The 226,805-nt window shown below is 63.8% G+C and carries 210 protein-coding genes, 6 tRNA genes and 5 pseudogenes (2 of these 221 running past the window's edge); 83 read left to right on the forward strand and 138 right to left on the reverse strand.

Annotated elements, in window-relative coordinates; all coding sequences use genetic code 11:
* From CLU85_RS21160 to CLU85_RS21210, 11 genes are all read right to left on the reverse strand, one after another.
* Positions 1-482 carry the 5' portion of a peptidylprolyl isomerase gene (locus tag CLU85_RS21160; protein ID WP_100412007.1) on the reverse strand. 457 nt of this gene lie to the left of the window's left edge, so 482 of the gene's 939 nt are visible here — the first part of the coding sequence; its start codon is at positions 480-482; its stop codon lies beyond the left edge, outside the window.
* A gap of 25 nt (positions 483-507) precedes the next feature.
* Positions 508-1,239 carry a respiratory nitrate reductase subunit gamma gene (gene narI, locus CLU85_RS21165; protein WP_100412008.1) on the reverse strand — a complete coding sequence of 244 codons (732 nt, stop codon included), beginning with the start codon at positions 1,237-1,239 and terminating at the stop codon, positions 508-510.
* Complete coding sequence (narJ, locus tag CLU85_RS21170) at positions 1,236-1,937, reverse strand: nitrate reductase molybdenum cofactor assembly chaperone (protein ID WP_100412009.1); 702 nt, start codon at positions 1,935-1,937, stop codon at positions 1,236-1,238. Before narJ ends, narI begins: the two co-directional genes overlap by 4 nt.
* A 20-nt stretch (positions 1,938-1,957) precedes the next feature.
* A complete protein-coding gene (gene narH, locus CLU85_RS21175) occupies positions 1,958-3,481 on the reverse strand; it encodes a nitrate reductase subunit beta (RefSeq protein ID WP_100412010.1) in 1,524 nt (507 codons plus the stop codon).
* Positions 3,482-3,504: 23 nt separating this feature from the next.
* The gene (locus tag CLU85_RS21180; RefSeq protein WP_100412011.1) at positions 3,505-7,308 is read right to left on the reverse strand and encodes a nitrate reductase subunit alpha; all 3,804 of its coding nucleotides are present in this window, start codon (positions 7,306-7,308) and stop codon (positions 3,505-3,507) included.
* Positions 7,309-7,337: 29 nt separating this feature from the next.
* Positions 7,338-8,747, reverse strand: coding sequence for a NarK family nitrate/nitrite MFS transporter (locus tag CLU85_RS21185; RefSeq protein ID WP_100412012.1), 1,410 nt, complete (start codon positions 8,745-8,747; stop codon positions 7,338-7,340).
* Between the two features lie 21 nt (positions 8,748-8,768).
* Positions 8,769-10,061, reverse strand: coding sequence for a nitrate/nitrite transporter (locus CLU85_RS21190; RefSeq protein WP_100412013.1), 1,293 nt, complete (start codon positions 10,059-10,061; stop codon positions 8,769-8,771).
* A gap of 300 nt (positions 10,062-10,361) precedes the next feature.
* A complete protein-coding gene (locus CLU85_RS23070) occupies positions 10,362-11,030 on the reverse strand; it encodes a hypothetical protein (RefSeq protein ID WP_157803994.1) in 669 nt (222 codons plus the stop codon).
* 177 nt (positions 11,031-11,207) lie between these two features.
* A complete protein-coding gene (locus tag CLU85_RS21200) occupies positions 11,208-11,513 on the reverse strand; it encodes a hypothetical protein (RefSeq protein WP_100412015.1) in 306 nt (101 codons plus the stop codon).
* 22 nt (positions 11,514-11,535) lie between these two features.
* The gene (locus CLU85_RS21205; protein WP_100412016.1) at positions 11,536-12,270 is read right to left on the reverse strand and encodes a hypothetical protein; all 735 of its coding nucleotides are present in this window, start codon (positions 12,268-12,270) and stop codon (positions 11,536-11,538) included.
* A 120-nt stretch (positions 12,271-12,390) separates the two neighbouring features.
* Complete coding sequence (locus CLU85_RS21210) at positions 12,391-12,822, reverse strand: globin family protein (protein ID WP_100412017.1); 432 nt, start codon at positions 12,820-12,822, stop codon at positions 12,391-12,393.
* A 149-nt stretch (positions 12,823-12,971) separates the two neighbouring features.
* Here CLU85_RS21210 and CLU85_RS21215 point away from each other — a divergent pair, with 149 nt between their 5' ends.
* On the forward strand, positions 12,972-14,084 hold the full coding sequence (locus CLU85_RS21215) for a helix-turn-helix transcriptional regulator (protein ID WP_232727892.1): 1,113 nt from the start codon (positions 12,972-12,974) through the stop codon (positions 14,082-14,084).
* A 96-nt stretch (positions 14,085-14,180) separates the two neighbouring features.
* Here the strand turns inward: CLU85_RS21215 and CLU85_RS21220 are convergent, their stop codons facing one another.
* A complete protein-coding gene (locus tag CLU85_RS21220) occupies positions 14,181-14,930 on the reverse strand; it encodes a response regulator (protein WP_100412018.1) in 750 nt (249 codons plus the stop codon).
* Positions 14,927-16,909: a type IV pili methyl-accepting chemotaxis transducer N-terminal domain-containing protein gene (locus CLU85_RS21225; RefSeq protein WP_232727893.1), complete on the reverse strand. Its 1,983-nt coding sequence runs from the start codon at positions 16,907-16,909 to the stop codon at positions 14,927-14,929. Before CLU85_RS21225 ends, CLU85_RS21220 begins: the two co-directional genes overlap by 4 nt.
* A 72-nt stretch (positions 16,910-16,981) precedes the next feature.
* Here CLU85_RS21225 and CLU85_RS21230 point away from each other — a divergent pair, with 72 nt between their 5' ends.
* Positions 16,982-17,851, forward strand: a complete 870-nt coding sequence (locus CLU85_RS21230) for a ChaN family lipoprotein (protein ID WP_100412019.1) — start codon at positions 16,982-16,984, stop codon at positions 17,849-17,851.
* 42 nt (positions 17,852-17,893) lie between these two features.
* On the opposite strand, the gene CLU85_RS21235 is transcribed toward CLU85_RS21230, so the two are convergent.
* The gene (locus CLU85_RS21235; RefSeq protein WP_198509227.1) at positions 17,894-20,209 is read right to left on the reverse strand and encodes a bifunctional diguanylate cyclase/phosphodiesterase; all 2,316 of its coding nucleotides are present in this window, start codon (positions 20,207-20,209) and stop codon (positions 17,894-17,896) included.
* 59 nt (positions 20,210-20,268) lie between these two features.
* Here CLU85_RS21235 and purU point away from each other — a divergent pair, with 59 nt between their 5' ends.
* From purU to CLU85_RS21260, 5 genes are all read left to right on the forward strand, one after another.
* Entirely contained in the window at positions 20,269-21,117 is an 849-nt protein-coding gene (gene purU / locus CLU85_RS21240; protein WP_100412020.1) for a formyltetrahydrofolate deformylase, read from the forward strand.
* Positions 21,118-21,129: 12 nt separating this feature from the next.
* On the forward strand, positions 21,130-22,035 hold the full coding sequence (locus tag CLU85_RS21245; RefSeq protein WP_100412021.1) for a LysR substrate-binding domain-containing protein: 906 nt from the start codon (positions 21,130-21,132) through the stop codon (positions 22,033-22,035).
* A 293-nt stretch (positions 22,036-22,328) separates the two neighbouring features.
* Positions 22,329-23,834, forward strand: coding sequence for an FAD-linked oxidase C-terminal domain-containing protein (locus CLU85_RS21250; RefSeq protein ID WP_100412022.1), 1,506 nt, complete (start codon positions 22,329-22,331; stop codon positions 23,832-23,834).
* A 150-nt stretch (positions 23,835-23,984) separates the two neighbouring features.
* The gene (locus tag CLU85_RS21255; RefSeq protein WP_100412023.1) at positions 23,985-24,404 is read left to right on the forward strand and encodes a hypothetical protein; all 420 of its coding nucleotides are present in this window, start codon (positions 23,985-23,987) and stop codon (positions 24,402-24,404) included.
* A gap of 154 nt (positions 24,405-24,558) precedes the next feature.
* Positions 24,559-24,990 (forward strand): hypothetical protein, encoded by a 432-nt coding sequence (locus tag CLU85_RS21260; RefSeq protein WP_100412024.1) that lies wholly within the window; start codon positions 24,559-24,561, stop codon positions 24,988-24,990.
* 477 nt (positions 24,991-25,467) lie between these two features.
* Here the strand turns inward: CLU85_RS21260 and CLU85_RS21265 are convergent, their stop codons facing one another.
* The 4 genes from CLU85_RS21265 to CLU85_RS21280 all read right to left on the reverse strand — a co-directional run bounded on the left by CLU85_RS21265 (position 25,468) and on the right by CLU85_RS21280 (position 33,176).
* A complete protein-coding gene (locus CLU85_RS21265; RefSeq protein WP_100412025.1) occupies positions 25,468-26,763 on the reverse strand; it encodes a DUF445 domain-containing protein in 1,296 nt (431 codons plus the stop codon).
* Between the two features lie 33 nt (positions 26,764-26,796).
* On the reverse strand, positions 26,797-27,936 hold the full coding sequence (locus CLU85_RS21270; RefSeq protein WP_100412026.1) for an aminotransferase class V-fold PLP-dependent enzyme: 1,140 nt from the start codon (positions 27,934-27,936) through the stop codon (positions 26,797-26,799).
* Between the two features lie 93 nt (positions 27,937-28,029).
* Positions 28,030-31,314 (reverse strand): carboxyl transferase domain-containing protein, encoded by a 3,285-nt coding sequence (locus CLU85_RS21275; protein WP_100412027.1) that lies wholly within the window; start codon positions 31,312-31,314, stop codon positions 28,030-28,032.
* A gap of 236 nt (positions 31,315-31,550) precedes the next feature.
* Positions 31,551-33,176, reverse strand: coding sequence for an AMP-binding protein (locus CLU85_RS21280; protein ID WP_100412028.1), 1,626 nt, complete (start codon positions 33,174-33,176; stop codon positions 31,551-31,553).
* Positions 33,177-33,284: 108 nt separating this feature from the next.
* On the opposite strand from CLU85_RS21280, the gene CLU85_RS21285 reads away from it, so the two are divergent.
* The 3 genes from CLU85_RS21285 (at position 33,285) to ltaE (ending at position 36,516) form a co-directional block, all read left to right on the forward strand.
* Positions 33,285-33,986, forward strand: a complete 702-nt coding sequence (locus CLU85_RS21285) for a TetR/AcrR family transcriptional regulator (protein ID WP_100412029.1) — start codon at positions 33,285-33,287, stop codon at positions 33,984-33,986.
* Positions 33,987-34,070: 84 nt separating this feature from the next.
* A complete protein-coding gene (locus CLU85_RS21290; protein WP_369858289.1) occupies positions 34,071-35,327 on the forward strand; it encodes a branched-chain amino acid ABC transporter substrate-binding protein in 1,257 nt (418 codons plus the stop codon).
* 118 nt (positions 35,328-35,445) lie between these two features.
* Complete coding sequence (gene ltaE / locus CLU85_RS21295) at positions 35,446-36,516, forward strand: low-specificity L-threonine aldolase (RefSeq protein ID WP_100412030.1); 1,071 nt, start codon at positions 35,446-35,448, stop codon at positions 36,514-36,516.
* A 27-nt stretch (positions 36,517-36,543) separates the two neighbouring features.
* Here the strand turns inward: ltaE and CLU85_RS21300 are convergent, their stop codons facing one another.
* Positions 36,544-37,266: a YggS family pyridoxal phosphate-dependent enzyme gene (locus CLU85_RS21300; protein ID WP_100412031.1), complete on the reverse strand. Its 723-nt coding sequence runs from the start codon at positions 37,264-37,266 to the stop codon at positions 36,544-36,546.
* Positions 37,267-37,302: 36 nt separating this feature from the next.
* On the opposite strand from CLU85_RS21300, the gene CLU85_RS21305 reads away from it, so the two are divergent.
* From CLU85_RS21305 to CLU85_RS21320, 4 genes are all read left to right on the forward strand, one after another.
* Positions 37,303-38,346, forward strand: coding sequence for a type IV pilus twitching motility protein PilT (locus CLU85_RS21305; protein ID WP_100412032.1), 1,044 nt, complete (start codon positions 37,303-37,305; stop codon positions 38,344-38,346).
* A gap of 55 nt (positions 38,347-38,401) precedes the next feature.
* Complete coding sequence (locus CLU85_RS21310; RefSeq protein ID WP_100412033.1) at positions 38,402-39,037, forward strand: cyclic nucleotide-binding domain-containing protein; 636 nt, start codon at positions 38,402-38,404, stop codon at positions 39,035-39,037.
* A gap of 58 nt (positions 39,038-39,095) precedes the next feature.
* Complete coding sequence (locus tag CLU85_RS21315; RefSeq protein ID WP_100412034.1) at positions 39,096-40,232, forward strand: PilT/PilU family type 4a pilus ATPase; 1,137 nt, start codon at positions 39,096-39,098, stop codon at positions 40,230-40,232.
* A gap of 110 nt (positions 40,233-40,342) precedes the next feature.
* The gene (locus CLU85_RS21320; RefSeq protein WP_100412035.1) at positions 40,343-41,257 is read left to right on the forward strand and encodes an NAD(P)-dependent oxidoreductase; all 915 of its coding nucleotides are present in this window, start codon (positions 40,343-40,345) and stop codon (positions 41,255-41,257) included.
* A gap of 135 nt (positions 41,258-41,392) precedes the next feature.
* Here the strand turns inward: CLU85_RS21320 and CLU85_RS21325 are convergent, their stop codons facing one another.
* The 3 genes from CLU85_RS21325 to CLU85_RS21335 form a co-directional block, all read right to left on the reverse strand.
* Positions 41,393-42,061 (reverse strand): BON domain-containing protein, encoded by a 669-nt coding sequence (locus CLU85_RS21325; RefSeq protein WP_100412036.1) that lies wholly within the window; start codon positions 42,059-42,061, stop codon positions 41,393-41,395.
* Entirely contained in the window at positions 42,061-42,657 is a 597-nt protein-coding gene (locus tag CLU85_RS21330) for an SIS domain-containing protein (protein WP_100412037.1), read from the reverse strand. The genes CLU85_RS21325 and CLU85_RS21330 overlap by 1 nt, the downstream gene beginning before the upstream one ends.
* Positions 42,658-42,785: 128 nt before the next feature.
* Positions 42,786-43,217, reverse strand: coding sequence for a YraN family protein (locus tag CLU85_RS21335; RefSeq protein ID WP_100412038.1), 432 nt, complete (start codon positions 43,215-43,217; stop codon positions 42,786-42,788).
* On the opposite strand from CLU85_RS21335, the gene rsmI reads away from it, so the two are divergent.
* Positions 43,217-44,173 carry a 16S rRNA (cytidine(1402)-2'-O)-methyltransferase gene (gene rsmI, locus CLU85_RS21340; protein ID WP_100412039.1) on the forward strand — a complete coding sequence of 319 codons (957 nt, stop codon included), beginning with the start codon at positions 43,217-43,219 and terminating at the stop codon, positions 44,171-44,173. The two genes, CLU85_RS21335 and rsmI, sit on opposite strands and share 1 nt — an antisense overlap.
* A 139-nt stretch (positions 44,174-44,312) precedes the next feature.
* On the opposite strand, the gene CLU85_RS21345 is transcribed toward rsmI, so the two are convergent.
* From CLU85_RS21345 to CLU85_RS21450, 22 genes are all read right to left on the reverse strand, one after another.
* Entirely contained in the window at positions 44,313-45,566 is a 1,254-nt protein-coding gene (locus CLU85_RS21345; protein WP_100412040.1) for an Hsp70 family protein, read from the reverse strand.
* Between the two features lie 204 nt (positions 45,567-45,770).
* A tRNA-Phe gene (locus CLU85_RS21350) sits at positions 45,771-45,846 on the reverse strand.
* A 53-nt stretch (positions 45,847-45,899) separates the two neighbouring features.
* Positions 45,900-46,583: a response regulator gene (locus CLU85_RS21355; protein WP_100412041.1), complete on the reverse strand. Its 684-nt coding sequence runs from the start codon at positions 46,581-46,583 to the stop codon at positions 45,900-45,902.
* 39 nt (positions 46,584-46,622) lie between these two features.
* Positions 46,623-48,815 (reverse strand): ATP-binding protein, encoded by a 2,193-nt coding sequence (locus CLU85_RS21360; RefSeq protein ID WP_232727894.1) that lies wholly within the window; start codon positions 48,813-48,815, stop codon positions 46,623-46,625.
* A 98-nt stretch (positions 48,816-48,913) separates the two neighbouring features.
* Complete coding sequence (locus CLU85_RS21365) at positions 48,914-49,480, reverse strand: DUF4390 domain-containing protein (protein WP_232727965.1); 567 nt, start codon at positions 49,478-49,480, stop codon at positions 48,914-48,916.
* 55 nt (positions 49,481-49,535) lie between these two features.
* Positions 49,536-50,864 (reverse strand): 16S rRNA (cytosine(967)-C(5))-methyltransferase RsmB, encoded by a 1,329-nt coding sequence (gene rsmB, locus CLU85_RS21370; RefSeq protein ID WP_369858325.1) that lies wholly within the window; start codon positions 50,862-50,864, stop codon positions 49,536-49,538.
* A 144-nt stretch (positions 50,865-51,008) separates the two neighbouring features.
* A complete protein-coding gene (locus CLU85_RS21375; RefSeq protein ID WP_100412045.1) occupies positions 51,009-51,599 on the reverse strand; it encodes a LemA family protein in 591 nt (196 codons plus the stop codon).
* A gap of 137 nt (positions 51,600-51,736) precedes the next feature.
* Entirely contained in the window at positions 51,737-55,972 is a 4,236-nt protein-coding gene (rpoC, locus tag CLU85_RS21380) for a DNA-directed RNA polymerase subunit beta' (RefSeq protein ID WP_100412046.1), read from the reverse strand.
* 21 nt (positions 55,973-55,993) lie between these two features.
* Complete coding sequence (gene rpoB, locus CLU85_RS21385) at positions 55,994-60,106, reverse strand: DNA-directed RNA polymerase subunit beta (RefSeq protein WP_100412047.1); 4,113 nt, start codon at positions 60,104-60,106, stop codon at positions 55,994-55,996.
* A gap of 265 nt (positions 60,107-60,371) precedes the next feature.
* Positions 60,372-60,749, reverse strand: coding sequence for a 50S ribosomal protein L7/L12 (rplL, locus tag CLU85_RS21390; RefSeq protein ID WP_100412048.1), 378 nt, complete (start codon positions 60,747-60,749; stop codon positions 60,372-60,374).
* A gap of 40 nt (positions 60,750-60,789) precedes the next feature.
* The gene (gene rplJ, locus CLU85_RS21395; protein ID WP_100412049.1) at positions 60,790-61,314 is read right to left on the reverse strand and encodes a 50S ribosomal protein L10; all 525 of its coding nucleotides are present in this window, start codon (positions 61,312-61,314) and stop codon (positions 60,790-60,792) included.
* Positions 61,315-61,550: 236 nt separating this feature from the next.
* On the reverse strand, positions 61,551-62,249 hold the full coding sequence (gene rplA, locus CLU85_RS21400; protein ID WP_100412050.1) for a 50S ribosomal protein L1: 699 nt from the start codon (positions 62,247-62,249) through the stop codon (positions 61,551-61,553).
* Position 62,250: 1 nt separating this feature from the next.
* Positions 62,251-62,682 (reverse strand): 50S ribosomal protein L11, encoded by a 432-nt coding sequence (gene rplK, locus CLU85_RS21405; protein WP_057199791.1) that lies wholly within the window; start codon positions 62,680-62,682, stop codon positions 62,251-62,253.
* 147 nt (positions 62,683-62,829) lie between these two features.
* Positions 62,830-63,426, reverse strand: a complete 597-nt coding sequence (gene nusG / locus CLU85_RS21410) for a transcription termination/antitermination protein NusG (protein ID WP_100412051.1) — start codon at positions 63,424-63,426, stop codon at positions 62,830-62,832.
* Positions 63,423-63,809 (reverse strand): preprotein translocase subunit SecE, encoded by a 387-nt coding sequence (gene secE, locus CLU85_RS21415; protein ID WP_100412052.1) that lies wholly within the window; start codon positions 63,807-63,809, stop codon positions 63,423-63,425. The genes nusG and secE overlap by 4 nt, the downstream gene beginning before the upstream one ends.
* Positions 63,810-63,900: 91 nt before the next feature.
* Positions 63,901-63,976, reverse strand: a tRNA-Trp gene (locus CLU85_RS21420).
* A gap of 14 nt (positions 63,977-63,990) precedes the next feature.
* The gene (gene tuf / locus CLU85_RS21425) at positions 63,991-65,181 is read right to left on the reverse strand and encodes an elongation factor Tu (RefSeq protein ID WP_100412053.1); all 1,191 of its coding nucleotides are present in this window, start codon (positions 65,179-65,181) and stop codon (positions 63,991-63,993) included.
* Between the two features lie 74 nt (positions 65,182-65,255).
* Positions 65,256-65,330, reverse strand: a tRNA-Thr gene (locus CLU85_RS21430).
* Between the two features lie 59 nt (positions 65,331-65,389).
* Positions 65,390-65,463: transfer RNA gene (locus CLU85_RS21435), tRNA-Gly, on the reverse strand.
* Positions 65,464-65,538: 75 nt separating this feature from the next.
* A tRNA-Tyr gene (locus tag CLU85_RS21440) sits at positions 65,539-65,624 on the reverse strand.
* 110 nt (positions 65,625-65,734) lie between these two features.
* A tRNA-Arg gene (locus CLU85_RS21445) sits at positions 65,735-65,810 on the reverse strand.
* 78 nt (positions 65,811-65,888) lie between these two features.
* Positions 65,889-66,560: a TetR family transcriptional regulator gene (locus CLU85_RS21450; RefSeq protein WP_100412054.1), complete on the reverse strand. Its 672-nt coding sequence runs from the start codon at positions 66,558-66,560 to the stop codon at positions 65,889-65,891.
* 196 nt (positions 66,561-66,756) lie between these two features.
* On the opposite strand from CLU85_RS21450, the gene CLU85_RS21455 reads away from it, so the two are divergent.
* The 4 genes from CLU85_RS21455 to CLU85_RS21470 all read left to right on the forward strand — a co-directional run bounded on the left by CLU85_RS21455 (position 66,757) and on the right by CLU85_RS21470 (position 73,616).
* Positions 66,757-68,031 carry an efflux RND transporter periplasmic adaptor subunit gene (locus CLU85_RS21455; protein WP_100412055.1) on the forward strand — a complete coding sequence of 425 codons (1,275 nt, stop codon included), beginning with the start codon at positions 66,757-66,759 and terminating at the stop codon, positions 68,029-68,031.
* A gap of 13 nt (positions 68,032-68,044) precedes the next feature.
* Positions 68,045-71,200, forward strand: coding sequence for an efflux RND transporter permease subunit (locus tag CLU85_RS21460; protein WP_100412056.1), 3,156 nt, complete (start codon positions 68,045-68,047; stop codon positions 71,198-71,200).
* Positions 71,193-72,614 carry an efflux transporter outer membrane subunit gene (locus CLU85_RS21465; RefSeq protein WP_100412057.1) on the forward strand — a complete coding sequence of 474 codons (1,422 nt, stop codon included), beginning with the start codon at positions 71,193-71,195 and terminating at the stop codon, positions 72,612-72,614. Before CLU85_RS21460 ends, CLU85_RS21465 begins: the two co-directional genes overlap by 8 nt.
* 162 nt (positions 72,615-72,776) lie before the next feature.
* On the forward strand, positions 72,777-73,616 hold the full coding sequence (locus CLU85_RS21470; RefSeq protein ID WP_100412058.1) for a cytochrome c5 family protein: 840 nt from the start codon (positions 72,777-72,779) through the stop codon (positions 73,614-73,616).
* 87 nt (positions 73,617-73,703) lie between these two features.
* On the opposite strand, the gene CLU85_RS21475 is transcribed toward CLU85_RS21470, so the two are convergent.
* The 3 genes from CLU85_RS21475 to CLU85_RS21485 form a co-directional block, all read right to left on the reverse strand.
* Positions 73,704-74,255, reverse strand: coding sequence for a DUF2946 family protein (locus tag CLU85_RS21475; protein WP_100412059.1), 552 nt, complete (start codon positions 74,253-74,255; stop codon positions 73,704-73,706).
* Positions 74,248-75,270 (reverse strand): YheT family hydrolase, encoded by a 1,023-nt coding sequence (locus tag CLU85_RS21480; RefSeq protein WP_100412060.1) that lies wholly within the window; start codon positions 75,268-75,270, stop codon positions 74,248-74,250. Before CLU85_RS21480 ends, CLU85_RS21475 begins: the two co-directional genes overlap by 8 nt.
* 64 nt (positions 75,271-75,334) lie before the next feature.
* Entirely contained in the window at positions 75,335-75,784 is a 450-nt protein-coding gene (locus CLU85_RS21485) for a nuclear transport factor 2 family protein (protein WP_100412061.1), read from the reverse strand.
* Between the two features lie 196 nt (positions 75,785-75,980).
* On the opposite strand from CLU85_RS21485, the gene CLU85_RS21490 reads away from it, so the two are divergent.
* From CLU85_RS21490 to CLU85_RS21510, 5 genes are all read left to right on the forward strand, one after another.
* On the forward strand, positions 75,981-76,592 hold the full coding sequence (locus CLU85_RS21490) for a LemA family protein (protein WP_369858326.1): 612 nt from the start codon (positions 75,981-75,983) through the stop codon (positions 76,590-76,592).
* A 36-nt stretch (positions 76,593-76,628) separates the two neighbouring features.
* Positions 76,629-77,540, forward strand: coding sequence for a YgcG family protein (locus CLU85_RS21495; RefSeq protein ID WP_100412062.1), 912 nt, complete (start codon positions 76,629-76,631; stop codon positions 77,538-77,540).
* Positions 77,540-78,073, forward strand: a complete 534-nt coding sequence (locus CLU85_RS21500; RefSeq protein WP_100412063.1) for a TPM domain-containing protein — start codon at positions 77,540-77,542, stop codon at positions 78,071-78,073. Before CLU85_RS21495 ends, CLU85_RS21500 begins: the two co-directional genes overlap by 1 nt.
* A gap of 442 nt (positions 78,074-78,515) precedes the next feature.
* Complete coding sequence (locus CLU85_RS21505; RefSeq protein ID WP_100410583.1) at positions 78,516-78,803, forward strand: DUF4148 domain-containing protein; 288 nt, start codon at positions 78,516-78,518, stop codon at positions 78,801-78,803.
* 82 nt (positions 78,804-78,885) lie between these two features.
* A complete protein-coding gene (locus CLU85_RS21510; protein ID WP_100412064.1) occupies positions 78,886-79,179 on the forward strand; it encodes a DUF4148 domain-containing protein in 294 nt (97 codons plus the stop codon).
* Positions 79,180-79,486: 307 nt separating this feature from the next.
* Here the strand turns inward: CLU85_RS21510 and CLU85_RS21515 are convergent, their stop codons facing one another.
* The 9 genes from CLU85_RS21515 to CLU85_RS21555 all read right to left on the reverse strand — a co-directional run bounded on the left by CLU85_RS21515 (position 79,487) and on the right by CLU85_RS21555 (position 86,668).
* Positions 79,487-79,903 (reverse strand): F0F1 ATP synthase subunit epsilon, encoded by a 417-nt coding sequence (locus CLU85_RS21515; protein ID WP_100412065.1) that lies wholly within the window; start codon positions 79,901-79,903, stop codon positions 79,487-79,489.
* An 85-nt stretch (positions 79,904-79,988) separates the two neighbouring features.
* Entirely contained in the window at positions 79,989-81,395 is a 1,407-nt protein-coding gene (atpD, locus tag CLU85_RS21520; protein ID WP_100412066.1) for a F0F1 ATP synthase subunit beta, read from the reverse strand.
* A 33-nt stretch (positions 81,396-81,428) separates the two neighbouring features.
* Complete coding sequence (atpG, locus tag CLU85_RS21525; protein WP_100412067.1) at positions 81,429-82,295, reverse strand: F0F1 ATP synthase subunit gamma; 867 nt, start codon at positions 82,293-82,295, stop codon at positions 81,429-81,431.
* Between the two features lie 18 nt (positions 82,296-82,313).
* Positions 82,314-83,867, reverse strand: a complete 1,554-nt coding sequence (atpA, locus tag CLU85_RS21530; protein ID WP_100412068.1) for a F0F1 ATP synthase subunit alpha — start codon at positions 83,865-83,867, stop codon at positions 82,314-82,316.
* A 42-nt stretch (positions 83,868-83,909) separates the two neighbouring features.
* Positions 83,910-84,452 carry a F0F1 ATP synthase subunit delta gene (locus tag CLU85_RS21535; protein WP_100412069.1) on the reverse strand — a complete coding sequence of 181 codons (543 nt, stop codon included), beginning with the start codon at positions 84,450-84,452 and terminating at the stop codon, positions 83,910-83,912.
* A gap of 10 nt (positions 84,453-84,462) precedes the next feature.
* Complete coding sequence (locus CLU85_RS21540) at positions 84,463-84,933, reverse strand: F0F1 ATP synthase subunit B (RefSeq protein ID WP_100412070.1); 471 nt, start codon at positions 84,931-84,933, stop codon at positions 84,463-84,465.
* A 34-nt stretch (positions 84,934-84,967) separates the two neighbouring features.
* Positions 84,968-85,237, reverse strand: a complete 270-nt coding sequence (atpE, locus tag CLU85_RS21545; RefSeq protein WP_099657604.1) for a F0F1 ATP synthase subunit C — start codon at positions 85,235-85,237, stop codon at positions 84,968-84,970.
* 59 nt (positions 85,238-85,296) lie between these two features.
* Positions 85,297-86,175, reverse strand: a complete 879-nt coding sequence (atpB, locus tag CLU85_RS21550) for a F0F1 ATP synthase subunit A (RefSeq protein ID WP_100412071.1) — start codon at positions 86,173-86,175, stop codon at positions 85,297-85,299.
* Positions 86,176-86,194: 19 nt separating this feature from the next.
* Positions 86,195-86,668, reverse strand: coding sequence for an ATP synthase subunit I (locus CLU85_RS21555; RefSeq protein ID WP_100412072.1), 474 nt, complete (start codon positions 86,666-86,668; stop codon positions 86,195-86,197).
* A 287-nt stretch (positions 86,669-86,955) separates the two neighbouring features.
* Between CLU85_RS21555 and CLU85_RS21560 the strand changes: the two genes are divergently transcribed.
* From CLU85_RS21560 to CLU85_RS21580, 5 genes and pseudogenes are all read left to right on the forward strand, one after another.
* Positions 86,956-87,261: a YbeD family protein gene (locus CLU85_RS21560; RefSeq protein WP_100412073.1), complete on the forward strand. Its 306-nt coding sequence runs from the start codon at positions 86,956-86,958 to the stop codon at positions 87,259-87,261.
* A 26-nt stretch (positions 87,262-87,287) separates the two neighbouring features.
* The gene (lipB, locus tag CLU85_RS21565; RefSeq protein WP_100412074.1) at positions 87,288-87,986 is read left to right on the forward strand and encodes a lipoyl(octanoyl) transferase LipB; all 699 of its coding nucleotides are present in this window, start codon (positions 87,288-87,290) and stop codon (positions 87,984-87,986) included.
* A gap of 15 nt (positions 87,987-88,001) precedes the next feature.
* Positions 88,002-88,982 carry a lipoyl synthase gene (gene lipA, locus CLU85_RS21570; RefSeq protein WP_100412075.1) on the forward strand — a complete coding sequence of 327 codons (981 nt, stop codon included), beginning with the start codon at positions 88,002-88,004 and terminating at the stop codon, positions 88,980-88,982.
* A gap of 37 nt (positions 88,983-89,019) precedes the next feature.
* The gene (locus CLU85_RS21575; RefSeq protein WP_100412076.1) at positions 89,020-89,730 is read left to right on the forward strand and encodes an AraC family transcriptional regulator; all 711 of its coding nucleotides are present in this window, start codon (positions 89,020-89,022) and stop codon (positions 89,728-89,730) included.
* Between the two features lie 84 nt (positions 89,731-89,814).
* Positions 89,815-90,647: pseudogene (locus CLU85_RS21580) on the forward strand (DMT family transporter).
* Positions 90,648-90,728: 81 nt separating this feature from the next.
* Here CLU85_RS21580 and ptsP read toward each other — a convergent pair.
* The 5 genes from ptsP to CLU85_RS21605 are packed head-to-tail and all read right to left on the reverse strand — an operon-like array spanning position 90,729 to position 95,017.
* Positions 90,729-92,486, reverse strand: coding sequence for a phosphoenolpyruvate--protein phosphotransferase (gene ptsP, locus CLU85_RS21585; RefSeq protein ID WP_100412077.1), 1,758 nt, complete (start codon positions 92,484-92,486; stop codon positions 90,729-90,731).
* Positions 92,487-92,537: 51 nt separating this feature from the next.
* Positions 92,538-92,807, reverse strand: coding sequence for an HPr family phosphocarrier protein (locus CLU85_RS21590; protein ID WP_100412078.1), 270 nt, complete (start codon positions 92,805-92,807; stop codon positions 92,538-92,540).
* Entirely contained in the window at positions 92,776-93,228 is a 453-nt protein-coding gene (locus tag CLU85_RS21595) for a PTS sugar transporter subunit IIA (protein ID WP_100412079.1), read from the reverse strand. Before CLU85_RS21595 ends, CLU85_RS21590 begins: the two co-directional genes overlap by 32 nt.
* A complete protein-coding gene (locus tag CLU85_RS21600; protein ID WP_100412080.1) occupies positions 93,225-94,487 on the reverse strand; it encodes an MFS transporter in 1,263 nt (420 codons plus the stop codon). The genes CLU85_RS21595 and CLU85_RS21600 overlap by 4 nt, the downstream gene beginning before the upstream one ends.
* Complete coding sequence (locus CLU85_RS21605; RefSeq protein WP_100412081.1) at positions 94,484-95,017, reverse strand: hypothetical protein; 534 nt, start codon at positions 95,015-95,017, stop codon at positions 94,484-94,486. The genes CLU85_RS21600 and CLU85_RS21605 overlap by 4 nt, the downstream gene beginning before the upstream one ends.
* A gap of 181 nt (positions 95,018-95,198) precedes the next feature.
* On the opposite strand from CLU85_RS21605, the gene CLU85_RS21610 reads away from it, so the two are divergent.
* Complete coding sequence (locus CLU85_RS21610; RefSeq protein ID WP_100412691.1) at positions 95,199-95,702, forward strand: TlpA disulfide reductase family protein; 504 nt, start codon at positions 95,199-95,201, stop codon at positions 95,700-95,702.
* A 321-nt stretch (positions 95,703-96,023) separates the two neighbouring features.
* Here CLU85_RS21610 and CLU85_RS21615 read toward each other — a convergent pair whose 3' ends face one another.
* A complete protein-coding gene (locus CLU85_RS21615) occupies positions 96,024-96,479 on the reverse strand; it encodes a cytochrome c (protein ID WP_100412082.1) in 456 nt (151 codons plus the stop codon).
* 205 nt (positions 96,480-96,684) lie between these two features.
* On the opposite strand from CLU85_RS21615, the gene CLU85_RS21620 reads away from it, so the two are divergent.
* Together CLU85_RS21620 and CLU85_RS21625 are read left to right on the forward strand one after the other, a co-directional pair.
* Complete coding sequence (locus tag CLU85_RS21620; RefSeq protein WP_100412083.1) at positions 96,685-97,362, forward strand: cytochrome b/b6 domain-containing protein; 678 nt, start codon at positions 96,685-96,687, stop codon at positions 97,360-97,362.
* A gap of 46 nt (positions 97,363-97,408) precedes the next feature.
* Entirely contained in the window at positions 97,409-97,900 is a 492-nt protein-coding gene (locus tag CLU85_RS21625; RefSeq protein ID WP_100412084.1) for a GNAT family N-acetyltransferase, read from the forward strand.
* Between the two features lie 70 nt (positions 97,901-97,970).
* Here the strand turns inward: CLU85_RS21625 and CLU85_RS21630 are convergent, their stop codons facing one another.
* The 21 genes from CLU85_RS21630 to CLU85_RS21730 form a co-directional block, all read right to left on the reverse strand.
* Positions 97,971-98,477 (reverse strand): peroxiredoxin, encoded by a 507-nt coding sequence (locus tag CLU85_RS21630; protein WP_100412085.1) that lies wholly within the window; start codon positions 98,475-98,477, stop codon positions 97,971-97,973.
* A gap of 170 nt (positions 98,478-98,647) precedes the next feature.
* Entirely contained in the window at positions 98,648-98,917 is a 270-nt protein-coding gene (gene rpsQ, locus CLU85_RS21635; RefSeq protein WP_010467186.1) for a 30S ribosomal protein S17, read from the reverse strand.
* Between the two features lie 9 nt (positions 98,918-98,926).
* Positions 98,927-99,121, reverse strand: coding sequence for a 50S ribosomal protein L29 (rpmC, locus tag CLU85_RS21640; protein WP_010467182.1), 195 nt, complete (start codon positions 99,119-99,121; stop codon positions 98,927-98,929).
* A 16-nt stretch (positions 99,122-99,137) separates the two neighbouring features.
* The gene (gene rplP / locus CLU85_RS21645; RefSeq protein ID WP_010467180.1) at positions 99,138-99,554 is read right to left on the reverse strand and encodes a 50S ribosomal protein L16; all 417 of its coding nucleotides are present in this window, start codon (positions 99,552-99,554) and stop codon (positions 99,138-99,140) included.
* 2 nt (positions 99,555-99,556) lie between these two features.
* A complete protein-coding gene (gene rpsC, locus CLU85_RS21650) occupies positions 99,557-100,438 on the reverse strand; it encodes a 30S ribosomal protein S3 (RefSeq protein WP_010467178.1) in 882 nt (293 codons plus the stop codon).
* Between the two features lie 15 nt (positions 100,439-100,453).
* Positions 100,454-100,786, reverse strand: a complete 333-nt coding sequence (gene rplV / locus CLU85_RS21655; RefSeq protein WP_100412086.1) for a 50S ribosomal protein L22 — start codon at positions 100,784-100,786, stop codon at positions 100,454-100,456.
* Between the two features lie 9 nt (positions 100,787-100,795).
* Positions 100,796-101,071 (reverse strand): 30S ribosomal protein S19, encoded by a 276-nt coding sequence (gene rpsS / locus CLU85_RS21660; protein ID WP_099739882.1) that lies wholly within the window; start codon positions 101,069-101,071, stop codon positions 100,796-100,798.
* Positions 101,072-101,080: 9 nt separating this feature from the next.
* Positions 101,081-101,905: a 50S ribosomal protein L2 gene (gene rplB / locus CLU85_RS21665; protein WP_100412087.1), complete on the reverse strand. Its 825-nt coding sequence runs from the start codon at positions 101,903-101,905 to the stop codon at positions 101,081-101,083.
* 2 nt (positions 101,906-101,907) lie between these two features.
* Positions 101,908-102,222, reverse strand: coding sequence for a 50S ribosomal protein L23 (rplW, locus tag CLU85_RS21670; protein ID WP_010467173.1), 315 nt, complete (start codon positions 102,220-102,222; stop codon positions 101,908-101,910).
* Positions 102,219-102,839, reverse strand: a complete 621-nt coding sequence (gene rplD / locus CLU85_RS21675; RefSeq protein ID WP_008906425.1) for a 50S ribosomal protein L4 — start codon at positions 102,837-102,839, stop codon at positions 102,219-102,221. The genes rplW and rplD overlap by 4 nt, the downstream gene beginning before the upstream one ends.
* Positions 102,839-103,513, reverse strand: coding sequence for a 50S ribosomal protein L3 (gene rplC, locus CLU85_RS21680; protein WP_100412088.1), 675 nt, complete (start codon positions 103,511-103,513; stop codon positions 102,839-102,841). The genes rplD and rplC overlap by 1 nt, the downstream gene beginning before the upstream one ends.
* 224 nt (positions 103,514-103,737) lie before the next feature.
* Positions 103,738-104,049, reverse strand: coding sequence for a 30S ribosomal protein S10 (rpsJ, locus tag CLU85_RS21685; RefSeq protein ID WP_005796953.1), 312 nt, complete (start codon positions 104,047-104,049; stop codon positions 103,738-103,740).
* 28 nt (positions 104,050-104,077) lie between these two features.
* Positions 104,078-105,268, reverse strand: coding sequence for an elongation factor Tu (tuf, locus tag CLU85_RS21690; RefSeq protein ID WP_100412053.1), 1,191 nt, complete (start codon positions 105,266-105,268; stop codon positions 104,078-104,080).
* Positions 105,269-105,410: 142 nt separating this feature from the next.
* On the reverse strand, positions 105,411-107,513 hold the full coding sequence (gene fusA, locus CLU85_RS21695) for an elongation factor G (RefSeq protein WP_100412089.1): 2,103 nt from the start codon (positions 107,511-107,513) through the stop codon (positions 105,411-105,413).
* Between the two features lie 151 nt (positions 107,514-107,664).
* Entirely contained in the window at positions 107,665-108,138 is a 474-nt protein-coding gene (gene rpsG, locus CLU85_RS21700; protein WP_005798541.1) for a 30S ribosomal protein S7, read from the reverse strand.
* 167 nt (positions 108,139-108,305) lie between these two features.
* Positions 108,306-108,683, reverse strand: a complete 378-nt coding sequence (rpsL, locus tag CLU85_RS21705; RefSeq protein ID WP_008905797.1) for a 30S ribosomal protein S12 — start codon at positions 108,681-108,683, stop codon at positions 108,306-108,308.
* A 285-nt stretch (positions 108,684-108,968) separates the two neighbouring features.
* A complete protein-coding gene (locus CLU85_RS21710) occupies positions 108,969-110,138 on the reverse strand; it encodes a D-alanyl-D-alanine carboxypeptidase family protein (protein WP_100412090.1) in 1,170 nt (389 codons plus the stop codon).
* A gap of 104 nt (positions 110,139-110,242) precedes the next feature.
* The gene (locus tag CLU85_RS21715; RefSeq protein ID WP_100412091.1) at positions 110,243-110,893 is read right to left on the reverse strand and encodes an alpha/beta hydrolase; all 651 of its coding nucleotides are present in this window, start codon (positions 110,891-110,893) and stop codon (positions 110,243-110,245) included.
* Between the two features lie 86 nt (positions 110,894-110,979).
* The gene (locus CLU85_RS21720) at positions 110,980-111,339 is read right to left on the reverse strand and encodes a ferredoxin (RefSeq protein WP_100412092.1); all 360 of its coding nucleotides are present in this window, start codon (positions 111,337-111,339) and stop codon (positions 110,980-110,982) included.
* A gap of 9 nt (positions 111,340-111,348) precedes the next feature.
* A complete protein-coding gene (locus tag CLU85_RS21725) occupies positions 111,349-112,446 on the reverse strand; it encodes a VanZ family protein (protein ID WP_100412093.1) in 1,098 nt (365 codons plus the stop codon).
* Between the two features lie 17 nt (positions 112,447-112,463).
* A complete protein-coding gene (locus tag CLU85_RS21730) occupies positions 112,464-112,892 on the reverse strand; it encodes a CopD family protein (protein ID WP_100412094.1) in 429 nt (142 codons plus the stop codon).
* 294 nt (positions 112,893-113,186) lie between these two features.
* On the opposite strand from CLU85_RS21730, the gene hemB reads away from it, so the two are divergent.
* From hemB to CLU85_RS21745, 3 genes are all read left to right on the forward strand, one after another.
* Positions 113,187-114,194, forward strand: a complete 1,008-nt coding sequence (gene hemB, locus CLU85_RS21735; protein WP_100412095.1) for a porphobilinogen synthase — start codon at positions 113,187-113,189, stop codon at positions 114,192-114,194.
* 61 nt (positions 114,195-114,255) lie between these two features.
* Positions 114,256-115,383 carry a magnesium transporter CorA family protein gene (locus tag CLU85_RS21740; RefSeq protein ID WP_100412096.1) on the forward strand — a complete coding sequence of 376 codons (1,128 nt, stop codon included), beginning with the start codon at positions 114,256-114,258 and terminating at the stop codon, positions 115,381-115,383.
* 321 nt (positions 115,384-115,704) lie between these two features.
* A complete protein-coding gene (locus CLU85_RS21745; protein WP_198509228.1) occupies positions 115,705-117,210 on the forward strand; it encodes a methyl-accepting chemotaxis protein in 1,506 nt (501 codons plus the stop codon).
* Positions 117,211-117,288: 78 nt separating this feature from the next.
* On the opposite strand, the pseudogene CLU85_RS23480 reads toward CLU85_RS21745, so the two are convergent.
* Together CLU85_RS23480 and CLU85_RS21755 are read right to left on the reverse strand one after the other, a co-directional pair.
* Positions 117,289-118,164: pseudogene (locus tag CLU85_RS23480) on the reverse strand (amidohydrolase family protein); the annotation flags it as partial.
* A 50-nt stretch (positions 118,165-118,214) separates the two neighbouring features.
* A pseudogene (locus CLU85_RS21755) lies at positions 118,215-118,903 on the reverse strand (dienelactone hydrolase family protein).
* A gap of 116 nt (positions 118,904-119,019) precedes the next feature.
* On the opposite strand from CLU85_RS21755, the gene CLU85_RS21760 reads away from it, so the two are divergent.
* From CLU85_RS21760 to CLU85_RS21785, 6 genes are all read left to right on the forward strand, one after another.
* A complete protein-coding gene (locus CLU85_RS21760; RefSeq protein ID WP_100412098.1) occupies positions 119,020-119,766 on the forward strand; it encodes an SDR family oxidoreductase in 747 nt (248 codons plus the stop codon).
* Positions 119,767-119,932: 166 nt separating this feature from the next.
* Positions 119,933-120,568 (forward strand): MarC family protein, encoded by a 636-nt coding sequence (locus CLU85_RS21765; RefSeq protein WP_008905809.1) that lies wholly within the window; start codon positions 119,933-119,935, stop codon positions 120,566-120,568.
* Between the two features lie 152 nt (positions 120,569-120,720).
* On the forward strand, positions 120,721-121,425 hold the full coding sequence (locus CLU85_RS21770; protein WP_100412099.1) for a winged helix-turn-helix domain-containing protein: 705 nt from the start codon (positions 120,721-120,723) through the stop codon (positions 121,423-121,425).
* 133 nt (positions 121,426-121,558) lie between these two features.
* Positions 121,559-123,025 carry a two-component system sensor histidine kinase CreC gene (creC, locus tag CLU85_RS21775; protein ID WP_100412100.1) on the forward strand — a complete coding sequence of 489 codons (1,467 nt, stop codon included), beginning with the start codon at positions 121,559-121,561 and terminating at the stop codon, positions 123,023-123,025.
* Positions 123,026-123,135: 110 nt separating this feature from the next.
* On the forward strand, positions 123,136-124,569 hold the full coding sequence (gene creD / locus CLU85_RS21780; RefSeq protein ID WP_100412101.1) for a cell envelope integrity protein CreD: 1,434 nt from the start codon (positions 123,136-123,138) through the stop codon (positions 124,567-124,569).
* The gene (locus CLU85_RS21785; RefSeq protein ID WP_232727896.1) at positions 124,566-124,937 is read left to right on the forward strand and encodes a hypothetical protein; all 372 of its coding nucleotides are present in this window, start codon (positions 124,566-124,568) and stop codon (positions 124,935-124,937) included. The genes creD and CLU85_RS21785 overlap by 4 nt, the downstream gene beginning before the upstream one ends.
* Before the next feature lie 67 nt (positions 124,938-125,004).
* Here CLU85_RS21785 and CLU85_RS21790 read toward each other — a convergent pair whose 3' ends face one another.
* The 4 genes from CLU85_RS21790 to CLU85_RS21805 form a co-directional block, all read right to left on the reverse strand.
* A complete protein-coding gene (locus CLU85_RS21790; RefSeq protein ID WP_100412102.1) occupies positions 125,005-126,051 on the reverse strand; it encodes a sensor domain-containing diguanylate cyclase in 1,047 nt (348 codons plus the stop codon).
* 151 nt (positions 126,052-126,202) lie between these two features.
* Positions 126,203-126,730 (reverse strand): hemerythrin domain-containing protein, encoded by a 528-nt coding sequence (locus CLU85_RS21795; RefSeq protein WP_100412103.1) that lies wholly within the window; start codon positions 126,728-126,730, stop codon positions 126,203-126,205.
* A 160-nt stretch (positions 126,731-126,890) separates the two neighbouring features.
* Complete coding sequence (locus CLU85_RS21800) at positions 126,891-127,472, reverse strand: hypothetical protein (RefSeq protein ID WP_100412104.1); 582 nt, start codon at positions 127,470-127,472, stop codon at positions 126,891-126,893.
* A 111-nt stretch (positions 127,473-127,583) separates the two neighbouring features.
* Entirely contained in the window at positions 127,584-127,802 is a 219-nt protein-coding gene (locus CLU85_RS21805) for a CsbD family protein (RefSeq protein ID WP_100412693.1), read from the reverse strand.
* 428 nt (positions 127,803-128,230) lie between these two features.
* Here CLU85_RS21805 and CLU85_RS21810 point away from each other — a divergent pair, with 428 nt between their 5' ends.
* Both CLU85_RS21810 and CLU85_RS21815 read left to right on the forward strand, forming a co-directional pair.
* Positions 128,231-130,048: a DUF1800 family protein gene (locus tag CLU85_RS21810; RefSeq protein ID WP_232727897.1), complete on the forward strand. Its 1,818-nt coding sequence runs from the start codon at positions 128,231-128,233 to the stop codon at positions 130,046-130,048.
* Between the two features lie 41 nt (positions 130,049-130,089).
* Entirely contained in the window at positions 130,090-131,544 is a 1,455-nt protein-coding gene (locus CLU85_RS21815; protein ID WP_100412105.1) for a DUF1501 domain-containing protein, read from the forward strand.
* Between the two features lie 88 nt (positions 131,545-131,632).
* Here the strand turns inward: CLU85_RS21815 and CLU85_RS21820 are convergent, their stop codons facing one another.
* The 4 genes from CLU85_RS21820 to CLU85_RS21835 all read right to left on the reverse strand — a co-directional run bounded on the left by CLU85_RS21820 (position 131,633) and on the right by CLU85_RS21835 (position 135,454).
* Positions 131,633-132,331 carry an ABC-type transport auxiliary lipoprotein family protein gene (locus CLU85_RS21820; RefSeq protein ID WP_232727898.1) on the reverse strand — a complete coding sequence of 233 codons (699 nt, stop codon included), beginning with the start codon at positions 132,329-132,331 and terminating at the stop codon, positions 131,633-131,635.
* A 9-nt stretch (positions 132,332-132,340) separates the two neighbouring features.
* Entirely contained in the window at positions 132,341-133,306 is a 966-nt protein-coding gene (locus CLU85_RS21825; protein WP_100412107.1) for an MlaD family protein, read from the reverse strand.
* A complete protein-coding gene (locus tag CLU85_RS21830; protein ID WP_100412108.1) occupies positions 133,306-134,178 on the reverse strand; it encodes an ABC transporter ATP-binding protein in 873 nt (290 codons plus the stop codon). The genes CLU85_RS21825 and CLU85_RS21830 overlap by 1 nt, the downstream gene beginning before the upstream one ends.
* Positions 134,179-134,329: 151 nt before the next feature.
* Positions 134,330-135,454 carry an ABC transporter permease gene (locus CLU85_RS21835; protein ID WP_100412695.1) on the reverse strand — a complete coding sequence of 375 codons (1,125 nt, stop codon included), beginning with the start codon at positions 135,452-135,454 and terminating at the stop codon, positions 134,330-134,332.
* A gap of 297 nt (positions 135,455-135,751) precedes the next feature.
* Between CLU85_RS21835 and CLU85_RS21840 the strand changes: the two genes are divergently transcribed.
* On the forward strand, positions 135,752-137,422 hold the full coding sequence (locus CLU85_RS21840) for a GMC family oxidoreductase (RefSeq protein ID WP_100412109.1): 1,671 nt from the start codon (positions 135,752-135,754) through the stop codon (positions 137,420-137,422).
* A gap of 348 nt (positions 137,423-137,770) precedes the next feature.
* The gene (locus tag CLU85_RS21845) at positions 137,771-138,121 is read left to right on the forward strand and encodes an antibiotic biosynthesis monooxygenase (RefSeq protein WP_100412110.1); all 351 of its coding nucleotides are present in this window, start codon (positions 137,771-137,773) and stop codon (positions 138,119-138,121) included.
* A 34-nt stretch (positions 138,122-138,155) separates the two neighbouring features.
* Here the strand turns inward: CLU85_RS21845 and CLU85_RS21850 are convergent, their stop codons facing one another.
* The gene (locus CLU85_RS21850; protein WP_100412111.1) at positions 138,156-138,476 is read right to left on the reverse strand and encodes a hypothetical protein; all 321 of its coding nucleotides are present in this window, start codon (positions 138,474-138,476) and stop codon (positions 138,156-138,158) included.
* Between the two features lie 20 nt (positions 138,477-138,496).
* Positions 138,497-139,861, reverse strand: a complete 1,365-nt coding sequence (locus tag CLU85_RS21855) for an ammonium transporter (protein ID WP_100412112.1) — start codon at positions 139,859-139,861, stop codon at positions 138,497-138,499.
* Positions 139,862-140,224: 363 nt separating this feature from the next.
* On the opposite strand from CLU85_RS21855, the gene CLU85_RS21860 reads away from it, so the two are divergent.
* The 6 genes from CLU85_RS21860 to CLU85_RS21885 all read left to right on the forward strand — a co-directional run bounded on the left by CLU85_RS21860 (position 140,225) and on the right by CLU85_RS21885 (position 145,969).
* Positions 140,225-140,983 (forward strand): TSUP family transporter, encoded by a 759-nt coding sequence (locus tag CLU85_RS21860; protein WP_100412113.1) that lies wholly within the window; start codon positions 140,225-140,227, stop codon positions 140,981-140,983.
* A 357-nt stretch (positions 140,984-141,340) separates the two neighbouring features.
* The gene (locus tag CLU85_RS21865) at positions 141,341-142,102 is read left to right on the forward strand and encodes an ABC transporter substrate-binding protein (RefSeq protein ID WP_100412114.1); all 762 of its coding nucleotides are present in this window, start codon (positions 141,341-141,343) and stop codon (positions 142,100-142,102) included.
* 38 nt (positions 142,103-142,140) lie between these two features.
* Positions 142,141-142,923, forward strand: a complete 783-nt coding sequence (locus tag CLU85_RS21870) for an amino acid ABC transporter permease (protein WP_100412115.1) — start codon at positions 142,141-142,143, stop codon at positions 142,921-142,923.
* Positions 142,920-143,666, forward strand: a complete 747-nt coding sequence (locus CLU85_RS21875; RefSeq protein ID WP_100412116.1) for an amino acid ABC transporter ATP-binding protein — start codon at positions 142,920-142,922, stop codon at positions 143,664-143,666. Before CLU85_RS21870 ends, CLU85_RS21875 begins: the two co-directional genes overlap by 4 nt.
* A 48-nt stretch (positions 143,667-143,714) precedes the next feature.
* Positions 143,715-145,007, forward strand: coding sequence for a DcaP family trimeric outer membrane transporter (locus tag CLU85_RS21880; RefSeq protein ID WP_100412117.1), 1,293 nt, complete (start codon positions 143,715-143,717; stop codon positions 145,005-145,007).
* Positions 145,008-145,081: 74 nt separating this feature from the next.
* Positions 145,082-145,969 carry a DMT family transporter gene (locus tag CLU85_RS21885; RefSeq protein WP_100412696.1) on the forward strand — a complete coding sequence of 296 codons (888 nt, stop codon included), beginning with the start codon at positions 145,082-145,084 and terminating at the stop codon, positions 145,967-145,969.
* A gap of 130 nt (positions 145,970-146,099) precedes the next feature.
* Here CLU85_RS21885 and CLU85_RS23485 read toward each other — a convergent pair whose 3' ends face one another.
* From CLU85_RS23485 to CLU85_RS21910, 5 genes are all read right to left on the reverse strand, one after another.
* The gene (locus CLU85_RS23485) at positions 146,100-147,179 is read right to left on the reverse strand and encodes a hypothetical protein (RefSeq protein WP_232727899.1); all 1,080 of its coding nucleotides are present in this window, start codon (positions 147,177-147,179) and stop codon (positions 146,100-146,102) included.
* A gap of 145 nt (positions 147,180-147,324) precedes the next feature.
* Positions 147,325-149,265 (reverse strand): penicillin-binding protein 2, encoded by a 1,941-nt coding sequence (gene mrdA, locus CLU85_RS21895; RefSeq protein ID WP_100412698.1) that lies wholly within the window; start codon positions 149,263-149,265, stop codon positions 147,325-147,327.
* Positions 149,266-149,350: 85 nt separating this feature from the next.
* Complete coding sequence (gene mreD, locus CLU85_RS21900; protein WP_100412118.1) at positions 149,351-149,869, reverse strand: rod shape-determining protein MreD; 519 nt, start codon at positions 149,867-149,869, stop codon at positions 149,351-149,353.
* 31 nt (positions 149,870-149,900) lie between these two features.
* On the reverse strand, positions 149,901-150,824 hold the full coding sequence (gene mreC, locus CLU85_RS21905) for a rod shape-determining protein MreC (protein WP_100412119.1): 924 nt from the start codon (positions 150,822-150,824) through the stop codon (positions 149,901-149,903).
* 130 nt (positions 150,825-150,954) lie between these two features.
* Positions 150,955-151,998 (reverse strand): rod shape-determining protein, encoded by a 1,044-nt coding sequence (locus CLU85_RS21910; protein WP_005798130.1) that lies wholly within the window; start codon positions 151,996-151,998, stop codon positions 150,955-150,957.
* Between the two features lie 217 nt (positions 151,999-152,215).
* On the opposite strand from CLU85_RS21910, the gene gatC reads away from it, so the two are divergent.
* From gatC to gatB, 3 genes are read left to right on the forward strand one after another with little or no spacing between them, the layout of a single operon-like run.
* Positions 152,216-152,515: an Asp-tRNA(Asn)/Glu-tRNA(Gln) amidotransferase subunit GatC gene (gatC, locus tag CLU85_RS21915; protein WP_100412120.1), complete on the forward strand. Its 300-nt coding sequence runs from the start codon at positions 152,216-152,218 to the stop codon at positions 152,513-152,515.
* A 7-nt stretch (positions 152,516-152,522) separates the two neighbouring features.
* Positions 152,523-154,028 carry an Asp-tRNA(Asn)/Glu-tRNA(Gln) amidotransferase subunit GatA gene (gene gatA / locus CLU85_RS21920; RefSeq protein WP_100412121.1) on the forward strand — a complete coding sequence of 502 codons (1,506 nt, stop codon included), beginning with the start codon at positions 152,523-152,525 and terminating at the stop codon, positions 154,026-154,028.
* 1 nt (position 154,029) lies between these two features.
* Positions 154,030-155,508, forward strand: a complete 1,479-nt coding sequence (gene gatB / locus CLU85_RS21925) for an Asp-tRNA(Asn)/Glu-tRNA(Gln) amidotransferase subunit GatB (protein WP_100412122.1) — start codon at positions 154,030-154,032, stop codon at positions 155,506-155,508.
* Positions 155,509-155,599: 91 nt separating this feature from the next.
* Here gatB and CLU85_RS21930 read toward each other — a convergent pair whose 3' ends face one another.
* Positions 155,600-156,295 (reverse strand): DUF4124 domain-containing protein, encoded by a 696-nt coding sequence (locus CLU85_RS21930; RefSeq protein ID WP_100412123.1) that lies wholly within the window; start codon positions 156,293-156,295, stop codon positions 155,600-155,602.
* Between the two features lie 5 nt (positions 156,296-156,300).
* Positions 156,301-156,999 carry an orotate phosphoribosyltransferase gene (pyrE, locus tag CLU85_RS21935; protein WP_100412124.1) on the reverse strand — a complete coding sequence of 233 codons (699 nt, stop codon included), beginning with the start codon at positions 156,997-156,999 and terminating at the stop codon, positions 156,301-156,303.
* A 10-nt stretch (positions 157,000-157,009) separates the two neighbouring features.
* On the opposite strand from pyrE, the gene CLU85_RS21940 reads away from it, so the two are divergent.
* Together CLU85_RS21940 and CLU85_RS21945 are read left to right on the forward strand one after the other, a co-directional pair.
* Entirely contained in the window at positions 157,010-157,813 is an 804-nt protein-coding gene (locus CLU85_RS21940) for an exodeoxyribonuclease III (protein ID WP_100412699.1), read from the forward strand.
* A gap of 88 nt (positions 157,814-157,901) precedes the next feature.
* Positions 157,902-159,743 (forward strand): GspE/PulE family protein, encoded by a 1,842-nt coding sequence (locus CLU85_RS21945; RefSeq protein ID WP_100412125.1) that lies wholly within the window; start codon positions 157,902-157,904, stop codon positions 159,741-159,743.
* A 143-nt stretch (positions 159,744-159,886) separates the two neighbouring features.
* On the opposite strand, the gene CLU85_RS21950 is transcribed toward CLU85_RS21945, so the two are convergent.
* Genes CLU85_RS21950 through gstA form a run of 3 tightly spaced genes read right to left on the reverse strand, consistent with a single transcriptional unit; the run spans position 159,887 to position 161,133 of the window.
* The gene (locus tag CLU85_RS21950) at positions 159,887-160,264 is read right to left on the reverse strand and encodes a nuclear transport factor 2 family protein (protein ID WP_100412126.1); all 378 of its coding nucleotides are present in this window, start codon (positions 160,262-160,264) and stop codon (positions 159,887-159,889) included.
* Positions 160,261-160,488, reverse strand: a complete 228-nt coding sequence (locus tag CLU85_RS21955) for a 4-oxalocrotonate tautomerase family protein (protein WP_100412127.1) — start codon at positions 160,486-160,488, stop codon at positions 160,261-160,263. Before CLU85_RS21955 ends, CLU85_RS21950 begins: the two co-directional genes overlap by 4 nt.
* 36 nt (positions 160,489-160,524) lie before the next feature.
* On the reverse strand, positions 160,525-161,133 hold the full coding sequence (gstA, locus tag CLU85_RS21960) for a glutathione transferase GstA (protein ID WP_100412128.1): 609 nt from the start codon (positions 161,131-161,133) through the stop codon (positions 160,525-160,527).
* 106 nt (positions 161,134-161,239) lie between these two features.
* On the opposite strand from gstA, the gene CLU85_RS21965 reads away from it, so the two are divergent.
* Complete coding sequence (locus CLU85_RS21965; RefSeq protein WP_100412129.1) at positions 161,240-162,157, forward strand: LysR family transcriptional regulator; 918 nt, start codon at positions 161,240-161,242, stop codon at positions 162,155-162,157.
* A gap of 31 nt (positions 162,158-162,188) precedes the next feature.
* Here CLU85_RS21965 and CLU85_RS21970 read toward each other — a convergent pair whose 3' ends face one another.
* The 4 genes from CLU85_RS21970 to CLU85_RS21985 are packed head-to-tail and all read right to left on the reverse strand — an operon-like array spanning position 162,189 to position 166,311.
* Positions 162,189-162,590, reverse strand: a complete 402-nt coding sequence (locus CLU85_RS21970; RefSeq protein WP_100412130.1) for a response regulator — start codon at positions 162,588-162,590, stop codon at positions 162,189-162,191.
* Positions 162,587-163,084, reverse strand: a complete 498-nt coding sequence (locus CLU85_RS21975) for a GAF domain-containing protein (protein WP_100412131.1) — start codon at positions 163,082-163,084, stop codon at positions 162,587-162,589. The genes CLU85_RS21970 and CLU85_RS21975 overlap by 4 nt, the downstream gene beginning before the upstream one ends.
* 39 nt (positions 163,085-163,123) lie before the next feature.
* Positions 163,124-164,572: a chemotaxis protein CheW gene (locus CLU85_RS21980; RefSeq protein ID WP_100412132.1), complete on the reverse strand. Its 1,449-nt coding sequence runs from the start codon at positions 164,570-164,572 to the stop codon at positions 163,124-163,126.
* 8 nt (positions 164,573-164,580) lie between these two features.
* On the reverse strand, positions 164,581-166,311 hold the full coding sequence (locus CLU85_RS21985; protein WP_100412133.1) for a PAS domain S-box protein: 1,731 nt from the start codon (positions 166,309-166,311) through the stop codon (positions 164,581-164,583).
* A 171-nt stretch (positions 166,312-166,482) separates the two neighbouring features.
* Here CLU85_RS21985 and CLU85_RS21990 point away from each other — a divergent pair, with 171 nt between their 5' ends.
* Entirely contained in the window at positions 166,483-167,121 is a 639-nt protein-coding gene (locus CLU85_RS21990) for an MBL fold metallo-hydrolase (RefSeq protein ID WP_100412134.1), read from the forward strand.
* Between the two features lie 295 nt (positions 167,122-167,416).
* Positions 167,417-168,481, forward strand: a complete 1,065-nt coding sequence (locus CLU85_RS21995; protein ID WP_100412135.1) for a GGDEF domain-containing protein — start codon at positions 167,417-167,419, stop codon at positions 168,479-168,481.
* A 136-nt stretch (positions 168,482-168,617) separates the two neighbouring features.
* On the opposite strand, the gene CLU85_RS22000 is transcribed toward CLU85_RS21995, so the two are convergent.
* Positions 168,618-169,469: a M48 family metallopeptidase gene (locus CLU85_RS22000; protein WP_100412136.1), complete on the reverse strand. Its 852-nt coding sequence runs from the start codon at positions 169,467-169,469 to the stop codon at positions 168,618-168,620.
* 128 nt (positions 169,470-169,597) lie between these two features.
* Here CLU85_RS22000 and CLU85_RS22005 point away from each other — a divergent pair, with 128 nt between their 5' ends.
* From CLU85_RS22005 to CLU85_RS22015, 3 genes are all read left to right on the forward strand, one after another.
* On the forward strand, positions 169,598-170,980 hold the full coding sequence (locus CLU85_RS22005; RefSeq protein WP_198509229.1) for an MFS transporter: 1,383 nt from the start codon (positions 169,598-169,600) through the stop codon (positions 170,978-170,980).
* 147 nt (positions 170,981-171,127) lie between these two features.
* Positions 171,128-171,850, forward strand: a complete 723-nt coding sequence (locus CLU85_RS22010) for a response regulator (RefSeq protein WP_100412138.1) — start codon at positions 171,128-171,130, stop codon at positions 171,848-171,850.
* Positions 171,851-171,877: 27 nt separating this feature from the next.
* A complete protein-coding gene (locus tag CLU85_RS22015; protein ID WP_100412139.1) occupies positions 171,878-173,152 on the forward strand; it encodes a HAMP domain-containing sensor histidine kinase in 1,275 nt (424 codons plus the stop codon).
* 141 nt (positions 173,153-173,293) lie between these two features.
* On the opposite strand, the gene CLU85_RS22020 is transcribed toward CLU85_RS22015, so the two are convergent.
* Positions 173,294-174,550 carry a YbfB/YjiJ family MFS transporter gene (locus tag CLU85_RS22020; RefSeq protein ID WP_100412140.1) on the reverse strand — a complete coding sequence of 419 codons (1,257 nt, stop codon included), beginning with the start codon at positions 174,548-174,550 and terminating at the stop codon, positions 173,294-173,296.
* A 71-nt stretch (positions 174,551-174,621) separates the two neighbouring features.
* On the opposite strand from CLU85_RS22020, the gene CLU85_RS22025 reads away from it, so the two are divergent.
* Positions 174,622-175,506: a LysR family transcriptional regulator gene (locus tag CLU85_RS22025; protein ID WP_100412700.1), complete on the forward strand. Its 885-nt coding sequence runs from the start codon at positions 174,622-174,624 to the stop codon at positions 175,504-175,506.
* A gap of 37 nt (positions 175,507-175,543) precedes the next feature.
* Positions 175,544-176,653 (forward strand): nitronate monooxygenase family protein, encoded by a 1,110-nt coding sequence (locus CLU85_RS22030; protein ID WP_100412141.1) that lies wholly within the window; start codon positions 175,544-175,546, stop codon positions 176,651-176,653.
* An 89-nt stretch (positions 176,654-176,742) separates the two neighbouring features.
* Here the strand turns inward: CLU85_RS22030 and CLU85_RS22035 are convergent, their stop codons facing one another.
* The 7 genes from CLU85_RS22035 to radA form a co-directional block, all read right to left on the reverse strand.
* A complete protein-coding gene (locus CLU85_RS22035; RefSeq protein WP_100412142.1) occupies positions 176,743-177,717 on the reverse strand; it encodes a glycosyltransferase in 975 nt (324 codons plus the stop codon).
* 12 nt (positions 177,718-177,729) lie between these two features.
* Positions 177,730-179,013, reverse strand: coding sequence for an O-antigen ligase (locus CLU85_RS22040; RefSeq protein ID WP_100412143.1), 1,284 nt, complete (start codon positions 179,011-179,013; stop codon positions 177,730-177,732).
* A complete protein-coding gene (locus CLU85_RS22045) occupies positions 179,010-179,825 on the reverse strand; it encodes a glycosyltransferase family 2 protein (protein ID WP_100412144.1) in 816 nt (271 codons plus the stop codon). The genes CLU85_RS22040 and CLU85_RS22045 overlap by 4 nt, the downstream gene beginning before the upstream one ends.
* A gap of 153 nt (positions 179,826-179,978) precedes the next feature.
* Positions 179,979-180,185, reverse strand: coding sequence for a zinc-finger domain-containing protein (locus CLU85_RS22050; protein WP_100412145.1), 207 nt, complete (start codon positions 180,183-180,185; stop codon positions 179,979-179,981).
* A gap of 5 nt (positions 180,186-180,190) precedes the next feature.
* The gene (locus tag CLU85_RS22055) at positions 180,191-181,129 is read right to left on the reverse strand and encodes a branched-chain amino acid transaminase (protein ID WP_100412146.1); all 939 of its coding nucleotides are present in this window, start codon (positions 181,127-181,129) and stop codon (positions 180,191-180,193) included.
* Between the two features lie 117 nt (positions 181,130-181,246).
* Positions 181,247-181,663, reverse strand: a complete 417-nt coding sequence (locus CLU85_RS22060; RefSeq protein WP_100412147.1) for a glycerate kinase — start codon at positions 181,661-181,663, stop codon at positions 181,247-181,249.
* Positions 181,664-181,710: 47 nt separating this feature from the next.
* Complete coding sequence (radA, locus tag CLU85_RS22065) at positions 181,711-183,087, reverse strand: DNA repair protein RadA (RefSeq protein ID WP_100412148.1); 1,377 nt, start codon at positions 183,085-183,087, stop codon at positions 181,711-181,713.
* 116 nt (positions 183,088-183,203) lie between these two features.
* Between radA and hpaI the strand changes: the two genes are divergently transcribed.
* The 3 genes from hpaI (at position 183,204) to CLU85_RS22080 (ending at position 185,769) form a co-directional block, all read left to right on the forward strand.
* A complete protein-coding gene (gene hpaI / locus CLU85_RS22070; protein ID WP_100412701.1) occupies positions 183,204-184,034 on the forward strand; it encodes a 4-hydroxy-2-oxoheptanedioate aldolase in 831 nt (276 codons plus the stop codon).
* 66 nt (positions 184,035-184,100) lie between these two features.
* The gene (locus CLU85_RS22075) at positions 184,101-185,078 is read left to right on the forward strand and encodes a 2-dehydropantoate 2-reductase (protein WP_100412149.1); all 978 of its coding nucleotides are present in this window, start codon (positions 184,101-184,103) and stop codon (positions 185,076-185,078) included.
* 76 nt (positions 185,079-185,154) lie between these two features.
* Positions 185,155-185,769, forward strand: coding sequence for a glutathione S-transferase family protein (locus CLU85_RS22080; RefSeq protein ID WP_100412150.1), 615 nt, complete (start codon positions 185,155-185,157; stop codon positions 185,767-185,769).
* Between the two features lie 179 nt (positions 185,770-185,948).
* On the opposite strand, the gene CLU85_RS22085 is transcribed toward CLU85_RS22080, so the two are convergent.
* Both CLU85_RS22085 and CLU85_RS22090 read right to left on the reverse strand, forming a co-directional pair.
* Entirely contained in the window at positions 185,949-187,529 is a 1,581-nt protein-coding gene (locus CLU85_RS22085) for an ABC transporter substrate-binding protein (RefSeq protein ID WP_100412151.1), read from the reverse strand.
* Positions 187,530-187,603: 74 nt separating this feature from the next.
* On the reverse strand, positions 187,604-188,212 hold the full coding sequence (locus CLU85_RS22090; RefSeq protein ID WP_100412152.1) for a LysE/ArgO family amino acid transporter: 609 nt from the start codon (positions 188,210-188,212) through the stop codon (positions 187,604-187,606).
* 77 nt (positions 188,213-188,289) lie between these two features.
* Between CLU85_RS22090 and CLU85_RS22095 the strand changes: the two genes are divergently transcribed.
* A complete protein-coding gene (locus CLU85_RS22095; protein ID WP_100412153.1) occupies positions 188,290-189,177 on the forward strand; it encodes a LysR family transcriptional regulator ArgP in 888 nt (295 codons plus the stop codon).
* A 21-nt stretch (positions 189,178-189,198) separates the two neighbouring features.
* Here the strand turns inward: CLU85_RS22095 and CLU85_RS22100 are convergent, their stop codons facing one another.
* Positions 189,199-190,008: a siderophore-interacting protein gene (locus tag CLU85_RS22100; RefSeq protein WP_100412154.1), complete on the reverse strand. Its 810-nt coding sequence runs from the start codon at positions 190,006-190,008 to the stop codon at positions 189,199-189,201.
* Positions 190,009-190,082: 74 nt separating this feature from the next.
* Here CLU85_RS22100 and CLU85_RS22105 point away from each other — a divergent pair, with 74 nt between their 5' ends.
* Positions 190,083-190,562 (forward strand): MarR family winged helix-turn-helix transcriptional regulator, encoded by a 480-nt coding sequence (locus CLU85_RS22105; RefSeq protein WP_100412155.1) that lies wholly within the window; start codon positions 190,083-190,085, stop codon positions 190,560-190,562.
* Positions 190,563-190,648: 86 nt separating this feature from the next.
* Here the strand turns inward: CLU85_RS22105 and CLU85_RS22110 are convergent, their stop codons facing one another.
* Positions 190,649-191,533 carry a hypothetical protein gene (locus CLU85_RS22110; protein WP_100412156.1) on the reverse strand — a complete coding sequence of 295 codons (885 nt, stop codon included), beginning with the start codon at positions 191,531-191,533 and terminating at the stop codon, positions 190,649-190,651.
* A gap of 153 nt (positions 191,534-191,686) precedes the next feature.
* Entirely contained in the window at positions 191,687-192,802 is a 1,116-nt protein-coding gene (gene alr / locus CLU85_RS22115) for an alanine racemase (RefSeq protein WP_100412157.1), read from the reverse strand.
* A 136-nt stretch (positions 192,803-192,938) separates the two neighbouring features.
* Between alr and lplT the strand changes: the two genes are divergently transcribed.
* The 3 genes from lplT to CLU85_RS22130 all read left to right on the forward strand — a co-directional run bounded on the left by lplT (position 192,939) and on the right by CLU85_RS22130 (position 195,921).
* Positions 192,939-194,243, forward strand: a complete 1,305-nt coding sequence (gene lplT / locus CLU85_RS22120) for a lysophospholipid transporter LplT (RefSeq protein WP_100412158.1) — start codon at positions 192,939-192,941, stop codon at positions 194,241-194,243.
* A gap of 202 nt (positions 194,244-194,445) precedes the next feature.
* The gene (locus CLU85_RS22125; RefSeq protein WP_100412159.1) at positions 194,446-195,342 is read left to right on the forward strand and encodes a DMT family transporter; all 897 of its coding nucleotides are present in this window, start codon (positions 194,446-194,448) and stop codon (positions 195,340-195,342) included.
* Positions 195,343-195,435: 93 nt separating this feature from the next.
* Positions 195,436-195,921: a glutathione peroxidase gene (locus CLU85_RS22130; protein WP_100412702.1), complete on the forward strand. Its 486-nt coding sequence runs from the start codon at positions 195,436-195,438 to the stop codon at positions 195,919-195,921.
* Between the two features lie 27 nt (positions 195,922-195,948).
* Here the strand turns inward: CLU85_RS22130 and CLU85_RS22135 are convergent, their stop codons facing one another.
* From CLU85_RS22135 to CLU85_RS22175, 9 genes and pseudogenes are all read right to left on the reverse strand, one after another.
* Complete coding sequence (locus tag CLU85_RS22135) at positions 195,949-196,653, reverse strand: YafY family protein (protein WP_100412160.1); 705 nt, start codon at positions 196,651-196,653, stop codon at positions 195,949-195,951.
* A gap of 247 nt (positions 196,654-196,900) precedes the next feature.
* Positions 196,901-197,383, reverse strand: a complete 483-nt coding sequence (locus tag CLU85_RS22140) for a GyrI-like domain-containing protein (RefSeq protein ID WP_100412161.1) — start codon at positions 197,381-197,383, stop codon at positions 196,901-196,903.
* Positions 197,384-197,789: 406 nt separating this feature from the next.
* On the reverse strand, positions 197,790-198,710 hold the full coding sequence (locus tag CLU85_RS22145) for a ProQ/FINO family protein (RefSeq protein ID WP_232727900.1): 921 nt from the start codon (positions 198,708-198,710) through the stop codon (positions 197,790-197,792).
* A gap of 129 nt (positions 198,711-198,839) precedes the next feature.
* Positions 198,840-200,092 (reverse strand): annotated as a pseudogene (glcF, locus tag CLU85_RS22150) (glycolate oxidase subunit GlcF).
* Positions 200,093-200,134: 42 nt separating this feature from the next.
* A pseudogene (locus CLU85_RS22155) lies at positions 200,135-200,931 on the reverse strand (YoaK family protein).
* Between the two features lie 25 nt (positions 200,932-200,956).
* Positions 200,957-202,084, reverse strand: a complete 1,128-nt coding sequence (gene glcE, locus CLU85_RS22160; protein WP_100412162.1) for a glycolate oxidase subunit GlcE — start codon at positions 202,082-202,084, stop codon at positions 200,957-200,959.
* Positions 202,085-202,391: 307 nt separating this feature from the next.
* Entirely contained in the window at positions 202,392-203,819 is a 1,428-nt protein-coding gene (amt, locus tag CLU85_RS22165; protein ID WP_100412163.1) for an ammonium transporter, read from the reverse strand.
* 33 nt (positions 203,820-203,852) lie between these two features.
* A complete protein-coding gene (gene glnK, locus CLU85_RS22170; RefSeq protein WP_063461033.1) occupies positions 203,853-204,191 on the reverse strand; it encodes a P-II family nitrogen regulator in 339 nt (112 codons plus the stop codon).
* 43 nt (positions 204,192-204,234) lie between these two features.
* Positions 204,235-204,945, reverse strand: coding sequence for a TorF family putative porin (locus tag CLU85_RS22175; protein WP_100412164.1), 711 nt, complete (start codon positions 204,943-204,945; stop codon positions 204,235-204,237).
* Between the two features lie 214 nt (positions 204,946-205,159).
* On the opposite strand from CLU85_RS22175, the gene CLU85_RS22180 reads away from it, so the two are divergent.
* Both CLU85_RS22180 and CLU85_RS22185 read left to right on the forward strand, forming a co-directional pair.
* Entirely contained in the window at positions 205,160-206,704 is a 1,545-nt protein-coding gene (locus tag CLU85_RS22180) for a YifB family Mg chelatase-like AAA ATPase (protein WP_100412165.1), read from the forward strand.
* 157 nt (positions 206,705-206,861) lie between these two features.
* Positions 206,862-207,362: a MarR family winged helix-turn-helix transcriptional regulator gene (locus tag CLU85_RS22185; protein WP_100412166.1), complete on the forward strand. Its 501-nt coding sequence runs from the start codon at positions 206,862-206,864 to the stop codon at positions 207,360-207,362.
* Positions 207,363-207,392: 30 nt separating this feature from the next.
* Here the strand turns inward: CLU85_RS22185 and CLU85_RS22190 are convergent, their stop codons facing one another.
* The gene (locus tag CLU85_RS22190) at positions 207,393-208,280 is read right to left on the reverse strand and encodes an amidohydrolase family protein (protein WP_100412167.1); all 888 of its coding nucleotides are present in this window, start codon (positions 208,278-208,280) and stop codon (positions 207,393-207,395) included.
* A gap of 159 nt (positions 208,281-208,439) precedes the next feature.
* On the opposite strand from CLU85_RS22190, the gene CLU85_RS22195 reads away from it, so the two are divergent.
* From CLU85_RS22195 to CLU85_RS22220, 6 genes are all read left to right on the forward strand, one after another.
* Positions 208,440-209,222: a crotonase/enoyl-CoA hydratase family protein gene (locus tag CLU85_RS22195; RefSeq protein WP_100412704.1), complete on the forward strand. Its 783-nt coding sequence runs from the start codon at positions 208,440-208,442 to the stop codon at positions 209,220-209,222.
* 63 nt (positions 209,223-209,285) lie between these two features.
* Positions 209,286-211,172: a feruloyl-CoA synthase gene (locus CLU85_RS22200; RefSeq protein WP_100412168.1), complete on the forward strand. Its 1,887-nt coding sequence runs from the start codon at positions 209,286-209,288 to the stop codon at positions 211,170-211,172.
* Between the two features lie 26 nt (positions 211,173-211,198).
* Positions 211,199-211,984, forward strand: coding sequence for an SDR family NAD(P)-dependent oxidoreductase (locus tag CLU85_RS22205; RefSeq protein WP_100412169.1), 786 nt, complete (start codon positions 211,199-211,201; stop codon positions 211,982-211,984).
* A gap of 204 nt (positions 211,985-212,188) precedes the next feature.
* Positions 212,189-213,178 carry a Bug family tripartite tricarboxylate transporter substrate binding protein gene (locus CLU85_RS22210; RefSeq protein ID WP_100412170.1) on the forward strand — a complete coding sequence of 330 codons (990 nt, stop codon included), beginning with the start codon at positions 212,189-212,191 and terminating at the stop codon, positions 213,176-213,178.
* A 262-nt stretch (positions 213,179-213,440) separates the two neighbouring features.
* Positions 213,441-215,144: an acyl-CoA dehydrogenase family protein gene (locus CLU85_RS22215; protein WP_100412171.1), complete on the forward strand. Its 1,704-nt coding sequence runs from the start codon at positions 213,441-213,443 to the stop codon at positions 215,142-215,144.
* A gap of 123 nt (positions 215,145-215,267) precedes the next feature.
* The gene (locus CLU85_RS22220; protein ID WP_198509230.1) at positions 215,268-217,004 is read left to right on the forward strand and encodes a tannase/feruloyl esterase family alpha/beta hydrolase; all 1,737 of its coding nucleotides are present in this window, start codon (positions 215,268-215,270) and stop codon (positions 217,002-217,004) included.
* 349 nt (positions 217,005-217,353) lie between these two features.
* Here CLU85_RS22220 and CLU85_RS22225 read toward each other — a convergent pair whose 3' ends face one another.
* The 3 genes from CLU85_RS22225 to pobA form a co-directional block, all read right to left on the reverse strand.
* On the reverse strand, positions 217,354-220,329 hold the full coding sequence (locus tag CLU85_RS22225) for a KAP family NTPase (protein ID WP_100412172.1): 2,976 nt from the start codon (positions 220,327-220,329) through the stop codon (positions 217,354-217,356).
* 526 nt (positions 220,330-220,855) lie between these two features.
* A complete protein-coding gene (locus tag CLU85_RS23185; RefSeq protein ID WP_198509231.1) occupies positions 220,856-221,017 on the reverse strand; it encodes a hypothetical protein in 162 nt (53 codons plus the stop codon).
* A 409-nt stretch (positions 221,018-221,426) separates the two neighbouring features.
* Complete coding sequence (gene pobA, locus CLU85_RS22230; RefSeq protein WP_100412706.1) at positions 221,427-222,599, reverse strand: 4-hydroxybenzoate 3-monooxygenase; 1,173 nt, start codon at positions 222,597-222,599, stop codon at positions 221,427-221,429.
* 100 nt (positions 222,600-222,699) lie between these two features.
* Here pobA and CLU85_RS22235 point away from each other — a divergent pair, with 100 nt between their 5' ends.
* The 3 genes from CLU85_RS22235 (at position 222,700) to CLU85_RS22245 (ending at position 224,636) form a co-directional block, all read left to right on the forward strand.
* Complete coding sequence (locus CLU85_RS22235) at positions 222,700-223,581, forward strand: helix-turn-helix domain-containing protein (RefSeq protein WP_100412173.1); 882 nt, start codon at positions 222,700-222,702, stop codon at positions 223,579-223,581.
* Positions 223,582-223,667: 86 nt separating this feature from the next.
* A complete protein-coding gene (locus tag CLU85_RS22240) occupies positions 223,668-224,051 on the forward strand; it encodes a VOC family protein (RefSeq protein ID WP_100412174.1) in 384 nt (127 codons plus the stop codon).
* A gap of 135 nt (positions 224,052-224,186) precedes the next feature.
* Positions 224,187-224,636, forward strand: a complete 450-nt coding sequence (locus CLU85_RS22245) for an EVE domain-containing protein (protein ID WP_100412707.1) — start codon at positions 224,187-224,189, stop codon at positions 224,634-224,636.
* Positions 224,637-225,084: 448 nt separating this feature from the next.
* Here the strand turns inward: CLU85_RS22245 and CLU85_RS22255 are convergent, their stop codons facing one another.
* Together CLU85_RS22255 and CLU85_RS22260 are read right to left on the reverse strand one after the other, a co-directional pair.
* The gene (locus CLU85_RS22255) at positions 225,085-225,795 is read right to left on the reverse strand and encodes a hypothetical protein (protein WP_232727901.1); all 711 of its coding nucleotides are present in this window, start codon (positions 225,793-225,795) and stop codon (positions 225,085-225,087) included.
* A gap of 162 nt (positions 225,796-225,957) precedes the next feature.
* Positions 225,958-226,805 carry the end of a molybdopterin cofactor-binding domain-containing protein gene (locus CLU85_RS22260; RefSeq protein WP_100412177.1) on the reverse strand. The gene runs 2,884 nt beyond the window's last position, so the window shows 848 of its 3,732 coding nt (coding positions 2,885-3,732); its start codon lies beyond the right edge, outside the window; its stop codon occupies positions 225,958-225,960.

A 226,805-nucleotide genomic window follows, 5' to 3' on the forward strand; every position in this document is an offset into this window, starting at 1 on the left:
ACATGGCGCAGTTGCGCCCGCTCGCCCTGCGCGTGTGCCGCAGGGTGAGCGTCGTGGTAGCGGCGGCAGGCCTCTTCCGACGGATCGGGGATGGGCAACTCACGCTCCAGAAGCTGCTCGATGGCGTTCGAGGCGGCGGCACTGATCGCGCCCTCGACCCCCGGCACATCGTCCTGAGACAACAGGCCACCCTGCTGGGCCGCCTGGCGCAGCAGCTCAGTGCAGGCGCGCTGACGCAGGGCTTCGTCGTCCAGCCGCTCATGGGATCCGTTCAGGGCCACGCCGTTGATACAGGCCAGCACGGCCTGCGCGCTGTCCGTTTCAGTCGGCAACGCCACCACCAGCGCCGGAGCCTCGGTCATCGTTGCTGACAGGGCTTCGTAGGCTGCTGTCTGCGCTGGAGTCAGCGTGCTGGCAGGTGCGCTCGCAGCGCTTTTTTCTGTGGAGCTGCAACCGCAACTCCCGGTTCCACATCCGCTCATGGTGTGCTCCTTGGGTCTGGTGATTTCAGGCGCGGCGGTCTTGCGACTGCATGTGGCCGGGTGGCAGGTTCAAGCGGCGCGCACGCACCACCTGGTAAGGGCGCAGCACATAAGCCAGCGTGCCAAAGCCGCTCCACACATGCACCAGGCGGGTGAACGGGAAGATCAGGAAGATGCTCATGCCCAAAAACATATGGGCCTTGAAGATCCAGCCCGCTTCGGCCAGCAGCTCCACCCCCCCGCTGCGGAAGGTCACCACGCGTTGGCCCCACTCGGCCAGCTTCATCATCATGGAGCCGTCCAGATGCTGTGCCGACAGCGGAATGGTGGCCAGGCCCAGTGCCAGTTGCAGCCACAGCAGCACCAGGATCAGGATGTCGCTGGTCTTGGAGGTGGCGCGGATGCGCTCATCCGACAGGCGGCGGTGCAGCAGGATGGACAGGCCGATGAAGCCCAGCGTACCCGCTATGCCACCCGACACCATGGCCATGAGCTGCTTCGCACCTGCACTCATGAAATGCTCATACAGAAAGTGCGGTGTGAGCATGCCCACGGTGTGGCCAAAGAACAGGAACAGCACGCCGATGTGGAACAGGTTGCTGCCCCAGCGCAGGCTGCCGGTGCGCAGCAGTTGGGATGAGTCGCTCTTCCAGGTGTACTGGTCGCGGTCAAACCGCACCCAGCTGCCAACGAAGAAAACGGTCAGGCAAATATAGGGATAGATGCCAAACAACAGGGTGTCAAGCCAGGTGGTCATACTGAGACTCCTTCTGGTGCCCGCTCGGCGCGGGGGGTACGAACAAAATGCAGAGGCTGCGGCTGGTCAGGCTTGGACTGACCCTGGGTACTGCAGCCACCAAACGCTTCGGGCTCAGCCCAGACCTCGTCCATGGGCGGCTCGGGCGTCAGCGCCACCGACTGCACGCGCTGGCCCGACACTTCAAGCACCGCAGCGATCACGCTGGCGTAAGGGCTGCTTCGCGCCACCAGTGCGCTGAACAGCGCGTTCAGGATGTGGGCCATCTCGCCCAGGAACTCCTTGGCCACTTCGGGGGGCTGGGTGGAGGCAAACTCCAGCACCACCGGCAGGTGGTCGGGCAGCTCGTCGGCCTGGAACTGCAGGCCGGCCTTTTCGTAGGTCTGCAGCAGGTCGATGAGCGCCGGCCCCCGGTCGCGCGAGTCGCCGTGCACATGCTCGAACAGGTGCAGCGAGGTCTGGCGGCCCCGGTCAAAGTTGTCCACGTAGCGGGCTTCGGCTTCCAGCGGGTCGAGTGCAGCCAGGTGCTCGCACACAGCCTTCAGCTCATCCATGCGATCGGCCGTCAGGGCCTGCTCGGCCTGCAGCGCATCGATGAGCTGTGGCATCACGCTGCGCAGCTGCGCATCGGGGTAGCTCAGCAGGTAGCCCAGGGCGCGCAGGGTCAGGCGCACGGAGGTCGGGTTCTTCTTGAACATGGTGATTCCTTCCGTTGCACTCAGACAGTGGCTTTGATGGGAATGGTGCGGGGCTTTTTGCCACCGAACATGCTGGTCTCGGTGGCGCCGTCGGAGCACCCGTTGCCAAACGAGAAGCCACAGCCGCCCCGGATGTCAAACGCGTTCTCGGCATACTCGCGATGGGCCGACGGAATCACGAAGCGGTCCTCGTAGTTGGCAATGGCCATCACGTGGTACATCTCCTCGACCTCGGCCATCGACAGGCCGGCCTGCTTGAGCACAGCCAGGTTCTGGCGCTGCTCCACATGCTTGTCGCGCTGGTAGGTGCGCATGGCGAGCATGCGCTCCAGCGCCCGCACCACGGGGCCGGTGTCGCCAGCGGTGAGCAGGTTCGCCAAATACTGCACGGGGATGCGCAGCTGCGACACGTCGGGGATGTCACCATTCACACCCACATGGCCTGCGTTGGCGGCGGCGGTGATGGGCGAGAGCGGCGGCACATACCAGACCATGGGCAGCGTGCGGTACTCGGGGTGCAGCGGCAAGGCCACCTTCCATTGCACAGCCATCTTGTAGACCGGGCTATTGCGGGCAGCCTCCATCCAGCTGTCTGAAATACCGTCGATGCGCGCCTGCTTGATGACATCAGGGTCGTTCGGGTCCAGGAAAATGTCGAGCTGCGCCTGGTACAGGTCGCGGTCGCGCTCCACGCTGGCGGCTTCCTGGATGCGGTCCGCGTCATACAGCAGCACACCGAGATAGCGGATGCGGCCCACGCAGGTTTCAGAGCACACCGTGGGCTGGCCCGCCTCAATGCGCGGATAGCAGAAGATGCACTTTTCAGCCTTGCCCGACTGCCAGTTGTAGTAAATCTTCTTGTAGGGGCAGCCCGAGACGCACATGCGCCAGCCACGGCACTTGTCCTGGTCGATCAGCACGATGCCGTCTTCCTCGCGCTTGTAGATCGAGCCACTGGGGCACGATGCCACGCACGCCGGGTTCAGGCAGTGCTCACACAGGCGCGGCAGGTACATCATGAAGGTGTTCTCGAACTGGCCGTAGATGTCTTTTTGCACCTCGTCGAAGTTCTTGTCCTTGCTGCGCTTGCTGAACTCGCCGCCCAGGATTTCTTCCCAGTTCGGGCCCCACTCGATTTTTTCCATGCGCTTGCCGGTGATCAGACTGCGCGGGCGCGCCGTGGGCGCGGCCTTGCTTTCAGGTGCCGACTGCAGGTGGTCGTAGTCGAAGGTGAAGGGCTCGTAGTAATCGTCGATTTGCGGCAGGTTGGGGTTGGCGAAGATGCGCATGAGCAGCTTCCATTTGCCGCCCTGGCGCGGGGCAATCGAGCCGTCCGGGTTGCGTACCCAGCCGCCGTTCCATTTGTCCTGGTTTTCCCATTCCTTGGGGTAGCCAATGCCGGGCTTGGTTTCGACGTTGTTGAACCAGGCGTATTCCACCCCGGGGCGGCTGGTCCAGACGTTCTTGCAGGTGACGGAACAGGTATGGCAACCAATGCACTTGTCCAGGTTCAGCACCATGCCGATTTGTGCGCGAATTTTCATCGTGTTTCTCCTTGTCTTCGGCTTCAGGCGTGGGCTGCCGTGCTGGACACGGGCTCATCGTCGAGCCAGTCCACGCGGTCCATCTTGCGCACCAGCACAAACTCGTCGCGGTTGGTGCCAATCGTTCCGTAGTAGTTGAAGCCGTAGCTCAGCTGCGCGTAGCCGCCGATCATGTGCGTGGGCTTGAGCACGATGCGGGTGACCGAGTTGTGGATGCCGCCGCGCGTTCCGGTGATCTCGGAGCCGGGCGTGTTGATGATCTTCTCTTGCGAGTGGTACATCATCACCATGCCGGGGTTCACACGCTGGCTCACCACCGCGCGGGCCGCAATGGCGCCATTGGCGTTGAACAGCTCGACCCAATCGTTGTCCACAATGCCGGCGACCTTGGCGTCGTCTTCGCTCAGCCACACCACCGAGCCACCCCGGTTCAGCGTCAGCATCATCAGGTTGTCGCTGTACGTACTGTGGATGCCCCACTTCTGGTGCGGCGTGATGAAGTTCAGCTGGATCTCCTTGTTGCCGTTGGGCTTCTTGCCCTCGACTTCATGCAGCGTCTTCAGGTGCACGGGTGGGCGGTAGCTCACAAAGCCTTCGCCAAAGTCACGCATCCACGGATGGTCCTGGTAGAACTGCTGGCGACCGGTGAGGGTGCGCCATGGGATGTACTCGTGCACGTTGGTGTAGCCGGCGTTGTAGCTGACCTTTTCGCTTTCCAGACCCGACCAGGTGGGCGAGCTGATGATCTTGCGCGGCTGCGCCTGGATGTCGCGGAAACGGATTTTTTCGTCTTCGCGGTGCAGTGCCAGATGCACGTGATCGCGCCCAGTCTGCTTGCCCAGGGCCTCCCAGGCCTTGCAGGCCACATGGCCGTTGGTCTCAGGCGCCAGCATCATCACCACTTCAGTGGCGTCGATGTCGGTCACGATGCGGGGCATGCCCTGCGTCACGCCCTCTTCTTTGACGCGGCCGTTCAGGTCGCCCAGCTGGCCCACTTCGGTCTGCGTGTTCCAGCCGATGCCCTTGCCGCCGTTGCCGGCCTTGTCCATCAGCGGGCCCAGGGCGGTGAAGCGCTTGTACAGGTTGGGGTAGTCGCGCTCGACCACCGTGACCTGCGGCGCAGTCTTGCCGGGGATGAGTTCGCACTCGCCCTTCTTCCAGTCGCGCACGCCATAGGGCTGGGCCATTTCACCGGGGGTGTCGTGCATGATGGGCGTGAGCACCACGTCTTTTTCGACGCCCAGGTGGCCCACGCTGACCTCGCTCACGGCCTTGGCAAAGCCCTTGTAGATCTCCCAGTCGCTCTTGGCCTGCCAGGCAGGGTCCACCGCAGTGGACAGCGGGTGGATGAAGGGGTGCATGTCGCTGGTGTTGAGGTCGTTCTTCTCATACCAGGTGGCCGTGGGCAGCACGATGTCGGAGTACAGGCAGGTGGTGCTCATGCGGAAGTCGAGCGTGACCAGCAGGTCGAGCTTGCCTTCGGGCGCATTGGTGTGCCACTGCACTTCCTCGGGCTTGGCTTCGTCCTTGCCCAAATCTTTGCCCTGCACGCCGTGGGTGGTGCCCAGCAGGTGCTTGAGGAAGTACTCATGCCCCTTGCCCGACGAGCCCAGGATGTTGGAGCGCCACACGAACATGTTGCGCGGCCAGTTGGCGGGATGGTCCGGGTCCTCGCAACTCATCTCCAGCTCGCCATTCTTGAGCGACTGCACCACGTAGTCCTTGGCGTCCATGCCCTTGGCGGCGGCGTCCTTGGCCACCTGCATCGGGTTGGTCTTGAGCTGGGGCGCCGATGGCAGCCAGCCCATGCGCTCGGCGCGCACGTTGTAGTCGATCTGCGCGCCGTGGTAGGCCTTCTTGTCGGCCAGCGGCGAGAGGACCTCTTCCATGCCCAGCTTCTCGTAGCGCCACTGGTCGGTGTGGGCGTAGAAGAAGCTCGTGCTGTTCATCTGGCGCGGTGGGCGGATCCAGTCGAGTGCAAAGGCCAGCGCCGTCCAGCCGGTCTGGGGCCGCAGTTTTTCCTGGCCCACGTAATGCGCCCAGCCGCCGCCGCTCTGGCCGATGCAGCCGCACAGCATCAGCATGTTGATGATGCCGCGGTAGTTCATATCGCAGTGGTACCAGTGGTTCATCGCCGCGCCGATGATGACCATGGATTTGCCATGCGTCTTGTCGGCGTTGTCGGCAAACTGGCGGGCCACCGCAATGATCTGCTCGCGGGGTACGCCCGTGATGGCTTCTTGCCATGCAGGGGTGTAGGGGCGGTCAGCGTCGTAGCTGCCACCGGGCTCTTCACCGGGCAGACCCCGGTCAATGCCGTAGTTGCCGGCCAGCAGGTCGAACACCGTGGCCACCATCACGCGGCCCTGGGCTTCGTGCCCGGCCAGCTCCAGGTGGCTCACCGGCACGCGGCGCACCATCACGTCGCTGCCCTGTTCGTTGGCGGTGAAGTTGGGCGTTGCCACGCCGCCAAAATACGGGAAGGCCACGTCGGCCACATCATGGGTCTGCGCGCCGTCTTCAATCACCGACAGCTTGAGGCGGACGGTATTGGCCGTGCGGGCGTCTTTGTTCTCCAAGTTCCACAGGCCCTGGTCAGGGCGGCCATCGGTACCCCAGCGGAAGCCGATGGAACCATTGGGCAGCGTGACCTGGCCGAGTTCGTCGTAGCCCACCGTCTTCCAGTCGGGATTGTTCGACTGGTCGAGCTGGCCGGGGAAATCGCTGGCGCGCACATAGCGGTCGGGCACCATCACCGTGCGGCCATCGGGAAGGGCTTTTTCCTTCAACACCACCAAGAGCGGCAGGTCGGTGTAGCGGCGCGCGTAGTCGTCAAAGTACGCGCTACGGCCTTTGCCACCGTCCTTGAAGTAGAACTCCTTCAAGATGACGTGACCCATGGCCATGGCCACGGCAGCGTCGGTGCCCTGCTTGGGGTGCATCCACAAATCGCCCAGCTTGGCCACTTCGGAATAGTCGGGCGTGATGGACACGACCTTCGTGCCCTTGTAGCGGACCTCAGTCAAGAAGTGCGCATCGGGCGTGCGTGTCTGGGGCACGTTGGAGCCCCAGGCGATGATGAAGCTGCTGTTGTACCAGTCGGCCGATTCAGGCACGTCGGTTTGCTCGCCCCACACCTGCGGACTGGAGGGAGGTAGGTCGCAGTACCAGTCGTAGAAGCTCATGCACACGCCGCCGATGAGGCTGAGGTAGCGCGAGCCAGCGGCGTACGAAATCATCGACATCGCCGGGATGGGCGAGAAGCCGATGATGCGGTCAGGGCCGTGCTTCTTGATGGTGTACACGTTGGCCGCAGCGATCATCTGGTTCACTTCGTCCCAGGTGCTGCGCACAAAGCCGCCCAGCCCGCGCTGCTTTTGCCATTCGCTCTTGGCAGCGTTGTTTTCGACAATGCTGGCCCAGGCGTCCACCGGGCTCTTGGCCAAGGCGATGGCGGCGCGCCAGTGCTTGAGCAGGCGGCCGCGCACCATGGGGTACTTCACGCGGTTGGCGCTGTACAGGTACCAGCTGTAGCTGGCGCCGCGTGCGCAGCCACGGGGCTCGTGGTTGGGCAGATCGGGGCGGGTGCGGGGGTAGTCAGTCTGCTGGGTTTCCCAGGTGACGATGCCGCCCTTGACATAGATCTTCCACGAGCAGGAGCCCGTGCAGTTCACGCCGTGCGTGCTGCGCACGATCTTGTCGTGTGCCCAGCGGTCACGGTAGGCGTCTTCCCAGGTGCGGTCTTCACCATTGGTTTCGCCATGGCCCTGGGCAAAGGTCTCGCGGGGCTGCGAGAAGTACGAAAGGCGGTCAAGGAAATGGCTCATCGGGGGCTCCTTTTTCTATTCAGGGGTGATCAGCAAGGCATCTCTGCGTGCTTGCGTGCGTAGTACCACCAGGTGATCACGATGCATACGAGGTAGAAGGCAAAGAACGTCCACAGCGCAGCGTGGGGGCTGCCGGTGAGGGCGATGGAGCTGCCATAGCTCTTGGGGATGAAGAACCCGCCGTAGGCAGCCATGGCGGCGGTGAAGCCCAAGGTGGCGGCGCCCAGCGTATTGCCTTCCTTGTTGGCCAGGGCCACGGCAGCAGTGTTGCGAGGGTCCACACCGCGCATGGCTTCGGTCAGGAAAATCACGGGGATCATGCGGAAGGTGGAGCCGTTACCGATGCCGGTGGTGAGGAACAGCACGAGGAAACACACGAAGAAACCTGCAAACTGCCCTTTGTCCCCGCCCGAAGGCAGGAACACCGTGACACCCACCACAGCGATGGCCATGACGATGAAGTTCCACAGCGTGACACGCGCACCGCCGAGCTTGTCAGCCAGCCAGCCGCCAAAGGGGCGGATCACAGCCCCCACCAGTGGGCCGAGCCAGGCGTAAGCCAATGGGTTGATGTCGGGGAACTGGCTCTTGATGAGCAACGGGAAACCTGCGGCATAGCCAATGAACGAGCCGAAGGTGCCGAGGTACAGCACGCACATCAGCCAGTTGTGCTTGCGCTTGAAGATGGCGGCTTGCGCAGCGAACGAGGCGCGGGCGTCGGCGATGTCATTCATGCCGAACCAGGCCGCCAGCGCCGTCAGGGCGATCCATGGCACCCAGATGAAGGCAGCGTTCTGTGTCCACACCTGCAGGGTCTGGCCGTTCTTCACGATGGTCTGGCCTTCGCCGCCAAAGATGCCGAAGATGCCGGCCGTGACAACCAACGGACTGAGGAACTGAACCACCGACACACCCAGGTTGCCCAGGCCCGCATTCACGCCCAGCGCCGAGCCCTTGCGCTCCTTCGGAAAGAAGAAGCTGATGTTGGACATGCTGGAGCTGAAGTTGCCGCCGCCCAGACCACACAACAGCGCCAGGATGAGCATCGTGGGGTAAGCGGTGGTGTTGTCCTGCACCGCAAAGCCGATGCCAATCGCTGGGATCAGCAACGATGCGGTGGAGATCGCTGTCCAGCGGCGTCCACCGACCAGCGGCACCATGAACGAGTAGAAGATGCGCAGCGTGGCACCCGACAGCGCGGGCGCTGCGGCCAGCCAGAACAGCTGGTTGGTCGAATACTTGAAGCCCAGGCCCGGCAGGCTCACGGCGACCACACTCCAGACCTGCCAGATGGCAAAGGCCAGGAACAGTGCAGGCACCGAGATCCACAAGTTGAGCTTGGCAACGGCTTCGCCCTCGCGCTCCCAAAAGGACTTGTCCTCGGGCGCCCAGAGGGTTAGCAGGCGCCCCTGGCGCCCGCTGGTTTTGGTGGCAGACATGGTGAGGTTTCCTTGAAAAAATCAGCGGGCGTCGGGCTGCGCAGCAGCGTCCGGCGAGCCCATGAGACGGGTGCGGCGCACTTCGGTGAAGTACATCCAGATGAGCGAGACCCAGACCACGCCGTACATCAGCATGAAAGCGCTGGAGCGAACACCGGTGAGGTCCATCAGCGCACCGAACAGGATGGGCAGGATGAAGCCGCCCATGCCACCGGCCAAGCCCACGATGCCGCTGATGGCGCCAATGTTCTGTGGGTAGTCGTCACTGATGTACTTGAAGACACTGGCTTTGCCAAAGGCCCACGAAATGCCCAGCAGGAACATCAGGCCAGTGAACGCATAGACATTGAGACCCAGGTGAAAGGTCTTGGGGCCGTTGACGGTAAGGACGGTGAAATCGGTCTGTGGGTAGGAGAGCAGGAACAGGCAGATCCAGCTCACCCACATCACCCACCAGGTCACGCTGTGGGCACCATATTTGTCGCTCAACATACCGCCAATGGCGCGCAGCACACCGCCGGGCAGCGAGAAGCAGGCCGCCAGCAACGCTGCTACGCGGATATCGAGGCCAAACTCGCCCACGTAGTACTGCACCATCCACAGCGACAGCGCCACATAGCCGCCAAACACGATGCTGTAGTACTGGCAATACTTGAGCACCTTGGGGTCCTTCAGCGCCTTGAGCTGGTCGGTGAACTTGACGTTGCTAGACACCAGGTGGGCAGGGTCGCTGTAGCTGAACAACCAGAACAGCACCACGGTGCCCAGCATGATGGCCGCATACACCTGCGGCACCATGGTCCAGCCAAAGGCCACCAGCAGCACCGGCGCCACAAACTTGTTCACGGCTGCACCCGAATTGCCGGCGCCATAGACCCCCATGGCCGTGCCCTGGCGGTGCTTGGGGAACCAGCGGGCGACGTAGGGCGTGCCCACCGAGAACGAGCCCCCCGCCAGGCCCACAAACAGGCCGATTGTGAGGAAATGCCAGTATTCCGTGGCGTAGCCCATGAGCCAGATCGCGGGCACGGTGGAGGCCATCACGGCGGTCATCACGATGCGGCCGCCAAAGCGGTCGGTCCAGATACCGAGCGGCACCCGCACCAGCGAGCCCGTGAGCACGGGCATGGACATGAGCAACCCGAACTGCGTGGAGTTCAGGTTGAGCATTTTCTTGATGGGAATGCCGATGACGCCGAACATCATCCAGACCATGAAGCAGACCGTGAAGGCGAAGGTGCTGACGATCAGCACCGACCAGGCATGACGCGTGCGCTGTGGGCTGTCGCCCGGGGGCAAGGTGGTGTGAGCCATTGCGCTAGTCCTCTCTTTTTGCATGAGGGGAATGGTCGCGCGGATGGCTCAGTCTGCACATCCTTCGCTAGACCAGCCAGGGCACGTCGGAAGAACTAGTACCCGCGACAATAGTCGTCCGAAAGAACTATGCGCGACCGCACGTCAACTGCTCAGTGCCTGGCTTGCAACATGGCACGTGTGCAACACGTTCGAAAAAATGGCGCCCCTATCTGCAACCATCTACCGAGTCTGCGTGGATGCCGCTGCAATGCCGTCGGCGCGAGCATTTGCTGCGCGGCTCCTCAACCACCCCGGTACTCAGCCGCGGCGACGGCCAGCCATGCCCCAGCCCGCAGTCACCATCAACAGCGACAGGATCAGCGAGCCCCATTCGCCGAAGGTCGGCACCGACGTAACGGCACCGCCGAGAATGACAGGCGCAAGGTTGGTGGTCCATGCGTTGTTGCTGTGCGCAAAGGCAAAACTGGATGACGCGTCGTTGTTGGCAAGCACGCAATTATCTGGTGCACCGATGTTTTGACAATACATATTGTGAAAACTGCCCAGATTTATCGATAGCGTATCCAATCGATCGTTAACGCTGTGGTTAGCAGTTTGCCACCGCTGGATATCGATATTCTCACTAATGATATTTCCTGCCGCATCGGTGCTAACTTGAGCAAACAGTACTTTACTCTGTGCATCTGCACTACTATATTGGATTATTCCATCGTTGAATGAATATGTCTGAATCAAACCCTCAATAAACGCCAGATTCAAGTTTGGCGGCAGAGGCAGGGCGGTGGTGAAGCTTCCCGTTTGCTGCATTGCCATGGTGAAATTCGCGCAGCCAGGAATGGCACAGGGGGCCGTATAGGGCATGGGGTTCGGATAGGTGGGTCCCACAAAAGTGTAGGTGGCTGCCACAGCGTTTGTTTGAAGCAGGACGGCAAGTAAGCACGCCATAAGCAAATGGATGATTTTCATTTCGGGTTCATATCTCAAATGGGTTTTGCGTGAGGTACCAAGGTACCGCGCCAAAGAACTATTCAAAGGCGGCCGAAATGAGTCTAGAAAATTGAAGTCGTCAATACCCCACCCCAAGGGGTAGGGTTTGATGCCGGAACAACGGATGAAAAATCAACATTGATGTCCGCCATGAGTTCACCAAAATTTCCACCACGGGAGCATTGGCGCGCCTGGGGGATTACCGACATCAATCGTGTGCTCCAGGTCCTGCGCAGGATGCCAGCCGCTGTCCAGCAGCGTCGACAGGTATTGCAACGTTGCATTCGCTTGGTAACTCTCATCGCGACGGGTGGCGCGGCTTGCGTCATTCGCCATCAGCGCCTTCACCCGTGCGTGGTATGTGTGCCCACCATGCTCGATGCGAACAAGCCACGAGACACCGGGCCGGCTGCAGCCGTCAGGCGTCTTGAAATGAGCGGCAAGCCCGCTCTCAATCGACATACGGGTTTTCACTTCAGGCGCCTCAAGGCGCCGCGATGGCGTCGATCCGATCCAGGCGCACGATGATCTTGCCGACGGCCTGGTTCTTGAGCTCAACCCATTGGTCGGGCTCGATCCGGATCACCGCGCCAGCAATAGACTGGCCGACGACATACAGCGTGATGCCACGTTTGTCCTGTAGCGCTGTGGCTAGCGCCTGTTCGATGCCTCTGGTGGCATCTGCCGCGCTCGAGGCCCCAATACTGGCAAGCATCAGCGCGACAGCGGCGGCTAAGCGGCCTGCGGCGCGCTTGCGGGGAGATGTGATTTGCATGAAGATCGTCTTGAGTGGAGTGGGAATATCGACGGCGTCGCAGCGAGCGCGGAAGTCTTCGGCCGAGCCACGCAAAGCGATGCGCGGTTCAGTCTTTGTTGAGTGGCTCCGCGGAAACAATCGGTGCGCCGAGAACGGGGTGGGTAGCATCGCCTTGGCCTGCGGCGCGACGGTCGACAAGCCATCCATCAGCGCCTGCGCTAACCAGACGGCAGGCGCGATGAGCGCTGCAACGAGCCGGTGAGGCCGCGACGCAGTGAAATGAAACAGCAGCATTGCGCCTCCAAGCAGCAAAGCTGGCGCAAGGACAAAGAAGAGCAGACCAATCTCCCGCCCGCCGTCGCGCAGGCCGCTTTGATCTTGTAGAGCCACCACAAGTACGCTCAGAAACACCACCATATCGATCACGCAGACGGACCAGAAAACGTAGCTCGCGAGTCTCATGCTGCTACCACCTCACCGTCGAAAAGCGAGCAGACATGGGCCGTTTAGGTAGCCTCCGCAGCCAACTGACACCGGCTCGGCGCATATTCAAGCGCGAACAAATTTCATGGTGTCGCACGTTCAATCGCTCAGCGTTGGGTCTTCAGCGACGTTGCCAGCCGCCGACTTCATAGCGTCCGCCACTATCCTGTAGACCTCGGTCCACGCAGCTTTCACCTCCGGTGTAAACGCGTCGCCGAGGCCGCGCTGCAAGGTGTCAAGCAACGCACTTGCGACGGTGTCGTAGTGCCGGTCCTTGACGCCATAGCCGCCATGGCGCGCACCCAGCCCGCGCAGGGCAGGCATCAGGATCTCCGGACGATCCAGATTGACCACGGCAACTCCGATCATGGTCATCAGCCTGTTTCCTTGCTCCTTCATATCGCCCTTGAACAGCGATTTGAGCGAAGGATCGAGTTCAAACAATTTGGCATAGAAGAGCTCTGCCGCGAGGGCTCGTATGGGCAACACCTGTTGCCATGAGCTTTGTACAAGTGCAGTAGACGAGAGCATGGGGCCTGACTTTCAGATTTCGTTGAAACAGTCTAGGAAACGCGGCGCGTCGGCGCCCCACCCCTGCGGGGGGGGTGTTCAGATACGGTGTGATACGTTGTGCTAGGCGCATTGCGTTGATGTGCCAAAGCAAAAAGACGCACCTCGCCATGACCCTCTCTCGCGTTCAGCAGCAAGCCATCGCACGACTACAGCAGATGGCTTGTCTGGATTTCAATGGTCCGCAGCTCATTGAGCCGGTTCTGTATGAGCTACACCAGCTGATAGGTTTTGACACTGGCGGATACTTCCATCCGGGCAGCGAGAACGGGCTGGACGCATTCGTGGAGCCGTCGCTGGCACGCGACCTTATGCACACCTATTTCGACAGTACGATGCAGCAAAACGAGCGCAAGGTAGTGCTCCGCAGCACCCTCAATTTCAGTGAGGCCGTGCGTTGCGAACACGGTCCGAAGGTTCTTGAGCAGCTGCTTTCGGTATCCGTGAGCGAGCTGCTGCGCAGTGATTTTTACAACCTGGCGCTCCGTCCTGCCGAACTTTTCGACTGTCTGAGTCTGGTGCTGCGCACGCCGCAGGGCACGGGTGTGGGGACGCTCAAACTGTACCGGAGCGCGTCATCGCCACGTTTCGGAAAAGAAGACTCGGCCATGCTAAGCCGACTGGAACCCTGGATGGCGCGAGTTCTTCAACCGGTGGAGTCGGACGCCAGGGACAGTGACGTACAGGGCAGTGCTATGCTGGTAACCACCCCCCAAGGGCGACTTTTGTGGACATCTCCCCAGACCGATCAGCTGATGGCACTTGCCTTCGGGCCCCGCTGGCAACGGCGCTGCGAGCTACCCGAAGCGCTGCTGCTTCTGCTCCAGCGTATTCGCTTCGCAAGCAGCACAAATATCAATGGACCTGCGTCGGTGCTGCCACAGCTCGACTTGCACAACGCCAGCGGCACCTTCTCTTTGCGCGCAACACAGATGGCCGCCGCAGGGGGAGAAGGGCAGGCGGTGGGCATTCAGATCACCCACAGGGTTCCGCGCGTGGCAAGGCTGCTGCCAGCGTTGCGCGCGCTGGGCTTGCCGCAACGGCAGCACGAGCTGGCTTACTGGCTGGCCCGGGGCCTGCCCGAAGGCAAAATCGCCGAGCGCATGGGCATCAGCGTCCATACCGCAACCTACCACCGTCGCCAGATCTACACACGGTTGAGTGTGCAAAACCGGCTTGAGCTACAGAACTACTTGGTGGGAAGCGGTACTGCGCTGACCTGATGCATACAGGTAGGGGGACCTACAAGAAGTATCAGCGCTTCCCGCGCTGGCATCCAATCCGTCGCAGCCTTGGCAAAACGCTCTTTGGCTGCGCAGCTACTCGGAGCGTTGCCGGTCTGCCGCGTAGACCGCCGCCTGCACGCGCGAGCTGAGGCCGAGCTTGCGCAGGATGTGCTGCACATGGATCTTCACCGTGGTCTCAGCGATGTCCAGCGTGCGCGCGATTTCCTTGTTGCTGGCTCCGCGGGCAATCTCACGCAGCACATCCTCCTCACGCGGGGACAGCGGCGTCAAGCCGTTGGCGGCAGCTATGGCGCCTGCAGCCGCAGGGTCGGCCAGCAGGGGCGCCTGTGGTGTCTCGGGCGCTCCTTGCGACTGAAAGGCCGCCACCAGCTTGACCATCAGCTCAGGGCTGACCACGGGTTCGCCTCGGGCCGCACGGCGAATGGCCTGCGCAAGCAGGTCACCGTCGATGGTCTTGAGCAGGTAGCCCTGCGCACCATTGCGCAGCGCGGTGGCCAGGTCCTGCGCGTCTTCGCTCACGGTGAGCATCAGCACACGCGATGCCGGCGCCACCTCGCGCAGGCCCCGGATGGCATCCACCCCCATCACGCCCGGCAGGTGGTTGTCGAGCAAGATCACCTGGGGTTGCAACCGGGGTGCAAGCCGCAAGGCCTCGGCCGCATCGCCCGCCTCGCCCACCACCTGCAGTCCATCGTCCTGGCCCAACAACGCAATGAGCCCACGCCGGAACAGCGTGTGATCGTCTACCACCAGCAGCGTGACCGGCAGTGCTGCAGACTCGGGCACAGAGGGCTGCGCCAAGGGGGACAACGTTATCGTCATGAACTGCTTTCTGGCTGCAATGCAGGGGCACTCGGCAAAGGGGCGGCGGTGTGGGCAGCGACGTCGACGGTGGGTCGGCTTGGAGGAGACGCCGAGGAGGACGATGCAGCAGGAACCGGCGCTACCGTGGGCAGCTCAATGCACACGCAGGTGCCTTGCCCCCGCGCAGACTGAACCTGCACCACCGCACCGATGCGCTGGGCCCGCTCGCGCATGATGCCCAGGCCCACATGCAGCGAGTCGGGCGGCACGCTGGCCACATCAAACCCTGAACCGTTGTCCTGCACTTCAAAACGCCAGCGCGGGTGACGGTGCACGAGCAGGTCCACCCGCGTGGCGCCAGAATGCTTGCGCACGTTCGACAGCGCTTCCTGCACCATGTGCAGCACCTGGATCTGCAGATCGGGCGCCAGCGGCAGGCCGTGGCCCACCATACCCAGGGTGGTGGCCATGCCGGTCTGATGTTCGAACTTGGACAACGTGGCGCGCAGCGCGGACTCGATGTCCTCCTCGCTGGTGCGCGTGCGAAAGTGCACCAGCAGCTCGCGCACGTCGGAATAACACTCGCGCACCCCCACATCCAGCTCGCCCATGCTGCGGTCGCGCTTGGCCTCGTCGCCGCGCGCCACCGCGTCGCGCAGCAGCTGGGTCTGAATCTTGAGGAAAGCCAGCGACTGGGCGATGGAGTCGTGCAGCTCGCGCGCCAGCAGGCTGCGCTCTTCGGCCACGGCGGCTTCGCGCTCCAGTGCGGTGGCGCGCAAGCCCTCCATGGCACTGGCCAGGTGGCGCGTCATGGCTTCGAGCAAATCACGCAGTTCGTCGTTCAGCTCGACCGGTGAGCGGAAAAACAGGTCCACCTCACCCAGCAGGCGCTGCTGCATCAGCACAGGGATGGTCACCATGGTTTCAAAACCCGCCTCGCGGCAGTGCGGCAGGGCCACGGTGGTCGATGGTGTGATGGGAATCACACGCGTGCGCGCCTGGGCCTGGGGCTGGCCGCACAGGCAAGCGCCGGTGTGCAGGCAATGTTCGCCCTCTGCCATGGTGCGGGGCAGGCCATCACCGGCCAGCAACACGTAGCGCTCATTGGCCTCATTGGACCAGCGCACGGCGGCCGCATCAGCCCCAGCCACGCGGCGAATCTGCTGCACAAAGCCCTGGGCCAGCAGCTCCAGGCTGCCCGCCGTGCTGGCCAGCGCGCTCACCTCGTACAACGCGGCCAGACGCTGGTTCTGCACAGCGATGCTGGCGGTCTTTTCGCGCACCTTGTGCTCCAGCTCGTCGTGCGAGGCCTGCAGTGCATGCGCCATGAGGTTGAAGCCAGCAGACAGCTGGCCGAACTCATCATCGGTATCGACCGGCAAGCGTGTACTCAACTCGCCCTGGCGCAGCCGGGCCTGGGCCTGCTGCAGTCGCGCCACGGGGTTGATGACCAGCAGGTAGCTCACGGCCATGAAGGTCACGGCGGCCACGATGGCCAGCGCCATCATGAACAACTGGAACAGGTGCAGCGCGGCCGTCCAGCCCGCAATCTGGACCTCGATCGCATCCACAAAACCATCGACCTGCTGCACGAAGGCATCGGCCTCCTCCAGAAGCTGTGCGCGGCCGGGGGGCAAAGTGCTGACCCAACCAGTGCGCGCCACCGCCCACTGGGTGCGAATGCCCTCGAAACGGGTGCGTGTCTCGTCGCTCCACGGCACAAACAGGGGCCGCGACGGATCGCCCGTGCGCAACAAGTCCAGGCTGGCATCGAACTGGCGCGCGCGTTCTTGCACTGCCTGCGGGGGATCGGTCTGCAGCACCAGCACCATGCGCAGCATGTTCATGCGCAAGCGGCCAGCCTCATTGACAGCGGCAGCGCCGCCTTCGAGCTTCCAGGTCACCCACAACGTGAGGCCAATCGACGCCAGGGCCACCAACAGGAAACCCGCGCCCATGGCGAGGAGTTTGGTGGTCAGCGTGGGCTTGGTTCGCATGGCGGCAGTGTAGGCACCGAGCCTGCGCCGACTCTTGACCTGAGTCAAGGCCGACGCGCGTAGCATGGAGCCATGCAACGATCACCCCACACCCGCCTCTGCGCAAGCCTGTTGCTGGCGGGCGCCCTGACAGCACTGGGGGGCTGCGCCAGCACGGACACCCAGCCCTCCGGCGCCCCGCCCGCAGCCTGGCCTGACCGCCTGCAGACCCTGCTGCCCACCGATGTACTGCTGCTGGGCGAACAACACGATGCCGCCGACCACCAGCGCCTGCAGCGCGAAGCCGTGTTGTGGCTCGCGGCACGGGGGCAGTTGGCGGCCGTGGTGATAGAAATGGCCGAGAGCGGGCACAGCACCCGGGCGCTGCCACGCAACGCCACCGACGGCCAGGCCCAAGCCGCCCTGGGCTGGAACGACGCCGCCTGGCCCTGGAAGTCCTATGGCCCGGTGGTCATGGCAGCTGTCTCGGCGGGCATTCCCGTATTGGGCGGCAACCTGCCGCGCAGCCGCATGCGCGCCACCATGGCCGAGACCGCCTGGGACCAGCACCTGCCCGCGCCCGCGCTGGCGCAGCAATACCAGGCGCTGCGCGACGGCCACTGCGGGCTGCTGCCCGAATCCCAGATCGCGCCCATGGCCCGCATCCAGCTGGCCCGCGATGCCAGCATGGCCCAGGCTGCGCAAGAAGCCCTGCGCCCTGGCCAGGCTGTGTTGCTGGTGGCGGGCAGTGGCCATGTGCTGCGCAATGTGGGCATCCCCACACATTGGCCGACCGGTTTGATGTCAAAAGTGGTTGTAGCGCAGGCAATGCAAGCGACCACAGCTATTAAAAACAGAGCAAATACAGCCGCCGACATGCTCATCGAAACACCCCATCTGCCACCCCACGACGCCTGCGCAGGGCTGCGCGATCAACAACGCCCAGTGCGCGCGCAGCCCTGACTTGGCGAAGGCGGGCCCAGCCGGAGCGCCTGGGCGCTGCTCTCAGGGGGGCGACTGCTGCTGTTGCTGCGCCCGCAGCAATGCCGCAAAACCATCGGCTGGCACAGGGCGGCTGCACAGATAGCCCTGGTACGAGTCACAACCACGCTCGCGCAAGAACGCCAGCTGGCCCTCGGTCTCCACCCCTTCGGCCAGCACCGACAGCCCCATGCTGTGCCCCATGGCAATGATGGCGGCACTGATGGCCATGTCGTCCTCGCTCTGGGGAATGTCGCGGATGAAGCCCTGGTCGATCTTGAGCACGTCGATGGGAAACCGCTTGAGCTGCGCCAGCGATGAATAGCCCGTGCCAAAGTCATCCACCGCAATGCGCAACCCCAGTTCGCGCAGACGCACCAGCACCAAACGGGCCTCTTCGGTGCGCTCGGCCAGCGCGCTTTCGGTGATCTCCAGTTCCAGCAGCCGGGCCGGAAACCCCGACTCGGCCAGCGCGGCCGAGGCGCAGCCTGCCAGGTCTGTCAGGTGGAACTGGCGGGGCGACACATTCACCGCCAGCATCACCTCGGGCAGACCCGCCTCGCGCCACTGCTGGCCCTGGCGGCACACCTCGCGCACCACCCATTCCCCGAGCGGGCCGATGACCCCCGAGGTTTCGGCCACCGGGATGAACCGCGCAGGCGAGATCAGCCCTTCATGGGGATCGTTCCAACGCACCAGCGCCTCGGCGCCGAGGATACGGCCCGTGGCGATATCGATCTGGGGCTGGTAATACATCTGCATGTGGCCATGCGCCAACGCCAGGCGCAGGCGCGACTCCAGCTCCAGCCGCTCGCGCGCGGCCAGCGTCATGGCCTCATGGAAGAAACACCAGGCCCCCCGGCCGCGCGCCTTGGCGCCGTACACCGCCGCATGCGCCCCCTGCAACAGCAGCTCGGTGGTGTTGGCGTGCTCGGGGAACATGCAGATGCCCACACTCACGCCGGCCACCACCTCCAACCCATCGGGTGAGCGCCAGGGCTCGGCCACGGCACTGATCAGGTGGCGTGCCATGGCCGCCGCACCGTCCGCATGGCGCAGGTTGCGCGCCACCACGGCCAGCTCATCGCCCGCCATGCGCCCCAGCACATCCCCCGGACGCAGGGCCGACTGCACCTGGCGAGCAATGTGCTTGAGCACCTCATCGCCCGTGGCATGGCCATAGCTGTCGTTCACGTCCTTGAAGCGGTCCAGGTTCAGCAGCAGCACGGCGATGTACTCGCCGCTGACACGCGCCTCCTGCACGGCCAGCTCCAGCTGGTGCCCGAACCAGGTGCGATTGGACAGGCCAGTGAGCGCATCGTTGTGGGCCAGAAACTCCAGGCGACGCTGCTGCGCCTTCTCTTCAGAGATGTCGGTGAACATGCACACGTAGTGCGTGATCTCGCCCCCTGGGTCGCGCACGGCCGACAGCGACATGTGCTCCGGGAAAATCTCGCCGTTCTTGCGGCGGTTCCATATCTCGCCTTGCCAGTGGCCGGTGTCGGTCAGCGCCGACCACATGGCCTCGTAAAACGCCTTGTCGTGGCGGCCCGACTTGAAGACGCGCGGCGTCTTGCCCAGCAGTTCGTCCTCGGTGTAGCCCAGCAGCCGTGTGAACGCCGCATTGACCGAGAGGATGCGGCTGTGGGCATCGGTCACCACCACGCCCTCCATGGTGTTGTCCACCACCGTCGCGGCCAGCCGCTGGCGGGTTTCGCTGCGTTGCAGCGCAGCGCGCGCAGCCTTGATTTCGTCCAGGTCCTGAACCACACACACCAGGTGCGCGGGCTCATCGCCCACCTCGGGAGCCAGGGTCACGGTACACAGCACCGACACATGGCGGCCGTCGTCCAGGCGCTGGCAATAACGCTCGCCCACATAGTGGTCGATCTCACCCGCCATCAGGCGCTCCAGCTGGCGCGCCGCCCAATCGCGGTCCTGGGCAATCATCACATCACGAAAATTGAGGGTGAGCACCTGCGCCAGCGTGCCGCCCAGCATGTCGCTCAGACGGTGGTTGGCCCAGAGAAAGCGGCCATCGGGCGCCACGCGTGCAATGCCTGCGGGAGCATGGCGCACGATCTGCGTCAGCTCATGCGCCATCGCCATGCGCACCTTCTCGGCACGGCGCATGCGCCGCAGCAGCCACCAGGCGAGGCCGCTGGTCAAGATCACATAACCCCAGCCCTTCCAGGTCTGGAACTGGGTCAGCAGCGCAGGATCACTCACCCAATGGGCCAGCAGCGCGTCGCCCGCAAACACCCAAGCCACACCCAGCACAAGGTACAGCAGCATTCCCCGCCAGGGGACCAGTGATGGGGCATGGCCCTCGTCGCCCATTGAACTCCTTGAGTGACCGTTCTACGGCGCATGGCCCTTGCTGCGACAATGTTGCAGCTATGACCAACGCCTACATCCTTACCCTGTCCTGCCCCGACCGCCTGGGGCTGGTGCACGCTGTCTCGGGCTTTTTGCTGGAGCACGGCGGCAACATCGAAGAAGCCGCACAGTACAACGACCACGCCACCGGCCTGTTCTTCATGCGTGTGCAGTTTGCCTGCGACCAGCACGACCACGCCACCCTCAAAGCCAGCCTGACCAGCTTTGCAGAGCCCCACCAGATGCGCTGGACCCTGCACGCGACAGCCACGCCCATGAAAACCGTGCTCTTGGTCAGCAAGGAAGGCCACTGCCTCAATGACCTGCTGTTCCGCTGGAAGAGTGGCCTGCTGCCCATCGACATCCGCGCCATCATCAGCAACCACCGCGATTTTTACCAGCTCGCGGCCAGTTACAACGTGCCGTTCCACCACATCCCGCTCACCGGCGCCACCAAAGCCCAGGCCGAAGCCAAGCAGTTCGAGATTATCGAGGCCGAAGGGGCCGAACTGGTGATTCTTGCACGTTACATGCAGATACTTTCTCTTGACTTATGTCAAAAGCTGGCCGGACGGGCCATCAACATCCACCACAGCTTCCTGCCCAGCTTCAAGGGCGCCAAGCCTTATTACCAGGCCCATGACCGGGGCGTGAAGCTCATTGGTGCCACAGCCCACTACGTCACAGCCGACCTGGACGAAGGCCCCATCATCGAGCAGGACGTGGCCCGCGCTGACCACACCGACACGGTGGAAGACCTGACCGCCCGTGGCCGCGACACCGAAAGCCAGGTGCTGGCCCGCGCCGTGAAGTGGCACAGCGAGCACCGCGTGATCCTGAACGGCCACAAAACGGTCATCTTCCGCTAGCCCAGCCTTCCCATGGCCACGGCAGCCCCGTCCTCCTTCCTCAGCAGCGCCGCCCGGCGCATCCCGCCCATCCAGTGCCTGCTGACGTTCGAGGCCCTGGCGCGCCTGCGCAGCGTGACCCAGACAGCCGAAGAGCTGTGCGTGACGCCCAGCGCCGTGAGCCACCGGGTCAAGCAGCTCGAACAAATCCTGGGCGTGCGGCTGTTTGGACGGGCCGATTTTTCGCTGACTACCGAGGGCAGCGCCTACCTGGCCCATGTGCGCGAGGGACTGGGCGCTCTGCAGCGGTTTCCAGGGCAGACGGCCTCGACCGGGCGGCGGCGGCTCAAACTGGCGGTCACGCCCACGTTTGCACGCACCATCCTCATCCCGCGCCTGCGCCAGTTCACCGAGGCGTACCCCGAGATTGACCTGGCGCTGCAGGTGTCCATCCCCCTGCTGGACGTGGTGGCCGAAGATGCCGACCTGATCGTGCGCTTTGGCGCGGGCCACTATGCCGACGTCGAGCATGTGGAACTGGCCCGCGACGTGGTCACCCCCCTGGCCACACCCGCCTTCGTGCGCGAGCACGGCCCGTTTGACCGGCCCGACGACCTGGAGGGCGTGCCCCTGCTGCGCAGCCCGCTGGAACCCTGGCGCACCTGGTTTGCCGCCACCGGCCTGGACTGGGCCGAACCCAGCGAAGGCTCGCAATTCAACGACATCGGCCTGATGTGCGACGCCGCCGCCGCCGGCATGGGCGTGGCCTTGGTGCGCCTCAAACTCGGCGCGCCCTGGCTGGAAAACGGCACGCTGGTGCGCCTGTTTGCCACCGACACCGCCAGCCCCCACGCGCACTACCTGTGCTGGCGCACCGGCACCATGGACCGGTGGGAATGCGCGGCGTTTGCCGAGTGGCTGCGCAAGACGATGGCCTAGGTACAGGTACGTCGCCCTGGGCGGCTCGACCACATTCCCCAGAGCCACCCACGCGCCATGTGTACGGCCTGGCGCCCCTGGCGCAGCATCCCTGGCGAGGGCCGCGCCAGTTCTACGAGGCGCAGCCCATCGCCAGACGCATCCTTGCAAGCATTCATACAAGCCAGAATAGCCTGTAGCGCCCTATCCATAAGCGCCAGCAGCTATTGATATATGAGCAAACCAGCGTTTTTCACAAAACCCTGCAGAAAAACTCAAGCCCCGGCACCCGACCATCCCCTACAGTGGCTGCCATGAACACCGCCTCCTCCTCCCCAGCGGGCGCCACCCCGGCCGAACGCGCTGCACGCCAGGCCGAAGTCGTCCAGGCCCTCGGCCGCGTGGTGCCCGCCCACGCACTGCTGTGGCACACCGAAGACACCACGCCGTATGAATGCGACGGCCTCACCGCCTACCGCCAGCGCCCGCTGGTGGTGTGCCTGCCCGAGACCTATGGCGAAGTGCAGGCCGTGCTCCGGGTTTGCCACCAGTTGCAAGTGCCCGTGGTGGCTCGCGGTGCGGGCACGGGCCTGTCGGGCGGGGCCATGCCCCACGCGATGGGCGTGACCATGTCGCTGGCCAAGTTCAACCGCATCCTCGACATCAACCCCGAAAGCCGCACGGCCGTGGTGCAGTGTGGCGTGCGCAACCTGGCCATCAGCGAAGCCGCCGCGCCCTACGGCCTGTACTACGCGCCCGATCCCAGCAGCCAGATCGCCTGCACCATCGGCGGCAACGTGGCCGAGAACTCGGGCGGCGTGCACTGCCTCAAATACGGCCTCACCGTGCACAACGTGCTCAAGGTGAAAGGCTTCACGGTAGAAGGCGAACCCGTGGAGTTCGGCAGCGAGGCGCTGGACGCCCCCGGCTACGACCTGCTGGCCGCCGTGATCGGCAGCGAGGGCATGCTGGCCGTGACCACCGAAGTCACCGTCAAGCTCATCCCCAAGCCGATGCTCGCGCGCTGCATCATGGCCAGCTTTGACGACGTGCGCAAAGCGGGCGACGCCGTGGCCGCTGTGATCGCCGCCGGCATCATCCCCGCCGGCCTGGAGATGATGGACAAACCCATGACCGCCGCCGTCGAGGACTTCGTGAAAGCCGGCTACGACCTGACCGCCGAAGCCATCCTGCTGTGCGAAAGCGACGGCACGCCTGAAGAGGTGGAAGAAGAAATCGGCCGCATGAGCGACGTGCTGCGCGCCGCCGGTGCTACCGCCATTTCGGTCAGCCAGGACGAGGCCGAGCGCCTGCGCTTTTGGAGCGGCCGCAAGAACGCCTTCCCCGCAAGCGGCCGCATCAGCCCCGACTACATGTGCATGGACTCCACCATCCCGCGCAAGCGCCTGGCCGACATCCTGCTGGCCATCCAGGAAATGGAAAAGAAGTACCAGCTGCGCTGCGCCAACGTGTTCCACGCGGGCGACGGCAATCTGCACCCTCTCATCCTGTTCGACGCGAACGACGCGGACCAGCTGCGCCGCTGCGAACTGTTTGGCGCGGAGATTCTGGAGACCAGCGTGGCGATGGGCGGCACGGTGACGGGCGAACATGGCGTGGGCGTGGAAAAACTCAACAGCATGTGTGTGCAGTTTTCTGCGGAGGAGAACGCGCAGATGTTTGGGCTCAAGCATGCATTTGACCCGGCCGGGTTGTTGAACCCGGGGAAGGTGATTCCTACGCTGAATCGGTGTGCGGAGTACGGGAAGATGCTGGTGCGCGCGGGGCAGATCAAGCATCCGGATTTGCCGCGGTTTTGAATGAGGTTCAGTCCTCGAAAACTGACACCTACTACTCATTGACACACAGTTCGATTTCATTGAACCAAAAAATCAAGCGTGGAGCAATTTACTAAACTCGCGACCCGCGGCGTCAATCGCCGCTTTCTGCCGCGTCAATACTGAGAACAAATGCAGGCCTCCAACTTTCTCCTGCAATCGGGCATCTACCTTGTAGCAGGTAACGCTCAACTTGATCTGCACAATGACTACGACTTCGTTTCTGTCGAGTTCAACGTAGCTGTGCAAGCTGTCGACCTGCGTTGGCAACGTTCAAGCAGCACGCGGGTTTCGAAAGATCTGCCACTCTGCGTAAGCTTAAAGTTCGAGGATGTCACTCACTTCGAGGCAATTCCTGGCGATCCGTCATTCCCTAAAAGCGAGAGTCTGTGTTTGAGTAGCTTTGGCTATTGCACAAACGACGAGTGGGGTAAAAGCCAGTTCTGGGTTGAAAAAGAGCCGGAGCAAGACTGGGGGTGGTCATTCCAGTTTCAATCCAAGCAAGAGTTCCGTATTCGTGGAGCAAAGGCTAAAGTCGAATTTAAGCACTGAGGATCCAGTCCGATTCATACGCCAAGCAAACCGATAGTGATTTAGTCCAGCCGGCGAAGGTCCGTTCCGATGTTTTGAAAATGGAGCTGGCGGCTGAAGGCCACCAAAAAACCCCGGCAACCCGCAGCCACCTCTCCTCCATCTTGTCACCCACATGCCCATTGACAACACCTCCCTCCTCGAATCCGGTAACGCCCTGGTCGCCCAAGCGCAGGCCGTCGCCACGCAAGACTTCGCAGCAGCACGCGCGCTGTGGCGGCAGGCGGGGGTGTTGTTTCAACGCGCGCATGACGCAGACCCCGGGCAGCACGCGGCGGCGTTCCGACTGGGTCAGGCGTGGATAGCAGAAGCCCATGCGCTGCAGAAAGAAGGATCTGAAGATGCGACCGCCATGTGGCGGCAGGCGGCGCTGCAGTGTGAGGTGGCGTTTGCGCTCGACCCGCACCATGCGGTGACGGCCATGCACATCGCCAGTTGCTACGCCTGGGCGCAAGACGCCGAAGCCAAGCAGGCCTGGGCGCAAATTGCGCAGCATTTGCAGGAAGAACACGCGGCCAACATGGCGGCGGATGAGGCGGCACGCTAGACCCAGCTCCACGCGGTCGGAGCGCGGCCGAGCAACGCGATGGCCCGCGTGGCTGTTCGGATGTTTGGCTGTTCGGCTCCCCACCCCTGCTGGCTGCGCCTGCGGCGGGGCGGTTGCGGGGTGAGCCTGCGCGCCAGTGCGCGCAGGCCTCGTTGTCTAGCTTGCCGTGGCTGTCTGAACGTAGCGCCAACGGCGCGCAGTGAGTTCCACGGCGCACCCCGCAACCGCGCCGACGCAGGTTGCCCCTTCGCACCGCGAAGGGGTCGCAGACTGGGGGTCGCCCTTTCTTTGGTGACTTTCTTTCGGCGACGCGAAAGAAAGTTACTCGCAAGCCGGGCGACTCCCGGCCTCCGACCCTTGCACAGGCATGCGGCCCATACCGTGAGCATGCGAGCGCGCCCAGGTTTCGACAAGCTCAACCCGAACGGTTGGGGAATGGTGCGCCCCGGCTTCGACGGGCTCAGCCCGAACGGGTGGTCAGGTGCCCACCACCGTACGCCAAATTTCCCCCGCGCGCGACACCCCAAACAGCACCAGCCCGATCAACCCACCCACCACCGTCCCATTGATCCGGATGTACTGCAGATCCTTGCCAATGTTCAACTCAATCAGCTGCGTCATCTCTTCCGTATCCCACCGCCGCACCGTGTCCTCGATATGCTGCGCCACAAACTGCGACACGTCGGGCGCCAGGCCCTGCACCCAGTGCTCCAGCCGATCGTTCAGCGACTGCCGCAGCGCGGCATCCCCGGCCAGCGACTGACCCAGCCACAACCCCAGGCTACGCACCTGCCGCGCCACCACCGAATCGGCATCGGCCAGGTCGCGTTTCAATGCACCGCGCAAGTCCTGCCAAAGGGTCTGCACATAACCCGCCACCGTCGCATCGGTCTGCAAGTAAGTGCGGATCTCCTCGCCTTTGCGCAGCCAGTCGGGGTCGCTGCGCAAGCGCTCGATAAAACGCTGCACGGCCGTATCAAACTGCGCACGCAAGGCGTGCTGCGGGTTGGCAGCCACGTCGGCCATCACGCTCTCCAGCGCGCGGGCCAACAGGGCAGAGCCCTTGTCGCCAAGCCAGTCGCTGGGCAATAACTTTTCGGTGCGTGGGTGGTCCTTCTTGAGCCAGGCCACGATGGTCTGCGCCACCCAGGCGCGGGTCTGCTCGTTCTGCAGCAGCTCGATGAGCTTGCCCAGCACATCGTCCAGCAGCGCCTGGTGGCGGCCGTTGTGCGTGAGGGTGTCGAGCACGGCGGCCAGCGCGCGCGACATGTCCACCTGCCCGATCAGCGTGCGCGCCGCTTTTTGAATGAAGCGTTCCACCTGCGCGTCCTGCACGGTCTCCAGCGCGGCCGACGCCAAGCGCGTAGCCTGGTGCCCCAACAGCGCGGCGTTACCGGGCGCCACCAGCCACTGCGCCAGCCGCTCGGCGGGGTCGTGCCGGCGGATCAGCGCGACCAGCGAGGGCACGTCCAGAAACTTGTCGCGCACAAACGTGGCCAGGTTGCGGCCGATGCGCGCCTGGTTGCGCGCGATGACGGCGGTGTGCGGGATGGGCAGGCCCAGCGGGCGGCGGAACAGCGCCACCACCGCGAACCAATCCGCCAGCGCGCCCACCATGGCGGCCTCGGCCATGGCCTTGATGCAGTTCAGCAGCAAGCCGCGCTCGACCACGCTGGTGGCAATGAACACGGCGGTCACCAGCAGCAGCAGGCCCAACGCCTGTCGCTTGGCCCGGCGCAGGGCGAGGGTTGCGCCATCCGTCTCGGGCTTCATCCGGGCAAGCCCACCGACCTCGACCGCAACCGGTCAGGCAGCCGCTGCAATCTGGTCCAGCGCCTTCGACAAATGGCCCACGGTGCGGTCCACGTTGTGCCATTTTTCCAGGCCAAACAGGCCGACACGGAAGGTCTTGAACTCAGGGCCTTCATCGCACTGCAGTGGCACGCCAGCGGCGGTCTGCAGGCCCACTTCCATGAACTTCTTGCCGTTCTGGATGCCGGGGTCGGTGGTGTAGCTCACCACCACGCCGGGCGCCTTGAAGCCCTCGGCGGCCACGCTGGGGAAGCCGCGCGCTTCGAGCAGCGCACGCACCTTGGCGCCCAGTTCGATCTGCTCGTCGCGCACCTTGGCAAAGCCGTATTCACGCGTTTCCTGCATCACTTCGGACAGGCGCACCAGCGCATCGGTGGGCATGGTGGTGTGGTACGCGTGCTGGCCCTTTTCGTAGCCTTCGGCGATCTGCATCCACTTCTTGAGGTCGCACGAAAAGCTACTGCTGGTGGTGCCGTCAATCGCCACCCGCGCGCGTTCGCTCAGCATCACCATGGCGCAGCAGGGCGAGCCGCTCCAGCCCTTTTGCGGCGCGGAAATCAGCACATCCACACCCGTGGCCTGCATGTCCACCCACATGGCGCCCGACGCCACGCAATCGAGCACAAACAGCGCGCCCACCTCATGGGCCGCAGCCGTCACGGTGCGGAGGTAGTCGTCGGAGAGGATGATGCCGCTGGCGGTTTCAACGTGCGGCGCAAACACCACCTTGGGCTTTTCGGCACGGATGGTGGCTGCGACTTCTTCAGCGGGGCATGGCGCCCACGGCGCCTGCGGGCCGCTGCCCTGCTGGCGCGCCTTGCACACCACCGAGCCGCCGCCCAGGCCCTTGTCGGCGTCAAAAATCTGCGTCCAGCGGTAGCTGAACCAGCCGTTGCGCACGATGAGCACTTTTTCCTTGTTGGCAAACTGGCGCGCCACGGCTTCCATGCCGAAGGTGCCGCTGCCGGGCACCAGCACCGCGGTGTGGGCGTGATAGACCTCTTTCAGCGTGCCCAGAATGTCCTGCACCACGCCGGTGAAGCGCTTGGACATGTGGTTGAGCGCGCGGTCGGTGTAGACCACCGAGAATTCAAGCAAACCATCGGGATCGATATCGGGCAGCAGTCCGGGCATGGTGAAAAATCTCCGTCAAACAGGGGCGCCACCCCGGCGCGGGGTGGGCTAGGCGGGCCAGCTTAGCACGCAGTGCACGGCACAAGCAGGCACTTACCAGGTGTCGATGAACCGGTGCCCCAGCGGCGCCACCTGCGCCGACGCCAGCCCGCGTGCCAGCCACGCCCGCGTGTCGGCCGGGTCGATCACGGCATCGATCTCCAGCGTAGCCGCCATGTGCATCGCCTCACCATTGGCGTACGACTTGGCCAGCAGCTTGGCGAACAGCGCGTCGCGCTCGGGCCCTTCCGCCAACGCCTCCAGCTCTTTGCGAAAGCCCAGGCGCACGGCGCCTTCAAGCCCCATGGCACCAAACTCGCCCGTGGGCCACGCCACGGTGAACACGGGCGCATGAAAGCCCCCGGCCGTCATGCCCATGGCGCCCAAACCGTAGCCTTTGCGCAGCACCACGCTGAAGGTGGGCACGCGCAGGTGGGCGGCGGTGACGAACAGGCGGCTGACGTGGCGCACCTGGGCCGTGGCTTCGACCTCGGGGCCGACCATGAAGCCGGGCGTGTCCACCAGGCTCACGATGGGCAGGCCGTGCGCGTTGCACAGCTGCATAAAGCGCGCGCCCTTGTCGGCTGCATCGGCGTCGATGGCGCCGCCCAGGTGTTGCGGGTTGTTGGCCAGCAGGCCCACGGGGCGGCCTTCAATGCGCGCCAGCGCTGTGTGGATGCCCGCGCCGAAGCCGGTGCGCAACAGCAGCAGGCTGCCCTCATCGACCAGCCCCGCCATCGCCGTGCGGGTGTCGTACACGCGCAGGCGGTTCTCGGGCACCACGGATCGCAAGGCGCGTTGGTCGGGTGCGGACCATTGCGATGTGCGCCCCTGGAAGAACGACAGGTAGTGCCGCGCGGCAGCCACGGCCTCGGCTTCGTTCTCCACCAGCACGTCGATCACACCGTTGGCATGCTGCACGCGGCTGGGGCCGATCTGCTCGGGCTTGAAGATGCCCAGGCCGCCGCCTTCCACCATGGCAGGCCCGCCCATGCCGATGTTGCTGCCGCGTGTGGCGATGATCACGTCGCTGCAGCCCAGCAGCGCGGCATTGCCCGCAAAGCAGCGCCCGGCCGCGATGCCGATCACCGGCACCTGACCCGACAGCGCAGCATAGCTGGCGAAGGTGTGCACATGCAGCCCCGCCACGATGGGCATGTCGGTATCGCCCGGGCGGCCGCCGCCACCTTCGGCAAACAGCACCACGGGCAGCTTCTGCGCTAGGGCAATGCCGAGCATGCGGTCGGTCTTGGCGTGGTTGCGCGCGCCCTGGGTGCCCGCGAGCACGGTGGCGTCGTACGACATGACCACGGCGCGCGATTGCTCTGGCCCGAACAGCGCGCCGTTGATGCCACCGATGCCCGTGACCATGCCGTCGGCGGGCGTATTGGCGATGAGGTCATCCAGGCTGCGGCGGCGCGTTTGTGCAGCAATCGCCAGCGCGCCGTATTCGATGAAGCTGCCGTCGTCGCACAGGTCGGCAATGTTCTCGCGCGCCGTGCGGCTGCCTTGCGCGTGGCGCTTGGCAATCGCTTCGGGCCTTGCCGCATCGAGTGTGAACGCGTGGCGGTCCCGCACGCGCTGCAGGTCGGGGCGGATGTGATTGGGGTCGTGCGCAGCGCTGCCCTGCACTTGCACATCGGCCGCGTCGTCCACCGGGGCCAGCACCAGCAGCGGCTGCCTCGGCGCCACATAGCCACCGGCCACAGCCAGCAGCGCGCCCACGCGGCCCGCGTGCGGGGCCAGCAGCACATGCTCCATCTTCATGGCTTCGAGCACAGCCAGCTCGGCACCTGCGGTGACCACATCGCCCTCGGCCACGCTGAGTTGCACCAGGCGGGCGGGCATGGGGGCCCGCACGGCGTTCTCAGGGGCGGTCGGGATATTTTTCAGGTCTTTTTGGCCGATGGCGCCCGATTCATATGCACCGACAGCTATATTTTTTGCAGCAATCAATAGCTCTGGCAACACCGACTCCAGCCAGCGCGTGTGCACCTGCTGGCTCTCCATTTCAGGCCGTGAGGCCAAGGCCTGCAGCAGCGCCAGGTTGGTGGCCACGCCCTCGATGCGACATTCGGCCAGCGCGCGCTGCGAGCGGCGCAGTGCGTCCGCAAAACGCGGGCTGCGCGTGTGCACGATGAGCTTGGCCAGCAGCGTGTCGTAGTGCGGCGACGGCGCGGCGCCGGCCACGCCGTGGGTGTCCACGCGGATACCGGGCCCGGCGGGCAGGTCAAAGCGGGTCAGCGTACCGCTGCCGGGCATGGCACCGCCCTGCGCATCCAGCGTCTCGGCGTTGATGCGCCACTGCACGGCAAAGCCCAACACGGCGGGCGGTGCCGCAGGGTCGAGGCCAATGTCCTGCAACGTGCGACCCGCGGCCAGCGCGATCTGCGCCTGCACCAGGTCCACGCCCGTGACCTCTTCGGTGATGGTGTGCTCCACCTGCAGGCGTGGGTTGCATTCGATGAACACGAAGGGCAGGTCGGTGGAAGCCAGGTCCACCAGAAACTCGAACGTGCCCAAGCCCTCGTAGGCCACCGCGCGCGCCATGGCCAGGGCGGCGGCGGTGAGCGACAAGCGCAGCGGCGCGGGCAGCGAGGGGCTGGGCGCGATCTCGACCACCTTCTGAAATCGCCGCTGCAGCGTGCACTCGCGCTCGCCCAGGGCCATCACCTGGCGACCATCGCCCAGCACCTGCACTTCAATATGGCGCGCGTTGCCCATCAGGCGCTCCACGTACACGCCGTCCACACCAAAGGCCGCCTGTGCCTCGCTGCGGCAGCGCGCGTAGGCCGCGGGCAAGTCATCAGCCGACGCCACCGCGCGCATACCCCGCCCACCGCCGCCGCCGATGGCCTTGATCACGATGCCTGCCTGGGCGTGCTGCGCAAAGAAGGCCTGCGCCTCCTGCAGCGTCACCGCCGCCTGCGTTCCGGGCATCAGGGGCACGCCGCGCTGCTGCGCCAGCGCGCGGGCCTGCGCCTTGTCGCCGAACAGCGCGAGCTGCGCAGGCGTGGGGCCGATGAAGCGCAGCCCCGCCTCGGCACAGGCTCGGGCAAAGTCGGCGCGCTCGCTCAAGAAGCCGTAGCCTGGGTGCACGGCATCGCAGCCCTGCGCCTTGGCAACGGCGATGAGGCGCGCACCGTCCAGGTACGCCGCAGGGCCGGTAGCGCCCAGCGCCACGGCGGCACTGGCTGCGTGCACATGGGGGCTGGCGGCGTCGTCGTCGGCATACACGGCCACGCTGGCAATGCCCAGGTCATGCAGGGCGCGCACGGTGCGCAGCGCGATCTCTCCCCGGTTGGCGACGAGGACATTGGCAAAGAGGGGCAAGGTCATGGTTTTGCTTCTGTTTTTATAGCTTTTAGCGCTTTACTGATAAGCGCTGGCGGCCATCTTTTCTTGTATTTCAGGGACTCACAGGACTGCGCATATCTCGCAGCGCTTGCAACTGACGGGGCCCACACCAGGGCTCCCGCGCAAGGGCCGCCCCGCTGCGCTGGGAGCGTCCCCCTCCCTAGCGCGAAGCGCGCAGAGAGAGGGGGAAGGCGCCGCAGGCGACTCAGGGGGGTGTTTCATGCATCCCGCAACATGCGGCGCAGCACCTTGCCTGCGCCAGTAGCGGGCAATGCGTCGATGAATCGCACCTCGCGCGGGGCCTTGTAAGGCGCCATGTTCTCGCGGCACCAGGCCACCAGCGCAGCGGCGTCCAGCGCCTGGCCGGGTTTCTTCACGATGAAGGCACGCACCACCTCGCCCTTTTCCGCATCGGGCACACCAATCACGGCGGCCTGCGCCACAGCGGGGTGTTTGATGAGCAGGGTCTCGACCTCTTCGGGGAACACGCTGTAGCCCGAGACCTTGATCATTTCCTTGAAGCGGCCGATGAAGGTGAGGTAGCCGTCCGCATCGATCTTGCCCATGTCGCCGGTATAGACCCAGCCATCCCGCAGCGTTTGGGCCGTGGCCTCGGGCTTTTTCCAGTAGCCCTTGAAGTTGCCGGGGCCGTGGATGATGATCTCGCCCACTTCGCCGGTGGGCAGCGGCGCGCCGGTGTCGGGGTCGACGATGCGGATGGTGTTGCCCGGCACCGGCTTGCCCTGGGTGCCCCACCGGATCGCCGCATAGGGCATGCAGGTGTCCATGGTGTGCGTTTCAGACAATCCGTAGGCAGCCTCGAACGCTATGCAATGGGGCGCAAAGGTTTGCCACTGCTGCGCCAGCGGCTCGGTGAAGGTGATGCCAAAGCTGGTGACCGGGTTCATGCGCAACGCGCTCCAGTCCATGTCCCTGGCGCCTGGCACCTGCATGAGCGCTCCGTTCATGGGTGCGATGCTGTACCACCACGTCACGCGGTGGCGCTCCAGGGCCTGCGCCACGCCCATCGCGTCGAAGCGGTACATGAGCACCGTCGTCGCACCCGTCAGGACAGGGATGTTGACGCCCATCAGCATGCCGGCGATGTGATACAGCGGTGCGACGGCCAGCAGCACATCGCCCTCGGTCGCGTCGTTGCTGGCCACGGCTGCCGCTGTTTTGAAGCGCGCGTTTTCGTAGGTGAGCATGGCCCCTTTGGGCAAGCCCGTGGTGCCCGAGGTGTAGGTCATGAGCGCCACGTCATCCATGCCGACGATGACGGGAGTGGGTGTGCCACCGGCACTGGCCACGGCCAAGAAATCCTCACAGCCTGCGGGCACGGGGGCTGCGGCCGCCTGCAGGGCCAGCAGCTCGGCGGGCACGTCGATGCGCGGCGCGGCAGGCAGCAGATCGCCGTAGCGCACCACAAACACATGTTGCAGCGTGGATTGGGCGCGTACCTTGTCGACGATGGGCAGCAACATATCGGCCGCTACGATCACGCGTGCCTGCAGGTCGGTGATCTGGTACTGCAGCTCATGCTCTTTGTTGAGCGGCCCACACGGGCAGACGATGGCGCCGATCTTCTGGATGCCGTAATGCGCCATCACGTACTGCGGGCAATTGTTCATGAACAAAGCCACGGGCTCGCCCTTTCGCACACCCAACGCCTGCAGGCGTGCCGCGAACGCATCACTGGCCGCATCGAGCTGCGCCCAGGTGATGGGCTGCCCATACCAAAGGTAGGCGATGCGGTCGGGGGTTTCGCGCGCATGGCGGCGCAGGTGTTCGTGCAGGGGCAACGGTGCGACTGCAGTGGCGGGCACAGGGCGTGGTTCGGCCATGGGTTTTGTCTCCTTTTTTTTATGCCACCGGTTCTGAGGGTTTGCGATAGGTGCTCTGCCTCGCCAGCGTATTGCCAATATATACCGATCAGTAGAACAATGCTACCCATGGGTATAACCAAAGCGACAAACGCACCGCAAACAGCCAAGACGGCTGCCATTGCGCGCTCAGCAACGGCACGGGGCCGGCAAAAAACCGCCAACGCCAGCACTGATGAGAAACGCGAGCGCATTCTGAAAGCGGCTGAAAGTCTGTTTGACCAGCTGGGCTACGCCAACACCACCATGGAGCACATCGTGCGGCAACTGGGGGTGAGCAAGCCTTTCGTCTATTACTACTTTCGCAACAAGCAAGAGATCTTCGAGACCTTGTCGTGGCGGCCCGCCGTGGCCTGCTTCACTGCGATGGACTTCGCAGCAGACGACACCCGCCCGGCCCACGAGAAGGTGTGTATCGGCATTGAGCGTCTGGTACGCGCCACCTTGGAGCACCACCCTGCCGCCTTCTTCTATTACCGCGAACCCCAGGTCTACCGGCCGGAGTACGTCACCGCACAGAAAAAGATGGCCAACCATTTCTACGCGCAACTGTGCACCCAGCTCGAAGCAGGGCGACAAGCGGGCATGTTCGACTTTCGCGAGACACGCATCACTGCGCAGGCGGCGTGCAGCCTGCCGGGCTTTCTGTACAACTGGTACCGACCCGATGGGCGCCTGAGCCTTGACGAAGTGGTTCATGAGCTGTCGCTGCTGGCCTACCGGGTGCTGGGGTTGCAGAGTGCGCCCCTCCAGCGCAGCGCCAGCGTCTGACACAGGCCACAAATCAGGCTTGCCCCCGCGCCCCGACATCCTTCATTTTTCTTGCCCACCAAAAAGCCACAACGGAGACATCTCTTGAAAAATGCCTTTCACCGCCTCGCCATCTTGCCCGTCGTGTTGGCTGCCGCACTCAGTGCGGGTGCCACCTATGCACAGGCCACTTACAAAATGGCTTACATCGACCCGCTGTCAGGACCGTTCGCCGCCGTGGGCGAGCTGATGCTGTTGCACACGCAATATGCGGTAGACGACATCAATGCCAAAGGTGGTTTGCCAGGTGGCGTGAAGATGCAGCTGCTGCAATTCGACAGCAAACTGTCGGCGCAGGAGAGTCAAAGCGCATTGCAGGCCGCTATCGATCAGGGTGCGCGCGTCGTCATCACGGGAGGCTCTGGTTCGTCCGTGGTGTCTGCGCTCATCCAGTCCGTGAACCGCTGGAACCAGCGCAACCCCGGCAAGGAGCTGCTGGTGCTTAACCACTCCTCCATCGACCCCGAAATGACGGGCAAGGCCTGCAGCTTCTGGCACTTCCAGACCGAGGCCAACACCGCGATGAAGATGAAGGCCATTGCCAACACCATCAAGCGATTGCTCGACGTCAAGCAGGTCTACCTTCTGAACCAGGATTACGCACACGGCAAACAATGGGCCTTGTATGGACGCCAGTTGGTAGGCTTGGCGCGCCCGGATGTTCAGTTCGTCGGAGAAGCCCTGCACCCGATCGGCCGCGTCAAGGACTTCGCCCCCTACTTGGCCAACATCAAACAGAGTGGCGCGGACACGGTGATCACCGGCAACTGGGGGCCGGACATGAACCTGCTGCTCAAATCTGCGGGCGACGCGGGGTACAACCTGCGCTACTTCAATCACAGCGCAGGCTCGTTCCCCGGCACCGTGACAGCTGTTTCACAGGCCAAGCTGGGGCAACTCACATGGGTGGCTGAGTGGCACCCCGGCCAAGCTGACGCACCCAAAGTGGACGCTCTGGCCAAGGCCTACAAAGCCAGGACGGGCAAGGACTTCCTCGCACCACGCATTGAGTTCACGCCGCGCATGTTGGCGCTGGCCATCACCAAGGCGGGCAGCACCGACACCGTCAAAGTGGCACGCGCACTCGAAGACCTGAGCTTCGATACGGTGGTGGGCCCCGTGCGCATGCGCGCAGAAGACCATCAACTGCTGCTGCCCCAGGTGGTCAACACCATCGCGCCGGTGGACGGAAAGGCCGTCAAGGTGGGCTGGGAGGGTACGAACTACGGATTCCGCACCGATGCGGCATACACCGGCAACGAACTGGCACAGGGCACGGATTGCAAGATGACGAGGCCCTGACGACCGACGAGGCGGGCTGGGCGCCTATCGCCTATCCCCTACAGCGGCAGCCGCCACAGGCCGCCGCTACCATGGCCGGTCATTGCATTCATTGACCCGACCCACAAGGACCGCGCCCATGCCCGACTTTCGCAGCGACACCGTCACCCAGCCCACGCCCGCCATGCGCGAGGCCATGTTCAAGGCCCCGCTGGGCGACGATGTGTTTGCCGATGACCCGTCGGTGAACGCGCTGCAGGAGCATGCGGCCGAACTGCTGGGTTTTGAGGCGGCGCTGTTTGCGCCCTCGGGCACGCAGACCAACCTGATCGCGCTGTGGGGCCACTGCCAGCGCGGCGACGAAGCCATCGTGGGCCAGAGCTGGCACACCTACCGGTGGGAAGCGGGTGGCATGGCGGTGCTGGGTTCCATTCAGCCCCAGCCCGTAGAGACCCAACCTGATGGAACTCTGCGCGTGGCCGACATCGCGGCCGCCATCAAGCCCGACGACCCGCACTTTGCGCGCACGCGACTCATCGTGCTGGAGAACACCACGGGTGGCCAGGTGTTGCCCCCCGCCTACGTCACGGAGGTGGCGCTGTTGGCCAACCAACGCGGCCTGGCGCTGCACCTGGACGGCGCACGCCTGTTCAACGCCGCCACGGCCAATGCCGCGCGCCATGGCACGGATGTGTATGAAGAAGCGCGCAGCCTGTGCAGCCATTTCGATTCCGTGTCGCTGTGCCTGAGCAAAGGCCTGGGCGCGCCCGTGGGCTCGCTGGTGCTGGGCTCGCGCGACTTCATCCGGCAAGCCCGCCGCACCCGAAAGATCCTGGGGGGCGGCATGCGCCAAGCTGGCGTGCTGGCTGCTGCGGGCCACTACGCGCTGCAACACCATGTGCGGCGTTTGGCCGATGACCATGCCAATCTGGACCGCCTGGCGCAGGGCCTGAGCGAAGCCCACCGCAGCCACCCGGTGCTGCAGGGCAAGGTCACCGTCTACCCCTGGCAGACCAACATCCTTTTCACCGACCTGCACGCCGATGTGGCCCCGGCCTTCACCGCCTGGCTGGCCCAGCACGGCGTGCGCGTGACCAGCAGCCTTTATGGCGGCAACACCCGGCTGCGCTGGGTGACACACCTGGATGTGAGCGCTGCGGATATTCAGGCGGCGCTGGACTGCATTGCCCGCTTTCAGCGGCCGGGCTGATGGACCGGTGAGGGAGCGATCCCGAGGTCAGGCGGCGGCAGGGTAGCTTCGGCCACCAAAAACACCGGTGCCGACGCGCACTAGGGTGCTGCCAGCCTGGATCGCGGCCTCCAGGTCGGCCGTCATGCCCAGCGACAGGGTGTCAAACTGCTCCAGCCCGGGTTCTCCCAGCACAGATATTTGGTCAAAAATCCTTCTAGCGCTTGTGTGGATTGCCAGTTGCGCTTCAAGTTCAGGAGCATGATCAGGGATGCTCATCAGCCCACGCACGCGCAGGCGTGGCAGTTTTGCGACAGCCCGCACCAACTCCAGCGCCTCGGCAGGGGCCACGCCGGACTTGGTGGGCCCGCCATCGATGTTGATCTGGATACAGACCTGCAGCGGCGGCAAATGCTCCGGACGCTGCGTCGACAGGCGCTCAGCGATCTTCAGGCGGTCCACCGTATGCACCCAGTCGAAGTGCTCTGCCACCAGGCGGGTCTTGTTGCTCTGGATGGGGCCAATACAGTGCCATTGCAGTGCAGCACCAGGCAAGGCACCCCGGACGGCGGCAATCTTGTCCACACCTTCCTGAATGTAGTTTTCGCCAAAGGCGCGCTGCCCCGCAGCCACCGCTTCCAGCACGGCGTCGGCGCCAAAGGTCTTTGAGACGGCCAGCAGTCCGACGCTGCCAGCGCCGCGCCCAGCGGCTGTGCACGCATGCGCCATCCTGTCCAGAACCTGTTGGAGGTTGTTAGCAATCGTGGTCATAATGTTTGACAGCGTATCAAACGATAGAGGGATTCCGTGGACATTACCCAACTGCTCGCGTTCAGCGTCAAGAACAAGGCCTCCGACTTGCACCTTTCGGCCGGCCTGCCGCCCATGATCCGGGTCCACGGGGATGTACGGCGCATCAACGTCGATGCGCTGGACCACAAGACCGTCCACTCCATGGTGTACGACATCATGAGCGACGCGCAACGCAAAACGTATGAAGAGTTTCTGGAGGTCGATTTCTCCTTTGAAATCGAAGGCCTGGCGCGGTTCCGTGTCAATGCCTTCAACCAGAATCGCGGCTCCGCCGCCGTGTTCCGGACCATTCCGAGCAAGATCCTCACCCTGGAACAGCTCAACGCCCCCAAAATTTTCGGCGACCTGTCCTTGAAGCCACGCGGCCTGGTGCTGGTGACCGGGCCCACGGGCTCAGGCAAGTCCACCACGCTGGCGGCCATGGTGAATTTCCTCAATGAATCCGAATACGGCCACATCCTGACGGTGGAAGACCCGATCGAATTCGTGCACGAGTCCAAGAAGTGCCTGATCAACCAGCGTGAAGTGGGCCCGATGACGCTGTCGTTCGCGGCCGCGCTGAAATCCGCGCTGCGCGAAGATCCGGACGCCATTCTGGTCGGCGAAATGCGCGACCTCGAAACCATTCGACTGGCCATGACAGCGGCTGAAACAGGTCACCTGGTGTTTGGCACTCTGCACACGTCGAGCGCCGCCAAGACCATCGACCGGATCATTGACGTGTTCCCCGCCGAAGAAAAGGAAATGGTCCGGGCGATGTTGTCCGAATCGCTGCAGGCCGTGATTTCACAGACGCTGTGCAAGACCAAAGACGGCTCGGGCCGCGTGGCCGCCCACGAGATCATGCTGGGCACCAGCGCCATCCGCAATCTGATCCGCGAGGCCAAGGTGGCACAGATGTACTCCACCATCCAGACCAGCAACAGCGTGGGCATGCAGACACTGGATCAGAACCTGACCGATCTGGTGCGACGCAACATCATCAGCCCGGCCGAGGCCCGCAGCAAGGCCAAGATTCCCGAAAATTTCCCAGGATGATGCGACACCCCCATGACTTTGCGGCCCCACAAGGCGCCGCATACCGGAGCGAGATATGAAAGGCATTCTGAGCCTTCTGAAAATCAAGGCCCGCAGCGGCAAGCCGTCGGAAGACAACACGGATTCCGTGCTGTTTTCTACCGCCTTTGCGGGCCAGGGCGTGGACGACTCGATGCTGGTGCCATGGGAGGCCCGTGCCGTCGAGGTGGGTGCCAAGCGCCTGCCCACCAGCCGTGGCGGCAAACTGCTGCAAGGGCTGTGGGCCAAAGACAAATACATGGTCCATCTGGACAAGGACGCGGTGGAGCGCATGGAGCGCTTCTTTGAGTTTGCGGCCATCCCCTCCAACCGCGATGTGATCCGGCAGGACGAGTACGGCAATTTCATGGTGGTGCTGCTCACGGGCACCATTGCCGTGGACCGCGTACAGCCCTGGGGCGAGCAACTGAGGCTGGCCGAAACACGCCCTGGCGACATCCTGGGCGAGATGTCGCTGCTCGACAGTGGCATCCGCTTTTCGGCCTGCACCACACTCACCGATTGCGAGATCGCTGTACTGAGTGCCGAGGCCATGGATGACATGATGACCAAGGACCCTCAACTGGCAGCCAGTCTGATTGCGCTGCTGGCACGCAAGCTGTCGCTGCGCTTGCGCGTAGTGAGCGCGCGCCTGAGCGACAACCAGAAGTGATGTGCAAACACAAAACCAATGATCGTCCGACAGGCGACTACCCCAGGGAGAAATTCTGATGGAACGCGATCAGGCCAGTAAATTCATCAATGACCTGCTCAAGCTGATGGTGAGTCGCAACGGTAGCGACTTGTTCATCACGGCAGAGTTTCCGCCCGCCATGAAAGTCGATGGCAAGGTGACCAAGGTGTCGCCCCAGCCACTCACGCCCAACCACACGCTGACCCTGGCGCGCGCCGTGATGAGCGACAAACAGGTGGCCGATTTCGAACGCACCAAGGAGTGCAATTTCGCCATCTCGCCCGCCGGTATTGGTCGTTTCCGCGTGAATGCGTTCATCCAGCAGGGCAAGGTGGGCATGGTCATGCGGACGATTCCGCTGACCCTGCCCACCATCGATGGCTTGGGCGTGCCGCAGGTGCTGAAAGAGGTGACGATGACCAAGCGCGGTCTGTGCATCCTGGTGGGTGCCACTGGCTCGGGCAAATCGACCACGCTCGCAGCCATGGTGGACTGGCGCAACGAGAACTCGTTCGGCCACATCATCACGGTGGAGGATCCCGTCGAATTCGTGCACCCGCACAAGAACTGCGTGGTCACGCAGCGCGAAGTGGGCCTGGATACCGACAGCTGGGAAGCTGCCCTCAAAAACACGCTGCGCCAGGCGCCCGACGTGATTTTGATGGGCGAAATCCGCGACCGCGAAACCATGGAACACGCGGTGGCCTTTGCCGAAACCGGGCACTTGTGCCTGGCCACACTGCACGCCAACAGCGCCAACCAGGCGCTCGACCGGATCATCAACTTCTTCCCCGAAGAGCGCCGCGCACAACTGCTGATGGACCTCTCGCTCAACCTGCGCGCCATGGTGTCGCAGCGGCTGATTCCCAAGCAAGACGGCAAGGGCCGCGCGGCGGCGGTGGAAATCATGCTGAACACGCCGCTGATCTCCGATCTGATCTTCAAGGGTGATGTTTCCGAGATCAAGGAGATCATGAAAAAGAGCCGTAACCTGGGCATGCAGACCTTTGACCAGGCACTGTTCGATGCGTATGAGGCCAATGTCATCAGCTATGAAGACGCGCTGCGCAATGCGGACTCGCTCAACGACCTGCGCCTGCAGATCAAGCTCAACAGCCAGCGCGCCAAGTCACCCGACCTGGCACAGGGCACCGAGCACTTCGCCATCGTCTGACGGCGCCCCGGCAACAAGCACCACGACCCTGTGGTGCGACCCTATTCCTCCGTGTAGCCCCGCCCTAATGGGCGGGTTTTCACTTCCCAGAACCCACTGACCCCACACACATGCCAAGCACCAACTCCCGCAACTACGACGCCACCCCATCGCGCAAGGTCGCATTTCTGGGGCTGGGTGTGATGGGCTATCCCATGGCCGGCCACCTGGCGCTGGCGGGGCACGAGGTCACTGTTTACAACCGAACCTCTGCCAAATCAGCAGCATGGTGCGAAGAGTATTCGGGCACCCGGGGCCCCAAACATGCAGCAACACCGCGCGAGGCAGCAGCCGGTGCAGAAATCGTGTTCTGCTGTGTGGGCAATGACGACGACCTGCGCTCCGTCACACTGGGGGCCGATGGCGCCTTTGCAGGCATGAAGCCGGGCGCAGTCTTTGTGGACCACACCACCGCATCTGCCGAAGTCGCGCGCGCTCTCTACGCGGCCGCCCAGGCTCTGGGCTTGCAGTTTGTGGATGCCCCCGTATCGGGCGGCCAGGCGGGGGCGCAAAACGGCCTGCTGACGGTCATGTGCGGTGGCGATGCTGCGGCTTTCGAGGCCGCACAACCAGTAGCCATGGCATTCTCGCGTGCCTTCACGCTGCTGGGCGCCAGCGGCTCGGGCCAACTGGCCAAGATGGTCAATCAGATCTGTATTGCCGGGTTGGTGCAGGCCTTGTCCGAGGCCGTGGCTTTTGGCCAGAACGCCGGACTCGACATGAAGCAGGTGCTGGACGTGATTGGCAAAGGGGCCGCCCAGAGCTGGCAGATGGACAACCGTGGCAAGACGATGGTGGACGGGAAATTCGACTTTGGCTTTGCGGTGGACTGGATGCGCAAAGACCTGGGCCTGGTGCTTGACGAAGCCAAGCGCAATGGCTCAAGGGTACCGGTGACTGCGCTGGTGGACCAGTTTTATGCCGACGTACAGAAACTGGGCGGCAACCGCTGGGATACTTCGAGCCTCATCAAGCGCCTGACCTGACCGCCGCGCGCACGCACCGGGGACACCAGGCGGCATTGCGTATCCACCCACCCGAGAGGCCCCGCAGGGCCTCTTGTTCATTCAACGGCGCCGCAGCGCCCCTCAAACCGGATGCTCCCTCCGCGTGTGCCCGCTTCAGCCGCCCGGCGACGCGCTGTTGTCCGTGGTCACCGGTGCGGGCTGGGGGGCGCTGCGGCGCAGCTCTTCATCCGAGAGAATTTCAAACACGCGCACCACCTTGCTCACGTCGCTCACGCCACGGGCGATATCCGTCGCCCGCTTGGCCTCTCGCTGCGACACACGCCCCATGAGATAAACGGTGTTGCGCTCGGTCACGACCTTGAAAGAGTTCGCCGAAATGTCCTGGGCATCCACCAGGCTGGCGCGCACCTTGCCGGTAATGAAGGTGTCGGTAGAGCGCTGGCTCAAGCTAGAGCTGGGCATCACGGCAAGATCGTTCACGACCGAACGCGCGTTCTCCACTTTCGACACTATCTGCTCGACGGTCTGGCGATCCTGCGCCGTGGGTACCTCGCCCGTCAGCAAGGCCTGGCGGTTGTAGCTGGTCACGTTAACGTGGGCGCGATCACCCAGGGCTTCGCGGATGCGGTTGGATGCACGCAGCTCAATGCCCTCGTCTTCGATCTGCGTGCCAGTGGTGCGGCGATCAACGGCCATCACACCACCGACAACAGCTCCGCCGACGATCAGTGGTGCGCAAGCCGACAGGCCTGCAACCAGCGCTGCCGCGGCCAGCGCAGTGCACATGGCGCGGTGGGCACGGTTCATGGTTGGGTTGTTCATCAAGGAATCTCCTGTTCACCAAGTAACTGGGCATCCACACCGTCGCTCAGGCAATGCAGCACGAGGGCATGGACCTCACGCACACGCGCTGCGCGGTCGTGGGGCACGCTGATCAACACATCGGTTTCTCGCAACAGGGCGGCCAACTTGCCACCCGTGCGGCCCGTCAGGACCACCACCGTCATATCGCGCTCATGGGCCGCCTCGGTGGCCGCCAGCAGGTTGGCGTCGTTGCCACTGACCGACAAAACCAACAGCACATCCCCGGCCTGCCCCAGCGCCCGTACTTGCCTGGCAAATTGCTGGGCCATATCGTTGCTGCCTGTGGCGGCGGTCAGCAAGGTGCTGTCGGAGGTCAATGCCAGCGCGGCCAGTTCAGGCCGCTCTCGCTCGAACCCTGCCACACAGAAGGCGGCGAATTGCTGGGCTTCGGCGGCTGATGGGCCGTTGCCGCACGCTAGCACCTTGCCCCCGCTGGTGACGCAGGCGAGCACCGCTTGCACTGCGGCGGCAATGGGGTGGCTCAAGGCTTGCGCGGCCTGGTACTTCAGGTCGGCGCTGTCGATGAAATGCTGTTGGATGCGTTGCTCAAGCATGGAGGCCCGATGATACCCGCCGCGTGTTACAGCTTTTGTAGCAAACCGTAGCCATCTGCATTGCCCCGGCGGTGCCAATGGCCCAAAAAGGGATGCCGGGGATTAGCGCTTGGAGGCCGCTGACACGGCTACTGCGCATCGAACGCCGCCTTGAGCCACTGCACAGAATCCTCCACCAGCACCACATCAAAACGGCAGGGCGGCGGCGACGGCAGACGTATCAGGTACTGCTGCGCCGCGAAGATGATGTGGCGCTGCTTGGTGGCGCCGATGCTTGCCCCGGCTCCGCCAAAGGCGGTGCTGCTGCGGCTGCGCACCTCCACGAACACCAGGGTGCCATCGCGATCGCGCATGACCAGATCAATCTCGCCCCCACCACGCCCAGGCGTCCGATAATTGCGCACCAGCAAGTGCAACCCGGCCGCCTGCAAATAGGCCAGGGCCCTGTCTTCTGCGGCGTTGCCCTGCTGTCGGGTGGTGACCGCACGGGCAACCGCAGGGCGGGACGCATCGGCCAGCCCGGAGGCCACTTCCGGTCTTCTTTTTCCAAGGAATTTCATTGAGCGCCTCTTTCGCATCAGCCCAGAGCGCCGCGCACGAAGCAGCGGCAGCCCAGCATTATCCGCAGGGCGCGCTGTACGTGGTGGCCACGCCCATCGGCAATCTGGCCGATATCACCTTGCGCGCGCTGCACGTGCTGACGCTGGCCGACACCGTGGCCTGCGAAGACACGCGCCACACGCAATCGCTGCTGCGTGCTTATGGCATCGACAAAGGTGCACACCAATTGCTGGCCGTGCACCAGCACAACGAGTCGGAAGCCGCGCAGAACGTGGTGCAACGGCTGCAGCAAGGCCAGCGCGTGGTGTACGTGAGTGATGCAGGAACGCCAGGGGTGAGCGACCCCGGCGCCCGCCTGGTGGCCGCAGTGCAGGCGGCGGGCTTGCGGGCAGTGCCTCTGCCTGGCGCCAGCAGCATCATCACGGCGCTGAGTGTGGCCGGTGCCGTCGCACACAACACGGAGCATGGCGGTTTTGTATTTGTGGGTTTTTTGCCCGTCAAGAATGCCGAGCGCGCCACCGTGATTGAGCAGCAACTGGCCCATGAGCCCCGCTGCGTAGTGCTCCTCGAAGCCCCCCATCGCATCGGCGAATTGGCCCAAGCGCTGACGGTGCTGGGCACACGCCCCGTCACGCTCGCGCGCGAACTGACCAAGCAGTTTGAAGAAGTCACCACGCTGCCCGCCCAGGCCCTGACCGCATGGCTCGAGGGTTCGCCACAGCGTTCACGCGGCGAATTTGTGGTGCTGCTTCACCCCGTGCCCGTGGCCAGCGACGATGGCGACAGCCTGCGGGTGCTGCGCCTGCTGCTGGCCGAGCTGCCCCTGAAGACCGCCGTCCGCCTGGCCGCCGATATCACAGGGGCATCGCGCAACGTGCTGTACAACACGGCCCTGGCCTGGAAACGCGATGAGGCCCCGCTGAAGGATGCCGCAGACGGCAATGAGGCGGGCTGATTCCTCACCTTGGGTGGATTGATGAAAATGGTCGGTGGCGCATACAAAATAATCGCCAATAGCTATATTTTTTATAGCAAATTATTCTATCGATGATGGATCAGTGGCTGGTCGGTGGCAGGTCGGCCAGCCATGGCCATCAACCCGACACCGCCAGGCCCGCAGCCACCCCGCCGAACAAGTCCCCCTCCACCTGGGGCGTGTCCGGGAACGCCGTCTTCAGCACTTGCCGCAGAGGCCGCAGCGCAGACGAGCCCCCCGTCAGGTAGATCGCATCCAGGCCATCCGCTGACAACCCTGCGCTCTGGACACACTCGCGCGCGCAAGCGACCACCTGCTCCAGAGGTTGCTCCAAAAAGCGGACCAGGCCCTGCGATGTCACTGCGGCGCCAAGACCCTGTTCGATCCAGTCCAGCGGCATGGGCGCATCGGCATCGGCCAGAGACGCCGCGATCTTGGCCTGCTCCACCGTATTCGCCATGCGGTGTCCCAGGCGCTCGCTCAGCACCCGCATGAGCCGCCCGTGCAGCCGCGCGTCTGCGTAGTCCGTGCGCAAGTTCTGTGCATCACGCAAGGCACGCGGCGCATACAGCCACTGGATCAAGTGCCAGGTCGACAGGTCAAAGAAGACGCGGCTGGGCACTTCACGCCCCGCAGGCCCCTTGTGCCGAAAACCCAGCAAAGGCATGAGCAGGTCCAGGCTGAGACGACGGTCAAAGTCGGTGCCGCCAATGTGTACGCCGGTGGTGGCCAGCACATCTGCGCTGCGATCGGCGCGGGCCATACGCTCGGGGCCCAGACGCACCACCGTGAAGTCCGACGTGCCCCCGCCAATGTCCACCACCAAAACCAGCGACTCGCGCTCAATGCGCTGCTCATGGTCCAGCGCCGCCGCGATGGGCTCCAGCTGAAACGCTACGTTTTCGAAACCGGCCGCCAACGCCGCCTGGCGCAGTGCGTCTTCGGCCTGCTGGTCGCGGCCCGCATCGCCATCAACAAAATGCACAGGGCGCCCCATCACCACGCGCCCGGGCAGGCCACCCAGCTCGTCGCGGGCCTTCTGAGCCAGCATGCGCAAAAAGAGGCTGATGATGTCCTGATAGCTCACCAGCGTGTTGTGCACTGAGGTCTTATCCTGCAGCAACGCACTGCCCAGCAGACTCTTGAGCGAGCGCATCAGACGCCCTTCCGTGCCCGCCAGATACTGCCCCACCGCATCGCGCCCGAAGTGGGTGCGGTGATCTTCGGCATTGAAGAACACCGCGGTGGGCAGCGTGTGCGCCGCCCCCTCCAGCGCAATCATCCGTGCACGCCCAGCGCCTTGACGCACGGCCATTGCAGAGTTGGAAGTACCAAAGTCGATACCAAGGGTGGTGTCCTTCAGAAGGGGCATGGAAAGCGTAGGGATGAGGCGGAGAAAACGAAATGCGGAGCTATCCACCCGCAGGCCTGCTCGGTGCCGACCTGCAGCACACGCCCCTCGAAGGGAACGTGAACTCCCGCGACGGTGGCACAAGAGCGCCACGAAGAGCCAGCGCATATGGATGCTGCGAAACTGAAAAAGCCCTTGATTTTTTCAAATCAAGGGCTTTTTGTTTGGTGGCCTGGGGCGGAATCGAACCACCGACACAAGGATTTTCAATCCTCTGCTCTACCGACTGAGCTACCGGGCCTGAGCCTCAAATTATAGTCAGAAAAATCCGAATTTTTGAAAATCTCGCAGAAATTAATTGCGCTTACCCCGACCGAGGTCCACGCCCAGCTGTCGCAGCTTGCGATACAGGTGCGTCCGCTCCAGACCGGTTTTTTCTGCCACTCGGGTCATAGACCCCCCCTCACGAGCCAAGTGAAATTCAAAGTAAGCCTTTTCGAAACCATCGCGCGCTTCGCGCAGGGGACGATCCAGATCGAACCCCTGGTGCGCGTGCGGCCCGACATCCACCCCCGCCATCACCACCGAAACCGTCGGCAGTTGCGAGAACGTGGCGTCTGCGGCCATGGCTGCAGGTGGCTGGACTGTCGCTACCGGTGCTGCTTGATGTGCTGCATTGCGGGCCAAGCCCTGCTCTACGGCCTTGAGGAGCTTCTGGAGGGTGATAGGCTTTTCGAGGAAGGAGAAGGCTCCGATGCGCGTTGCCTCCACGGCGGTATCAATGGTGGCATGACCACTCATCATGATCACAGGCATGGTGAGGACGCCGGCTGTAGCCCATTCCTTGAGCAGAGACACCCCGTCCGTGTCGGGCATCCAGATGTCCAACAGCACCAGGTCATAGCTATTGCCTGCCCGAGCGGATCGAGCCTGGGTCGCATTTTCTGCGAGGTCTACGCTGTGACCTTCGTCGTTCAGAATTTCCGACAGCAGATCACGAATGCCGAGCTCATCGTCGACCACCAGAATATTTGCCATGTGTGTTGAAGCGCCTTGGGGTACTGCGGGGCGGTGTTGTTATGACGCCACCGCTGGTTCAGGGGCGAATGATAACGACACTTGGGCCCCGCGCACCACGCCATCTTCCGTGCGGTTCGACAGATCGATGCGGGCGCCATGTTCATCTGCGATCTTTTTGACCACAGCCAAACCCAGACCCGTGCCTCTCGGTTTGGTGGTCACATAGGGCTCGAAGGCACGCTGCAGGATGTGCGAAGGAAAGCCGCCACCGCTGTCTGCCACCGTGAGTCGCACGCGCCGTGAAGACTCACTCCAGCGGGTCAAGATACGTACCGGCGGCATCGGCTCAGAGACATTTGTACGCGCCTGCTCGGTCGAGTCTTGCGCGTTTTGCAGCAGGTTGTGCACCACCTGTCGCAACTGCTGCGCGTCGCCTGCAATCATGGGGCAGCGCGCGTCCAGCTCGGCTTCTACAGGCACGGTGGCGTTCTCCTCCCCATACAGATGGAGCACATCCGCGACCAGCGCATTCAGATCCAGGGCATGCAGTTCAGCGGCCGGCAGGCGGGCGTAGTCCCTGAACTCATTGACCAGACGCTTCATGGCGTCCACCTGGTCAACGATGGTCTTGACGGACTTGGCGAGGACGGCTTGTTCAGGGTCGGCCAGCTTGCCGGAGAGCTTCATTTCCAGCCGCTCGGCAGACAGCTGAATGGGGGTCAGCGGGTTCTTGATTTCATGCGCCAACCGCCGCGCAACCTCACCCCATGCCTGCGCCCGCTGCGCAGAAACGATTTCAGAAATGTCGTCAAAAACCAACAGCCGCGTGGAATCGGGGAGCTCAGCGCCCCGCGCCACCAGGCTGGTGGCGTGTTGCCCAGCCCCAATCGACGACGCGTGCAGCTCAAAAGGTTGTTGCCAATGGTCCAGGCCATGGCGCTCGTGGTCGCCCAGAAAGGCGTCGAAATGCCGTTGAACCGAGGCGGCGAACTCGGCGAGACCCGGCACCTCCGACAGATGCCGCCCCTCATACGCTGCCATCGGCGCGCGCAAGATGCGGGTGGCGCCAGGATTGGAGGAGTAGATCACCCCCTGTGCATCCAGCACGATGACCCCGGCAGTCAGGTTGTCCAGAATGGTTTGCAGGTTTGCGCGCGATGCATCCACCTCGCCCATGCTCAGTTCCACCGCTTGGCGCGCGTCCGCCAGTTGCTGGGTCATGAGAGCAAACGAGCGCGTGAGCCCCCCCAGCTCGTCCTTGCTCTGCAGTGCCGCCTTGGGGCTGAGGTTGCCTGCAGCCACCTCACGCACCCCTTCGGCCAGTACCAACAGGGGCCGCACCAGCTGATTGCCCAGCAACACGGCGAGGAGTACGGCGCCAAAAACTGCGAGAAACAGGCTCAGCGTGAGCGTGCCTACATACATGCGCCGCAAGCCCCCACGGGCCAGCGCACGCTCCTGGTATTCGCGGTTGGCCTCTTGGACGGCGATGGCATTGGCCACCAGCGCGGGCGGCAGGGGGAGCGTGGCTTGCAGGTAGCGCGGCTCCACCAACAGACCAACACTGGGGCTGCTCACCAGCGCCAGCACCTTGACGCGAGCGTTCTGCGCTGCCGCCGGGTCGGAAATGTCATCAAGTCCTTCGATCTGCGCCGAAGCCCGCTGCTGACGCACGGTGCGCAGCAACGGTACGCCCGGACGTTCGGGGTTCAGGCTGAAACGTGACTGGCCAGCGCTGGCCACAGCCTGCCCGGCCGCATTCCAGAGCACTACATCCGTAGCGCCCAGTTGGTCACGAATGCGCTCCAACACCAACCCGGCAGCCGCGTCGGGCACCTGGGCTACCTGTGTGCTGGCGTTGCGGGTTTTGGCAGCCATGTCCGCCGCCAGCGAATCCAGCGACACGCGGGCCAGATTCACGCCAGCCGACAGGGCTCCTTCCACCTTGACATCAAACCAACTCTCGATGGACCGGGTTACAAACTGGTAGGACACCACATAGATCAGCAGGCCCGGCATCAAACCCACCAACGCAAAGATGGCCGCCAGCTTGACCAGGAGGCGACTTCCAAAGCGGCCCTTGCGCAAACGCATGCCCAGCCGCACCGCCACCCATGCCAGTACAGCCAAAAGTAGCAAAGCCACAAATACATTGATGCCAAAAAGCCAGGCGTAATTGCGCTCGTACAAAACGCGGTTGTTGGTGGCCAGCGTGAGCAAGAACAGCAACACCATCCCAATGGCGGACATGATGGCCGCGCCGACCCCCACCGCCCAGCGCACCGCGCGTGACTGGCGCGCCGTCGCCTGAGTGGATGCGGAAACGCCAGAACCCCGAGCGTCTGCCTTCACTTGGCAGGCCCCGTAGCCAGCCGCTGGCTGCGGGAAACCAGCAGGTTCCAGCCGGAACGCCCCACGGCACCAATCTGAAAGGGACGGGGAAGCTGAGACATATCCAGTCTGAACTTGAAAGTAACCGTGTGGACGGCATCTGCCTCAATCACACTGTCTTCAGCAATCTTCCAGCGTGAAAAACGCTGAATTGATGACAAAGCATCCGCATAGTTGTCGAAGTTCTGGCCCAACATCACCCCCAGACCACTGTTTGTAAACGGCACTGGAGAGATGTTGAGGCGCCAGCGGCGGGTCAGAGGCTGGTAACTCAGCCTAAAGTAACGCGAGGTTTCGGCGATTTGCCGGTCAGACCAGTACCAACGATCACGCAGCACTTGGGCATCGGCCACGAAGAACATCGGAATGCCTTTGAACAAAGCGTCCTCAGCCAATTCAGGCAGATCAAACTGCAAACTGGTGCTCAGATAGAGGCCATCGTCAGTGCGCTCCAAGCGCAACTCACTCACCTCTGCGGTGGGTGACGAGGCTGCAGCCGCATACGGGAGCAGACAGCAGCCCATCAGCAACAGCAGTAAAAATCTGGCGCAAACCAGCATCCAATGGCCCTTGGCGGGCTCATTGCAGAGATTTTTGCAACAGTGCGTAAAAGAAACCGTCGTGCTCACCTGTCTGATTGTCCGGGACAGCCCCGGCCTTGTCCGCTTTGCCGGGAATTAAATGGCCGGGTGAAGGCAGCAATTGGGCATCGGTGTTGTGCGCAAGAAACGTTTGCACCTGGGCATCGCCTTCGGCCCGGAACACCGAACAGGTGCAATACAGCAGCCGACCGCCAGGACGCAGCAACGGCCACAACGTCGTCAGCAACCTCGCCTGCAAACTGGCCAATTGGGTGATGTCCGTTTCACGGCGCAGCCAACGCACATCCGGATGGCGGCGCACGATGCCAGACGCTGTGCAGGGCGCATCGAGCAAGATGGCATCAAAAAGCACGCCACCGCAATCGGTGTGCCACCAATCCTGTGGACGTGCAGCATCAGCGACCACCACCTTGGCGCTCAGCCCCAAGCGCTGCAGAGTGTCGCCGATGCGTGCGCTGCGAGCGGCATCGATCTCCAGTGCAGTGACTTGCAGGGGTGCCCCGATGCCGGCCATTTCCAACAAGTGTGCGGTCTTGCCCCCAGGCGCGGCGCAAGCATCTAGCACGCGCAGCGGTTGCGCAAGGTCCAGGCCCTGAAGCAGCAGAGGGGCCGCCATCTGCGCTGCTGCGTCCTGCACCGAAACCCAGCCGTCAGCAAAACCCGGCAATATTTGCACGGGTACGGGTTGCTGCAAGACAAGGCCGACATCGCCCACGGGATTTGCTTCCAATCCAATAGCACGCAGTGCAGATTGGTATTGCGCCACGGTGCCTTTTTGCTGGTTAACACGCAGTGTCATGGGAGCATGCGTATTGTTGGCGCGCAATATCTGCTCCCAGTGCAAAGGGTGGTCCTTGCGCAGCCGTTGAATCCACCATGTGGGATGATTCCAACGCGCTACAGGGTCATTGTCGGTCGCAGCCACCAAAGCATCACGCTCACGCAAGAAGCGGCGCAAACAGCCATTGATAAAAGAGGCTTGGGCACGGGTCTCGGCGTTGTGTTTGGCCGCCTCTACCGCTTGATTGACCAAGGTAAAGGGCTCGTAAGGAGAGTCTTCGGGACTCCAACACAGCGCCAGAGCCACGCACAACAAGGCATCTGCGGCAGGCGGCGGCGTGCGAGCCGCCAGCTGCCGGCGCAGCGCCTCGGCGCGGCCTGACTGTCGAAGCACCTGGAACAGCAGGGACTGAACTCCCGGGCGCAGCCCGGCCTCAATGTCCGCCAAGGCGGTCGTCCCCGACTGCCCACCCCGTATAGCCAGCAGTGCGCCAGCAACTCCGGCCAGTTGTTGCCACAGCGCGATCGGCTGCGTGCGGTAGGAATCTGGTGCCACCGTCAGGTCACCTTCACCGCGGGAGGAAGGACGCGAAGAGTGCGGCAGATTGTCGCCAGCGCGGACTGGGCGATTGCCGGGATTTTGTTGACGCATCGTGATCCTGAAAACCGGCTACAGCACTCGTGCAGCCTTGAAGCCAAAAACCCAAGCCAGCAAGCTGGCAGGGAACTGTGCGATGGCCGCGTTGTACTGCAGAACCGCGTCATTGAACACACGGACGGCCTGTTCGGTCTGAACGGAATGCTCCGCCCAACGCGCTTGCCATATCGACAGCGCGGTCAAAGCAGGCTCCTGCGCCGCTGCCGACACCGGCTCTGATGCGGCTGAAGCCTCCTCCAACTTGCCCACTGCGCCCTTCCAGGTGGCTTGCAGCATCTCACGCGCGGCAGTCAACGCAGCCACAGCATCCGCCCGCAGCGGGCGGGCACGGGCTACCGCCAAGGATGCGCTCAATTGCGTGACAGCCCCCTGCAGTGCAGCCACTTCGGCCTCGCCAGAGTCACTCAAAAGACGCCCTCGCTGCACCAAATGCGCCGCACCAAACTCCCCCAACAAGGCCACAAGACGCACCATATGTGCATCGAAGCTGCCAAACGATTGCACTACGGACGAGCGCAGTCGCATCAATCGGTTATAGGCCCCGAGCGCCCAGAACAGGGAGACGGCAAAAACAATCCAGAAGAGGGGCGATGACCACAACATGCACAGTCGCCGATTCAGCGCGCTCCACGCGCTCCGGCCCGAGAAAAGAAAAAAAGGGAAAAAGCGGCGTCCATATGAAAAACGCCCTCAGCCTGCCAGGGGACAGGGCGAGAGCGTTTCAGAGAAGGCCGCAGGGCTTAGTCAGCCGCTGCGTCGGTGGCGGTGACGCTGCTGCTGTCCACCTCAGAGGCGTCAGCTTGCGCTTCCATTTCAGCCGCTTCGGCTTCGGCGATGGCGCGGCGCTCGGCGTCGTCCATGGCGTCCTTGGCCTTGCGGGCCTGGTGGTAGGCCATCCCGGTACCGGCAGGGATCAGGCGACCCACGATCACGTTTTCCTTCAGGCCACGCAGCTCGTCGCGCTTGCCCATGATGGCAGCCTCGGTGAGCACGCGGGTCGTTTCCTGGAAGGATGCGGCCGAGATGAATGAGTCGGTCGACAGCGACGCCTTCGTGATACCCAGCAACAGGTTGCTGTAGGTCGCGGGGATCTTGCCTTCGGACTGCAATGCATCGTTGGTGTTGAGGATCTCGGAGCGCTCGACCTGCTCACCAGCGATGTAGTTGGACTCGCCAGTGTTCTCGACCACCACGCGGCGCAGCATCTGGCGAACGATCACTTCAATGTGCTTGTCGTTGATCTTCACACCCTGCAAGCGGTACACGTCCTGCACTTCATCAACGATGTAGCGCGAGAGTTCCTCGATGCCCAGCAAGCGCAGAATGTCCTGCGGGTCGGCAGGGCCGTCCACAATCGATTCGCCCTTGTTGACCACCTGGCCTTCGTGCACCAGGATGTTCTTTTCCTTGGGCACGAGCTCTTCGAACACACGGCCTTCAGGGTCGGTGATCTGCAAGCGGACCTTGCCCTTGGTTTCCTTGCCGAACGACACGGTACCGGTCATTTCGGCCAGCGTGCCCTTGTCCTTGGGTGTACGGGCTTCGAACAGCTCGGCCACACGCGGCAGACCGCCGGTAATGTCTCGGGTCTTCTGACCTTCGACCGGGATACGGGCCAGCACTTCGCCAGGGCCCACATCCATGCCGTCGCGCACCTGGATCAGAGCGCCGATCTGGAAGCCGATGGTCACGGAGTGATCAGTGCCAGGGATCTTCACTTCGTTGCCTTGGGCATCGATCAGCTTCACTTGTGGGCGCACCACCTTGGCGGCGCCACGGCGCTTCGGATCGATCACCACCAGCGTGGACAGACCAGTCACTTCGTCAACCTGCTTGGCTACCGTCAAGCCTTCTTCGACGTTTTCGAACTTGGTCTGACCGGCGAACTCAGTGATGATGGGTCGCGTCAGTGGATCCCAGTTGGCCAGAATCGTGCCTGCCTTGACGGTCTGATCGGCCTTGACCGTCAGCGTAGCGCCATAAGGCACCTTGTGGCGCTCGCGCTCACGGCCATGTTCGTCCTGGATGACGATTTCACCCGAACGGGCAATCACCACCAGCTCGCCCTTGGTGTTGCTCACATAGCGCATCGTGGCATTGAAGCCGATCACGCCGTTGGACTTGGCTTCCACGCTCGACGCGATAGCGGCACGCGATGCTGCACCACCGATGTGGAACGTACGCATGGTCAGCTGCGTGCCAGGCTCGCCGATCGACTGGGCAGCGATCACACCCACGGCTTCGCCGAGGTTGATCAGGCCGCCACGGCCCAAGTCACGTCCGTAGCACTTGGCGCACAGGCCGTAGCGGGTTTCGCAGGTCAGTGCAGTGCGCACCTTCACCTCGTCCACCCCTGCAGTTTCGAGTCCTTCGATGATGTCTTCATCGAGCATCACACCTGCCTGGACCAGCACCGAGCGATTCTCGGGATGCAAGACATCTTCAGCAGCAGTGCGGCCCAGGATACGGTCGCGCAGCGATTCGATCACTTCGCCGCCTTCGACGATAGCGCGCATCAGCGAGCCATTGGCGGTACCGCAGTCCTCTTCGGTCACGACCAGATCCTGCGTCACGTCCACCAGGCGGCGGGTCAGGTATCCGGAGTTGGCCGTCTTCAAAGCCGTGTCGGCCAGACCCTTACGGGCACCGTGGGTGGAGATGAAGTACTCCAGCACGTTCAGACCTTCACGGAAGTTCGCGGTGATAGGCGTTTCGATGATCGATCCGTCTGGCTTGGCCATCAGACCCCGCATGCCGGCCACCTGGCGGATCTGGGCTGCAGAACCCCGGGCGCCCGAGTCGGCCATCATGTAGATGGAGTTGAAGGACTCCTGGTCTACTTCCTTGCCGTGGCGATCAATGACCTTCTGCTTGGACAGCTGGGCCATCATCACCTTGGACACTTCGTCACCGGCCTTGCCCCAGATGTCCACCACCTTGTTGTAGCGCTCGCCAGAGGTGACCAGACCGGACACGTACTGCTGTTCGATCTCTTTCACTTCCTTCTCGGAGCGCTCGATGATGCCGGCCTTCTGAGGCGGCACCAGCATGTCATCAATGGCGATCGAGATACCAGCGCGCGTTGCCAGACGGAATCCGTTTTGCAGCAGCTTGTCGGCAAACACCACCGTCTCCTTCAGACCGCACTTGCGGAAGGACACGTTGATCAGGCGCGAGATTTCCTTCTTCTTGAGCGCCTTGTTCATGTTGGAGAACGGCAGGCCCTTGGGCAGAATTTCGGACAGCAGCGCACGGCCGGCCGTGGTTTCCACGAGCGAGGTAGACGGAACGAATTCGCCCGTTTCCTTGTTCTTGGTCCACTCGGTCATGCGGACCGTGATCTTGGCTGCCAGCTCCACTTCGCCAGCATCCAGAGCACGTTGCACTTCACCGGTATCGGCAAACACCAGGCCTTCGCCCTTGCCGTTGATACGGTCACGGGTGGCGTAGTAGAGGCCCAGCACCACGTCCTGCGAAGGAACGATGGAGGGTTCGCCCGAGGCGGGGAACAGCACGTTGTTGGAGGCCAGCATCAGCGTGCGGGCTTCCATCTGCGCTTCCACCGACAGCGGGACGTGGACAGCCATCTGGTCACCGTCAAAGTCGGCGTTGAAGGCCGCGCAGACGAGTGGGTGCAGTTGGATGGCCTTACCTTCAATCAGGATGGGCTCGAAGGCCTGGATCCCCAAACGGTGCAGCGTAGGCGCACGGTTGAGCATCACGGGGTGTTCCTTGATGACCTCTTCCAGAATGTCCCAAACCACCGGTGTGCCGGATTCGACTTCCTTCTTGGCGGCCTTGATCGTCGTCGCAATGCCCATGGCTTCGAGGCGCGAGAAGATGAAGGGCTTGAACAGTTCCAGAGCCATCAGCTTGGGCAAACCGCACTGGTGCAGCTTGAGCGTTGGGCCCACGGTAATCACGGAACGACCGGAGTAGTCCACGCGCTTGCCCAGCAAGTTCTGGCGGAAACGGCCGGACTTGCCCTTGATCATGTCGGCCAGCGACTTGAGGGCACGCTTGTTGGCGCCCGTCATGGCCTTGCCACGGCGGCCGTTGTCCAGCAGCGAGTCGACGGCTTCCTGCAGCATCCGCTTTTCGTTGCGGGCGATGATTTCAGGGGCCTTCAGCTCCAGCAGACGGCGCAGGCGGCTGTTGCGGTTGATGACGCGGCGGTACAGGTCGTTCAGGTCGGAGGTGGCGAAACGGCCACCATCCAGCGGCACCAGCGGACGCAGGTCCGGTGGCAGCACGGGCAGCACTTCCAGCACCATCCACTCGGGCTTGATGCCCGACTTCTTGAAGGCTTCGAGCACCTTCAGGCGCTTGGCGTTCTTCTTGACCTTGACTTCGGAGCCGGTCAGATCACCGCGCAGGCGTTCGATCGACAGGTCGATATCGATGGATTCCAGCAGGTCCTTGATGCCTTCAGCGCCCATCTTGGCGATGAACTCGTCACCGTATTCCTTGCGCTTGGCGTCGTAGTCGTCTTCGGACATGATGCTGAACTTCTTCAGCGGCGTCATGCCGGGGTCGGTCACCACGTACGCTTCAAAGTACAGCACGCGTTCGATGTCGCGCAGCGTCATGTCGAGCACCAAGCCCAGACGCGACGGCAGCGACTTCAGGAACCAGATGTGGGCGCAAGGCGCGGCCAGATCGATGTGACCCATGCGCTCGCGGCGCACCTTGGTCTGCGTGACTTCAACGCCGCACTTCTCGCAGATCACACCGCGGTGCTTGAGGCGCTTGTACTTGCCGCACAGGCATTCGTAGTCCTTGATAGGACCAAAAATCTTGGCGCAGAACAGGCCATCACGCTCGGGCTTGAACGTACGGTAGTTGATGGTCTCGGGCTTCTTCACTTCACCGAAAGACCACGAACGGATCTTTTCGGGCGAAGCCATGCCGATGCGGATGGCATCGAAATGCTCATCCGGCGTGAATTGCTTGAACAGGTCGAGTAGCGATTTCATAGTGACTCTTTCCTTTTCTGCTTAGGAGCGTTCCAGCTCGATGTCCAGGCCCAGCGAACGGATTTCCTTGACCAGCACGTTGAACGATTCCGGCATACCGGCTTCGATGGCGTGCTCGCCCTTGACGATGGACTCGTACACCTTGGTACGGCCCACCACGTCATCGGACTTCACCGTCAGCATTTCCTGCAGCACGTAGGCGGCGCCGTAAGCTTCCAGCGCCCACACTTCCATTTCCCCGAAACGCTGACCACCGAACTGAGCCTTACCACCCAGCGGCTGCTGCGTGACGAGCGAGTAAGGGCCGGTCGAGCGGGCATGCATCTTGTCATCCACCAAGTGGTGCAGCTTCAGGTAGTGCATGTAGCCGATGGTCGTGGGACGCTCGAAGCGCTCGCCCGTGCGACCGTCGAACAAGTACGCCTGGGTGCGGGTCGATGTCAAACCTTTGCGCTCAGCAATATCGTCAGGGTAGGCGATCTTGAGCATGTCCTTGATTTCTTCTTCCGAAGCACCGTCGAACACTGGCGTGGCGTAAGGCACACCGTTGGTCAAGTTGGCCGCCATGGCCATGACTTCTTCGTCGCTGAGCTGTGCCAGGTCTTCTGTGCGGCCACGCGAGTTGTAGACCTCTTCGAGGAACGTGCGCATTTCGGACGCCTTGGCCTGCTCTTGCAGCATGTTGCCAATGCGCTGACCAATCCCCTTGCCAGCCCAACCGAGGTGGACTTCCAGCACCTGACCGATGTTCATCCGCGAGGGCACGCCCAGCGGGTTCAGAACGATGTCGGCCGGAGTGCCGTCTGCCATGTAGGGCATGTCTTCGACGGGAACGATCTTGGAGACCACACCCTTGTTACCGTGGCGGCCAGCCATCTTGTCACCCGGCTGCAGGCGGCGCTTGACGGCGAGGTACACCTTGACCATCTTGAGTACGCCAGCAGGCAGCTCATCGCCTTGCGTGAGCTTCTTGCGCTTTTCTTCGAACGCCAGGTCGAAACTGTGGCGCGTTTGCTCCAGAGCGTTCTTGATGGATTCGAGCTGGGTCGCAACTTCGTCTTCCGCAGGGCGGATGTCGAACCAGTGAAACTTCTCGACCGACGCCAAGTAGGCCTTGTCGATTTTTGTGCCCTTGGCCAGCTTCTGAGGGCCGCCATTGGCCACACGGCCGTTGAGCAGCTTCTCGATGCGGTCGAAGGCATCGGCCTCCACGATACGCAGCTGGTCGTTCAGATCCAGACGGAAGCGCTTGAGTTCATCGTCGATGATCTGCTGGGCGCGCTTGTCGCGCTGGATGCCTTCACGGGTGAACACCTGTACATCGATCACAGTGCCTTGCGAGCCCTGGTCCACACGCAGCGAGGTGTCCTTCACGTCGGAAGCCTTCTCGCCGAAGATGGCGCGCAGCAGCTTCTCTTCAGGCGTGAGGGTGGTCTCGCCCTTGGGAGTGACCTTGCCGACCAGCGTATCGCCGGGCTGCACTTCGGCACCCACGTAGATAATGCCGGACTCGTCCAGGCGGTTCAGTTGCTGTTCCGACAGGTTCGGAATGTCGCGCGTGATTTCTTCCGCACCCAGCTTTGTATCACGGGCCATGACCACCAGTTCCTCGATGTGAATCGAGGTATAGCGGTCTTCGGACACCACGCGTTCGGAGATCAGGATCGAATCTTCGAAGTTGTAGCCGTTCCACGGCATGAACGCGATCAGCATGTTCTGGCCAATGGCGATTTCGCCGAAGTCCGTCGATGCGCCGTCAGCCACCACGTCACCCTTGACCAGCTTGTCGCCCTTCTTCACGATGGGGCGTTGGTGGATGTTGGTGTTCTGGTTGGAGCGCTGGTATTTGATGAGGTTGTAGATGTCCACACCCACTTCACCAGCGACGGCCTCAGCGTCATTCACGCGGACCACGATACGCGTCGCATCCACGTAATCGACGATGCCACCGCGAGTAGCGGTAACAACCGTACCCGAGTCCACCGCAGCCACGCGCTCGATGCCCGTGCCCACCAAGGGTTTTTCAGGGCGCAACACAGGCACAGCCTGACGCGACATGTTGGCACCCATCAATGCGCGGTTCGCATCATCGTGTTCCAGGAACGGAACCAGCGATGCCGCCACCGACACGATCTGCGCAGGTGACACATCCATGTACTGAACGCGGTCTGCACCACACAGAATAGACTCACCCTTTTCACGGGCCGACACCAGGTCACCCGTCAGGCGGCCGTCCTTGTCGAGCACGGCATTGGCCTGCGCGATCACGTACTTGCCTTCTTCAATGGCCGACAGGTAGTCGATTTCCATCGTGACCTTGCTGTCGATCACACGGCGGTAAGGCGTTTCAATGAAACCGTACTCATTCAAGCGGGCATACAAGGCCAGCGAGTTGATCAGGCCAATGTTGGGGCCTTCCGGTGTTTCGATAGGGCACACACGACCGTAGTGGGTCACGTGCACGTCGCGCACTTCGAAACCTGCACGTTCGCGGGTCAGACCGCCCGGGCCCAGTGCGGAAACACGGCGCTTGTGCGTGATTTCGGCGAGCGGGTTGGTTTGGTCCATGAACTGCGACAGCTGCGACGCACCGAAGAATTCCTTCAGAGCGGCCGAGATCGGCTTGCTGTTGATCAGGTCGTGGGGCATCAGCGGCTCTTGCTCGGCCTGACCCAGACGTTCCTTCACAGCCTTTTCGATACGTGCCAAGCCGGTGCGGTACTGGTTTTCGGCCAGTTCGCCCACGCAACGCACGCGGCGATTTCCCAAGTGATCGATGTCATCGACTTCGCCGTTGCCGTTGCGCAGGTCCACCAGAATCTTGACCACTGCCAGGATGTCCTCGTTGGACAACACCATGGGGCCCGTGGATTCGTCGCGGCCGATCTTGGCGTTGAACTTCATGCGGCCCACGCGCGACAGGTCGTACGTGTCGGGGTTGTAGAACAGGCGCTGGAACAGGGCCTGTACGGCGTCTTCCGTTGGCGGCTCGCCGGGGCGCATCATGCGGTAGATGGCCACGCGGGCAGCGAACTCGTCCACAGTTTCGTCGATGCGCAGGGTCTGCGACATGTACGCGCCCTGGTCGAGTTCGTTGGTGTAGATGCACTGGACATCCTGCACACCGGAGCTGCGCAATTTCTTGAGCAGCGCTTCGGTCAGCTCGTCATTGGCCTTGGCAATGATTTCACCGGTGTCCGCGTCCACAATGTTGCGGGCCACAACGCGGCCAATCAGGAAATCCTCAGGCACACTGATGTGTGTGGTGCCGGACTGTTCCAATTCGCGGGTGTGGCGCGCTGTCACGCGCTTATCCTTGGCCACAACAACCTTGCCCGACTTGTCGGTAATGTCGAAACGCGCCACTTCGCCGCGCAGACGTTCGGAGACAAACTCCATCTGTGCGCCGCTGTCCATCAAGCGGAAGTTGTCATTGACGAAGAAGTTCGCCAAGATCGACTCTGGATTCAGGCCGATGGCCTTGAGCAAAATCGTGACAGGCATCTTGCGCCGACGGTCGACGCGAAAGTACAGAATGTCCTTGGGGTCGAATTCGAAGTCCAGCCAAGAGCCACGGTAGGGAATGATGCGCGCCGAGAACAGCAGCTTGCCCGAACTGTGGGTCTTGCCCTTGTCGTGTTCGAAGAACACGCCTGGCGAACGGTGCAGCTGAGACACGATCACGCGCTCAGTACCATTGATGATGAACGAGCCCTTGTCGGTCATCAAAGGCACTTCGCCCATGTAGACCTCTTGCTCCTTCACTTCCTTGACCACCTTGGACTGCGACGTCGAGGACTCGCGGTCATAGATGATCAGCTGCACCTTGGCACGCACGGCCGAGGCGAAAGTCAGACCACGGGTCTGGCACTCGCGCACGTCAAAAGCAGGCTTGGCCAGGTTGTACTCAATGAACTTCATCTCCACAAAACCGTTGTGAGAGACGATAGGAAAGGCAGCGTCGAATGCAGCCTGAAGGCCTTCGATGGTTCTTTTCTGGGGTGCTTTATCAGCCTGCAGGAAAGCGGTGTATGCGTCCTTCTGCATTTGCAGCAGATAAGGAACTTCGAGCACGCTATCGCGGGTGCCGAAACTTTTGCGAATTCGCTTGCGTTCGGTGTAGGAATAGGCCATGAGATCTCCGGGCAAAGACATGAGTCCTGGGTCTTCGACGACTGACTCGCAAGAAGCGTTGTTCTTACGGGCTTGGCGGTTGGCCACTACCAACCATGGCGGACGGTGATGCATTGCACATCACCCGAACCAAGGCGTCTTCTGCTGTCGGGATTGACAGAAGACACTCGAAAGCCTCGCTGCGCGCGGGACTTTCGGGTGCGCTCTGAAAGCACCAAAGGCTGGAGGCCCGCGAGGAGCACTCCAGCCCTTGAAGGGGACTGAATTACTTCAGTTCAGCCTTGGCGCCAGCTTCCACCAGCTTCTTGACTGCTGCTTCGGCGTCAGCCTTGGCAATAGCTTCCTTGACGTTCTTTGGAGCGCCGTCCACCAGGTCCTTGGCTTCCTTGAGGCCCAGGCCAGTGATTTCGCGCACTGCCTTGATGACGGAAACCTTGTTGGCGCCAGCTTCGAGCAGGACCACGTTGAATTCCGTCTTTTCTTCCGCAGCAGCGGCGCCAGCGCCACCACCAGCGGCAGCAGGAGCAGCCATGGCTGCAGCGCTCACGCCAAACTTCTCTTCAATGGCCTTCACCAGGTCATTGAGTTCCAGAACCGTCATGCTGTCCAGAGCGGTCAAAAATGCGTCTTTATCGAATGCCATTTTTATTTCCTAACAATTTTGTTGGTTATCTATCGGGCAATCAAGCCGCGACAGGTTCGGCGGCCGTTTCGGCAGCGCCTTCGCCTTTTTTGGCCGCCAGTGCGCCCAGCACAATGGCCGTACGCGACATGGGGGACATAAGCAAGCCACAAATCTGAGCCAACAGAACTTCCTTGGAAGGGATGTTAGCCAGTTGCTTAACGCCGTTGACATCCAGGGCTTTGCCACCGAAAGCGCCACCGCGAATCACCAACTTGTCGTTGGTCTTCGCGAAATCGGCCACCACCTTGGCGGCGGCCACAGCGTCTTCGGAGAAGCCGTAGATCAGCGGACCAGTCATCTGGTCAGCCACCACGTCAAATGCGCTGCCTGCTACAGCACGGCGAGCCAGGGTGTTCTTCAGAACACTCAAGGTCACGCCCTTGCTGCGAGCATCAACACGCAGTTTGGTCATGTCGGCGACCGTGATGCCACGGTATTCCGCGATCACAAGCGTTTGAGCTTTAGCGGCGAGGCTGGTCACTTCACTGATGACCGCTTCTTTCTCACTGCGATTAAGACTCAAGGTCTACTCCTTAAAATGCGCACTTGGCGGTTGCCTCGTGCACGCTCTTGTTGCAGCGACCAACTGTTCAGGAAAATTTTCCATCTGCAGCGGGATCGCCATCTGCGTTGGCGTCTCTGTGTCTTTAAGCGCGACGGAATCGCGCACCAACGGTCTTGGATGGCCTGTGGCTACCGAAGCAGCCCCAGCCCACCACATCGGACCAGCCCGAAGGCCGACCCGAAGATTTCTTGCAATTACGCTGCAGCGATGGTCTGCGTGTCCACGCGGACGCCCAGGCCCATCGTGGAAGACACTGCCACCTTGCGCAGGTAAACACCCTTGCTGGTTGCAGGCTTGGCCTTCGTCAGGGCTTCGATCAGTGCAGCCAGGTTGCCTTGCAGCTTGTCGTTGTCGAACGAGCGGCGACCGATCGTGCTGTGCACGATACCGGCCTTGTCGACGCGGAACTGCACTTGACCAGCCTTGGCGTTCTTCACAGCCGTAGCGACGTCAGGCGTTACAGTGCCCACCTTGGGGTTGGGCATCAGGCCACGTGGGCCCAGGATCTGGCCCAGCGTACCGACGACGCGCATGGCATCAGGGGCAGCAATCACGATGTCGAAAGGCATATCACCAGCCTTGACCATGGCGGCCAGGTCGTCCATACCAACGATGTCGGCACCAGCGGCCTTGGCTTCTTCAGCCTTGGCGCCTTGGGCGAACACAGCCACGCGGGTCGTCTTGCCGGTACCGTTGGGCAGCACCACGGCGCCACGAACCACTTGGTCAGACTTCTTGGCATCAATGCCGAGTTGAACAGCCACGTCGATGGATTCGTCGAACTTGGCCGTAGCGGCTTCCTTGACGATCACAACTGCGTCAGCGAATGCATACAGCTTGTTGCTGTCTACTTTGCCTTGCAGGGCTTTTTGCTTCTTGGTCAGCTTGGCCATATTACAAACCCTCCACCGTCACGCCCATCGAGCGTGCAGAGCCAGCCAGCGTGCGCACAGCGGCGGCAACGTTAGCGGCGTTCATGTCCTTCATCTTGGTCTTGGCGATCTCTTCGAGCTGTTCGCGCGTGATCTTGCCGACCTTGGTCTTCAACGGGTTCGCAGAACCCTTGTCGAGCTTGATAGCTTTCTTGATCAAGGTGGTCGCTGGAGGCGTCTTGATAATGAAGGTGAAGCTCTTGTCTGCGAAAGCCGTGATAACCACGGGCAATGGCAGGCCTGGCTCAACGCCCTGGGTCTGCGCATTGAATGCCTTGCAGAACTCCATGATGTTGAGACCACGCTGACCCAGTGCTGGGCCGATGGGTGGGGATGGGTTGGCCTTACCAGCTGGAACTTGCAGCTTGATAAAACCGACGATTTTCTTCGCCATGTTTTACTCCTTGCGGGTGATAACGCCTGCGCTGCTCCATGCAGCAACTGGCTCCCCGGGGTTAACGACTCGCTATCACGATGCACGCACCGAGTCGAAAAGTGCGACATCTCATCTTGAACCTTGGCCTGCCAAGGCTAAGGGTAGTCAGGTTTTTTCAACCTGGCCGAACTCCAACTCGACCGGCGTAGAACGTCCAAAGATCATCACGGAGACGCGCACGCGGCTCTTCTCGTAATTGACTTCTTCGACCGATCCATTGAAGTCCGTAAAAGGACCTTCTTTGACACGAACCAGCTCGCCGACCGTGAATTCGATCTTGTGGCGAGGCTTGTCCGTACCTTCCTGCATCTGGCTGACGATTTTCTGGACTTCTTCCTCAGAAATAGGTGCAGGGCGATTTTTCGCGCCACCCACGAAGCCGGTCACTTTGTTGGTGTGTTTCACCAAGTGCCAGGTGTCATCGTCCATGACCATCTCAACAAACACATAACCAGGAAACAAGCGACGCTCGGTCGTCTTGCGCTGGCCGTTCTTCATTTCAACAACTTCTTCAGTCGGCACGAGAATGCGACCAAACTTATCCTGCATCCCCGAACGGCCGATGCGCTCCTGAATATTGCGCTCTACAGCCTTCTCCATGCCCGAATAGGCGTGAACGATGTACCAACGCAGATCTGGATTTGCCGGAGCAGAAGCGCCTGCAGGAGCTTCTGCTCCAGTGATTTCCGCAGCGGTTGTCATGACTTTTTCCACCCCAAAATCAAGTCGTACAAAACCCACTCTAAGGTTTTGTCAGTGAACCACAGGAACAAAGCCATGATCACCACAAAGGCGAACACATAGGCCGTCATCTGCAATGTTTCTTTGCGGGTAGGCCAGACGACCTTCTTCACCTCGCGCCATGCATCCTTTGCAAAGGCAACGAACTGGCGGCCTGATTCGGACACCAGAAACACGCCGGCAGCCGCAACCAGCCCAACAATAAGCGCAACCCACTGAACAACAGCACCCTGCTTGCTCAGCAAATAAAAGCCCACAACCGACGCAATGACCAAGGCCACCACTGCTGCGAGCTTGGCCTTGTCTGCGCCTGTATTGACAGTTTCAACCTGTGAAGTGGCCATCTTTGAGTATTTCCTGCTTCCGATTCACAGCATCATTCAAGACACCGAAGCCCGCCAGGGTCTGGCGGGCTTGTTTTAGGCCACATTCAAGTGGCAGGGGCAGTAGGAATCGAACCTACAACCTTCGGTTTTGGAGACCGACGCTCTGCCAATTGAGCTATACCCCTGTATACCTTTTCAATTACGCGAGGATCTTGGCCACGACGCCAGCGCCCACGGTACGACCACCTTCGCGAATGGCGAAGCGCAGGCCTTCTTCCATGGCGATGGGGTTGATCAGCTTCACAGTGATCGACACGTTGTCACCAGGCATGACCATTTCCTTGTCGGCTGGCAGCTCGATGGCGCCAGTCACGTCGGTCGTGCGGAAGTAGAACTGAGGGCGATAGTTGTTGAAGAAGGGCGTATGACGGCCGCCTTCGTCCTTGCTCAGCACATACACTTCCGCGGTGAAGTGGGTGTGGGGCTTGATCGAACCTGGCTTGCACAGCACTTGGCCGCGTTCCACATCTTCACGCTTGGTGCCGCGCAGCAGCAGGCCAACGTTGTCGCCCGCTTGACCTTGGTCGAGCAGCTTGCGGAACATTTCCACGCCGGTGCAGGTGGTCTTGACGGTGTCCTTGATACCGACGATTTCGATTTCTTCGCCGACCTTGACAATACCGCGTTCGATACGACCTGTCACGACGGTGCCGCGGCCAGAGATCGAGAACACGTCTTCCACAGGCATCAGGAAGGCACCATCCACAGCGCGCTCTGGCGTTGGGATGTAGGTGTCCAGCGCTTCGGCCAGCTTCATGATGGCTTCTTCACCCAGAGGACCCTTGTCGCCTTCCAGGGCGAGCTTGGCGGAACCGCGAATGATCGGGGTGTCGTCGCCAGGGAAGCTGTATTTGTCCAGGAGTTCGCGCACTTCCATTTCGACGAGTTCGAGCAGTTCTTCGTCGTCGACCATGTCGCACTTGTTCAGGAACACGATGATGTAAGGCACGCCCACCTGGCGAGCCAGCAGGATGTGTTCACGGGTCTGGGGCATAGGGCCGTCAGCGGCCGAGCACACCAAAATAGCGCCGTCCATCTGGGCAGCGCCCGTGATCATGTTCTTCACATAGTCGGCGTGACCGGGGCAGTCCACATGGGCGTAGTGGCGGTTGGCCGTTTCGTATTCCACGTGGGCGGTGTTGATCGTGATACCGCGGGCCTTTTCTTCGGGCGCTGCATCGATCTGGTCGTATGCCTTGGCTTCGCCGCCGAACTTGGCGGACAGCACGGTAGCGATGGCTGCCGTCAGCGTCGTCTTGCCATGGTCCACGTGGCCGATCGTGCCCACGTTGACGTGGGGCTTGGTACGCTCGAATTTTCCTTTTGCCATTTTTCCGACTCCGAAAAAAATCTACATCAATACAACAGGATCTCGGCGCAACCAGAACCGGACGCACCTGAAAGTGGTGCCCATGGCGGGAATCGGACCCGCGACCTCTCCCTTACCAAGGGAGTGCTCTACCACTGAGCCACATGGGCAACTTGACGCCGCTTGCGCAACCTCAAAATTTCTATCTCAACAAACCAAAATCAAGCAGTGGAGCGGGAGACGGGAATCGAACCCGCGTCATTAGCTTGGAAGGCTAGGGTTCTACCATTGAACTACTCCCGCGTCGGCCAAAACCTCTGCGCGCCCAACCCCGCAAAAAAGCAAGATCAAACATCACTCTCAACACTACTCACTCATTGGTGGAGGGGACTGGATTCGAACCAGTGTAGGCGTAAGCCAACAGATTTACAGTCTGCCCCCTTTAGCCACTCGGGCACCCCTCCGGAGAATTTCGAATTATAGCACCGATTTTCGCAGCTCAAAGAAATTCAATCGATTCGCGAACCCACTGGGCCCACCCATCCATAGCGACACCCATGGCAGCGGGCGTTGCTGGTGCGGCTGGCGGGGATCGAACCCACGACCCTTGGCTTCGGAGGCCAATACTCTATCCACTGAGCTACAGCCGCAGAACTGCATCGGTACAGCCTTGGATTATCGCACGCAACAGATGCCAAATGGAGACAACCACAGATAGCACCAAACCATCACAACAACAACTTGCCAGGAGAGTAACCCTCCACCCCATCCACCGCCGAGGGCAACGACAAACCCAAACCCTGCAAGAACGCATCCGTCCCCACCCGCCCCACCTTGACCAGATCAAAAGCCCCCTCGCTCAATATCCAGTTGCGAATCAACCCATCAAACAAAGCGTGCAACCCCACTGCAGCCTCGCCGGGCGTCATCGGCAAGACAATCCGCTGCACCTGCGCCGCAAGCTCAAAGTCGCTGGCTAACTGAACCGTAAAGCCCTCGGAGGCGGCCACATGGCGATCACGCACACCGATGAGCTCACCCACGTACTCCACCTTGTAGAGCGCAATCTCAAACACCCTGCGGGTTCGCTCATCAGAGGCAACCCCATGCAACACCAGCGCCAAAACCGCTCGCAATCTTTCCACCGGGTCAGGACAAGTACTGCACTCCAACTCACCAAAACCCCGCTCCAGCGGAAGCGTTACGCGATCCATCATGGCGCTGAAAAGATCTACCTTGTCCTTGAAATGCCAATAGATCGCCCCCCTGGTGGCGCCGGCAGCCTGAGCAATGTCACTCAATGAGGCCCGCGACACCCCCTTCTCGCAAAAAACCTGCTCCGCAGCGTCAATCAGACTGCTGCGCGTGGCAATCGCATCTTCTTTGGTTCGACGCGCCATAACTGTGTGCCCCTCCTTTTTCTCCACACCAGGCCTTCATGCTGAGCACAAAGACGTCCGACAATTGCAATTATACATTCATGATTGTATGTATATAATTGCGCACTTATTTTGTCGGGCTCTTGCTTTGCTCTGCCGCTGGCGTGCATCCGATCCCCTAAAACCCCATTTCTTGACGCCCATCAGAAGGACTCTCATGCCCCAACTGCGTGACCCATCCGTCATCCCCGCCAGCTCTGCCACTTCCTATCGCAGAACGCTCTCCTTGATAGCCATAAGCGCAGCCACCGTTCTTTTGGGTGCCTGTAGCAAGACCGACGGCAAGGCTGCCGCAGGCGGGGGACAAATGCCGCCCGTTGAAGTCGGCGTCATCACAGCGACGCCCGGAGACGTTGGGCTAATCACCGAGTTGCCCGGCCGAGTGGAGGCATCACGGGTTGCCCAAGTCCGCGCTCGCGCCGCGGGCATCCTGCAAGAACGCCTTTTCAAAGAAGGCAGCGACGTGAAAGCGGGGCAACCCCTCTTCCGCATCGACCCTGCCCCGTACGCGGCGACTGCCGAGAGCGCCCGTGCCAGCTTGGCCAAAGCGCAGGCCAACCTTGCACAGGCCAGCGCCCAGGCCGAACGCTACCGCCCACTGGTCATTGCCAATGCGATCAGCAAACAAGACTTCGTGAACGCGGAAGCCGCAGAGAAGCAGGCCCAAGCCGACGTAGCAGCCGCCAAGGCATCCGTGCGTACGGCGGACATCAATCTGGGCTATGCCAGCGTGACTTCGCCGATTTCCGGACGCATTGGCAGGGCGCTGGTCACCGAAGGTGCTCTGGTCGGACAAGGAGAAGCCACGGCATTGGCCGTGGTGCAGCAAATCAATCCGGTGTATGTGAACTTCACCCAGTCAGCCAGCGACGTCTTTCAGCTGCGCCGCGCGATGGAAAGCGGTCAATTCAAGCGTGCAGGCAGTGCCGAGGCCGCCAGTGTGAAGCTTGTGCTCAGCGATGGGTCGGAGTACGCCCAGGCCGGCAAGCTGTTGTTCACCGACCTGTCGGTCGACTCCACCACCGGCCAGGTCACCTTGCGCGCCGAAGTACCCAACCCCAAGGGCGAGTTGCTGCCAGGCCTCTATCTGCGCGTGCGCATCGAACAGGCACAGGCCAGCAACGCCATCAGCCTGCCACAGCAGGCCGTCACGCGCACCCAACAAGGCGACACCGTCAGCGTTGTTGGCGAAGACGGAAAAGTGACCCCGCGCCCCGTCAAGATCAGTGCAGCACAGAACAACCGCTGGATCGTTCTCGATGGCCTCAAGGCCGGTGAAAAAGTGATGATCGACGGCTTCCAAAAGCTGCAAATGCTGCCGCCCGGCACTCCGGTCAAGCCAGTTCCATGGCTGGCGCCGGGAGCAGCCGCATCACCGGCAACAACACCCGCAGCCCCCGCATCAGCGCCTGCCTCGGCAGCCAAGCCATAAGGGGCACCCCAGCATGGCCAAATTTTTCATCGACCGCCCCATCTTTGCATGGGTCATCGCCCTGTTCATCATGGTGATGGGCGGTGTGGCGATCACGCAGCTACCGATCGCCCAGTACCCGCCCGTAGCGCCACCGTCCATCGTCATCAACGCCGCCTATCCCGGCGCCTCCGCACAAACACTCGAAGACAGCGTGCTGTCGGTCATCGAACGCGAGATGAACGGCTCGCCTGGATTGATCTACATGGAGTCAGTCGCGCAAGCGGACGGGTCCGGCAGCATCACCCTGAGCTTTCAGCCTGGCACGAATGCGGACCTGGCTCAGGTGGACGTACAAAACCGCCTCTCACGCGCATCACCGCGCCTGCCATCGGCGGTCACGCAGCAAGGCGTTCGGGTGGACAAATCGCGCTCCAACTTCCTGCTGTTCACCATGCTCTCGTCCACCAATCCGGCGACCGACACGGTGGCCCTGGGTGACTACGCCTCGCGCAACATCGTTCCCGAGTTACAGCGAGTGCAAGGCATCGGCCAGGCGCAGCTGTTTGGCACCGAGCGTGCTATGCGCATCTGGATCGACCCCGCCAAGATGGTGAGTTTCAACCTCTCAGCCGCCGAAATCACAGCCGCCATCCGTGCCCAAAACGCGCAGGTGGCCAGCGGAACGATCGGCGATTTGCCCAATATCGCGGGCCAGGGCATTGCGGCGACCGTCGTGGTCAACGGCCAGCTCTCCAGCGTGGAGCAATTCGGCAACATCGTGCTGCGTGCCAACGCCGACGGCTCCACGGTGCGCATCAAGGATGTGGCACGTGTAGAGCTGGGCGGCCAGGCCTATGCCACTGCCGCGCGCCTGAATGGCAAGCCCGCCGTGGGCATCGGCGTCCAGCTGTCGCCCAGCGGCAATGCGCTGGAAGCGGCGAAAGCCGTGCGCGCCAAAATGGACGAGCTCTCGCGCTACTTCCCCGAAGGCATGAGCTGGAGCATCCCCTACGACAGCTCACGCTTCGTGGACATCTCCATCAAGCAAGTGGCTGAAACCCTGGTCGAAGCGGTGGCGCTGGTGTTCCTGGTGATGTTCCTGTTCCTGCAGAACTGGCGCTACACCATCATCCCAACCATCGTGGTGCCGATTGCCCTGCTGGGCACATTCGCCACACTGCTGGCGCTGGGGTTCTCGATCAACGTGCTGACCATGTTCGGCATGGTGCTGGTGATCGGTATCGTGGTGGACGATGCCATCGTGGTGGTGGAGAACGTCGAGCGCATCATGAGCGAGGAAGGTCTTTCCCCGGTCGAGGCCACACGCAAAGCCATGCGTCAGATCTCGGGAGCCATCATTGGTGTGACCGTGGTGCTGATCTCGGTGTTCGTACCGCTGGCCTTCTTTGCCGGTTCCACTGGCAACATCTACCGCCAGTTCTCCGCCGTGATGGTCGCGTCAATCGCCTTCTCGGCCTTCATGGCCCTGTCGCTCACGCCCGCTCTGTGCGCCACGTTGCTCAAGCCTGTGGAGGCAGGCCACCACCATGAAAAGCGCGGCTTCTTTGGCTGGTTCAACCGTGGTTTCTCGCGCACCGCCAAGGGCTACGAAGGATTTGTCGCACGCATGCTCAAGCGGGCTGCCCGCTACCTCGTCATCTACGCCGCCATCGTGGGCGCCGTGGCCGTGGTGTACATGCGTCTGCCCACCTCGTTCCTGCCCAGCGAAGACCAGGGCAACATCATCGTCAACGTGCAACTGCCACCGGGCGCCACTCAAGAGCGCACGCTGGCCGTCATGGAACAGGTCGAAGGCTTCATCCTCAAGCAACCCGAAGTGCAAAGCATGGTGGGCGTGCTGGGCTTCAGCTTCTCAGGCCAGGGGCAGAATGCGGCTCTGGCCTTCGTGACGCTCAAGGACTGGAGCGAACGCCATGGTCCCGGCCAATCGGCACAGGACGTTGCCAACCGCGCCTTCGGCGGGCTGATGGGTATCCGCGATGCGTTCATTTTCCCGCTCAGTCCACCTCCGATCCCCGAGCTGGGTAACGCCAGCGGCTTCACCTTCCGCCTGCAGGACCGCGGAGGGGCTGGGCACGAAGCCCTGGTGAAGGCGCGCAATCAGCTGCTGGGCATGGCATCGCAAAGCAAGGTGCTCACGCAAGTGCGCCCCGACGGACTGGAAGACGCACCCCAGCTGCAGATCGACATCGACCGCGACAAGGCCAACGCGCTGGGCGTGCCGTTTGATGCCATCAACTCGGCGCTGTCCACTGCGCTCGGTTCAAGCTATGTCAACGACTTCCCGAATCAGGGCCGCCTGCAACGGGTGGTGGTGCAAGCCGATGCCCCCGCACGCATGCAGCCAGACGATTTGCTGAAGATCAACGCCACCAACAGCCAGGGCAAGCCGGTGCCACTCTCGGCATTTGCTACCACCCGCTGGGTCAACGGTGCGCAACAGACGGTGCGCTACAACGGCTACCCCGCCATGCGGATTTCGGGCTCTCCAGCGCCCGGATTCAGCACCGGCGCCGCCATGGCCGAGATGGAAAAACTGGCAGGCCAGTTGCCCGCAGGTTTCGGCTTCGAATGGACCGGCCAGTCGCGCGAGGAAAAACTGGCAGGTTCGCAATCGTTGATCCTTTACAGCTTCGCCATCCTGGCCGTGTTCCTGTGTCTGGCCGCGTTGTACGAGAGCTGGTCGATCCCGCTCGCCGTGATCCTGGTGGTGCCCCTGGGGGTGTTGGGTGTACTACTGGCCACCCTGCTGCGCGGCTATGCCAATGACGTGTACTTCCAGGTGGGCCTGATCACCATCATTGGCCTGTCGGCGAAGAACGCCATCCTGATCATCGAGTTCGCCAAGGATCTGCAGGCACAGGGCAAGGGCGTGATCGAGTCGGCCCTGGCGGCTGCCCACCTGCGGTTCCGGCCTATCGTGATGACCTCGATGGCCTTCGGGCTGGGGGTGTTGCCACTGGCCATCGCATCGGGGGCCGGCTCGGCCAGCCAACGCGCCATCGGCACCGGTGTGCTGGGCGGGATGATCACGGGCACAGCGCTCGCCGTGTTCTTCGTGCCGGTGTTCTTCGTAGTGGTGCGCAGCCTCTTCAAGGGCAGCGCGCGCCAGCAGGAAATGAACCGCCGCCACGCAGAAGAAGCAGGAGTTGGAACCCATGATTAATTACCGCAGCACCCCCCTCGCCCTGGCCGCGGCAGCGCTGCTGGCAGGCTGCTCGCTCATCCCTACCTATGAGCGCCCCGCAGCGCCCGTGCCCGCCACCTACACAACCCCTTTGACCAGCACGGCTATCGCGCAGGGCACGACCGGTACAGCGCCTTGGCAGGACTACTTCGCAGACCCACGGTTGCGCCAACTGATCGAGACCGCCCTGGCCAACAACCGCGATCTGCGCATAGCCGTGCTCAACATCGAGCAGGCACGCGCCACATACCAAGTGCGCCGGGCCGATACATACCCCAGTGTTGGCCTCGGAGCCAATGCCAGCCGCGCCCCTGCCACAGGGACCGGCAACCTGACCAACTCGTTCAGCGTGGGGCTGGCTGTATCGGCCTGGGAGATCGACTTCTTCGGCCGCATTGCCAGCCTCAAGGAGCAGGCACTGGCCCAGTACCTCGCCACCGAAGAAGGCCGCAATGCCGCGCAAGTCAGCCTGGTGGCGGCCGTTGCCAACGGCTGGCTCACCTTGCTTGCCGACGAGGAGTTGCTGGATCTGTCGCGCCAGACACTCGCCTCGCGCGATGAATCCGTGCGCCTGACCAAAATGCGGCTCGATGCGGGCGTGGCGTCAGAACTCGACTTCCGTCAGGCCGAATCGCTCACGCAGGCGGCACGGGCCACCCTGGCACAACAAAAGCGCCAACGTGCGCTGGATGAAAACGCACTGGGCTTGCTGTTGGGCCAGGCGCTGCCCGACGACATCCGCGCCGGACTGACCGGAAGCAAGCTCGTCGATGCCTCCGTCATGGCGCCACTGCCTGCAGGCCTGCCCTCCGACTTGCTGACGCTCCGCCCCGACATCCGGCAGGCAGAACAGCAATTGATCGCAGCCAATGCCAACATCGGCGCAGCGCGGGCCGCCTTCTTCCCACGCATCTCGCTGACCGCCCAGGCCGGTACGGCCAGTGGCGACTTGTCGGGCTTGTTCAAGAGCGGATCGTGGGGGTTCTCGATCGCGCCATCTCTGCTGCTGCCGCTGTTTGACGCCGGCCGCAACCAGGCCAATCTGGAGATATCCGAAGCCAGCCGGGGCATTGCGGTTGCCCAGTACGAGAAAGCCATTCAGACGGCGTTCCGTGAGGTGTCCGACGCCCTGGCAGGCCAGGCCACGCTGGGTGAACAGGCTCAGGCCCAGCAAGACCAAGCGACAGCAGAAGCCGCACGCCTGCGTTTGGCCGACCTGCGTTACAGCAACGGTGTGGCCAGCTACCTGGACCTCCTGGACGCTCAGCGCTCGCTGTTTACCACCCAACAGGCTGTGGTGCAGGTGCGACTGGCCCAATTGCAAAACCAGGTAGCGCTCTACAAGGCCCTGGGAGGCGGCGCCACTCAAGCTGGCGCCAAGACCCCTTCCTGATGCGTCGGGGCGGTGTGGCGGAAGCCGCAACCAGCAACACCAGAGCGCCGCACACAGCCTTGCGTGCGGCGCTTGTTGTTTCTCAAGGCGCGGGATAAGCCAGCCCCGCAGATATAATTTAAGGTTGATTACATCAAAGCCCCCGATACACCTGAGGACGACATGAGCGACAACCACCACGAAGAAGCCCATACCGGCCCGATCAAAAACCCCAAGCAGTTGCTGATCGCGGTACTTTTCTCGTTTGTGATTCCGATCTTTGCCATCATTGGCTTGGTCCTTTATGTGACGTCGGCTGACAAGCCCGCTGCGGGTGCTGCCAATCCCGAAAAAGCCATTGCAGAGCGCATTCAGAAAATTGGCATGGTGGAAGTCCGCGATGCCAACCGCCCACTCAAGAGCGGCGAAGACGTGTTCAAGGCCCAATGCTCGGCTTGCCACGCTTCCGGCGCGGCGGGTGCTCCCAAGTTTGGCGACGCAGCCGCCTGGTCCGCACGCATTGGCACCGGCTTTGAGGCCCTGGTTCAGTCTGCCCTGAAGGGCAAGGGAGCAATGGCCCCGCAAGGTGGTGGCGACTTCAATGACACCGAAATCGCTCGCGCTGTGGTCTACATGGCCAACGCTGCTGGTGCCAAGTTCGCAGAGCCTGCTGCGCCCGCAGGTGCCGCCGCAGCAGCCGCTCCGGCTGCTGCCCCTGCGACCGAACCCGCGCCTGCAGCAACAGCAGCCGCCCCCGCGCCCGTAGTAGCCGCCGCAGCAGGTGCGGGCGCCGGAGAAGCCCTTTACAAGCAGGCTTGCCAGGTGTGCCACGCCGCTGGCGTGGCAGGTGCACCCAAATTTGGCGACAAGGCCGCCTGGTCCGCACGGCTGCCAGCGGGCATCGACGCCCTGTACGGCAGCGCCGTGACGGGCAAGGGTGCGATGCCTCCCCGTGGCGGCTCGCAAGCATCCGATGCGGACCTGCGCGCGGCGGTAGAGTTCATGGCGGCCGCTGTCAAGTAAACCAACGCCCCCTGCGACCTGCGCCCTCATGGCGCAGCCTTTCAAGGTAGTCCATCAAAAAAGCCGGCTCGCAAGAACCGGCTTTTTTTATTGCGCGGGCAGCATGGCGGACGATGGCCTTGAGCAGCTCGGGCTCCGGCAATAGCCATAACGTGCAGGCATCTCGTCGGCGATCACACTCTGTGGCATCCAATGCCCGGCATCTACCGCCTCGGCAGCTATGGCCACGTCCAGCGTATGCACCAAGCCCACACCGATGTCCGAAGTAAGGTAAACAAGGCCCCGTTCATCCACCAGGCAATCGCGCACCACGGCTTTGCGGCCGGTATGGCTGGTGGCCGAATAGTCCTCTGGGTGCAAGCGCCACACCCAAGGGGTGACCTCTAGCTCCACATACACGCGCTGGGGGCCGTTCTGGAAAAACCACCGCCCTTGCGCATCCGACTCATAGTTGCGCTCGATGAAAGCAATGAGTTTGTCGTGCTGCAACAGCGATCCCTTGCTGCGAGGGAAGGGGCCAGCGGCCTGCGCAGCGTCATCGCGCAGATACCAGTGGCCCCGCGCATCCAGTCCCAGCCACCCATAGCAATCCGGGACGTTGGGCCACTTGGCGAGTGCCTGCTTGACGATGTCATCCATGGGCCCATTGTCCTCTCTGCGCAGGCGCCGCTCCGGCGTGGTCCGAGAGCCACCCCCCCACGGCATCGGGCATCGCCCGCACATGCCCCGGCGGCCGCCCGTGGGGGAACCCCACATGCCCGCCGTGTTGCGGTTGCCACAGCGTGACACACCGCCCCACCTCGTGCGCGCCGGGCAAACTGGCCGCAGGCACAAACGGATCGTTGCGGGCATTGACCACCAGCGCAGGGATGGCAATGCGATGCAACAAGGGCTTGGCCGATGCCCGCAGCCAGTAGTCCTCTGTGTTCCGGTATCCGTGAAGGGGGGCCGTGAACACATTGTCAAAGGCGTACAGATCCCGAGCCGCCATCAGTGCTCGGCGGTCAAACAAGCCTGGGTGCTGCGCCAGTTTCTGCAGGGCCTTGGGCACCAGGGTTCGCATGAACATGCGGGTGTAAACCTGCCGATTGAACCCGCGGCCAATGGCATACCCACCCGCGGCCAGATCAATGGGCGAGCAAACGGCCGCCACAGCATCAGCGCTGCGCGCGGCGTCAGTACCCACTTCGGCGGCCCATCGCAACAGCGCATTGCCGCCCAGCGACACACCCACCGCCATCAGCGGGCCCTTGTGGGTGGCCCTCAGCCGTTGCAGTATCCAGCCGATCTCGGCATGGTCGCCCGAATGGTAGGCCCGGGGCGCGCGATTGATCTCCCCGCTACATCCCCGAAAATGCGGCAGCGCGCAGGCCCAGCCGCGCTCGCGCGCCAGGTCTGCAAACGCCTCGCCGTAGTGGCTGCGCGAGGAGCCTTCCAGGCCATGAAAAACCACCAGCAGCGGTTGCGGCGACTGCGGTGCAACGGGCGCCAGAGCACTCTGCAAAAAGTCCACATCCACGAAGTCCCCGTCCGGGGTGTCCCAGCGCTCGCGACGGTACTCAGGCCGCGAGCCCAACACGCGGCGCGAGTACAAAGCGGGCCAGATCGTCTGAAGCTGCCCTCCAGGCAGCCATCGTGGTGCTACATATTTCATAGCATTAGGGTCTTGTATTGATTGCGCTAGAGGGCAAAATGATCAAATATCCAAGGCCACCACATCAGTGCAGCACGGGCCGCTGTGTATCCGCCACCTGCGCGTCCGGCGCACCGCCCGGGCTGGCGTGGTGAGCCACCATGCGCCAGCCCTCCGGGGTCTTGTGGTAGACGTTGGTAGCCAGCACCACGGCCTGGTGCAAACCATCCGGCAGCATGACTTCGACCTGCTCCGCAACGCTGTGGACAGCACTCGACAACGCCACGATGCGGTGTACCTGAACGGGTCGCGCGCGCACCGCGCCATTGGAAAACATGGCTTCAAATGCCGCCCGGATAGCGCCTGGGCCGAGCAGGCGTGACCCGCCGGGGTGCACACAGACGATCTCGTCGTCCTCCGCCCAGCACGACATCAGCAATTCGATGTCACCACGCTGCAAGGCTTCGTAGAACGCGGATTCGGTGTCATCCGAAGAGCCACCGAGGGTGACTGCTCTTGATCGGGCGCGGGGCATGGTCGTGTTCAGGGGTTGGGTGAAGGGGTCACTTGATGGCGAGGGCGTCTAAGCCGCTATTGTGCGTTGCTCGCACGGTCCCTGGTCGCCGCCCGGTTTTCGGTCAGGCCCGATGGCAAGGCTTGCCGCAGAATCCCTGCATTCACAGATTTCTGGCACATTCGCCCCATCTCCCTTTTCGGCGGACACCACCATGATGATGAAACGTCTCCTCGCTTTTTGTGCACTGCTTGCCGCCACACTGGCTCTCAGCGGTTGTGGCTACAACGACTTCCAGCGCCTGGACGAACAATCCAAGGCGGCTTGGAGCGAGGTGCTCAACCAGTACCAACGCCGTGCCGACCTGGTGCCCAACATCGTGGCCACCGTCAAGGGCGAGGCCAATTTCGAACAGGAGACCCTCACCCGCGTGGTGGAAGCCCGCGCCAAGGCAACCGCCATCCAGGTCACGCCCGAGACCCTGAACAACCCCGAGGCCTTCAACAAATTTCAGCAGGCGCAAGGCGAGCTGTCGGGGGCCTTGTCACGCCTCATGGTGGTGTCCGAGCGCTATCCCACCTTGCAAGCCAACCAGGGCTTTCGTGACCTGCGTGTCACGCTGGAGGGCACCGAAAACCGCATCACCGTGGCACGCAATCGCTACATACAGACGGTGCAGGAGTACAACGTGCTCGCGCGCAGCTTTCCCACCAATCTCACCGCCATGGCCTTCAGCTACGCCCCCAAGTCCAGCTTCGCCGTGGCCAATGAGGCGCAAATCTCAGCCCCTCCCACCGTGGACTTCTCTGCCTCCAAACCAAAGCCATAGTTGGAGTTTCGGACACCTCCTGGTTTCAAGGGAAATATGCCTCTTGCGCTTATTCGTTCTGCACTGTTAGCTATTTTTTTGATAGCAATTGCGCCCTGGAATGCGTCTGCCCAAGGCGCACTGCAACCCGTGCCCGCACTCACCGGCCACGTCATCGACCAGACCGGCACACTCAGCGCGGCGGACAAAGAGGCGCTGGAGTCGCAGTTGCTCGCGCTCGAACAGGCACGCGGCTCCCAATTGGTGGTGGTGATGCTCGCAACCACGGCACCCGAAGACATTGCAGCCTATGCCAATCGCGTGGGGAACCAGTGGAAGATTGGTCGGCGCGATGTGGGAGATGGTGTGCTGGTGGTGGTGGCCAAAGACGACCGCAAGATGCGCATTGAAGTGGCCAAGGCTCTGGAAGGCGCCATTCCCGACATCGCAGCGGCCCGCATCATCGACGGAGTGATGAAACCGCGGTTTCGGCAAAACGACTATGCCGGGGGACTGAGCGCCGCGGTCACGCAGCTTGCAGCCCACATCGCCGGTGAAGCGCTGCCGCTGCCCGACAGCGAAACGCCCGCTCGCAAAAGCAGTGACCGCAACCTCTTCGACTGGACCGATTTCGCCATCTTCCTGTTCTTTGGCGTGATGGTGGCAGGCCCCTTGGCGCGCAGCCTTTTGGGCAGAGGATTGGGCGGGTTGCTTGTGGGCGGTGGCGTCGGTGCATTGGCTTTTGTGTTCACCTCCAGCCTACTGCTGTCGGGTGGCGCAGGCGTGATCGCACTGCTCTACACCTGGATTTTCGGCGGCAGCGGAAGTCCCATTGCGCTGGGCAATGGAGGCATCTCAGGCGGGTGGGGTGGCGGCGGCGGTGGTTCGGGCAGCAGCAGTGATGGCGGCGGATTCAGCTCCGGCGGCGGCGGTGACTTTGGTGGTGGCGGCGCGTCAGGAGACTGGTAATGGACACAACCAACAAACACCGCACGCTGATTGGCGCCATTCTTCGGCTGCTGCACCATCGCTTTGCGGAGTCGCAAGCGCGCCGCGCCCTCCCCCCTGAGGCATTGCAACGTTTGGGCGCCCGCGTTAGCGCCAGTGAGCAGCGCCACACCGGGCAAATTCGGATCATCACAGAGGCCAGCCTGCCCTGGAGCTATCTGCGGCGCCACGCCAGCGCACGCGAGCGTGCACTCATGCTGTTCAGCAAATACAGGGTGTGGGATACCGAGCGCAACAATGGGGTTCTGATCTACCTGCTGATGCCCGAACGCGCCATTGAGATCGTCGCTGACAGAGGTGTCCATCGCTACGTGGCACCCCAAGAGTGGCAGTCCGTCGCACTGCAAATGGCGGCTCATTTTCAGAAGTTGCAGTACGAAGACGGCCTCGCCCAAGCCATTGAAGCCATCTCATCCCGCTTGGTGGCACATTTTCCGCGCACGGAAGATACACCCCATGTCAACGAACTTCCAGATGGACCCATCGCCCAGTAGGGCGCGTTCCGGGGCCCTTGCCCGCCGGTAGCAGGGCGATCTCGCGCCCCTCACCCTCACGCCCTGTCTTCTTGATCCTGGCCGCTCGCGCCCGGCTGGATAGCCCCACACGGGTCACGCCACATGGGCTCGTGCGCGTGGGACCGACGAACTCGTCGTCCCAAATCGGCACCAGGGTTTACCTGTGTGCAGGCCAGGATTCACCCAAAACGTACCAAGACAACGGTGGTCCGTCGCCCAAGACGCCTTTCATTGTTTCCAATACTGGAACAGTTAGTTCGCGACCCGGTGGTTTTTCTCTGAACACCATCGGCGTACAGTTCAACCCATCGATGAGCCGAACCCGCAAGGCGACTCACCGAACCCGGTTCAGCAGCCCTTCTTTGTTTTGCAGCCGTTCCGGTTTGATTGAGCCGCTTTTTTAACTTCAAGGATTTTCATCATGAACAACACCGCACGTTTCCTCTCCATCGCCGCTGTCGCCGCTTTCGCTTCTTTTGGTGCCCAGGCCGACGAAGCCGATGCTTCGCAATTTTCCACCAAGTTTGAAACCAACCGCACCCGCGCTGAAGTGGCTGCTGAAGCCGCTACAGTGGCCCAGACCCGTTCCATCGAGCCTGCTGGCTCGCGTGTCGTGACTTACAAGTCCACGGCTGACCGCGCTGCGGTGCGTGCCCAGGCTGCTGACGCTGTGCGTACTGGCCAGATCCCTTCGGGCGAGCGCGGTTGATTCTTTTTGAATCCGCTGTTCCCCTGTTTGCGTATTTGTCAGTACCTCACCCCCATTTTTTGAATTTCACTGGAGTTTCACCATGAACAAGACTGCCCGTTTCCTGTCTATCGCCGCTGTGGCCGCTTTCGCTTCTTTTGGTGCACAGGCCGACGAAGCCGATGCTTCGCAATTTGCCACCAAGTTTGAAACCAGCCGCACCCGCGCTGAAGTGGCTGCTGAAGCCGCTACCGTGGCACAGACCCGTTCCATCGAGCCCGCTGGCTCGCGTGTCGTGACTTACAAGTCCACGGCTGACCGCGCTGCGGTGCGTGCCCAGGCTGCAGAAGCTGTGCGCACCGGTCAGATCCCTTCGGGCGAATTCAGCGCCATGTAATTTCCAGGGCCCGCATGCGATGCATGGGGGCTGGCGAAGTGCAAATGCAAAAGGCCGGGGCCCCACAAGGGGCCCCGGCCTTTTTCGCTGGGCTACCAAGTTGATGAGAGCAAGAAGATCATCGCCACCAGCACAAATGCCCGCTCCTCACATCGAGAGCTCTTCTACGCTCTCCTGGCTGCGCCAAAAGCAGGTAGTCACAAGGCAGCGCTGGACACATATGCCCATCTGCCCCACATCACGATCCGTGATGCCATGAAAAAACCCGGCTATGCCGGGTTTTTTATTGCAGAAAAGCCTTCTGGGCTTATTTCTTCTGCCGGAACTTGCGCAGCGCAGCGATTTGGGCGGCCATGACAGCCAGCTCAGATTGGGCCTTGGCCAAATCGATCTCGCTCTTGGCGTTTTTGAGCGCTTCTTCGGCCGATGCCTTGGCGGCGTTGGCCTTCTCGTCGTCCAGATCTTTGCCACGGATGGCGGTGTCGGACAGCACGGTCACGCAGTTGGGTTGCACTTCCAGAATGCCACCGGCCACGAACACGAATTCTTCGCGACCGTCGGCCATTTCGATGCGCACCGAGCCCGGCTTGATACGGGTGATCAGCGGGGTGTGGCGGGGAAAGATGCCCAGTTCGCCAGATTCACCAGGCAGCGCGACAAAGCGTGCTTCACCGGAGAAGATGGACTCTTCGGCACTGACCACATCAACATGGATGGTGTTCATCATTGCTCCTAGGAAAAGAAAGAGGGGTTGCTCGATTGCGCATGTTGGCTGAGCCGCCTTTCAGGGCTGCTCAGCCGCCGGGCAATCAGGCCACCTTCTTGGCCTTTTCGAAAGCTTCGTCGATGGTACCGACCATGTAGAACGCTTGTTCCGGCAGGTGGTCGCATTCGCCAGCCACAATCATCTTGAAACCACGGATGGTTTCCGACAGGGGAACGTACTTGCCTGGCGAGCCCGTGAACACTTCGGCCACATGGAAAGGCTGCGACAGGAAACGCTGAATCTTGCGCGCGCGGGCCACGGCCAGCTTATCGTCAGGAGCCAGTTCATCCATGCCCAGAATGGCGATGATGTCGCGCAGTTCCTTGTAGCGTTGCAGCGTGCCTTGCACCGCGCGGGCCGTGGCGTAGTGGTCTTCGCCCACAACGTTCGGGTCCAGCTGGCGGCTGGTGGAGTCCAGAGGATCCACGGCAGGGTAGATACCCAGCGAAGCGATGTCACGCGACAGCACCACGGTGGAGTCCAAGTGGGCAAAGGTCGTGGCAGGCGAAGGATCGGTCAAGTCATCGGCGGGCACGTAAACGGCCTGGATGGACGTGATCGAACCCACCTTGGTCGAGGTGATACGCTCTTGCAGACGGCCCATTTCTTCGGCCAGCGTAGGCTGGTAGCCCACAGCGGAAGGCATACGACCCAGCAGAGCGGACACTTCGGTACCGGCCAGTGTGTAGCGGTAGATGTTGTCCACGAAGAACAGCACGTCACGGCCTTCGTCACGGAAGGACTCGGCGATGGTCAGGCCAGTCAGCGCCACGCGCAGACGGTTGCCTGGGGGCTCGTTCATCTGGCCGTACACCATGGCAACCTTGGACTCTTCGAGTTTCTCCAGGTTCACCACGCCGGAATCGGCCATTTCGTGATAGAAGTCGTTCCCTTCACGGGTACGCTCGCCCACACCAGCGAACACCGACAGACCCGAGTGGGCCTTAGCGATGTTGTTGATGAGTTCCATCATGTTCACGGTCTTGCCCACGCCGGCGCCACCGAACAGGCCCACCTTGCCGCCCTTGGCGAACGGGCAGACCAGGTCGATCACCTTGATGCCGGTTTCCAGCAGCTCTTGCGATGGCGACAGTTCGTCGTACGCAGGGGCCTTGCGGTGAATGGATGCCGTCAGTTCCTGGCTGACAGGACCACGTTCGTCGATGGGCGCACCCAGCACGTCCATGATGCGGCCCAGCGTCGCCTTGCCCACAGGCACAGTGATCGCGTTGCCGGTGTTGGTCACCATGATGCCGCGGCGCAGGCCGTCGGACGAGCCCAGGGCAATCGTACGCACCACGCCGTCACCCAGCTGCTGCTGCACTTCCAGCGTCAGCGTCGTGCCTTCGAGCTTCAGAGCGTCGTAAATCTTGGGCATCTGGTCGCGTGGGAACTCAACGTCCACCACAGCGCCGATACATTGAACAATCTTGCCTTGCACTTGAGCCATTTTTCGCTCCAATTTAGATGTTGGTTGAGCTGCTTACACAGCAGCGGCGCCAGCCACGATTTCCGAAAGTTCTTTCGTGATCGCTGCCTGGCGCGTCTTGTTGTAGACCAGCTTCAACTCGCCAATGACGCTGCCGGCGTTGTCGGTGGCGGCCTTCATGGCCACCATGCGCGCCGACTGCTCGGACGCCATGTTTTCCGCAACCGCCTGGTAAATCAGGGACTCGACATAGCGGACCAGCAGATCGTCGATCACGGTCTGTGCATCGGGCTCGTAGATGTAGTCCCAGCCATGCTCGGTCTTTTCAGCCTGCATTTGAGCGGACGACAGGGGAAGCAGTTGCTCCACCACCGATTCCTGCTTCATGGTGTTGATGAACTTGGTGTACGAGAGGTACACCGCATTGATCTTGCCTTCAGCGTATGCATCGAGCAGCACCTTGACGGGGCCGATCAGCTTGTCCAGGTGGGGCGTGTCGCCCAGCCCCGTCACGTGCGAAACCACCTTGGCGCCCACACGGTTCAGGAAGCCCAAGCCCTTGTTGCCAATGGCAACCGCTTCAGTGGACACGCCAGCGCCTTGCAGTTCACGCAGCTTGGCCGTCACGATGCGCAGTACGTTGGTGTTCATGCCACCGCACAGGCCCTTGTCGGTCGTCACCACAATCACGCCGGCCGTCTTGGCATCGTTCACTTTCATGAACGGATGCACATATTCTGGATTGGCGTGGCCGAGGTTGGCTGCAATGTTGCGAATCTTCTCGCTGTAAGGGCGGGCAGCCCGCATCCGTTCCTGCGCCTTGCGCATTTTGGATGCAGCCACCATCTCCATGGCTTTGGTGATCTTCTTGGTGTTTTCCACCGATTTGATCTTGCCGCGTATTTCCTTGCCTGCTGCCATGATGGCTCCTCGTCCGGTTTAAGCGAACGACTTCTTGAACGCGGCAACAGCAGCGGTCAATTCGGCCTCAGCGTCCTTGTCCATGGCCTTGGCCTGTTCCAGCTTGGCCAGCAGTGCGGCGTGGCTGGTCTTCAGGAACTGGTGCAGGCCGTGTTCGAAGTCGAGAACCTTCTTGACATCGATGTCGTCCATGAAGCCCTTGTTCACAGCGAACAGCGTCGCGCCCATCAGCGAGATGGACAGGGGGCTGTACTGTGCCTGCTTGAGCAGTTCGGTCACGCGGGCACCGCGGTCCAGCTGCTTGCGGGTGGCTTCGTCCAGGTCGGAAGCGAACTGCGCGAACGCAGCCAGTTCACGGTACTGGGCCAGATCGGTACGAATACCGCCGGACAGGTTCTTCACCAGCTTGGTCTGGGCAGCACCACCGACGCGCGACACCGAGATACCGGCGTTGATGGCGGGGCGGATACCGGCGTTGAACAGGCTGGTTTCCAGGAAGATCTGGCCGTCCGTGATCGAGATCACGTTGGTGGGCACGAAGGCAGACACGTCGCCGGCTTGCGTCTCAATGATGGGCAGTGCGGTCAGCGAACCGGTCTTCCCCTTGACTTCACCCTTGGTGAAGGCTTCGACGTAGTCGGCGTTCACGCGGGCTGCACGTTCGAGCAGGCGGCTGTGGAGATAGAACACGTCGCCAGGGTAGGCTTCGCGGCCTGGTGGGCGGCGCAACAGCAGCGACACTTGGCGATAAGCAACCGCTTGCTTGGACAGGTCGTCATACACGATCAGGGCGTCTTGGCCACGGTCGCGGAAGTATTCGCCCATCGTGCAGCCCGAGTAGGCCGACACGTACTGCATGGCAGCCGATTCGGAAGCCGATGCGGCCACCACGATCGTGTACTCCATGGCACCGGCTTGTTCCAGCGCGCGCACCACGTTCTTGATCGACGAAGCCTTCTGACCGATGGCGACGTAGATGCAGGACACGCCTTGGCCCTTCTGGGCAATGATGGCGTCGATAGCCACGGCGGTCTTGCCGGTCTGACGGTCACCAATGATCAGCTCGCGCTGGCCACGGCCCACAGGCACCATGGAGTCGATGGACTTCAGGCCGGTTTGCAGGGGCTGGTCCACCGATTTACGGGCGATCACGCCCGGAGCGACCTTTTCGATCACGTCGGTGAGCTTGGCGTTGATGGGGCCCTTGCCGTCGATAGGCTGGCCCAGGGCGTTCACCACGCGGCCGATCAGCTCGGGGCCAACCGGCACTTCCAGAATGCGGCCCGTGCACTTGACGGTGTCGCCTTCGGAGATGTGCTCGTACTCACCCAGAATCACGGCGCCGACGGAGTCGCGCTCGAGGTTCAGGGCCAGGCCGAAGGAGGGCTGACCGTCCTTGGTGGCGGGGAACTCCAGCATTTCGCCGGCCATCACGTCCGACAGGCCGTGCACGCGCACGATACCGTCGGACACGGACACCACGGTGCCCTGATTGCGGATATCGCTGCTGGCAGCCAGACCTTCGATGCGGCTCTTGATGAGTTCAGAAATTTCTGCGGGATTGAGTTGCATGACTCTTTCCTTCTTTCTTTGGTTCGCTGTCCTCGCCGCGCGTTACGCGGTGAGGGCCGCTTTCATTTGTTCAAGACGGGCCTTGACCGAAGTGTCCAGCACCTCGTCACCCACCACTACGCGAATGCCGCCAATCAAGGATTCGTCCTGCTGAACGACGAGATTGAGCTTGCGGCCGAAGCGCTTTTCCAGCGCTGCGCTGACCTCGGATAGTGCAGCACTGTCCATGGGAAAGGCACTGTGCACCACGGCATCCGAAGACCCGTTGCGACGATTCACGAGGGCACGAAACTGCGACGCCACTTCCGGGAGCGCATCAATGCGTCCGTTATCAATGACTGTGCGCAGGAAGTTTTTGGCCATGTCGGGCAGTGCCGAACGGGCAACCCCGGTGAACAAGGCAAACACCTGGTCTGCCGTCACCTTGGGGCTGTCCGCCAGCTGGCGCAGCTGAGGGTTGGCGGCAATCGCCGCCAGTTCGTCCACCCAGGCAGCGGTGCTGCCCAGATCGACGCCCACGCCAGCCGTAACGGCCTTGAACAAGGCTTCGGCGTAAGGGCGGGCAATGGTGGCGAGTTCAGCCATATGTATTCCCTTACAGCTCGGTCTTCAGGCGGTTGAGCAGGTCGGCATGGACGCCAGCATTGACTTCCTTGCGGAGAATCTGCTCAGCACCCTTGACGGCCAGCGCTGCCACCTGCTCACGCAGGGCTTCGCGGGCTTGGACTGCCTGCTGCTCGGCCTCGGCACGGGCAGCAGCAACAATCTTGTTGCCTTCCTCGCTGGCGCGGGCCTTGGCTTCTTCAACGATGGCCTGGGCACGACGGTCGGCGTCCGCAAGACGCGAGGCCGTTTCGTTGCGCGCCTGTGACAGTTCCTTTTCGACGCGCTGGTTAGCAGCAGTCAATTCGGATTTGGCACGGTCGGCAGCTGCGAGGCCATCGGCGATTTTCTGGGCTCGCTCATCCAACGCCTTCGCGATCGGGGGCCACACGAACTTCATCGTGAACCACACCAAGATCAGGAAAACGATGGCCTGAACGAACAGGGTCGCATTGATACTCACGGCAACACCTTTCTAGAGTGGCGTTGAACGGGAATTACTTGGGCAGGTTGACCAAGAACGTGGAAACGAAGGGGTTGGCGAATGCGAACAGCAGAGCGATAGCAACACCGATCAGGAACGCAGCGTCAATCAGACCGGCCAAGATGAACATCTTGGTTTGCAGTTCGTTGATCAGCTCAGGCTGACGTGCCGACGATTCGAGGAACTTGCCACCCATCAGTGCGATACCGATGGAAGCGCCGATAGCGCCGAGGCCAACGATCAGACCACAAGCCAGAGCGACGAGACCGAGAATGTTTTCCATGATGACTCCTGAGTTAAAAAAAGAAAGGTTAAAAAGGAAAGAGAAACGAAAGGGAACCGTTAGTGCGCGTTGTGCGCCTGACCGAGGTAGATCAGCGCAAGCATCATGAAGATGAAGGCTTGCAGCGAAATCACCAGAATGTGGAACAGCGTCCAGATGGTGCCAGCAATGATATGGCCCACAGGCAGCAGCACACCCGACAGCGACAGTGCCGCCGCACCACCCATCAGGGCGATCAGCATGAACACCAGTTCGCCGGCGTACATGTTGCCGAACAACCGCATGCCATGCGATACGGTGTTGGCGACATATTCAATGACCTGCATCAGCAGGTTGATCACGCCCAGGATCAGGGCGAAGATGGGATTCTTGCTGGTGCCGAAAGGTGCCGACACCAATTCGTGCGCCCAACCACCGGCGCCCTTGATCTTGACGCTGTACCAAAAGCGCAGGATCAGAATAGCAAACGCCAAGCCCAGGGTGGTGGACAGGTCGGCCGTGGGCACGACGCGCAGATAGGCGTGGTGAGGGTCATGGCCAGCAGCGCCATAGATCTGCGCCCAGACGGCGGGCAGCAGGTCCACTGGCAACATGTCCATGAAGTTCATCAGGAAAATCCAAACAAACACCGTCAAACCCAGGGGCGCAATGAATTTGCGGCTCTCGGCGTTGTGGATGTTGGCCTTGGCCTGGTTGTCCACCATTTCGACCAACATCTCGACAGCCGCCTGAAAGCGACCGGGCACGCCAGACGTCGCCTTACGGGCAGCTGACCACAGGATCAAAAGGGTGAGAGCACCCAGAACCAAACCCACGATGATGGAGTCATAGTTGATGACAGTGAAGTCAACAATCTTGGTCTGGTTGATGTTTTGAAGATGCTGCAGGTGGTGAACGATGTATTCACTTGCAGTCGGAGCGTGCGCTTCTGCGGCCATCGGACAACTCTTCTCTCTATCAATCGGTTTTTCGGACACCGGGCCGCACCAACAGTGCAACCCAGTACGTTTTCATTGTGATCACCATACCAACCAGCAAGGCAATCCAGCTCAAGCCCGACACCAGCCGGGGGGCCGCCGCCAGCAGCGCCACTGTCAACACGATCTTGGCGATTTCCCAACCAAAGAACCCCAACATGGCCGCCTTCGGATTGGAAGACGCCTTGTGGCGCATCACTCCCCGCGCAAACAAGCCTGCCGGAACCACCACCGCCAGTGCGCCGTAGGCGGCGGACCAACCTACGGATGCACTGCCCGTCAGAACCCAGGCCACCAAGGCCACCAGCACTCCAACCAGCGCCTGACCCGCCACCACCTTCCAGACAGACATCGGAGGATTGCGACTGCGCCACTGCTCGGCCTCTTGGGCCGTCAGGGGCTTGAAGTCAGATTCTTCAGCCTCAGTTTCTGTATCAGACGCGATTGTTTTCATTGTTGAATGACGCCCGCGTTACAGACTGCAACTTTCACAAAGCCTCTAATTATAAGTAAAAACCCGTGGCGCACGACAAAAACCCGCAAACCGGGCCCGGAACAGGTGCGTCAGCGTGCTCTGTTGTGGTGATGCGCCAACGGCTTTGCAGACACCCGACGCCTCACCGCGCACCGAATTGGCGCACTGAGAACAAGTCAACGCCCTGCACCATATGCCCTGCAGCGCACAATGACAAAGCACTACCCGCTATTGAAACCGAAGCAAACACCCAAGGGCATTTCACCATGACATCCTCCGAAAACGGCCTGAACGGACAGGCTAACGATCCACGCAAAGACTCGCTGATCGAATACCCCTCCAAGTTCCCGATCAAGGTCATGGGAGCCAAAGTGGACGGCTTTGTGCACGCAGTCACACAACTGGCCCACCAGTTCGACCCGACGTTCGATGCAAGCACCATTGAACTGCGCGACAGCCGCGCCGGCAATTACCTCGGAGTCACCATCACCATCACCGCGACGAGCCGTGAGCAACTCGACGACCTCTATCGCGCACTCTCGGCGCATCCGATGGTGAAGGTGGTCCTGTAATTGATACCAGGCCTCCCCAGCGCCACATGACCATCGACATTCACACACTGGGCCGCGTGGACTATGCCAGCACGGTGCAGGCGATGCAGGATTACACAGCCACCCGCGCGCCCGACACGCCCGATATCTTATGGGTGTGCGAGCACGCACCGCTGTACACACAAGGGTTAGCCGGTAAAAGTGATCATGTCCTTGCGCCGGGCGACATCCCCGTGGTCGCCACCAATCGTGGTGGGCAGGTCACCTTTCACGGCCCTGGGCAGGTGGTGGCATACCCCATGATCGACCTGCAACGCGCGGGTTACTTCGTCAAGGAATACGTCTACCGCGTGGAAGAGGCGGTGATCCGCACACTGGCCCATTTCGGCGTCACGGGCCACCGCGTGGGCGGCGCGCCGGGTATCTATGTGCGACTGGACGATCCGTACAGCCATGCCCTGCTGCCCCAGCGCCCCCAAAAACGCACAGGCACCGAGGAGGCCCCTGCCCCCGATTTCGAAGGCTTGGGCAAGATTGCGGCCCTGGGTATCAAGGTCAGCCGGCACTGCACTTACCACGGCGTGGCGCTGAACGTGGCCATGGACCTGGAGCCCTACGGCCGCATCAACCCTTGCGGTTACGCAGGATTGAAAACGGTAGACCTTTCTACAATCGGGGTCCACACCACCTGGGAAGAAGCCGCGCAGGTGCTGGGCCAGCAGCTCAGCATCCGGTTGGCGCCCTGAACTCTGCCTACAGCCATGAGCACCCCTGAAGTCGTCCGCGAAGCGCAATCTACCGAAGCCTACAACCCGCTGGCCAAACAGAAGGCCGCCGCCAAGCTGTCGCGCATTCCCATCAAGGTCGAACAGGGTGAGGTGCTCAAGAAGCCCGACTGGATTCGGGTGAAGGCAGGCAGCCCCACCACGCGGTTCTATGAGATCAAAGAGATCCTGCGCGAGCACAAGCTGCACACCGTCTGCGAAGAGGCCAGCTGCCCCAACATTGGCGAGTGCTTTGGCAAGGGCACGGCCACGTTCATGATCATGGGCGACAAGTGCACCCGCCGCTGCCCGTTCTGCGACGTGGGCCACGGCCGCCCTGACCCGCTCGACAAGGACGAGCCCCTGAACCTGGCCAAGACAATTGCCGCGCTCAAGCTCAAGTATGTGGTGATCACCAGCGTAGACCGCGACGACCTGCGCGACGGCGGCAGCGGGCATTTTGTGGAATGCATCCAGAATATCCGCGAGCTGTCGCCCCAGACACAGATCGAAATCCTGGTGCCCGACTTCCGGGGCCGCGATGACCGCGCGCTCGAAATCCTCAAGGCCGCGCCGCCCGATGTAATGAACCACAATCTGGAGACCGCGCCCCGCCTTTACAAGGAGGCACGCCCTGGCTCTGACTACCAATTCAGCCTGAACCTGCTCAAAAAGTTCAAGGCCTTGCACCCCAACGTGCCCACCAAGAGCGGCATCATGGTCGGCTTGGGCGAGACGGACGAAGAGATTCTTCAGGTGATGCGCGACATGCGTGAACACCACATCGACATGCTGACCATTGGTCAGTACCTGTCGCCCAGCAACAGCCACCTGCCGGTGCGCCGCTACGTGCACCCCGACACCTTCAAGATGTTCGAAGAAGAGGCCTACAAGATGGGCTTCAGCCACGCCGCCGTGGGCGCCATGGTGCGCAGCAGCTACCACGCGGATCAGCAGGCACACGCTGCGGGCGTGTGAGCCTCTCGCAAGAGCAACAGGTCAACAGAGAGCGCCCATGGGCCCGGCGGAATCACTCTCGCTTCGGCACTACGGCGCCTCGCCGGGCAGCCACAGTCACGATCACTTCCAGATCCTGCTGGGACTCTCCGGCTCGCTGGACCTGGAGGTCGCAGGGCATGGTGTGCGTGTGGCGCCCGGCGGCGGCTGCGTGATTGCACCGGGGGATCGCCACGACTTTGAATCATCCCATGGCAGCGTCTGCTTGGTGCTTGATAGCGCACACCCCGGCTGGGCGCAGTGCGCCAGACCACACCACGCCACCGCACTGCCCGCCGATACCCTGCCTCTTGCGCACTACCTGGCCAGTGCTTTGCAACAGGGCCGCCCTCTAGCCCAGACCCACGGCCCGGCCCTGCTGCTGGAGGCGTGGTTAGACAGCCCCCATCCCCATATCCCCCCGTTCAGCACCGCACACCGACGCGCAATCGATTGGCACGCGCTACGGCAATGGGCCGAGCAGCAATGGCATCGCGAACTCACTGTCGCCGACCTGGCGGCGCAGGTGCACCTCAGCCCCAGCCAATTTGCAGCCCGCTGCCGCGAAGACCACGGCGCGGGCGCCATGGCCTGGCTGCGCAGCCAGCGCCTGGCGCAGGCCCGGCTGTTGCGCGGCACAGGCATGGGGGTGGCTGAGGTAGCGCAGCGCACAGGCTACCGCTCGCCATCGGCCCTCACGGCTGCGCTGCGCCGCACCGAACATCACTGACGACCGTTGACGACGATCGGAGCGCGACGACGGACCGCCGTTTCGCGACGATCCATGACGGCGCGCGCGCGTAAGCTCGAGCCCATGCAAGCCAATCTTTACGCCTTGGGCGCCATCGCCCTGTGGGCATCGCTCGCCTCTCTCGGCGTCTCGCTCACCCACATTCCGCCGTTTCTTCTGACCGGCATCGCACTCATCATCGGCAGCGTTCCGGCATGGCCGTTTGTGCTGCGGGACCCATCGCAATGGCGCATTCCGCTGCGCACACTGGCGCTCGGGGTGTACGGCCTGTTCGCGTACCACTTCCTGCTGTTCATCGCGCTGCGCAATGCCCCACCGGTGGAGGCCAATCTGGTCAACTACCTGTGGCCGCTGTTCATCGTGGTGTTGTCGCCCGTGGTGCTGCCGGGCGTGCGCCTGCGTTTGCCGCATGTGCTGGCAGCGCTGCTGGGCTTCGGGGGGCGGCCCTTGCCATTGTGGGCGGCCGCGAGCTGACAGGCACGCTGGCATGGGGCTATGTGCCCGCATTGGCAGCGGCGTTGATATGGGCCACTTACTCGCTGCTCACCAAGCGCGTGGCAGCCTTCCCGACCACGGCGATCGGCCTGTTCGGACTCGTGTCAGGCGTGTTGTCGCTACTGTGCCACGTGGCCCTGGAGCCCACGGCCGCTTTGATGCCACGCGACTGGATGCTGCTGGCCGTGCTGGGCCTGGGGCCGCTGGGCGCATCGTTTTTTATGTGGGACAAGGCGCTCAAGCTCGGGGATGCGCGGCACATCGGCATTCTGAGTTACATCACGCCGCTGGCGTCCACCGCTCTGCTGATTCTGGTGAGCGGACGCCCCTTCACCTGGAGCATCGCTCTGGCCACGGTGCTGATCATCAGCGCGGCGGTCATGGGGATGCGGGCGCGCTAACCGATAATATGCATCAAATTGGCATCTAGCGCTTATTCTGCAAGCGCCAACAGCTATTCATTCAATAGCAATTGAAACTCGCTACGACACCAGCAGCGCCGCAGGCTCATCGCCCGCCAGCACCTGCTGTGCCCACGGGGCGAGCTTGCGCGTATCGGCGCGCAGCACCTCTTGCTTGATGGCCAGGATCTGGGCGGGGTGCATCGAAAAGCTGCGCAGGCCCAGACCCAGCAGCAGGCGCGTCATCGTCACGTCGCCCGCTGTCTCGCCGCACACGCAAACGCTCTTGCCTTGGCGCTCACCCTCGGCGATCACATCACCCACCAGGCGCAGCACGGCAGGGTGCAGCGGGTCGTACAGATGGGCCACCGCCTCGTCGGCACGGTCGATGGCCAGGGTGTACTGAATCAGGTCGTTGGTGCCGATCGAGAGGAAGTCGAAATACTTCAAAAAGGTCTTCACCATGAGCGCTGCGGCAGGCACCTCGATCATGGCGCCCAACTGCACGGGCCCGTATGGCTCGCCACGCGCATCCAGCTCGCCCCGGGCCAGATCGACCTGGGCCAGCGTCTGCTGGATCTCGTGCGTGTGCGCCAGCATGGGGAACAGCAGGTTGACCTTGCCGTGCGCCGCCGCACGCAGCACGGCGCGCAACTGGGTGCGGAACATGGCCGGGTCGGCCAGGCTCCAACGGATGGCGCGCAGACCCAGGGCCGGGTTGAGGTAGCTGTCCTTATGGCCTTTGTTGTCGAGCGGTTTGTCAGCGCCCACATCGATGGTGCGGATGGTGACAGGCAGGCCCTGCATGCCGTCAATGGCCTCACAGTAGGCGCGGTACTGTTCCTCCTCGCCGGGCAGGTTGCCGGTTTTTCCCATGAACAGGAATTCGCTGCGGAACAGGCCCACGCCCACAGCGCCAGAGCGCACAGCGGTCGCGGCATCTCCAGGCTGCTCGATGTTGGCCAGCAACTCGATCTTGTGGCCATCGATGGTGATGGCGGGTGTGTGGCGCAGGCGCGCCAGGCGCTCGCGCTCCAGCTCCACCTGGCGCTGGCGAAAGCCGTACTCGGCCAGGATGATGGGGGATGGATCGACGATGACCACGCCCGCATCACCGTCGATGATGACCCAGTCATCCTGCCGCACCAACTGGCTCGCGGCACGCGCGCCGACCACGGCCGGGATGTCCATGCTGCGCGCCACGATGGCGGTGTGGCTGGTCTTGCCGCCCACATCGGTCACAAAACCCGCAAACACACTTTGCTTGAACTGCAGCATGTCGGCGGGCGACAGGTCGTGGGCCACCAGCACCAGGGGCACGTCCACCGTGTCGTCGAGCAATAAGTCCTGCTGGGTCTTGCGGCGCGGGCTGCTGGTGGGCGGTGCCACCGGGCTGGCCACGCCTTTCATATAGCGCAGGATGCGTTCAACCACCTGCTCCAGGTCCGCCTTGCGCTCGCGCAGGTACTCGTCCTCCATCTCGTCGAACTGGCGCGCAATGACTTCGAGTTGCGTGGTCAGCGCCCATTCGGCGTTGTACAGGCGCTCGGTGATCCAGTGCTTGACGCCACCCGTGAGGGCCTCATCCTGCAGCAGCATCAGGTGCACATCCAGCAGCGCAGTCAGCTCGTGGGGTGCATCGGCGGGCATGTCGGTCTGCAGGCGCTGCAGTTCCTCGACCACCGCATTGCGGCCATTGCGCACCCGCTCGATCTCGCCTTCGACCTGCTCGGGCTGCACAAAATAGTGCGCCACATCCACGCGGCTGGACGCCACCAGCACGGCACGGCCGATGGCAATGCCGCGTGCGACGGCGAGACCGTGGACGGAAAAGGTCATGGGGGTGTCACAGGTTCAACGGAGCCAGGAAAAAATGTGGCGTCGGCAGACTCATTCGCCCTCACCAAACTTGTCGGCAATCAGCGCCAGCAAGGCATCCATGGCCTCCTGCTCGCGATCGCCGTGGGTCTCCAGCTCGACCTCGGAGCCCAGGCCTGCCGCCAGCATCATCACGCCCATGATGCTTTTGGCGTTGATGCGGCGTTCGCCACGGCTCATGAAAATGTCGCAGGGGAAACTGCCGGCCAGCTTGGTGAGCTTGGCCGATGCGCGGGCATGCAGGCCCAGTTTATTGCTGATGGTCGTACGTGTCTTGATCATGTCGGTTTCGGCGGTTCTGGTTCTGCGGCGCGGAGGTAGCCACCTGCATCACCCCTTGGGTGCCACCCACCACTGCGCGGGTGACCACGGAGTCGAGGGGCTCGGCCCGGTAGCTCACGGCGCGCAGCAGCATCGGGAGGTTGACGCCCGTCACCAGGCGCGAGTGCACGCCATCCACCAGGCGCTGTGCGATGTTGCACGGCGTGGCGCCAAACACATCGGTCAGCACCAGGGTGGCATCTGTACCCAACTGGTCCAGCATGATGCGCGCCTGGGCCAGCGACTCTTCGGGGGGCTGATTGGGCTGTACGTCCAGGGCCGCGACGCTGTCGCCACAGTCGGAAAACACGTGCAGCGCACATTCGCGCAGCGCGTGGGCCAGCGGCGCATGGGCAATGATGAGGATGCTGGTGGGGCTCATGGTGCAGGGGTTAACGGCACATTATGGCGCCGCCCCCGCAGCAGGAACCACGCATAGGCGCTCGCGTTGCACACCAGGTACACCGACATGGCCGCCTGGAAGGCGGGCACGGTGGCCAGGCCGACTGCGGCAAACGCATCCACAGCCAGCCCAATGCCCCACTGCACCACAAACACGCCCGCAAAAATCACGAGGTTATAGGCCGACAGCGCACGCCCTGCCAACGCCTGCGGAAACGCCATGGCCACAGCAGGCTGCGACAGCGACACGAAGGTGCAAGACACGCAGAACAAGGCCCAGGCACCACCCCCTGCCTGCGGCCCGGCCAAGACAATGCCCAGCAGAACCACCAGGCTCAGCGGCAGTCCCAAGGACATCAGCCGGTCGGCGCCAAACCCCTTGCGCAACAGCCAGGGGTTGACCATGCCCCAGGCCCAGAACGTGCACAACATGGAAACATTGATCCAGAACAGCCCCGTGGCCGACTCCAGCGCGGTGTAGCCTGCCACGCGCTGCATCCAGGGCCCCGCCCACAGCGTCTGCATGGCTACCATTCCTCCGTAGCAAAAAAACCCCAGAGGTGCCAGGCGCTGGAAATACGGGTGGCGCCACACCACGCCGTAGCCTTGGGGAACAGCCTGCCCCTGATCGGTAGCCCTCGCCTCCCCATCAGCTCCGCCCGCCGGACCCCAACCGGGCACCCACACCGCGATGACGACCATTGACAGCGCAATCAGCACGGCCAGGCCCCAGAACAGCGGGCGCCAGCCCACCAGCGGCAGGGCCCATTGCACCGGCAGGGTAGAAGCCACCATGCCCAAAGAGCCGGTCATCAGCATCCACGAGTTGGCCCGCATCTGCGCCACCGGCGCCAGCCAGCGGCGGTAGCCCGTGAGCGGCGCCATCAGGCAGGCGCTGACGCCCGCGCCACACAACACACGCCCGGCGAGCAGGCCCGAAAACCCCGTCGCCACCGAAAACACCAGGCTACCCACCACGGCCACGCCCAAGAAGCCCAGCGCTACCTTCTTGGGGCCGTGGCGGTCTAGCCAGGTGCCCAAGGGTAATTGGGTGGCAGAGAAGCCCAAGAAGTACCCGCCCGCCAACAGTCCCAGGTCACGCGCATGCAGTGAGAACTCCTGTGCCAGCGTGGGCGCCAATGTGGCGGTGACCGCACGCACCAGGGCCGACAGGAAATACGCAAAGGCAAAAGCCAGAAAAACGATGACGGCAGCGCGCCGTGGCAGCACGCCGTTCATTGCAACGCCAGGCCGGCAAAGAACTGGTCGGCCACTTCGGGCCGGGGCTTGGCGGTGTAGACCACTGCGTGATACAGGCGCACCTGGGGCCCCGCTGCACGCGCAAACCACACAGCCTGCGCCGTGACCGCGCTGCCATCCGAGTGTTGACCCTGCACCACCGCGCGCACAGCCTCGCGCAGCGGCAGAGCGCCGCGTGGCGCATAGGGCGTGTCTTTTGCGCTAGCGGCTGCGCCTGCCCCCAGCCGCGCCAGCACTGCGGCACGCCAGTGCGTGAGCGCCGCACCCACCTGGGCAGGGTCGGCCAGGGCGACATGGGACACTGCAAACGTTGCTCCGTCCGCATCGCAGCCCACCATGGCCAACTCCACCGGCGTACCCGCCAGTTCCACGGTACGGGTGGCCTGGTCGGGTTTGCACGGCAGCAAGATGGCGAGGTCCGCCTCGGGCAACGGCACGGAGCGCCAGTTCAGGGCGGGGCTACAGCCCGCAAGCAGCAGGGCCAGCGCCCCGGTCAATGTCCATTTCATCGGTCGATTATCGACAGTGGACCCCTTCGCGATGGCGGACCGGGTATCGCGGCCGAACTTTTGCGGCGGAATCGACTCCATCGTCCGTGCGGGTGCAGCGGTACACGCGTGCGGCAGCAGGTCCGGCACAATGTCGGGCAGGGCAGCAGCCCTGGTTCTTTTCTGGATGGATGGTGAATTCATGGCGATCAAGCATTGGGCAGCAGGTGTGGCGGTGGTGGCGTTTGCCGCCGTGGGCGCTTATGTGTACCTGGACACGGGTCGCTCCGAAGCCCCCGCATCGACCTTTGTGTTGCTGGATGGCACGAGCAAATCCACTGCAGACCTCAAGGGAAAGGTCACCTTGGTCAACTTCTGGGCGACAAGTTGCACCACCTGCGTGGCCGAAATGCCCGAGATCGTGGCCACCTACAACAAGTACAACAGCAAGGGTTTTGACACCCTGGCCGTGGCCATGAGCTATGACCCGCCCAGCTACGTCGTGAACTTTGCCGAAACGCGCAAGCTGCCGTTTCAGGTCGCCATCGACAACACCGGCAAGGTTGCACAGGCCTGGGGCGATGTGCGCCTCACGCCGTCCACTTTCATCGTCAACAAGCGTGGCGAGATCGTGAAAACCTACGTGGGCGCGCCCAATTTTCCAGAACTGCACCAGCTCATCGAAAAGCTGCTGGCTGAGACCTGAGCCACTGCCACACCTCCTAAAGCAAAAGGCCGATTTCATGCGAAATCGGCCTTTTGTGCTTGTGGATCAAGCGCGAGCAGCTATCCATTTGGTGCGGCGGTATCCGTAGCTGGTGCAGCCCAGACCAGCGGACGCCGCGCAAAGGCCGCCCCACCGCGTTGGCGTCAGCCCCCTTCTCGGAGCGCGTGGCGTGCAGAGAGAGGCGGAGGGGCTGAGGGCCGCGGCCCCAAGACTGCCTGCGCAGTCTTGGACGTTCCCGAAGAGCAGCCCCGCCTCTGGCGGCGGCACCGAGCAGCACAGCCGCTCAGGGGCTCTTGCTCTTCACTTCGCGCGGTAGTTGTCGTGGCAGGCCTTGCAGGTGCCCGCTGCAGCACCAAAAGCAGTCTTGAGGTTGTCGAGGTTGCCGGTCTTGGCCGCAGCGGCGAGCTTGACGGATTCGGCCTCCAACTTGTCAGCATGGTCCTTGAACTTGGCCTGCTCTGTCCAGATTTCGGGCAAGGCCTTGGTGGGTGCGCCCTTGTCCGTGCCGGCACCAAATCCCGCCCACGGCAACTTGGCCATGTGGGCCACCACATCGGCATTTTCTTGCGCGACCTTGGCATCAAACGGCACGCGGCCGTTCGCCATTGCCCCCAGGCGCCCAAAATGTTGTCCCATTACAAAAAGCGCGCTTTGGCGGTATTTGATGGCGTCTTCGGCCTTGGCAAACTGGGCGGACGCTGGAGCGGACAGCGTGAGGGTGGCTGCAGCCAGGGTCAATACGGCAAGTGCTTTCATGAGAACTTCCTTCTTCTTTCGTGGGTGGAACAGAAACCAAACCTACCAAACTTGCGCAGTATGCCGGTTTGAAGGCCGTTCTGCTTTCGGCCGCCCCGGCACCCCAACGCCCCACTCCGGGCTTTCGGGCCTCCCTCACAATGCGATCATGCGCTGCATGAGCCAGCGCTGCACCAACCAACCATCCATCCCTTGATCCATCACCATGACGCAACACACCGTACGCATCTGGGATCTTCCCACCCGCATCTTTCACTGGGCCCTCGCAATCAGCGTCGTGGCGCTGGTCGTCACCGCCAAACTGGGGGGCAACGCCATGGAGTGGCACTTTCGCTTCGGATATGCAGTGTTGGCACTGCTGGTCTTTCGCATCGTCTGGGGCTTGGTTGGAGGGCACTGGTCGCGGTTCTCGACGTTCCTTTTTTCGCCCGCGAGACTGTGGCGCTACCTGCGTGGTACGCCACACCCGCAGGACCATATCGGGCACAGCCCGCTGGGCGCCTTGTCGGTGTTTGTGCTGCTGGCAGTGCTGCTGGGTCAGGTCTGTACCGGCCTGCTCAGCGATGACGAGATCGCCTTTGCGGGCCCCTTGACGCGCTTTGTCTCTAACGCTGTGGTCGGGCAGGCCACGGGGTATCACAAGGAAATCGGGCAATACCTGGTGCTGGGATTGGTGGGTCTGCATGTATTGGCCATTGTTTTTTACGTGCGGGTGCGTCGGCAGCAACTCATCAAACCCATGCTGGACGGCGACAAGACACTCGCAACACCTGCCGCACCTTCACGCGATGACGCCTTCAGCCGCATCGCGGCGCTGGTGGTGCTCGCGGTGAGCGTGGCAGGCGCCTGGTGGGTGTCCTCGCTGGCGGTGGCAGGCTTCTGAACGAACTCGTTACACTGCGGCTTCCGTAGTTTGAATCGTCAGCGCCTTGGATAAACCGATCGTCACCCTGCGCTCTCCTTCCTGGCCCACCGAGATGGAAACGGTCCGCGACATCTTGCGCGAGTACGCCGACACCCTCGGCGTCGATCTCCGTTTTCAGGATTTCGAGAGCGAATTGTCCCAGTTGCCTGGTGAGTATGGCGAGCCACGGGGCACCCTCCTGCTGGCAGAGGTGGAGGGCGCTGTGGCGGGTTGCTGCGCCCTGAGACCCCTGGACAACGCCGACTATCCCAATGCCAGCGAAATGAAGCGCCTGTACGTGCGCAAGGCATTTCGCGGATTTGGCCTGGGGCGCGAGCTGGCCGAGGCCATGCTCGACCGGGCCCGGCAAGCGGGTTATGCCTGCGTACTGCTCGACACCCTAGACGACATGGAGTCGGCTCGTGCGCTGTATACCGATCTGGGCTTTGAAGAGATCCCGCCGTACTATCACAACCCCATCGCCGGAGCCCATTACCTCAAGGTCGACATTTCTTGAGGATTTAGAGGGCTAGCGCTTGATTTACAAGCGCCATCAGCTATCAAATAAATAGCAAATCGACTCATCTTCAAGCCTTGGCTTGGGCCAGCAGCGTGTCGGCACCGCTCACTTCAAACTTGCCAGGGGCCTCCACATTGAGCGTGACCACCTTGCCATCGCGCACCAGCATCGAGTAGCGATTGCTGCGCAGACCCAGGCCCTTGCCATTCAGGTCCAGGGTCAAGCCGGTAGCTTTGGCGAACGTGGCGTCACCATCGCCGAGCATGCGCACCTTGCCCTCGGTTTTTTGGTCACGCGCCCAAGCGCCCATCACAAAAGCGTCATTCACACTCACGCACCAGATCTCGTCCACACCAGCCGCCTTGAACTCGGCTGCTTTTTCCACATAGCCGGGCACATGTTGGGCCGAGCAGGTAGGGGTAAAAGCACCTGGCAGCGCGAACAGGGCGATGGTTTTACCCGCTGTGGCTTTGTCCACCGGCACAGGATTTGGCCCAATGCTGCAGCCTTCGCCTTCAACTTCCGAATACTCCATCAGCATGCTGGCAGGCAAGGTGTCACCGACTTTGATCATTGTTCTCTCCTTAGGGTGGTTGGATGAATAGGAAACAAGGGGGAATTGAGGTATCACTCTGCCCGGAGCATAAAAACGCAGGCCCACAAAGCAAAACGACCCACATTGTGGGTCGTTTTGAAGGGCTTTGCTGCCCGGGGTTTTAGCCCGGGCTTCAATGCAGGGGCTGCTTACAGCAGGCCGGCCTTTTGCACCAAGCGGGTGGCCACCCAGTTCTTGGTCTTGGAGAGCGGACGGCTCTCGGTGATTTCGATCGTGTCGCCCAGCTTGTACTCGCCCTTTTCATCATGGGCGTGGTACTTGCTCGACTTGCCGACGATCTTGCCGTAGAGCTCGTGCTTCACACGGCGCTCGACCAGCACGGTCACAGTCTTTTGACGCTTGTCGCTGACCACCTTGCCAACCAAGGTGCGCTTGAGGGATTTTTTAGGTTCCGTCATGTGGGCTCCTTACTTGGCGGCTTGCTTTTCAGCAAGAATGGTCTTGGCACGGGCGATATCGCGGCGGGTGGTGCGCAGCGTGTTGGTGTTACCCAATTGCTGCGTAGCCTTTTGCATGCGCAGGCCGAAATGTGCCTTTTGCAGGGCCTTGATTTCGGTCTCGATGCCGGCGACGTCTTTTTGGCGCAGTTCAGTAGTCTTCATTGCTTGTTCTCCTGAATTACGCGCCGATCAGGCGGCTGACGAACGTGGTGCGCAGCGGCAGCTTGGCAGCAGCCAGGCGGAACGCTTCACGGGCCAGTTCTTCGGGCACACCGACGATCTCGAAAACGATCTTGCCGGGCTGGATTTCGGCCACGTAGTACTCGGGGTTGCCCTTACCGTTACCCATACGCACTTCTGCGGGCTTGGTAGAGATTGGCTTGTCCGGGAACACGCGGATCCAGATACGGCCGCCACGCTTCACGTGACGGGAAATCGCACGGCGTGCAGCTTCGATCTGGCGGGCCGTCAGACGGCCACGATCGGTGCACTTCAGACCGAAATCACCGAACGCAACGGAGGCTCCCCGAGTTGCGACACCAGTGTTACGGCCCTTTTGCTCCTTGCGGTATTTGCGGCGAGCAGGTTGCAGCATAGTTATTCTCCTTTACCGTCCGCTGCTGTAGCGGGCGCGGCGACTTTGCGTACGCGCTTAACGGCGGTGTTATCAGCGCCACCAGCTTCCACTGGCTTGTCGCTGCCGTCGGCCGGAGCGGTGTTACCACCGACTGGACGACGTGGGCCACGGCCTGCGCCTGGACGATCGCCACCTGGGCGGCCATCACGGCGTGGACCGCGTGGGCGGCGTTCTTCGTCTGGACGTGGGGTTTCCACGGCAGGCAGGTCGTTACGACCCAGCGTATCGCCCTTGTAGACCCAGACCTTGACGCCGATCACACCATAGGTGGTCTTGGCTTCAGAGGTGCCGTAGTCGATGTCGGCGCGCAGCGTGTGAAGTGGCACACGGCCTTCACGGTACCACTCGCAACGAGCGATTTCGATACCGTTCAGACGACCGGACGACATGATCTTGATGCCTTGGGCACCCAGACGCATGGCGTTCTGCATGGCGCGCTTCATGGCGCGGCGGAACATGATCCGCTTTTCGAGCTGTTGCGTGATGCTGTCGGCGATCAGCTTGGCATCGATTTCAGGCTTGCGCACTTCTTCGATGTTCACTGCGACGGGCACGCCCAGGCGAGCAGCGAGTTCCTTCTTGAGGTTCTCGATGTCTTCACCCTTCTTGCCGATCACCACACCCGGACGTGCCGAGTAAATGGTGATACGGGCGTTCTTGGCGGGACGCTCGATCAGGATGCGCGACACGGCGGCGTTCTTCAACTTGGCCTTCAGGTACTCACGCACCTTGATGTCTTCGGCCAGCATGCCCGCGAAATCGCGGTTGCTGGCGTACCAACGGCTGGACCAGTTGCGGCTGACCGCAAGGCGGAAGCCGGTAGGATGGATTTTTTGTCCCATAGTCTTCCCGAGCCTTTAGTTGCCAACCGTCACGTACACATGGCACGTGGGCTTGCTGATGCGGTTGCCGCGGCCTTTGGCGCGCGCGGTGAAGCGCTTGAGCGTGGTGCCTTGTTCGACGTAGATGGTCTTGACCTTCAGTTCGTCGATGTCAGCGCCATCGTTGTGTTCGGCGTTGGCGATGGCCGACTCCAGAACCTTCTTGACGATTCCCGCAGCTTTTTTCTGCGTGAAGCTCAGGATGTTCAGAGCCTGGTCCACCTTCTTGCCGCGGATCAGATCAGCGACCAGACGGCCCTTGTCGACCGACAGACGGACGCCCCGGAGGACTGCACGTGTTTCAGACATGGTCGTTCCTTACTTCTTCGCTTTTTTGTCAGCGGGGTGACCCTTGAAGGTGCGCGTCAGGGCGAATTCGCCGAGCTTATGGCCCACCATCTGGTCGGTAACGTAGACAGGTACGTGCTGCTTGCCGTTGTGCACGGCGATGGTCAGACCGATGAAATCGGGCAGAACCATGGAGCGACGCGACCAGGTCTTGACTGGTTTCTTGTCCTTGGTGGCAACGGCCTTTTCGACCTTGGCCAGCAAGTGATGGTCAACAAATGGACCCTTTTTAAGAGAGCGAGTCATCTGTGCCCCTTACTTCTTGCGACGCGACACGATCATGATCTGTGTGCGCTTGTTGTTACGGGTGCGATAACCCTTGGTCAGATTGCCCCAAGGATCGACTGCATGGCGGCCTTCGCCGGTGCGGCCTTCGCCACCACCGTGAGGGTGATCCACTGGATTCATGGCGACGCCGCGAACCGTAGGACGAATACCCATCCAACGCTTCACACCGGCCTTGCCCAGTTGGCGCAGGCTGTGTTCTTCGTTGGCTACTTCACCAATGGTGGCGCGGCATTCGATATGGATCTTGCGAACTTCTCCGGAACGCATACGCACCTGGGCGTAGATGCCTTCACGGGCCAGCAGCGTTGCCGAAGCACCTGCCGAACGAGCGATCTGAGCACCAGCACCGGGCTTGAGCTCGATGCAGTGAATCGTCGAACCCACGGGGATGTTGCGGATAGGCAGCGTGTTACCTGCGCGGATCGGAGCTTCCGAACCGCTCATCAGCGTTGCACCAGCCTCAAGACCACGGGGAGCAATGATGTAGCGACGCTCGCCGTCGGCGTAACACACCAGAGCGATGTGGGCCGTACGATTGGGATCGTACTCAATGCGCTCAACCTTGGCCGGAATGCCGTCCTTGTTGCGCTTGAAGTCCACCACGCGGTAGTGGTGCTTATGACCACCGCCCTTATGACGGGTAGTAATGTGACCATTGTTGTTACGACCGGCCTTCTGGAATTGTGGTTCCAGCAGGGGGGCGTACGCTTCACCCTTGTACAGGTGGTCACGCGTGACCTTCACCACAGCACGTTGGCCGGGCGAGGTAGGTTTCATCTTAACGACAGCCATGATTACGCGGCCTCCCCGGAGAGGTTCAGCTCTTGACCTGGTTGCAGCGTGACATACGCCTTGCGAACGTTGTCGCGACGGCCGATGGTCTTGCCAAAACGCTTGGTCTTGCCTTTGGTGTTCACTACAGAAACGCCCTTGACTTCCACCTTGAACATCAATTCCACAGCGGCTTTGATTTCTGGCTTGGTCGCGTTCTGCAGCACCTTGAACGTCACAGCATTGGACTTTTCAGCAACCATGGTGGCCTTTTCGGACACGATGGGAGCGACCAGCACTTGCATCAGACGACCTTCGTCAAACTTGAGTGTGCTCATGCGAACATCTCCTTGAGTTTGTCGATTGCACCCTTGGTGACGAGCACTTTCTTGAAACGCACCAGCGACACGGGATCTGCGTAACGCGGCTCAACGACGAGCACGTTCACCAGATTGCGCGAAGCCAGGTACAGGTTTTCGTCCACTTCGTCGGCGATCACCATCACCGATTGCAGATTCATCGCCTTGAACTTGTCGGCCAGGACCTTGGTCTTGGGCGAGTCAAGCTTCAGCGAATCGACCACAGCCAGACGACCTTCACGGGCCAGCTGCGACAAAATCGCAGACATGCCGGCGCGGTACATCTTCTTGTTGATCTTCTGTGTGAAGTTTTCGTCAGGCATGTTCGGGAAAATCCGACCGCCCCCACGCCACAGTGGCGAGGACGTCATACCAGCACGTGCGTTACCCGTACCCTTTTGCTTGAAAGGCTTCTTGGTCGAGTGACGGACTTGCTCGCGATCCTTCTGGGCGCGAGTGCCTTGGCGTGCGTTGGCCTGATAGGCCACGACGATCTGGTGAACCAGATCTTCGTTGTATTCACGACCGAACACGGTTTCTGGAACATCCAGCTTGGATGCGCCTTGGCCTTGGTCATTCAGGAGTTCGAGCTGCATTAGTTCGCTCCTTTGGAAGATTTGGCCTTGACCGCTGGACGCACCGTCACGAACCCGCCCTTGGAGCCCGGAATAGCGCCCTTGATCAAGAGCAGTTGACGCGCTTCGTCGATGCGAATGACATCGAGGTTTTGCGTGGTCTTAGTGACATCGCCGAGGTGGCCCGTCATGCGCTTGCCGGGGAACACACGACCTGGGTCCTGTGCCATACCGATGGAGCCAGGAACGTTGTGCGAACGGCTGTTACCGTGCGACGCGCGCTGCGACTTCATGTTGTGACGCTTGATGGTACCGGCGTAGCCTTTACCGATCGAAGTGCCTTGCACGTCGACCTTTTGACCCACGGAAAACACGGACGTCACAGCGACCGAACCGCCAGCTTGGTACTGGGCGGCGGTATCAGCGGTCACGCGGAATTCCTGGATGATTTCACCGGCTTCCACACCTGCCTTGGCAAGGTGACCGGCTTCTGGCTTGGTCACGCGCGATGCTTTGCGCGAACCGAACGTGACCTGCAGGGCCACGTAGCCATCGTTCTCTTGGGTTTTGATCTGGGTAACGCGGTTGTTGGACACATCCACCACCGTGACAGGCACTGCGTCCCCATCATCGGTGAACAGACGCATCATGCCCACTTTGCGACCCAGCAACCCGAGGGAGTTGCTCAGACTCATTGGTTTTCTCCAAAACTCTCACCGCCACAACTTCAATTGGCTACGGCGTTTCCGCAAGCTCTCACTCGCGTACATGAAAGAAGGTTAATAAAACTCCGCCAACCCATGCCTTTTCACAGGCGCAAATTGAGCGAAGCCCTAAAGTATAACGCGAACTGCTTTTTCAAGCAAGTTCGCGTTATTGCAGACACCACAAGGCGGGCAAGCCCGCCTTGCAACGACTATTACTGCAGCTTGATTTCGACGTCCACGCCAGCAGGCAGGTCGAGCTTCATCAGAGCATCAACGGTTTTGTCCGTCGGGTCCACGATGTCCATCAGACGCTGGTGCGTGCGGATTTCGAGCTGGTCGCGGCTGGTCTTGTTAACGTGCGGCGAGCGCAGGATGTCAAAACGCTTCATGCGCGTGGGCAGGGGCACGGGGCCCTTGACAATCGCGCCGGTGCGCTTGGCGGTGTCAACGATCTCAGCAGCGGACTGATCGATCAGCTTGTAGTCAAACGCCTTCAGGCGGATGCGAATTTTTTGCTTGGACATGGCAATTCCTTGTGCAATTCAGAACAGATTACGCGAGGATCTTGGCCACGACGCCAGCGCCCACGGTACGACCACCTTCGCGAATGGCGAAGCGCAGGCCTTCTTCCATGGCGATGGGGTTGATCAGCTTCACAGTGATCGACACGTTGTCACCAGGCATGACCATTTCCTTGTCGGCTGGCAGCTCGATGGCGCCAGTCACGTCGGTCGTGCGGAAGTAGAACTGAGGGCGATAGTTGTTGAAGAAGGGCGTATGACGGCCGCCTTCGTCCTTGCTCAGCACATACACTTCCGCGGTGAAGTGGGTGTGGGGCTTGATCGAACCTGGCTTGCACAGCACTTGGCCGCGTTCCACATCTTCACGCTTGGTGCCGCGCAGCAGCAGGCCAACGTTGTCGCCCGCTTGACCTTGGTCGAGCAGCTTGCGGAACATTTCCACGCCGGTGCAGGTGGTCTTGACGGTGTCCTTGATACCGACGATTTCGATTTCTTCGCCGACCTTGACAATACCGCGTTCGATACGACCTGTCACGACGGTGCCGCGGCCAGAGATCGAGAACACGTCTTCCACAGGCATCAGGAAGGCACCATCCACAGCGCGCTCTGGCGTTGGGATGTAGGTGTCCAGCGCTTCGGCCAGCTTCATGATGGCTTCTTCACCCAGAGGACCCTTGTCGCCTTCCAGGGCGAGCTTGGCGGAACCGCGAATGATCGGGGTGTCGTCGCCAGGGAAGCTGTATTTGTCCAGGAGTTCGCGCACTTCCATTTCGACGAGTTCGAGCAGTTCTTCGTCGTCGACCATGTCGCACTTGTTCAGGAACACGATGATGTAAGGCACGCCCACCTGGCGAGCCAGCAGGATGTGTTCACGGGTCTGGGGCATAGGGCCGTCAGCGGCCGAGCACACCAAAATAGCGCCGTCCATCTGGGCAGCGCCCGTGATCATGTTCTTCACATAGTCGGCGTGACCGGGGCAGTCCACATGGGCGTAGTGGCGGTTGGCCGTTTCGTATTCCACGTGGGCGGTGTTGATCGTGATACCACGGGCCTTTTCTTCGGGCGCTGCATCGATCTGGTCGTATGCCTTGGCTTCGCCGCCGAACTTGGCGGACAGCACGGTAGCGATGGCTGCCGTCAGCGTCGTCTTGCCATGGTCCACGTGGCCGATCGTGCCCACGTTGACGTGGGGCTTGGTGCGTTCAAACTTACCTTTTGCCATTTTCAATTCTCCAAAGAGCGATACCTGTGTAGTGGTTTAACGTCTGCATCTGGTTGCTGATTCACCCCGCACAGGGAACAGGGTGGCACCGGATCGCAGACAAAAACAAAGCCCAGACCAAAGGGCCTGGGCGAGTGCTTACTTACTTAGCGCGAGCAGCCATGATGGCTTCAGACACATTGCGAGGGGCTTCGCTGTAGTGCTTGAATTCCATCGAGTACGTGGCACGGCCTTGCGTTGCAGAACGCAGCGTGGTCGAGTAGCCAAACATTTCCGACAGTGGCACTTCAGCGCGGATGGCCTTGCCACCGCCAGGAATGTCTTCCATGCCTTGCACCATGCCGCGACGGCTGGACAGATCGCCCATCACGTTGCCGGCATAGTCTTCAGGCGTTTCGACTTCCACGGCCATCATGGGCTCAAGAATCACGGGACCGGCCTTGCGGCAGCCCTCCTTGAAACCGAAGATGGCAGCCATCTTGAACGCCAGTTCGTTCGAGTCCACATCGTGGTACGAACCGAAATGCAGCGTGACCTTCACGTCGACCACGGGATAGCCGGCCAGCACGCCTTGCGTGACGGCTTCGTTGATACCCTTTTCCACCGCAGGGATGTACTCGCGCGGCACCACACCACCCTTGATCGCGTCGACGAACTCGATGCCCTTGCCCACTTCGTTGGGTTCGATCTTGAGCACAACGTGGCCGTACTGACCCTTACCGCCGGACTGACGCACGAACTTGCCTTCGGCCTCTTCCACGGTCTTGCGGATGGTTTCGCGGTAGGCCACCTGGGGCTTGCCCACGTTGGCTTCCACGCCGAATTCACGCTTCATGCGGTCAACGATGATTTCCAGATGCAGCTCGCCCATGCCGGCGATCAGCGTCTGACCCGATTCTTCATCGGTCTTCACGCGGAACGACGGATCTTCAGCAGCCAGGCGTTGCAGGGCAATGCCCATCTTTTCCTGATCGGCCTTGGTCTTGGGTTCCACAGCCTGGGTAATCACAGGCTCAGGGAACACCATGCGCTCCAGAATGATCGGCGAGCCCACATCGGCCAACGTTTCACCCGTCGTCACGTCTTTCAAGCCCACGCAAGCAGCGATGTCACCCGCACGGATTTCGTCGACTTCCACGCGGTCATTGGCCATCATTTGCACGATACGGCCGATACGCTCTTTCTTTCCCTTGACAGAGTTGTACACCGTGTCGCCCTTAGACAACACACCGGAGTACACGCGGACAAAGGTCAACTGGCCCACAAACGGGTCGGTCATCAGCTTGAAGGCCAAAGCAGAAAACTTCTCGCCGTCATCCGCCTTGCGGGTGACGGGCTGCTCGTCTTCATCCGTACCCGTCACGTCCGGGATATCCACAGGCGAAGGCAGGTAGTCGATCACGGCGTCCAGCATGCGCTGAACACCCTTGTTCTTGAAAGCCGTGCCACACAACATGGGGTGGATTTCAGTGGCGATGGTGCGGGTACGCAGGCCGAGCTTGATTTCCTCTTCCGAGAGCGTGCCCTCTTCGAGGTACTTGTTCATCAGCTCTTCGGAGGCTTCGGCCGCAGCCTCCACCATCTTCTCGCGCCATTCTTCAGCCAAAGCCTGCAGATCTGCAGGGATTTCAGCGTAATCGAACTTCATGCCTTGTGACGCTTCATCCCACAGGATGGCCTTCATCTTCAGCAGGTCAACCACACCCTTGAAGCCTTCTTCGGCACCAATTGGAATCACCACAGGCACAGGGTTGGCCTTCAGGCGCAGCTTCATCTGGTCATGGACCTTGAAGAAGTTGGCACCGGTACGGTCCATCTTGTTCACAAAGGCCAGACGCGGCACCTTGTACTTGTTGGCTTGGCGCCAGACGGTTTCCGACTGGGGCTGCACGCCACCCACGGCGCAGTACACCATGCAGGCGCCGTCGAGCACGCGCATCGAACGCTCCACTTCAATCGTGAAGTCCACGTGGCCGGGGGTGTCGATGATGTTGAAACGGTGCTCAGGGTAGGACAGGTCCATGCCCTTCCAGAAGCAGGTCACGGCAGCCGAAGTGATCGTGATGCCGCGCTCTTGCTCTTGCTCCATCCAGTCCATGGTCGCCGCGCCATCATGCACTTCACCAATCTTGTGGTTCACGCCCGTGTAGAACAGGATACGTTCGGTGGTCGTGGTCTTGCCAGCGTCAATGTGGGCCGAGATACCGATATTGCGGTAGCGCTCGATGGGAGTCTTGCGAGCCATGGTGGATCCTTGGATGGGTCGTGTTATTCGGGGGACGGGGCCGCCATTGTGGCGTTGCAGCCCGTCAATTTTGTGACCATCTCAATCGCCACAAGGCTGCAGGCAAAAATGCCGGCAGCCTTGCGCTTGGCGACGAGAGTGGTTCGTCGATTTAGAAGCGGAAGTGGCTGAATGCCTTGTTGGCTTCGGCCATGCGGTGAACTTCGTCACGCTTCTTCATGGCACCGCCACGGCCTTCGGTGGCTTCGAGCAGTTCGTTGGCCAGACGTTGGGCCATCGACTTTTCGCCGCGCTTGCGGGCCGCTTCCTTGATCCAGCGCATGGACAAAGCCAGACGACGGACAGGACGCACTTCCACTGGCACCTGGTAGTTGGCACCGCCGACACGGCGGGACTTCACTTCGACCATGGGCTTCACGTTGTTGATGGCAACGGTGAAGGCTTCCAGCGGGTCCTTGTCAGGGTGCTTCTTCTCGATCAGTTCCAGAGCACCGTAAATGATGCGTTCTGCAACAGCTTTCTTGCCGCCTTCCATGATCACGTTCATGAATTTGGACAGCTCTACATTGCCGAACTTAGGATCCGGCAGGATTTCACGTTTGGGGACTTCGCGACGACGTGGCATTTTTCACCTCATGTTTGCTTCAGTTGGCGTCTTTTCAGACACCGCGAGAGTCATTCAAAACTCCCACTTACTCGACCCACGCAAGACATTTGCGCTTGGGGTCACTACGCTGAATCACCGCGCCACGCGGGAAACAGCACCGAAAATTCTGTGCAAAAGCGCAGGGCTTACTTGGCCTTTGGCTTCTTGGCACCGTACTTGGAGCGCGATTGCTTGCGGTCTTTCACGCCTTGCAAGTCGAGCGAACCGCGCACGATGTGGTAACGCACACCAGGCAAGTCCTTGACACGACCGCCGCGAACCAGCACCACGCTGTGTTCCTGCAGGTTGTGGCCTTCACCGCCGATGTAGGAGATCACCTCAAAACCGTTGGTCAGGCGCACTTTGGCAACCTTACGCAGAGCGGAGTTAGGCTTCTTAGGCGTCGTGGTGTACACACGGGTGCACACGCCGCGGCGCTGTGGAGAGTTTTCCATCGCAGGGCTCTTGGACTTGGTCTTTTCGACCTCGCGCCCCTGACGGACCAGTTGATTAATGGTTGGCATGAAATACGTCCCTAAACGTAAAAAACGAAAACGTGAAACCCTTCGGAAATTCCGAAAAGCCTTCTAATGTAGCAGCAAGCTCCAAAACGGGCAAGCGGCGCGCGGTTTTCCCCTGCAAAGCACGCGCACCTAGTGCGCGAAGCGCCGCCACGGCCCATCAAAGAAAGAACACGGCCCAAACCAGGGCCGCCGCTCCACCGCGCTGGCTGCGCCCCCTTTTCCCGAATCACGCAGCGATGGGATAGAGGGAGGAGAAGGCGCCAAGCGCCTCAAGGAGCCGTCCCCTTATTTGATCCACAGCCGGATCGCATCCCAGGCCCGACCCAGAATGCCCGCCTGCTCCACGCCGTCCAGCGCCAGCAGCGGGACCTCACCCACCGTCTGATCGCCCAGCATCACCTTCAGGGTGCCAATGGCCTGGCCCTTGCTGTAAGGCGCCACCAGCGGGTCTGGGCGGGCGATCTGGGTCGTGATCTTGCCAGCGCTGCCTGCTGGCACCGCCACCACAATGGCCTCTTCGCGGCCAATTTTCAGCGTGCTGTCCTTACCCTTCCACACCGCGGGCGTCGCCACGGGCTTGCCGGCCTCGAACAGCTTGACCGCCTCGAACGCGGTGTAGCCCCAGTTCAGCAGCTTCTGGCTTTCGTTCGCACGTGCGTTTTCGCTGGCAGCGCCCAGCACGATGGACAGCAGGCGACGCTGGCCCACGCCAGGGAATTCGCGCTTGGACGTGGCCACGAGGCAGTAGCCTGCAGCAGCGGTGTGGCCGGTCTTGAGGCCATCGACCGTGGGGTCGCGGAACAGCAGCGAATTGCGGTTGCTACCGTTCGACACGGGCGTGCCGGGGTAGCTGTACTGCTTGGTGGAGTAATAGTGCATGTACTCCGGGAAGTCCTTCATCAGCCGCGTGGCCAGCACCGAGAGGTCGCGTGCCGTGGTGATGTGACCGGGTTCGGTCAGGCCTTCGGGATTTTTGTAGCTCGTACCCTTCATGCCCAGCGCCTGGGCCTGGTCGTTCATGAGCTTGACGAAATTCTCGGCCGTACCGCCCACGCCTTCGGCCAGGGCCATGGTGGCGTCATTACCGGACTGCACGATCATGCCCTTGATGAGGTCTTCCACCGGCACCTGCATCTTGGGATCGATGAACATGCGCGAGCCGGGCATCTTCCAGGCGCGCACGCTCACGGGCAGTTTCTGGTCCAGTGCAATTTTCTTGGCGCGCAGCGCGTCGAACACCAGGTAGCCCGTCATCAGCTTGGTGAGGGATGCCTGCTCGACCGGTGCATCGATGTCCTTGGCGGCCAGCACCTGGTTGGCGGTGACATCCACCAGCATGTAGGTGCGCGCCGCGATTTCGGGGGGCTGGGGCGCCTGGGCAAAAGCCCCGAGGGCAGCAGGGGCTACCGCAGCAAAGACGGCCAGGGATCGCAACGCGGACAGGATTCGTTTCATGGGGCGAGAAAGGGCTGGAAAGGCTTAAAAAATGGAGTGAGGACAAGGCGGGGAGGAAGGGAGTGACACGGTGGGCGGCCGTAGCCGACCCGGGCTGCCCTCCCTCAGGCGCCCGATTGCAGGTGGCGGACCACCAGATTTTTCAGAAGCGGCAATTGTCCGTGAAAGAAATGCCCCCCTGCGGGGATCACTGTGACAGGCAGTATCTGGGGCCGCGCCCAATCCATGACGGCGGCCAACGGCACGGTATCGTCGGCTTCGCCATGCACCACCAGCGTGCGCAGGTGGGCGTCGGGCGGCACCGGGGCCACGCTGAAGCGGCTGGCGGCGGTGCCCACCAACACCGCCTGGTCCACCCGGCCTTCGGGCCAGAGCGCGGCCAGCGCATGGCTGGTAACAAACGCACCAAACGAAAACCCCGCCAGCGCAATGCGCTGGCCTTGGCGGTGGGGCGCCACCTGCTCCACCACGGCCAGCAGATCCTGCAGCTCGCCCTGGCCATCATCGTGCGCGCCCGCCGAGCCCCCCACGCCCCGGAAGTTGAACCGCACCGCCGTGAAGCCGCACTGCACAAAAGCGCGCGCCAGGGTCTGCACCACTTTGTTGTCCATGGTGCCGCCGAACAGCGGATGGGGGTGGGCAATGATGGCGACGCCCCGGGAGGCGGCCCCGTCGGCCAGCGCCGCGCTGTCGCGCACGGCCTCGATGGCGCCAGCGGCACCGGAAAGGGTCAGGCGTTCAGTCTGGGCATTCACGGGATTGCTACTCAATCAATAGCTACCAGCGCATGTCCATCAAGCACTAGCAGCCAAAATCATTCAAAAAAGGGATGGAGCCCGTTTCAGCGGCCAAGTTCCGCGGGCGTGACCAGGCGCTCCACCACCTGGCCATTCTTGAGGTGTGACTCGACGATCTCGTCGATGTCTGCTGCGTCCACATAGGTGTACCAGGTTCCCTCGGGGTAGACCACGGCGACGGGGCCACCCGCGCAGCGGTCCAGGCAACCGGCCTTGTTCACGCGCACTTTGCCCGCGCCTGCCAGCCCGGCCGCCTTGACCTGAGCCTTGCAGCGGTCAAAACCCGCCTGGGCGTTGTGGTGGGCACAGCTGTCCTCACCATTGGTGCGTTCGTTCAGGCAAAAAAAGATGTGGCGCTGGTAGTAACCGGGCGCTGCAGCCGGTGCAATGGATGGTTCACTCATCGCTGCATTTTAGGTTTGTGCCTCGCGCCGCGACACCCGCAGCACCACATACAGCAGCGTGACATAGGGCCACAGCCAGCCCAACCACTGGCCCAGGCCATAAAAGCGGATGAAACGTCCCTGCTCCCAGATCTGCAAGGTCTGGGCGAAATACGCGCTGGCGGGCGCCTGGTTGAGCAGCGCCAGGTGCCAGGCCAGCGCCAACAGCAGCACAGCGGCACAGGCCCTGCGCGGCAGAGCCAGCATGAACAGGGCCAGGGCCAACGCGCCCCACACCCCCACACGCACGGGCAGGCTCATCCACTCCCAGGCATGCACAGGCCCCCAGCTCAGCGCTGCCGACAGCGCGGTGAGCGTGACGCCCACCCCCACTACCCCCAATGAAAACAGCGCACGCCGCCCCATTTGGCGGATCACGCAGTAACCCAGCAGGCAGGGGATGAGCAACCCCAGCGTCACGCACAGCAGCTCACCGCTGGGCGAGAGCGGATCCAGCTCGGTCTCGCGCAGGGGCAGCCAGTCGAGAAACGGCGTATCGGCCAGCAGCTCGATGAGCGCCGTCTCCAGCCGCTCCAGCACCTGGCCCAGCCCAAAGGGCACCGCCGCGGGAAACAGCAGCGCCATCGGCCACAGCGCCAGCAGCACCATGCCACCTGAGGCATCCAACACAAACCAGCGCGCCCGAAAATTGCTCCAGCGGTCCAGCGCACCCAAGCGCTCCAGCAGTGCGGCGCTCAGGGCACCCGCCAGGGTGCCCAAGGCATTCAGGACCAGATCCAGGTTGGAAGGCACCCGGCGGGGCAGGTAAATCTGCAAGAACTCCATCGACAGGGAGAGCAGCGCCCCCACCAGAGTCGCCAACAGCACCGCCCCACGCCCCCAGCCCGAGCGCAGCATGCCCAGCACCAGCAAAAAACCCAGTGGGGCATAGCCCACGGCGTTGGTGACGACATCAAACCCGGTCCAGTACGGAGGGGGCAAGCGCGCCAGCAAAAACACCAGCGGGTCGATCCCCTGCGCACGCCAGCCGTCAAAAGGGAACAGGCTGGCAAAAACAATCAGCGCCGAGTAGATCAGCGCCAGGGGCCAGGCCGAGGTTTTGTGCATGCGCCCTCGCGCCTGCGTCAAAAGGGCTTGACCACCACCAGCACCACCGCAATCAGCAGCAGCACCACGGGCACTTCGTTGAACCAGCGAAACCACGCATGGCTGCGGCGGCTGGTGCCGTCCGCCAGTTTGCGCAGCAGCACGCTGCAAGCGTGGTGATAACCAATCACCAGCACCACCACGGCCAGCTTCGCGTGCATCCAGCCGTTGCCAGGCCCCCGGCCAATGCCATAGCCCATCCACAGCCAGAGGCCCAACGCCAGGGCCGGAACCGCCAACAGCGTGGTGAAACGCAGGAGCTTGCGGGCCATGAGCAACAGGCGGTCACGCTCGGCCGCCGAGCCCGGAGCCACCATCGCCAGATTGACGAAGATGCGAGGCAGGTAGAAAAGACCAGCAAACCAGCTGGCCACGAAAACGATGTGAAAGGCTTTGACCCAGAGCATGGCCGCAGTTTACGTGCCTGTGCGCCCGGCATGGGACAGTCCAAAAAAAGCCCGGCGGGTCAGCCGGGCCAGGAATGCCTGTTTTGCATTGCTGCAAACAAGGCCCCGCTCAGGGAGGAAAGCGGGGGGCAGCAAGCCGCCCGGCGCCAATTTAGCACCGGGCCCCAGCCGTTACAAGCGGCACCTCGAAAGCACCGTGCTGCGCCCCTGTGGCCGGAAAACCGGCTTACCCACAGGCCAGAGCCCCTCGGGGGTGAGGCGTGCAGCGCCACAGGGGGGATTCATAATCTCGCGATGCATCTCCAAAGCCCCGCCCCCTTCCCCCAGAACCGCCCGCGCCGCCTGCGCCGCGATGCGTTTACCCGCAACCTGGTGCGCGAAAACGCCGTCACCCCCCACGACCTGATTTACCCCGTGTTTGTGCACGAGGGAAGCCAGCGCCGGGAGACCGTGACCTCCATGCCCGGCGTGGACCGCCTGAGCCTGGACCTGCTGCTGACCGTGGCCGAGGATTGTGTGAAGCTGGGCATCCCGGTGCTGGCGCTGTTCCCGGCGATTGACCCGTCGCTCAAGACGCCCGACGGCAAAGAGGCGCTGAACCCCGACGGCCTGATCCCGCGCGTGGTGCGGGCGCTCAAAAAGGAATTCCCTGACCTGGGCGTGATGACGGACGTGGCGCTGGACCCGTACACCAGCCACGGCCAGGATGGCGTGCTCGACGCCACCGGCTACATCATCAACGACGAGACGGTGGAGATCCTCACCGGCCAGGCGCTCACGCACGCCGAGGCAGGCGTGGACATCGTCGCACCCAGCGACATGATGGACGGCCGTATTGGCGCGATCCGCGAGGCGCTGGAAGTGCAGGGCCACATCCACACCCGCATCATGGCCTACAGCGCCAAGTACGCCAGCGCCTTCTACGGCCCGTTCCGCGACGCGGTGGGCACGCGCGGCGCCCTGGGCAAGGCCGACAAGAATGTCTACCAGATGGACCCCGGCAACAGCGATGAGGCCCTGCGCGAAGTGGCCATCGACATCGCCGAAGGCGCCGACATGGTGATGGTGAAACCCGGCATGCCCTACCTCGACATCGTGCGGCGCGTGAAGGACGAGTTCAAGGTGCCCACCTTCGCCTACCAGGTGAGCGGCGAGTACGCCATGATCAAGGCCGCCGCCGCCAACGGCTGGCTGGACCATGATGCCGTGATGATGGAAAGCCTGCTGGCCTTCAAGCGCGCGGGTGCCGACGGGGTGCTGACCTACTTTGCGCGCGACGCTGCGCGTTTGCTCCGAAAATAAGAGCTGTCAGCGCTTATTGAATAAGCGCTACAGGCTATTTTTACTTCAAAACCGGGGTCGCATGCGCATTTTCCACATCCACAGCGGCGGCGTGCACGAGCTTTCGGCCCTGCCCGCCCAGATGCCCGCGCACGGTTTTGTCTGGATCGCCTGTGCCCGCCCGGCCTTCCAGGCGCGGCTGGCCGAAATCCAGGGCCGGCTGCAAGCCCTGATCGGGCTGCAACTGGTGGACCTGCATGTGTCCGACCTGCTCAATGCGCAACTGCCCTCGCACTACGACTACACCTCGCAATACGACCTGCTGGTGTTCCGTCGCCTGGCCACGGCACACGGTGAGACCACCACCGACCCCATCGATACCCCGGCCGGTCCCATCAAGCGCAGCGGCCCGCCGGTGCTGCGGCGCATCGACACCAGCCCCGTAGGTTTTGCGGTGTTCGACCAGTTGCTGCTGACGGTACACCCCTCTGACTGCGCGGTGCGCGACGCCTACGCCGCCCGGCTGCTGGCCTCGCTGCCCGCCACCAGCCCTGGTGAAGGCCGCAGCAACCCGGTGCCAGGCACCCGCCTGCCCACCAGCCCGGCCGATCTGATGCTGCGTGTGGTCAACCTGATGGTCGATGGCTATCTGGACCTGCGCCGCGAACTCACGCGCCAACTCGACCACTGGCAAAATGAGCTGCTCAAGCCCCGGGCACGCTATGTGAACTGGACGTCGCTGCTCGAAGCACGGCTGGCACTGCACAAGCTCGACGAGATCTGCGAAGACCAGCGCACCGCTGTGCAAGACTGGATCGACGCGCTGGAAACCTGGGCCCTGCCCGACACCCCTACGGGCGTGCGCGAGCTGGACCTGCTCAAGGTGCGCAGCCGCGACGTGCTGGAGCACATCGAACGCGTGGTGCACCACGTGCGTCGGCTGGAGCAAAGCACCGAAACCGCCGTGCAGATGCATTTCAGCGTGCAGAGCAACCGCACCAACGACATCATGCGCACGCTCACGGCACTGACCGCCGTGTTCCTGCCACTCAACCTCATCGCGGGTATTTTTGGCATGAACTTCGAGTTCATCCCGCTGGTACACAAGGCCGATGGCTTTTGGTGGGCCATGAGCGCCATGGCCGTGATTGCGCTGGCCTTGGTGGCACTGTTCTGGCGCAAACGCTACCTGGCGCGGACTGGCAGCTGACCCACGGCAAACCTCAGCTTGTTGCAACGCAGCAACAAATCATTGAAATCATATTTATCACTATTTCTTATCAGAAATAGCGTTTAACATCGCCCCATTGGCGGTGAAATCTGCTCAGCGTGCCCTGGCCTTCAGGGGATCGCTGCAGCCAGGCGGTACCCCTGACCACGCTGATGATAGGGCCCTCTCTCGCCATCCCATCGCGTGCAAGCCCCTCGTACGGGCTTCTGGAACGCCACCGCAAGCCACAGGTCTGCGGATAAAAATCATTTTTATTAAATTATGAAGAAAACTTTGTCGATTGTCGGAAAGCTCCGACTGATGGCTGCCTTGAGCACGTTCATCCTCATCGCTGTCTCTGGCTACATGCTCATGACGCAGTACCAGCACAACCGCCGCGACCGCGAAATCGCGGTGCGCCAGACCGTGGAAGTGGGTCACTCGATCCTGGCCTGGGCGCACCAGCTGGAGACCTCTGGCAGCCAGACCCGTGAGCAGGCGCAGCAGATGGCTCACCAGGCCCTGCAGACCGTGCGCTACTCGGGCAAAGAGTATTTTTGGTTGCAGGACATGAATGCCCGCGTGGTCATGCACCCCTTCCGCCCCGACCTCAACGGCAAGGACGGCTCTGGCATCAAGGACCCGGACGGCCAGGCCATCTTTGTCATGTTTGCCCAACGCGCACAACAAAGCGATGGCGGCGGCCTGGTGGAATACCAGTGGCCCAAGCCAGGTCAGGACGTCCCGGCACCCAAGATTTCGTATGTGAAGGGCTTTGCCCCTTGGGGCTGGGTGCTGGGCTCGGGGGTATACGCCGACGACCTGCGGGCCCAGTTCCTGTCCAGCCTGTGGCGCGCTGCGGCCGTGGTGGTCGTCGCCCTCATCATCAACCTGCTGCTGGTGCGCAATGTGTACCGCACCGTCACCAAAGGCCTGAACAAGGCGATCCGCGTCGCCCAAGCCATCGCCGGGCGTGATCTGACCCAGAAAATCACCATCAAGGGCACTGACGAGATCAGCCACCTGCTGCAAGCCATGAAGGACATGAGCACGGGCCTGGTGGACACGCTGCACACCGTGCACAGTGCCACCGAGCAACTGGCCCAGGCCAGCGAGCAGATCGCCAGTGGCAACCTGGACCTGAGCAGCCGCACCGAAAGCACGGCCGCAAACCTGGAGGAAACCGCCGCCAGCATGGAAGAGCTGACCGGCTCGGTCGCCCACAACGCCGAAGCTGCCCGCAAGGCGGCCGAGCGTGCCGACCAGGCCAGTAAAGTAGCCACCCAGGGCGGCGAAGCCGTGGCCCGGGTGGTGGACACGATGAATGGCATCACCGAATCGTCGCGCCAGATCGCGGACATCATTGGCGTGATTGACGGCATTGCCTTCCAGACCAACATCCTCGCGCTCAATGCAGCCGTTGAAGCAGCACGCGCTGGCGATCAGGGCCGGGGCTTTGCGGTGGTGGCCACCGAGGTGCGCAACCTGGCCAGCCGCAGCGCCGATGCTGCCCGCCAGATCAAGACGCTGATCCAGGCCTCTGTCGAGCGCGTAGAGGCGGGCTCGACCCAGGTGGCCCAGGCGGGCGGCACCATGGCGCGCGTGGTCAGCAGCGTGCAGGAAGTGCAGACGCTGATCCAGGAGATCACCCACGCCACCACCGAGCAGAGCAACGGCATCTCGCAGGTCAATGTGGCGGTGGCCGAACTCGATCGCATGACCCAGCAAAACGCTTCGCTGGTCGAAGAGTCGGCCGCCGCCGCAGAAAATCTGCGTGAGCAGGCCCTGTCGCTGGCCGACAGCGTGAACCAATTCAAGCTGGGCTGAGGTATCCGCACAGAGGCCCACTCCAGGCAATGGGCGGCACCTCAACCCTCCATGGCGCTTACTGGGGCGTGTCTGCCACCCCCACAACCCTGCCGCGTTGTGCCATGCAATCTTGCGTGCCACGTCAGCGGGCAGGCCACCCAGCCACTGGCGGTAGCCCTGCATCAGGCTTTCGTAGTGTTGCCAGCGCTGGTTCACCCAGGTGTCCGAGCCGATCACGAAGCGTGTGGGGTATTTGAGCAGCAGCGCACGCCAGGCGGGGCACAGCTGGTTGTCGTCGCACACCAGGCCCGGGCGGTACGATAGTTCGCCCACCAGGCCGGGGTAGCGCGCCATCAGGGCGTCCGCGCGCTCCACCGGCGCGCCGCCAATGCCGGTGTGGGCCCAGATCAGCCGGGCCTTCTGGCCTTTGGACGGGGTGTTGGCCATCAGCAGGTCGATGGCGGCGTCGTCCACATGCGCCAGCACCACCAGATCGCGCTGTTCGGCCAGGGCCATGAGCTTCTTGGCCACGGGTCCGTCGGCATTGGCGCTGTCATACAGGTGGAACTCGCCAATGCCACGGTACGGGCCTGCGCCGGTGCCGCGCGCCAGTTCCGCCAGCACCATGTCGTAGATGGTCTCGTCGCGGAACCAGCTCGAATAGTCGTCCCGGTTGCGGTACAGCCGCACAAACGGCACGACCGTCACGCCCGCCTCGCGCGTCTGCGGCAGGCCCGCCAGGGTGAGCGATCCGGTATTGGGCCGCGAGTTGGCCACGATGGCGCGCACGCCGCTGGCCTTCATGCGCGCCAGCACATCGGCGGGCGGGTGCGGGCCTGCCCGGCCGTCCCAAGCTTCTTCGTTGTAGTGCAGGTGGGCGTCGAACAGGGGGCCGGTGTAGTCAGCCGCGTGTACCAGCGCCCCAAACGCTATTAAAAACGTAGCTGTCAGCGCTTTGAGTACGGGCGCCATCGGCCAAAAATGCTTCAAGTTTGCCATCACAGCCCCCGTTGTCCGTGGTCTCAGCCCAGGTGCTTGGCAAAGAAGGCCAGGGTGCGCTCGCGCGCGGTGTTGGCGGCAGCCTCGTCGTAGCTGCCACGCTGGTCGCAGTTGAAGCCGTGGTCGGCGGCGTACACATGCACTTCGACCTCTGGGTGGGCCTTGCCGAAGGCCTGCACGCTGTCCAGTGGAATCCAGTGGTCGCGCTCGCCAAAGTGAGCCAGCACCGGCACCCGGGGTGTGCGGGCCACTTCTTCCGGCGTGGTCACGCCACCACCGTAGTAGGGCACGGCGGCCGACAGGCCCTGGAGCAGGCAGGCCGAGCGCCAGGTGAGCAGACCGCCCCAGCAGTAGCCCACGATGCCCACCTTGCCGCCGCTTTGCTGCGCGGCGTAGTCGATAGCGGCCTGGATGTCGGGCAGCACGCCAGGGGCAGACAAGGCCTCGACTGCGGCTTTCAGGCCCATGCCGGCCTGCATGTCATCCGCCGTGTAGCCCAGCTCCACACCTTGCTGAACGCGGTGGAACGTGGACGGCGCCACTGCCAGGTAGCCACTGGCGGCATAGCGGTCGGCCACCGAGCGAATGTGCGAGTTCACGCCAAAAATCTCTTGCAGTACCACCACGGCGCCCCGGGGGTGCCCTCGGGCCTGGCGACCCAGGCGGGGGCCACAAAACCGTCACTCGACGTCAGATCGACAAACTGTCCCATGCTGAATGCTCCTTGATAAGTAGGGTGATCGGATGGGCCGCAATGCGGGCCAAGGGGCTGCGCAACGGGGCGCAGAACCTGTTCCAATGCGCCATTCTTGCAGGAGACCCTGTTCCATGGAGAAGATCGCATTAATCACCGGGGCCAGCCGGGGCATTGGCGCCGCCACCGCACTGCTGGCCGCAAAACAGGGCTGGGCAGTGGCCGTCAACTACCTCGCCAACGAGGCCGCCGCGCAGGGCGTGGTCGATGCCATCCGTGCGCACGGCGGCACCGCCATCGCCGTGCAGGCCGACGTGGCGAACGAGGCCGAGATCCTGGCCATGTTCCAGGCCGTGGACACCCAGCTCGGCCGCATCGGCGCACTGGTCAACAACGCCGGGGTGGTGGACGTGACCGCCCGCGTGGACGCCATGAGCGCCGACCGCCTGCGCCGCATGTTCGACACCAACGTGATCGGCAGCATCGTGTGTGCCCGCGAAGCCGTGCGGCGCATGAGCACGCGCCATGGCGGCACAGGCGGCGCCATCGTCAACGTATCCAGCGCCGCCTCGCGCCTGGGCTCGGCCCACCAGTATGTGGACTACGCAGCGGCCAAGGGCGCCATCGACACCTTCACCATCGGCCTGGCGCGCGAGGTGGCGGCCGAGGGCATCCGCGTGAACGCCGTGCGCCCGGGCCTGATCGAGACCGACATCCACGCCAGCGGCGGCCTGCCCGACCGCGTGCGCGACCTGGCCCACCAGGTGCCCATGCAACGCGGTGGCACGGCCGACGAGGTGGCCGAGGCCATCGTCTGGCTGATGTCGCCGGCGGCCAGCTACACCACCGCCACGCTGATGGACGTGTCGGGCGGGCGTTGACGGCCAACGGTAACCCGGCGCGGCTGCGCTGCAGCGCAGCATGCGCGGCCGTCAAACCGCGCTGAAAACACCGCATACTCGCGCACACCCTGGGCCGTGCCACCGCGCCTGCCCACGGCCTGAGCCCGACGAACCAACCTGCCCACTTGCCCTTGGGAGCGCCCTGATGGACCTCAAACCCCTGATCACCCTGCTGGCCATCGTCAACCCGCTGGCCATCGTGCCGTTCTTCATCCACTACACCCAGGGCTTCTCGTACCCGCAGCGGCGCCGCACCATCCAGGTGGCCAGCTTCAGCGTGTTCTGCGTGATTGCGGCCTGTGCGCTGCTGGGTCTGCAGATCCTCGATTTCTTCAACATCTCGCTGCAGAGCTTCCAGGTGGGCGGCGGCATGCTGCTGCTCATCAGCGCGATGAACATGCTCAACGCCCAGCCCGCCGAGGCCAAGCCCAGCACCAACGAGTTTGAAGAAGGGGCCGAGAAAGCCGCTGCGGGCAGCAGCATTGCCGTGGTGCCGCTCACCATCCCGCTGCTCACCGGCCCGGCCAGCATGTCTACCGTGGTGATCTATGCCGACCGCGCGCAGGGCGTTTGGCAGACGCTGGCCTTGGTGGGCTACGGCGTGGTCATTGCGCTGGCCACCGCCGTGTGTTTTGCCCTGGCCGACCCCATTGCGCGCGTTCTGGGCAAGACCGGCATCAACGTGATGACCCGGTTGATGGGCCTGATCCTGGCCGCGCTGGCGGTAGAGGTGATGGCCGATGGCCTGGGCAAGCTTTTCCCCATCCTGATCGCACGCTGAAATGGGAAACCCCCTGAGTCGCCTGCGGCGCCATCCCCCCAAGTGGGGGACGGCGCCCTCACTGCGGGGCGGCCTTTGCTCGGCGTCCCCCGCCTGCGCCGCGCCAGTTGCGTTGTCTGCGCAGGGTGCGCGGCACCGGGGATGATTGAGGCATGTCTGCCAAACTCCTGCTGCTTGAAGACGACCCCGCCATCGCCCGCACCGTGGCCTATGCGCTGGAGCGCGATGGCCTGACCGTCACGCACAGCCTGCTGGTGCACGACGCACGCCAGCAGTTGCAGTGCACCCGTTTTGACCTGCTGGTGCTGGACGTGGGCCTGCCCGACGGCAGCGGCCTGGACCTGCTGCGCGATGTGCGCAATGCGCCGCCCACCGCCGCCCTGCCCGTGCTGATGCTCAGCGCCCGCGGCGAAGAAATCGACCGCGTGCTGGGCCTGGAGCTGGGTGCCGACGACTACCTCACCAAACCCTTCAGCCCACGCGAACTGGCTGCGCGCGTGAAGGCGCTGCTGCGCCGTGCAGGCCACGGAAACGGCAACGGCCACCCGGCAGCGCCCGCCGCCACAGCCGCCGCGCTGTTCCACGACGAAGAGCCCGGCCAGCGCATCAGCCTGCGTGGCCAGGCCCTGCCGCTGACGCGGCGCGAGTACCGCCTGCTGTCCCACCTGCTGCGCGGCGCAGGCCGCATCCACTCGCGCGACGCCCTGCTGGCCGCCGCCTGGGGCGACGACAGCGAAAGCACCGACCGCACGGTGGACACCCACATCAAGACCCTGCGCGCCAAGCTGCGCGAAGTGGACCCGGCGCGCGAGTACATCAGCACGCACCGGGGCATGGGGTATTGCCTGGATGTCTGAAGCCCCCCTGAGTCGCTGCGCGCCCTCCCCCGTGGGGAAACGCCACCCCTGGCCGGGCGAAGCCGGTTCCACGGTGGCGCTCGCCTGCGCAGCGTCAGTTTCGAAACTCGCGCGCGCAACGCGAGGTTAGCCAATGCGCCTCGGCATCCGTCTGCTGTTCGCCTTCTTCCTCATCAACGGCATTGCCGCGTTCTTCGTGCTGCGCGTGTTCATGGCCGAGATCAAGCCCAGCGTGCGCGAGGTGATGGAAGACATGATGGTGGACACGGCCAATATTTTGGCCGAGCTGGCCAGCGAGGACCTGGCCGCCGGGCGGCTGGCGGCGGAGGCCAACAACAGCAGCACCAGCCCGTTTGTCCAGCATGTGCGCCGTTATGCCACGCGGCCCATCGATGCGGCGATCTGGGGCTTCTCCAAACAGTCGCTCGACTACCGCATCTATGTGACCGACACCACGGGGCGCGTGCTGTTCGACTCCGAAAACCGTGCCGTTGGTGCCGATTATTCGCAGTGGCGCGACGTGGCGCGCACATTGCGCGGCGAGTATGGCGCGCGCTCTACGCGCGACGTGGAAGATGACGACACCAGCGGCGTGATGCATGTGGCGGCGCCCATCTACGTGAAGGAACAGATCGCAGGCGTGCTCACCGTGGCCAAGCCCACGCGCACTGTGCAGCGCTTCATCGACCGCGCCGAGCGCAAGGTCTTCATGGGCGGGCTGCTGCTGCTGGCGCTCTCGGCCGCCGTGGGCGTGGCCGTGACGCTGTGGATGGTGTGGAACGTGCGCCGCCTGCGCGACTACGCCCTGAGCGTTCAAGGCCCTGCCGATGGCGAACACAGCGACCCCGATAGCCCGCCCACCACAGCGCTCGCCGTACCCCAAGTCCCCGGCGAGCTGGGCGATCTGGCCCGCGCCATGGACCGGATGCGCGCGCGGCTGGAGGGGCGCGACTACATCGAGGGCTATGTCCGCGCCCTCACGCACGAGCTCAAAAGCCCCGTGGCTGCCATCCGGGGCGCGGGCGAACTGTTGCAGGACGAACTGCCTGCCGCTGACCGCGCCGAGTTCGCGACCCAGGTGGTGCAGCAAAGCGAGCGCCTGCAGCGCATCATCGACCGGCTGCTGGAGCTGTCCAAGCTGGAGCAGCGCCAGCACGCCGAAGGCCGCGCGCCCGTGGCGCTGCACGACTGCGCCGAGGCCGCCATTGCCCAGACCCGCGCCCGCGCCGGACAGCGCGGCATCACCCTGACTCTGGCGGGCCAGGGCAGCAGCGGCCCGTGGGAGGCCGAACTGGTAACACTGGCCCTGACCAACGTGCTCGACAACGCGATCGACTTCGCGCCCACAGGCAGCACCGTGCAGGTGGAACTGAACGGCGCCACCGTGGCCGTGCGGGACAGTGGCCCCGGCGTTCCCGACTACGCCCTGCCCCGCCTCGGTGAGCGCTTCTTCACCACTGCACGGCCTGGCGGAGAGCGCAGCGGATCGGGCCTGGGCCTCGCCATCGTCAAGCGGGTGATGGCGCTGCACGGGGGACAGATGGTGGTGCGCAATACCGCGCCCGGCCTGTGGGTGGGCCTGGAGTTTCCGCACACCTGACAACCACGCGAGCGCAGGCCGCACCGACTTCACCCTGGCCTCACAAACTTCATAGCGCCCTCACAGCGCGCCACAACACTGCCTCCACAACATCATTTGTGGAGGATCTCTTGTTCAAACACCCCCTGTTCACAAAATTGGCCGCGCTGGCAGCCATCACCCTGCTGCTGCTCTTGGGCCTGGGCATGATCGAAAACGTAGTGCGTGACCGGTTGCGCTACCGCAGCATCACCGCGCAGAGTGTGGCCGAGAGTCTGGCGGGGCCGCAGACGCTGATGGGCCCCATGATCCACAGTGCCTGTGTGGAGAGCTGGGATGTGGAGACGGGCAAGGGTGACGAGCGCCGCATGGTGGAGCAGCGCCGCGAGTTCATCCTGACGGCGATGCCCGAGCAGCTCAAACTGAGCACGGGCGCCGCGATGGAAGAGCGTGCGCGCGGGTTGCACAAGGTGAACACCTACAACCTCAAGGCCCACGTCACAGCGCAATGGGGCTCGCTGGCCAGCCTGCTGCCGCAGAGCAGCATGAAAAACTCGCGCATGCACTGCGGCGCGCCCATTGTCATGATGGCCGTGGGTGACGCACGCGGCATCCGCACCGCGCAGTTCACCATGGGTGCGCAGGCGCTGGCCCTCAAGCCCGGCACCTTCCACCCCACCTACAGTCGGGGCCTGCATGCCGTGTTGCCGGAGTCGGTGCGCGGCAAGGCCGATGGCCTGACCGCCGCGCTGGACCTGGAGCTGGTCGGCACCGAGCGCCTGGCCATCGTGCCGCTGGGCGGCAACACCGAGGTGTTGATGACCAGCAGCTGGCCCCACCCGTCGTTTGCGGGCCGCTTCCTGCCCTCGGAACGCGAGGTCAAGAAAACCGGCTTCTCCGCCCAGTGGCGCCTGTCGTCGCTGGCCACCACGGCACAGGCCGACATTGCGAACGGCAAGCGCATCTGCCTGGGCGCCGACGAAGGCACCGACTATGCGCCCAGCGGGGCCACCCCGGGCGACTGTGCCGACAGCTTCAGCGTGGCCTTCGTCGATCCGGTGAACCCCTACTCCCTCTCTGACCGCGCCACCAAGTACGGCGTGTTGTTCATTGCCCTCACCTTCGTGGCCGTGGGCTTGTTCGAGCTGATGAAGAAACTGCGTGTGCATCCTGTGCAGTACCTGCTGGTGGGCAGCGCGCTGTGCAGCTTCTTCTTGTTGCTGGTGAGTCTGTCGGAGCACCTGCCGTTTGGCATCTCCTACGCCATTGCAGCCACGGCCTGTGTGCTGCTGCTCGCCTACTACGCCAGCCATATGCTGGGCAGCCTGGCGCGCGGTATCCCGCTGGGGGCGGGCATTGCGTTGCTGTATGGCCTGTTGTACGTGCTGCTGCAGCTCGAGCAAACCGCGTTGGTGGTGGGCGCGATTGCACTCTTCCTGGTGCTGGCCGCCGTGATGGTGCTGACCCGCAAGGTGAACTGGTACGGGCTGTCGCAAGGTGGCACGCCCAACCGCCCCATGCCACCAGTCGCACGCCCGGTCGCCCCCCGCACGGAGGCAGCATGAGGGAACATCAACAACACACCCCCTCCACGCCCCGCAGCGCCTGGGCGCTGCATCTGGCGCAGACCCCCGCAGACCCGGTGGCAGGTGCCGCAGCCCCCCGCCGCGCCCCCCTGACCGCCGCAGAGGCCGAGCGCGTACAGCGCCACCGCGACCAGCTGATGGGCGCCCTGCGCGCCCAGGACCGACTGGCGCTGCTCTGTGCCAAACAACAGGTGCTGGAGGCGGCGTTTCGCCCACGCGATGCAGCGCGCCCGGCCAGCGCGGCCGATTCGCCCGCCTTGCGCCAGGCGCTGCGGGATCTTTCGTGGCACATGGCGGGCCTGTTGCTGCCACGCCGTGCGCGGCACGGAACCGGCGCTGAAATATAGAGAAAATGGCCTGTAGCGCTTTAACGTCAAGCGCCGTCAGCTATCAAAAAAAAAGCACCTCCTGAGACTACGCAACCACGGTGCGGCTTCGGCCTTCACGTTTGGCGGTGTACAGCGCGGAATCCAGCAAGCGCAGCGTGACATCCAGCGGGCGCAGCGGGTCAAGGAGGGTCAGCCCCATGCTGACGGCCAGCACCAGCGGGGGTTCGATGCCGGGCAGGGGGTGCTCGGCCAGCGCCGCATGTACGCGCTGTGACACCGCCTGTGCCTGGTCCACCCGGGTGGCGGGCAGCAGGGCCAGAAACTCCTCGCCGCCCCAGCGCCCCAGCACATCGGCCGCGCGGAAAACTTCGCGGCACAGCGTGGCAAACAGCCGCAGCGCCTGGTCGCCCACATGGTGGCCGTACAAGTCGTTCACGCGCTTGAAGTGGTCCAGGTCCATCATCAGCAGGCAAGCGGGCTCGCGGCCCCGCTGCAGCAGCGCCCATTCCTGGCGCAGGCGGTCGGTGAACGAGCGGCGGTTGGCCAACCCGGTCAGCACATCGGTGTGGGCCAGCACGGCCATCTGGTGGCGGGCCTCCTCCAGCTCCACCAGCATCTGGCCCTGGCGGTCGTTGGCACGCTTAAGCTCCAGCAGCCGGATCACCTGGCGCGCAAGGGCGGAGAGCAGCTCCTGCATCCTGGCAGACAGCTCGCGCGGCCGGTGGTCCAGCACACACAGCGTGCCCAGCACATAGCCGTCGGGAGTGACCAGGGGAGCGCCTGCGTAGAACCGCAGCGGGTTCTCCTGGGTCACGATGCCAAAGTGTGCAAACCGCGCGTCTTGCGCCAGATCGGGGACAACAAAAACACCCGATTGCCGGATGGCGTATCGGCACACGGATTGGTCGAGCGGTGTCTCCCGCCCGGGGAGCCCCAGCGCAGACTTGAACCACTGGCGATCACGGTCCACGAAACTGATCAGGGCCACAGGGGCATCACACACGTGGCCAGCAATGTCGGCCAGCTCGTCGTAGGCGGGCTCCATCGGGGTGTCGAGAATGCCGTAGCGCTGCAGTGCCTGCAGGCGCTCGGCGTCGTCGCCCTGGACATCAGAGAAAGCCGTATTGGCCATAGAGCAAAGCGGCCATGCCGCCACCACTTGCCTGGAGACTTGGCAGCATGCCACACAAGCGCAACCTGCGCACGGGTGAAAGCACACTGGCGGCGGGCTCTGCGCATGCCAGGGGCAACAGTCCTTGCAGGGGACGACGGACGGGGGTTCTCTAGGCCACCGCTTCCTGCCGGGCGTCGGCAGTTGCCTCCACGGGCTCCTGGGTGCCATCCGAGCAGGTCGAACCGCCGCAGCCGTGGATCAACGCGCCGGGCAGTGCCTGCGGTGCATGCACCACGCCCGTGACGGGATCGAACCCCACGCGACGCAAGTGCAATGCCAACGCAGCATCCATGCTCTGCGCATGCTGGGGGAACCACAGGGCCAGTTCGCTCGCCATCACCCGCAGCACGGTCAGGTCGCCCTGCTCAGCCCGCACAGCCCCTTCACGCATCACCTGCAACACCACCTTGTGCTGCATGCTGTGGCAATTGCCCGACGCGAAGCGGGTAGAGGCCATCCATAGGTCTTCCTGCCCGAAGTGTTGCTCGGTGTGTTCAATCAGCGCCTGCCATGTGGAGAGCAGTTGCGCATCTGCGGCTCGGTCCACTGCCGCCAGCAGATCTACGAACTCCCGGTGGGTGTCGTCCATCAGGGGCAGATCCAGGTTGAGCGCATCCGACCATTCGAGTTGGGCCATGGGAATCCCTTGTGCATCCAGACAAAACACGAGCTTAGGGTTCCTGCCGCGTGTGCGCTTTGATGCAGGTCATTTTTGTTCGCGGCGAGCGCGTGCTCTACACACCGCAGTGTGTGGAGCACGCATTCCACCGGATACGGCCCGGTGCGAACGGGTCAGATCAACTCTGGCCGTACATGCGTTTGGCGTCGTCCACACATTTGGACTTCAGGTCACCCGACAACGCATCGCAGCGCTCCTTGGCCGCCTTGTAATTGGCCTCATTCTTTTCTGCAGCGGCGTCCTTGCGGGTTTCGGCGACATGGGCCGCCTTCTCCGCGGAGTTGTCCGCAGGCTTGGCCTGCGCTGCGGCAACCTTGGCGTTTTCCTTGGCCTTCACATGTTCGGCCTTGGCGTCCTTCACGCAGACATCCTTGGCATTGCCGGTGAGGTCATCACACTTTTCCTTGGCAACCGCGTAGGCGGCATCAGCGCGGGCGTCAGCCACCTTCTGGCTGGCCTTGGCGCTGGGCTTGTACTGGGCATCCAGATCGGCTTTGGCCACGTTTTCGGTGCCCTTGGCCTCCTTCATGCAGATGTCCTTGGCGTTGGCCTTGAGGGCATCGCATTTTTGTTTGTTCATCTTGTAGTCTGCCGATATACCGTCCTTGGCAGCCTTGTACTCAGGCTGTGTCATGGCGATGGCAGAGGTGGCCAGCAGGCCAGCAGCGACAGAGGCGATGAAGGTGCGTGCAAATTTCATGGGTTTCTCCTCGGGGAAATTGGGGTTGTGAACAGGTGCGTTGTGGCAACCTGGGTACAGGCTCTGGCGGCATGCGGGGTGATGGCCCCGCACCCAGCGCCTGAAAGCAGGTCAATCGTTGAAGCGAAAGTCAGGATGGCGGGCCTGCCATTCCTTGAGTTGCTTTTCGGCTGCGTCACGTGCGATGCCCTGACGTTCTTGCAGCGTCCCCAGAAACTGCTCGCGCTTGCCGTCGATGACGTCGAAGTCGTCGTTGGTGAGCTTGCCCCACTGCTCGATCATCTTGCCCTTGAACTGCTTCCAGTTGCCCTTGATGGTGTCTTCATTCATGGTGTGCATCCTCAAAAAACTTCGCGTCAGCCATCCACTCGGAATGCGTGGAACCTTTGCGTGATGCGATGGGGTTCACTGTAAAAATGATCTGGAGCAGGCGCCGTAGTCCATGCCACGCAGCACACGTCAGCACAGGACTACGGGCGTGACGGACATCGCCGATGAAGTCGCTCCCGCCCTCTGGCGAAGACCAGCGAGGGCTCCATGCAAGGTACAAGGTGTTGCAATGGCCCATCATTCAGGCCGTTGGCGCAGCGGGCATTGCATAGGCGTGTTTCGCTTGGTAACACTTGTGTTTCCAGGCGGGCGTGGCGTGTGATTTAGTCATGACTGTGCTGCCAGCGGCAGACTTTTTGACCACGACCACCATGACACATTCATACGAGGAGACTCTGACAACCGCGGTTGCAGAGGCACCAGAGGGCATGCCCCTTCCCCCCGAACACTCCACCATCGCCAGCAGGGCCCACCCGCCCTTGCTGACCGCGCTGTTTGCGTCCACCGCCCTGGCCGCCTGCGGAGGCGGCGGTGGCGACAGCGCGCCAGGCACGGGGACACCCAGTGCACCTGTGCCATCCACCCCCTCGCTGGGCAACTACGCCCATCCCTCCGCAAGCACGGACAACGAGGCCGCACGCTTTCTGTTGCAGGCACAGTTCTCTGCGTCGACCCCCGAGATTGCCGCGCTACGGTCAACCACCTATGCCAGCTGGCTGGACAGCCAGTTCAGCGCCTCCGCCAGCCAGACGGGCTGGGACTGGCTGAACCAGCGCGGTTATGCCGCCATCAGTGACGCTACGGCCTATTACGACAACTCCTACCCGGCCGACTACATGATCTGGAACCAGCTCATGAAGTCCCCCGACGGTCTGCGCAAGCGTGTGGCCCTGGCGCTCTCCGAAATCTGCGTGGTGTCGCTCACCGGGGTGGACATCACCTGGCGCTGCCACGCCATGGCCTGGTACTGGGACCAACTGGTCAACAACGCATTTGGCAACTACCGCTCAATCCTGGAAGACGTCACGCTCAACGCGGCCATGGGTTACTACCTCAACACCCGTGGCAACCAGAAAGAGAACGCGGCCACGGGCCGCCAGCCGGATGAGAACTACGCCCGTGAGGTGATGCAGCTCATGTCCATCGGGCTGGTGGAACTCAACCCCGATGGAACCGCCAAGAAGGACGGCGCGGGCAAACCCATCGACAGCTACACGATGAACGACGTGACCCATCTGGCACGCGTCTTCACCGGCTACGACTACGACCAGACGCAGAACGCGCCCACCACAGTGCCGGGCACGTCGCGTGTGGTGTCCAACACCACATTCGCGCGCCTGCCCATGGCGCTCAATACCTCACGCCATTCCACGCTGGCCGCTACCTTCCTCGGCACCACCGTGCCAGCCAACACTGCCGGGGCCGCTGCGCTCAAGACCGCGCTGGACACCCTGTTCAACCACCCCAACGTAGGCCCATTCATTGGCAAACAGCTGATTCAGCGCCTGGTCACCAGCAATCCGTCGCCCGCTTACGTGGCCCGTGTGACGGCGGCTTTCAATAACAACGGAGCGGGTGTGCGCGGCGACCTGCGCGCCGTGGTCAAGGCCATCTTGCTGGACGACGAGGCACGCGCGCCCGCCGGGCTCACCCAGCCGGGCTTTGGCAAGCTGCGCGAGCCCATGCTGCGCTTCGTGCAGTGGGGCCGCACCTTTGGCCTGAACTCGGCCCAGGGCAGCTGGAAGATCGGCGACCTGAGCGACCCAGGCTCCCGCCTGGGGCAAAGCCCGCTGCGCTCGCCCTCGGTGTTCAATTTTTTCCGGCCTGGCTATGTGCCACCCTCGACCGCGCTGGCGGCCAGCGGCGCCGTGGCGCCCGAGTTCCAGCTGGTCAACGAAAGCAGTGTGGGCGGCTACCTGAACTACATGCAGGGCGTCATCCGCAACGGCATCTACGTCAACGCCCCTGATCTGCCCAACAACGGCAGCACCCCCAGCAATGGCTACGACATCAAGGCCCCCTACACGAACGAACTGGCGCTGGTCACCGACGCCGATGCCCTGGTCGCCCGCATCAACCTGCTGATGTGCGCAGGCCAGTTGTCGGCAGCCACGGTCAAGCTCATTTCGGATGCATTGAAGGCAACGCCCGTCACGGCGGCCAGCACCGACAGCGCCAAGCTCGACCGTGTGGCTGCCGCCATCTTCCTGGTGATGGCTGCGGCCGAATACCTCGTTCAAAAGTAAGCCCCCATCACCGTCTCCGACAGAACCGAAGAAGCCACGCCATGCATCTGCTTCAACCAGAACTCCACACCCGCCGCGCGTTTCTGCGCCGCTCCACCCAGCTGGGCCTTGCGGGCACGGCCCTGCCCTTTGCGCTGAACCTGGCCGCCATGGGCGAGGCAGCCGCCTTCACCGCCACCGACTACAAAGCCCTGGTCTGCGTCTTCCTCTACGGCGGCAACGACTACGCCAATACCGTCATCACCTACGACGACGACAGCTACAACCGCTACAACACCATCCGGGGCGGCGGCGGCGGGCAAACGGCGGGCGGCATTGCGCTGGCCAAGGCAGCCCTCGCCCCCACGCTGCTGACCCCCACCACAGCCCTGCCCGGGGGCCGCCAATACGCGCTGCACCCGGCCATGACGGGGCTGGCGGGCCTCTTCAACAGCGGCAAGGCCGCCGTGCAGCTCAACGTCGGCCCGCTGGTCGTGCCCCTGACCCGCACGCAGTACAACAGCGCCGACCGCGCCACCTACCCCGTGCCGCCCAAGCTGTTCTCGCACAACGACCAGCAGTCGGTATGGCAGTCGTCATCACCCGAAGGCTCCACCGTCGGCTGGGGTGGCAACGTCGGCGACCTGGCGCTGTCGTCCAACGGCAACTCGCTGTTCACCTGTATCTCGGTCACGGGCAATGCGGTGTTCCTGTCGGGCGACTCGGCCTTGCAGTACCAGGTGAGCACCAATGGCGCGGTCGCCATCAGCGGGGTGAAGAACAAGGTGTATGGTTCGTCGGCGGTACAGAGCGCGCTCTCTTCGCTGATCCAGCAAACCAGCACACAGACCCTGGAGAACGAGTACAACCGCATCACCACCCGCGCCGTCACGGCCGAAAGCCAGATCACGAGCGCGCTGTCGGCCGTGACGCTAACCACCCCCTTCCCCAGCAACAACTCGCTGGCCAACCAGATGAAGATGGTGGCGCGCCTGATCGGCGCCCGCACAGCGCTGGGCAGCAAACGCCAAGTGTTCATGGTGTCGCTGGGCGGCTTTGACCTGCACGACAACCTCATCGCGCAACAGCCGGTGCTGATGCAGCGTGTGAGCGAGGCCATGACCGCCTTCTACAACGCCACCGTGGAGCTGGGCGTGGCCGACAAGGTCACCGCTTTCACTGCCTCCGATTTTGGTCGCACGCTCAGCTCCAACGGCGACGGCTCAGACCACGGCTGGGGCAGCCACCATCTGGTGGTCGGCGGGGCGGTCAAAGGCAAGGCGTTTTATGGCAGCGCGCCGCCCGTCAGCACCACCAACACCGCAGCCCCCGAGGACCAGTGGCATGTGGGCCAGGGCCGCCTGCTGCCCACCACCTCGGTGGACCAATACGCGGCCACCTTGGCCAAGTGGTTTGGCGTGGCCGATGCCGAGATGGCCAGCGTGCTGCCCAACATCACACACTTCGGCACAGCGGCCGGGCGGCCAGACTACCCGGTGGACCTGGGGTTTTTGTAGTTCCTACAGGCCGCCTTGCACGCGGACAGCTGCAGGGCGAGCCCCTTTCCCGCCATCCCGGTACCATCCCGGATGGCGGCTATGAAAGCTACTGGCCCAGTTGCTCCACCCACACGGCCAGCTCACCCGCCAGCTGGCTGGACGCCGCCGCCAGCGCGGCCACGCCGCCCGCCGCGTCGGCTGAGCGTGCGGGCTGTTGCACGATAAACACCCGCTGCCCACGCAGCGATTCGCCCGCTGGGGTCAGCTCGACCACCGTGGCGCGCAGGCGCACCACACCAGCACTGTCGGTGGCGCTGGTGAACAGGTGGCTGAACTCCTCCAGTTCGGTGCGCAGCACCAGGGGCAGCTTGCCGCCCTGGGCCGGGTCTCGTGCCTGGGCGGCGCCGTCGTCGGCTTTCAGGACGGCGCGGCGCTGGCCAAGCTGTTCGCGCAGGCGTTGTTGCAACAGTTGCGCGGGCGGCTGGCTCCAGCGGGCCTGGCTGTACGGGCGCAGTTGCTGGGCGTCGGCATAGGCCAGGCGGTAGAGCACGGCGTTGCTGCCCTCGGGCAGGCCCGGGGCTTCCACGTCAGCCAGCGCCAGCGGGGGAAGGGGTGCACGGCGGTCCGCAGGTGCTGTGGCCACGGTGCCTGCGCCAAAGTCATACAGCGCAGGACGCGCTGGCGGTGCTGGCAAGGCCGAGCAGCCAGCCAGCACCAGCAACGCAGCCGATAAGTTCAGGCGAAAAATGGCACCAGCGCTTGATTCATAAGCGCTGGCAGCTATGTTTTTGATAGTTTCATGCATAACCATTCCTCAAGGTGCCGCAAAACCCTGCTCACCAGGCCCGGGCGGGATGCGGCCCGAACCATAGATGAACAACTGTGGGTTGTCAGAAATGCCCCCGGCCGCCCGCCCCAACTGGCGCGCAGCCCGTGAGGTGTCGTCGGCGGCACGGTTCACGCGCGGCAGGGTGGCTGCGCTGAACTGATCGGCCGCCCGGGCCAGGGACTGGGTGCCGATGGTGATCTGGTCGATGGCGCCGCCCTCGGCGTTCAGGCGCTGGGTGGTTTTGCCCAGGTCCGCCGCCAAGGCAGACACGCTGGAGCCTGCCTGCTGTAGCGACTGCAAGGTCTGGCGCGCGTCGCTGGCCAGGGGTGGCAAAGCGGCCAATGCGGGGTCCAGGCGCTGGGTCACGGTGGCATCCAGCCGCTGGGTCAAGGTGTTGACGCTGCCTGCGGCCTGGCCGATGTGGGAGAGCGCTTCCGTCAGCTTTTGCTGGTTGTTGTCGCCGAGCAGCTGGTTGATGCGGCGGGTGGCCTCTTCCACCTGGTTCAGGATCGCCGGGGCCTGCTCGGCCAGCTTGCCAAACGGTGACGGCTTCAGTGGCAGACGCGGCAGGCCGCTGGGGCCGGGGGGCAGTTCGGGATAGGGATTGTCGGCATCGTCCAGCTGCACATGGGCCAGGCCCGTAACGCCCTGATAGCCCAGCACGGCAAACGTGGTGGGACTGATGGGGGCCTGTTCGTTGACAGCGATGCGGATCAGCACATTGCCGGTGACCTGGGGGTCAAACCCGATGCGCGTGACCTTTCCCACGGCCACGCCCTTGTAGCGCACAGTGGCCTGCGGCTGCAGGCCGCTCACGCCGTCGCGGGTAGAGAGTTCGTATTGCTCGTAGCTGGCGTTGTCACGTGTGAGCCAGACGGCCAGGCCCGCCAGCAGGGCTGCGACCACCAGCACAAAGACGCCGGCAGCCAGCGCGTGGGATTTGTTTTCCATCAGGGGTGTTCCTTGTCAGGCAGAGGCGCGGCCTCCTGCAGGGCGGGCGTTGCGGATGTCTGTACCGGGGCCATGGCGCGCTGGCCACGTTCGCCCATGAAGAAGTGTTCGATAAAGGGGTGCTTCACATGCGCGACCTCATAGGGAGGCCCGGTGACGATGACTTTTTTCTCGGCCAGCACCGCCACCCGGGTGCTGAGCGCGAACAGCGTGTCGAGGTCGTGTGTGACCATGACCACGGTCAGACCGAGCGCGGCGCGCAGCTCGCGCAGCAGCGCACAGAAGTCATCGGAACTGCTCGGGTCCAGGCCGGCCGTGGGCTCGTCGAGCAGCAGCAGGGGCGGGTCCATGATGAGCGCACGCGCCAGCGCTACCCGTTTGACCATGCCTCCCGACAGATCGGCCGGCATGCGCGTGGCGTGCTCGGGCTTGAGCCCCACCATCTGCAGCTTGACCAAGGCGGCATCGCGCACCAGCTCTGCGGGCAAGGTGCCCTGCTCGCGCAGTGCAAAGGCCACGTTGTCGAGCACATTGAAGGCCGAAAACAGCGCGCCATGCTGGAACAACATGCCCACCCGGCTGGCGGCGCCTTCACGCCCCATCTCCGATGCGGGACGGCCCAGCACCGTGACCTGGCCGCGCGTGGGCCGGGCCAGGCCCAGAATTTGCCGCAGCAACACGGTCTTGCCCGTGCCCGACCCCCCCACCAGCGACAGCATCTCGCCGGGCTGCACAGTGAACTCCAGGTCCTGGTGCACGGTGAAGGTTTCATCGCCCTTGCCAAACTGCGTCCACAGGCCTTGCACATCCACAATGGGCGGCTCGCCCGGCGCCACGGCAATGTGCTCGGGCTTGGCGATGCGCTCAGTCATGGCCGCCCTCCCCGTCCACCACCCATAGGCCCGCGGCGCACGATACCGTCGCGCCCCCATGCCAGTGCCACCGTGGAGCTGGCTTTGCCAGGCCACAGGTGGCGCCCCCCGTCGAGGGAATGACGCGAAGCGGCTCAGGGGGGCTTCCTGGTCATATTCCGATGTTCTTGAAAGCGATGGCAAACAATGCGTCCACGATGATGACCATGGTGATCGACGTGACCACTGAGGCCGTGGTGCCCTCGCCCAGGCTCTGGGTGTTGGGCTTCACCCGCAGCCCCCAGTGGCAACCGATGAGCGCGATGAACGCGCCAAACACCACTGACTTGGCCATGGCCAGGCCGAGGTTGCCCACCTTCACGGCGGCAGGCAACGCCTGCACAAAGTACGCAGGGGAGATGTCCATTACCAGATCGGCAGCCAGCATGCCGCCCGCCAGCGCGGCCAGTGTGGTCCACACGCTGATAAGTGGCATGGCCAGCGCCAGCGCGATGGTGCGTGGCATGACCAGCCGGAAGCCATGGGGAATGCCCATCACGCGCATGGCATCCAGTTCCTCGGTCACGCGCATCACGCCAATCTGCGCCGTGATCGACGACCCCGAGCGCCCTGCCACCAAAATGGCCGCGAGCATGGGCCCGAGTTCACGAATCAGCGAGATGCCCAGAATGTTGACGATGAACGACTCGGCACCGAACTGGCGCAGTTGCAAACTCATCAGATAGGCCAGCACCACACCGATCAAAAACCCCACCAGCGCCGTGATAGGCAGCGCCGTGGCGCCCATCCGGTACAGGTGACCCGACACATCACGCCACGGCCCCCGGCGCGGCGCACGCACCAGGCGGCCCATGTCCAGCACCAGCTGGCCCACCATCTCCAGCAGGTGGCGCCCGTGGTCTACGCCATGCAGCACCAGCACGCCCAGGTGATCAACCTGCTCGCCCAGGCGCCAGGGCTCGGGTGGCGGGGCAGTGGTGGTGAATTGAGCCACCCGCGCGAGCATGGTGCGCTGGCCGTCGGTGCAGGCCAGCTGTGCGGGCCAGGCGTGCTGCCAGTGGTTCCAGAGCAGTTGAGCGCCCACATGGTCCAGCCACTGCAGCTCCCGCAGGTCCCAGCCCAGAGCGGGAGCGACCATGTGGCTGCGCAACTGGTCAGACACCGCCTCCCACTGCGCCTCGGTGCCCAACTCGGCCGCCCCCCAGCGCCCACGCAACTGCGCACACGGCCCCTGGGGCGTATCGGCGCGAACAATGCGGGGGGCGTGGTCGGTCATGGGTCGGGCCACCAAAGCAGCCAGAAGGAAGAGGACGTCAAGAACCAGAAAGGAAGAGCGTGCATGGTAGCGGAGCAAATCGCGCACGCCCTGTCGGACACCGGCCTGTCAAACACAGACAGGCGCCGATGGTATGTAATTATTATCAAATCGGCACCTAGCGCAATAACAACAAGCGTCAGTAGCTACTAAAAATGTAGCAATAGGCACACACCCTATCGACAGCGCGCGCACCGTCCGCACAATGGCGCACCGTTACACCCCTCGAACCTTTTCCACCATTGCCCGCCCCAGCCCATGAGCGACACCACGTTTGACACCATCATCATCGGCGGGGGCACCGCAGGTGCCCTGCTGAGCAACCGCCTGAGCGCCGACGGCCGCCACCGTGTGCTGCTCATCGAAGCGGGCCGCAAAGACGACTACCACTGGATCCACATCCCCGTGGGCTACCTGTACTGCATCGGCAACCCGCGCACCGACTGGCTCTACAACACCGAACCCGACGCGGGCCTGAATGGCCGCACGCTGCGCTACCCGCGCGGCAAAACGCTGGGCGGCTGCAGCAGCATCAACGGCATGATCTACATGCGCGGCCAGGCGCGTGACTACGACCAGTGGGCTGAACTGACCGGCGACGCCAGCTGGCGCTGGGACAACGCCCTGCCCTACTTCCGCCGCCACGAAGACCACTGGCGCCTGGACCAGCCCGGCGGCGTGAATGAAAACTTCAAACGCCTGCACGGCAATAAGGCCACCGGCAGCACCGGCGAGTGGCGCGTAGAGAAGCAGCGCCTGCGCTGGGACGTACTGGATGCGTTTTCCCAGGCCGCGCAACAGGCAGGCATCCCGGCCACCGACGATTTCAACGGCGGCAGCAACGAGGGTGTGGGCTACTTCGAGGTCAACCAAAAGAGCGGCTGGCGCTGGAACACAGCCAAAGCCTTTTTGCGCCCCACCTGCTATGGCCGACCCAACTTCGAGATGTGGACCAGCGCACAAGCGGCCAAGCTCATCATCGAGACGCAACCCGACGGCAGCAAACGCTGCACCGGCGTACAGGTATGGGACGGCCGCGAGATGGTCACGGCCCGTGCTACGGACGAGGTGATCCTCTGCGCGGGCGCCGTCAACTCGCCGCAGCTGCTGCAGCTCTCGGGCATCGGCCCCGCCGCGCTGCTGCGCCAGCATGGCGTGGAAGTCGTGCACGACTTGCCCGGTGTGGGCGCCAACCTGCAGGACCACCTGCAGATCCGCGCGGTGTTCAAGGTGCAAGGGGTACAGACACTCAACACCATGGCCAACTCGCTCTGGGGCAAGGCCAAGATCGGGCTCGAATACGCGACCAAACGCAGCGGCCCCATGAGCATGGCGCCCTCGCAATTGGGCGCTTTTACCCGCAGCGACCCCAGCCAGCCTTATCCCAACATCGAGTACCACGTGCAGCCGCTCTCGCTCGACGCTTTTGGCGAGCCGCTGCACAGCTTCCCGGCCTTTACCGCCAGCGTGTGCAACCTCAACCCCACCAGCCGGGGCACGGTGAACATCAAAAGTGCGGACTTCAAGGCCGCCCCGGCCATCGCCCCCAACTACCTCAGCACACCCGAAGACCGCCAGGTGGCGGCCGACAGTCTGCGCGTCACGCGCCGCATCGTGGCCCAGCCCGCGCTGGCCCAATACCAGCCCGAGGAATGGAAACCTGGCGTGCAGTTTGAAAGCGACGAAGACCTGGCCCGCCTGGCCGGTGACATTGCCACCACCATCTTCCACCCCGTGGGCACCACCAAGATGGGGCGCGACGACGACCCGATGGCCGTGCTGGATTCACAACTGCGTGTACGCGGCATTGCCGGGCTGCGCGTGGTGGATGCGGGGGCCATGCCCACCATCACGAGCGGCAACACCAACTCGCCCACGCTGATGCTGGCCGAGAAAGCGGCCGAGTGGATCATCCAGGCACGGCGCTAGGAGAGGCTTCATGCATCGAGCGAACGGCGGGCGCTGCGGTTCGGGATGGGCGGCTAGGGATCCTCTGCACGAATCAAGTGGTAAGGGTGCGCTGCGGATCGGGATGGGCTGCAAGGCGCAAAACGCAGCAATAGCGGTAGCTATTGCGAGTATTTGCAACACGGCAGACCGCCCGGGGCCGCAGATGCACACGGCACGCTGATTCGTGCAGAGGGTCCCTAGGCGCAAAGCACACCGATAGTCGCGGCTATTGCGAGCATTTGCAACGCCGCAGACCACCCGAGTCCGCAGATGCACACGTCGCGGGGATTCGTGAAACGCGTCCTTAGCGTGAGTACCATCGCACCGATGTACTCATCCACGTTCATCTTCGCCACCAAGCAGTTCGACGACACCTTTCACCGCCTGGACGAAGCCATTGCCACAGCGGCCCGCTCTATCGACGGCTACCTGGGCGAGGAATCGTGGGAAGACTCCGCCAGAGGCCTGGTGTCCAACGTCTACTACTGGAAGTCACTCGAAGCCTTGCAGGCGCTGATGCAGCACCCCACTCACCTGGAGGCGAAGGCCGCGCAAGCCCAGTGGCTCAACGGCTACCAGGTCGTCATCGCTCAGGTGCTGCGTACCTATGGTGACGACAAGCTGGCCGGGCTGCTGCCCACAGCGGGGCTGTTCGCCCAGGGCGCAACACAGCACTGATCAAGCGGTGACCCCGGTCAGCGGGGCCAGCACTTTATCGGATACCTCCCACATAGCGGGGCACCTCGGGTGGCGGCGGCACAATTCGCTCACGCACCGCCTGCGCAGCCACGTCGAGCAGGGGCCTGCGCGCTGCTGGCGAGGGCACCCGGTGCAGGACATGGTCCAGCCGGTCAGCCCACTCCGCCAGTTCGGGGACGTTGTCTTCCTGGGCGCGCTGGCGCGCAAAACGCACGATCTCCATCGCATAGTCGGCATTGACGGCCATCCATTCGGTGTCGGTCACACGCCCCGTCTTGCGGCGCAGCAGCACATGCAGATGGGCGGCAATGGCGAGCTTGTCGGAATCGGGCATGGAGTCTCCTTTTAAGCCGTTCAACCGTTCAGGCGCTCGCGGTGCTGGGCGATGTCGAGTCCGGTCTGCTCGCTCTGCTCGTCCACGCGCAGCCCCATCGCGAAGTTGATGATCCACAGCAGCGCGGCCGTCATCACCAGGCTGTAGGTCATCACCGCACCCACCCCAATGGCCTGGGTCAGCAAGCTGCCCTGCACGCCCCCCACCGTCTTGCTGGCCAGCACGCCCGTCAGCAGCGAACCCACGATGCCGCCAATGCCGTGCACGCCAAACACATCCAGCGAATCATCGGCACGCAGCAATCGCTTGAGCCCCGTGGCCCCCCAGTAGCACGCCAGCCCGGCCACCAGGCCAATCACCACTGCAGATCGCAGCGTGACAAAACCCGCTGCGGGTGTGATGGCCACCAACCCGGCCACCAACCCAGAACACAGCCCCAGCAAAGAGGGCCGCCCGCGCACCACCCATTCACCCAGCATCCACGACAGCGCACCAGCGGCAGCGGCCAAGTGCGTGACCGCCATGGCCAGGCCCGCGCGTCCATCGGCTGCCACCGCAGACCCCGCGTTGAAGCCAAACCAGCCCACCCACAACATGCCAGCGCCCGCCATGGTGAGCCCCAGGTTGTAGGGTTCGAAGGGCTCGCGCCCGTAACCCGCGCGGCGGCCCAGAAACCAAGCGCACACCAATCCGGCCACACCGGCATTCACGTGCACCACCGAGCCACCGGCAAAATCCAGCGCCCCCATCTGGGCCAGCCAGCCGCCCGGCTCCCACACCCAGTGCGCCACAGGGGCATAGACCACCAGAGTCCACAGGCTGATGAACACCAGCATGGCCGAAAACCGCATGCGCTCGACAAACGCTCCCACCAGCAACGCGGCGGTAATGATGGCGAACGTGAGCTGGAACATCGCATACACAGACTCGGGAATCTGCGGCGCAATGTGGCTCACAGCCAGCTTCCCGGCCTCCAACTGAAAGTCGAGCCCTGTGAACCAGGCACGGTCCCAGCCCCCCAGCCAGGCGCTACCTGGCGTGAAAGCCAGCGAGTACCCCACCGCAAACCAAAGCAGACTGACCAGCGCCGCGATGGCCACCACGCTGGCCATGGTGTTGAGAACGTTCTTCTTGCGCACCATGCCGGCATAAAACAGGGCAATGCCCGGCAGCGTCATGAGCAGCACCAGCGCGGTGGAGGTCATCATCCAGCCGGTGTGAGCGGCACTCACGGAGTCCTGGGCCACCAGTGAGGGCCGCGTCAGAGGCGCCGCAGCGGCAACCCCCGCCGCTGGAGACTCCGGCGCTGTCTGCGCCATCGCGTGCGTGAACAGCCCCAGACACAACGACGCAATCACAACGAACCGGCGTATGACACCCTGCATGAAGGCTCCCTTCGCAAATTGTTACAAGCGCGTTGCACGAGCCATGCCAGCCGATAGCCCCCGAATCGGGGCTCCAATCAGGCCGCGCGCCCAACAAAGGGGGGCGGGAAACCCCCAATGCACCACGGGGGTGCAACCGTTACAGTTGCAGCACTCGAAAGCGCGCTTCGGTGTGCCAAGCGAGGGGCCCGAGGAGACATCCTTTCTACCAAGAACCAAATTTCAAGCACCCAACGAGGTGCATACCTTTCCAGGCGCTGGCGATCCCAGCGCCTTTTTCTTGCCCGCTCGCAAAGCGATCTGCACGGCTTGCGCGCCACATCGGTCCAAAATTGATAGCAGGCCAGGTGCGAAAATAGAGCCATGGAATGGATTTTTATTACCCTGGCTTCGCTGCTCGCAGGCTTTGTGGATGCCATCGTGGGTGGCGGGGGCCTGGTGATGGTGCCGGCACTGTTTGCGGCTTTTCCGGGCGCCCCCCCGGCCACGCTACTGGGCACCAACAAGGCCGCTTCGGTATGGGGCACCGCCATGGCCACCTGGCAGTACAGCCGCAAGGTGCAGGTTCGCTGGTCGGCCATGCTGCCTGCCGCTGCCGCTGGATTTGCCGGGTCGTTTGCGGGCGCTTGGGCGGTCACGGTGATGTCGGCCGACTTCCTGCGCAAGCTATTGCCCCTGGTGTTACTGGGCGTGCTGGCGTACACGCTGGCCAAGCAGGAGCTGGGGCGGCACCACACGCCGCGTTTTGCGGGGCGCACCGAGGTGCTGGTGGCCTGCTTGATCGGCGTACTCATCGGTTTTTATGACGGTTTCTTCGGCCCCGGCACCGGCAGCTTTTTTGTCTTCCTGTTCGTGCGGCTGCTGGGCTACGACTTCCTCAACGCCTCGGCATCGGCCAAGCTGCTCAATTGCGCCACCAACATTGCCGCCATCGCCCTGTTTGCCGCCAAGGGCCACGTGTGGTGGCACTTTGCAGTGACGCTGGCCGTGGCCAATGTGGTGGGCAGCCTGCTGGGCACCCACCTGGCACTCAAACACGGCACGGGGTTTGTGCGCGGCATCTTCATCGTGGTGGTGAGCACGCTGATCCTCAAGACGGGTTACGACGCGTTTCTCCGGTAACCCCCCGCTGAGTCACCTTCCCCCTGAAGGGGGGCGCCCCCCGACCGGCGATGCCGGGTCCACGGGTGCACTCGCTCCCTGCGCCAGTGCCATAGACCCTATTCCCGTGGCCTGCCGGCCCAGATGCGCCTCCAATTCGGAGGCACCCCTCTAAACCTGTTGTGAATTGGCACACAACAGGGCCTCAAGGGTTGTCCGCAGGGTCAAGGAAAAAAATCACATATTTATAATCATTACCACTTGATGACGGCAGGCCTCGCGTTTTGCGATGTCTGTGCATCCGATCCACCAGCCTCCGGCCTGCTTACCCGCATGCCGGATTTTTTGTACCTGAAACACCCCCACAGGACCTATTCCATGAAACTGTTCAAGACTGTAGCCACCGCCCTCGCGCTCTGCGCCGCATTCGCCGCCCAGGCCCGGACACTGGACGAGGTCAAGAAAGACGGCAAGATCCTCATCGCCACCGAAGGGCAGTTCGCACCGTTCAACTACTTCAACGGCACCACCCTGACCGGTTTCGAAGTGGAAGTGGCCGAACTCGTGGCCAAAAAAATGGGGCTGCCCATCCAGTGGAAGACCCTGGGCTTTGATGCTCTGCTGACCGGCCTGCGCCAAGACCGCTGGGACCTCGTGATTGCTTCGCACGGCATCACCGACGAGCGCGCCAAGGCCGTCACCTTCACAGAGCCCCACTACTGCTCGGGCGGCATGATCATCGCCATGGACCCCGCCATCAAGGGCGCCAAGGACCTGGCCGGCAAGATCGTTGCCGTGCAGACCGGCACCAGCTACCTCGAAAACGTGCAGAAGGTCTCTTCCATCAAGGAAATGAAGAACTTCCCCACCGATGTGGATGCCCGCAGCGCACTGAACTCGCGGCGCGTCGACGCCTGGGTGACCGACCGCTTCGTGGCCAAGGCCGTGGCCGAGAAGAACCCCGGAGCCGGCTTCAAGCTCGGCGACATGCTGTTCATCGAACGCATCGCAGCCGCCGTGGCCAAAGGCAACAGCTCGCTGGCTGGCGGCTGGAACAAGGCCCTGGCCGAAGTCATGGCCGATGGCAGCTACGCCGCGCTGTCCAAAAAATACTTCAACGAAGACGTCCGCTGCCATTGAGCACGCCCCACTCGCTCTTGTCCTGACCGGGGTTTCCCATGCTCACTGCCCTTTGGCCACAGCGCTGGTCTCGCCAGCAGCGCAGCAACGCCACGCTTGTCTCGGCCGTCATCCTGATGGTCCTGGCGCTGGCGCTGCTGGGCCAGTTGCTCTCCTTCCTGCCCGAACCCATCGGCCCCAATGCCCAGGCGTTCTCTGACGGCGCCCGCACCACGCTCTGGCTCACCCTGATCAGCGGCAGCGTCGGGCTGGTGCTGGGCACCACAGCCGCCCTGGCGCGCACCGCGCGCTGGACGGCCGTGCGCTGGGTGGCCAGCTTCTATATCTGGGTGATCCGCGGGACACCGCTGCTGGTGCAGATCCTGTTTGTGTACTTCGCGCTGCCGGTACTGGTGCCGGGACTGAACCTGCCCGACTTCGCAGCGGCCGTGCTGGCCCTGGGCCTGAACGTGGGCGCCTACAACGCCGAGGCCATTCGCGCCGGGCTGCTGGCCGTGCCACGTGGCCAGACCGAGGCCGCCAAGGCCCTGGGCCTGGGCCGGGTGCATGTTTTCCTGGACGTAGTGTTCCCACAGGCGTTCAAGATTTCGTTGCCGCCACTGGTCAGCAACTTCGTGGCGCTGCTCAAAGACTCGTCGCTGGCCTACGCCATCGGCGTGGTGGAGCTGACCAACGTGGGCAACCGCATCCAGTCGGCCACGTTCCAGCCTATCGCCACACTGTCCACGGTGGCCATCACCTACCTGCTGCTGACCACGCTGGTCACGCAGATCTCGAACGCCGTGGAATACCGCTTCGACGTGGAAGGGCGCAACCAATGACACGCCAGCCCACGCCATTTATCGTGGTGGACCAGGTCTGCAAGTCCTTCGGCGCGCACCAGGTGCTCAAGGATGTGTCGACCACCTTCAACACCGGCGAAGTCACCGTCATCATCGGGGCCTCTGGCTCGGGCAAAAGCACGCTGCTGCGCGCCATCAACCGCCTGGAGCCGCACGATTCAGGGCGCATCACCATCGACGGCGAAGAAGTCACCGATGACCTGTCCACGCTGCAAAAGCAGCGCAGCGAGGTCGGCATGGTGTTCCAGCAGTTCAACCTGTTCGGCCACATGAGCGTGCTGGACAACGTGACGCTGGCCCCGCGCCGTATCCGCCACACACCGCGCGCCCAGGCCAACGAGCAGGCCATGGCCCTGCTGCGCCGCGTGGGCATGCAGGACCACGCGCACAAGTACCCCTGGCAGCTGTCGGGAGGCCAGCAGCAGCGCGTGGCGATTGCACGTGCGCTGGCCATGCAGCCCAAGGTCATGCTGTTCGACGAACCCACATCGGCCCTGGACCCGGAAATGGTGCAGGAGGTACTGGACGTGATGCGCGAACTGGCCCGTGGCGGCATGACCATGATCGTGGTGACCCACGAGATGGGCTTTGCGCGTGAGGTGTCCGACCGCGTGATGTTCTTCGACCAGGGACGCATCGCGCACGACGCGCCGCCCGCCGAATTCTTCAGCAACCCCGCCAACGATCGCATTCGTGCCTTCATCGGCCGCATGAGTGCCTGAGATCCAGGCCCCTGCGAACAACAACCACAAGCACCTACCGGAGTGACCATGAAACTGAACCACACGTTCCTCGCCCTGATGGCCGCCGGCCTGTGCAGCCTGCCCCCCGCAGCCTTTGCGCAGTCCGCCAAGGACTTTGAAGACATGCGCAACGAGCTGAAGGCCTTGCGCGCCGAGCTGAACCAGCTCAAGACCCAGCAGGCACAGACGCCCGCCCCCGCCGCTGCGGCCTCGGGCTGGAACGACCGCATCGAAGCCGTCGAACTCAAGCAAAAAGACGCTGTGGTGCTGGGCGACATCCCCGGCAGCTTCCGCCTGCCCGGCAGCGAGACATCGATCCGCGTGTATGGCTTTGCCGAAGCCAACATGGTCAAGGACTTCAAGGGCACAGCCCCTGGCGACACCTTCACCAACCTGATAGAGCAGCCCCTGGGCAGCGCACGCAACGGCAAGACCAGCCTGACCGCACAGACCTCGCGTTTTGGTTTCGAGACCTCCACGCCCACCTCGGTCGGCACCTTCAACACCAAGATCGAGGCCGACTTCTACGCCTACTGCGGCGCCGAGTGCAACCGCAATCGCCTGCGCCTGCGCCATGCCTATGGTGAATACGCGGGCTGGCTGATCGGCCAGACCTGGTCCACCTTCATGGACACGGACAACCTGCCAGAGACCGTGGACTTCAACGGCCCGCCCGGTGCCACCTTCCGCCGCCCCACGCAGATCCGCTACACCTACAACAACCCCGACCTGGCCAAGTTCCAGTTCGCGGTGGAAGAGCCCACCGATGGCGCCAAGAGCCCCAATCTGGTGGCCCGCGTGGACAAGGCCTATGACTGGGGCAACGTGAACGCCCGCCTGATGTCGCACGAACAGCGCGTGAGCGGTGTGTCCAAGCGCGGCATGGGCTTTGGCCTGGGAGCGGGCTACAAGATCACCGGCACCACCACGCTGATGGCGCAGTACACACGCCTGGACGGCGACGGCGATGGTGCCTACCTGGTGGGAACCAACTACCCCGTGCTCGACGGCGGCACGGTACGCCTCGACAAGTCGCACGGCGTGGTACTGGGCCTTGCCAACGTGTTCAGCGAGAAGCTGCGTGGCACCGTCTCGCTGGGCATGGTGCGCTCGCGCAACAAGCTGGGCGACGCCTATGTGAACGCCTACGGCGCCGAAGGCAACCACAAGCTCTACCAATGGCACGCTGGCATGTATTACCTGCCGATCAAGAACGTGGAGCTGGGCGGCGAGCTGGTTGGTGGCCGCCGCACAACCTTTGACGGCCAGCAGGGCGAGATGCTGCGACTGAACCTGCAGGCACGCTACCTGTTCAACTGACCGCGTTGGTGGATGCAGGCGGGCTGACTGGGCAACCAGTCAGCCCTTTTTTCCTTTTTGTCTCCGTCTCTTTCATGCGCTCAGAACGTTTTGGCCTCATGGCCCTGCTGGTGGTCACGGTGGTGTGGGGCACCACCTTCCCCGCCATGAAGCTGCTGTCCACCCAGCTCGATGCGCTGCAGATCATCTGGCTGCGTTTTGCGATTGCGCTCGTGGTGCTGCTGCCCCTGTGGCGCGGCATGCACCGCCAAGAGCGGCGCTGGGGCTGTGCGCTGGGGCTGCTGCTGTTTCTGGCGTTCTGGCTGCAGATCGAAGGGCTGGCGCGTACCAGCAGCAACCGCAATGCCTTTGTCACGGGCCTCAACGTGCTGGTGGTGCCGCTGATTGCCATGCTGGCCCTGGGCCGCCGCTATGGCTGGCAGCTGTGGGCGGCGTGCGCCATGGCGTTTGCGGGCATGGCATTGATGTTCCATGAAAACGAGCCCTGGAACCTGGGCGATACGCTCACCCTGACCAGCACGGTGTTCTATGCGCTGTACATCCTGGCACTGGAAGAGTGTGCACGCCGCACCAGCGCGGCCCCGCTGCGCGCCACGCGCATGGCGGCCGCGCAGGCCCTGGTGATGTGCGGCGCCGCCACCGTGCTGCTGTGGGGACGCGATGGCCACATGGACTGGTTGCCTGCCCTCATCCGGCTGGACCACACTGCCCAGCTGGCCCTGCTGTATCTGGGCCTGCTGGCCAGCGTGGTGGTGGTCACGCTGCAGGCCTGGGGCCAGCAGCGGGTGGACGCCATGCGCAGCGCCATCGTCTTCGGTCTGGAGCCCGTGTTTGCCGCATTGACGGCCTGGGTCCTGCTGGGCGAAAGCCTGGGCTGGGCAGGCAGTGGCGGCGCGGCGCTGATCGTCGCGGCGCTGGTGGTGAGCCAGCTGCCGCCCGCCCGCAAGGTGCAAGCAGCCTGAAAAGGCCCCAACGCCAAAAACACAGTGAAAATAGGCTGCAGCGCTTGATTCATAAGCGTCAAAAGCTATCAAAACAGGAGCATCTCCCAGCACTCTACGCTGTGGGGCCTCTCCGCGCGCGGGGGTAGCCCTACACCTGCGTGACCAACCCCACCATCTTCACCACCTCCAGATCACGCCCCTTGACCGAGGCCAGTTCGGCACGCAGGCGGTCATTGTTCCAGCGCTCATCCGGTGCACCGCTGAGGTACCAGTTGGAGCCGTTGTCAGCCAACAGCATTCCATAGGTTTTGAGCGCCGTCAGGATGGCCTGGGCCTCGGGGCTGAAAGTGGCGGGAATGGCGTAGCTCGCTTTCAACCGCACCCGCATGCCCATAGGCGGCAGGTTGGCGTCGGTGCTGGAGGATGCGTAGTGCGTGGCCGGCGGCACAAACGCCCGGCGCGTTCGCGCCGCCGTGAAGCGCAGGGCGTGGCAGATGCCGCCCGCGCCATTCACCGCTTCGTCATACCGCACCAGTCCGGGAAAGATGGGCAGCCCGGCGGCATCGGCGCTGGTCCAACCGCTCTTCGCGGTCGGCCGCACGTTGTTGCTGTCGAGGTGAAACACCGCACCGACATCGGCCTGCCAGTGATCCCCGCTCACAAAGGCACGCCCGAGTTCATACAGCCGTTGGTTGTCCCGATCGATCACCAGCACATGCCGGTCGCCATCCTGCCCCGGCGCCCCTTCAACGGACGTGTCCAGCGGAATCGGGAGCGGGCCGGGGTCGCTTTCGTCCTGATACGCCCGGTAGTCGATCGCCACCTTGGCCTGTGCGCTTGAAACCACGCGGTACGGAATACCCATGGGCGAACCTTCCCACAGGCCGGCGCCGAAGTCGCGGTACAGGCCCGTGTCGGCACCGATGCCGGCGATCAGACGCTCGGAGTTGGGGTCCACTTCGGCAGCGCTGATGTCGGCGTTCCAGGGGTTATCTGCGGGGAACGGGATGGCGCCGTTGAGCGCAGCACCGGCGCCCAGACTGGCGCGCTCGAGGTTGCCGTAGACCACCCCACCGCCGGGTGGCTGCAGTGGGAGCGAAGGCGTTGACGGCGCGGCAGGGCCGACGGGGCTTGAAGGACTGGCAGGCGTATCGCCGCCCCCTCCGCCACAGGCGGTGAGCCACAAGACAGGAAGGGCCCCGAGGGCCCGGCGGCGTTGGCGTTGCATGTCTTCTCCGGTGCGTGGCGATCTGGCTCGGTAGGCCCCTGCGGGGGGCGGGCGGATTCTGCCGCAGAAGAAGCGAACGACCTGTTAGGAGATGTTCACGGCCCCCAAGGGGCCAGGGGCAGGTTCTCAGAACCTGCTGGCGTTCTCAAGGCAACGGCAATGCCACGTCGGCCGCCCGGCGCGGCTTGCCCATGGGGGCCGCCGCCTGCCCCTTCTGTACCGCCGCAATGTCTTCCTCGCTGGGGTACTCCCCCAGCAGCCAGTAGTCAAACACCCGCCGTGCAATGGGCGCGGCATGTGCGGCGCCAAAGCCCGAGTTTTCGACAATCACCGCCAGCGCTATCGTGGGTTCTTCAGCGGGCGCAAAAGCCGCAAAGAGGGAATGGTCGCGCTGGTGCTCCTCCAGCGCTTTCGCGTTGTACTTCACGTTCTGGCCCATTGTCACGGCCTGGGCCGTCCCCGTTTTTCCCGCCGAGGTGTAGGGAGCCCCCATGAACACGCGTGTGCCCGTCCCGCCCTTGTTCACGGCCACAAGGGCGTTGCGTACCAGTTCCACATGCTTGGGCTGAAAGCCCAGGTTCAGACCGGGAGGCTGGATGATTTCAGTCACCACCCCCGTCACTGCATTCTTCACCGCTTTGGCCATGTGGGGCCGGTAGCGCGTGCCTCCGTTGGCCAGCGTGGCCTCCGCCAGCGCCAGTTGCAGCATGGTGAAGTTGTTGTAGCCCTGGCCAATGCCCAAGGACACGGTCTCGCCGGGGAACCAACGTTTCATGTCAGCGCGTTTGTAGGTGTTGCGCTTCCACTCCGTGCTGGGCAAGGTCCCGCGTACCTCGCCATTGAGGTCGATGCCTGTGGACTGCCCAAAGCCCAGCGGCTTCATGAAGTCATGGATGGCGTCCACACCCATGTCCACGGCCAGCGAGTAGAAGTAGGTGTTGCTGGAGAACTGGATCGCGCGGTGCATGTCCACGCCACCCAACCCACCCTCGTGGCTTCGGAAGGTGTGCCCGCCAAAGGTGTAGAAGCCCGGGTCGTTGACCACCATGCTGGGCGATCGCTTGCCCAATTGCAGCGCACCGAGCGCCATGAAGGGCTTGTAGGTCGAGCCCGGCGGATAAGTGCCACGCAACGCACGGTTGAGCAGGGGCTTGTCGATAGATTCGTTCAGTGCCGCCCAATTCTCGACATCGATGCCCTCCACAAACAGGTTGGGGTCAAACGTCGGCTTGCTCACCAGTGCCAGGATTTCGCCATTGCGCGGGTCGATGGCCACCAGCGCACCGCGGCGGCTGCCGTACAGCTCTTCAATGAGCTTTTGCAGCTTGATGTCGATCGACAGCATGACGCTGTCGCCCGGCGTGGCCGCATGGCTCGACAGCTTGCGCACGGCACGGCCACCTGCCGAGGTCTCCATTTGCTCAACCCCGGTGCCACCGTGCAAGGCAGACTCAAAACTCTGCTCGATCCCCAGTTTGCCGATGTATTCAGTGCCGCGGTAGTTGGCCTCGTCTTCCGAATCCTGGATGCGCGCCTTCTCGTTCTGGTTGATGCGGCCGATGTACCCGATGGCGTGGCTCGCCACATCCCCCAGCGGGTAGTTGCGGAACAGGCGCGCCTTGATGTCCACACCCGGGAAGCGATAGCGCTGCGCCGTAAAACGCGCCACTTCCTGGTCGGTCAGGCGGGTGCGGATGGGCAAGGATTCGAAATTGCGCGACTCTTCCATGAGGCGCTTGAAGCGGCGGCGGTCACGGGCCTGGATATCGACCACCTTCGACAGCTCGTCGATGGTTTCGTCGAGCACCCCGGCCCGCGAGGGCGTGATCTCCAGCGTGTAGGCCGAGTAATTCGTGGCCAGCACCACCCCGTTGCGGTCCAGGATGAGCCCCCGGTTGGGAACAATGGGTACCACGGCAGTGCGGTTGCTCTCCGCTTGCGCTGCGAGGTCTTCGTGGCGCACCACCTGCAAGAACACCAACCGGGCCACCACCAGGCAGAACGCAGCCAACACCAACAGGCCCACTACGACGGCGCGGACACGAAAGCGCGAAGCGTCGGCCTCGCTGCTGCGCAGCTCTGTCACAGCCGCCACCCCGCAGAGGCGCAAAGCCCGCCGGACTCAGCGCACACCAGAGAAGATGGCCAGAAAAAACGGACGCAAGGCATGGTCACAAGGGTCGGTTCTGATCGCTGTCGGGCGGACGGCGCTGGGGCGCCAGCAGCACCCAGCTGGCCATGGGCCAAAGGAGCGCTTCCAGCAAGGGCGCCAAGAAGCTCCACAGCCCCGGGAATATGCCCCCGGAAACCATGCGCAGCAACAGCTCGACGGCGTGGGCCACTGCAAACAAGGGAAACACCTGCAGCGCCTGCGAGGGGACACTGAACCACAACAACCGGCGGTGAATGGCGATGGCCCCAAAGGACAACACGGTGTAAGACAAGGCATGTTGCCCCAACAGGGCCGATTGGCTCACGTCCATGCACAGCCCCAGCACGAAGGCGGCCCCCATGCCGATGCGCAGTGGCTGGTGCACACCCCAAAAGACGAGCAACACCATGAGCAGGTCGGGCATCCAGACGACGCGGCCCAGCGGCAGCATGTTGATGGCCAGGCCCGCCACCAGACTGGCCCAGATAAACACCGGATTCACCGGCATCAGCAGGGGCTCACCACGCGGCATGATCATGGCGGACCTCCTTTCACAGGGGCGGACTGGGTCACTTGCGGCCTCCCCGTTTGGTTGCGGGCGTCGGATGCACCGGTTCGGGACGCGGCAGTTCGTTGTCGGCCAACGGCTTGAGGACCACCACATGGCGTGCGCCCTGCACCTGGGCCAGCGGTACGCAGTAAATGCGCGCAAAGGCAGAGTCGGCCCGGCGTTCCACGCGCACCACCCGCGCCACGGGCAAGCCCGGCGGGTACAGGCCATCCACGCCGCTGGTGGTCAGCAAGTCGTCTTCGCGGATGTCGGCGTTGGCAGGCATGAAACGCAACTCCATGCCTCCTCCGTGCCCTGCCACAGGATCGCCATACGCCACACCGCGTACACCGGTGCGGATGTTCAGGACAGGAATGGCTTGATCACGGTCTACCAGCAGGGTGACTTCACTCACCAGAGGGAATACACGCGTCACCTGACCCAACACACCCACTTCGTCCATGACGGGAGAGCCCAACTCTACGCCGCCCACTTGCCCCCGGTCCAGTACCACACGGCGCGTGTACGGATCTGCGGTGTCGTAAATCACCTCGGCAGGCTGGGCAGGCGTTTCAAGCCGGTCACGCAGCGCCAGCAATTTGCGCAACCGCCCGTTTTCCAGGGCCAGTTGCTCCGCCTGGTTGGCGCGCTGGCCCATCAAGGTCATCTTCTTGCGCGCAGCATCAAGGTCTTCCTGTGCCGCTTTCAACGACTGGAAATAGCCAGAGCCGTGGCTCGCAAACTCCACGGGCTTGAGCATCAGCCATTGAACCGGGTACAACACCGTCGACACTGCCTGGCGAAAAGGCCCGGTGAGCTGGAATCGCGCATCGGCCACCATCAGAAACAAGGCCAGCGCACTGAACACAGCCAAACGCGACAGGGCCGAAGGGCCCTGTTTGAAGAAAGGGGGAGCGCTGCGCTCCAGGGTACCGAGTGGCATGGTGCGCAGCGGTCAGAATCTGCCGCGCGGAGGGGGCTCCGCAGGCGTGTGCTCAAGAAGAAGCATTGGAGCGGGGGCAGTCATGCAGTTCAGAGCGAAAAAAGTGCCTGCAGGATACAGGCAAGGGAAGTTATTCGCTCGTGAAAATGCTGCCCAGGCGGTCCATGCGCTCCAGCGCAATACCGCAGCCGCGCACCACACAGGTCAGCGGGTCTTCGGCCACCAGCACGGGCAGACCGGTTTCCTCGGCCAGCAAACGATCCAGGTCGCGCAGCAGCGCGCCGCCACCGGTCAGCATCATGCCGCGGTCGGCAATGTCAGCGCCCAGTTCGGGAGGGGTCTGCTCCAGGGCGTTCTTGACCGCCGAGACGATCTGGTTGAGCGGATCGGTCAGCGCCTCCAGCACTTCGTTGCTGGAGATGGTGAAGCTGCGTGGCACGCCCTCGCTCAGGTTGCGGCCCTTGACCTCCATCTCGCGCACTTCGGAGCCGGGAAAGGCCGAGCCGATGTTCTTCTTGATGGCTTCTGCCGTGGGCTCGCCGATCAACATGCCGTAGTTGCGGCGGATGTAGCTGATGATGGCTTCGTCGAACTTGTCGCCGCCGACGCGCACACTGCCCTTGTAGACCATGCCGCCCAGCGAGATCACGCCCACTTCGGTGGTACCGCCGCCAATGTCGACGACCATGGAGCCACTGGCTTCCGAGACGGGCAGGCCTGCGCCAATGCCCGCGGCCATGGGTTCTTCGATCAGATAGACGGCGGTCGCGCCAGCAGCCTCGGCCGCATCCTTGATGGCGCGGCGCTCGACCTGGGTGGAGCCACAGGGAACACAGATGATGATGCGCGGACTGGGGGTGAACAGCGTGCGCGGGTGCACCATCTTGATGAACTGCTTGATCATCTGCTCGGTGATCACGAAGTCAGCAATGACGCCATCCTTCATGGGCCGGATGGCTTCGATGTTGCCTGGGACCTTGCCCAGCATGGCCTTGGCTTCGCGGCCTACGGCCTGGATAACTTTCTTGCCATGCGGACCGCCTTCGTGGCGGATAGCGACGACAGAGGGCTCATCAAGCACAATGCCTTTGTCGCGGGCGAAGATAAGGGTGTTGGCTGTGCCAAGGTCAATGGCCAGGTCGGTGGAGAAATACCGACGGAAAGCTCCGAACATTCAAAAATCCTCTCAGGCACGGCATGCACGTCGGCCTGCCATCGCCGGGTGTGTCAGGGAGTGGGTGGGGGTCAAATATCGCTTTTTTCGCACAAAAACCGGCCGTTAGGAGGGTATTGCGGCAAAGCCGGGATAATACCCCATCCCCTGTGAATAACTCCCTCCGGCGCGGCCCGGATCACAGCTTTACGTCTGGTTTCTTTAGATTCTCCTCCCTATGGCACTGACCCCCCAGGACATCGGCCGCATTGCCAATTTGGCGCGGCTTGAGCTGACCCCCTCCGAAAGTGAGCGCATGCTCACCCAGATCAATGGTTTCTTTGACATCGTGGAACAGATGCGGGCTGTGGATACCTCGGGCGTCACGCCCCTGGCGCACCCCGTGGCCGCCATTCAGGATGTCACACTCCGCCTGCGCGAGGACGTGGCCAGCGAGCCCAACCAGCGCGAAGCCAACCAGCAAAGTGCCCCCGCCGTAGAACGCGGCCTGTTCCTCGTCCCCAAAGTGATCGAGTGAGGACCGCATGAGCACTACAACGACCAACAAAGCCCTGCACGACCTGGGCGTTGCCGAGCTGGCAGTCGGCCTGCGCGACAAACAATTTTCTGCCGTCGAAGCCGCCCAGCATTTCCTGGCCCGCGCCAAAGCGCACCAGAACCTGGGCGCCTACGTCGCGCTGAACGAAGACATCACCCTGGCCCAGGCCAAGGCCGCTGATGCGCGCATTGCCGCAGGCACGGCGGGCGCACTGCAAGGTGTGCCGATTGCCCACAAGGACATCTTCGTCACGCGCGATTTCCCCAGCACTGCCGGTTCCAAAATGCTGGCGGGCTACCAATCACCCTTTGACGCCACCGTGGTGAGCAAGCTGGCGGACGCGGGTGCTGTGACGCTGGGCAAGCTCAACTGCGATGAGTTTGCGATGGGTTCGTCCAACGAAAACTCGGCCGTGGCCCCCGTGGGCTTTGACGCCCCGGCCCCCGTGCGCAACCCATGGGACACCCACCGCATCCCCGGCGGCTCATCAGGCGGCAGCGCCGTGGCCGTGGCAGCGCGCCTGGCCCCAGCAGTGACCGGCACCGACACGGGCGGCTCCATCCGCCAGCCCGCATCGTTCTGCGGCATCACCGGCATCAAGCCCACCTATGGCCGCGCGAGCCGCTACGGCATGATCGCGTTCGCGTCCAGCCTCGACCAGGCGGGCCCGATGGCACGCAGCGCCGAAGACTGCGCACTGCTGCTGTCCGCCATGTGCGGCCCGGACCCGGACCGCGACTCCACCTCGCTCGACGAGCCTGCAGAAAATTTCAGCGCCCAGCTGAACAACAGCATGGAAGGCCTGCGCATCGGCATCCCCGCCGAGTTCTTTGGCGAAGGCCTCGCGCCCGATGTGCGCGCCGCCGTGGATGCCGCATTGAAGGAATACGAAAAGCTCGGCGCCAAGCTGGTGCCCATCAGCCTGCCGCGCACCGAGTTGTCCATCCCGGTGTACTACATCATTGCACCGGCAGAAGCATCGTCCAACCTCTCCCGCTTTGACGGCGTGAAGTTCGGCCACCGCGCCAAGGACTACACCGATCTGGTGGACATGTACAAAAAGACCCGCGCCGAAGGTTTTGGCGACGAGGTCAAGCGCCGCATCATGATCGGCGCCTATGTGCTGAGCCATGGCTACTACGACGCCTACTACCTGCAAGCGCAGAAGATCCGCCGCATGATCGCCGACGACTTCCAGAACGCCTTCAAGAGCTGCGACGTCATCGCCGGCCCCGTGGCCCCCACGGTGGCCTGGAAACTGGGCGACCACGGTAACGACCCACTGGCCGACTACCTGGCCGACATCTTCACGCTGCCGGCATCACTGGCAGGTCTGCCGGGCATGAGCGTGCCTGCCGGTTTCGGCGAAGGTGGAATGCCCGTGGGCTTGCAACTCATCGGCAACTATTTCCAGGAAGCCCGCCTTCTGAACGCTGCGCACCGCCTGCAGCAAGCCACCGATTTCCACCTCCGCCGTCCGGAGGGCTTCTGACATGACTGCCAAACTGATCCATGGTTATGAGGTCGTCATCGGCTTCGAGACCCACACCCAGCTCGCCACGCAGAGCAAAATTTTCAGCCGCGCCCCTACGGCCTTTGGCGCTGACCCCAACACGCAGGCCTGCGCGGTGGACCTGGCCTTGCCGGGCACGCTGCCCGTGATGAACCGCGAAGCGGTCGCCTGCGCTATCAAATTAGGACTGGCCCTGGGCTCCCACATTGCGCCAGTGAGCATTTTTGCCCGTAAGAATTACTTTTACCCCGATCTGCCCAAGGGCTACCAGATCAGCCAGTTTGAAATCCCGGTCGTGCAAGGCGGCGAGGTCGAGTTCTTTCTCGGAGACGAGAAGAAGACCGTGCGCCTGGTGCGCGCCCACCTCGAAGAAGATGCCGGCAAATCGCTGCACGAAGACTTCATCGGCCAATCGGGCATCGACCTGAACCGCGCAGGCACGCCCCTGCTGGAGATCGTGACCGAGCCCGACATGCGCTCGTCCGATGAAGCGGTGGCCTATGCCAAGGAACTGCACAAGATCGTCACCTGGATCGGCATCTGCGACGGCAATATGCAAGAGGGCAGCTTCCGCTGCGACGCCAACGTGTCCGTGCGCAAGCCCGGCGGCCCACTGGGCACGCGCCGCGAGATCAAGAACCTGAACTCGTTCAAGTTCATGCAGCAGGCCATCGACTACGAAATTCGCTGGCAGATCGAGCAAATCGAGGACGGCCACGCCATCCAGCAGGCCACCGTGCTGTTCGACCCGGACACGGGCGAAACGCGCGCGATGCGGACCAAGGAAGATGCGGCGGATTACCGCTACTTCCCTGATCCGGATCTGCCTCCGCTACACATTTCAGAGCACTGGGTGCAGGAACAACGTGCGCTCATGGCTGAATTGCCCCGCACCATGGCCGCACGTTTTGTGGCGGACTACGGCCTGCCCGAATACGACGCCACCACGCTCACACAGAGCAAGGCGATGGCGGCCTATTTCGAGGCAGCAGCCAAGGCCTGCGGTCAGCCCAAGCTGGCCAGCAACTGGATCATGGGCGAGGTATCGAAATGGTTGAATGCTGTCGAAGACTATTCGTTTGAAAAGTTCACCGAATTCGTCCCAGCGAAGAATCTCGCTGCGTTGATATCTCGAATCGCTGACAGCACAATTTCTAACTCCGCAGGTAAAACAGTTTTTGTCGAACTGACCCACGCGCCGGGAACAATGTTTGATACAGCGCTTGCCTACGTGGACTCCATCATCGAATCCAAGGGCCTCAAGCAGATGAACGACTCCGGCGCGCTGGAGAAAATCATCGACGAGGTCATCGCCGCCAATGCCGACAACGTAGCGCAGTTCCGCGCGGGCAAAGACAAGGCCTTCAACGCGCTGGTGGGCCAGATCATGAAGGCCAGCAAGGGCAAGGCAAATCCTCAGCAAGTGAACGATCTGCTGCGCGCCAAGCTCGCTGGCTGACACCGCTTCTTGGCAAGAAGCCACAGAAACGAAAAAGGGGCCGTGAGGCCCCTTTTCTTTTTCCTTGGCCGCTTCAAGCAGCGACAGAAACTCAGCGTGCGCCTGAAGAGGCCGCTTCGCTGGCGGGAGCAATGGTTGATACAGGCTGGCGCTGAGCGTCCCACAGCTTGCGCAATTGGGCCAACTCGGTATCAAAGCGCTGGTGTACGCGCCGCTTTTCCTGGTCCTGGCCCGCGATAAAGCGTTGCTGCTCGGCAATGCTGTCTTCGTTTTCGGCGATTTTCCGGCGCAACACCATGGGTGCCTTGCTCGGGTCCCGCTTGTAGAACTCCATCTCCACGTCGAAGGCCTTTTGCTGCTGCCTGAGTTCAACAATGCGCTTTTCTGCGGTGGCCGTCACATCGTCGACCAATTGAATGGCCACAGCACGCTCGGCATCGTGGGTCGCCTTGTCGGGATAGCGGGCGGTCAGCACGCGTTCACGGCGGCGCTCCTCTATCTCACGGCTGCGCGCCTCGGCCTCTTTGCGGCGTTGCGCATCCTGGGCCGCGCGCTCTTGCTCAGTCAGCGACGGGCCAATCTGCCGACGCACGATGCCCGAAGGCCCGAGTTCACGCTGCTCGCGGTCCAGACATTCCTGGATGGGGCGATCAGCGGTCAACCGGCGCCCATTGCGGTCCACACAGGTATAGATGCCACCGCCTGACCCTTGCGGTTGCGCCCACGCAAACTCGGCGCCGAGGGTGGCTAACAGAACCCCGCCCATGATCCACGCCGATTTGCTCAAATCATCTACCTCTCGTTGACTCCATAACGCTGGCGGTAGGCCAGCACTTTTTCGTGGTGGGAACGCATCCCCTCTTCCCCATTTTGCTCAAGGTAGAGCAATAAGTCTGCCAGACGCGCAATGGCACACACCTGCATGCCCAATTGATGGCGCACATACTGCACAGCGCTGTGGTCCACGTCTTGACCATTCTCTGTGGCTTTTTCCTGCCGGTCCAGCGCAATCGCCACCGCATGGGGCGTGGCACCCGCGGCGCGGATGATGGCGATGGACTCGCGGGCGGCGGTGCCAGCCGACATCACGTCATCCACGATCAGCACCCGGCCCTTGAGCGGGGCCCCCACCAGCGTGCCGCCCTCGCCGTGGTCCTTGGCCTCCTTGCGGTTGTAGGCAAAAGGCACGTTGCGCCCCTGCCGCGCCAGCTCCACCGCCACGGTAGCGGCCAGAGGGATACCCTTGTAGGCGGGGCCAAAGACCATGTCGAATTCAATGCCGCTGGCCAACAAGGCTTTTGCATAGAATTCCGCCAGCCGGCCCATCTTGAGGCCGTCGTCGAACAGCCCCGCATTGAAGAAATAAGGGCTCAGGCGTCCGGCCTTGGTCTTGAATTCACCAAAACGCAGCACGCCCGACTCGACGGCAAAACGGACAAAATCCTGCGCCAGCTGGCCCTGTTCAGAGGTTTGCGCGCCAACATCCACCATGGGGAAATCCTTGTTCAAGTTAACCAGCCTCAATCTCAATGGCATCCGCTCGGCCACAAGCAAAGGCGTGGAAAGCTGGATGGCAGCCACGCGGCCGGATTGTATTTGTGTGCAGGAAGTGAAGGCGCAGGCGCCCGACATAGCCGACCGCTTTGAACGGCTTGCCGACCTGCAGGGCCATTTCCACTTTGCCCAGAAAAAGGGCTATTCAGGCGTAGGGATCTATACCCGGCACGAGCCCTCAGACATAGTGATTGGCTATGGATCCGAAGAATTCGATGCAGAAGGCCGCTGCGTAGAGTTGCGCTTTGACACCCCCGCCCGCAAGCTGTCCATCATCAGCGCCTACTTTCCCAGCGGCTCCTCGGGCGAAGAGCGCCAGTTGGCCAAGTTCCGCTTCCTGGCCGAGTTTCACCCCCATCTCATGCGCCTGAAAGCCGGGCGCGAATTCATCCTGTGCGGTGACATCAACATTGCGCACCAGCAAATAGATCTTAAAAACTGGCGCAGCAACCAGAAGAACAGTGGCTTTTTGCCCGAAGAACGCGCCTGGATGACAAAGTTGTTGCACACAACTGATGAAGGCGGCGGCATCATAGACGTTTACCGTCAGTTACAACCTGCCGCAACCGACACCGCCTACACCTGGTGGAGCAACCGCGGACAGGCCTATGCCAACAACGTGGGTTGGCGGCTGGACTACCACCTGGCCACGCCCGCGCTCGCGGCATTGGCGCGCACTGAATCCATTTACAAGGGCGAGAAATTCTCAGACCACGCACCGATCACGGTGGACTACGAATTCCGTCTATGACACAGCCAGCCTGACCACCGATGACTGACGCCGCCGCCTCTGCCCCGCCCCCCCCGCCCACAGTTTTCGCCCCCCGAACGCTGATGCTTTGTGGAACCAGATATCCACCCCTCACCCCACGGTAGGCAAGGCACGCCACCTGGGCGAGGCCCTGGTGCATGCAGGCCTGCTGGCCATGCCAGCACTTGTCGAGGGTTTGCAGGCACAGCAACTGGAGCGCAACGGCGGGGTCCAGCGGCCCATCGGCCAGATTCTGGTGGACAGGGGCGCGCTGACGCAGGAACAGCTCAGGGGCGTCATTGCCACCTGGCTGGGTGAGTACACCGTACACCCCGGCGACATCACGCCAGAGGCGTCGGCCCTCGCACTCATCCCACGTGCAGTGGCCGAGCGCGAATCGGTCTTGCCCCTGATTGCCCGCGAAGACGCTCTGGTGGTGCTCATGGCAGACCCCTGGGACCGCGTGCTGATTGACGAAATGCGCTTTCTGACCCAGCGGCGCCTGATCCCGTTGAAGGCGGCGCCGGGAACGTTGATGCCAGCCATTCACAAGGCCTATCGCACGCATCCCTCCGACCCTGGCGGGGCCACGCCGGGCGTGCGGGCCACCTCACAGGAGCTGGCCACCAACCTGAACAACGTTGCGCCCGATGCCGATGCCGAGCAGGCCGACGTGATCAGCGAATCGGACAACACCCTCGTGCGGCTCATCAATTCGGTGATCGACGAGGCGATCAGCCACCGCGCGTCCGACATCCACATCGAGACGGAACCCGCCCCCCACAACGTTCGCATCCGGCTGCGCATCGACGGCGACCTCATGCCCTACCTGGAACTGCCTGCGCGCTACCGCTTCGCGATGGTCGCTCGCATCAAGATCATGGCGAGCATGGACATCTCGGAGCACCGCAAGCCCCAGGACGGAAAGATCGACTTCGCCCGCTTCGGCGGCCCACCGGTCGAACTGCGCGTGGTGACCGTGCCCACCTCACGCGGCCTGGAAGACGTGGTGCTGCGCCTGCTGGCGGGCGCCAAACCCCTGCCGCTGGAGAACATCGGCCTGAGCCAGCCCAACCTTGTGGCCCTGCGCGCCGTGGTGCAGAAGAGCTACGGCCTGGTGCTGGTGTGCGGCCCCACAGGCTGCGGCAAGACGACCACGCTGCACTCGGTGGTGCGCGACATCAACACCGCAGGCCGCAAGATCTGGACGGCCGAAGACCCCATCGAGATCACCCAGGAGGGCCTGCGCCAAGTGCAGGTGAACCCCCGCATCGGCTGGACTTTTGCCGCTGCCATGCGCACCTTTTTGCGCGCCGACCCCGACGTCATCATGATCGGCGAGATGCGTGACGAAGAGACCGCGCGCATCGCCATCGAGGCCTCACTCACCGGCCACCTGGTGCTGTCCACGCTGCACACCAACTCGGCGCCCGAGAGCATTGCGCGGCTGCTTGAAATTGGCCTGGACCCGTTCAACTTCTCGGATTCGCTGCTCGCCATCCTGGCCCAGCGGCTGGTGCGTCGCCTCTGCGTGGCCTGCCGCGAGCCGCGTCTGGCCGACCACGACACGCTGCTGGGCCTGGCATCGCAGTACCTGGACAGCGGCACCAACAACTCCCCCGAGGCCCGCGAGGCACAGGTGGCGCGCTGGCGCCAGCAGCACGGCGGCGAACAGGGCGAGCTGCACCTGTGGCGCCATGTGGGCTGCACGAAGTGCGAGGGCCACGGCTACCACGGCCGGCTCGGCATCCACGAGCTGATGATGAGCGACGAGACCATCCGCCAGCACATCCGCCATCGGGCCCCGGCCTCCGACATCCGTCACTCGGCACTGGCTGCGGGCATGCTCACACTGCGCCAGGACGGTATCGAGAAAGTGCTGCAGGGGCTGACCGACATGTCGGAAGTGGTCGCGGCGACCAACCTGTGAGACGAGCATACCGCCGGTGATGTCTGCCGTCGATTTTTGGCCAAATTGGGCTCTAGCGCTTATATGACAAGCGCTAGCAGCTATCAATAAGTGAGTTCTTCCGAGAACAGGAACTCGCCCACCGGCTTGCGCGCACCGTCGTCTCAGCGATCCAGCTCGTAGTGAAACACCTTGGCGATGATCTGCCAGCGCCCGTCCACCCAAATCAGCGTGAGCAGGTCGGTGAAGTGCTTGGGCAGGATGGCGCACTCCACCTTGGCCAGGGCCGTCACCGGCCCGGCAAACTCGATCGACAGGATGCGCTCCTGCACCGTCTCGCCCCGGCTGGCGGGTGAGGGACGCTGGTCCACGATGGGGAAATATTCCTCCATGCGCAGGATCACCGCAGGCTCGGCCGTGGCGCAGGCATAGACCGCCTGCGGATGGAACACGCGGCGCAGGCGCTGTGTATCGCTGTGGCACAGGCCGTCGAAATACTCCTGCAGCACGGCGGCGACTGCGTCAAAGCGCGGGTCACTCATGGCGCGCTCCCTTCGGTGGCCGCCCGGGCGCGCTGGCGCCGCACGGTCACCGCCTCACCGGCCACGCCCCAGTTGTCGGTGTCAACCTCGTCGATCACGACAAAGGTGGTGGCAGGCTCCTTGTTCAGCACGCGCACCAGCAAGTCAGTGGCGCCCTCGATGAGCGCGGCCTTTTGTGCACTGCTGACACCTTCACGGGTCACTTTGATGTTGATATAGGGCATGGCGTGTTCCTTGTCGATGGATGAACAAACGGCGTCTCAGCCCAGCAAGCCTTCGGCCCGCATCGCGGCCTGCACGGCGGGGCGCGCGGCCACGCGGCGCAGGAACGCCTGCAAATGGGCCAGGTCGCTGATGTCCAGCTTCACGAACTTGGCCCAGCCCAGCACCACAAAAAGGTAGGCATCGGCCGCCGTGAAGTGCTCGCCCGTCAGGTAGGGGCCGTGCTGCAGCTGCGCGTCCAGCCAGTCCATCTTCTTGCGCAGCAGGGCGGCCAGCGTGGCTTTGGCGTTGTCGTCCAGCCCGGCGTGGAACAGGGGCGTGAAGGACTTGTGCAGCTCGGTGCTGACGTAGTTCTGCCACTCCATCACGCGGTAGCGCGCCAGCGTACCGGCTGCGGGCATGAGCTGCGTGGCCTGGGCCTGGTCGGCGATGTACTGCGCAATGACCGGGCCTTCGGTGAGGCGGGAGCCGTCTGCCAGCTCCAGCACGGGCACCTGGCCTTTGGGGTTGATGGCATAAAAATCGCGCCCGTCTGCCGTGCGGTGGCGCTCGGTATCGACCTTCTCCAGGTCGAAAGTGAGGCCACATGCGCGCAGCAGGATGTGGGGCGACAGGGAGCAGGCGGCGGGGGAAAAGTACAGCTTCATGGGGTTGCCTTTGGGGCGTGGTGGAGAGGTGAAGCGATGGTATTAGCGATGCCAAAAGCAATAAACTAGGCGCCATGCAATTCAGTCATTACATGGAGTAATAAACATGGCGCGCCAATTTGACGACCTGAAGCTGGGCAGCATTGAGCTGTTCTGCCTGACCGCACAGTGCCAAAGCTTCACGGCCGCCGCCCAGGCAGCCGGGCTGACAGCAGCGGCAGTGAGCCGATCGGTGGCGCGCATGGAGGCGCGCCTGGGTGTGCGCCTGTTCCAGCGCACCACGCGCCAGGTGCGGCTGACCGACGCGGGCAAGCGCTACTACGAGCAATGCCGCCAGGCGCTGGGGCAGCTGGCCGAGGCAGAGCGCGAGCTGTCGGGCCAGCAGCAAAGCCCGGCGGGCCTCGTCCGCTTCAGCCTGCCCACCTCCTACGGGCACTGCCGCATCCTGCCCCTGCTGCCCGCATTTGCGCAGACCTACCCCGACGTGGAACTGGAGCTGCAGCTGAGCAACCGCAACGTGGACTTCACCGAAGAAGGCTTTGACCTGGCTGTGCGCGGCCGAGCCCCCATCGACTCGGGGCTGGTGGCGCGCAAGCTGGAGGACGCCGCCCTGGTGGTGGTGGCCGCCCCGGCGTATCTGGCGCGCTGCGGCACGCCGCTCGGCACGGCCGACCTGGCGGCGCACGAGTGCATCCAGTTCGTGCTGCCCAGCAGCGGCCAGGCGGTGCCATGGATGCTGCGCGACGCCGCCGGGCGCGATGTGGATGTGCCCACCCAAGGCCACCTGCGCTGCGCCGATGACATCCTGGGCCCTGTGACCCTGGCACGCGCAGGCGCGGGGCTGCTGCAAACCTACCGGTTCATTGTGGAGGCCGACCTGCACAGCGGCGCCTTGCAGGAGGTGCTGCCCGCACAGGCGGGTGCCTCCCGCCCGTTTTCGCTGCTGTACCCCGCCAACCGGCACATGCCGCTGCGCGTGCGCGTGTTGGTGGATTTCATCTTGCAGCAGATCGTCGCGCGCTGAAGCCTCCGCGACCGGGCCGCCACAGGCCGGTTCAGGAAGCGGGTGAGACCTGCTCTTGCACGCCCACAATGGCGTCGAGCAGTTCACTGATGCGCACCGGCTTGCCCAGCACGCAGGCCACCCCCAAGTCCTGCAGGCGTTCGGTGGCCAGGGATTTGCCGTCGTCGGCCGCCAGCACCACCACCCGCACATCGCTCGGCGTGGCAAACCGCCCCTGCCGGAGATCGCTGAGCAGCTCCATGGCCTGCGGCCCCTCCTGGAGATCCAGCACCATTCCCTCATAGGCATCGGCTGCCAGCAGCGCGCGGGCACGGCCCACGCTGCTGGCTTCATGGAAATCCACCATGCCCAGATCGCGGGCCACCATGACCATGGTGCGCCGCAGCACGAACTGGGGCTCAATCAGCAAGATCCGGGGCAGCAACGCGGTCATTCCTCACCCTCTTGTCCTGCCAGGGTCTCGTTCGCGAGGCGGCGCAGCGCGTCCAGAATCGAACGCTCCACCGGCCCCAGGGTGCGCGGCACGGTGTCAACCACGCACAGCGTGCCAATGTGTTGCCCGCCCGGGGCACTGAGCGGCGCCCCGGCATAAAACCGGATATGGGGGTCCCCGGTCACCAGCGGGTTGTCGGAAAACCGGGGGTCGCTGCTGGCATCCTCGACCACAAACAGCTCATTCTTCAGGATGGCGTGCCCACAGAAAGAGATTTCACGTGGGGTTTCTGTGGCTTCCAGGCCCACACGCGACTTGAACCACTGGCGCTGCCCGTCCACCAGCGTGAGCAGGGCAATGGGCGTATCCAGCTGCTCGGCCGCAAAGCGCGCGAGGCGGTCAAAGCGCTCCTCGGGCGGTGTATCGAGCAGCAGCAGGTCGCGCAGGGCGGCGAGGCGCTCGCCCTCATCAGCAGGAATGGGTGCAGGGGTCATGGTGAATCTTGGGGTGAGGGTAGTTTGTGTTTTTGCGGCTCAGCCCAGCAAATAGGCCATCTGGGCCAGGTCGACCACCACCAGATTGGCGTGGTCGTCCACCGCGCCTTTGGCATTGATCAGCCCAAGCTCCCCCATGGCCCCCATGCGCATACCGCTGAGCCGCGCGCTGTGCGCGGGCAGCCAGTCGCACAGGCTGCGGATCGCGATACCGATCGGCGCGGAAGTGCTCCCGGGTGCTTGGACAAGCACCGCCAGGAGCGGGTCGGACGGGGCCGCCGACCGGGCAATGGCGGGCAGGTTGACGACACGGATCGTCTGGTCGCGCCACGCCAGGATGGCCCGCAGCCCCTGACGAAGGTCGTCCTGTGCCTGGCGGGGGATCTCCACCACACCCACAATGCCCTCGACCGGAGTGGCATAGCGCTGGTCGGCATCGAAGACCAGATAAGGCAAAGGCTCCGTGGCATCCGAAGGCAAGGTGCCGCTGCGCGGCCCCGATACGGCGGGGTCGATGCGGCTGATCGATGCACCGGGGGTCAGGCCGAAAAGTTTGTCTACATCCAGAATCTGCAACTTTCCCAGATCGGGCCTCAGGATCACACCGGCCAGCAAGGCATCTTCGGGTGTGCGGGCCACGGCGTCAGGTGCCAAATCGACAAACTGCTCACACGCCGAAACCGTCAGCCCAAGCACAAGCGGCCCCTGGCCCAGCAACACCATCCATGGTGCAGTTTGGCGATCATTGGCCTGACGGCCTTCGCTGATGTCCACCAGTGGCAGCTTGCGCCCCCGCCACTGGCCGATGGCCCAGGTGCGGTCGTTGCGCCCCAGGGCCAGCTCTGTCGCAGGCAGGGGCACCACCTGCTGCACGGCGGCCACAGGCACCGCCCATCGCTCCCGCCCGATCAGGAACACCGCGAACCGCTGCGTACCGCAGCCCGGCTTTTGGGCAGCCGGTGCCACCACGTCCGCAGACACTGGGGGGGCCAACTCTGCCGCCGAGCACCAGGCCTGGGCCAGCCTCATCAGCCGTGCCACTTCCAGAAGGCACAACGTCGGGGCCGCCGCAGAGGCGGGGACCACCGACTCGAACAGCTCGCTGTCGTCCGGTGCGTGGTGCACCCTTCGGACGCCTCCCGCAGCCACTGCCTTCACACCCAGCACGGCGTCCACCCGCACGCCCACCAGGGCGTCTGCATGCTGCAGCACCAGCAACCTCGGCGCCCCGGTGTCTTCGTCACCCTCTGTCGGCAGGGGCAACCAGCGCTCCAGCGCCACGATGGGCACGGCTGCACCGGCCACATCGGCAACACCCAGCAAGGCGCCACTGCGGCGCGGCAGCGCCGTCAGGCCCTGCGGCGGCAGCGGCACGGCCTGACGAACCTGTTCAATGGGAATGGCGATGTCGCAACCACCCACACGCACATGCACATGCGGCACCACCGCAGGGCTGAGGGTGGCCGGGGGCGGGTTCACGTCGTGCATCGAAAGGCTCAATCCGTCTGGCGCGGGCTGCCACGGCCCTGCAAGTCCTCCAGCAGCCGGGCCACATCCTGCGTCGAATGCTCCTGCTCTTCGGTCGCAACGCGAATCTCGCTGATGGAGCGCGTGGTGGCTTCGACCGCGCCCAGAATGCGCGAGAACGCCGCGTCCACCTCCTCGGACAGGCGGCTGCCCTCGGCAACGCGGCTGACGGTCTGATGGATCAGCTTGGCAATCTCGCGCGCGGCCAGCGACGATTTCTCGGCCAGCTTGCGCACTTCGTCCGCCACCACGGAAAACCCCACGCCCTGCTCCCCGGCGCGCGCCGCCTCGATGGCTGCATTGAAGGCCAGCAGATGGGTCTGGCTGGAAATTTCGCTGATCGTGTCCACGATTTCGTGGATGTCCGAGGATGAACGCTCGATGGCGATGATCGCGTCGCGCGAACGGCGCACCAGCTGGCTGCCGTCCCCGGCCTCGCGCTGCGTCTGCTCGGCCAGTTCGGTGGAGCGGCCTGCACTGCGCGCCAGCCGCTTGATCGCATCACTCATCGAGTGCAGCACGGCGGTGATGTCTTGCACCTTCTGCGCCACCGCACGCTCACGCTGCACCTGTGCGGTGATGTCGATCGCGTACTTGACCACCTTGTAGGGTCGGCCATCCACATCGAGGATGGGGTTGTAGGTGGCCTGAATCCAGACCTCTGCACCATGCTTGCCGATGCGACGGTAGCGCGCGCTCTGGAACTTGCCCTCGCCCAGATCCGCCCAGAAGTCCCGGTACGTCTGGCTTTGCACCAGACCGGGCTCGCAGAACATGCTGTGGTGCTGGCCGCGAATTTCCGCCAGGGTGTAGCCCATGGTGCGCAGAAAGTTCGGGTTGGCCGTCTGCACGTTGCCTGCCATGTCGAACTCGGTGACCGCCTGCGACAGGCTGATCGCATCGATCTTGCCCTTGGTCTCGGCGGCCGACGTCATGTCGTGCGTGATATCGACAGCAAACTTGACCACCTTGTACGGCTTGCCGGTGACGTCCAGGATGGGGTTGTACGAGGCCTGCAGCCAGATCTCTTTGCCGGCTTTTGAAACGCGGCGAAAGCGTCCCGCCGTGAATTCTCCGCGGCCTAAACGCTCCCACAGGCTCGCATACTCGCTGGATGCAGCGAACTCGGGCTGACAGAACATGCGATGGTGCTTGCCCACAACCTCGTCCCGCCCATAGCCGAAGGTGTCCAGAAAATTCGTGTTGGCGTCCAGAATCCGGCCCGTCAGGTCGAACTCGATCACGGCCTGCACCCGGTGGATCGCTGCAATCTTGCCCTCAAAGTCCGCCTGCTGCGCGCGCTGCGCGGTGATGTCGGTGGCCAGCTTGACCACGCCCACTGTGCGGCCCTCGGCGTCACGCACAGGGTTGTACGAGGCCTGCAGCCAGACCGGCTTGCCCGCCTTGGTGACGCGCAAGAACACATCCTCGCGCACTTGCCCGGCACGCAGCCCCTCCCACAATGCCCGGTATGCCTCGCTGCCCGTCACCTCGGGCGGACAGAACATGCGGTGGTGCTGGCCCAGCACCTCGTTGGCGCTGTAACCCATCAGGTCCAGAAACAGGCTGTTGGCCCGCAGCACCCGGCCCTCTGGATCGAACTCGATCACAGCCTGCACATGCTCAAGCGCTGCCAACAGTGCCGCCGTGCGCGCAGCCTCCTGAGCGGGGGACGGAGGGGTTTCGATCGGAGTATTCATGGTGAGATGTCGGTGTGAAGCAAAGCGCCCGTTGCTGATCGACCGGGGGCATTCAGGGGGAAGACGCTCTTTGCGCAGCTGCAGCGCACTTCATGCGCCCGACTGCATTTGCAACCAGATGAAACGGCGCGCCGAGTATGGCTTAATTTTGCTTTTCTGGCATTACCAACCATGCTCCGCTACCTCACCATCCCGGTTACCGCGTTCCTGCAAAACTGCTCCCTCATCTGGTGTGACGCCACCCACAAAGCCGCCGTGATCGACCCCGGCGGCGATCTGGATGTGCTGCTGGCAGAAATCCAGCGCCTCTCCCTCACGCTCGACCAGATCTGGCTCACCCACGCCCACATCGACCATGCAGGTGGCACGGGCGAGCTGGCACAGCGCCTGTCGCTGCCCATCATCGGGCCACATCCCGGCGACCAGTTCTGGATCGACGGCCTGCCGCAGCAAAGCGCCATGTTCGGGTTTCCGCCCGCGCAGCACTTCACGCCCACCCGCTGGCTGCACGATGGCGACACGGTACAGATCGGCAACGAGACCCTGAACGTGCGCCACTGCCCCGGCCACACGCCCGGCCATGTGGTGTTCCATGCGCCGCAGATCGACCGGGCGTTTGTGGGCGATGTGCTGTTTGCGGGCAGCATCGGCCGCACGGACTTCCCCCAGGGCAACCACCAGGAACTCATCGACAGCATCACCGGGCGCCTGTGGCCCATGGGGGATGCCACGGTATTCATTCCGGGGCATGGCCCAGAGAGCACGTTTGGCAGGGAGCGCCAAAGCAATCCCTATGTGGGTGGGACCTGAACCCCCGCCGCCACAGACAGCGCCACCCGCACAGAACCTCGCGCCATGGTCATAATTTGATAGCAGCTTGCGATGGATGGATGAGCGCCAGACGCCTATTTGACCTGTTTATCACGGCCACTCGCAGCAGCGCCAACACCCACACGCGCTTGGTGGCTGGGCCGATATACGCGGCAAAAGCGGCCTGTTCGACGGACTACCCATAGAACGCACGCTTACGATGTATCTCTTTGTAAGCAGTCTGTGACCCCTTTTGTGGCACAGACGCCTTCTGCCATTTGCGTCCCCTCGTTACATGAATCCCCACTTCAAGTCGCGCCCTCCCCTCGCACCGCAGCGCGGCTCCAGCCTTGCTGGTAAGGCCTACTGGGCCATGGTGCAGAGGGTGGCGCTGACAGCTGCGGCCATCGACGTGGGGTACATCCTGCTGTTTATGTGGCTGGGCTCCCTGCCCCTGGCGGCCGTCAATGTTGTCAGCATTGCCATGTACCTGGGCGCCTACCGGCTCCTCCAGAAGCGCCACAACATGGCCGCCCTGGCTCTGATCTGGCTGGAGGTGGTCGGGCACTCGGCGCTGGGATCGTTGCTGATTGGCTGGGACAGCGGCTTTCACTACTACCTGCTGATGTTCATTCCCGCCATCGTGATCGCCAACACGCGCGGATACGCCGCACCCATGGTGCTGGCGCTGCTGGCGTATTACCTGGGATTGCAGGCACTGAGCAGCCACCTGGGCCCACTCGATCCCCTGCCCGCCCGCAGCGTGAAGATCGTGAACTGGGTGCACATCTGCCTGGTGTTCGCCATGTCGGCCGCACTGGCCGGTTTCTACCGGCGCACCATCCTGATTGCCGAAAGCCGCCTGCGCAAGCAGGCCACGCAAGACCCACTCACCGGCCTGGCCAACCGCAGCCACTTTGAAGCCCTGGCCGCCCATGCGCTGGCGCGCAGCCAGCGCGATGGCGCTGCAGTCACGCTGCTCCTGTGTGATGTGGACCTGTTCAAGCGCGTCAATGACCAATATGGCCACGCGGTGGGCGACGACGTGCTGGTGGCCATGGCCAAGGTGCTGACCGCCAACCTGCGCGAGGGCGATGTGCTGGCGCGCTGGGGTGGCGAGGAGTTTTTGGCGCTGATGCCTGCCAGCCCGCTGGACGCGGCCTGCGCGGCCGCTGAGCGCATCCGCATCGCCGTCGAACAAGCGCCGCTGGACGTGGGCCAGGCGCCCATCCCACTGACCATGTCGTTTGGTGTGGCCCAGGTGCACAGCCCCGACGACCTGCAAGCAGCGATTGCGCGTGCCGACAAGGCGCTCTACCAGAGCAAACATGCAGGCCGCAACCGGGTGAGCGTGGCATGACACCGGGTGGCAGCGCCACCCTCAAGATTGAGCCCAATGAGCCGCTAGCGCTTATCCTTAAAGCGCGAGCAGCTATTAAAACAGTAGCCTTGAGGCCACATCCTCCTGACCGCGTGCCACGCCCCCCCGCGACCTGTCAGCCGTTGCGCCGTGCGGCCTCGTACAGCCCCTGCACCTTGGGCAGGTTCAGCTCCAGCTCCTTGATGCGCGCGGGCCCCGAGGGGTGGGTGGACAGGAAGGCCAGTCCGCCCTGCTTGCTGCCGCTGGCATTGCCCATCTTCTGCCACAGACTGACCGCCGCCTGGGGCTGATAACCCGCGCGTGCGGCCAACTCCAGCCCCACCAGATCGGCATCGCTTTCGTCCGAGCGGCTGAACTGCAGCGTGAGCAATTGCCCGCCCAGGCTGGCGGCCGCGTTGCCCAGGTCGCCCAAACCCAGCAGCTGCGAGCCCAGGCGCAGCGCCAGGTTGGTGCCCTGTGTTTTGGCGATGCGCTCGCGCGCGTGTTCACGCAGGGCGTGGGCCATTTCGTGGCCCATGATCATCGCGGCCTCGTCGTCGGTGAGCTTGAGCTGGTCGAGGATGCCGGTATAGAACGCGATCTTGCCGCCAGGCATGCAAAAGGCGTTGATCTGCTGGCTACCGATGAGGTTGACCTCCCAGCGCCACTGCCTGGCGCGGTCGTTCCAGGGCGCGGCATAAGGGATCAGCCGTTTGGCGATGGCGTGCAGGCGCTGCAGCTGTGGGTGGTTGTCGGGCGCCAGCGCGCGCTTGGCTTTGGCCTGCTGCAGCATCTGCTGGTACTGCTGGGCGGCCGAATTCTCCAGGGTCTCGGCGGGCACCAGCTTGCGCAGGCTGGACGACGTGCCCACATCCACCTGCGCCAGCACGGGCGCAGCAGCACTGGCCCCCGCCGCCAGCAGGAACGCACGGCGCGCAGACCAAGGGGACGAGGGCGCCACAGAGGGAGCGGGGCAGAAAAGGCACATACAGGCAATCCCTGAAGGAATAATAAGCGGCGCTGGTGCACAACGCACCCGGGACTGTCGTCCAGATGGAGGCTGGCAGGCCGGGCTACAAGGGTGTCGGCGATGATAGACAAAACCCCCGAACCCCCATGTCAGACACCTCCACCTCATCCACCCCCACCCTCGCTGCCGACAAGCCTGCGCGCACCCCCTGGCTGCAGACGCTGCGCGTCTACCTGGAGCCCGCGAGCCTGCGCATGCTCACGCTGGGCTTCTCGGCCGGGCTGCCGCTGCTGCTGGTGCTGGGCACGCTGAGCTTTCGCCTGCGCGAAGCGGGCATCGACCGCAGCACCATCGGCTACCTGAGCTGGGTGGGCCTGGCCTACGGCTTCAAGTGGGTGTGGGCGCCGCTGGTGGACCGCCTGCCCATCCCGCTGCTCACGCGGTTGCTGGGCCGGCGACGCAGTTGGCTGCTGCTATCGCAGGCCATAGTCGTGGCAGGGCTCATCGGTATGGCGCTGGCCGATCCGCGCCAGACGCTGGGGCCCATTGTGTGGTGCGCGCTGGCGGTGGCCTTTGGCTCGGCCACGCAGGACATTGCGCTCGACGCGTTTCGCATCGAGTCGGCCGATGCCAACCACCAGGCCGCGCTGGCGGCGTCGTACCAAACGGGCTATCGCCTGGCGATGATCTGGGCCGGGGCGGGGGTTTTGTGGATTGCAGCCCGGTCCGAGGTGGCACCCGCTGTCGGCCAGGCCATCGTTCAGGGCGCGGCCGCGTACCAGAACAGCGCGTGGCAGGCGGCCTACCTGGCCATGGCCGCGTCGATGGCGGTGGGCGTGGTCACCGTGCTGTTCTCGCGCGAGCCAGCGCCGGTGCACCTGCCACCGGCCAAGAACGCCGCCGAGTGGATTCACAGCGCCATGGTGGAACCGTTTGCGGACTTTTTGCGCCGCTACGGCTGGCACGCGGCGCTGATCCTGGCGCTGATCGCCGTGTACCGCATCAGCGATGTGGTGATGGGCATCATGGCCAACCCGTTTTATGTGGACATGGGCTTTACCAAAGACGAGGTAGCAGCCGTGACCAAAATTTACGGCGTGATCATGACGCTGGCAGGCGCCTTTGTGGGCGGCGTGTTGTCGATGCGTTTTGGCGTGATGCGCATCCTGATGCTGGGCGCCATCCTGAGCGCGGCCAGCAACCTGCTGTTCGCCTGGCTGGCAGGCCACGGGCATGACGTGACCGCGCTGATCGCCGTGGTGTCGGCCGACAACCTGGCCAGCGGCATTGCGTCGGCCGCATTCATCGCCTACCTGTCGAGCCTGACCAACGTGAGCTACTCGGCCACGCAATACGCACTGTTCAGCTCGATGATGTTGCTGCTGCCAAAGTTTGTGGCGGGCTTCTCGGGCGACTACGTGGACGCGTTCGGCTATGCGCAGTTCTTCACGGCCACGGCGATGCTGGGGGTACCGGTGCTGGTGCTGGTGGCACTGGCATCGAAGGTAAAAATAGGTTCTAGCGCTTGAATATCAAGCACATATTGCTATTTAATTGATAGTAGCACTCCAACGACACCCCCTGCGATTTACCGCAACTTTACGGAGGCTTCAACACGGAGAGACGCCTGCGCGGGAGCATGAGGTTCTGTTCAAGCCTGCCACTACACTGCCCCCATGAGCTCCCAACTGCTGATGATCGAAGACGACGCCCGCCTCGCACAGATGGTGGGCGAGTACCTGGGCCAGTCGGGGCTGCAGGTCACGCACCGCGCAGACGGCAAAAGTGGCCTGGCGCAGTTGCAGGGGCCTGATGCCGGGCCTTTGCCCGACCTTGTGATCCTGGACCTGATGCTGCCCGACATGGATGGACTGGAAGTGTGCCGCCGCATCCGCTCGCTGCAGGGCAATGCCGCCCAGGTGCCGGTGCTCATGCTCACGGCCAAGGGCGACCCGATGGACCGCATCATCGGCCTGGAGCTGGGCGCTGACGACTACCTGCCCAAACCCTTTGAACCGCGCGAGCTGCTGGCCCGCATCCGTGCCATCCTGCGCCGACGCACCGACGGCGGCAGTGCGTCGGCGGCGACCCAGGTGCTGCGTTTTGGCACGTTGGAGATCGACCGCGACGCGCGCACCGTGACCGTGGCGGGCGATCTGGCAGACCTCACGTCCTACCAGTTCGACCTACTCGTAGCGCTGGCCGAGCGCGCAGGCCGGGTGCTCACGCGCGACCAGATCATGGAAGCCGTGCGCGGCCGCGAACTGGAGGCGTTTGACCGCTCCATCGATGTGCACATGGGCCGCATCCGCGCGGCCATTGAGGTGGACGCCAAGAACCCCCGCCGCATCCTCACGGTGCGCGGCGTCGGCTACGTTTTTGCCAAACAGCAAGACTGACCGGCAGCCCGCCCTGCCGCGTTACGCATGTCTTTGACCAACCCCTTTTCCCGCCGCCTGTACCTGCGCATCTGGCTGGCCGTCGTCGGTGGCATGGCCGTGCTCACGCTCACTGTGGGCTGGGCCTGGCGCATGGCCGAGGAGCAGAAGGCCCAGAACAACCAGCCTTTTGTACCGCCCTCGCGTGAGATGACCCTGCGCGACCCTGCGGGCAACCTGTTGCTGCGGGGCCCCGCCATGCGCCAGCCCACGGAGCCCGGCGAAGGTGCCGAGTTCCGCATTGAGTCCGAAAGCGGGCAGACCTTCATCCTGCAGATGGCCCCCCGCCAGCCCCATGGCGAGCGGGGTGGCGGCCGACCCGGCGGTGGGGGACCGAACCAGAGCGATGCCGCCTTCTGGACCCGGCCTCCCTTTGGTTTTCTGTGGTTGCTGGGCATCGTCAGCCTTGCGGTGGCCGTGGGGGTGTACCCCATCATCCGGCGCCTGACGCTGCGGCTCGAAGCACTGCAGCGCAGCGTGCAGAAGTTTGGCGAGGGTGACCTGTCGGTGCGCGTGCCCGAACAGGGCCAGGACGAGGTGGCCGACCTGGCCCGCCAGTTCAACGCGGCCGCCGGGCGCGTGGAAACACTTGTGAAATCGCACAAGTCGCTGCTCGCCAACGCCTCCCACGAACTGCGCTCGCCGCTCACGCGCATCCGCATGGGGCTGGAGCTGATGGGCGGACAGCAGCCCTCTCCCGCGTTCCGCGAGGAGATCCTGCGCAACATCGCCGAGCTGGACCAGCTGGTGGACGAAATTCTGCTCGCCAGCCGCCTGGATGCCCGCGAGGCCGATGTCGGCACGGTGGAGCTGGTGGACCTGATCGGCCTGGCCGCCGAGGAGTGCGCCCGTGTGGACGCCGATCTGGACGTGAGCGCCAGCCCCGACTCGCTGGAAGTGCGCGGCGTGGCCAAGCTGCTTCGCCGGGCCATCCGCAACCTGCTGGAAAACGCGCGCCGCTACAGCACGGGCGAGATCACGGTGGTGGTGCACCGCCGCCAGGGTCGTGCCGAGGTGTATGTCTGCGACCATGGCCCCGGCGTACCCCCCGGCCAGCGTGAACGCATCTTCGAGCCCTTCTACCGCCTGCCGGGCGCCAGCGAACGCGCGGGTGGCGTGGGCCTGGGGCTGTCGCTGGTGCGTTCGATCGCCGGGCGCCACCAGGGCACCGCGCACTGCCAAGACCGCCCCGACGGCGACAGTGGCGCCTGTTTTGTACTGACCTTGCCGCTGGCCCCTTCCCCTGCAGCCACAGGCTCCTAGGGCCCCTGCGCACGCGACGTTGCCCAGGGTTTAACCGCCGTCCGGGGTCCTCGACACTGGCACGGCTAAGGCCGGGGCCGCCCCGCAGCAAGGGTGCCGTCGCCCTTGGAGGGACGGCACCGAAGGCGACCCAGGGGAGGCTTACCTCATCAACGGCCAACGCCAGGCCATCACCGCATACAGCGCGGCACCCACCCCCAGCGCCGCAGCCGCCACGGCCAACCCGTAGACAAAGCCCTGGCCCTGCGTCGCCGCGTGGTGCAGCATCCACGCCACCATGGGCGGGCCCACGATCTGCCCGATGCCATAGGCCGCCGTGAGCAGCCCGGGGAAGCTGTCCCCCGCCGCAGGCCACACCCGTCGCGCCTCCTGCAGCGCGTAGAACGTGATCGCCGTGAACGGCAGGCCCAGCAACAAGCTGCCGAGTGCAAAACCCAGAGGCCCCGGCCACACCAGGCTGAGCGCGATCGCCCCAGCCTGCAAGGCATAGGCCGCCATGAGCAGCCAGCGCCGGTCCCAGGCGGCCGGTGTGCGCGTGGTCAGCGCAGCCCCCAGGGCCACGCCGGCGCCAAACAGCGGCCAGAACAGGTCCGGCCACGGCGACCCGGCGGGCAACGCCGCGCGCGCAATCACCGGCAAAAAGGTGGCCGTGACGATGTAGCCCAGCCCCGCCAATCCGTACGCCAGCACAAGCCCCGCGCGCGCCAGGGGCCCCTGACCCCGCAGCACCCGGCCCGAGGCGTGTGCACCGGCCGCCGCCGCAGGCAACGCCACGCCCTGCAGCACCGGCCAGATGGCAGCACACAGCCCCACGCTCAACAGGCCAAACACGGCCCAACCGGCCGCCGCAGGCCATTGCAAGGCCACCATGGCACTGGCCGACAGACCCGTGAGCACGATGCCCAGCCCCGGCCCACAAAAGATCAGCCCGCCCAGCGCGGGCTGGCCCAGCGCCACCAGGCGCACCATGCACCACACCGAGACGTTCAGGAACACCAGTGCGCTCGCCACGCCCGCAGCAAAACGCAGCGCTGGCCAGGTGGCTGGCAACGGCAGCGCCATGCCCAGCGTGAGCAACACCGTGGCCCCCAGCCCCCAGCGCGCCAGGCGCGCCGCGTGCCACCTCTGCCGGGCCTGCGGGGCCACCCACGGCAACGCCATGCAGGCCAGCGCACCCACGAGGTAACCCAGGTAGTTGGCCGTGGCCAGCCAGCTGCCACCGGCCAGCGTGATCACGCCGTCGTGCAGCATCATCGGCAGCAACGGCGTGAACGCAAACCGCCCAATGCCCATGGCCGCTGCCAGCGCCGCCATGCCCGCGAGTGCCACGGCCAGGGGCTGGTTGGACAGGGCCGCGACCGACGGGGCGCAAGCATGTGGGGCGGTCTGCGGGTCCATGGTGGCACTTTCGATTTATGATTCTGTTTTGAGATTTATTTTTTATAAATCATCTCACAAAGAGAATGTTCATGGACTTAGCCGCACTGGAAATCTTCCGCACCGTTGCCCAGGAGGGCAGCGTGACCCGCGCTGCCGAACGCCTGGGCCGCGTGCAGTCGAACGTGACCACGCGTGTGCAGCAACTCGAAGAGCAGCTGGGTGCCACCCTGTTTCTGCGCGAGGGCAAGCGCATGGTGCTCACGCCCGCGGGTGAGTCGCTGCGCGGCTATGCCGACCGCCTGCTGGCGCTGGCCGAAGAGGCCCGCCAGTCGGTGCACCCTGGCCAGCCCGGCGGGCGCCTGCGCCTGGGTGCCATGGAAAGCACCGCCGCCGCGCGCCTGCCGCAGCCATTGGCGCAACTGCACGCGCAGTGGCCGGGGCTGGTGCTGGAGCTGAGCACGGCGCCCTCACGCCAATTGGTCGAACAGGTGTTGTCCCACAGCATCGACTGCGCCCTGGTGGCCTGGCCGCCACCCGGCATCGATGCCCACGCACCGGTGGAGCGTACCGCCGTGTTTGCAGAAAACCTGCTGCTGGCCCTGCCCGCCGACCACCCCCCCGTGCGCACCCCCCAAGACCTGCAGCCGGACACGCTGGCCGCGTTCGGCAACGGCTGCACCTACCGCCGCATGGGTGAGGCCTTCATGCAGCAAAAGAGCGGCCGACCACCGCAGGTGCTGGAGTTGGCCTCGTACCACGCCATCCTGGCCTGCGTGGCTGCAGGGCGCTGCGCGGGCGTGGTGCCGCAGGCCGTCATCGACCTGATGCGCGAGCCCCCGGCCCTGCGCCTGGTGCCGCTGACGGACTGCGACACGGTGCTGGTGCGCCGACGCGGCTACCAGTCGCCCGCGCTGGAGGCCTTGCTGACCGCACTGCAGACCAGCGCCCCCCGCGCGTCCCGATCCATTGCCTGAGCCCATTACCCGAGCCCATTGCCTAACGGAGTTCTCCATGCCGACACCTTTCACAAGCCGCCTTGGCCTTGCGCTGCCCATCCTCCAGGGCCCCATGACGGGGTCTGACACGCCCACACTGGCGGCAGCCGTGTCCCAGGCCGGTGGCCTGGGCATGCTGGGCTGCGGCATGCGCTCGCCCGCTGCCATGGCCGAGGTGGCCGCCGAGGTGCGCCGCCGCACCGACCAGCCCTTTGGCATGAACCTGTTTGTGCAGGCCACACCAGCCCCCGACGAGGCCACGGTGCAGGCTGCGCTGCAGCGCATGGCGCCGTTCTACGCTGAATTCGGACTGGTGCCCGAACGGCCCGCGCAGTGGTGCGAGGACTTTGCGGCGCAGTTTGAGGCCCTCGTGGCTGCACGCCCGGCAGTGGCCAGCTTTACCTTTGGCATCCTCTCTGCGGCGCAGGTAGCGCGGCTGCAAGGAGCGGGCAGCTATGTAGTGGGCACCGCCACCACCGTGGCAGAAGCCCGCGCCTGGGCCGCCGTGGGCGCAGACGCGGTCTGCGCCTCGGGCATGGAAGCAGGCGGGCACCGGGGCACTTTTTTGTCGCCCGGCCACGACGCGCCACCGCTGGGCGGACCATCGGTGGACGACTTCGAGGCCAGCATGGTGGGCACGCTGACACTGGTGCGGCAATGCGTGGACACGCTGTCGATCCCCGTGATCGCTGCGGGCGGCATCATGGACGGGCGCGGCATTGCAGGCGCGCTGGCCCTGGGCGCCCAGGCGGTGCAGATGGGTACGGCCTTTCTGACCTGCCCCGAGTCGGGCATCGGCCCGGCCTACCGCCAAGCGCTGACCGAGGCCGGGGCCACCGACACCCGCACCACCCGCATCTTCTCGGGCCGACCGGCGCGCGGCATCGTCAACGCCATGATGGACCGCCTGCGGGCCGATGAGCGCACCGTTCCACCCTACCCCGTACAGAACGCCCTCACAGGCGCCCTGCGACGTGCGGCGGCACAGGCGGGCCGCGCGGATCATTTGTCTCTGTGGGCCGGCCAAGGCGTGGCCCAGGTGCGCCCCTTGCCCGCCACCGAACTCATGGCGGTGCTGGAGCGGGAGTGGCGCGCTGCAACGGCAGCGCCTGCCACCCGGCAATAACTACACTTTTAATAGCTGTCAGCGCTTATCCACCAAGCGCTAGCAGCCATTTTCTTGAAAATTTACGTGCCCCCCTCCGGCACGTCAGCTCAAGCGGACCAGGGCAACTCGCGGGCCGGGCCCTGGATGACAGGGGCCTGCGCATTGAGGGTTTCACCCGCCAGCACACGCTCGTACATGCGCAGATAGTTGCGGGCCATGCGCTCGGCGCCAAAGTGCTCTACGACATGCGCATGGCAGGCGCGGGGGTCAAAGTGATTGCTCCGCACGGCCTCGGCCAACACGTGGGCCTCTGTGGACAACACGCCGCAGTGCACGGGCACCAACTCGGGCAGCGCGCCATAGGGCGTGGAGAACACCGGGCAACCAAAGTACAGGCTCTCGATCACGGCCAGACCAAAGGGCTCATGCCAGCGCACCGGAAAAATCAGCCCCCGGGAGGCATTGAGCAGGCCCGTCTTCTGCGTGCCCCCCACCATGCCGTGGAAGTGAATCTTGCGCGACAGCGTCCAGCGAAAGCCGCGCTTGAAGTTGATGCGGTTGCCGCCCAGCACGTCCAGCTCCACCCCGGCCAACTTGGCCACGCGGATGGCGCCGCGCACGTTCTTCACCCCCCAGGCCGCCTTGCCCAGGAAGTGGTAGTGCGAGCGTGGGCGGTCAAAGTCCACGGGGCCATAACCGGCCCAATCCAGCCCGTTGTAGACAAACTCGGTGGAGCCATAACGCGCCGCGTGGTCGCGCGACAGGAACACCGTGTTGCGCGGCAGCGGCTTGGGCTTGCGGGCGTTGCCGTGCTCGGTCACCAGGTAGGGCTTGGCCAGCTCGGTACGCGGGTTGAACTGGAAATGCGTGATGTCCACATCGGCCGGGATCTGGCCCTCCCAGGGCTCCTCGGGCCGGATAGGCAACACCTGGCCGAAATCGCAGGTCGAGCCCTCGGGCACCAGGTAGCTCACGCGGTGGCCCTGCTGCACCAGCGTCTTGCCCAGGTCCCAGATCACACGTTCAGTACCGCCGTAACCGTAGACGGGGATGGGGGAGTTGTTGACCAGCAGGATGTGCATGGCAGAAGTCCTTCAGGAAATGGCAGCGGCCCGCGCAGGCGCCTGCAGCCGCAGGCGCTCGCGGCCTTGCAACATGGCCAGTACCAACATGCCCATGAACAGGTAGAACATGGTGCCGCTGTTGTGCCCCAAAAACACCTGGGTGGTGCCAAAGCCCATGTAGGACACCGGCAGCAGCACCCCGATCATGCGCAGGCACAGCCCCTGTGGGTCCAGCACACCCGCATCGCCGGGGAACACGCGGCGGCGCGTGGGCCAGAACAGCACCAACGGCACGCCGTAGAACAGCAGCAACACCACCACGCCGGGGATCCCGCGCTTGGCAAAGATGTCCAGCGCCTCGTTGTGGGCGTGGCTGAACTGCAAAACAATCGGGTGGGCCTCGCCGGCAGCCACCCGCCGCTGCTTCTCGGCCTCGTACCCGTAGCGGCCCCAGCCGGTCCAAGGCCGGTCCAGGCCCATGCGCCAGGCAAGGCCCCAATGCGCCAGGCGCTGGCCCACCGAGCTGGCGGCGTCACCCCGCGACTCGTACTGCGTGATCTCCTGCCGCGCCTCGTCCACCCGCAAGCGCACCTCGTTGGCCTTGAAGGCCATCAGCCCGGCCGCACCCGCTACGACCAACACGGCGCCCACGATGGCCAGCTTGCGCTGGCCACACCGGGCCTGCAACCAGGCGCACAACAGCAGCGCCAGCGGCAGCACCACCCAGCCCCCGCGCGACTCGGACAGCAGTGATCCCTCCAGGCCGAGCAGAATGCATGCCGCCCAGCCCACACGTTGCCAGGGCTTCCAGCGGTCCCACAGCACCAGCAGCGCGACCGAGCACATCAGCCCCAGCAACAGGCTGAGCCCACCGTACTGGATGGCGTTGGTAAAACCATTGGCCCGCGGCAGGTGCAGCACCATCGCCTGGTACATGCCGATCAGACCCGCACCGCAAGCACCCACGGCGATGCCGGCCCAGAGCCAGGGCACCTGCGGGGGATAGGCCAGCACATACAACAGGCACGGCAGCGCCAGCAGGTACTTGGCGGGCCGGTCCAGGTTGGACCAGCTGCCCTGGGCCGGGTCAAAGTCGAGGGCCCAGACCGTGCCCATCGCTACGATGGAGGCCAAAAGCAGCCAGGCATCACGCCCCGGCGGGCGCCGCAACCACACCCCGGCGGTGGCCAGGCTGCACAGCAACAGCACCACTGCGCCCCACGAATAGCCCGAGCGCACCCACAGTGCCAGGCCCGGCACCATGAAGGCCGCTACGCCCGACAGGCGCACGAAAAGATCGTCAGTTTTGTTCAACGGCGTACGCTCTCGCTCAGTTGCTGTTGGTCGTATTCCAGGGCGGCGTAACGGAAAAACGCCTCCAGCGCCACAAACAGGCAATACAGAAATCCCGCCCCGCCACACAGAAACCCCAGGCGAAACACATACAGGCGCAGGAACATGCTGGTGCCCGAAGCCAGGCCCCGCACGACTCCGCCCTTTTTGCCCGCCGCCGCCCGCTTGGCAGCCCCGAGCATCGCGTACTGCGTGAGCTTTTCCAGGCTGCCGCGCACCGTGGTGCGCGAGTAGTGCAGCAGCCGCGCCTGGATCAGGCGGCGCGGCACTGCGCCACCGTCCGGCAGTGGCAACAGTTCGGCCTGCTCGTGCACCACCCCGGTGAACTCCCGGACCATGGCCCGCACGAACAGGCGCTCGATCTGCGACTGGGAGCGGAAATACCTGAGTTCATGCCCATAGGCCACCATGCGCCAGCGGATGGTCCATACCGCCTGCTCGCCCGAGCGCACGATGGCCTGCAACTCCTGTGCAAAGGCCGGTGTCATCACCTCGTCGGCGTCGAGAAAGAAGACGTAGTCGCCCTGTGAATGCGCCAGCAGGCGGTTGCGCTGCACGGCAAAACCCTGCCAGTCGGGGTAGCTGTGCACCTCGGCGCCCAGGCGCGTGGCAATGGCCACGGTGTCATCCGTGCTACCGCTGTCCACCACCAGCAGCTGGTCGGCAAATGCCGCGCTTGTCAGGCAGGCTTCAATGCGGTGCGCCTCGTTGTGGGTCAGCACCGCAACGGTCAATGTGGGCGGCACCGCAGCGCCGCCAGAACTGCGCATCATCAGGCGACGACCGTCCAGCTGGAGGCCTGCAGTAAACCGTCGCCAAGGCGCGGCCCCAGCGAGGGACGCCAAGCAAGGCCAGCCCCGCAGCGAGGGCGTTGTCCCCCTTCAGGGGGAAGGCGCCGCAGGCGCCTGAGGGGGTGCTTCATTCGTTCAGTGACCAGCGTGTACGTGCTCGCCCGCCTTCAGGCGGTACACCGTGCCGCAGTACGGGCACTTGGCTTCGCCGGTGCGGGCCACGTCCAGGTACACCTTGGGGTGGCTGTTCCAGATCTTCATATCGGCCTTGGGGCTGGGACAGAAAACACCCCCCTGTGCATTCAGGTCCTTGGCCAGGAGTTCTACGGAAGCTTGCGACATATTCATCAGACCTTGGTGAGCCAGTGGGCGTAGTTGGAGTTGCGGCCGTTGACGATGTCGAAGAAGGCGCTTTGGATTTTTTCGGTGATCGGGCCGCGTGAGCCAGCGCCGATTTCGATGCGGTCGAGTTCGCGGATGGGCGTGACTTCAGCCGCTGTGCCGGTGAAGAAGGCCTCGTCAGCGATGTACACCTCGTCGCGCGTGATGCGCTTTTGCACAATTTCCAGGCCCAGGTCCTTGGCGATGTGGAACACGGTGTTGCGGGTGATGCCGTTCAGCGCGCCGGCAGACAGGTCGGGCGTGTAGATCACGCCCTTCTTGATCACGAAGATGTTCTCGCCCGCGCCTTCGGACACAAAGCCCGAGCTGTCAAGCAACAGGGCTTCGTCGTAACCGTCGTCCAGCGCTTCCATGTTGGCCAGGATGGAGTTGGTGTAGTTGCTCACCGCCTTGGCCTGCGTCATGGTGATGTTGACGTGGTGGCGCGTGTAGCTGCTGGTCTTGACGCGGATGCCGCGCTTCATGCCTTCTTCGCCCAGGTAGGCGCCCCAGGCCCAGGCCGCCACCATCAGGTGGATCTGGTTGCCCCGGGGCGAGACACCCAGCTTTTGCGAGCCGATCCATGTCAATGGGCGCAGATAGCACGATTCGAGCTTGTTTTCACGCACCACAGCCTTCTGGGCCTCGTTCACTTCTTCCTTGGTGAACGGAATCTGCATGCGCAGGATCTTGGCGCTGTTGAACAGGCGCTCGGTGTGTTCTTCGAGGCGGAAGATGGCCGTGCCGTCGGCCGTGTTGTAGGCACGCACGCCTTCGAAGGCGCCGCAGCCGTAGTGCAGGGTGTGGGTCAGCACATGGATCTTGGCGTCGCGCCAATCCACCATCTGGCCGTCCATCCAGATCTTGCCATCACGATCGGCCATCGAGGGAACTACGGGGCTCATGGGAATCCTTTGGTTGCTGTGGGTCGCAAAACAGGGATTTTACGGGGCTGCAGCCCGCCCGGAATCTGGGACCACAGAGTGCAGTGCAGCAAATCGCCCCGCAGGGGCCCAGGGATCTCAGTCCTGGGCGGCGGAGGCGCCATCGTCCTCGGGGCGCTCCAGCGTCCACTTCACCAGCTTGCCGTGGCGGAACTCACAGGTCACATGCGAGCGGGTTCCATCCGTCCAGCGGTACACCTCTGGGTCTGCACCCTCTGCCGATTGCAGCTCGCCCAGCGCCTGCGTCATCGCCACGACATGCATCAGGTTGACGCCCTCAGAGAGCCGCGCATTGAGCATGACCGCACTGCCTACATAGCCGATGGGGCGCTTGGCGGCCTTCTTCATCACGTTCACCAGCCGCGTGAAGTGCAGCAGCGCCCACATGACCAAGCCGCCGACGACCGCCGCCACGCCGGCCCAACCATAGGCATAAAAACCAAACCCGATCAGGGCGACACCGCCCAGGGGCACCAAAATATTGCGCAAATTCATGGGTCGATTGTCTTACGGCCGCGCACCCATGGCGCTGTGGGCATTGCTTACAGCCCCCGCACCACGTTCATGGCCTCTTCCACCCGCTCCACCGCGTGAATGGTGAGGCCTTCGATGGGCTTCTTGGGCGCATTGGCCTTGGGGACCACCGCCACGGAAAAGCCCAGTTTGGCGGCCTCCTTGAGGCGCTCTTGCCCCCGGGGCGCAGGCCGCACTTCGCCGGCCAGCCCCACTTCACCAAAGGCCAGAAAACCCCGGGGCAGCGCCTTGCCGCGCAGACTGGAGGTGATGGACAACATCACCGCCAGGTCGGCTGCGGGTTCGCTGATGCGCACACCACCCACGGCGTTCACAAACACGTCTTGGTCCATGCAGGCCACCCCCGCGTGGCGGTGCAGCACGGCCAGCAGCATGGCCAGGCGGTCTTTGTCCAGGCCCACCGACAGGCGTCGGGGGCTGGGGCCACCGGTGTCGACCAGGGCTTGAATTTCTACCAGCAGCGGGCGTGTGCCCTCCAGCGTCACCATCACGCAGCTGCCCGGTACGGGCTCGCTGTGCTGGCTCAAAAAAATGGCGCTGGGGTTGCTCACGCCCTTGAGGCCCTTTTCGGTCATGGCAAAAACGCCAATCTCATTGACGGCGCCAAAGCGGTTCTTGATGGCGCGCACCAGCCGAAACTGGCTGTGGGTGTCGCCCTCAAAGTACAGCACCGTGTCCACCATGTGTTCCAGCACACGCGGCCCGGCCAGCGCGCCCTCTTTGGTGACGTGGCCGACCAGCACGATGGCGGTGCCCGACGCCTTGGCGCAGCGCGTGAGGTGCGCCGCACATTCGCGCACCTGGGCCACCGAACCGGGGGCGGACGTGAGCTGGTCGGAGTACACGGTCTGGATGGAGTCGATCACGGCCACCGCGGGCTGCATGGATTCAATGGTCGCCAGGATCTTTTCGAGCTGGATCTCGGCCAGCACGTTGACCTGGCTGTGGTCCAGTCCTAGGCGGCGCGAACGCAGGGCCACCTGGGCACCGCTTTCCTCACCCGTCACATACAACGTGGGCAGCCCGGCGCGCTGCAGGGCATCCAGCGCCTGCAACAGCAGCGTGGACTTGCCGATGCCCGGGTCGCCGCCAATCAGCACCACGCCGCCCTCGACAATGCCGCCGCCCAGCACGCGGTCCAGTTCGTCGATGCCGCTCGGCGTGCGGTCCACATCGCTGGCCTCAATGGCCGACAGCGGCATCACGGCCTGGGCCTGGTTCAGGCCTGCAAATTGCGCGCCGCTGTAGCGGTTCTTGCCCGGCCCGGCCTCGGCCACCGACTCGATCAGCGTGTTCCAGGCACCGCAGGCCGGGCATTTTCCCAGCCAGCGCGGGCTGGTGCCGCCGCATTCGGTGCAGGTGAACGTGGTTTTGTCTTTGGCCATGGTGGGTGTTGGTGGGCGGACCCCAAAGCGGGGCAGCCGACTATAGCGGCCGTGTCCACACGGGCCAGCAACAGCCCGTACGATGGCGGGCTTGGCAATGCCGCATGGAGTTCAGATTGCAGACACCCATCAACCCTTTCAAACAGGCCATGGCCCAGGGCCAGGCGCAATTGGGCCTATGGCTTGGTTTGGCCGACGCCTACAGCGCAGAAATCCTTGCAGGCACCGGCTACGACTGGCTGCTGGTCGATGGCGAACATGCGCCCAATGATGTGCGCTCCATCCTGCACCAGCTGCAGGCCATTGCCAGCGCGGCCAGCGCCTTGCCGGCCGGTGTGCGCCCGCCCCACCCGATTGCACGCGTGCCCGTGGGCGACACCGCACTCATCAAACAGTACCTGGACATTGGCGCGCAAACCCTGCTGGTGCCCATGGTAGACACCGCCGAGCAGGCGCAGCAACTGGTGCGCGCCACCCGTTACGCGCCCGAGGGCGTGCGCGGCATGGGCAGTGCGCTGGCACGCTCGTCGCGCTGGCAGGCGTACCCCGAGTATGTGCACGAGGCCAACCAGCAGGTCTGCCTGTTGGTGCAGGCCGAAACGGTGGAGGCCATGGCCCACCTCGATGCCATTGCGGCCACCCCCGGCGTCGACGGCGTGTTCATTGGCCCGGCCGATCTGTCCGCGTCCATGGGCCACCCCGGCAACCCGGGGCATCCCGATGTGCAGGCCGCCATCCACGATGGCATTGCCTGCATCCTGCGCGCTGGCAAGGCGCCGGGCATCTTGGCCACCACCGAATCGCAGGCGAAGCAGTGGCTGGCAGCGGGCGCGCTGTTTGTGGCGGTAGGGGTGGACACCATGCTGCTGGCCGCCGCTGCGCAGGAGTTGCTGGCGCGCTTTCGCACCGGCGCGGTGAGCGCACCCACGCGGCCTGCGGGCTACTGAGAACCGCAAGAAGCCACGCGCAGCATTCAGAACCACATTCAACTGGAAGACAAAGGCTCTACAACCATGAAAGCATGTATTTACGGCGCAGGCGCCATCGGCGGCTGGATTGCCGTGGCACTGGCCCAGGCGGGCCAAACGGTCAGCATGGTGGCGCGGGGCGACACACTGCGCGCCCTGCAAACCAACGGGCTGCGCATGCGGTGCGCCGATGGCACGCTGGCGCAAGTGGCGGTGGCGGCCCATGACGACCCGGCAGCACTGGGCGTGCAAGACCTGGTCGTGGTCGCGGTGAAGGCGCCGGGCCTGCCCGACGTGGCACGCGCCATGGCACCGCTGATCGGGCCGGACACCATCGTGCTGACGGCCATGAACGGCGTGCCGTGGTGGTTCCTCGATGGGTTTGGCGGCGCCGCCCAAGGCCATGCCCTCGAATCCGTGGACGCGGGGGGTGTGATTGCCCAAGCCATTCCTGCGCGCAGCGTGGTGGGCAGCGTGGTGCACACCAGCTGCTCGCTCGAATCCCCGGGCTTTGTGCGCCAGCACTTCGGCAACCGGCTCATCATGGGCGAGCCCGATGGCAGCCGCAGCGAGCGACTGCAGGCGCTGGCCGACACGCTGCAGCGCGGCGGCATCGACGTGGAAGTCTCCACGCACATTCAAAAAGACATCTGGTTCAAGCTGTGGGGCAACCTGACCGTCAACCCCATCAGCGCACTCACCGGCGCCACCACCGACCGCATCCTGGACGACGACCTGGTGCGCGGCTTTGTCAGCGCCGTGATGCTCGAAGCCAAGGCCATCGGTGAAAAGCTGGGCGTGCCGATTGACCAGCAGCCCGAAGACCGCCACGCCGTCACACGCAAACTGGGCGCGTTCAAAACCTCGATGCTGCAGGACGTAGAGGCGAACAAGCCCCTGGAGATCGACGCGCTGGTGGGCGCCGTGCGCGAACTGGGCCAGATCACCCACACACCCACGCCGCACACCGATGCGCTGCTGGGCCTGGTGCGGCTGATGGCGCGCACACGCAGTCTGTACTGACAAATTTCAAGCCAAATTGGCCTGCGGCGCTTATACATAGAGCACCAACAGCTACTCAATTTATAGCAAACTACCCATGACCAACCTCACTCTTTACTACACCCCCGGCACCTGCGCGCAGGCCGTTCGCATCGCCCTGGAAGAGGCCGGCGCCCCTTATGAACTGGTGCGTGTGGACTTTGCCGCTGCCCAGCAGCGCACGCCCGAGTACCTGGCCATCAACCCCAAAGGCCGCGTGCCCGCGCTGGCCACGCCGCACGGCACCTTGACCGAAACACCCGCGCTGCTGGCCTACGTGGCGCAGAGCTTTCCCGCGGCGCGCCTGGCGCCTGCGGATGCCCATGGATTTGCGCGTTTGCAGGAGTTTCACAGCTACCTCGCCTCCACCGTGCACATCGCCCATGCCCACCGCCCCCGTGCCAGCCGCTGGGCCGAAGAGCCCGAGGCCCAGGCCGCCATCCAGCGCAAAGTGCCGCAGAACATGACGGAGTGCTTCAACCTCATCGAAAGCCACTACCTCGGCGATGGCCCCTGGGTGATGGGCGAGCAGTACACGGTGGCCGACGGGTACCTGTTCACCATTGGCACCTGGCTCAAAAGCGATGGTGTGGACATTGCCCAGTTCCCCAAGGTGTTGGCACACACCCAGCGCATGCTTCAGCGCCCGGCCGTGCAGCGCGCGCTGGCCTGACGCACGCGCGGCACCAATAGAAAAAGCCCCGCACATGGGTTGCGGGGCTTTTCAGCGTCTGGTCGGGCGCCTCACCGTCAACCGCCCACCCACCGATCACGCCGAGCCTGTCGAAGCGCAGCGCAGCGCAGCGACAGGCTCAGCCCAAACGGGTGGGAGCGCAGAGCGCCATCCAGCACTCAATTCACCTTCAGATACCGCCAGTCGATGCGGTTGTCGGCGCGGTGAATGATCTCCACCTTCTTCGTGCCCGCCCACGGGATCACCTGGTTGTACAGCGGGATGTGCGAGACCAGTTCGTGCTCCTTGATCAGCGCCTGCTCGATGAGCTGGTTGCGCGTGGTGGCGTCGGTCTCCTTCTTCACGCGCTCGATCAATGCGTCCATCTGCGGGTCCGAGAACCGGCCCAGGTTGAAGTTGCCATCGCCGCCCGCGCCGGGCGAGCGCACCAGCGACTGCAGGCTGTAGAACGCATCGAACGTAGGTACGCCCCAGCCCAGCAGGTAAATGCTGGCTTCGTTGCGCTGGATCATCGGAAAGTACGTGGCAAACGGCAGGGAGCGCAGCTTGGCCTTCACCCCCACCTTGGCCCACTGCGAGGTGATGGCCTGGCACAGTTGCTCGTCGTTGATGTAGCGGCCTGCGCTGCACGCAAAGTCGACTTCAAACCCGTTGGGGTAGCCCGCGTCGGCCAGCAGCTTCTGTGCCGCCTTGGCATCAAACGGGTAACGCACATCGGCCTTCTTGGTCCAGCCGTTGACCTGGTTGGCAATCAGCGCGCCCGTGGGCTGGGCCAGGCCGCGCAGCACCACGCGCTGGATGGACGTTATGTCGATGGCCTGGTACAGCGCCTTGCGCACGCGCAGGTCCTTGAGCGGGTTCTTGCCCTTCACGTCCGAGCCGGGCAGCTCATCGCGGAACTGGTCGAGTCCCAGGAAGATGGTGCGGTACTCGGCCCCTTCCAACACCTGCAGGTTGGGCGTCTGCTTGATGCGCGAGAGGTCTTGCAGACTGGGGTCGATCACGAAATCAATCTCGCCCGACAGCAGCGCGGCCGTGCGCGTGGCGTCTGCCTTGATGGGGGTATAGACGATTTCGGTCAGGTTGGTGGGGTACTTGCCCTTGCCCCACCAGTTCGGGTTGGGCTCCAGCACCACGCGCTGGTCGGGGGCCCACTGCTTGAGCTGGTAGGGGCCGGTGCCCAGCGCATTGCGGTGGGCAAAGTTCTCGTCCTTGGTCTTGATGTCCTTGGGCTCCACCGACTTGTTCTTCTCGGCCCAGGCCTTGCTCATGATGCGCAGCTCGGTGAGCTGGTTCACCAGCACGGGGTTGGGCAGGTCGGAGATGATGTCGATGGTGTAGGCATCGACCTTTTCCACGCGGTCAATGCCCTGCGTGTAGACGGCAAAGTTGGAGCTTTTGGTCTTGGCCCGCTCCAGCGAGAACTTGGCGTCGTCGGCCGTGAACTCGCTGCCGTCGCTGAACTTCACGCCCTTGCGCAGCGTCAGGCGCAGCTGCGTGGGCTTGATGAGCTTCCACTCGGTGGCGAGCGACGGCTCGGGCTTGAAGGTCTTGCTGTTGTATTCGACCAGCGTGTCGTACACCGCGCCGTGCATGGTGTTGTTCACGCCCACGTTCTGGGTGTGGATGTCCCAGGTGGAAATGTCCACCGAGCGGGACCAGCGGAAGGTGGCGGCCTGTGCGGACATCGGCAGCGCCGTGGCCAAGGCGGCCGCGAGCAAAAGGGTCTTGAAACGCATGAAGAGGTCACTCCAGATCAGTCAGTCCTGCACTATGACCCAAACCCTCGTTTTCTGTAACGAACTTATCTTTCTTAGCTTAGACCCATCGCCACCGCCAGCCCCATCATGGTGGCCGCCGTGCCCCCGTCCAGCACCCGCCACGCGCGGGGCGATGCGAACACCGGTGCCAGCCAGCGCGAGCCGAAACCCAGACTCAGAAACCACAAGGCACTGGCCAGTGAGCCCCCTGCAGCAAACGTGGCCCGGCCCCACTGGGGGTAAGGGCTTGCCATGGTGCCCAGCAGCACCACGGTGTCCAGGTACACATGCGGGTTGAGCCAGGTCAGGGCCACCACGGTCAGCAGGGTACTGCGCAGGCTCGCTCCCGGCCCCTTGGCCGACACCAGCAGGTGTGCGGGCTGGAGCGCCCGCGCCGCCGCCTGCACGGCATACCCTGCAAGAAACAGCGCCCCCGCCCAACGCATGAACTGCGCCCATTCAGGGCGCGCGGCCAGCACGCCCCCCATGCCCCACACGCCGGCCTGCAGCAGCACGGCATCCGACAGTGCACATACCAGCACCACGGGTAATACATGCTCACGCCGCAGACCCTGGCGCAACACGAACGCGTTTTGCGCGCCGATGGCCATGATCAGCAGGGCGGTAGAGGTGAAGCCGTGGACAAAAGCGGTGGTACTCATGGGCGCGGATTGTGGGCGCCACAAACTGTTGCCGCCAGCTATACTTTTTAACGATCCGTTAAATTCTCTAACCATCAATGCCACTCGACTCGGCCCAACTCCATGCTTTTGCCACGGTGATCGACGAGGGCAGCTTCGAGCGCGCTGCGGCTGTGTTGCATGTCACCCGCTCTGCGGTGTCGCAGCGCATCAAGCTGCTGGAGGAGCGTGTGGGCCAAGTGCTCGTGCGCCGCGCCACGCCCTGCACGCCCACCGAGGCCGGGCAGGCCCTGTACCGACACGCCCGCGAAGTGGCGCTGAGCGAGGCCGACGCGTTGGCCACCATTGGCGGCGGGCAGCGCAGCGCCACGCGGCTGGCGATTGGTGTCAACGCCGACTCGCTGGCCACCTGGTTCCCGGCCGCCATGGCACAGGCGGCCGAGGCACAGCACATCACCTTCGACATCCATGTAGAAGACCAGGACCATTCGGCCAACCTGCTGCGCGAAGGCCGTGTGATGGCCGCCGTGACGGCCGACCCGCAGCCGGTGCAGGGCTGCCAGGTGTTGCCGCTGGGCACACTGCGCTATCGGGCGCTGGCCAGCCCCGCTTTCATGCAGCGCCACTTTGCGCAAGGGGTGAATGCGGCGGCGCTGGCGCAGGCACCCATGCTGGTCTTCAACCGCAAGGACGGGTTACAGGCCCGGTTTGTGGGCCGCATCACGCGCCGCCAGCTGGCCCCGCCCGTGCACTGGCTGCCCGAAGCCCATGCGTTCGTCAAAGCCACGCGCGCAGGTTTGGGCTGGGGCATGGCGCCGGACCCGCTGGTGGAAGACGACCTGAAGACCGGCACGCTGGTCGAACTGATTCCGGGCAAGCCGGTGGATGTGCCACTGTACTGGCAGTGCTGGCGCCTGAATGTGCAGGCGTTGCAGCACATGACACGCGCGGTGCAGCAGGCGGCTGCGCTCACGCTGCTGCGCTGAGAGAAAAGTCGCGAGCGCCGACTACGCAGCGCTCGCCAGGTCCTCGTGGTGGTCCGCAGCGCCGCGCTTCCAGTAGGCGGAGATGCGCATGCGTTTCGGGTCCACACCCGGCTTGGCCAGCATGGCACGGCGCACAGCGGCCATGTCGCTGTGTTCGCCCGCGGCCCATACAAAACCTGCACCGGGGGGCAGTGCCAGGGCTTCCACGGCAGCCGGTAGCGCACGGACCCATTGCAGGTCCAGCTGTGCCGCACTGGCCAGCACACGCCGATCGGCCGGATTGCCCAGCTGGATGCGCACCGTGGCGACCGCGCTGGCGGGCAGCTCGGCCAGGCGGCGGGCGATGGCGGGCAGCGCCGTGTCGTCGCCCAGCAGCCAGTGCCAGTCAAACCCCGTGGGCACCACCATGCTGCCGCGCGGCCCGGCAATGCCCACCCAATGGCCGACGGCAGCGCTGGCGGCCCAGTCGGTGGCGGGGCCTGCGTCGTGCAGTGCCACTTCGATGTCCAGCTCGCCCGCAGCGGCATCAAAGCGGGCGGGGGTGTAGTCGCGCAGCACGGGGCGCGGCCCGGCAAACACCGGGCGCCCGTCCTGCACCGTGGGCAAGGTGGGGCGGTCCCGCCCCGGCTGGGGGAGGATGAGCTTGAGGTGGTCGTCGAAACCAGCGCTGGCAAAGCCCGCCAACTCCGGGCCGGCCAGGGTCAGTCGCACGAATCCGGGGCTGACCTGGGTACGGCGCACGACTTGGAGGTGGCGGGCCTGGAGCGGGTGGCGAATGCGTTCGATGGCGAGAGGGGTGGCCGTGGCGGCCAAAGGCAAGGCTGCGTTCATGATCTAAAATGTTGATTTAATCAACCAAATCATCCGCCAACAAGTTGACTTTGTCAACCGGTTAGTCGTCGCCCATGACCTCGCCCCCCCGCCCCGATGTGTTTGAAGCCATGCACGACCTGATGCACGCCTACCGGGCGCGCATGGTGCGCGCCATGGCGGCAGTGCACCCCGAGCTGACCTTCAATGAAGTGCGTGCGCTCCATTTCATTGGCGGCCACCCCGGTGCCACGCAAAAGGAGCTGGTGCGGCACAGCGGCGCCGACAAGGCGCAGGTGGCGCGCATGCTGGGCCTGCTGCAGGACAAAGGCTGGCTGGAGCGCCAGCCCAACGCCGAAGACAAGCGCAGCCGCTGCCTGACCCTCAGCACAGAGGGCGCTGCCCTGTACCAGGCGCTGCGCGCGGCACGGCAAACGCTGTCGGCCTCCGTGCTGGCGGGCTGCGACGAGGCCACGCAGGCGCAACTGCTGGCCCTGCTGGAACGCGTGCGCAGCAATCTCGACGCCATGCCCACCGATCCCGACGAGGGCTGCGCCCACGGCACCGGGCCGTAACAACGGCACCCAGGGCAGCGGTTCAAGCCAAAACCCGCTCAGGCGCTTGTTCAATAAGCGCTAACAGCTATCAAAAAAAGAGCGCTTCAGCGCCCTTGCAGGGCCCGTACCGCCGCAGGCAGCGAATGCACATGGGGCAGAAAGTGGTCGATGGTGGCGCCCAGCACCACGGCGCAGACCAGCGCCCCCAGCAGCGGCTTCCAGGTCAGGCGCACGGCGGCGCCGAGCCAGCCCTCGCGCTCCACCCCCACGGCGGCGCGGGCCGTGGCCACCGAGAACGCAATCTCCACCGCCACCGTGAGCAGCACGTCCCAGCCAAAAAACAGCATGGCCAGCGAACCTGCCCCCAGGATCAGCGCGGCACCCATCAGGAAGATGGCCACAACGGGCACGACCACCACGGCACCCTCGTCGGCGCTGCCCAATGCGTCGGCGGCACCACCGGCCAGGTCGCCCAGCACGCTGGATTCGCTGCTGCTGGAGCCCCCGCTGGACAGCCCCTGCGTCCACCCGCCCCCGAAATCGTCAGACGCCCCGCCACCGCCAAAATCACCGCCGCCTCCCGTGCGCGGCAGGGGCACCTGGCCGCCGCCCCCCGACGATCCCTGACCGGGCCAGGACACATCAGGCACATCCAGGCTGGCATCGCCGCCGCCGTCCCCGGACGGGCGCTCAGGCCTCACCAACCGGGCGGCCCAGGCACGCAACACCAGCAAATACCCCAGGTAGCCGACCGACAGCGTCACCAGATAACGCAGCGCCAGCGAGTCCACGCCCAGCAACATCTGCACATGCGAGGTAGACCACATGAGCAACAGCGTGAAGCTGCCGATCAACAGCCCGTGCCAGCGCAGGCTGTAGCGCTGCTGCAGCGTGCGGGCTACCGAGCCATGGTGCGGCATGCGCACAGAGCGCCAGCTGGATTTGTTCTTTGTCTTGGCGCTGTGGTGTTCGCTGCGGGAAGTGGGCATGTGAGGGGCGCAGTGCGGTGAAAGAAGCTGCGCCATTTCACACCAGTTTCACGTCCCGGCCCAGCCCGCTGCGGCCGTGCGGCGTGAACTTCTGCGCAAACTGCCGGGCAGTTCGCGCCTGCAAGCGGGTCGGCGCCTGCGCTTTAGCCCCTCTCAGGCGACACCATCGACCACCACAGGCACACGCTGCGCCAGCGCACACATCAACTCATAGCCCACGGTGCCCGCTGCCTGCGCCACCTCGTCGATGGGCAGCACCGCGCCGTTGCTGGCGCGGCCCCACAGCGTGACCTCGCTGCCAAAACCGACCTGCATGCCACTGGCAATGAGCGGGGTGAGGTCCAGCATCACCATGTCCATGCTCACCCGCCCCACCAGCCGCGTGCGCACCCCGTTCACCAGCACGGGGGTGCCGGTGTCGCAGTGGCGGGGGTAGCCGTCGGCATACCCGCAGGCGGCCACGCCGATGGTGAGCGGGCCGTCTGCCACAAAACGAGAGCCGTAGCCCACCGTGTCACCCGCCTGCAATGGCTGCACGCCAATGAGGCGCGTGGCCAGCGTCATCGTGGGCTGCAACCCCCAGTGGGCGGCATTGTTCTCTGGGAAATCAGGGGCACTACCATACATCACGATGCCCGCACGCACCCAGTCGGCACGCACGCCCGCATCGGCCGCATGGCGCAGGGTGGCGGCGCTGTTGCTCAGGCTGCGCTCGCCGGGCAGGTCTTGCGCGGCGGCGTTGAATGCGGCCATCTGGTGCGCAATGCCGCGCGGGCCGTCGGCGTCGCTGAAGTGGGTCATGAACGAGATTTCGTCCACCTGCGGCAACGCGTTGAGGCGGGCCCAGGCGCTGCGGTAGCGCTGGGGCGAGAAGCCCAGCCGGTTCATGCCCGAGTTCATTTTCAGAAACACGCGGTGCGGCACCTGCGTTTTGTGGGCGGCCAGCATGTCGATCTGTTCGTCGCAGTGCACGGCATGCCACAGCGAGAGACGCGAGCAAAGCTCCAGGTCGCGTGGCTCGAAAACGCCTTCAAGCAGCAGGATGGGACCACGCCAGCCCAGGTGGCGCACGCGCTCGGCCTCGGCCAGGTCCAGCAGCGCAAAACCGTCAGCACCCCGCAGGCCCTCGAAAACGCGCTCGATGCCGTGGCCATAGGCATTGGCCTTGACCACCGCCCAGACCTTGGCGTCCGGAACCGACTGGCGGACTCGCTCCAGGTTGTGGTGCAGGGCAGCGGTATGGATGGTGGCAGCAATGGGACGGGGCATGGGGTTTGACCGGGTGAGAAGCTCTGGATTCTGGCACTGTGGCCGTTTATCCGCGTGATATAACCGCCTGTCCCCTGCTACGGTTCCTCACAATTCACAGGGCATCAGCCCAACTGATGCACCCCACAGCCATTCGATGAAGCGCGGTTTCTACACCATCATGTCGGCGCAGTTTTGTAGCTCGCTGGCCGACAACGCACTCTTCGTCGCCGCCGTTGAACTTTTGCGCACAGGGGGCGCCCCCGAGTGGCAGCGCGCCGCACTGGTGCCCATGTTTGCGCTGTTCTATGTGGTGCTGGCACCCTTTGTGGGTGCGTTTGCCGATGCGCTGCCCAAGGGCAAGGTCATGTTCGTCAGCAACGCCATCAAGGTGGTGGGCTGCCTGATGATGCTGTTTGGCTCGCACCCCTTGATGGCGTACGCCGTGGTCGGCCTGGGCGCTGCCGCCTACTCGCCCGCCAAGTACGGCATCCTCACCGAATTGTTGCCGGCCTCCCAGCTGGTCAAGGCCAATGGCTGGATCGAGGGACTCACGATTGCGTCGATCATCCTGGGGGTGTTGCTGGGCGGGCAGCTGGTGGGCCAGCAGCTGTCGCACATGCTGCTGGGCTTTGATTTCCCCCTGCTTGAAACGGGGGTGGACACCCCTGCCGAAGCCGCCATTGCTGCCCTGATTGCCGTGTACGCACTGGCCGCCTGGTTCAACACCCGCATCCCGCACACCGGGGTGGAGATGCGGCCCTTGCGCTCCGACCCGTCGCGCAGCGTGGTGGCCAATGCACTCAACCTGCTGCCCGACTTCTGGGCATGCAACAGCCGCCTGTGGCGCGACAAGCTCGGCCAGATCTCGCTGGCCACCACCACCCTGTTCTGGGGGGCCGGTGGCAATCTCAAGTTCATCGTGCTGGCCTGGGCCGCCGTGGCACTGGGCTACAACACCACACAGGCCTCGGCACTGACCGGCGTGGTGGCCATCGGCACCGCCGTGGGCGCGATCGTCGCCTCCATGCGCATGCGCCTGGACATGGCCACCCGCGTGATCCCGCTGGGTATTGCCATGGGCCTGCTGCTGATCCTCATGGTGTTCATCAACAACATCTGGCTGGCCATCCCTTTTCTCATCGTGCTGGGTGGCCTGGGCGGCTACCTGGTGGTGCCCATGAACGCGCTGCTGCAACACCGGGGCCACAACCTCATGGGTGCGGGGCGGTCGATTGCGGTGCAGAACTTCAACGAGCAGGCGTGCATCCTGGGCCTGGGAGCGTTCTACAGCCTGTCGCTCAAGCTGGGGCTGTCGGTGTTTGGCGCCATCACCACGTTCGGGCTGGTGGTGGCGGGCATCATGTGGCTCATCCGCCGCTGGCACCAGCGCAACTGCATCAACTACCGCGATGAAGTGAACCACCTGCTGGACATCGCGCGGCACGACACACATCATTGAGCAGCCCCCCTGAGGCGCTGCGCGCCTTCCCCCGTGGGGGGACGCACCCCGTGGCCTGGCAAAGCCAGTTCCACGGGTGCACTGGCAGGGGAGCGTGCCGGTATCGACCGCTGCGCGTCGCCGCACGACCCCACCGAATCACTACCAAATTGATAGCTATTGGCGATTATTTATCAAGCGCTAGAGCCCTTTTTAACCCTCAATGCACTCACCCCTGCCCTTTGCTGCCCTGTTGTTCAACGCTTTCGTCTGGGGGCTGGCGTGGTGGCCCTTCCAGCACATGCACCAGGCGGGGCTGCACCCCTTGTGGGCCACGGCCTGCATGTATGCGGTGGTGTTGCTGGCGCTCCTGGCATGGCGCCCTGGCATCTTGCAGCAGGTACGCGCGCATCCGCAGCTGTGGCTGCTGGCACTGGCCTCGGGCCTGAACAATGTGGCCTTCAACTGGGCCGTCACCATTGGCGATGTGGTGCGCGTGATCCTGTTGTTCTATCTGATGCCCGCGTGGGCGGTGCTGCTGGCCTGGCGGATTCTGGGAGAACGCCCCAGTGCCTCAGCGCTGTGGCGCCTGGCCCTGGCTTTCACGGGGGTGGTGCTGGTGCTGCTGCCCGAAGGCGTGCCCGCCGCCCGCCTGCTGCAGAACCTCAGCCTGGCCGACGGACTGGCCCTGCTGGGCGGCTTCATGTTTGCGCTCACCAACGTGACGCTGCGCCGCCTGCACACTGTGCCCGGGCCGGCGCGCATGTTCTCGATGTTCGGCGGCTGCATGCTGATGGCGCTCGCCGTGGCCTGTGTCGGTCTCCAGATCGGCGTGGTGGACCCCTTCCCTGCCGTGAACAGCACCTGGGTCATCACCGGCCTTCTGCTGGCGGGTGTGTTGATGCTGGGCAACTGGGCCTTGCAGTTTGGCGCCGCACGCCTGGCGGCCGGAACCACCGCGCTGGTGATGCTGTCGGAGGTGATGTTCGCCAGCGTGTCATCAGCGCTGCTGGGGGCCGCCACCTTGAGCACGCGCACCGTGCTGGGCGGGTCGCTGATTTTGCTGGCATCGTTGCTCGCGGCACTGCAATTTCGCCGCCCCGGCAACGCATCGGCCTGACCCGCAGGTGCCCCGACGCGGGCGCTTTGCCCCAGGGCCTGCAGCGCACGGTGGCTGCGGCTACCATGGGGTATGTCCACCCAGGAGCCCGCCATGCCAGACAGAATCTACGACTTTGACGCCCAGCAGATGAATGGGCAAACCGTGCCCCTGCGCCAGTACGAAGGCAAGGTGCTGCTCATCGTGAACACTGCCAGTGCCTGCGGGTTCACGCCCCAGTTCGGCGGCCTGGAAGAGTTGCACCAGCAGTACGCCGACAAAGGCCTGGTGGTGCTGGGCTTCCCCTGCAACCAGTTCGGTAGCCAGGACCCTGGCAGCAACGACGAGATCGCCAGTTTCTGCCAGCTCAACTACGGCGTGAGTTTTCCGATGATGGCCAAGATCAACGTGAACGGCGCCGATGCGTCACCCCTGTACCAATGGCTTGCGGCCGAGGCCCCGGGCCTGCTGGGCAGCAAGGCCATCAAGTGGAACTTCACCAAGTTCCTCGTCGGCAAGGACGGCCAGGTGGTCCGCCGCTACGCGCCGCAGGATGCGCCAAAAAAGCTGGCGAAGGATATTGAGGCCGCGCTGGGCTGACGGGCCCGTCGCTGGGCGCCGCAGGTCTCAAGCGGGCGGTGGCCGCGAAGCCGCTTGCGCCTCGACCTTGCGCAACAGGTCGGCCAGCGTTCTGCCGGGCTCCTGGCGGAACTGTTCATCGAGCACCACCAGCTCCACGATGCGGTCGATGCGAAAGCCCCGAAAGTCGTTGCGCAGCTCGCACCAGGCCGACAGCGTCCAGACCTTGCCCCAGTAGAAACAGCCCAGTGGGCGCAGGCGGCGCACGCTGGGACGGCCCTGCACATCGGCGTAATTGATCTGCACCACATGCCGGCTGTGCACGGCCTCGCGCAAGGTCTGCAGGCTGGCCTGGGCACGCGGGTCCAGGCCCACGGAGGGGGCATAAAGCGCCTGCGCCTCCGCGGCCACGCGCGCGGCCGGGGGCAACACCGACAGGATCTTGCCCAGCGCACCCTCGACCTCGCGCGCCAACCCGGCATCCAGCCAGGCCTGGGCCAGCCGCGCGGCGGCCACCAGTGCGTTGGCCTCGCCCTGGCTGAACATCAGGGGTGGCAGCTCGAAGCCCGCGCCCAGGCGGTAGCCCACACCGGCCTCGCCCTCAATCGGCACACCTTGGTGCTGCAGGTCCGCCACATCGCGGTAGATGGTGCGGGCAGAGACTTCAAGCCGCTCGGCCAGGAAAGCGGCCGTGGACAGGCGCCGCCCCCGGATCAGCTGGACGATCTGGAACAAGCGGTCAGCGCGGCGCATGGAGGGTGTGGTTATTTTTTGGCATTTTGGCCTGTAGCGCTTGTTAAATCAGCGCATGACGCTATTCATTAAGTAGCAAAATCACAGCAACACCATCCGCACCATCCGCACCATCCGGCACCAACAAACCCATCAACCCATCAACAAGCGGGCCGGGGCATGTGCGGCCCTGATTGTTGCGCTACGGCATGGCGGTCATCGAGGGAGTCGGTGGCCAGCGCAGGTCGGGCCGCGATGGGTGCGTTGCCTACGGTTTCACACCGATGTAGATTGCCACATTTTCCGGGCCTTCATAGGCCTCGAAGTCGGTGCTGAAGCAGCGCTGCACCTGCGGGTTCTCGGCAAAAAAGTGCCAGATGCGAACCCAGGTATCCATCACCATTTGTGGCATATCACCCTGGCCGGTGAAAACGAGGTAGTCGCCCCCCTGAATGTCCACGCGGGCGGCACCGGGCACCGTCAGTGCCAGGTCCGGGTCGGCCACGGCCACGCCAGCGGTCACATCGAAAGCCCCCTGCTCGTTGGACTCGTAGCCGCTGTACACCCCAAAGATGCGTCCGTCGTCGCCCCGACTGGGCAGCTTGCGCTCCCAACTTTGGCTGAAAAAACGGTCCCACAGGCCTCCGAGGCGTGCAATGGCGGGGCTCATCTCTTCGCTGTTGCGGGTGCGCACGGCAATGCCGGCCACGCTGAACGCGGGAATCTGGACGGTGGCGGGGGTGTTGGTCATGGGCAGGCCCTCTGGTGTTGTCGGTCAGGGCATGGTGCCGCCCCCCTGCTGACAACCTCATGTCAGCAGCGTGCCGTGCAGGCCACTCCACAGCGCGGCGGAGAGCCCGCCCCGAGTCTCGGTGGCGCTATGCCGCGGCCTGTCGGACCGCCCCCTGCAAATGGGCCCCGATGTGCATGGCCACAGGGCTGATGGCATCCGCTTCGCCCCACACCCGCAAAGTGGACACCTACGCCGACAGCAGGCGAGCAGCAAGATCCCAGCGCGCATCGGCCATCCACTGCGGGAACGCGGGGTGATGCAGCACATCCGATACCGGCTGCCAGAAGGCGGGGGTTGCCCCCTGCGCCTGGAAGGAAAATCAGCTTTTCAGGCACATGCGCCACGCGGCGCAACACAGGGTGGGTTATGTACCTTCGGGCGCTGGCACGACCGCTGCCGCTGCGGCAGCCGCTGTCGCGGCACTGGCCGCTGCAGCCAGGCGGCGTGCGCGCTCCAGTTGCTGCCCCACGGTGCGGGACACCATGCCGTACATGTCGGCAAAGGCTTCGAGCGTCTGACCGCTGGCCTCAAAGGCGCGCAACAGGGCTTCGTCCTTGGCGTTGCGGGCAGCCCATTCGGCAAAGGCTTCTTCGAGGATGGCATTGGCAGTCTCGTCGCGGCCCTGTACCAGCTCGCTGTACGCCTCGCGCGTGAGGCCCGAAGCCTCGAACGCAGCCATCATGCGGTTGCGCAGCTTGGGCAGCAGGTCTTCGGTGGCGCGCGCCTTCTTGCGACGATAGACCTCCAGCAGTGCGTGGTGCACATGCTCGGGGGCCATGTCCTCAACAGGCTGCCCTTGCAGGTCATGGCGTTTGTCCCCAGCCGCCACACTTTGCAGATACCGTGTGGAGCGGGTGTGAATGCCCAGGGCCACCTTGAGCGCCTCGCGCTCAAACAGCTCGGGGTGGGCGGCGAGGAGGTCCTGAAAGATGCCCCGCTTGAGCGGACGGAACACGGCGCCGAACAGATGGGGGTAGAGGCCCGCCAGTTGTTCCAGCGCGGGGTGAACGCGCTGGGGCGCGCGCGGGCCCGATGCAGCACCTGACACTGCGGAAGCGCCTCCGGCGCTGTCTGGGGCCTGGCGTCCGTCGGGCGTGCGGCGGTTACGGCCACCACGGCGCGAGCCCCCTGTGCGCTGCTGGGGCGCGCCGGCTTCGGCAGACGCGGTGGGTGCGGCGGGCGCCGAGGCTGCCACGGTGGCGGCAGCTTCGGCCACACCAGGCGCTGCCAGAGAGGCGGCAGGGGCTGTGTGGGGTTGTTCTTGTGCGGACACGGAGTCGGTCATGGCGTTGCAGTTCGGGGGCAAATGGAGGGCGACAAAACCCTCGATCATGCCAGCCTTGCGCTCACAGGGACCAAACAACCCTGAGTTGGACCCGCTTTCAGGCCAGTTCGTTCTGTCAGGACAAGCTCCTCAGCCTGTGCGCAACGCCTCATCCAGCACCTCCACCCAATGGCGCACCGGCGTGCCGGTGCCACTTTGCAGGTGGGTGATGCAGCCGATGTTGGCCGACAGGATCATGTCGGGTGGCTGCTCGCCAAAAGCTTCGTTCAGCACGTCGAGTTTGCGATCGCGCAGTTGGTACGACAGGTCGGGGTTCAGCACCGAATACGTCCCCGCTGAGCCACAACACAGGTGCGCATCGTTGCGCGCCGTGCGCAGCTTGAAGCCAAGCTGGGCCAGGTGCGTTTCCACCCCGCCGCGCAGCTTCTGGCCATGCTGCAGCGTGCAGGGGGGTGGTAGGCAAACAGCGTATCGGGCTGCTGCACGCGACCGGTGAGCTTGCTGGCCAGTTCCGGCAACAGGGCTGGCAGCAGCTCGGAGAGGTCGCGCGTGAGGGCACTGATGCGCTCGGCCTTGGCGGCGTACTCGGGGTCATCCTTGAGGATGTGGCCGTATTCCTTGACGGTGACGCCGCAGCCCGAGGCGTTCATGACAATGGCTTCCACACCGCCGGCGTCTACCAGCGGCCACCAGGCATCGACGTTGGCGCGCATCTCGGCCTTGCCACCGTCCTGGTCGTTGAGGTGGAACTTGACGGCGCCGCAGCACCCGGCCTTGGGGGCAATCACGGTCTCTATGCCCACGGCGTCCAGCACGCGGGCGGTGGCGGTGTTGATGTTGGGCATCATGGCGGGCTGCACACAACCGGCCAGCAAAAGCACCTTGCGGGCGTGGGTGCGTGTGGGCCAGGACCCCGCATCCTGGGGCGCGGGCACCTTGGCCTTGAGCGATGCGGGCAGCAGGCCGCGCAGCAGCTGACCGGCCTTCATGGCGGGGGCAAACAGGGGCGACGGCAGGCCCTCCTTCAGCGCCCAGCGCAGGGCCTTTTCCCCCACGGGACGGGGCACTTTTTCATCGACCAGCTTGCGACCGATATCGACCAAATGGCCGTACCGCACGCCGCTGGGGCAGGTGCTTTCGCAGTTGCGGCAGGTCAGGCACCGGTCCAGGTGCATCTGGGTCTTGCGCGTGGGCGTTTCGCCTTCCAGCACCTGCTTGATGAGGTAGATGCGGCCCCGCGGGCCGTCCAGCTCGTCGCCCAGCAGTTGGTAGGTGGGGCAGGTGGCCGTGCAAAAGCCGCAGTGCACACATTTGCGCAGGATGGATTCGGCCTCCAGGCCATCGGCGCGGGCACGGTATTCGGGGGCGAGTTGGGTTTGCATGGGGTGCAGACTGGACGTGGGGTCGAAAATTTCAGAACGGATTCAGCGCGTGGCCGGGGGGTCCAGCGTCGCATCGAGCACCGGCTCTTTGCGCAAGGGGTGGCGCAGGCGGGCGCGGTCAGCCCACAGCGGGGGCAGCGACAAGGCCAGCAGCACCAGCGCCAGCGGCACCACAAACACAAAACCCACGTACTTGAAGCCCGCAGCGCCCGCGATACCGCCCACCAGGAACATCACCACCAGCCCGGCAAACAGGCGTAGCCGGGCCTGATTGGCGCGCACCTGGGATTCGGGCTTGGCGCCGGTGCGGTTCCAGTACAGCATCTTGCCCATCTCAATCCCGAGGTCAGTCACCACGCCGGTCATGTGCGTGGTGCGAATCTGGGACGAGGACATCTTGGTCACCGTGGCGTTTTGCAGGCCCATGATGAAGGACAGCAGCAACACCGTCATCGGCACGGCAAACGGCGTGGGCCAGCTGAGCGTGATGGCGCCGATCAGGCCAAACAGCAGCATGAGCACGGCCTCCAGCACCAGCGGCAATGCAAAGGTGCTGCGCAGCCTGTGATGGCGCGCCCAGTTGACCATGATGGCGGTGGTGCCTGCGCCCGACATGAAGGCCCACAGCGCGCCGATGGCCCCAGCACGATCTTCATCTGGCCCAGCACCAGGTTGTCAGCCAGCGAGGACAAAAAACCCGTCATGTGCGAGGTGTACAGATGCACCACCAGAAAGCCCCCGGCATTGACCGCCCCGGCATTGAAAGCCAACAGCAGGCCCAGCACCTGGTTGCTGGCTGCCGTGCGGTGGTGTCCTGTAAGGTGACGAAGGCGTCGCATCGAAGAGAGAACGGTGAGGGTGTGCCTACCAGGTCCGGGCCATGCGACCCGGGTTGAAGATACCCGCCGGATCAAAGCTGTGCTTGAGCCGGACGTGAATCTGTTCCAACGCCTTGGATTTGAGATCAAATGAGCCACTAGCGCTTGATTTTCCATCGCCAGCAGCTATAAAAACAGAAGCACTCCCGCCCACCGCGTGAGCCGCTTCGCGCAGGGCATCACCCGCAGAGGCGGGCGCCTGCACCCAGCGCAACGCGCCGTGCCACTCCACCAAGGGCTGTGCGCCACCGGGCAAGGACAACGCCGGCGCCGTGGCAGGCACGGACAGGCGCCACAGGGCATGGTCCGGGCGTGCCGCACGGTCGGTGAACCAGGGCAGGATCTGTTCGCGGCAGGCCGCCCAGTCGGCCGCCACGGTGGCGTTGTCCATGCGCGTGCCGCCCATCGCCCGGCAGGCGGCCTCCACCGCCGCCAGGGCACCACGCAGGCGCACATACAGCGTGCCCACGCCTTCGTCCTGCACCCAGCAGCTGGCGTTGAGCGGCAATGGCTGGCCACCCCAGGCGTGCAGCTTGCGCAAGGCGTCGGCCTGGTTGATGCCGTCAAACCGCAGCGTGGCCTCGCCGGGTGCCACGGGCAGCACCTTGAGACTCACCTCGGTCAGCAGGCCCAGCGTGCCCCAGGCGCCTGCCATCAGACGCGACACGTCGTAACCCGCCACGTTTTTCATGACCTGCCCACCAAAGGTGAGCAGTTCAGCGCGGCCATTGAGCACTGTGACACCCAACAGATAGTCGCGCACAGCCCCCACGCTGGCCCGGGCCGGACCCGATAGTCCTGCCGCCACCATACCGCCAACGGTGGCGCCCTCTTGTGAGTTCCGGGCGAAATGGGGTGGCTCGAATGGCAGGCACTGGCCTTGTTCGCCCAGTGCGGCCTCCAGCTCGGCCAGCGGTGTGCCTGCCCGCACGGTGACGACCAGCTCGCTGGGCTCGTAGCTCACGATGCCGCGCAGCACACGGGTATCGAGCACTTCGCCGTGAAGGGCCAGACCATGGAAGTCCTTGGTGCCCCCGCCACGGATGCGCAATGGGGTCTGGTCGGCCGCAGCGGCTCGCACGCGCTCGGCAATCGGGGCAAGAGAGAAGTCCATCCACGCATCGTAGCGGCAGCGGTGCGCCGCCCGACAGGCGTGGTGCGTGAATTTTTTGAACAGCGCGCGTGCAAAAGACCTTGAACGGCGACAAAGGCGGGATGGTGTCAGGGCACTAATCTGCGGGTGATCTCGCGGTGGATCATCCCCTGGCACCTGGCCCCGCAGAAGAAAGAAGCGAGCACGCAACCGGTACGAAAAAAACCCGCCGTTGCCGACGGGCTGAATAACCAGAAGGAGTAACTCGCTTGTTCTTGTTGCGAGCTGCGGTGCCACCAGACACCGCAGCGCGTTGGGCGCAGGCCAATCAGCGGTTGTACGCCGTTTCGCCGTGCGAAGTGATGTCCAGACCTTCGCGTTCCGCTTCTTCGGGAACACGCAGACCCACCAGCAAGTCGGCGATCTTGTAGGAAATGAACGCCACCACACCGGACCAGACGATGGTGAACAGCACGCTCTTGACCTGGATCCACACTTGTGTGCCCATGACGAAGGTGTCCGGCGTCAGACCCCCCGTACCACCCAGATTTTGCGAAGCAAACACGCCGGTCAGGATCGCACCCAGAATGCCACCCACACCGTGAACACCGAACACGTCGAAGGCGTCGTCCACGTTGAGCATGCGCTTCAAGCCACCCACACCCCACAGGCAGACAACACCGGCGATCAGGCCCAGAACGATGGCGCCCATGGGGCCCACAAAGCCGGCGGCAGGCGTCACAGCCACCAAGCCGGCCACAGCACCCGATGCCGCACCCAGCATCGATGCCTTGCCCTTGTGCAGCGCTTCACCGGCGATCCAGGACAGCGTGGCAGCCGCAGTGGCCAGCACGGTGTTCACGAAAGCCAGACCGGCGTTGGCATTGGCAGCACCGGCAGAGCCCGCGTTGAAGCCGAACCAGCCCACCCACAGCAGCGAGGCACCGACCATGGTCAGCGTCAGGCTGTGGGGCGTGAGCGCTTCTTTGCCGAAGCCGATGCGCTTGCCCACCATGTAGGCACCCACCAGGCCAGCGATACCGGCGTTGATGTGCACCACGGTGCCACCGGCAAAGTCCAGCGCGCCATCAGCACCCAGCAGACCACCACCCCACACGATGTGGGCCATGGGCACGTAGCTGAAGGTGAACCACAGCACCGAGAAGATCAGCACTGCAGAGAACTTGATGCGCTCTGCAAACGAGCCCACGACCAGCGCCACAGTGATGGCGGCAAACGTACCCTGGAAGGCCAGGAACACGTACTCGGGGATCGTCGTCAAGGCGCCAAAGGTTTCCTGGGTCACGCCCTTGAGGAAAATCTTGTCGAAGCCGCCGAAGAACTTGCCTTCACCGGAGAACGCCAGGCTGTAGCCATAGATGGCCCACAGCAGGGAAATCAGCGAGAAGACCACGAAGACCTGCATCAGCACGGACAGCATGTTCTTGCTGCGACCGAGGCCGCCGTAGAACAGTGCCAGACCGGGAATGGTCATCAGGATCACGAGCAGCGTGGAGGTCAGCATCCAGGCGGTGTCGCCCGAATCCACTTTGGGCACCGGTGCTGCGGCAGCAGCAGGTGCTTCGGCGGGTGCAGCGGCCGCAGCAGGTGCTGGGGCGGCAGCGGCGGGAGCCTCGGCAGCAGCGGCCGGCGCGGAGGTCGCAGCCTCGGCCGTGGCGGGCGCCTGGGCCAGTACGGCCGATCCGCCGGACAGCAGACTCAGCCCCAGAATGAAGGAAGCAAGCAGTTTTTTCATGGCGTTTCTCTTGTGTCTGATGCAGCAGGACCCTTACAGGGCTTCCTTGCCGGTTTCGCCGGTGCGGATGCGCACCACCTGCTCCAGGTGGGTCACGAAAATCTTGCCGTCACCGATCTTGCCAGTGCGCGCAGCGGTCTCGATGGACTCGATCACGCGGTCCACGAGATCGTCCGCAATGGCGGCCTCGATCTTGACCTTGGGAAGAAAGTCGACCACGTACTCTGCACCGCGGTACAACTCGGTGTGACCCTTCTGGCGGCCAAAGCCTTTGACCTCGGTCACCGTGATGCCTTGCACGCCGATGTCGGAGAGTGCTTCACGCACCTCGTCGAGCTTGAAGGGCTTGATGATGGCTGTCACCATTTTCATTGGAAGATCCTCCGTAATGGGCGCCAGCAGCGCCCATTGAGATTTACAGGGTTTTGGTGAGCGTGACGATCACGCGCGACTTGTTGACCGGGCCGTAGAAGGCCTTCTTGGTGGCGCCCACCACGGCAGCGCCGAGGGACACACCGCCGCCGAAGTCGTAAGAGCCACCCAGGCTGTAGTCCATGAAGTTAGGGGCCGTGATGTCGCCACCAAAGCGCGTGAAGCCGACCGACGCCTTCAGCGTGGTGCTGGGGGCCACTTCCTGGGCAAACGCCAGGTTCAGGTAGCCGGTGTTGCGGCCCTTGAAGCCGGGGCCAGCGTAGGCAAAGTAGTCCTTGGACAGCGTGTGCGAATACTTGGCTGTCACAGGGCCGAAGGTGGCTGCGCCATAAACTTCGGTGGTGTTGCCGTTGCTGTTGCCGGGGTAGATGTAGGTCAGCAGGCCCACGTCCAGATCGACGTCGCCAGCCTTGAACTTGTAGCCGCCATACAGGTCGGATTCGAGCGAATTGCCCGACAGCCAGTCCACGCTGGAGTTCCAGTTGCCCACGTAGAAGCCGGTTTCACCGAAGGCGTAGTCAAAACCACCTTGCAGCGCAGGCTTGACCGCCTTGGCCTTGGAAACATCCTGGTCCTGGCCACGGAACTTGTAGTTCGTGGTCAGGCTGACATTGCCGGTGAGCTGGGCGCTGGCCAGCATGGGAAGGGTTGCGACAAGGGCAACGCCCAGGGACTTGATGATGGCGCGGGTCATGTTTCCTCCGGTTGGACAAAGTAGGGACAAGCGCTTTAAGCACGGACCGTGCCACACTGCCGCACAAGCGGGCCTGCACCGTTGCGTTGCGTTACAACAATCCCCAGTACAGTGGCGGAGAACGCGCACAACAGTCTGCACCCAACTGGTGCGGATGACCACCAGGCCGCGCTAAAAACCCACAAAACGCACCCATCTGGGGAGAAACCGCTTCATGAGTCTTGCTTTGGTGCAAAGCCGCGCCCTTCTGGGGCTGCAGGCGCCCTCTGTCACCGTCGAAGTGCATCTGGCCAATGGTTTGCCCAGTTTCACGCTGGTAGGACTGGCCGAGGTGGAGGTGAAAGAGGCCCGCGAACGCGTGCGCTCGGCGCTGCAAAACGCGGGGCTGGAGTTCCCCACAAACAAACGCATTACCGTCAATCTCGCCCCGGCGGACCTGCCCAAGGACTCCGGCCGGTTTGATCTGCCGATTGCCCTGGGCATCCTCGCCGCCAGCGGTCAGATCGATGCCAGCCGCCTGGCGGGCTACGAATTTGCGGGCGAGCTGTCGTTGTCGGGCGAGCTGCGCCCGGTGCGCGGTGCACTCGCCACCAGCCTGGCACTGCAGACGCAGCAGATCGACACCCAACTGGTGCTGCCCCCGGGCAGCGCCGAAGAAGCGGCCCTGGTGCCCGCAGCCCAGGTGGTGCGCGCGCGCCACCTGCTGGATGTGGTGCGCGCCTTTCTGCCACCGGGCAGCACGGCGGGGGGCGACGCGGAGATCGCCAACGACGGCTGGACCCGCCTGCAACCCACCCCCATGGCTGCGGGCGCTACCGGCCCTGACATGGCCGACGTGAAGGGCCAGGCCGCCGCCAAGCGTGCACTGGAGATCGCAGCGGCCGGTAGCCACAGCGTGCTCATGGCCGGCCCACCCGGCTCGGGCAAATCGATGCTGGCGCTGCGTTTTGCAGGCCTGCTGCCCGCCATGACGGTGCAGGAAGCCCTGGAAAGCGCGGCCATTGCCAGCCTGGCCGGGCGCTTTCGGCCTGAAGCCTGGGGCCAACGCCCCACAGGAACGCCGCACCACACAGCCAGCGCGGTGGCCCTGGTGGGCGGTGGCTCGCCGCCCCGGCCTGGCGAGATCTCGCTGGCGCACCAAGGGGTGCTGTTCCTGGACGAGCTTCCCGAATTCCCCCGCGCTGCGCTCGAAGCCCTGCGCGAGCCACTGGAGACCGGTCACATCACCATCGCGCGGGCCGCACAGCGCGCTGAGTTTCCGGCACGGTTCCAGATGATTGCGGCCATGAACCCCTGCCCCTGCGGCTTTCTGGGCTCCACGCAGCGCGCCTGCCGCTGCACGCCCGACCAGGTAAACCGCTACCAGGCCAAGCTCAGCGGCCCGCTGCTGGACCGTATCGACCTGCATGTGGAAGTGCCCGCCCTGCCCGCCGACCAACTGGTGCAGGCACCGGCAGTAGAGTCCACCACCACCATTCGCGCCCGGGTGGAGCAGGCCCGCGAGCGGGCCCTGGCCCGCCAGGGCAAGGCCAACCAGGCACTGCAAGGACAGGAGATCGACACCCATCTGCACCTCGACGATGCCGCCGCCAAGTTCCTCAACACCGCTGCCGCCCGCCTGGGCTGGTCGGCCCGCAGCACACACCGCGCGCTGAAGGTGGCGCGCACCATTGCCGACCTGGCAGGCGCCCCCACCACCGAAGTGGGCCATGTGGCCGAGGCGGTGCAATACCGGCGCGTGCTGCGCAGCCCGGTGTGACCCCATCGGCGCGCCGTTCATTTAGTATGAAATTAATAGCAATTGGCGCTGTATTTATCGGCGCTAGCGCCTGATTTTTATCAAACCCGGGGCAAGAAGACCGCCGCAGCCCCCCAGACCTGCGTGGGCGCAGCACAGCCCCCGGCACAATCCCCCCATGTCCATCGCCCCCCGCCTCCGCAAGAAAAACACATCGCCCGCCACCGCAACAGACACCGGGGTCTCCACCAACGAGCCGGTGGACACCGGACTGTTGCGCACACTGGTGGGCTACAACGCGCGCCGTGCCTCGTTGTCCATCATTGCCATGTTCATGGAGCGCATGGCGGTCTACCACCTCAAGGTCGTGGATTTTTCGGTGCTGTCGCTGGTGGCGCACAACCCGGGGCTCACATCGCGCCAGCTGTGCGCCACGCTGAACGTGCTGCCGCCCAACATGGTGGGGCTGATTGCCGCGCTGGAGCGGCGTGGCCTGATTGAGCGCCGCCCGCACCCAAGCGACGGGCGCGCCATGGGCGTGCACCTGACGCCCGCCGGGGTGGAGTTGACCGCGCAGGCCGAGCAGACGGCCGCGCAACTCGAAGAAGACGCCACGGCACGCCTCACAGCGGCCGAGCGCAAGACGCTGATCCGGCTGCTGCAAAAAGTCTACGACTGATCCAGCGGCCGCAGAAATCCTGGCCGCGTATCAGGCCGCAGGTGCCGCCTGGGCCTTGTCCAGCCCCAGCAGCCGCACCGCATTGCCCTTCAAGATGCCGGGCATCACCTCGGGCTTGAAGCCTGCCTCCTGGAAATCCTTCATCCAGCGCTCGGGCGTGATCAGCGGGTAGTCGCTACCGAACAAGATGCGGTCTTTGAGCAGCGTGTTGGCGTACTGCACCAGTTGCTTGGGAAAATACTTGGGGCTCCAGCCCGACAGGTCGATCCACACGTTGGGCTTGTGCGTGGCCACGCTCAATGCCTCGTCCTGCCACGGAAAGCTCGGGTGCGCCATCACGATCTGCATGTCGGGGAAGTCGATCGCCACGTCATCGAGGTGCATGGGGTTGGAGTATTCGAGCCGCAGGCCGCCGCCGCAGCGCATGCCGCTGCCAATGCCGCTGTGGCCAGTGTGGAAAATGGCGGGCATGCCGTATTCGGCAATCACCTCGTAGATGGGCCAGGCCATCTTGTCGTAGGGGTGGTAGGCCTGCACCGTGGGGTGGAACTTGAAGCCCTTGATGCCGTATTCCTCGATCAGGCGGCGCGCCTCACGTGCGCCCATCTTGCCCTTGTGCGGGTCGATGCTGGCGAACGCCGTCATCATGTCGCTGTTGGCCTTAGCCGCCTCGGCGATCTCTTCGTTGGGGATGCGGCGGCGGCCCATCTTGGACTCGGCGTCCACAGTGAACATCACCAGGCCAATCTTCTGCTCGCGGTAATACGCCACCGTCTCGGCGATGGTGGGGCGGCGGCCGTTCTTGAAGTATTTGTCGGCGGCGCGGTCGTATTCCTCGCCGTAGTTGTCAAACGGGTTCCAGCAGCTCACTTCGGCGTGGGTGTGGATGTCGATGGCGAGCAGATTTTCGTAGTCCATGCGTGTCTCCTGGGTTGGCGCCCGCCGGTGCGGCGTCAAACCCCAGCATGCGCCACGGTGCATGACGCAGATCAAGGGTAAACACCAATAAAAAACGGGCTTTGCTTGCTTGAATTGGTTATGAACTATAACCACAATTCAACCAACACGAAAGCCATCATGACCCATCCAGACATCCATTTCGAGCTGCGCGGCGACCACCAGGAAGTGGCCGTGATCCGCCTCACACGCAGCGCCAAGCGCAACGCCCTGAACGACGGCCTCATCCTGGCCCTGCGCGACCTGTTTGAAACCATGCCCAGCACCGTGCGTGCTGCGGTCATCGACGGTGAAGGCCCCCATTTTTGCGCCGGGCTCGATCTGTCGGAGCTGAAAGAGCGCGATGCTGGCCAGGGCCTGCACCACTCACGCATGTGGCATGCCGCGCTGGAGCGCGTGCAATACGGCCCCGTGCCGGTCATCGCTGCGCTGCACGGCGCCGTGGTGGGCGGCGGGCTGGAGCTGGCCAGCGCCTGCCACATCCGCGTGGCCGACGAATCCACCTTCTACGCGCTGCCCGAAGGCTCGCGCGGCATCTTCGTGGGCGGCGGCGGTGCCGTGCGCATCCCCAAGCTGATTGGCGCTGCGCGCATGACCGACATGATGCTCACTGGCCGCGTCTACAACGCACAAGACGGCGAGAAGGTGGGTTTTGCCCAGTACCTCGTGCCCGAGGGCCAGGCCTTTGACAAGGCGCTGGAGCTGGCCGTGCGCGTGGCGCAGAACGCACCGCTGACCAACTACGCGCTGATGCACGCCCTGCCGCGCATTGCCGAGCAGCCCGCCGACCAGGGCTTCTTCACCGAAGCCATGATGGCCGCGATCGCCCAGAGCGCTCCAGAAGCCAAGGCCCGCCTGGCCGACTTCCTCGAAGGCCGCGCAGCAAAAGTCCGCAAGGACTGAGCCCCTGCTCCGCGCTGCACCACCCCAAGCCCTTCCTCCGCCCTTGCCCCCGCTGGACACCCTATGAGCGACCTCTCCACCCCTCTCGCCCCGGCCCGCTACCGCCCCGTGAACTTTGGCGTCACCCGCGTCAGCCTGCGCGAAGGCGCACCGGGCGTGCGTTACCTGCAGGCCGACCTGCCCCTGGGCGCCTACGCCCGGCGCGTGACGGACTACCTGGTGCACTGGGCCGAAGCCACGCCCGACCACAGCTTTCTGGCACGCCGCGAACAGCTCGCCGGGGGCAAGACAGGAGACTGGCAGCATGTGAGCTACGCCCAGGCGCTCGATGCCGCGCGCAGCATCGGCCAGGCGCTGCTGGACCGGGGCCTGAATGCCGAACGCCCGGTGGTGGTGCTGAGCGAGAACACGCTGGAGCACGCGTTGCTGGCGCTGGGTTGTATCTATGCGGGCGTGCCTTACTGCCCCGTGTCGCCCGCCTACGCCACTGTGAGCCAGGACTACGACAAGCTGCGCCATGTCATCAACACCCTCACCCCCGGTCTGGTGTTTGCCGCCGATGGCGCACGCTACGGCAAGGCCATCGCAGCCACCATTGCCGCCGATGTAGAGGTGGTGCTGGCCCAGGGTGCCATCGAAGGCCGCAAGGCCAGCATGTTTCAGAGCCTGAAAGGCACCCCGGCCACACCCGCCGTGGATGTGGCCATGCACGCCACCGGCCCCGGCACCATCGTGAAGTTCCTGTTCACCAGCGGCTCCACCAAGATGCCCAAGCCGGTCATCAACACGCAGCGCATGTGGTGCGCCAACCTGCAGCAGATCACGCTGTCGCTGCCGGTGCTGGCCGAAGCCCCGCCGGTGCTGGTGGACTGGCTGCCGTGGAACCACACCTTTGGCAGCAACCACAACTTCGGTCTCACGCTGCAGCATGGCGGCACGCTCTACATCGACGACGGCAAACCCACGGCCGCGCTGATTGGCGAAACCCTGCGAAACCTGCGCGAGATCGCACCCACGGTGTATTTCAACGTGCCCACGGGTTTTGAAATGATTGCCGACGCGATGAAGACCGACGCCCAGCTGCGCGCCAACCTGCTGTCGCGCGTGCGCATGTTCTTCTACTCCGGCGCGGGCCTGGCCCAGCCGGTGTGGGACAGCCTGCACGCCACGCAAGAGGCCGCCCTTGGCGAGCGCATCGTGATGGCCACGGGCCTGGGCATGACCGAATCAGCGCCCTCGGCCATGTTCGTCAATAGCCCCGACGTGCGCTCGGGCCACATCGGCGCGCCCGTGCCCGGCATGGTGCTGAAACTGGTCGATGTAGACGGCAAGACCGAGGTGCGCTACCGGGGCCCCAACGTCACCCCCGGCTACTGGCGCTCCGACGCCGCCACGCGCGACGCTTTCGACGACGAAGGCTACCTGTGCACGGGTGATGCGGTGAAGTGGATCGACGAGCAAAACATCCACCGGGGCCTGGCGTTTGACGGCCGCATTGCCGAAGACTTCAAGCTCTCTACCGGCACGTTTGTGAGCGTGGGCCCCATGCGCGCCAAGATCATCGTGGCGGGCGCGCCCTACATCCAGGATGTGGTGCTCACCGGCCTGAACATGAAGGAAGTGGGCGCCCTGCTGTTCCCGTCGCCCGCCTGCCGCGCCGTGGCGGAGGCTGCGGGCCTGGGCCCCGACGCCCCCTGGACCGATGTCGTGGAGCACCCCGCCGTGCGCCAGCGCATCGAGGCGGTGCTGGACGGGCTGGCCCGCGAAGCCACCGGCAGCGCCAGCCGCGTAGCCCGCGCACTGTTGGTGACCGAGCCGCCCTCCATCGACAAGGGCGAGATCACCGACAAGGGATCGGTCAACCAGCGCGCCGTGCTCAAACACCGCGATGCCCTGGTGACGGCCCTGCATGACAACACCGCGCCCCACATCCTCAAGCCCAGCGCCTGAAAACGCCCACAGACAGGACACACACCATGCAGATTCAAGGACAAGCCGCCCTCATCACCGGTGGCGCATCCGGCCTCGGTGAAGCCACCGCACGCGAACTGGCCCGCCTGGGCGCCAAGGTGGCGGTGCTCGACCGCAATGCCGAACTGGCCGAAAAAGTCGCCGCAGCCATCAACACCGAATTCGGCGCAGGCAGCGCCGTGGCCTGCGCCTGCGACATCACCGATGCCGCGAGCGTGACCGCCGCCATAGACCAGGCCGCAGCCGCCCACGGCCCCGCGCGCATCCTCATGAACGTGGCGGGCATCGGCAGCGCCAAGCGCGTGGTGCAGCGCGACGGCAGCGCCGCGCCGCTGGAAGACTTCGTGCGCGTGGTGCAAATCAACCTGATCGGCACCTACAACGTGAGCCGCCTGTTTGCCGCTGCCTGCGCCAAGCTGCCCGTGCTGGACAACGGCGAGCGCGGGGTGATGATGTTCACCGCCTCGGTCGCGGCCTTTGACGGCCAGGTGGGCCAGCAGGCCTACAGCGCATCCAAAGCAGGCCTGGCCGGCATGACGCTGCCCATGGCACGCGACCTGGCGCAACACGCCATCCGCGTGTGCACCGTGGCGCCCGGCCTGTTTGCCACGCCGCTGATGAAGGAGCTGCCCGAGGCCGTGCAGCAATCGCTGGCGGCCAGCATCCCCTTTCCGCCACGCCTGGGCAAACCCGAAGAGTTTGCCGAGCTCGCTTGCCATATCGTGACCAACGGCCACCTGAACGGCGAAGTCATTCGCCTGGACGGCGCCTTGCGCATGGCGCCAAGATGAGAAGCCCCCCTGAGCCGCTTCGCGTCATCCCCCAGGGGGACGCCATCAGTGGCCTGGCAAAGCCAGTTCCACGGTGGCGCTGGCTTGCGCAGCGCCCGCTTTTTGCGCCCTGGGAGGGCGCAGCACAGCCGATAACGAGAGGGCGTGAAAACGCCCCAGTTGATTTTTGAGATTTCCGTCAGACACACACCAGGAGACATCACCATGACCACCACACGCCGTCACTTCATCCAGGCCCTGGGCGCCAGCGCCGCGCTGGGCGCCTTCCACCCCTTTGCCGCCCATGCCCAGGTGGACCAGGTGAAGGTGTACTTCGGCTTCCCTGCGGGCAGCTCGGGCGACACCGTGGCCCGCCGCGTGGCTGAGAAATGGGCGGGCAGCGGGTTCAGCAAGAACCCCGGTGTGGTGGAGAACAAGCCCGGCGCAGGCGGCCGCATTGCGCTGGAGACATTGAAGGGCGCGCCCGCCGACGGCTCGGTGCTGGCCGTGGCGCAGGTGTCGGCCCTGGCCAACTACCCGCACATCTATAGCAAGATGAACTACACCGACAAGGACTTCGCACCTGTGTCGATCGCGGCCATCATGCACCACGGCCTGGCCGTGGGCCCGATGGTGCCCGCCAGCGTCAAGACGGTGAAGGACTTCCTGGCATGGGCCAAGGCCAACCCCAAGGACGCCAGCTACGGCTCGCCCGGCGCGGGCTCCACGCCCCACTTTTTGGGTGCGCTGCTGGGCATCAACAGCGGCGTGGATCTGCGCCATGTGCCGTATCGCGGCTCCATCCCCGGCGTGACGGACGTGGTGGGCGGCCAGGTGGCTGCCATGGTCACGCCGCACGGTGACTTCATCGCCAACTACAAGGCCGGCAAGCTGCGCATTCTGGCCACCTCGGGCCCCAAGCGCTCGCAGTATGTGCCCGACGTTCCCACGTTTGCCGAACAAGGCTTCCCCGAGCTGACCACCGAAGAATGGTTCGGCTTCTACGCCCCCGCCGCCACGCCCAAGCCGGTGATCGCTGCTGCCAACGCCGCAATCAACGCAGCGCTGAAGGAAAAGGCGGTCATCGACAGCCTGGCCATCGTGGGCCTGATGCCCCACGGCTCCACCCCTGAAGAACAGGCCCGCTGGCAAAAGGCCGAGTACGACACCTGGGGCCCGCTGATCAAGAAGATCGGCTTCACCGCAGAGTCTTGACTCCTGAACAGGAAGCCCCCCTGAGCGGCTGCGCCGCTTCCCCCGGAGGGGGACGTCGCCAGCGCGGCGGGGCGGCCCTTGCGCGGCGACCTCGCGTGGGCCGCGCCGGTGCAAAGAAAGTGGGCGGAATCTCTTCGTTTGGGCTTCGCTTGTCCAAGCCCGGGGGGAGCACTGCGCCCGCTTTCAGCGAATGAATTCATAAGAAAACAGCCGCTAGCGCCCATTCACCAAGCGCAGGCAGCTATCAAGAAGAGAGCAAACCATGCAAGCCCGCCAGACCCTCGCCGACATCCAGCACCTGCTGACCACCGTGCTGAAGGCGCCCGCGCGCTGGCAGGGCCTGGCACCTTTTGCCGACACCGACGGCGACCTGGCGGCCCAAGTGCTCGACGAGGCGGCCAAGTTTGTAGACAGCGCCATCGCCCCGCTGCAACGCAGCGGTGACGAAGAAGGCTGTCGCTTTGAAGCGGGCCAAGTGCACACCCCCGCAGGCTTTCGCGATGCCTACCAGGCCTTCTGGCAGGCAGGCTGGCCCTCGCTGTCGGGCGCAGCCGAAGATGGCGGCCAGGGGCTGCCGGCGGTGCTCGAATGTGTGCTGTACGAATGGCTGGCCGGTGCCAACCATGGCTGGACCATGGCGCCAGGCCTGCTGCATGGCGCGTATGAATGCATCAAGCACCATGCCAGCGACGCGCTGAAAGCGCAGTACCTTCCGAAAGTGGCCAGCGGCGAATGGTTGGCCACCATGTGCCTCACCGAAGCCCACGCGGGCAGCGACCTGGGCCAGGTGCGCACGCGCGGCGTGCCGCAGCCCGACGGCAGCGTGCGCGTGAACGGCAGCAAGATTTTTATCTCGGGCGGCGAACACGACCTGACCGACAACATCGTGCACCTGGTGCTGGCGCGTTTGCCCGATGCGCCTGCGGGCCCCAAGGGCCTGTCGCTGTTTCTGGTGCCCAAGGTTCTTCAGGATGGAAACCGCAATGCGGTGGTGTGCGAACGCATTGAAGAAAAGATGGGCCTGCACGGCAGCCCCACCTGCGTGATGCGTTTTGACGACGCCACCGGCTGGCTGGTGGGCGAGCCGAACAAGGGCCTCAACGCCATGTTCGTGATGATGAACGCCGCGCGCCTGCATGTGGGCCTGCAGGGCATCGGCCTGCTGGAGGCTGCGTGGCAAAAGGCCAGCGCCTATGCCGCCGAGCGGCGCCAGATGCGCGCACCGGGCGCCACCGAGCCGGTCAGCCTGATCCAGGACCACCCGGCCATCCGCCGCATCCTGCACACACAGCGCGCCTGGATCGACGGCGGGCGCGTGCTGGCCTACCACACGGCGCTGCAGCTCGACATCGCCAAACACAGCGCTGACGCCGGTGAGCGCGCCGCTGCGCAGCGCTGGTGTGCGCTGGTCACGCCCGTGCTCAAGGCAGCGCTTACCGACCAGGCCTTCCACGGCGCCAGCGCCTGCCTGCAAGTGTTTGGCGGCCACGGCTACGTGCGCGAATGGGGCATCGAGCAGATCGTGCGCGACGCGCGGGTGGCCATGATCTACGAGGGCACCAACGAGATCCAGGCCATTGACCTGCTGGTGCGCAAGGTGCTGGCCGATGGCGGCCAGGGCCTGAACACCCTGTTGGCCACGCTGCCGGGGCAGGCCGTCACGGCCGCCGCCAGCACACGCCGCCACGCGCTGATCGAGATCACTCAAACCCTGGCGATTGCCGCGCAGTCCGACCCCGAACTGCCCTACTGGGTGGCCGACGACTACCTGCGCGCCGTGGCCCTGGTGCTGCTCGAGTGGGCCTGGGGGCAGATCCGCGCCACGGGCCTGGGCGAGCGCTGGAGCGACCCCGCCCAGGCGTTTGCCCAGTGGGTGCTGCCCGAGTTCGACATGCGCGCCGCCATCCTGCGCCAGCGCATTGCACAAGCCCTTGAATTCAGGCCCCAGGAGGCCTTGAGCGCTTGATCCACTGCGCCATCAGCTCCTGATTCAGTAGCAACTCACTGTCCCGCCGATCTCCCGTCCACAGCGTGTTGAGGCCACGCTGCGGGCTTCCTTGCGCCTCGATAAATACCAGGAGACAACACCATGCGCTTGACCCGAAGAACCCGGATACATGCCCACCCTCTGGCCCTGTCGGCTGCCACCACGGCGCTGCTGATGGGCTGCGGGGGGTCGTCTGACGCCGCCCTGCCCCAGCTCACGGCCGCCACGCCTGCCACCCTGCAGGCCTGCGCAACCTTGGCCACCACCCTGGTCTTGCCCGACACCCGCATCACCTCCGCCGAGCTGGTGCCCGAGGGCCCGCTGACGCTGCAAACCGTCACCACCCAGGCGCCGGCGCATTGCCTCGTCAAGGGCAAGATGAAAGAGCGCACGGGCCCGGTGGATGGCGCCAGCTACGCCATCGGCTTCGAGATACGCATGCCCGTGGCCTGGAACGGCCGTTTCCTGCACCAGGCCAACGGCGGCCTGGACGGCAGCGTGGTGCTTGCACTGGGCTCGGTGAGCGGCGGCGCCCCCGTGGCGCCCGGCCTGGTGCAAGGCTTTGCGGTGCTCAGCTCTGACGCAGGCCATGGCGCACCCACCCCGTTCTTTGGTGTGGACCCGCAGGCCCGGCTGGACTACGGCTACCAGGCCGTGGGCACCCTCACGCCCATGGCCAAGAACCTCATCAAGAGCGCCTACGGCAAGGCGCCCGACCGCTCGTACCTGGCCGGCTGCTCCAACGGCGGCCGCCACGCCATGGTGGGCGCATCGCGCTATGCCGACCAGTACGACGGCATCCTGGCGGGCAACCCCGGCTTTCACCTGCCCAAGGCAGCCACCACACAATTGTGGAAGGCCCAGCAGTACGCCAAGGTATCCACCAAGGACGCGACCAGCGGCCTGCCCGACCTGAACACCGCTGTGACCCCGGCCGAGTTCAAGCTCATCAGCAGCAAGATCGTCGCCAAGTGCGACGCGCTCGACGGCGCCGTGGACGGCCAGGTCAACGACGTGGCCGCCTGCCAGACCGCCTTCAACCTGCAGACCGACGTGCCCACCTGCACCGGCGCGCGCGACGGCTCGTGCATCTCCAGCGACCAAAAGAGCGTGCTGGCCAGCATCTTTGCGGGCCCCAAGAACAGCAAGGGCGAAGCGCAGTACGCCGGCACCTGGTGGGACCCTGGCATTGCGGGCGCCAACTTTGCGTCGTGGCACTTTGGCGCCCCCGCCACGCGTGACGCCGGTGCGGTGGCCTTCATCTTCACCTCGCCCCCGTCCACCGTGGCCGCATTCACTGCCATCCCCGGCATGCAGTACGCACTGAACTTCAGCATGGAGACGGACTACCCCAAGATGTTCGCCACCACGGCGCAGTACGCCGAGTCGCCTTGGGTCTACATGACCCCGCCCAACGAAGCCGATCTGAGCACCCTCAAGAACCGGGGCGCCAAGATGATCGTCTTCCACGGCGTGGCCGACGGCGTGTTCTCGCCCATGGACACCGCCAACTGGATGGACCGCCTGCAGGCCAACCACAGCGGCAAGGCCGACGCCTTTGCCCGCCTGTTCCTGGTGCCCGGCATGAACCACTGCTCCGGCGGCCCCGCCACCGACCAGTTCGACATGCTGGCCCCGCTGGTGGCCTGGGTGGAACAAGGCAAGGCGCCTGACAGCGTGACCGCCAAGGCACGCGGCGCAGGCGCCAATGTGGTCAACGCCGAGCTGCCCGCCAGCTGGTCTGCCAACCGCACCCGGCCGCTGTGTGTGTACCCCAAGGTGGCACGCTACAACGGCACGGGGGATGTGGAGAGTGCGGGCAGTTTTAGCTGCAAGTGACCAATAGTTGAAGAGCAGGAAGCCCGGCTTGTGCCGGGCTTTTTGTTTGGACGATAGGATGAATGACAGCGCTGCTTCTTACAGCGCTGGAATTTCCAGACCTTAAGGCCTGGGTCACACACTATCTAGAATCGATTCGCTCAGATTCGTTGACAGCTCTGCAGCGATTGCGGCCGTTGGTATTCAGCGGCCCAGCTTCCGGTGAATAGCGTGAAGCAGTCTTAGCAGCAGGAGAACGTATGCCGGTTTATGGCGGCGGCCCGGACAACAGCAGATCCGGGCTGAACGCCAAGTCTACCTTGATGCGATACATCCGAATTGATAGGTCCAAGTTGTCCGAGGATCACACTCAAGCGTCTGGAACAGGCGTAGCGGAGACCGCCTCCTCAGCCAGTTCATCGAGCACGGCAAAAACCCCCTCGAGATCGTCTCGATAGAACGCCGTGTAGCTAGGCAAAAAAACCCATCGCCCGCTGTCTTGGAGGCCAAGTCCCCGAATGTGATTGCGATGCGTCAGCCAATACCTTCCCATAGCCTTCGGATCCAACCCACCTGGTAGCCCCGACTTGGTCGCGACATAGCCCTCTTCGTCTCGCCCCGTGTGGAAGGGGCTGCTCAGGTGGGCGAGGCAGTGGTCGAGGAACAGCTGCACGTTATCGCCATCGACTATCGGACTAAAGCAGTAGCTAAAGACGTAGTCGTTCATCAACCTGGAGATGGTGCCTCCATCTTCGGCACCGCTTTCATCGTAGTGACCACATCCGACGCCAGAGCCGTCAGGGGGCAGTGCATTGCTGAGCTGATAGATGACGAACGACGCGGCAAAGGACCGTGCGGCCGCAACTCGACGGGCAATTGTTGTGTCACCTTGATTGGATCCGGGGTCCAGCGAAGCCTCCTCACGTAGATGCGCAAAGGCCTGGCCGAGGAACGCATCTACAGGCACTCCCCGTGCTTCAGCGATGAAGTTTCGTCCAGGCTCGATGTAGGTGCGCTTGAAGTGCGCGAAGACCTGCTGAGACAACGTCCTCATCCCCATCAGCGCCAGCTGACTGACCAACCCGGACCTTGGAGCAGACATGTCTTGGTGGACGATGAGCGCAGTGTGCAGGTTGTACAACTGTCCACCGCGATCCTCCGAGCACTGCAGCCTGAAGAGCATGAGGTCGTTCCAGCCCAGAACGCCGCGCTCTGGGGTGGCAAGCCGCTCCAGCAGACCTTTACCAACAAACTTTTCCTCGCCAAAGATGCGCCACGCGATCTCTATGACGTTCTCCGGACTGTTCACGCGTCGCCGGCCCGCAGTTCGCCCCCAGCCTGCGCGATCCAATAGCCGTAAGAGCGAGTAGATCGACCTCGGCCGCAGTCCACGGTCATCGTTGTCGAACGACGAGTAGCATGGCAGATACGCAACGAGCGTTTCGATGGCGTCTTCTGCGGTCTGGCTGGTGAAGTCGTGGGTGTGATTGACCAGTACCCGCCAGAACTGATCGTGTGCGGTCTCTTGTTTCTCGAGAGCAAACTCCGCTTCCGCGAAGACTGAGGCAATCTTTCGACCCTTGCGAACCCGATCCACCGCTGCTTGGTAAAGAACAAAGGTCTCCTGCGGTTCCGGCGTGGCAAAGCGCACGATGAGCTTTAGAAAGCTCTCTAGGTTTCTGGTGTCGCCCTTGTTGAAGCACGCCCGAGACCGAAGAACCGACTCTTCAATGTTGCGCCCGTCACCCAGTTTCAAGACACCCACATCAAACAACTGCTCCAGCAGGAAATTGGCAGAACCAGGGTGCTCTTCCTTAACCTGTTCAAACCCATCAGCGTTCTTGAACTCTGATTCGTCGTACTTGCGCCGAACTGAGAAAGTACCACTGCGCCCCTCTGTCTCCTCGGCATATATGCGCCTGAACAATCCGGGATAGTTCAGATGCAACAGCATCAGATGGATGAGGTCACTCTTGTTGAAATCAGTCCGCCCAAGATCGGTCTTCTCGATCTGCATGAGAAGAATGGCATTGATGAAGCGCTTCACCTTGCGTAGATCGCCGATCAATGGAAGGTACTTGGCGGCGGACTCTCCAGCCAAGATCTCCGCAAGCTCGTTGAGTACGGCTCCAAGCTTCACCATAGTGTCTGATGGCACAGACTCGAGCTGGCTCTCGCTCTTTTCCCAGTCGCGTTGCAAGAAGTTGCGGATGCTGGAGCTGTCCACGAACAAACTCAGTTTCACCGTCACGAACTTCTCAAGAAACTCCCGCGCCCTGGATCCCTCCTCTTTGCCGCCGGCCAGTACCTCGGTGTCATAGCAAAGGACATATGTCGCTTGCGACAGCTTGAAGGTGCGCCGCGTTGCGAACAGGACGTTGTTGACGGTCTTCGCATCCAAACGGTCCAAGTCGTCGATGACAACGATCACACGTCGACCGATGCGACGAAGTACCTCGTCAATGTCGTCAAGCAGCTCATCGACCGTTTCCTGGGACGGCTCCAGCGAAAGCTTGAAGCCCAGGAACGAAACGTCTGCTTTTCCCTTTATGAGCCGAGAGTATCTAGAGGCCGCAGGGCGGAACTCCGGAGCAAAGACCTTGTTCTGAATCGCGGCAGACAGATCGCGAATCAAGCGATCGGCAAGATCTGGCTCCGACGCGTATCGAAGCGGCTCAAACCGACAAACGATCACCTTGTCCGCGGCTCGTTCCCAGTAGCGCTCGGCAAGATTGATGAAGCTTGTCTTGCCCACGCCCCAGGGTCCGTCCACACCGAACACCAATCCTGAGTGAGCGCCGCTGGCGAGAACGGTTTCCGCGAACGACTTCGCCTGCGACTCGCTGGAGAGCAAGTCGTCCGCCTCGCGTCCGATCTCCTCGTCTCCAAGGAACTGGAGCTGCGGCTTGATCTGTCGTCTCCTCGGCCAACGACGTTGAACGAGCGGCGACAACAGCACCGTGGTGAGCATCAGAAGGGCAACTGGCGCCCATTGCGGGTGCGCCGCCTTCAAGACCGCATGAAACTTGGAAAGCCAAGGCATAGTCAACTCGTTCGACCAAGCCCCAAGAAAAACTGCTATCAGCAGGTCGAGACGGATGCTTCGACCCATTTTGGCGGCGGCGGTATGTGCGCCACGACTCACGGCGTAGTCCACACAAATCGCCAGTGTGACAAGCGACGCAGTAGCCCGCGCCCAAAAGGGAAAGTCGACATTTGCGAGGGCGAACGCAGTTCCTAGGTAGTAGGCTGCTCTGCAGACCTCAGCGGCAGTAAAGCCAACTACGAACACCTTGGCAAAGACCATTAGTTCGGGCATCTTCAACGCCTGCTTGGTAGCCGTCATCCGCCATTCCTCCCTTTGAAGCGCGAGCGCAGTCTATTTTTGATGTTTTGCAGGGCGTGCGGGCCAATCTCCACATCCTGCGTCGCACGGAAGATTATCTGCAAGCCATTGCTGGCACAGATCTGCCAGATGACGTGGTCCTACAGGCCGAAGACGCCCTCAACTTCAACTCAGACTGATCCTCTCAGGCGTTCGGAACCACAGTTCGATCCTCCAGTCGAAAATCCGGGATGGCTTAGGGAGCCTGCTGTGACCTCGAAGTCACTGACCGCTCGCACCGAAAGCAGGCACTGCCTAGCCTATCTGTGAAAGTCAGCAACCAGCCTGAAGCAGCCATTCTCAAATACCTGCTTCGCCATGCGTGTCGCCCTACTTCCTCAGTGACTCAATTCACGCCATCGATTGCCAGTCAACTCACAGTAGTGACGTCCCGCCAAACGAAGACCTTGGCAGAGCTGAACTCCAGGGTTGCGTGATTCGCACCTGTTGGGCTGATGCAGTCCAGACCGCCGCCAGAAATCAGCGGCTACTCCGATGCCTCCTGTGTCTGTTCGGTCAAGCCTTGCCGCTTGCTAGCTTCTTCTTTCGCCTTCTTCCCTTGGTCGTGGTGCCACTTGATGGCGTAGAACATGCAGGTGCCGAACACGAGCACCTTGAAGGTGATGAAGACTATCGGGACCCAATCCATTTTGAGATGTTCCTGGCTGTTGGTTGGCACTGTCTGGGGTGAGGTGCACTGCCTCAAAACGCTGCGTCGGCAGCTTTATCGTGTTCAAGCCATTGTCGAATCGCACATCGACGGCACTGGGCAAATGGTCTGAAAACTTGGTGCGATGCTATCGGGCCTGCTGTGTGGGTGTAAGCATCAGTTTTGCTTAAATTTCCCGTAGCAGATGGAGATCGCTGTGCAAGGCTGCTGCCCGGAAAGCAGCTTGGTCGTTGGGGCGATGTGTGGCGCCAATGCACGGGCCATAGGGCGTGGCGAGTGCGTGGACGAACCGCAGGTTGCACTCCACACCGACCGGGCACACAAAAATGGCTTGCATGAGGCAACCCCATGCAAGCCTTTGATGAGGTGGCGAGCTACTCCCGGATGCTCAGAACGGCAACCCCACATAGTTCTCCGCCAGCGACCCCAGCGCCTTCTCCGACGAAAACAGATACGCCAGGTCCGTGTCCTGCAGCTTCTGGTCGTAGGCCAGCGACTCGGGGAAGGTGTGCAGCATGGTCGTCATCCACCACGAAAAGCGCTGGGCCTTCCACACGCGGGCCAGGGCTTTTTCGGAGTATTTGTCGAGACCCGAGCTGTCGCCATCCTTGTAGTGCGCCAGCATGGCGTGGTACAGGTAATAGATGTCGGATGCCGCGCTGTTCAGGCCCCGTGCGCCGGTGGGCGGCACGATGTGGGCGGCGTCGCCCGCCAGGAACAGGTTGCCGTAGCGCATGGGCTCGGCCACAAAAGAGCGCAGGGGGGCGATGGACTTTTCGATGGAGGCGCCCGTCACCAGTTGGTCGGCCACTTCCTTGGGCAGGCGACGTTTCAGTTCCGCCCAGAAGGCTTCGTCAGACCAGTCTTCCACGTTGTCGGTCAGCGGCACCTGGAGGTAGTAGCGGCTCAGCACCTGTGAGCGCAACGAGCACAGCGCAAAGCCGCGTTCGTGCTTGGCGTAAATCAGCTCGGGCGAGACGGGCTTGGTGCGCGACAGCACGCCCAGCCAGCCGAAGGGGTAGACCTTCTCGTATTCCTTGAGCACATCGCGCGGGATGGACTTGCGGCTGACGCCGTGGAAGCCGTCGGCACCGATCACGAAGTCGCAGTCGATGCGCACCACCTCGTCGCCATTGCGGTAGGTGACGTAAGGGTTGGCGCTTTTCAGGTCGTGGGGCTGCACGTCTTCGGCGTTGTGGATGACGATGCCCTTCATGCGGTCGCGCGCTTCGTACAGGTCGCGTGTCAGCTCGGTCTGGCCGTAGACCACCACCGAGCTGCCGCCGCTGTACTTGTGCAAATCGACCCGGTCCATTTGGCCGTCGTGGGCAATGATGAAGCCGTCGTGGATCTCGCCTTCGCGGTCCATGCGCTCGCCGCACTGGGCCTCGCGCATCAGCGCGGCAAAGCCGTGCTCCAGCACACCAGCGCGGATGCGGCCCAGCACGTATTCGCGGCTTTGGCGCTCCAGCACGACGGTGTCGATGCCCTTGAGGTGCAAGAGCTGAGAGAGCATCAGGCCGGAGGGCCCTCCGCCAATGATGCAAACCTGGGTTTTCATGGATGTCTCCTGTGTGTGATGGTTCATGACGTTGATCAAACCGGCGCACCAAAGATACGTGGCACAGTCGCTGTCTTGAATGGGCAGATTGATCCAGAACATGCACTTTTCGAACATCGATGGCATCCGGTCCTACAGCCTGTTTGGTGAGTCCAAGCACCTGCCCGACGTGCTGCACTGCGAGACAATTGCCGCGCGCTCGGTACTGCACGACTGGGAGCTGGCACCACACCGCCACACCCGGCTGCACCAGGTGCTGCTGATCACGTCGGGCGGTGGCGTAGCGCACCTCGATGGCGAGCAGCACCCCCTGAGCCCTGGCACGCTCATCAACGTGCCCGCCGGCCATGTCCATGCGTTTCGTTTTGCCGAACACACCCAGGGCTGGGTGGCAACGCTGGCCGACGAATTGATGGACGAGATCCTGGTGCACGTGGGCGATGTGCGGCGCGATCTGGCCCGCCCTGCCGTGGCCCCCTCCAGCCCCGACCTTCACCAGACCATGGCGCAGGTGTGGACCGAGTTCTCGAGCCGCGCCAAGGCGCGTGCGCTGGTGCTGCGGGGCTTGAGCGCCACGCTGCTGGGCTGGGTGGCACGGGCCATTGAGGACCACAGCCCCGACGACACCGCCGCCCCCGAATCCAGCCTAGTGCAGCGGCTGGAGGCGCTGATCGAAGCCCATTTTCTGGAACATTGGCAGGTGGCCGACTATGCGCGGGCGCTGGCCGTGTCGCCGACGCACCTGAGCCGCGTGGCGCGCACCACGACCGGCGTGTCGGCCCAGCGGCTGATCGAAGCACGCCTCATGCGCGAGGCGCGGCGCAACCTGGCCTACACCCACCTGGGCGTGGCCACCATTGCCTACACGCTGGGCTATGCCGACCCGGCGTACTTCACGCGCGCCTTCACGCGCGATGCGGGCCTGTCGCCGCGCAGCTTCCGAGCACAGGTGGCGGCGTCGGGGCCTGGCCGCAGCGCTTGACCCCGGTGACACCCTGCTGACACTCCGCTGTCAGCAGCCCCCGCACACCATCGAGGCTTCTTTCTTTCACCCACAAGGAGCCTCCCATGAAGAACGCCATCGCCTGGTTTGAAATCCCCACCACCCAGCTGGACCGCGCCCAGGCGTTTTATGAAGCCGTGCTGGGCCAGCCCATGCGCCGCGAAAACATGGGCCCCAGCGAAGGTGCCGTGTTTGCCTACGATCCCACTGCGGATGGCGCAGGGGGCGCATTGATGATGGGGCCGACTGCGCCCTCGCTGTCAGCAGGCGCTGGCACCCTCGTTTACCTGGATGCGTCGCCCTCGCTCGATGCTGCCCTGGAGCGCGCAGTGGCCCAGGGCGGCCGCGTGGCCCTGCCGCGCCAGGCACTGCCGCCGGGCATGGGTTTCTTCGCGCACATCCATGACCTGGACGGCAACCGCGTGGGCCTGCACGCACCGGCGGCCTGATCGGCACACCGCCCATCGGATTCCATGGCCCATCTACACCGCCTGATGACCCACGCACTGCTCCAGCCCGCCCTGTGGCCGGACGCCGAACCCGCGCCCTCTGCGGGGGGCTCCACCAAGGTGACCGCCACCACCGTGGCACGCCGCAACTGGGTTGCGGTGGCCAGCGCCCAGCACGCGCGCCGTGGCTGCGCAACACCCGACGCCGGCTACATGCAGGTGTGCCATGGCAAGGCCGCGCCGCTCAAGCGCATACAGGCAGGGGACCGGGTGGCCTATTACTCGCCCACGGTCACCATGGGTGGCAAAGACCGGCTGCAGACCTTTGTGTCTATCGGGCTTGTGCTGCCGGGCGCGCCCTATGCGTTTGACATGGGCGGCGGGTTTGTGCCGTTTCGCAAGGATGTGGCCTATGTGCCCGCGCGGGAGGCGCCGATTGCGCCGCTGCTGGATGACTTCGAGTTTGTGGACGACCGCCGCCATTGGGGCGGCAAGTTCCGCTTCGGGTTGTTCGCCGTCAGCGACCATGACATGCGCCTCATCGCGCAGGCGATGCAAGCGGACATGCAAATGCTGCATTTTTAATAGCAAAGCAGGCAATCACTACCTGCGCACCAGCCCCAAAGAGTCAAAAACCCGCTCTGCTGTTCCTCCCGGCTTGGGCGGGCGAGCGGTCAAGCAAGCAGGCAGGCAGAAGGCGCGACACGCACGCGTCAGCACACCGCCATCAAGGCGTCGACAATTTTTCGTTGGGCTGCGTCCAGGGCGGCATATCCCTCACGCAGCATGCGCAGCACGATTTCGTGGATTTCCAGTTCGCCAGCGGGCATGGTGATCTCCTTGAAAGACAGTGGGCGGCCACCGCAAGGCAGGCCGATGATCTGGGCGCATGCCACCAACCGGCAGGCGCCCGGGCCTGCCCCGCCATGGACCAAGCCCCGATGCCACTGTGCCTAGGTGGCTGTGCTGACAGTGGCGCGATGAAGGGGGGAGTTCGCGGCCTTTTTCGCGCGCCGCTCTGCAACCAATACGCCTAAGGAGCGGTGGCCCTGGGCACGTAGGCGTCGATGACCGGCGGCTCGCTGTCCCCCGCAGCGGTGCGGGCCAGCTTGAACCAGGTCCAGGTCTCTACATCGGGTGCGTCGTAGCTGCCGTAGGACTGCCCGCCCCACGAAAAATACGAGCCCTTGTTGCCCGTGCTGAGGGTGCGCTTGCCCACGGCCAGCCCGCCATCCTTGAGCAGCGCCAGCCTGAAACCCTGCAGCACGCCCGAGGCCCCAGGCTCGTTGCCTGACGGCGCGGTCTGCGGAACCAGGTCGAGCATGCCGGAGCTGCAGCGGGCCTGCGCGCCGCCGTAGGTGACCAGGCTCCACTGCCGGGTCAACGAGGTGCGCACGTTGCGCGCGCGGTTGATGGTGCGCGTGCGCAGGGTGGTTTCGCCGCGCTGCTGCTGTACCCAGACTTGCATCTCCGGCGAGCCGGTAAAAAACGGCAGGCTGCCCCGCGCGCCACCGGGCTCCACCGGTGGCCAGGCGTACACCCCTTGCAAGGACGGGCAGCCGAACCAGCTGCTCTGCGCGGCGCCAAACGCCGGGGGCGGCTTGGGCGAGCCCTGCACGTCCGGCCCGCAGGCCGCGAGGGCCAGGCAACACAAGGCCAGCGTGGCGGCCCCGCCTATGCGCTGCACGCGCCGGTGTGGGGTGCGCAAAGCGCTGTGCGATGGCAAGGGGGCGGCAGGTGTCATGGTGTCTGGGCGGTGGTGCAGCCCGATTGTCGGGCCGAACACTGCACCTGCGTCCGCTCCATTTTTGATAGCTGCTAGCGCATATTCCACTAGCGCCTCAGCACCAAAAGGCTCCAAAACCGTGTTGACGATCGCCCAGAGGGGGTCTGCGAGATCGTCAGCCTACGGATGTGCAGGCCCCGCCCGCACACGGGCCAGCGCCTCGGGCACATCGCGCCACGCCGGGCGGCCGGGGGCGTAGCGCTGGCGCATGTAGCCCGCCAGCTCGGTGATCTGCGCGTCGCTGAGCGCGTGGCCGAAGCCGGGCATGAAGCCGATGTCCCGCGCGGCGGGCTCTCGGATGCCGTGCACGATGACCTGCAGCAGGTTGTCGGGCCGGTCGCTGTGCAGGTTGCTGTTGAGCGCCAGGGGCACGTTCACGCCCAGCAGGCGCGGGCCGTCGCCGTCGTGGTGGCAGGCGGCACAGGCGCCATTGAACAGGCGCTGGGCCTGGCCGGGCTGTGGTGCCAGCGCGGCAGCAGTGGCCACGGCGGCTGCGGCTTTGACTTGCGCGTCAGCGGTGGGGTCGGTGGCGGTGAACGATGCGAGGTAGCTGGCCATGGCGCGGATGTCGTCGTCAGGCAGGTGCGCCAGTTCGCGCACCACCGGTGCCATGGGGCCCGAGGCGCTGCCGTGCTGCGGGCTGTGGCCCTCGCGCAGATAACGGTAGAGCGCGTCAGCGCTCCAGGGCACGGGCGCTTTGGACAGGCCGGTGAGCGCGGGCGCCTCCCAGCCATCAATCATGGCGCCCGACAAAAAGGCCGCCCCGCCCAACTCGGCCCCCAGCGCATTGCGCGGCGTGTGGCAGGCGCCGCAGTGGCCCACGCCCTGCACCAGGTAGGCGCCCCGGTTCCATTCGGGTGGGCGGGTCGGGTCGGGCTTGAACGGGGTCGCGTCGTGGAACAGCGCGTTCCAGCCCGCCATGAGAGGGCGCACGCTGAACGGGAAGGCCAGCTCGGTCTTGGGCACCT

Source organism: Acidovorax sp. 69, from assembly GCF_002797445.1.
GTDB lineage: Bacteria > Pseudomonadota > Gammaproteobacteria > Burkholderiales > Burkholderiaceae_C > Acidovorax.

What these genes read in the sequence shown, in the direction of transcription:
- narI (WP_100412008.1), bottom strand. Translation starts at nt 1,239, where the DNA reads ATGACCACCTGGCTTGACACCCTGTTGTTTGGCATCTATCCCTATATT.
- narJ (WP_100412009.1), bottom strand. Translation starts at nt 1,937, where the DNA reads ATGTTCAAGAAGAACCCGACCTCCGTGCGCCTGACCCTGCGCGCCCTG.
- narH (WP_100412010.1), bottom strand. Translation starts at nt 3,481, where the DNA reads ATGAAAATTCGCGCACAAATCGGCATGGTGCTGAACCTGGACAAGTGC.
- CLU85_RS21180 (WP_100412011.1), bottom strand. Translation starts at nt 7,308, where the DNA reads ATGAGCCATTTCCTTGACCGCCTTTCGTACTTCTCGCAGCCCCGCGAG.
- CLU85_RS21185 (WP_100412012.1), bottom strand. Translation starts at nt 8,747, where the DNA reads ATGTCTGCCACCAAAACCAGCGGGCGCCAGGGGCGCCTGCTAACCCTC.
- CLU85_RS21190 (WP_100412013.1), bottom strand. Translation starts at nt 10,061, where the DNA reads ATGGCTCACACCACCTTGCCCCCGGGCGACAGCCCACAGCGCACGCGT.
- CLU85_RS23070 (WP_157803994.1), bottom strand. Translation starts at nt 11,030, where the DNA reads ATGAAAATCATCCATTTGCTTATGGCGTGCTTACTTGCCGTCCTGCTT.
- CLU85_RS21200 (WP_100412015.1), bottom strand. Translation starts at nt 11,513, where the DNA reads ATGTCGATTGAGAGCGGGCTTGCCGCTCATTTCAAGACGCCTGACGGC.
- CLU85_RS21205 (WP_100412016.1), bottom strand. Translation starts at nt 12,270, where the DNA reads ATGAGACTCGCGAGCTACGTTTTCTGGTCCGTCTGCGTGATCGATATG.
- CLU85_RS21210 (WP_100412017.1), bottom strand. Translation starts at nt 12,822, where the DNA reads ATGCTCTCGTCTACTGCACTTGTACAAAGCTCATGGCAACAGGTGTTG.
- CLU85_RS21215 (WP_232727892.1), top strand. Translation starts at nt 12,972, where the DNA reads ATGACCCTCTCTCGCGTTCAGCAGCAAGCCATCGCACGACTACAGCAG.
- CLU85_RS21220 (WP_100412018.1), bottom strand. Translation starts at nt 14,930, where the DNA reads ATGACGATAACGTTGTCCCCCTTGGCGCAGCCCTCTGTGCCCGAGTCT.
- CLU85_RS21225 (WP_232727893.1), bottom strand. Translation starts at nt 16,909, where the DNA reads ATGCGAACCAAGCCCACGCTGACCACCAAACTCCTCGCCATGGGCGCG.
- CLU85_RS21230 (WP_100412019.1), top strand. Translation starts at nt 16,982, where the DNA reads ATGCAACGATCACCCCACACCCGCCTCTGCGCAAGCCTGTTGCTGGCG.
- CLU85_RS21235 (WP_198509227.1), bottom strand. Translation starts at nt 20,209, where the DNA reads ATGGGCGACGAGGGCCATGCCCCATCACTGGTCCCCTGGCGGGGAATG.
- purU (WP_100412020.1), top strand. Translation starts at nt 20,269, where the DNA reads ATGACCAACGCCTACATCCTTACCCTGTCCTGCCCCGACCGCCTGGGG.
- CLU85_RS21245 (WP_100412021.1), top strand. Translation starts at nt 21,130, where the DNA reads ATGGCCACGGCAGCCCCGTCCTCCTTCCTCAGCAGCGCCGCCCGGCGC.
- CLU85_RS21250 (WP_100412022.1), top strand. Translation starts at nt 22,329, where the DNA reads ATGAACACCGCCTCCTCCTCCCCAGCGGGCGCCACCCCGGCCGAACGC.
- CLU85_RS21255 (WP_100412023.1), top strand. Translation starts at nt 23,985, where the DNA reads ATGCAGGCCTCCAACTTTCTCCTGCAATCGGGCATCTACCTTGTAGCA.
- CLU85_RS21260 (WP_100412024.1), top strand. Translation starts at nt 24,559, where the DNA reads ATGCCCATTGACAACACCTCCCTCCTCGAATCCGGTAACGCCCTGGTC.
- CLU85_RS21265 (WP_100412025.1), bottom strand. Translation starts at nt 26,763, where the DNA reads ATGAAGCCCGAGACGGATGGCGCAACCCTCGCCCTGCGCCGGGCCAAG.
- CLU85_RS21270 (WP_100412026.1), bottom strand. Translation starts at nt 27,936, where the DNA reads ATGCCCGGACTGCTGCCCGATATCGATCCCGATGGTTTGCTTGAATTC.
- CLU85_RS21275 (WP_100412027.1), bottom strand. Translation starts at nt 31,314, where the DNA reads ATGACCTTGCCCCTCTTTGCCAATGTCCTCGTCGCCAACCGGGGAGAG.
- CLU85_RS21280 (WP_100412028.1), bottom strand. Translation starts at nt 33,176, where the DNA reads ATGGCCGAACCACGCCCTGTGCCCGCCACTGCAGTCGCACCGTTGCCC.
- CLU85_RS21285 (WP_100412029.1), top strand. Translation starts at nt 33,285, where the DNA reads ATGGGTATAACCAAAGCGACAAACGCACCGCAAACAGCCAAGACGGCT.
- ltaE (WP_100412030.1), top strand. Translation starts at nt 35,446, where the DNA reads ATGCCCGACTTTCGCAGCGACACCGTCACCCAGCCCACGCCCGCCATG.
- CLU85_RS21300 (WP_100412031.1), bottom strand. Translation starts at nt 37,266, where the DNA reads ATGACCACGATTGCTAACAACCTCCAACAGGTTCTGGACAGGATGGCG.
- CLU85_RS21310 (WP_100412033.1), top strand. Translation starts at nt 38,402, where the DNA reads ATGAAAGGCATTCTGAGCCTTCTGAAAATCAAGGCCCGCAGCGGCAAG.
- CLU85_RS21315 (WP_100412034.1), top strand. Translation starts at nt 39,096, where the DNA reads ATGGAACGCGATCAGGCCAGTAAATTCATCAATGACCTGCTCAAGCTG.
- CLU85_RS21320 (WP_100412035.1), top strand. Translation starts at nt 40,343, where the DNA reads ATGCCAAGCACCAACTCCCGCAACTACGACGCCACCCCATCGCGCAAG.
- CLU85_RS21325 (WP_100412036.1), bottom strand. Translation starts at nt 42,061, where the DNA reads ATGAACAACCCAACCATGAACCGTGCCCACCGCGCCATGTGCACTGCG.
- CLU85_RS21330 (WP_100412037.1), bottom strand. Translation starts at nt 42,657, where the DNA reads ATGCTTGAGCAACGCATCCAACAGCATTTCATCGACAGCGCCGACCTG.
- CLU85_RS21335 (WP_100412038.1), bottom strand. Translation starts at nt 43,217, where the DNA reads ATGAAATTCCTTGGAAAAAGAAGACCGGAAGTGGCCTCCGGGCTGGCC.
- CLU85_RS21345 (WP_100412040.1), bottom strand. Translation starts at nt 45,566, where the DNA reads ATGCCCCTTCTGAAGGACACCACCCTTGGTATCGACTTTGGTACTTCC.
- CLU85_RS21355 (WP_100412041.1), bottom strand. Translation starts at nt 46,583, where the DNA reads ATGGCAAATATTCTGGTGGTCGACGATGAGCTCGGCATTCGTGATCTG.
- CLU85_RS21360 (WP_232727894.1), bottom strand. Translation starts at nt 48,815, where the DNA reads ATGTCCGCCATTGGGATGGTGTTGCTGTTCTTGCTCACGCTGGCCACC.
- CLU85_RS21365 (WP_232727965.1), bottom strand. Translation starts at nt 49,480, where the DNA reads ATGGGCTGCTGTCTGCTCCCGTATGCGGCTGCAGCCTCGTCACCCACC.
- CLU85_RS21375 (WP_100412045.1), bottom strand. Translation starts at nt 51,599, where the DNA reads ATGTTGTGGTCATCGCCCCTCTTCTGGATTGTTTTTGCCGTCTCCCTG.
- rpoC (WP_100412046.1), bottom strand. Translation starts at nt 55,972, where the DNA reads ATGAAATCGCTACTCGACCTGTTCAAGCAATTCACGCCGGATGAGCAT.
- rpoB (WP_100412047.1), bottom strand. Translation starts at nt 60,106, where the DNA reads ATGGCCTATTCCTACACCGAACGCAAGCGAATTCGCAAAAGTTTCGGC.
- rplL (WP_100412048.1), bottom strand. Translation starts at nt 60,749, where the DNA reads ATGGCATTCGATAAAGACGCATTTTTGACCGCTCTGGACAGCATGACG.
- rplA (WP_100412050.1), bottom strand. Translation starts at nt 62,249, where the DNA reads ATGGCCAAGCTGACCAAGAAGCAAAAAGCCCTGCAAGGCAAAGTAGAC.
- rplK (WP_057199791.1), bottom strand. Translation starts at nt 62,682, where the DNA reads ATGGCGAAGAAAATCGTCGGTTTTATCAAGCTGCAAGTTCCAGCTGGT.
- nusG (WP_100412051.1), bottom strand. Translation starts at nt 63,426, where the DNA reads ATGACAACCGCTGCGGAAATCACTGGAGCAGAAGCTCCTGCAGGCGCT.
- secE (WP_100412052.1), bottom strand. Translation starts at nt 63,809, where the DNA reads ATGGCCACTTCACAGGTTGAAACTGTCAATACAGGCGCAGACAAGGCC.
- tuf (WP_100412053.1), bottom strand. Translation starts at nt 65,181, where the DNA reads ATGGCAAAAGGAAAATTCGAGCGTACCAAGCCCCACGTCAACGTGGGC.
- CLU85_RS21450 (WP_100412054.1), bottom strand. Translation starts at nt 66,560, where the DNA reads ATGGCGCGTCGAACCAAAGAAGATGCGATTGCCACGCGCAGCAGTCTG.
- CLU85_RS21455 (WP_100412055.1), top strand. Translation starts at nt 66,757, where the DNA reads ATGCCCCAACTGCGTGACCCATCCGTCATCCCCGCCAGCTCTGCCACT.
- CLU85_RS21460 (WP_100412056.1), top strand. Translation starts at nt 68,045, where the DNA reads ATGGCCAAATTTTTCATCGACCGCCCCATCTTTGCATGGGTCATCGCC.
- CLU85_RS21465 (WP_100412057.1), top strand. Translation starts at nt 71,193, where the DNA reads ATGATTAATTACCGCAGCACCCCCCTCGCCCTGGCCGCGGCAGCGCTG.
- CLU85_RS21470 (WP_100412058.1), top strand. Translation starts at nt 72,777, where the DNA reads ATGAGCGACAACCACCACGAAGAAGCCCATACCGGCCCGATCAAAAAC.
- CLU85_RS21475 (WP_100412059.1), bottom strand. Translation starts at nt 74,255, where the DNA reads ATGGATGACATCGTCAAGCAGGCACTCGCCAAGTGGCCCAACGTCCCG.
- CLU85_RS21480 (WP_100412060.1), bottom strand. Translation starts at nt 75,270, where the DNA reads ATGAAATATGTAGCACCACGATGGCTGCCTGGAGGGCAGCTTCAGACG.
- CLU85_RS21485 (WP_100412061.1), bottom strand. Translation starts at nt 75,784, where the DNA reads ATGCCCCGCGCCCGATCAAGAGCAGTCACCCTCGGTGGCTCTTCGGAT.
- CLU85_RS21490 (WP_369858326.1), top strand. Translation starts at nt 75,981, where the DNA reads ATGATGAAACGTCTCCTCGCTTTTTGTGCACTGCTTGCCGCCACACTG.
- CLU85_RS21495 (WP_100412062.1), top strand. Translation starts at nt 76,629, where the DNA reads ATGCCTCTTGCGCTTATTCGTTCTGCACTGTTAGCTATTTTTTTGATA.
- CLU85_RS21500 (WP_100412063.1), top strand. Translation starts at nt 77,540, where the DNA reads ATGGACACAACCAACAAACACCGCACGCTGATTGGCGCCATTCTTCGG.
- CLU85_RS21505 (WP_100410583.1), top strand. Translation starts at nt 78,516, where the DNA reads ATGAACAACACCGCACGTTTCCTCTCCATCGCCGCTGTCGCCGCTTTC.
- CLU85_RS21510 (WP_100412064.1), top strand. Translation starts at nt 78,886, where the DNA reads ATGAACAAGACTGCCCGTTTCCTGTCTATCGCCGCTGTGGCCGCTTTC.
- CLU85_RS21515 (WP_100412065.1), bottom strand. Translation starts at nt 79,903, where the DNA reads ATGAACACCATCCATGTTGATGTGGTCAGTGCCGAAGAGTCCATCTTC.
- atpD (WP_100412066.1), bottom strand. Translation starts at nt 81,395, where the DNA reads ATGGCTCAAGTGCAAGGCAAGATTGTTCAATGTATCGGCGCTGTGGTG.
- atpG (WP_100412067.1), bottom strand. Translation starts at nt 82,295, where the DNA reads ATGGCAGCAGGCAAGGAAATACGCGGCAAGATCAAATCGGTGGAAAAC.
- atpA (WP_100412068.1), bottom strand. Translation starts at nt 83,867, where the DNA reads ATGCAACTCAATCCCGCAGAAATTTCTGAACTCATCAAGAGCCGCATC.
- CLU85_RS21535 (WP_100412069.1), bottom strand. Translation starts at nt 84,452, where the DNA reads ATGGCTGAACTCGCCACCATTGCCCGCCCTTACGCCGAAGCCTTGTTC.
- atpE (WP_099657604.1), bottom strand. Translation starts at nt 85,237, where the DNA reads ATGGAAAACATTCTCGGTCTCGTCGCTCTGGCTTGTGGTCTGATCGTT.
- atpB (WP_100412071.1), bottom strand. Translation starts at nt 86,175, where the DNA reads ATGGCCGCAGAAGCGCACGCTCCGACTGCAAGTGAATACATCGTTCAC.
- CLU85_RS21555 (WP_100412072.1), bottom strand. Translation starts at nt 86,668, where the DNA reads ATGAAAACAATCGCGTCTGATACAGAAACTGAGGCTGAAGAATCTGAC.
- CLU85_RS21560 (WP_100412073.1), top strand. Translation starts at nt 86,956, where the DNA reads ATGACATCCTCCGAAAACGGCCTGAACGGACAGGCTAACGATCCACGC.
- lipB (WP_100412074.1), top strand. Translation starts at nt 87,288, where the DNA reads ATGACCATCGACATTCACACACTGGGCCGCGTGGACTATGCCAGCACG.
- lipA (WP_100412075.1), top strand. Translation starts at nt 88,002, where the DNA reads ATGAGCACCCCTGAAGTCGTCCGCGAAGCGCAATCTACCGAAGCCTAC.
- CLU85_RS21575 (WP_100412076.1), top strand. Translation starts at nt 89,020, where the DNA reads ATGGGCCCGGCGGAATCACTCTCGCTTCGGCACTACGGCGCCTCGCCG.
- ptsP (WP_100412077.1), bottom strand. Translation starts at nt 92,486, where the DNA reads ATGACCTTTTCCGTCCACGGTCTCGCCGTCGCACGCGGCATTGCCATC.
- CLU85_RS21590 (WP_100412078.1), bottom strand. Translation starts at nt 92,807, where the DNA reads ATGATCAAGACACGTACGACCATCAGCAATAAACTGGGCCTGCATGCC.
- CLU85_RS21595 (WP_100412079.1), bottom strand. Translation starts at nt 93,228, where the DNA reads ATGAGCCCCACCAGCATCCTCATCATTGCCCATGCGCCGCTGGCCCAC.
- CLU85_RS21600 (WP_100412080.1), bottom strand. Translation starts at nt 94,487, where the DNA reads ATGAACGGCGTGCTGCCACGGCGCGCTGCCGTCATCGTTTTTCTGGCT.
- CLU85_RS21605 (WP_100412081.1), bottom strand. Translation starts at nt 95,017, where the DNA reads ATGAAATGGACATTGACCGGGGCGCTGGCCCTGCTGCTTGCGGGCTGT.
- CLU85_RS21610 (WP_100412691.1), top strand. Translation starts at nt 95,199, where the DNA reads ATGGCGATCAAGCATTGGGCAGCAGGTGTGGCGGTGGTGGCGTTTGCC.
- CLU85_RS21615 (WP_100412082.1), bottom strand. Translation starts at nt 96,479, where the DNA reads ATGAAAGCACTTGCCGTATTGACCCTGGCTGCAGCCACCCTCACGCTG.
- CLU85_RS21620 (WP_100412083.1), top strand. Translation starts at nt 96,685, where the DNA reads ATGACGCAACACACCGTACGCATCTGGGATCTTCCCACCCGCATCTTT.
- CLU85_RS21630 (WP_100412085.1), bottom strand. Translation starts at nt 98,477, where the DNA reads ATGATCAAAGTCGGTGACACCTTGCCTGCCAGCATGCTGATGGAGTAT.
- rpsQ (WP_010467186.1), bottom strand. Translation starts at nt 98,917, where the DNA reads ATGACGGAACCTAAAAAATCCCTCAAGCGCACCTTGGTTGGCAAGGTG.
- rpmC (WP_010467182.1), bottom strand. Translation starts at nt 99,121, where the DNA reads ATGAAGACTACTGAACTGCGCCAAAAAGACGTCGCCGGCATCGAGACC.
- rplP (WP_010467180.1), bottom strand. Translation starts at nt 99,554, where the DNA reads ATGCTGCAACCTGCTCGCCGCAAATACCGCAAGGAGCAAAAGGGCCGT.
- rpsC (WP_010467178.1), bottom strand. Translation starts at nt 100,438, where the DNA reads ATGGGACAAAAAATCCATCCTACCGGCTTCCGCCTTGCGGTCAGCCGC.
- rplV (WP_100412086.1), bottom strand. Translation starts at nt 100,786, where the DNA reads ATGTCTGAAACACGTGCAGTCCTCCGGGGCGTCCGTCTGTCGGTCGAC.
- rpsS (WP_099739882.1), bottom strand. Translation starts at nt 101,071, where the DNA reads ATGACTCGCTCTCTTAAAAAGGGTCCATTTGTTGACCATCACTTGCTG.
- rplB (WP_100412087.1), bottom strand. Translation starts at nt 101,905, where the DNA reads ATGGCTGTCGTTAAGATGAAACCTACCTCGCCCGGCCAACGTGCTGTG.
- rplW (WP_010467173.1), bottom strand. Translation starts at nt 102,222, where the DNA reads ATGAGCACACTCAAGTTTGACGAAGGTCGTCTGATGCAAGTGCTGGTC.
- rplD (WP_008906425.1), bottom strand. Translation starts at nt 102,839, where the DNA reads ATGCAGCTCGAACTCCTGAATGACCAAGGCCAAGGCGCATCCAAGCTG.
- rplC (WP_100412088.1), bottom strand. Translation starts at nt 103,513, where the DNA reads ATGAGTCTGAGCAACTCCCTCGGGTTGCTGGGTCGCAAAGTGGGCATG.
- rpsJ (WP_005796953.1), bottom strand. Translation starts at nt 104,049, where the DNA reads ATGTCCAAGCAAAAAATTCGCATCCGCCTGAAGGCGTTTGACTACAAG.
- tuf (WP_100412053.1), bottom strand. Translation starts at nt 105,268, where the DNA reads ATGGCAAAAGGTAAGTTTGAACGCACCAAGCCCCACGTCAACGTGGGC.
- fusA (WP_100412089.1), bottom strand. Translation starts at nt 107,513, where the DNA reads ATGGCTCGCAAGACTCCCATCGAGCGCTACCGCAATATCGGTATCTCG.
- rpsG (WP_005798541.1), bottom strand. Translation starts at nt 108,138, where the DNA reads ATGCCACGTCGTCGCGAAGTCCCCAAACGTGAAATCCTGCCGGATCCT.
- rpsL (WP_008905797.1), bottom strand. Translation starts at nt 108,683, where the DNA reads ATGCCAACCATTAATCAACTGGTCCGTCAGGGGCGCGAGGTCGAAAAG.
- CLU85_RS21710 (WP_100412090.1), bottom strand. Translation starts at nt 110,138, where the DNA reads ATGAAACGAATCCTGTCCGCGTTGCGATCCCTGGCCGTCTTTGCTGCG.
- CLU85_RS21720 (WP_100412092.1), bottom strand. Translation starts at nt 111,339, where the DNA reads ATGAGTGAACCATCCATTGCACCGGCTGCAGCGCCCGGTTACTACCAG.
- CLU85_RS21725 (WP_100412093.1), bottom strand. Translation starts at nt 112,446, where the DNA reads ATGCACAAAACCTCGGCCTGGCCCCTGGCGCTGATCTACTCGGCGCTG.
- CLU85_RS21730 (WP_100412094.1), bottom strand. Translation starts at nt 112,892, where the DNA reads ATGCTCTGGGTCAAAGCCTTTCACATCGTTTTCGTGGCCAGCTGGTTT.
- hemB (WP_100412095.1), top strand. Translation starts at nt 113,187, where the DNA reads ATGCATCTCCAAAGCCCCGCCCCCTTCCCCCAGAACCGCCCGCGCCGC.
- CLU85_RS21740 (WP_100412096.1), top strand. Translation starts at nt 114,256, where the DNA reads ATGCGCATTTTCCACATCCACAGCGGCGGCGTGCACGAGCTTTCGGCC.
- CLU85_RS21745 (WP_198509228.1), top strand. Translation starts at nt 115,705, where the DNA reads ATGGCTGCCTTGAGCACGTTCATCCTCATCGCTGTCTCTGGCTACATG.
- CLU85_RS21760 (WP_100412098.1), top strand. Translation starts at nt 119,020, where the DNA reads ATGGAGAAGATCGCATTAATCACCGGGGCCAGCCGGGGCATTGGCGCC.
- CLU85_RS21765 (WP_008905809.1), top strand. Translation starts at nt 119,933, where the DNA reads ATGGACCTCAAACCCCTGATCACCCTGCTGGCCATCGTCAACCCGCTG.
- CLU85_RS21770 (WP_100412099.1), top strand. Translation starts at nt 120,721, where the DNA reads ATGTCTGCCAAACTCCTGCTGCTTGAAGACGACCCCGCCATCGCCCGC.
- creC (WP_100412100.1), top strand. Translation starts at nt 121,559, where the DNA reads ATGCGCCTCGGCATCCGTCTGCTGTTCGCCTTCTTCCTCATCAACGGC.
- CLU85_RS21785 (WP_232727896.1), top strand. Translation starts at nt 124,566, where the DNA reads ATGAGGGAACATCAACAACACACCCCCTCCACGCCCCGCAGCGCCTGG.
- CLU85_RS21790 (WP_100412102.1), bottom strand. Translation starts at nt 126,051, where the DNA reads ATGGCCAATACGGCTTTCTCTGATGTCCAGGGCGACGACGCCGAGCGC.
- CLU85_RS21795 (WP_100412103.1), bottom strand. Translation starts at nt 126,730, where the DNA reads ATGGCCCAACTCGAATGGTCGGATGCGCTCAACCTGGATCTGCCCCTG.
- CLU85_RS21800 (WP_100412104.1), bottom strand. Translation starts at nt 127,472, where the DNA reads ATGAAATTTGCACGCACCTTCATCGCCTCTGTCGCTGCTGGCCTGCTG.
- CLU85_RS21805 (WP_100412693.1), bottom strand. Translation starts at nt 127,802, where the DNA reads ATGAATGAAGACACCATCAAGGGCAACTGGAAGCAGTTCAAGGGCAAG.
- CLU85_RS21810 (WP_232727897.1), top strand. Translation starts at nt 128,231, where the DNA reads ATGCCCCTTCCCCCCGAACACTCCACCATCGCCAGCAGGGCCCACCCG.
- CLU85_RS21815 (WP_100412105.1), top strand. Translation starts at nt 130,090, where the DNA reads ATGCATCTGCTTCAACCAGAACTCCACACCCGCCGCGCGTTTCTGCGC.
- CLU85_RS21820 (WP_232727898.1), bottom strand. Translation starts at nt 132,331, where the DNA reads ATGCATGAAACTATCAAAAACATAGCTGCCAGCGCTTATGAATCAAGC.
- CLU85_RS21825 (WP_100412107.1), bottom strand. Translation starts at nt 133,306, where the DNA reads ATGGAAAACAAATCCCACGCGCTGGCTGCCGGCGTCTTTGTGCTGGTG.
- CLU85_RS21830 (WP_100412108.1), bottom strand. Translation starts at nt 134,178, where the DNA reads ATGACTGAGCGCATCGCCAAGCCCGAGCACATTGCCGTGGCGCCGGGC.
- CLU85_RS21835 (WP_100412695.1), bottom strand. Translation starts at nt 135,454, where the DNA reads ATGACCGACCACGCCCCCCGCATTGTTCGCGCCGATACGCCCCAGGGG.
- CLU85_RS21840 (WP_100412109.1), top strand. Translation starts at nt 135,752, where the DNA reads ATGAGCGACACCACGTTTGACACCATCATCATCGGCGGGGGCACCGCA.
- CLU85_RS21845 (WP_100412110.1), top strand. Translation starts at nt 137,771, where the DNA reads ATGTACTCATCCACGTTCATCTTCGCCACCAAGCAGTTCGACGACACC.
- CLU85_RS21850 (WP_100412111.1), bottom strand. Translation starts at nt 138,476, where the DNA reads ATGCCCGATTCCGACAAGCTCGCCATTGCCGCCCATCTGCATGTGCTG.
- CLU85_RS21855 (WP_100412112.1), bottom strand. Translation starts at nt 139,861, where the DNA reads ATGCAGGGTGTCATACGCCGGTTCGTTGTGATTGCGTCGTTGTGTCTG.
- CLU85_RS21860 (WP_100412113.1), top strand. Translation starts at nt 140,225, where the DNA reads ATGGAATGGATTTTTATTACCCTGGCTTCGCTGCTCGCAGGCTTTGTG.
- CLU85_RS21865 (WP_100412114.1), top strand. Translation starts at nt 141,341, where the DNA reads ATGAAACTGTTCAAGACTGTAGCCACCGCCCTCGCGCTCTGCGCCGCA.
- CLU85_RS21870 (WP_100412115.1), top strand. Translation starts at nt 142,141, where the DNA reads ATGCTCACTGCCCTTTGGCCACAGCGCTGGTCTCGCCAGCAGCGCAGC.
- CLU85_RS21875 (WP_100412116.1), top strand. Translation starts at nt 142,920, where the DNA reads ATGACACGCCAGCCCACGCCATTTATCGTGGTGGACCAGGTCTGCAAG.
- CLU85_RS21880 (WP_100412117.1), top strand. Translation starts at nt 143,715, where the DNA reads ATGAAACTGAACCACACGTTCCTCGCCCTGATGGCCGCCGGCCTGTGC.
- CLU85_RS21885 (WP_100412696.1), top strand. Translation starts at nt 145,082, where the DNA reads ATGCGCTCAGAACGTTTTGGCCTCATGGCCCTGCTGGTGGTCACGGTG.
- CLU85_RS23485 (WP_232727899.1), bottom strand. Translation starts at nt 147,179, where the DNA reads ATGCAACGCCAACGCCGCCGGGCCCTCGGGGCCCTTCCTGTCTTGTGG.
- mreD (WP_100412118.1), bottom strand. Translation starts at nt 149,869, where the DNA reads ATGATCATGCCGCGTGGTGAGCCCCTGCTGATGCCGGTGAATCCGGTG.
- mreC (WP_100412119.1), bottom strand. Translation starts at nt 150,824, where the DNA reads ATGCCACTCGGTACCCTGGAGCGCAGCGCTCCCCCTTTCTTCAAACAG.
- CLU85_RS21910 (WP_005798130.1), bottom strand. Translation starts at nt 151,998, where the DNA reads ATGTTCGGAGCTTTCCGTCGGTATTTCTCCACCGACCTGGCCATTGAC.
- gatC (WP_100412120.1), top strand. Translation starts at nt 152,216, where the DNA reads ATGGCACTGACCCCCCAGGACATCGGCCGCATTGCCAATTTGGCGCGG.
- gatA (WP_100412121.1), top strand. Translation starts at nt 152,523, where the DNA reads ATGAGCACTACAACGACCAACAAAGCCCTGCACGACCTGGGCGTTGCC.
- gatB (WP_100412122.1), top strand. Translation starts at nt 154,030, where the DNA reads ATGACTGCCAAACTGATCCATGGTTATGAGGTCGTCATCGGCTTCGAG.
- pyrE (WP_100412124.1), bottom strand. Translation starts at nt 156,999, where the DNA reads ATGGTGGATGTTGGCGCGCAAACCTCTGAACAGGGCCAGCTGGCGCAG.
- CLU85_RS21950 (WP_100412126.1), bottom strand. Translation starts at nt 160,264, where the DNA reads ATGAGTGACCCGCGCTTTGACGCAGTCGCCGCCGTGCTGCAGGAGTAT.
- CLU85_RS21955 (WP_100412127.1), bottom strand. Translation starts at nt 160,488, where the DNA reads ATGCCCTATATCAACATCAAAGTGACCCGTGAAGGTGTCAGCAGTGCA.
- gstA (WP_100412128.1), bottom strand. Translation starts at nt 161,133, where the DNA reads ATGAAGCTGTACTTTTCCCCCGCCGCCTGCTCCCTGTCGCCCCACATC.
- CLU85_RS21965 (WP_100412129.1), top strand. Translation starts at nt 161,240, where the DNA reads ATGGCGCGCCAATTTGACGACCTGAAGCTGGGCAGCATTGAGCTGTTC.
- CLU85_RS21970 (WP_100412130.1), bottom strand. Translation starts at nt 162,590, where the DNA reads ATGACCGCGTTGCTGCCCCGGATCTTGCTGATTGAGCCCCAGTTCGTG.
- CLU85_RS21975 (WP_100412131.1), bottom strand. Translation starts at nt 163,084, where the DNA reads ATGACCCCTGCACCCATTCCTGCTGATGAGGGCGAGCGCCTCGCCGCC.
- CLU85_RS21980 (WP_100412132.1), bottom strand. Translation starts at nt 164,572, where the DNA reads ATGCACGACGTGAACCCGCCCCCGGCCACCCTCAGCCCTGCGGTGGTG.
- CLU85_RS21985 (WP_100412133.1), bottom strand. Translation starts at nt 166,311, where the DNA reads ATGAATACTCCGATCGAAACCCCTCCGTCCCCCGCTCAGGAGGCTGCG.
- CLU85_RS21990 (WP_100412134.1), top strand. Translation starts at nt 166,483, where the DNA reads ATGCTCCGCTACCTCACCATCCCGGTTACCGCGTTCCTGCAAAACTGC.
- CLU85_RS21995 (WP_100412135.1), top strand. Translation starts at nt 167,417, where the DNA reads ATGAATCCCCACTTCAAGTCGCGCCCTCCCCTCGCACCGCAGCGCGGC.
- CLU85_RS22000 (WP_100412136.1), bottom strand. Translation starts at nt 169,469, where the DNA reads ATGTGCCTTTTCTGCCCCGCTCCCTCTGTGGCGCCCTCGTCCCCTTGG.
- CLU85_RS22005 (WP_198509229.1), top strand. Translation starts at nt 169,598, where the DNA reads ATGTCAGACACCTCCACCTCATCCACCCCCACCCTCGCTGCCGACAAG.
- CLU85_RS22010 (WP_100412138.1), top strand. Translation starts at nt 171,128, where the DNA reads ATGAGCTCCCAACTGCTGATGATCGAAGACGACGCCCGCCTCGCACAG.
- CLU85_RS22015 (WP_100412139.1), top strand. Translation starts at nt 171,878, where the DNA reads ATGTCTTTGACCAACCCCTTTTCCCGCCGCCTGTACCTGCGCATCTGG.
- CLU85_RS22020 (WP_100412140.1), bottom strand. Translation starts at nt 174,550, where the DNA reads ATGGACCCGCAGACCGCCCCACATGCTTGCGCCCCGTCGGTCGCGGCC.
- CLU85_RS22025 (WP_100412700.1), top strand. Translation starts at nt 174,622, where the DNA reads ATGGACTTAGCCGCACTGGAAATCTTCCGCACCGTTGCCCAGGAGGGC.
- CLU85_RS22030 (WP_100412141.1), top strand. Translation starts at nt 175,544, where the DNA reads ATGCCGACACCTTTCACAAGCCGCCTTGGCCTTGCGCTGCCCATCCTC.
- CLU85_RS22035 (WP_100412142.1), bottom strand. Translation starts at nt 177,717, where the DNA reads ATGCACATCCTGCTGGTCAACAACTCCCCCATCCCCGTCTACGGTTAC.
- CLU85_RS22045 (WP_100412144.1), bottom strand. Translation starts at nt 179,825, where the DNA reads ATGATGCGCAGTTCTGGCGGCGCTGCGGTGCCGCCCACATTGACCGTT.
- CLU85_RS22050 (WP_100412145.1), bottom strand. Translation starts at nt 180,185, where the DNA reads ATGTCGCAAGCTTCCGTAGAACTCCTGGCCAAGGACCTGAATGCACAG.
- CLU85_RS22055 (WP_100412146.1), bottom strand. Translation starts at nt 181,129, where the DNA reads ATGAGCCCCGTAGTTCCCTCGATGGCCGATCGTGATGGCAAGATCTGG.
- CLU85_RS22060 (WP_100412147.1), bottom strand. Translation starts at nt 181,663, where the DNA reads ATGAATTTGCGCAATATTTTGGTGCCCCTGGGCGGTGTCGCCCTGATC.
- radA (WP_100412148.1), bottom strand. Translation starts at nt 183,087, where the DNA reads ATGGCCAAAGACAAAACCACGTTCACCTGCACCGAATGCGGCGGCACC.
- CLU85_RS22075 (WP_100412149.1), top strand. Translation starts at nt 184,101, where the DNA reads ATGAAAGCATGTATTTACGGCGCAGGCGCCATCGGCGGCTGGATTGCC.
- CLU85_RS22080 (WP_100412150.1), top strand. Translation starts at nt 185,155, where the DNA reads ATGACCAACCTCACTCTTTACTACACCCCCGGCACCTGCGCGCAGGCC.
- CLU85_RS22085 (WP_100412151.1), bottom strand. Translation starts at nt 187,529, where the DNA reads ATGCGTTTCAAGACCCTTTTGCTCGCGGCCGCCTTGGCCACGGCGCTG.
- CLU85_RS22090 (WP_100412152.1), bottom strand. Translation starts at nt 188,212, where the DNA reads ATGAGTACCACCGCTTTTGTCCACGGCTTCACCTCTACCGCCCTGCTG.
- CLU85_RS22095 (WP_100412153.1), top strand. Translation starts at nt 188,290, where the DNA reads ATGCCACTCGACTCGGCCCAACTCCATGCTTTTGCCACGGTGATCGAC.
- CLU85_RS22100 (WP_100412154.1), bottom strand. Translation starts at nt 190,008, where the DNA reads ATGAACGCAGCCTTGCCTTTGGCCGCCACGGCCACCCCTCTCGCCATC.
- CLU85_RS22105 (WP_100412155.1), top strand. Translation starts at nt 190,083, where the DNA reads ATGACCTCGCCCCCCCGCCCCGATGTGTTTGAAGCCATGCACGACCTG.
- CLU85_RS22110 (WP_100412156.1), bottom strand. Translation starts at nt 191,533, where the DNA reads ATGCCCACTTCCCGCAGCGAACACCACAGCGCCAAGACAAAGAACAAA.
- alr (WP_100412157.1), bottom strand. Translation starts at nt 192,802, where the DNA reads ATGCCCCGTCCCATTGCTGCCACCATCCATACCGCTGCCCTGCACCAC.
- lplT (WP_100412158.1), top strand. Translation starts at nt 192,939, where the DNA reads ATGAAGCGCGGTTTCTACACCATCATGTCGGCGCAGTTTTGTAGCTCG.
- CLU85_RS22125 (WP_100412159.1), top strand. Translation starts at nt 194,446, where the DNA reads ATGCACTCACCCCTGCCCTTTGCTGCCCTGTTGTTCAACGCTTTCGTC.
- CLU85_RS22130 (WP_100412702.1), top strand. Translation starts at nt 195,436, where the DNA reads ATGCCAGACAGAATCTACGACTTTGACGCCCAGCAGATGAATGGGCAA.
- CLU85_RS22135 (WP_100412160.1), bottom strand. Translation starts at nt 196,653, where the DNA reads ATGCGCCGCGCTGACCGCTTGTTCCAGATCGTCCAGCTGATCCGGGGG.
- CLU85_RS22140 (WP_100412161.1), bottom strand. Translation starts at nt 197,383, where the DNA reads ATGACCAACACCCCCGCCACCGTCCAGATTCCCGCGTTCAGCGTGGCC.
- CLU85_RS22145 (WP_232727900.1), bottom strand. Translation starts at nt 198,710, where the DNA reads ATGACCGACTCCGTGTCCGCACAAGAACAACCCCACACAGCCCCTGCC.
- glcE (WP_100412162.1), bottom strand. Translation starts at nt 202,084, where the DNA reads ATGGACTTCTCTCTTGCCCCGATTGCCGAGCGCGTGCGAGCCGCTGCG.
- amt (WP_100412163.1), bottom strand. Translation starts at nt 203,819, where the DNA reads ATGAAAAAACTGCTTGCTTCCTTCATTCTGGGGCTGAGTCTGCTGTCC.
- glnK (WP_063461033.1), bottom strand. Translation starts at nt 204,191, where the DNA reads ATGAAAATGGTGACAGCCATCATCAAGCCCTTCAAGCTCGACGAGGTG.
- CLU85_RS22175 (WP_100412164.1), bottom strand. Translation starts at nt 204,945, where the DNA reads ATGACCCGCGCCATCATCAAGTCCCTGGGCGTTGCCCTTGTCGCAACC.
- CLU85_RS22180 (WP_100412165.1), top strand. Translation starts at nt 205,160, where the DNA reads ATGAGTCTTGCTTTGGTGCAAAGCCGCGCCCTTCTGGGGCTGCAGGCG.
- CLU85_RS22185 (WP_100412166.1), top strand. Translation starts at nt 206,862, where the DNA reads ATGTCCATCGCCCCCCGCCTCCGCAAGAAAAACACATCGCCCGCCACC.
- CLU85_RS22190 (WP_100412167.1), bottom strand. Translation starts at nt 208,280, where the DNA reads ATGGACTACGAAAATCTGCTCGCCATCGACATCCACACCCACGCCGAA.
- CLU85_RS22195 (WP_100412704.1), top strand. Translation starts at nt 208,440, where the DNA reads ATGACCCATCCAGACATCCATTTCGAGCTGCGCGGCGACCACCAGGAA.
- CLU85_RS22200 (WP_100412168.1), top strand. Translation starts at nt 209,286, where the DNA reads ATGAGCGACCTCTCCACCCCTCTCGCCCCGGCCCGCTACCGCCCCGTG.
- CLU85_RS22205 (WP_100412169.1), top strand. Translation starts at nt 211,199, where the DNA reads ATGCAGATTCAAGGACAAGCCGCCCTCATCACCGGTGGCGCATCCGGC.
- CLU85_RS22210 (WP_100412170.1), top strand. Translation starts at nt 212,189, where the DNA reads ATGACCACCACACGCCGTCACTTCATCCAGGCCCTGGGCGCCAGCGCC.
- CLU85_RS22215 (WP_100412171.1), top strand. Translation starts at nt 213,441, where the DNA reads ATGCAAGCCCGCCAGACCCTCGCCGACATCCAGCACCTGCTGACCACC.
- CLU85_RS22220 (WP_198509230.1), top strand. Translation starts at nt 215,268, where the DNA reads ATGCGCTTGACCCGAAGAACCCGGATACATGCCCACCCTCTGGCCCTG.
- CLU85_RS22225 (WP_100412172.1), bottom strand. Translation starts at nt 220,329, where the DNA reads ATGACGGCTACCAAGCAGGCGTTGAAGATGCCCGAACTAATGGTCTTT.
- CLU85_RS23185 (WP_198509231.1), bottom strand. Translation starts at nt 221,017, where the DNA reads ATGGATTGGGTCCCGATAGTCTTCATCACCTTCAAGGTGCTCGTGTTC.
- pobA (WP_100412706.1), bottom strand. Translation starts at nt 222,599, where the DNA reads ATGAAAACCCAGGTTTGCATCATTGGCGGAGGGCCCTCCGGCCTGATG.
- CLU85_RS22235 (WP_100412173.1), top strand. Translation starts at nt 222,700, where the DNA reads ATGCACTTTTCGAACATCGATGGCATCCGGTCCTACAGCCTGTTTGGT.
- CLU85_RS22240 (WP_100412174.1), top strand. Translation starts at nt 223,668, where the DNA reads ATGAAGAACGCCATCGCCTGGTTTGAAATCCCCACCACCCAGCTGGAC.
- CLU85_RS22255 (WP_232727901.1), bottom strand. Translation starts at nt 225,795, where the DNA reads ATGACACCTGCCGCCCCCTTGCCATCGCACAGCGCTTTGCGCACCCCA.